Raw genomic sequence first — 230,686 nt, 5'->3', positions numbered from 1 at the left:
ATGCTGGATATGAGCATCTAATTCAATGAATAAACGAAATTATTTTCATTATTTTTAAAAAAAGCTAATACATTTGCAGAATCAGGTTGAAACTGACTTACTAATTTAGTTTTTTTAATAATTTTAAGAAGTTCTTTCTCACCAGCTCTATATTGTCTATCTCTTTTAGTACCAATTTCTCTTTGAAGAATTGGATTGGAATTCATCTTGACTTCTATATCTGGAGTAATTCCAAACTTATTTATATCTGTTCCATTGGGAGTTAAGTATTTTGCCACCGTAACTGTTAACCCTGAACCATCCACCAAAGTTCGCATAGACTGAACAAGGCCTTTGCCGAAAGTTTTCTTACCTACTAATTTACCTCTGTTATTATCTCTTATTGCTCCGGAGACTATTTCACTTGCACTCGCCGAACCTTCATTGACAAGTACAATTAAAGGTTTTTTTGTTAAAGCCTTACCATTTCCTCTTTTTGTTTCTCTCAAACCATCTTTAGATAAGGTGCTTACGATTATGCCTTTATCAATAAATTGACGCGAAATATCAATACTAGATTCTAATAATCCTCCGGGATTACTTCTTAAATCAAGAACATATCCAGAAACTTTTTTTATTTCTAAATCTTTTAATGTATCTTTCATCTCTCTTGATGCATTAGCATTAAACTGCTTTAATCTCACGTAACCTATTAATAATCCATCTTTAGTTTCATTGATTTTGCTTGTCACTGATTTTAATTCTATCCTTTCTCTTAATAAGGACTTGTAAAAAGAATTCCCATTTCTTAGGATTTCAAGTTTAACTTTTGTACCCCTTCTGCCCCTTATTAATTTAACTGCATCCTCAATATTCAACCCTTTAGTAGATACATTATCGATTGATAAAATCATATCTTTAGCTTTAATTCCAGCCTCATAAGCAGGAGTTCCCTCTATAGGAGAAATAATAATTATAGAATCAGATTCTTTATCTTTAGCAATTTGTATTCCGACTCCAGTTAATTCTCCTGAAGTATCTATTCTCATTTGATTAAATTCTTTTGGGTCTAGAAATCTTGTATATGGGTCATCTAAATTTGAAAGCATATCTCTAATTGCATCATAAGCTTCATTATTATCTGAATATTTTTTTGCTAAAAATTCCTTTCTTAAATTAATCCAATTAGATCTCTCAAATTTCCCACTTGAATCAAGGAAGTCTCTATATACTATTTGCCAAACGTGATCAATAACCTCTTTGTAGTTATTTTCTAAAATTGTCGCCTTTGAATGATTACTCACCAATATCCCAGAAAAAGTTGTCACTATTAAAAAGATAAGTTGATTTTTAAACAATTTTTTTATATTCAAGGGTCGGTAATAAGCATTAATTTTTCTATTAATTAAATTATAAATTAAAAATAAGTTTAGGGATCAATCCATTTTCCATCATCTTTAATGAGCCGAATTAAAGCATCAACCCCTTCATCCTCAGGTACTCTTTTTATCTCTTCTTTTCTTCTGTAAAGAGCAATTGTACCTTTACCTTTACCTACATAACCGTAATCAGCATCTGCCATTTCTCCTGGACCATTTACTATACAACCCATTATTGCTATGTCTAAACCAGTCAAATGGGAAGTGGCTTTCCTCACTTTATCTACAACCTCCTCTAAATTAAAAAGCGTTCTACCACAGCTAGGACAACTTATATATTCAACCATTGTTTTTCGCAATCCTAAAGATTGCAAAATTGAATAGCATACTGGAATCTCCTTTTCAGGAGCTTCAGTTAGAGAAACTCTGATAGTATCTCCAAGACCTTCAGCAAGAAGTGTTCCTATACCTGCAGTACTCTTAATCCTTCCATAATCACCATCTCCTGCTTCAGTAACACCCAAATGCAAAGGGTAGTTATATCCTTCTGCATCTAATCTATCTGCAATCATTCTATATGCAGCTAACATCACTGGTGCTCTTGATGCTTTCATAGAAATAATGATGTTATGAAAATCAAGCTCATCGCATATTTTGACGAATTCCATTGCAGATTCTGTCATCCCTAAAGGTGTATCTCCATAAGTAAAAAGCATCCTCTCGGATAAAGATCCATGATTAACTCCAATTCTTAAAGCTTTATTCTCTGACTTTAAAACTTCTACAAGTGGAGTAAATCTTTTAAGAATTGTTTTTTTAATAGTCTCAAACTCAGCTTCAGTATATTCAGTCCTTGTAGGATCTGATTTCTCAAAAACAAATAATCCTGGATTAATTCTTACTTTATCAACATGTTTTGCAACCTCCATTGCAATTTTCATTCCATTGTGATGAACATCTGCAACTAAGGGGGTATCTATATTATTTTTTATTAATTTTTCTTTAATATCCCCAACAGCCTTTGCATGAGCTAGAGAAGGAACAGTTAGTCTTACTATTTCGCATCCAACTTCATGAAGTCTTTTAATTGCTAAATAAGAATTATCCACATCCATGGTATCTTCATTTATCATCGATTGAACTCTTACTGGATAATCACTACCAATTGCGATATTCCCAACCATTACTGTTCTAGTTATCCTTCTCTCAATATAAGTTGAATATCTCCTTGAGAGACTATTCACCTCTTTTGATTGAGTAAGTGACATTAAATTCTAGAAATTCAAAAAATCTTACTTAAATTATAAAGCATATAGTTTACTACTAACCTTCTTAAGGTCTTTTAAAGTTAGATCATATGGTTTTTCAACCTCTTTTGAAGAGAATCTCAACAAATAAGATGGGTGAAAAATAGTAATAATTTCTCTCCCACCTTTCTTAAACCATTTTCCTCTTGTTTTAGAAATTGGATTCTTTATTTCCAAAATAGTTCTCATAGCAGTCGAACCGGTTAAAATAATAAATTTTGGATCTACTAGTTTAATTTGCTGCATTAACCATGGTTTATGAATATTTATTTCCTTATTAGTTGGTTTTCTATTGTTTGGAGGACGACATTTAATTACATTGCAAAAATATACATCCTTTTGTAAGTCAATTCCTGCTTCTATTAATAGTTCATCTAACAATTTCCCTGATCTACCAACATAAGGCTCTCCCTCTAAGTCTTCTTGAGCACCAGGTGCTTCCCCAATAATTAATAAATTTGCAAATACATTACCTCTACTAATGACTAATCTTTTCAAAGCAAATTTAAGTTCAAAGCTTATAAATAATATTAAAACTAAAAATGATTTAAAAAATAATAATAACTATATAATTCTTCACTCCACATTTTAATTTTTCATAAAAGACAATACGAAAATAAATTAAATTAAGAAAATGAACCAAATTAAACCAATCTGTGATACTTTTACTTATTCTTAATTTATTAATAAAATAAATTTTTCAAAAGTTATATTTAAAGAACTTTAGATCAAATGAGTGAAGTAAATTTATCAAAAAGAGCACTCTCTATTGAGCCTTCACTTACTCTGCAGATAAGTGCTAAAGCTAATCAACTCGCAAAAGAGGGAAAAGACATCTGTAATTTAAGTGCTGGAGAACCAGACTTTGATGCTCCCAATGAAATATTAAAAGCAACAAGTGAGGCTATATTTGATGGATATACAAAATATGGTCCTGCCTCAGGAGATTTAGAACTTAGAAAAGCCATTGCTGAAAAACTTCAAACCCAAAACAATTTAAATGTTGAATATGAAAATGTAATGGTAACAAATGGAGCAAAACAGGCAATTTATAATTTGTTCCAGGTTTTATTGAATGATGGCGACGAAGTTATTATACCTGCTCCTTATTGGTTAAGCTATCCTCAGATGGTTAGATTGGCAGGGGGAAAGCCTGTATTCCTAAATTCTTCTGCTGAAGATGGATTCAAAATAAATATACAAGATTTAAAATCTAAGATATCTCCAAAAACTAAATTTATAATTATTAATTCTCCCAACAATCCAACTGGTAGAGTAATGCCAAAAGAAGATTTGTTACAAATTGCAGAATTAGTAAGAGAAAATAAAAATATTAATATTCTTTCAGATGAGATTTACGAATTAATTCTTAAAAAAGAATTTAAGCATTTAAGTTTAGCTTCACTAGCAACTGATCTAAAAGAAAGAATTTTTATAATTAATGGTTTTGCAAAGGGTTGGGCAATGACTGGGTGGAGAGTTGGTTATTTAGTAGGACAAAAAGATGTTATTAAAGCATCATCAGCCTTACAAAGCCAAAGTACAAGTAATGTTTGTTCTTTCGTTCAAAGAGGTGCTTTAGAGGCTTTAAAAATAAACCGAGAATTTTTCTTAGAAATCAATAGCCATTATGATCTAAGAAGAGAAGTCCTTTATAAAGGGCTAAAAAATATCGAAGGACTATTTATATATCCACCTAATGGAGCTTTTTATGCATTTCCTAGATTACCTAATAAATCCATGACTTCTGTAGAGTTTTGCAAAAGAATTCTTAATGATTATGGTTTAGTGGTGGTGCCTGGAAAACCTTTTGGTGATGATCAATGTATTAGGATATCTTGTGCCTCTTCAAAAGAAAAGATTCTTGATGGCTTAACAAGATTAGAGAAAGGCATTTTAAATTATTACTTTTAAATGAATAAGATTTTTATTAACATCAAAAAGTTAGTTGTAACCTCTACTATTTTTTTTGCGACTCTTTCATCACCTTTGAATGCGAATCCAAAAGTTTTAAAGATTGGGGCAATTCCTGATCAAAATCAAGAGGTATTAGACAAAAGATTTAATTTGTTTGCAAAAGAATTAGCCAAGACTCTAGATGTAAAGGTAAAGTATATTCCCGTTATTAATTATGTTGCTGCGGTTACTGGATTTAGAACAAATGATTTAGATTTAGTATGGTTTGGTGGTTTATCCGGAGTTCAGGCAAGATTACAAACCCCTAATGCAATTGTGATTGCTCAACGAGATATTGATAAAGAATTTAAAAGCGTTTTTATTGTGAATAAGAAAGTAAAACTTGATTCAATTTCCAATAAAAATGGACTTAAAAAGCTCAAGAATCTAAGATTTACTTTTGGTTCTGAAAATTCAACATCTGGAAGGTTAATGCCAGAATATTACCTTAATGATGCTGGAATAAAAATAGAAAACTTTAAAGGAAAAAGAGTAGGATTTAGCGGTAGTCATGATGCAACTATCGCTTTAGTTAATAGTGGAGCCTTTGATGCAGGAGCTTTAAATAAACAAGTGTGGGAAAATAATCTTAAAAATAATCCTAAAAGAACAAAAAATGTAAATCTTTTTTGGATTACTCCTGATTATGTTGACTATCATTGGGTTGCTCAAGGAAATCTTGATAATAGATTTCGAAAAGGTTTTACTAAAGAACTTAAATCTACAATTCTTAATTTGGATATTAAAAATAAAGAAAATAAAAAGATATTAGATATGTTCAACGCAAAAAAATTTATAGAAGCAGAATCTAGTGACTATAAAAATATCGAGGTAATCGCGAGAAAATTAAAAAAAATCAGATGATTAATCCTCTTCTCGAATTAAAAGAGGTAAGCTATAAAAATAAAAATAATTTCACCTTAAACAAGTTAAGTTTACGAATTAAATCGGGTGAAAAAATTGCCTTATTAGGCAAAAGTGGCGCGGGTAAAACTACTCTTATATCTATTCTTAACGGAACACTCAAGCCTAACAAAGGTAGAGTCAAATTATTTAATACGGAATTTGATAAATTAAACTTATATCAAAAGAGTAAGATATCAACTATCTGGCAAGATTTAAGATTAATAGAAGATCTATCAGCAGAACAAAATGTAAATTGTGGACTTCTTGGAAAACAAAGTTTCCTATTTGCTTTTAAAAATTTACTAAATATAAGTTCTTTTAATAAAGCTCATCAATATATGCAAGTTTGTAATCTTAAGAAATCTATTTTTTCCAAAAATATTAGAAAAATATCTGGAGGCCAAAAACAAAGAGTTGCTATTGCAAGATCATTAATTCAAGAGTCAGATATCCTACTTGCTGATGAGCCTTTTAATAATTTAGATCCAAAACTAACTTCTAATATTAAAAATCTATTATTAATTACTAAAAATAAAAATAAAATAAAAGTTCCTAATACTACTTTAATTTCTTTGCATAGATTAGATTTATTAGATGGTTTTAATAGAATTATTGGAATGAAAAATGGTGAAATATTATTTGATTTAGAGAAAACTAAATTAAAAAAATATCATTTAAACAAGATTTATTAGATAATTGAATAAATTAAAATTAAATTCTTCTTCAATAACTTTTCTACCAATACTAGTTTGTATACCTATAGCCTATGAACTATTTATTAATTTTCATATTGGAGGAATTGAATTATTTAAAGAATTTATTATTTCTGCCTTTAATCCAAAAATTAATAATGAAATCATTTTCACCTTAGTAAAAAGATTAAATGAAACTATTTTTATTGCATTTTTTAGTTGGCTAATAAGTATTATATTTGGGGTTATTTTTGGAATATTATCTTCAGAAATTTTTTATAAAATATTAAATTTACCTATATTTTTAAAGAGATTTTTAAATTTATTTTTAACTTTTATAAGATCGATTCATGAAATAATTTGGGGACTTATATTATTGCAAATATATGGTATAAATTTTTCAATTGGAATAATAGCTATTTGCATTCCTTATGTTGCTATAAATGCAAAAGTTTTTAGTGAGCAAATAGAAAATATTAATCTTAAAACTATTGAATCAATTAAACAAATTAATGGTATTAAATCTTCCACTTTAATAACATTAGTTTGGGCTCCAGTGATAGAAACCTTTAAAAATTTTGGTTTATACCGTTTGGAATGTGCCATAAGAAGTACAGCAGTTTTGGGATTGTTTGGAGTTGGAGGAATAGGCACAAGTATATTTTTATCCTTTCAAACTTTGAATTTCCGAGAGCTATGGACTTATCTTTGGGGTTTAGCTTTTTTAATTATTATCTCAAAAAAACTATTAAAAAGATTCAACCTCTCTAACACTTCTAAGAATTTTTTGACCTCTTTTGTAATAGCTTTATTTTGTATTAGTTTATTTTCTTTATCTTTCTTTGTTTATTTTATATTTAATAAAAATGCAATACCTTTTAATTCAATCAATAATCTTTTGATATCAAACTTTAATTTTATTTCATACGATTTTTTAAAGCTATTATTAGAAACAATAGTTTTATGTCTTTTATCTACTGGAATAGCTATAAGTTTTCCTCCAATTTTTATATTGATTTTAAATAATAAAATAGGAATTACAATTATCAGAATAATCTCATTTTTATTTCGTTTAATACCATCGCCTATATTAATTCTAATCCTTTTAATGTTTAATGATCCTTCAATATCTTTAGCAGCAATAACATTAGGATTACATAACGCAGCCATAACAGGCAAATTGCTTTTAGCGAATTTACATAACCAAGATAATAAACAATATATTGCGATGAAATCATTAGGAGTTGCAAAGAGTTCTAGTTGGCTTTTCGGATTATTTGTTAAACAATCAAAAAGTTACTTAGCATATTGTGCTTATAGATCCGAAATCATAATTAGAGAAACAGCCATTCTAGGAGTAATTGGTGGTGTTGGTTTAGGTTGGCAACTTCAAGAATCATTGAGTTCATTTGCATGGGAAGAAGTTCTAGTGATTTTGTTTGCTTATAGCTCAATTGCAATAATTGGAGAATTAATAAATGGTAAAATCAAAAGTAATCTAACTTGATTAGAAATAAAAATCTCCTCAAATCAAGTGAAATAATTTAAGGGAAAATAGTGCCTGTTTTACCAAAACAATTGGTTGTAATCGGAGATAGTTCAGTATATGGATGGGGGGATACTGTAGGAGGAGGATGGTGCGAAAGACTAAGAAAAGATTGGTCTAAATTTCATGATTTTCCAATTATTTATCCACTAGGGGTAAGAGGAGATGGAATTGAAAAGGTTTCTTTACGTTGGGAAAAAGAATGGTCATCAAGAGGAGAAACAAGAAGAAATAAGCCCAAAGCTATCCTCTTAAATGTGGGTCTTAATGATACTCCAACAATTGGACAAAAAAATGGGCGGCACCAATTAGAGATAAATGGATTCGAGTATGGATTAGAAAGATTAATTTTTGAAATGAAGTCCCAAACTCAAGTATTTGTAATTGGGCTAACCCCAGTTGATGAAAACAAAATGCCATTTGCTGGATGTTTATGGTATTCAAATGATTTCTGCCATTCTTATGAAAGAAGAATGGAAGAAGTCTGTATAAATCAAAATGTCCCTTTCCTGCCAACTTTTAGAGAAATGTACTCAGATAATAGAAGTAAGAATTGGATCGCAGAGGATGGTATACACTTAAATGAGAATGGACATCTTTGGATTTATCAACGTCTTAAAAGTTGGGATATTCTTAATAAATGGAAGGAATCCTAATTTTAACAAAAGGTAATTTAACTAGAAATTTTGAGGTAAAAAATTAGTACAAAAATAGCAATTATAGAAGAAATACTTGTTTGAATAGAATTTACTAATTCATTACTTAATTTATATTTGTCTTGAAATTTAGCTCCAATAAAACTTTCAGAAATTGTTGCTAAAAAACCAGAAATTGCAACTATCAAAAATTGATATTTTGTTGAGATAATATTTAAAATAAACATTGTTAATGACATAAATATTGCACCTAAGGCACTTGCCGCTGTGCCTTCTAAACTAATTCCTCCTTCTGTTCCTCTTTCAACTTTTCTAAACGAAGTAATTAGATATGTATTCCTACCAAATCTTTTTCCTATTTCACTACCAAAAGTATCTGCCAACTTTGCTGCAAAACTTGCAGCAAAACCAATTTTGTAAAAAACTAAATTAGTAAAATTCAATTTAACCATTATTGCAAAAAACAATCCAGTTGCAGCCGAACCCCAAACATTTTCAGGACCTCTTTTACCACCTCTTTTTTCAGCTATCCCTTTTTCATTTTTAAATTTATAACCAATTTTTGTCACAAGAGATCCAAGGAATAAATATATTACGACTGAACTCCAACCTTGCCATAACAAACATCCCCATAAAATAGACCCTAATACCCCAGCACTTATCCACCCCCCTTTTGTCATCAATGGGACTCTAAAAAACAAAGAAATTAGAATAAAATTAATTAAAAAACCAAGTAAAAAATCATTAGAAAGTAAATTCATTTTTTTTAAAGAATTAATTTAAGATCATTACGCCATTGACTAAGAATTGAAGTTGCATTAACAGTAGCTGTTGAAGTTCTTAAAATGGTTTCTGAAAGTTTTACAAAAGCAATTTGATTTTTATTAAAAAATTCAATTTCACCTTTGGACCAGCCTCCCTCCGGTCCAATTACATTCCATAAAACTCCTCCTTTTTTATCCAAAAAACTTTGCTTTTTTTTTAACCAATAGTTTAAATTATCAGAGCTAACATCTCTTGTAACAGATACTGAAATTATATCTTTATTTTCTATGGAATTTATCCAGTCGAATAAATTAATATCACTCAAAATAGATGGTCTCCATAATCTCTCACATTGTTCAACAGCTTCATTAACAATCGAATTCCATCTTATAAGTTTATTTGAGAAGTTTGTAAACTTCTTAACTTGTCTATCTGAATACAAAGGTTGTATAAAATCAATTCCTATTTCAGTACACATTTTTAGAATATCTTCAAAACCATTTTTAGGAATAACAACAGCTATTCCTAATAAAATTTTTTCTTTTTCTTTAAATAAATAAGGATTATAAATATTGTTTATCTTTATAGAATTATCCTCTAAGTTTATAGCTTTCCATAATGAACCTTGCCCATTAGTGATAAATATTTCTTTACCAAATTTTATTCGCATTACTTTATTTATATAGCGCGCTTCATTATTTGTAAGTTTTAAATTATTGTTCTTGTTATTAATTATTCTTTCATTCTGTATAAATAATCTTGTTAAATCATCCATATATAAAAATCAATTTTTAAAAACCAAATCTTCATGTTCCTCAATCGACCAATCACTATTTTCTCCCCCAATTATTAATTCATCAATTTTTACATAATTATTAGATATCTCATTTAACGCATTTATTAAAATATCAATAGAAAGTGAATCTGAAGTTCCAAAATCAACCCAACTTCTTGACCATAAATTTTGATATTCCATAACACCTAAATTATGCATCAAGGCAGGAAGGGCAGATTCTTTTTGCTCATTATCGTATGACATCCAACTTAAATCAGAACCCTCTTCATGAGTTTGTAAATTTTCAGAATTAAAACCACCTAACCTACCTAAAACATACCAACTATCAAAAACTCCATCTAAGTAGTTTTTTTCTGCTTCAGTAGGTATTTCAAAGAATTTTATCCAAATCCAACAATTAAAAGGATCAACTTCTCTAAATGCAATATTCATTTTTACTGTTATTTTTTTTTAGATCTATAGTTATTATAAGTTGATAATTCAAAGTTTAAATTTTATACCTACAACTAAATTAATAATGCTTGATTTAAAAGATATTACTTATCAACCTCAAACAGGAAATAAAAAAATATTAGATGATATTAGTTTCAATCTTCATGAAAATGAAATTATATTAATTTGTGGCAAAAGTGGTTCAGGGAAAACTACTCTATTGGAAATAATAAGTGGACTAATTACTCCTCAGAAAGGAAAGATTACTTGGAAAAATAAAAATATCACTGCTAGGCAAAGAAGATGGATAAGTGGAGTAGTATTCCAATTCCCAGAAAGATACTTTTTAGGAACAACCATTGGGAAAGAATTAAAAATTGGTTATAAATCATTGAGAGAAAAAAATATAGAGCAAGTTTTAAAAAAAGTTGGGCTATCAGATATAAATCTTACTCAACCTCCTGAGAAATTAAGTGGTGGTCAACAGAGAAGATTAGCTGTAGCAGTTCAACTAATGAGAAATCCAACTATTCTTTTACTTGACGAACCAACTGCTGGTCTTGATTGGTCAATGAAAAATGATGTTAAGAATTTAGTTCTCAATCTCAAAAATAAAAATACAATAATTATCGTTACTCATGAACCCTCATTATTTGAGGGGATACCGTCTAAAATATTAGTTCTTGAACAAGGAAAGATTAAGGAATTAACGAAAGGAAATTATGGGGGATAAAATTGTACGCGCAACTGCGGCTAATGGTGGAATAAGGCTAGTTGCGGTATTAACAACAGATGCATCAATGGAAGCGAAAGAAAGGCATGGATTGTCTTATCTAACCACCTCTATACTGGGGAGAGCTTTCAGCGCCTCTCTTCTTTTAGCAAGTTCGATGAAAGTAATGCATGGGAGAGTCACTTTAAGAGTAAGATCTGATGGCCCTTTAAAGGGATTACTTGTGGATGCGGGCAGAGATGGGAAAGTTAGAGGTTATGTAGGAAATCCTAATTTGGAATTAGATCTAGTCAAAACCAAGTCAAATCAATATTCTTTTGATTTCACAAAAGCATTAGGGACAGGCTATTTAAATGTCATACGGGATAATGGTTTTGGAGAACCTTTTACCAGCACTGTTGAGTTAGTTAATGGAAATATTGCTGAAGATTTAGCATCTTATTTATATCATTCTGAGCAGACTCCTTCTGCTGTATTTATTGGGGAAAAGATTCAAAATAAAAATATTATTTCTAGCGGAGGATTGTTAGCTCAAGTTTTACCAAAGAAAGAAACTGATCCATTATTAGTCTCGCTGCTTGAAGAAAGATGTAAAGAAATTAATTCTTTTAGTGAAGACTTATTTAAATCAAAAGATAATCTTCTTTCACTAATAAAAAATATATTTCCAGATATTGACGATAAATCAATTTCCGAGAAAGCTCGAACTCAAGAAGTTAGATTTGAATGTAGGTGCTCCAGACAGAGAAGTTTAAATGCAATGAAAATGCTTGATAAAAACGAGTTAGAAGATATTTTAATTAAAGAAGGAAAAGCCGAATTAGTTTGCGAATTTTGCAAGAATAAATATCTAATAAATTCTGAAGAGATTAAAGAGATGATTAAAAATTAATTTAAAGGAAAATTACTCCTATCCACAAAATTATCATTGCTGGTAAACTTTGAATTTTTTGAATTGATAAAGAGTTATTAGATATTTCCTGAATAAATGAGTTAGTTTCAAATAAACCTCCAAATATTAATCCTATTGAAAGAAATGTCACACTCCATCCAAGAGAACTAATAAACTTTTTACCTGATTTAATTTGAATATACGTAAGGATTAAAGTTGAGATAGAAAGCAGAAGTCTGTTGTAAGAATCAGGACTAATTAAAAGTATTATCAAAAATAATAATCCAACAGATAATTTGATTGAAAGGTTATCAAAAGATGGAGGGGTTATTTTGGGAAGGCTATATTCGTTTGTCTTGTTAGCATTATTATTCAAATTTTTTATTTTTGATAAAAGCGGGAAATCATTATTAATGAGTTTATTAATTTGTTTCTCTTTCTTAGAAGCATTTTGAGCTTCGAAACTAACATTCCCTGACTGCCTTGCTTTCAAACTACCCATTAACAATTGATCAAAAGATGATTCTACTTTTGCCTTAAGTAGTAGATCTTCACCAGCCTCCTTAACTTTAAGATCTCTAGCTTTTTGTATATCTTCAAAATCGGCACCTTCTTCAACACCTAATATTTCATAGGGAGTTTTATCGGGATTATTTTTGCTTTTATTTGAATCCAATTGATTTTTACAATAACTATAGATTAACCAATTTTATTATCCAATAGGACTTTATAAAACAATTGGTTCCACCCCACTAACAACAGGTGCTACTTTTTTTAAATCTAAATTCTCATTATCTTCAATAAATTGATTAAGATTCCACTGATTCTTAAAAAGAATCACTGGCCTATTCCAGCAATCCTTTACTACTTTGCAATTAAAGATCCTTCCTAATTCGTCAATGGCTGACCATCCAACTGAAACCCATCGTGCCAATTGGTATGGCATAGATTCAAGATTGGCATCTACACCATATTCATTTTTTAATCTATGAATAACTACTTCCAACTGTAATTGTCCAACAGCTGCAAGGATAGGATCTCTTTTGCTCTCATCAAAGTCATAAAGTATTTGAACAGCACCTTCTTCACGAAGTTCGTTTACTCCCTTCCTAAAGTTTTTAAATGCTGAAGGGTTTGGATTTCTTAGCCAACTAAATATTTCAGGACTAAAGGAGGGTATACCCTCATATTCAAGATGAGTGCCTGTATATAAAGTATCTCCGATAGAAAACATTCCAGGGTTATTAAGTCCAATCACATCTCCAGGATAGGCATCATCAACTACTTCTCTGTCTTGACCAAATATTTTTTGAGGTCGAGATAATCTAATAGTTCTTCCTGTTCTTGAGTGCTTGACTGACATATCCTTTTCAAATTTTCCACTACAAACTCTTATAAAAGCAACTCTATCTCTATGCTTTGGATCCATATTTGCCTGTAACTTAAATACGAAACCGCTAAATTCATCGCTTGCAGGCTCAATATCTCCCTTATTACTATTTCTTGAAGTTGGTTTTTGAGCCATTTTTAAAAAACTATCTAAAAAAGGTCTTACCCCAAAATTTGTCATCGCCGAGCCAAAGAAAACAGGAGTAAGTGAACCATTAAAAATTTCTTCTTTTTCTAATTTCGAACCTGCCTCATCAAGGACCTCGAGCTCTTCAAGAGAGATCTCAAGTAATTCTTTCTCTACATATTTTGAAAGTTCTTTATCATCTAAACTCATTCTTTTCTCATTTGACTGTTTCCCTCTAACAGCTTTATCAAATAAAATAACCTCTCTTGTAAATCTATCAATAACTCCTCTAAATTCCTCACCTATACCAATTGGCCAATTAACGGGCAAAGTATTCAAACCAAGCTCTGATTCAATTTCATCAAGCAACGAAAAAGGTTCTCTGCCCGGTCTATCCATCTTGTTAATAAAAGTAAAAATAGGTATTTTTCTCATTCTGCATACCTCAAATAATTTTCTTGTTTGAGGTTCTAATCCTTTAGCGGCATCTTCAAGCATTACTGCATTATCTGCGGCAGCTAAAGTTCTATATGTATCTTCAGAAAAATCTTTGTGACCAGGAGTATCCAACAGATTTATTACTGATCTTTCATATTCAAACTGCAAAACAGTTGAAGTAATTGAGATACCTCTTTGTTTTTCAAGTTCCATCCAATCAGAAGTAGCTTTCCTTTGATTACCTCTTGCTTTTACTGCCCCTGCTTGCTGTATAGCGCCTCCATACAAAAGAAGTTTTTCAGTAAGAGTTGTTTTACCAGCATCAGGATGTGAAATAATCGCAAAGTTCCTTCTTTTATTTACCGCCTCTAAGATATTTTTATTATTTAAGTTTTCAGTACTTGAACTCATTAAATTCTATTTTGACAATCTCATTAACTCTAAACCTTACCATAAATGACTAAATATTGATCACCTTCTTCGAACACTTCTAAAGAGGATAATTTATTCTCAAAAATAAAATCTTTTAATTCTTTTGATGTGTAAGAAGCCTTTAATGATGCGTAATAATCATTAGTCAGAATTTCATTATATTTTTCCCCACATTTTTCTTTTAAATATAAGGCTGATTGTTTATCAATCGGTCTTTTAAGATCTTTATGAAAATTTATAGTCAAATCACTTGATAATCTCTTTATGCAATTAAAAAAATCATCCAGATAAGTAATATGGTGAATTAAACTGTTGCTGACTAATAAACTTATATTTTTTTCGAAAGAAATATCACTTGATTTAAGGCTTTTTATATCTGCACAAATGTAACGCAAATTTTTTAATCGACTCCGATTTAAGGAATTCTTTTTATTTAACTCAGCTATTCGAATCATCTCTTTGGAGCCATCAATACCAATAACATTGGCATTAGGCCATTTAGTTGATAACTTTTCAGAAATATTGCCAGGTCCGCATCCTAAATCAACAATCAATTCTTTTTCACTCAAATGAATATTATTTTTAATCAAGTAATGATTTATTTGACTAATAAGATTATTCTCTCCCTCTGAAAAGTCAGCTTTAGCATAAGAATCAACTTGGTCTTCTCTTTCCATTAATTCAGGTTCAACAGTTCTTTCCATAAACTTCCGTGAACAAAGATTTCATAATAAACATATTTTTACACAAACCGTTAAATAGTGGTAAGAATAGTTGCAGACGCCACAGGTAGAGTTATTCTTCCTTTACGGGTAAATTTACATACTTTTTTTATCGTGACAATTGCACCAAATAAAGCTTCCTCCGAGAGCAATTCTAATAATCTTAGAAAAGATGACTTCCCAAAAACAGCTCCTGCTGCTTATCCTGTCTTCTTTAGGTCATATAGCAGAAAGACAGTTTCCGGGAAAAGAGAGAATTGGAGTGAAGTTGGAGAAAGAAATTTATCTGGATTAAAAGAATTAGGAAAACTCTCTGATCAAGAATTGATGTTAATGAGAGAAATGCAGAGCAACCAAAAGGCTCAACCATCTGGAAGATGGTTATGGATCGGAGGGACTCCATGGATTAATAAAAACCAGAATTTTTCAGGAGCATATAATTGTACTTCGACAAATTTAATTGATTGGGAAGCTTTTGCCTTAATGATGGATTTAGCAATGATGGGTTGCGGCACAGGAGCAATAATAGAACCCCATTTTATAAATAAGCTTCCAACAGTAAAAAATAAAATAACTATTAAATCAGTAAGCGAAGTAGGAATAACTCCTAAAGATCAAAGGCAGGAAAAATCTTCTTTAGAAATTAAAGGCAATGATATTTTTATAAAAGTTGGGGATAGCAGAAGAGGCTGGGTAGATAGTTATAAATATCTTCTTGAAGCATCAAGCAATGAAAGTCTTGAGAAAGAAGTTAATGTTCATATTAACTTAGAAGATATTAGGCCAGCAGGAGAATCATTAAAAGGTTTTGGAGGTATGGCGAATCCTATTAAATTAAAGGATCTATACTCTCGAGTTGCTTCTCTATTAGGAAAAGCGATTGGTAGAAAGCTAAATACAGTTGAGTGTTGCTTACTTATTGACGAAGCAGCTGTAACAATAGTTGCAGGTAATATAAGAAGAAGCGCTGGCATGAGGCAGTTTGCATCTGATGACAAAGAAGCAGCATCAGCTAAAGAGAATCTATGGAGTCAAGACGAAGACGGTAATTGGAGAATCGATCCCGAAAAGGACGCTCTTAGAATGGCAAATCATACAAGGGTTTATCATACAAAGCCTTCTTATCAAACAATTCTGGATGCTGTAACCAAGCAATTTCATTCAGGTGAAGGAGCAATTCAATTTGCTCCAGAAGCAATAGCAAGATCAAATGCAGATATTTTGAACGGAGAAGATCTCAAAAATGAATTCATAGAAATATATTCGGAACAAGGTAAAGAGGAAGCTAGAAATTGGATTAATCTAAATTACGGACCTTTTTCTGAAGAAGAACTAGATCATAGAATGAGTAGATATGGACTTAATCCTTGCGGAGAAATATTAGGCAACGATTTTCATTGTAACTTGGCCGAAGTTCACCTAAATCAGATAGATCCGGAAAATATTGAAGAACAAAAAAAAGCCTTTAAAGCTGCAGCTCTTTCAGTGGCATGTTTGCTAAATCATGAATTCGAAGTTGAGAGATATAGAAAAAGTAGGGAGTATGATCCTATTGTAGGAGTTAGTTTTACAGGATTATTTGATTTCTTTGTACATGCGTTTGGAACCCCTTGGTTGAAATGGTGGGAAGCTGGGAGACCTGACAACGAAGAAGGAAAAGAATTTAAAAAGCAAGAAGCTAAATTCTTAGATTCATGGAGAAAAACTGTAAAAGAAACTGTTTGGGAATACTGCGACAAACATAATCTCAGAAGACCTAATAGATGCACAACAGTTCAACCTGCTGGCACCAAAAGTCTTTTAACTGGAGCTGCTCCTGGATGGCATCCACCTAAAGCACAAAGATTTTTAAGAAGAATAACTTTCAGAAAGAATGATCCTATTGCTTTAGCTTGTATGGATTATGGTTACTCTGTTGTTCCATCTCAATCCGATAAAGATGAAAAAGGATGTTTACTTGATAATCCATTTGACCCAAGATGTACTGAATGGCTCGTTGAAATCCCAACAGAAGTAAGTTGGGCAAACATAGAAGGAGCAGATCAAATAGATATTAATAACTTCTCTGCCCTTGCACAATTCGATTTTTATATGCAAGTTCAAAAGTTTTATACAGAACATAATACTTCTGCAACTGTTGAATTTAGAGAAAGTGAAATTGAAGATTTAGCAAAAGCAATACATAATGCGATAGAAAATAACGAAGGGTATATTTCTGCAGCATTATTAGCTCGATTCAGTGCAAATGCTACATTCCCAAGATTACCTTTTGAACCTATAAGTAAAGAGGAATATTTATCTTTGCAGGAACAGGTAACTGAAAGGAAAGTAAATAATGATTTCTTTGATGCACTTAATAAATATGATATTGGAGAGCTCTCCGAAGCAGGACCAGCTGGTTGTGATTCAGATAAGTGTTTACTTCCGTTAGCTAAACCAGAAAATTAAATATTAAATTATTTGTAAATTAATTAAATTTTGTTTTTAAAAATTTAATTTATGGCTACATCTTAAGTAGGTATATAAATTGACTATGACATTAAGCTTAAATATTGGTAAATTTTTTAATGATTCATCTACTCATGCTTTAGTTGACGAGCTTAGGAAAAGAAATACAAAAGAGTCAATATTAGAATTTGAAGAGAAATTTAACTCTAGAAACGAAAAAAATCTACATATTTATATATGTAGATTTCTTAAAAATAGATCTATATCTCGAGCTTTAGCTTCTAAGTGGCTAATTACAATGATTAACGACAAAGAGTTAAAAATTAATTCTCTGAAAAATTAGATAATTAAGTCAGAGCAGAAAGCCTCCAAAGAGCTATCCCAAAAATTGAAACACCCATTATTAAAGTAAAAGCCAAAGCATTAACCACTTGAACCTTCTCAGTCATGACATTCGCGAATGGAAGTAACTGCGCATACAAAGGTTTTTCTTCAACTACTTGAGCTTTTTTACTAGGAGATTTTTTGTTTCTTGAGAACATAAACATCGTTATAATCCTCTGAATTTTACATTTAAAAAGTAAAGTTATTAAAAATAAATAGATTAATTGAACAAAATGTAACCTGTCTAAATCATTAAATTATTCTAAAAAAAGATTTCATCCCACTTAATAGATAAATTTTCTTCGATTTAGCAGTAAAAATGTCATTTAAAGCCTTCACAAAAAATTACCTGTGTGTTAATATTAATTTGTAGCAACCGCTACCAAAACGTTCAACTTGTAATAATGCAAGCCGCAAATCGACTCAAGCCATGGAACGGGGACTTGGGCGAAACCGGAGAAAATAGATGACACTTATCTACAGAGGACAAAAATACGTCCAAAACAAAGTAGCTGCAAAAAAACAGCATACAGAATTAACTTATAGAGGCAAAGCTTACACAAGTTAATTACTATACAAAAATAAAAAAGGCTACGTTACGTGGCCTTTTTTTATTGCTCAAAATATCAGATGCTCAATTTATAACTAACCATCATAAATTTTACAATGAGAATTTGTAGGATGCAAAATACATTCCTCATCCCAGTACTCATTAAAAGTATCTTTTGGTAATTGATAATTAAAATCGTGCATCCTCCATATGTCATTCAGTGAATTGTTGAGGATGGTAAAAGGTGTTGTAAGTTTCATAACCTTCCTTTGTAACTAGTTACTCTCTAAAACGAGTCCACCTATGAAGTCAAGCGAAGAAATACTCAATTGTACTTTCAAACAATGATATAAGATGATTAAATATTAAACCTTAAGAGGAAAATCATGACAGAGGAAAAACCTCTATTTAAAACTCCTTATGATATTAAAGATGTAAGTGCTCTTTTTGCGATAGTAGCCTTTGTTTTAATTATTGCTGCCATAGTTGGTAATAATTTATTTGGGATATTTCAACAAAATGTTAATTTTGGCTAATTCATTTTGATAATAAGTAATCTAATATCTTCTTCATTGAAAAAACAAGAACCTGTTCTTTAGTTCCCTCATGAAGAATAATATCGAGTGATACCCTTATTTTCCTTTTTTGTTAATTGTATAGATTTATTAATAGAACATAGTCATATCAATCAATCTAGTATTTTTGCTTATTGATCCCAATAAATTCTTCCAATAATATGAACGAAATTTATAAAAGGTTTATTTTATGAGTATTCAAAGAAGTCAAAATCATAAGAGACAATCAAAAAGTAATTCAGAATGGCTAGATGAAATGATAAATATTATAGACAGAATGAAAAACAAACTTTAGAACGTAATCGTAATGGGATTTCCACATTGCCCTATTTGTGTGGCTCTAGCATTTTTCACCTTTTGTGTAGTGGTCACTCGCAGCTACATGTTGTTTTTTCTTTATAACGAGTCTTTAAAAAGAAGATCTCCTTTTTTACCTATTCCAAAATACAACCTTAATCCTTTATAGCGATCTGCCAGTAGGGATAATTTATACTTGATTTTTCTCTAATTAATTGTAATTTTCTAGAATTTATTTTTACAACTATTCCGTCAGTTGGATAGTCAGTAAATAATTTTTTATCTAACCATTGTTTCCTAAAGACTTGGACTTGGCTTGTGTAATTACAGCTTTTAATGTCTGGGGTGTTGAAGCCAAGTTTTTTAAGATATTGAATGGTTTCGTATTGATTAAGCTTTCCATTAATAATTTGGAAACCGCAAAAGCTGATACCTTCTGGAGACCCTGCTGCAGCTCGGACGAAGCCTGATGCAATTCTTTGGGAAAAGTTGGGAGATCTATTTGGAGTGAAAAGTTCGCCTCTAATTTGCATAATTCCTGAAACAGGAAGTTTGAGGGGTATGTCTTGAATTTCAGCAATTTTGTTTGTGACATCTATACCTTTTCTAGAAATGGACTTTTCTAAGTTGCCATCTCTGTATTGCAAAGCAATAGCAATGCCATCAATCTTAGGCTCTATTAACAATCGAGTATCAGGCAGCAATCCTTCTAAGAATTCATCAATAGAATTCTTTTTTAATGAAGGTAATGGGAGAGATTTTTTATTAGTAAAGTAATCGCAATCAGGATCTATTCTTAAAAGATTTTTTTCTAACTGATCAAATTGTTTATCTGTAATTAAGGCATTGCCTATTCTGTAATTGTGGTCGTACCATTCGAGTCTCTCTTCAAGATATGTTGTCATAATTTATTGGCTCCTTTAATATCATATATTTCTTGAAAACTAGATTGATATCTAGTTATATCAACAGATTTCATATGAAATTATACATTAGTTTCACAAAAGTTTTCTAAAAAATTAACCTTCTTTTGCTATACTTATAAAGTTAAAAATTTAATATTTTTCACCAGGAGAGGTGGTCGAGTGGTTTAAGGCTCTAGTCTTGAAAACTAGCGTACCGGCAACGGTACCGTGGGTTCGAATCCCACCCTCTCCGCCATATTTATAGACAAGAAATTTTAACTTGTGTTTTTGGGAAACTGAAAGCACTTTTTTATTGGAAACATAGGATTTTTGATTAGTCTTATGTTTTTGAAGAGTTTTTGAGTAATTCATTCAATTCAAAGAGTTCTTCTTTGGTAAATTCGCGATATTCTCCTGTTGACACGTCTAATTTAATATTCATAATTCTTACACGCTTCAATGATTTTACTCTGAATCCTAGGGATTCACACATTCTCCTAATCTGACGGTTAAGTCCTTGAGTGAGTATGATTCTGAATTTTTTTGGCCCCAATTGTTTTACGAAACAATTCTTAGTAATGGTATCTAATATTTCAACGCCATTACTCATGCTTTGAATAAAGTCTCTATTAATAGGTCGATTAACGCTTACGATGTATTCTTTTTCATGATTATTTCTTGCTCTGAGTATTTTATTTACGATATCTCCATCGTTAGTTAAGAAAATTAATCCCTCACTGGGCTTATCCAATCTTCCAATTGGAAAAATTCTTGTAGGATATTTAATGAAATCTATGATATTGTCGGATTCTACTCTTCTATCGGTTGTGCAAACAATTCCAGCAGGTTTATTAAAAACTAAGTATATTTTTTCTTGTTTCGTTGATTTCTCTATTCTTTGACCTTCAACTTCTACTTGATCTCCATCCTCTACCTTGGTACCCATTTCTGGAATTTCACCATTAATAGTTACTTTTCCTTCTTCAATTAGACTATCCGCTACCCTTCTAGAGCAATAACCGAGTTCACTTAAATATTTATTTATTCTAGTAGCCATTTTGTCAAAGTTACCTTTTAATAATTTGAAATTTAGTTATTTTCTCGAAAAAAAATTCTTGACTTTATTTTAACCAATTGATTTAGTAAGCATAATAAAATTGCAACTTTAAAGGGATCCTGTTGTGACTTTTGCTATTGATCTACTACTAACTATTTAAATTCTAGTTTTCTTTCGAGTCTGTGGATGACTTACCAAGTTGCGGATTTATATTTAGATAATAGAACTGCTTATTGTTTGATATTAAGGTTTTATTGATTAACTCTTAGCGCGCTTGCTTCATTAATCTGAATATTAATAAATCATTTTTCATAAAAGATGTCTACACATATACCAAAAATGTTCTATGTCGATAGTGGTCGTTTTGAACTTATCAGTTTCTATTTTTCTTGATGATGACCTTTGCATTAAGACTTTTATTGATGGATGCTTCATTGAATATACAGGTTTGAATCCTGCTTTTTTTGCTTCGCTATGAAGATCTCTCTTTTGATAGGAATCCATTCCACAGAATAATATAGAGGGTTTATTATCTAATCCTTCTTCTGATTTCAAGATCCTATATTTTAAAACTTTTGCAATCTTTTCTAATTCCCACATTATTATTTATTCAAAAAAAATAATCAATCATTACTTATAGTATTTAATGACACCAAATACGCCAACAAAAAGGATAACAATTGCAACACCATAAAATACGAAAGGAATAATCGGATATTTATATAAAGTATTTCTAACTTTCTGCTTGACCTTATCTTTATTAAATTCGGGTAAAACAAATTCTTTTTCTCTAGGAGGCAAACCCAAATCTTTCCTTCTTTTAGCTTCTCCCATATTAAAAACAAGACTATTCAAATGGTAATCCAATACAGATCTTATTTGGTTTTAAATACACTGTTTATTTTTGTTTTTGTTAAAGTTAATTTTTGGCAATAGCTATGGGAAAAGGATTTGCAACAAAAACACAAAGTACCAATAAAACAAAAAAAATAATTACTTCAAAAGAACCCAAAGGTAGACTCATCTCATGGTCTCCTTGGCCACCAGCAAATTTCCAAACTCGCTATCCTGCTTTTCCCCTGGTTCTCACATTATTAATTGTCTTGATTGGGCAATGGTATATTTCTCTTTTGAGATAATTTAAACCTTCATATTAAATTTAAATTTAAATTAAGTTGAGGATATTTAAATACATTTGTTTTTCTTTCTCTTATTTTCTGCACATTTGCAAGCAGTAATTGTTCCAATAATTTTTGGAATTAAATCAATTAATAAATTCAAAAATATAAAAAACCATATTCTTATTCCCTTTGGTTTTATTTTTTTAGGTTTGGCCTCAATGTTTGAGATGATTGATCATACAAAAACAAATTGGATTTATATAGATCATTCTTCTCTCTTTAATTGGTTTTTTTATACTTTTCTTGCATTAGGCTTAACAAGTTTTACCATATCAGTTATTAAAAATAAATTTGCTATTGGAACAAATATCTTCCTATGTTTTTGCTCAATAGTTTCCTATTTATTAATTGATAAAACGATCGCTCTCTCATTACAAGTAATTATTAGTATATTCTTGATTATAAATTGGCAACGAATATTTAAAGATTGGATCTTCATTGCTTACCCAATATTTGGCATTGTTTTTACAACTTTCTTTGGGACAAATCTATCAATAACTGGAAACCAAATTTGGCATGTTTTTATTGGCCCATCAGGGACTATTAGTGTAATAACTTTTTATTTAGTATTAAAAAGGTCTAAAAATAAATTATCTAAGATTTTGAAATGAGCAGATTTATCATTATCTCTTTTTTAATTTTGCTAACTTTCATCGTTTCACCAAATAAAACGCTAGCTGAAACACCTCTTGATGTTTATATGAATGATTTTTACTCTAAATCAAATGAAGCCAGTAAAATTCTTAAAGAAATAGAAACAAATCTCAAAGAGGGTTCTAGAAAAAATGTATGTTCAAGACAGAGAGAAGCTGCAAGGTTAGGATTATTAGCTAATAAATCCTTAATTAAAGCATTTGAAGTAGGAGGAACAGAACCACCGATGGAAGCTATAAAATTTAGTCAAAAAAGATGGGAATCTATTTTCAATGAATGTTAAAAATAAGCAAGTAAACAAAAACTTATGAAGTTCTTCAAATTTGCATTCTTACAGATTTGCTAATAAACGGTATTTCGGGTTCAACGCCATTAATACACTGGAAGATAGAAAAAATAAAAATAGATAGTGAAAATACAAATACTATTGAACCAAATTCAACTAAAGGCAAAATACGTAATAGATAACTAATTATGATCAAGGCAATATCAAGGAGTAATGCTTGGCAAGCGTTATATCTTATGAAATAGGGGACATTTGGATTTCTTACAACTCCTGCAAACAATATTATAAAAAATAATAAACCCCCAAAAGGTAAGGATCTTTCAATTATCGCAACAGGGAATGTGAGCAATAAAAGTACTTTTAAAAAAGAAAATTTATATAATAAATAGTATCCAAAAGGCAATGAAGCCTTTAATGGTAAAGTATAAAAAATAACTGAAGTTGCTCGTTGAATTATTTGATTCAATTAAAACCTACTCTTTAATATTTAATTTAACGTATTTTCATAAAAACCAACTTTACTAAATATCATTGTATATAAACAATTAAACTTTAAATGAGAATCTTACACACCATGTTGAGAGTTGGTGATTTAGATAAGTCTATTGATTTTTATGTAAATAGATTAGGGATGAATCTTATAAGAAGGAAAGATTATCCTCATGGAGAATTTACTTTAGCTTTTGTTGGCTATGGTTCTGAGAAAGATAATGCAGTAATTGAGTTAACTCATAATTGGAGCAAGAAATCAGAAGACTACGAGCTTGGAAATAAGTATGGACATATCGCTATTGGCGTAAAAGATATAAATGACATTTGCCAGGGATTAGAAGATAACGGCTGTAATGTTACGACTAAACCAAAAACGATGAAAAACAGCACAACTGTTCTAGCATTTGTTGAAGATCCTGATGGATATAAGATTGAACTTATTGAAAGAGATTAGTTATGGCAATTTCTGAATTAAATGAAGATACACAGGATCAAATATGTGATCTCCTTGAAAATTTGCAGCAAATAGAGAAACTTAAAAATAAAGATATGCGTATTTTGTTAGATAAAATAGTTAGACATTATGGAGGAAAAGTAGTAAATAAATAGGCTGGTTTCTAATTATTTTGCTATAAATTAATTGAGGCCAAACCTCAATGAGTTGAATATATGTTCAACTCCAAGACATAGATTGATTACGTATAGTAGTGTATTCAATTTAATAACCCTTCTGGTAGTGGGAATTTCTGGAAGGGTTTCTTGTTTTTACTTTGCTGTGTCAATACAAAATTAAGTATTAATGGATAAAGCTATAACTTGGCTAATTAGAGGGGCTGTTCTTATTTTTATTGGAGGATGCCTTCTTACATATTTAAACTTAGAGAAAAAACCATCCTTAATTTTTTCAAAACCTACTATTGAGGATTTGAAATATAAAGAATTAGATAAGAAACGTGCAAATGCGGAATTTGCTGCAAAAAGGGATTCTATAGACTATGACAAATTTGGAAGTACAATTTTTTGTAATTCCTCAATGAATAGTTGGATTGAATCACTAAATTATTACAAGCAAATGGATTTATATATTTTTGGGAAAGATGCAGATTTATCAGAATGGGATAATGCAATCAAAGATTACGAAAACGAAAGATCAAGATGTAAAGACTTTGATCCTTAAAGCTATTTTTATTTGCATAGAACTGTGTGTCGTCCCAAAGGTCGAAATTCTTAATCAGATTAGAAAAAAGTTATCGTTTTTTAAAAAATTTACCATGCTGATATAAATACTACAGTCTAAACATATTCTAAATAGAATCTATAGACAATTCAAATAGATTAAACTATTCTTAGATTACAGCTAAGAATTTATGTCCAAGAATTGGTCTTACATAAGAGATGAATGGCTTAAGAGCACAACTATTGCGGAGGATGACGCAAAGTGGGCGTTAGAAGCTTTAATTAATACCGAAGAAGATTTATTTGAAATAGAGAGAAAATTTAAAAATAATCAAGATGCATTAGGACAAGTTAGAAATTTAAAGAAAAAAGTTAAAGAAACTATATCCTCAAAAGAAATAAGCCTCGATGACATTGCTTTAAATACTTCTAATTCAAACAAGGTTCAAATTTCCGTTCCTTCAAATCTCAATTATCTTTTAAAAGTTTGGGCAGCTGCAGAAGGCCGCGATCTATCAAGTGTTGCATTTCAGTGTTTAGAAACTGGTCTAAGAGAAATGAAGAGCAAAGGTTCGATTCCATCGATAGCAATTAATCGATATGATTCTGCTTGTCAGAAAAGAATTGCCTTAGCAGAAGTGAATAATTTATTAGAAAAATATGAGATTTCTCAAAACGAACAAAAATAAAATGGTATTAAAAAAATTAAATAAAGAATATCGGAAATTTATTTCATCATCTTTAAATTTAGTACCTCAAAAATCTAAATTTGGAATACTTTATACTCTTTATTCTGATAGGTTTAATTTAATAGAAGTAGGCTTTGCTGAAAATGATAAAATCCTGAAAAATAAGCTACTGCATAGCGATTTGATTTTATTAGATAAAAAGAAAGGTAAAAAGCAAGACCTTAATTTATTAATAAAAACTTTAAATGAATTGGAAATAAGTTTTTCTAGTAAATTAAATTACAGATACTCAAATATTTTAATAAGACATTTATCTACTTTAGGTTGGCCTGTGGGGCGATCACTTTATAAACAGAGAACAATAAAGAAAGAACTTTCATTTGTTTAATTTAAATATAATCGCATTCCAAAGTTTCTCTAGTTTCTCTATTAGTAAAAGGATTAGTTCCAGAGGCGTCTTTACAAAATTCCCTTAAAACATCCTTTGGCAAGTAGACATTTGTGAAATCTGCTCCTTGAATTTTTACATTTTCAAATTGTGTACTATAAGCAAAAGAATCCTCTAAATTAGTATTTGTTAGATCAGTTCCATCCAACACTGCTGAGTCTAAAGTAACTTCTCTTAAATTAGAATTACTTAAATTAGTATCCTTTAATTTTGCTCCATATAAGCTTGCATTTTGAAGATCACAATCTGACAAATTTGCATCCTGTAAATCTGTCAAATAGAAAGTTGCACCTTGTAAATCAGATCCCGAAAAATCAGTTCCTAATAATGATTGTTTACCGTAATCTAATGCTGCGAAACAACTCAATGGAAAGATTAAAGTAATCGAGCAAATAATCAATATTATAAATCTCATTTAAATCTAAAAATGTTTAAATAAATTCTAACTTCTTAAGTTGAAAACAAGAAATATATATTTAACTGAATGCTATATTTGTTGACATGAAAAATATAAAAGTAGATTTTGGATATAAATCCTTTTGATGCAATCGTAGTAGGTTCAGGCGCAACAGGAGGAGTAGCTGCACTTACTTTGGCAGAACAAGGAATTAGAGTTCTAGTAATAGAAGCAGGACCTCAAATTAAAAGAAATGAGGCCAGTAGTAATGAGCCGAAAGATACCTTAAACAGATTATCGGGAATAATCTCAAAGAAACATGCTAATCAAAGTCAACATCCGGGTTATTGGAAAAATAACCCTGATTTATATTCAAATGAATTAAATCATCCTTATAGCCAATCAAAAGAGAAGCCATTCCTTTGGACTCAAGGAAAGCAATTTGGAGGTAGATCATTAACTTGGGGAGGTATTACCTTGAGATTTTCTCCAGATGATTTTCACCCATCAAAAAAAGATGGGTACGGACCAGATTGGCCTATAACCTACGATGAATTATCGCCTCATTATGATTTTATTGAGAAGTTTTGTGGAATTTATGGACAAAAAGATAACATTGAAGAAGTTCCAGATGGGAAATATATTGGTGAAATACCTCTCACAAGTAATGAAAGTATTTTTGGGAATCAAGTTAAATTAAAATTAAACTACCCATTTATTCAATCTAGAGGATTTGACCGTAACTCCTCGGTTAAAGAAGACCAATGGCCGAGATCTTCAAGTGTTGGGACCACCTTTAAAAAAGCCATAAGCACCGGAAATGTTCAAATACTTTCTAATCACCTCGTAGAATCATTCGAAACAGACAAAATAACTGAGCTAGCTACAAAAATAATCATTGTAAATCTAGAAAATGGTCAAAGAATATCATTAAATTGCGATTTAATTATTCTATGTGCATCCACAATATCAACACTTAGAATTCTACTTAACTCGGAATCCAAATCAAATTCTTCAGGTTTTAAAGATACCTCCAGTAAGTTAGGAAAATATTTGATGGATCATATTTCTATCTGTAGGTTTTTTTCAATTCCTAATAAAATTCAGAAAAAAAATAAATTCAATTCTAATTCTTATCCTGACCTATCGGGCGCAGGGAGTTTTTTCATACCCTTCGGGTCAAACTTACCTAAACCTGAAAGTATTAACTTTTTAAGAGGCTATGGAATTTGGGGCGCAATTGATAGGCTTGGAATCCCTAAGTTTTTACAAAAAGAATTAAATTCTTCTACAGGTTTTCTAATCGCCCATGGTGAGGTCCTACCAAGAAAAGAAAATTCAGTAACTCTTTCTAAGAGAACAGATAGCTGGGGGATTCCAATCCCTCATATTGAATTCAAATGGAGTGAAAACGAATTAAATATGGCTAAACATATGGAAAGTACGATAAGAGATTCAATAAAAGCGGCAGATGGAAAAATCAGAAGAATGGATGAGCTCATAAATATCCCATATATAGGGTTATTTACAGAAAAATCTATTGCACTGTCAGGAAGTCCACCACCACCAGGATATTATATTCATGAAGTAGGGGGGGCAGCTATGGGATTTAGTGAGGAAGAAAGTGTAGTCAATAAATTAAATCAGCTATGGAGATGCAAAAATGTCCTTGTACTAGATGGTGCATGTTGGCCAACTTCTTCATGGCAAAGTCCCACCCTGACGATGATGGCCATAAGCAGAAGAGCTTGTTTAAATATTAAAAAGACTTAGAAGGTGTAAAAAGTTGATTTATATAAATCTCTGAAACTGAACTATCCGTACATCCATTTTGGACAAGAAAAGTAGCTAAAGCAGAATTTATAAGTTTGTATTGATCCCAAGTAGGATTATGTAAAACAAAATCTTTCATAGTTTCATAAAGACTTTCTGAAAGCTCAGTTTCTAAAGAAACTTTTGATGGGAAAGAATTATCAAATTTTACTTCAATGTTATTTTCTTGATTTATTTGATTCATAAATACAAACCTCGTGTTCAAATATAATTGTCTATTTTTTTTTAAAAGTCAAAAAAATATTTTTATCACTTCTACACCATTATCAAATGAGACTCATGTTATAAATTAGATTCAACAAAAACGGTTTTCCAAAGGGGTAAATTGAAAAAAGGTTTAAGAAAAGTCAATAATAATGTTGAAGTGCTGTTATTTTCGAGATAAGGCTTTATACCTAATTTCATGTGGATATGGACGTGGAAAACTTATTGCAAATTGTGGAAAATATAGCCCAAAATACATTTCCAAATATCTATTAGGAATACTTATATATGATTAGTCTATTGAGACCAAACTAAGAAAGAGACGGTTGATTCAGTCTTTTTCAACTGAATTTCTTAAGATTTGATCATCACTAAGCAAGCGAAGCGTAACAGGTCCCAAGGGATGTTTTGAATTTGGATAAATACTATGATGATGATGATGGTGCTCACCATGTTTATGATGATGTTCATCATTATTTTTTTCTACTAAAGGTACTGGGTGATCATCAACATCGCTCAAGCTTTGGTTATTAGTTTCGCATGCCCCGTTACATTCAGAATCACACAAATCACAACTAAGTCCTATGCCCTCAACATGATCATGATGACTTTCTTGTACTAAACCAACTTCTTTTTCAAAACCAAATAAGTTCGATCTATATTTGCACAAGGAACAATTCATAAAATTGTTGCTCTCGTCATTAAAAATTTCTTCAATCCTTTCTACAAATGTTTGAACAACATATTTATGAGACGAAAGATATTTTGCCTCATGGAATTCAACATGTGGATTATCAAGCGCCACTATATCGCTTTGCCTTTTTATTCTTGTTACCAGTACCCCTGAAAAAAGAAAGTAAGGAAAAATAATTATGTTTTTATAACCAAGTCTTACAACATTCCGCAACCCAGGTTCTACTAATGGAAATGTTACCCCAGAGAATACAGTTTCTCCCCAGCCCAAACCAACTCCTTCAACAACCATTCTTGTAATTTTAGATACATTAGAATTTGCATCAGGATCAGAAGAACCTCTTCCAACAACAACTAATAATGATTCTTCAGGAATGAGAGAGTTATTTTTTTTGAACACTTCTTTAACTCTCTCGCAAGCTGCACTAATCATTAAATTATTAATTCCTAATTCTCTTCCATAAATTATCTCTATATCTGTTTTCTTCGCATAATTCATAAGCAAACTTGGTATATCATTTTTAACGTGCCCAGCAGCAAAAAGCATAGCCGGTATAGCTATTACTTTTTTAATAGAACTATTTCTTAATTTATCCAAAGCATCAGTAAGAGATGGCTTTGCAAATTCCAAAAAACCAAATTCAACTAATATTGATGGGAATTTCTTTTGTATAAGCCTAGTTAATTCCTGAAATTCTGTAATAGCTAATTTATTTCTACTCCCATGACCACAAATGAGTATGCCAATTTGCTTATTTAAGTTCGAATCAAAAGTATCCAATTGTAAGGAATAACTAATAACATAATAGTAAAGAAGAATATTTAGTAGTGAAAAAAAATAATAATTTACTTGAAGTTCCAAATATTAATTCCAGTGATGCACACGTTAAAAAACTAATTTATAAAATAGATGATTTATTTAATAGCCATTACAAATCATCCCCAAAATCAGAATATCTTTGTGTTTGCAGCGGGGGTACTACTTCAAGCTGCGCTAGAAATGGTTTAATTACTCTTGATTTAAGAAAAGAATATAACCAAATTCATCTTGAGAAAGAAAAGAATCTAATAAAAATTGGAGGTGGGGTGATTATGAAGGATCTTATGAATTATTTAGAAAAACATAATAAGACCTTCCCTACAGGCCTATCAAAACTTCCCGGAGCAGGTTACATATTAACCGGAGGAATAAGTCCGATGAGTCGAAGATATGGATTAGCTATTGATAATATTGAGTCTATAAAAGGATACTTAGGGAATGGAAATTTTATATCATTAGAGCAAAACAGTCTGGATTCCTCCCAAAAACTATTATGGGAAGGACTTAAAGGTGCTGCTCCCTTTCTCGCAATAATTACTGAAATTGGTCTTAAAACATTCCAATCTCACCCTATTCAAATTATTGAAGGATTTGTAGATGATAATGAACTCTCAAAGATTATTAATTTGGCTGAGGGATTCCCAGAGAATTTAAGCCTACAATGGATTTATGCCGAAGATATATATATTTATATCTTTGCGGAGATAAAAAATGACTCAGATAACAAAATTACCAAAAACTATTTAAAAAAACTTGAAAAATTTAATTCTCTCAAAATAAAAAATTACGAGAACTATAATCAAATAAACTTTTTTCCAAAAGAATTAGATCTATTCGAATTAAATAAGAATAACCATTCAGAAGTAATAAGCCTTCTTGGAGGAGATTTAAAAAATAATGTTCAAATTTTTGTTAAATGTATGAACGAAATAATTAGGGACAAACCAAATAAATCTTGTTATGTTGCCTCACAACAGCTTGGAGGAAAGACAAAAGAATTAGACCATAAATCAAGTTTCTTTATTCATCGGGCAAGCACTTGGAAACCTTGGATCTATGCCGCATGGAAAAAAGGTGATCATAAAGAAAAGGAAATTGTTTTAAAATGGATGAATGAATCGTGGAAGAAACTAAAAATATTTTTCCCAAAAATACATCTAGCTCAGATTCATAATCATTTAAATTCTCACGAAGAAGAAGTCTATTTATCTTTTGGAGAAAGACTTAGTGAATTAAAAACTTTAAAGAATATTTGTGATCCAGAAAGTATTTTGCCTCCTCTATAAGGTAACTTTTTAAGTATAAGAAGAAATTACAATGTCAAATTTCACCAAATATTTATCTAAAAATTGGTTAGATGATCCAAAATCTAATATTCTTTCGGGATTAGTAGTGGCTTTTGCAATGATTCCTGAAGCGATTGCTTTTTCAGGAATTGCTGGGGTTGATCCTAAAGTTGGACTTTATGGCGCATTCTGCTTATCTATAACAATTGCGATTCTTGGTGGCAGAAGGGGTATGATTACTTCCGCGACAGGATCAACAGCTCTCCTAATGACTGGGGTTGTTGCTATTGGAGAAGCTCAGGCCCCTGGAACAAATCTTGGTCTTTCCTATTTAATAGCAGCAGGATTATTAACAGGTGTTTTTCAAATACTCTGGGGATATCTAAGGCTGGCTTATCAAATGAGGTTTGTACCGACAGGTGTATTAAGCGGATTTGTAAATGCTCTTGCTTTATTAATATTTCAAGCTCAATTCCTTCAACTAGGAATTGGCATTAATGAAGGGAAACTATTAGAAAATGAACTTTCAAAATATCCAACAAATAGTCAAATACCTACCGTTTGGATTCTTGTAATTTTAGGATTAATTGTTATTTACGGATTTCCCAAAATAACAAAAGTAATTCCTTCTCAATTAGTGGCAATTGTTTTGCTTACTTTAATAAGTGTATTTTTTAAATTAGAAATCCCTACCGTAAGTGATTTAGGGACATTACCAAATGGATTCCCTAGTCTCTCCTTACCATTTGGTGAATTAGCGAATGGGAAAGTACCATTCAATCTTTCAACTTTGGGTGTGATATTGCCAACATCCTTAGCGATATCGCTGGTTGGTTTAATGGAAACATTCTTAACTCAAGATATTTTAGATGATGCCACAGACACAAGTTCCAACAAAAATAAAGAAGCAAGGGGACAAGGTATAGCTAATATAATATCCTCTTTATTTGGAGGCATGGCAGGCTGTGCGTTAGTAGGGCAATCAGTTATGAATAATGAGAATGGAGGTAAATCTAGATTATCAACCTTAATTTCAGGATTATCATTATTATTAATGATCATACTTTTAAAGCCTTGGATAGGGGCCATACCCATGGCCGCCTTAGTAGCAATAATGATAACAATTGCAATAAGCACTGCTGATTTAACTGGTTTGAAGAATATTAGAAAGATACCAAAAAGTGATACCGCAGTAATGCTTATGACTTTTGCGGTTACAATGCTTACAAAACCACATAATCTTGCCCTAGGTGTTATTGCAGGAGTTGGTTTAGCTGCAATACTTTTTAGCAGAAAAGTTGCAAAAGTAATAACGGTTTCAAGAGTTAAAGGCAAAAACCAAATAACTTACAAAGTTGAAGGTCAATTGTTTTTTGTCAGTAAAATATATTTTCTACAAGGATTCGATATTCATGAACATCCAAAAGATATTTTAATTGATATGTCTTTAGCTCATATTTGGGATCAGAGCGGGGTTGTTGCTTTAGATCAAATTATTAGAAAATTCAAAAATAGCGGCTCAAAAGTTGAAATTATTGGTTTAAATAAAGAAAGCTTGAACTTATTTGAAAGACTAGGAGGTCTTGAAACCTCTCACTAATTAAATTCAACTGAGACTAACTTGCTGATAACAAAACCATAGCCATTGCTGGAAAAGGAGATTCCGATGAGATCTCCAAGATGTATTTGAAGAATTAATATCAAAATTCTCAGGAGGAGGTACATCTCCCTTTTCTTTATCTCTGTTAATTTCGCTAATTATTCTATGCACTGTATATTCAGGATGACCTAAGTGCATGAGTTGTTTTTGATCTTTTGTTTCAAATATTGTGTAACCAACATCCTTGCCATATGCAAGCAAATTCAATTTCCCTTCTTTTTGAGCTTCTTCCATTTCAAGATCAGGTAACCCTGCAAATCTACTTTGAGGACAAATAAACTCATCATCTTGCGTACCCATTAAAGGATGACCAGGGGCAAGACTCTTTAATGGAAATACCCCAAATAATTTCTTATCAAATACTGTTTTATTAACACCTGCCAAATAAGCAAGTGCGAATCCTGCCCAGCATAACCCAAGGGTGCTTGCACAAGAATTTCTTGCTTCATTAGTAATATTTACGAATTCATTCCAATATTTAACTTCTTCAAAAGCCAAATGTTCAACAGGTGCTCCGGTAATAATTACTCCATCTAATGGTTCTGGATCATTTGCCTCCTCCCATGTTGTATAAAGATTATTTAAATGGTTAAGATCCCATGTTTTATATGAATGAGTTTTTAACTTTATCCAAACAGGCTCAATTTGAAGAGGAGATAAACCAAGAGGATGTAATAAATTGAATTCGTATTGCTTACCAAGAGGCATGATATTTAAAATACCAATCCTTAATGGACGTATATCTTGTCTTTCAGCCAAATCTGGTTCAATCCAAGAAATATGATTTTTCTCGACGTCACTAATCTTGTGATAATTACTAGGTATTATTAAAGCCAAAGAATCTCCATTATTTAAGTAATTTTTGAAAGTGCCTGCTCAAAATCTGCTTTTATATCATCAATATGCTCTATACCAACAGATACTCTTACCATTGTTGGAGTAACGCCTGCTGATAATTGTTCTGCCTCTGATAATTGCTGGTGTGTTGTGGATGCAGGATGAATAACTAAAGTTTTGGAGTCTCCCACATTAGCGAGATGACTAGCTAATTCCAAAGAATCAATAAATTTAACAGCGTTTTCATATCCGCCATTTAAAGAGAACATAAGCATACATCCCATTCCTCTGCCTGTAGTATATTTTTTAGCTCTTGAGTAATAAGGATCAGATTCCAAACCAGGAAAATTAACACTTGTAACTTGAGGATTTGAATCTAACCATTTTGCTAATTCAAGAGCGTTAGAAGTTTGTCTTTCTATTCTCAAACTTAAGGTTTCTAAACCTTGTAATAGTAAGAAAGAATTAAAAGGACTTTGAGCTGGGCCCCAATCTCTCAGACACTCCAACCTAGCTCTTAAAGCAAAGGCTATATTCCTATTATCTGGGACACCTAAAGATTTACATATATCACTCCCAAATCCAAACGCATCCCAATGTACTAGGCCGTGATAAGCAGCACTTGGTTCACTCATAAGTGGAAATTTTCCATTTCCCCAATCAAAAGTTCCTGCATCAACAATTACACCACCAATACTCGTTCCATGTCCTCCTATCCATTTAGTTGCGCTTTCTACAACAATATCGGCTCCAAAATCAATTGGTTTAATTAGAGCTCCTCCCGCCCCAAGAGTATTATCAACAATTAAAGGAATTCCATTTTCTTTAGCTAAATTAGAAAGACCCTCAAAATCTGGGATGTTGAATCTAGGATTTCCCATTGATTCAACATAGATTGCTTTTGTTTTATCATCTATTTTGTCTTTAAAACTATCAACACTATCTCCTTCAGCAAATTTAACTTCTATTCCCAATCTAGGAAATTGAACTTTAAATTGATTATAAGTTCCTCCATATAAGAAGGATGTAGAGACAAAATTGTCCCCTGCTTTCATACAATTAACTATTGCCAGAAATTGAGCAGCTTGACCTGATGAAGTTGCTAATGCAGCCATACCACCCTCTAAAGCTGCCATCCTCTTTTCGAAGACATCAGTAGTGGGATTCATTAGTCTCGTATAGATATTTCCAAATTCTTTTAATCCAAAAAGATTTGCTCCATGCTCAGCGTTATCAAAGACATAAGAACTTGTCTGATAAATAGGGACAGCTCTAGAGTTAGTAGTTGGATCAGGCTCTTGACCTGCGTGTAACTGAAGAGTCTCGAACTTTTGGTTACTCAAAATTTTTAAATTAATCCTATTATCTATTTAACTTAAAAACTTCCTAAAAATAAATACAAAAAAGATAAATCTTTATAAATCCTCTTTTAATGATGGATAATTTTCCCTCATAAATGATTTTAAATCTTCATTTATTTCAGATCTTAAATCTTCTTCATTTTTGCTGTCGATAGTAGGGAAAGTTTTGTTTGCTTCAGGATCTTTTTCAGTAATAGATTTCCAGCTTTTACTCACATCTTTTTCAGATTTATTAAATATATTAATGAAATCAAAAAGCTCGTCATTATTTTTAGCATCGTATTCTTTAAAAGCTTTTTCAATAATTTGTTTTCTATTAACAAACAAATTTTTAGCCTTCAAAGTATCTGGTAATCCCATTACTGGTTGCAGCTCTTTAAGAAGTTTCAACTCCTCTTCAATCAAAAGAGTCCAAACGCTTACTTGTTTTTTGGGCAAGTTAGAATCACTAAAAACTTTAATTTCTTCAAGATAGAAATTTAACCATAAATAATAAGATTTCTCTTCAATAGATTTTTTAACAGATGCTTTTTTATTTTGAATTTTCGGAAGTAACTTCTCTGCTTTTTTCAAAAATTGTCTGTCTTCTCTTTCTAGATTTATCAATCCCCATCTTTGACTATAGTCCCATAAGTCTTCATACCTTGATAAATCTTCTTGGTTCCAACCAAGAGCTTTGAGTTCATGAGAGCGATGTGATAATTCTTTATTCAAAAAAAACCTACTTTAATTTAATAAGTCTAACTCTGAAATTAGGATAAGTAAATAATAGAAAAGAGCAACTCAATTGATTTAGATAAATTTAGTAAGTATTGTACTAATTAGTAAAGTATTTGTTTATTATGTTTATTGCTTTTATATAGTTTGGATTTTTTTTAGAAGATAATTTTTCATATAATTTTTTATCAAAATTTATTTTATTACTATTTGGTTTTAATTTCTCATAAAATAATTTTTTGTTATCAAAAATATCTATTCCTTGAAGTTTATAATTTAGTTCTAGACATAAATTAGGCTTTACAGATTCCTGACAAAAATTAGTTATTGCATCTGAATTAATTAATACTTCATAAATAACTTTTTTTTCTTCCGTTTTTGCATTAAAGCATAAATAAATTAGATTAATCATCGAGCAATTGTTATTTTTAATATTAAATTCCCTGTAAATTTTGGGCCAATATATAAGCGATTTCAAGCCCTCAAGGCCTCCTTGACCCAAGCTAAATTTTTCACACCAACTTATAAATTCACCGACATCATTAGGACATCTCTTAAGTCTTAAAAGCATATCTGATAATACTTGTCCTGCCTGAAAATTCCTTGTTGGATTTCCCTCTATTGGCAACGACATGCTACCTAAGACATCAGCTTTAACAGCATTTAGTTGAGAAAAAGTATAATCAGCTGATTCAACATATTTGTTCCCAAGATTTTCTTTAGCGATAATAATATCTTCACCATATCCAAGTTCTTTTAATGAAAAATTTACGCTTTGAAATTTATTTTCTTTTCTAACTTTTAAAGAAACAGTTGCTGCTTGATCCAAGCACTGAGTTAATAAAACAGTATTGATTGTGGGCAACATTCCAGGCTTTTCTGCATGAAAGTTAGTAGCAAACCCTGCGAATATTGAAGAAATATTTTTTATGGACTTAATGTACTGGCATTCAATATTATGAACTCCGGGTGATACTTGAATATTTGGAGATAATTGATTTAAAATTCTTGCACCAATTAGAGCTGTTAATGAGTCAGGATGACAAAAATTAGCGGTAAAACTATCTTTAGGGTTTCGTAATGCACCATGACGATGAAAGCCAGTAAAGAAAGCTAAATCAGGATATTGATCACATAAAATATATGGTTTTTCATCTTCATCATCAAAACAAAAAGAGCCCACAAGACATGCAAGAACTACATTTTCACGATTTAAAGATTTTCTTAATTCTATGGCATAACGAATATCATTCTGTATGTGATTACTATTTGAAGCGAGAATAACGATCTTACATTTTAGAAGAAGATCTTCGAGTGTATTAGTCTTACTTTTACCCTCAAAAAAGTAATTTCCCATACCTTCTACTTTTTCTATTATTTTGTTTTCCATATTGGATAGAACATCTTTAGAAAAAGCACCTAATAAATCTCTTCCAGGTCTTGGAGCTAAAAGAATATTATTTGACTCAGAATGCATTGCACAGTTGTATGCTAATGATGCTGGATATAATCCAACACTAAAGAATCCAACTTTGCAGCTTTCAATGTCTTCTAACAATGAATAAAAAGATTCTTCGTTATTTAACTGACTAAAAAAACTATTATTCATTTTGTTCTTTTTATCCATAAATTATCTTAATATTTTCTATAAATAGCATTTTTATACATTAAACCAATTTATTGCCATCGCAAATCGTTTTAATATAAATATTGAATTTTATATTTTCAAGTTCAAGCTTTATTATGGATTCAAAAGAGAGGGAATTTTCATAATAGAAAATGAAAAACATTAATTTAGATTTTGAAGAAATAATAATTAATTCTAAAAATATCTTATTTATTCAAGATATAGATGGGGTATGTATTCCATTAGTAAAAGACCCAATGAATAGAAAACTGGAATCAAAATTCATATTTGCCGTTAAAAATTTAGAAAAAGAATTTTATGTTTTAACTTGCGGAGAACATGAAGGTCCAAGAGGGGTTAACAGAATAGTTGAGAGGAGTCTAAGAAGTATTGATCAGCCAAAAGAAAAAGGGCTTTATTTAAGAGGTTTAGCTGCATGTGGGGTTGAATATCAAGATAGTAATGGGAATATCAGTTTTGAGGGAGTATCTAAAGAAGAGGTTGATTTCTTAGCCAAAGTTCCTGACCTAATGAGGCCAAGTTTTGAAAAAATAGTAAAGAAAATTTTTCCTAATATCAATCAAGAAGAAATAAATTCTCATGCATCAAAATCGATATGTAAAACAAAGTTCTCTCCAACAATAAATTTCAATAGCCTTTTCGATTTAGTAAAAGATGATTCTGAAAAAAGAAAAATCATTCAAAAAAGCTTTGAAGATATGATGAATAAAATTATTTATAAAGCCAAAACTCAAGGACTTAAAAACTCATTTTTTCTTCACATATCACCAAATCTAGGGAGCAAAGATGGAAATGAAATAATAAAACTTTCTACTAAAAATGATATTGGGTCAACCGATATACAGTTACTTCTTAAAGGAGCAGTAAAGGACTCTGGAGTCCTCTTTTTATTAAATAAATTTATTTATGATACTACTGGTAAAGCTCCATTTGGTAAAAACTTTAATTTTAGAGACTCTCCTAAATCGATAATAGAAAAAGTAAATTTCTGCAAAAAATATATTAAATCAAAAGATATGCCAACAATTATTGGGATTGGCGACACAGTTACATCACAAAAAAATTCCAATAATAGTTATTCAAGAGGAGGAAGTGATCGATCATTCTTAGAATTTATACAATTACTAGGAAAAGAGTTTGATAGTAATAATAAAATAATTTTCGTTGACAGTAGTTCAGGAGAAGTTTATAGACCTTCTACAAAAATATCTGGTTTAAAAGGAATAAGTGATGAGGCAGACAACTTAAAGTTTGATATTATTTTTCAGAATGGTCCTAAAGAATATTTAAACTGGTTTATTGCATTTGCAAAAAAAAGATCAAAATTAAAAACCTAATTCTTAAATAAATTTTTTAAACTGAGAATAATAAATCACAAAATATGATAGATAGTTTTCCTTTAATAAAGAAAGAATATATTGAAACACTCCAGATAAATATTGGCCTTAAATGTAATCAGGCTTGTAAACATTGCCATGTAAATTCAAGCCCATTACGTACCGAAAGGATGTCTAATGAAATAATTTCACTCATTCCAAAAGTTATAGAAAAATATAAAATTAAAACTTTAGATATTACCGGGGGGGCTCCAGAAATGCATCCTGAATTTAGAAATTTAATTACTACTTTAAGTGATAAAAATATTGATATTATTGATAGATGTAATTTAACAATTTTCTTTGAAGATGGTTTTGAAGACTTACCCCAGTTTCTTGCTAAGAATAACGTAATAGTAACAGCATCACTCCCATGCTATGAAAAGGATAATGTAGATTTGCAAAGGGGTTATGGAGTCTTTGATAAAAGTATTAATGCTCTAAAAATACTTAATGATTTAGGATATGGGAAACAAAAAGATGGACTTCAATTAAATCTAGTTTATAATCCCATAAATCCTATCCTACCTCCATCACAAGAAATCTTAGAAGCAGATTATAAAAGAATACTTTTTGAAAAGTACAATATCTCATTTAATAATCTTTATACAATAACCAATATGCCAATTAATAGATACGCAGACTCTCTTAATAGAGAAAACAAACTTGGTTCATATTACAAATTACTTAAAGAAAATTTTAATAAAAATAATTTAGAAAACCTTATGTGCAAAAAAACGATAAGTGTAAATTGGCAAGGTCAAATCTATGATTGTGACTTTAATCAGCAAATAAATTTTAAAGGAAATAAAGGGCCAAAGACACTTTCTGATTTAATTAATAAATCATTTAAATTTAATTATGGAGTAGCTGTTAATCAACATTGCTTTGCTTGTACAGCAGGGGCTGGATCAAGCTGTGGAGGAACTTTAACCTAATTTCTGCTAAATACAATTAGGACATATAGCTCTAACATTTAAAGAAGATTCAATAAGTTTAAAACCATTAATTTTAGCTGCCACTTTACCGGCCTTCAATACTTCATCACTTTCAAATTCTTCAGTTCGTCCACATCTAATACAAATCAAGTGATGATGATCTGCAGTCTCATTACTTAATAATTCATATCGATGACCGCCTTCACTAAGCTCTAATTCATGTAATAAACCCAACTGAACGAGAAGTCTCAAAGTTCTATATATTGTTGCGAGGGAAACTTTAGAACTAGATTTAATTAATTTTTCATGAACCTCTTCCGCACTTAAATGATTACCTGCTCCAATATTCTCAAATAAATTTAAAACCTTAAGTCTTTGCGGAGTTAATCTCTTCCCATCTTTATGTAAGCCATCTCCTAAAGGAGATGTGATAACTTGATACTGAGAAGATAAAGACAATTAAGTGAGGGATTTATTCTCAATAATAACTCTTGATGAGATTAAATCAACTTTTAACTAATAAATATTTACTAAAGTTCCTTAAAAAAATTACATTAAATACATAAATATATTTAGGATATCGCTTTAAATATTGTAGAAAAGAAATTAATGACACATTCTTCTAAAAACGAATTACCACTCAAAAACGCTTTACTATTACTAGATATTCAAGAAAAAATTATATCACCCATTAATAGCAAAGATTCAATAATCAAGAATATCCAAAAGCTATTAAGTGCTTACCAAATCCTTGATAAAAACATTTTTGTCTCAGAACAAAACCCTCAAAAACTGGGTAAAACAATTCCAAATCTTTTACCCAAAGAAGGTTTTACTAAAATTCAAAAAATGGATTTTAGCTTAGCTACTAGTCAATTTCTTTTGGAGGAACTTAATAATAAAAAAATTAGTAATTTGATAATTTGCGGATTTGAAACACACATTTGCATACAACAAAGTACCTTAGAATTCTTAAAAAAGGGATATGAAGTACTAATAATATCTGATGCCATGGGAAGCAGAAATAATTTAGATCACCAAATAGCACTACAAAGAATGCTTAATAAAGGAGCAATTATTACTACTACAGAATCAATAATTTTCGAAATTTGTAAAACCTCAGATAGAAAAGAATTTAAAGAAATTAGTAATATTATCAAAAGTTAAAGGTAATTAAGACTGGTTTATTTTTAGAGATAATTTAAACTTTAAATATTAGTTATTTAAGGATTTATTAGATATGAAATTATTTACGGAAAACTTGTTTTTGGCAATTTCTATATTTTTTATTGGAATAATATTATCAATAATAATATCAAAAATTTCAAAGATTATTTTTAAAAGGATTTCTAAAAGAACAAAAACAAATTTTGATGATTTTATTTTTGACACACTTACTGGAATTATTAGACCAATAGGTTTTCTTCTCTCAGCCTATTTCGCAATTGATTATTTCTTCACTGATGAAATAACTTTTATATCTGTACTATTAAATATTCAGAAATTACTTATATTAATAATTATCATTAAAGCTCTAAATAAAGTATTAATAAGATCTTTAACAGAATCTACAGCAAAAATTGATGACTCCTCAATTAGTTCAATGATCTCATCATTAACACCTTTAATTAAGGCTTTTACTTGGACCATAGGATCAATATTTTTCTTACAAAATATAGGAGTACAAATGACCGCAATTTGGGCTTTGCTTAGTGCAGGTGGTATCGGAGCAGGTTTAGCATTAAAAGATCCAGTGCAAGAATTTTTTGAATACATTACAATTTTGCTTGATAAACCGTTTCAGAAAGGGGAATTTATAAAGTCTGATAGCGTGTTAGGAATGGTAGAAAGAGTAGGGGTAAGATCTTCAAGAATAAGAAGTATTAACGGAGAAGTAATTGTTATGAGTAATAGTGCATTAACTAATGGGATCATTTCAAATTATGCTCAGATGAAGAAAAGGAGACTAGTTCATAAATTAGGAGTTGTTTATGAAACTTCTCCATCCCTGATGAAAATGATTCCAAAAATAATAAAAAAAATCATTGAAGAAACTAAAGATGCTTCTTTTGATAGATGTCACTTTACAGATTTTGGAGACTTCAGTCTTAATTTTGAACTAGTTTATTACATACCAACCAATAATTATTTAGCTGCTATGGAAGCACAACAAAGTATCAACTTAAGAATTATTGAAGAATTTTCTTTAAATAAAATAGAATTTGCATTCCCAACTCAAACATTAAATATTGAGAGAAACGAATCCAAATGATCGGCACAATTCCTCACTAAAACTCCAAAGTCTTAAAGCAAGTTCTTTTTTACTAGCTTCCTCACTTACTTCACTTTTAATTAATTTATGTTTTTTATAAAAGACAAGCTTATTGCTTAAATGTAAGTACTTAATATTATTGAAATCATTATCAAAAGCGATATCAGAAAGCAACTTCCCTGCATTTTCTACATTTTCAGAAATACCTAAAATATTTTTTGCAATACTTGAAAAAACAATATATCCAAAAATATTAAATTTCATACTATATCTGAAAAAGCCCAAATCTTCATTAGGAATTACAAGACCAGGAGCCCATGAAATAACAGATATTTTACTAGATTTAATTTGTAATCTTTTTGAAAGTTCCTTAGCAAACAAAATATTACATAATTTACTATTTTTATAAGCCTTGTCAGAATTAAAATTTGTATAGTTTCCTGAAATTTCATCTTTAAAATTTATTAAATTATTTAAACCTGCTTTCTCTCCAACATTTCCTCCAGAACTCTTTGGATCATGAACATCAGATGATGTAATAATTATCCTAGATTCGTTTTTATTATTTATTAGATCTATAAGAATATTAACCAAATAAAAATGTGCGAGATGATTTACAGCGAAAGTTAGTTCAACCCCCTGTTTTGAGACTTTAGGATAAAAAGATCCTGTATATTGTAAGCCTGCATTTAAAATAACCACATCTAAAGAAACATTTTTTCTGATTAAAAAATCTCTAACTTTATGAATATTTTCCAAATTTGACAAATCAATATTATCAATTAGATTTAAATGATTTTCTATATATTCTTTATCAAAATACTTTATTAGTTTTAATAAAAATTCTTCTTTTCTTGATAATGATCTGATTGGAATATATAAATTATTTTGAGTCTTCAACAAGTTAATTGTTGTAAAAAAACCAATCCCAGAATTACCTCCTGTTATTAAGATATTTTTATCTTTTATCATATGTATTAAACAAGCAATTATTTACAATAAGAAAATTATATATTATTTTTTTTCTTTTAATTTCTTATAAATTATTGTTAAAACACTCAAAACAAAAGGACTAGTTATAGAGTCTCTTGCTTATTATTAAATTTATTCTCATTATAAAATTTTTGAATGAATTATAAAAATGAAGTTTTAGATATTTTTTATTTTTTCAAAAACTTTTTTAACTTCAGAATTTATAATTAATGCCTTCCACAAGATTGCCCGATGTATTAGTTTTAGGAGCAGGACCTGCGGGGATGGCGATTGCTTCAGCTTTAGGAAAAGAAAAATTAGAGGTAGAGGTTCTTTCCCCTAATGGTCCTGACGAGCCTTGGCCAAACACTTATGGTATTTGGGGAAAGGAAGTAGATCAACTTGGGCTTCAGGATTTACTTGAATATAGGTGGAAAAATACCGTTAGTTTTTTTGGGCATGGTTCTCCTGAAGAACATCACTATGAGAATAAAGCAACTGAGCATTCTTTAGATTATGGATTATTTGACAAGAAGAAATTACATAGTTACTGGTTAAATGAATGTAATAAATCTCTCATTAAATGGCATGAGGGTTTTGCAGAGAAGATAAACTTTCAGAAACAAAAAAGTACTGTTACAACCAGTGATGGCAAAACTTACTCAGCAAGATTAGTTGTAGATGCAACAGGGTATGATCCTGTATTTCTTAAATTAAAATCATGTGGACCATTAGCAGTCCAGACTTGTTATGGAATAGTAGGGAGTTTTAGTAAGCCTCCACTAAAAAAAGGGCAATTTGTCTTAATGGATTATCGTAATGATCATTTAAATGAGGAGCAAAAAAAAGAACCACCTACTTTTCTTTATGCAATGGATATGGGAAATGGAAAGTATTTTCTTGAAGAGACTTCGCTTGGATTAGTAAATCCTTTAACAATGGATAATTTAAAAGAAAGGTTAGAAAAAAGACTTTCTTACAGAAACATCTCAATTACTAGCATGCAACATGAAGAACTTGGTTTGTTTTTACCCATGAATATGCCTATCCCAGACTTTAAACAACAAGTACTTGGGTATGGCGGTGCAGCTTCAATGGTTCACCCAGCATCAGGATATCTAATTGGTAATGTTTTAAGGAGAGCTCCACTAGTGGCAAAAGCCATATCAACTGCAATGAATGATAAAAAATTAAGTACTTATCATATTGCTAGAAAAGGCTGGGAGAGTTTATGGCCTAAAGAATTAATAAGAAAGAAATCAATCTACCAATTTGGTTTGGAAAAACTTATGAGATTCGATGAAAAACTATTAAGAGAATTTTTTGGTAGTTTCTTTAAATTACCTAAAACTCAATGGTATGGATTTCTAACTGATACATTATCCTTAAGAGAAATCGTGTATGCAATGTGCATAATGTTTATAAGGGCCCCTTGGAGTGTAAAAAAAGGGTTAATGATTATGCACGGTAAAGAACTAAGAATGTTATTAAGGATAGTTTTACCAAATATATAATTAAAAATTAAAATGAGAACTATTTTGATAAGCGGAGCTAGTAGCGGGATTGGACTAAATATTGCACATAAAGAACTAAAAGCAGGAAATAGAATTAGTATTGGGCTAAGAGATTTAGAGTCTGTTAAAGGAAGCATTATTGATCCTAATAATTGGACTAATGAAAAAATACTCTTAAATAAATATAATGCATTAGATAAATTTTCCGCCAAAAAGTGGGTAGAAAATACAGTTAGTAAATTTGGAGGTTTTGATACTTTAATAAACTGTTCTGGAGTCCTTTCTAAAGTTCCTTTTTTATATAAAGATGGGGATGAAGAAGAGATATTAAATACTTTTAATATAAATTTTTTAGCCATTTGGCATTTATGCAGACTTTCCTGGAAACACTTAAGTCAATCAAATAATGGAAGAATTATCGTTTTAGTGTCAATGAGCGGCAAAAGGTCCAAGGGAGATTTAGCAGCATATTCCTCATCAAAATTCGCTTTAATGAGTCTTTGTCAAACAATGAAGAACAAAGGTTGGGAAGAAAATATAAGAATTACTGCTATTTGTCCTAGTTGGGTTAATACAAAAATGGCTGAGAAAATATCATCCTTAGAAAAGTCAAAAATGACTCAACCAGGTGACATAGCCGAAATATGTTCTACCATCCTGAAATTACCAATGCAGTCAGTTCCATTTGAAATAGCATTAAATTGTAATTATGAAATTTAATTTAGTCTAAACATTAGAAAAGCCATTGTGATCATCGCAATAGCTATAAAAAAACCTTTTATTCGATTCGTTAATAATGAAAACAAAGATAAATCTTCAGAAAAATATCCTCCAAAACTACCTGTAAGAAACAAGATAATCATAGGTATCGATGCGAGGCCAAATGAATAGGATATATTTCTTAAAAATCCAAAATTAAAATAATTCAAAATTAAAAAATTTATCCCAAATAATAAAAAGGACGCAAATAAAGTTATGGAAACCTCAGCATCAAGTGTATGAGGTAAATTTCCTTTTAATTCAAATTGTTTTTTACATTCAGATATCTGCCTTTTAGTAAGCTTTAAATATCCGGTTTCAGGGATTCTTTGGGATTTATATTTTCTTAATAACCTCGCTTCAAGTGTTTCAGGCTCTTTAGTCATTATCGAAGCTAGTAATTCATCTGGTTTGAGTTTTCTAATTTTCTTATCAAGATTATCTGCCTTACCAATTCGATAAAGATCTCCAACTCTTATAAGGTAAACATATCCCGCCATTTGCAATGTAAAATTAAGGTTAGTCCTATGTAGATAATACTAAAAGATTCAAAAAAAATTTAATTTTTTACAAAATGAGAACAGATATTTTATATTCATTTCGTAGATGTCCATATGCAATTAGAGCAAGATGGGCATTATTAATTTGCGAAATTAAAGTAGAAATAAGAGAAGTTGATTTAAAAAATAAGCCATTAGAATTTATAAATATATCAAAGACTAAAACAGTTCCTATCCTAGTAAAAACAAATAAAGAAGTCATAGAAGAAAGTTTAGATATTATCATCTGGGCACTTTCAGAATCAAAAAAGAAAAAATTAAAAAATTTTTATATTCCTATTAGTAAGGAGGAAGAAATTATAGAAATCATTTCCGAAAATGACGATGGGTTTAAATATCATTTAGACCGTTTTAAATATTCTGCTAGATTTAACGCAAGCGAAGAAGATTATCATTTCATAGAAGCTGCCAAATACATAAAAAAATGGAACAAAAAACTAACAAATAGTAGATGGCTAATTGGAGATAATCCTTCAATTGCCGATTGGTGTGTTTGGCCATTTGTAAGGCAATTTAAAATTGCTTGCGAAAGTCAAAAAAAAACAAGCTATTTTGAAGATCCAATAAAAGAGTGGTTAGGACATTTTGAAAAACATCAATATTTTAAAAAATTAATGCATAAATTTGATCCATGGAAACCATCGACAAAGAAAGAATATTTCCCTTTTAATTAGCTTTCAAGTAATTTTCTTTTTTCAATAATTCTTGCTAATTCTAAAAAATATCCTGCTGTTCTAAATTTTCCAATATTTTTTTCTTTAAATTCAATATCACTTCTAATTTCTGCAGTTTCAGCCATAATTAAATCCAGTTCGTTAAATCCAAGACTATATAATTCTCCTAGTTCAACTTCTCTTCCAAGCAAATGACTCCTAAACCATTTTTCTTTACTTTCTTGAGGAGGAATATCATATGGCGTGTAGGACATAAATCAACAAAGATATATTTTTATACTAACTTAACTTCTTATTGATAACTTGTAGAAAACCTTTTGTTAAAAAAGAATGCAACCAAAATAGTAAAAAGAGTTATTAATGCACAAATCTCTGTCCAATAATCTAATCCTATTTTTGAGATCAATAATGGAGCTAATACTGTAAAAAATCCTCCTGATAAGATTAACTGAGCAAAAAGTTGCTTTGATGTAAAAATCGGAAGTGTTTTAGAAATATTTTTTGGATCAGCGAGTCTTAAAAGAAGTAGTCCAGATGCAACTACTCCAGTTGAATTTCCAAATTCTATTAAACTTCTCTCAAACCAGTATTTTTCAAATACAAAGTATGCAAAATAAGCAATACAAATTAAATTCCAAATCAAACCAAAAATAGTAAGTACCAAAATCAATCTCCAATTATCAAGAACAGTAGCAATATCTAAACTTGCCATTGCTGTAAAAATTAATAAATCTGTGGACAAGATGCCAATTTCTCTTTGAAGAAGATTAGATATAAATTCTGTATTATTGGTTTTTTCTAAGATATATCTAATCAAAAGTGATCCTATAAGAATAAGTGGAAATACAGGAAGTGATAAGATTACTTCTTTTGAAAATTCACCAAAGTAGTTTGAAATATACCTTAAAAGGTTAAGTATCAAGACCCCAAAAGAAATTGCCAACCCTACAAAGCCAAGATTTATTAATAAAATTCTCAAATCTGAAAAAATGCTTATTTTCAGATTTGGATTTTCATTATCCGTTTTATCAACGATCTGCTCTGTATCTGAAATTCCTAAAGTTCTTCCTACAAAAATAAAAAAACTACCTAATAAGGAAGAGGATAAAAGGCCCATAGTAGCCATCGCAAGACCTAAGTCTAAGCCATCTGAGAATCCAAGTTTATTAAAACTTTCTCCAATAATAGTTGCAGCACCATGCCCTCCTTCAAAACCAACCTCTATTAAACATCCCATTAAAGGATTTGTTTCCATAGAGGGCGACAATAAGTATTTGACTACTAATCCTCCTACAAGAAATTGACCAAAGCCCAATGAAAGAGCCAACAAAAACTGATTGACAATGGGTCTAATTAAACCATTAATATTTGGAATTGGCCTTCCCATCATTAATGTCGCAAACACTAGAGATAAGAGAGGAGTAGGAAAATTACTCCAGACATTTGTAGTCTCCTTAGATAAAATATTTATTAATCCATAGGGACCTATCGATATTCCTACAATTCCAGAAATAACAGCTATGGGTAATCCAAATCTTTCTAATTGAACAGCAAATTTAAATTTCCTTCCAAAAATCAAGAAAAACCCGATTACAAAAAATCCTATTAGGCTTATTGAAAGTGAATTTGAGAAAATATTTTGATTCTGTAGGAGAGAAATATTCAACTATTTTAAACTTAATACTTTTTAAATCTAATTTAATAGATAAAATTTATCAAATAAAAAAGGCCTCATTAATTGAGGCCTTTTAATATTTATTAGTGACTAAAATTTAATCTTTAAGAGTAACAGTAGCACTATCAATGTTACTGATTGCATTTGTAACTCTCTTAAAGTCAAATCCTAAGGCTCTTAGTGCGTGCCATAGATGACCTTGAATAAAGAAGAAACCAAAGTAGTAATGTACATTTGCTAACCATGCCCTTGATGTGTAAACACCATCAGGAAGGTCAACAGTATCAATCCAATATGGAGAAATACTGAATTTCAATTCAAGTGGTTCACCAAAAAACTCTACAGGATAAACTGTTGTATTTGATGCGCTCCAGAAGGCAGCAATAATTGCCATCCAACCAATACCTGCTAAAGACCATGAAAGAACTGCTTCAGCAGATAGAAGACCTTTACCTTTAAATTTGGTATATTCACCAACTTGCTTTGTAGCAATGTGCCAAGCACCACCTGTAATCAAGACAAATGCAAGGAAAGCATGACCTCCCATAACATCCTCTAAATCGTCTATTAGTAGAAAATCTGTTTGATGATTCCAAATCTCAGCAAGGTTTAGATCATACTCAACTTGTCTCACGGCACCAATAGCTGGATCGTAGACTCCATGAACTCTTGCCCATTCAACAAGAAGAATTACAGCGAATCCAAGAATAATTAAATGATGTCCAAGAATGAAAGTTAATTTATCTGGGTTATCCCATTCAATATTGAATTTCCTTGCCTTTGCGACTTCTGATTCTTCAAGATTTCCTGGAAGAAGTAGCGAGTGAAGTAATCCACCAGCTGCAAGTACCATAGAGGAAACCAAATGAACAATAGCTATAGCTAGTACAGGTTTGGTATCTCCCATTAAAACTCCATCAGCATCAAACCCTATTCCAAGGGTGGCCAAGTGAGGAAGTGCAATAAGAGGTTGTTGACCCATTGGGACACTGGGGTCAAATCTTGATAGTTCGAAAAGAGTGAAAGCACCGGCCCAAAAAACAATTAACCCTGCATGAGCGACATGAGCAGCGATAAATTTTCCTGAGCGATTAGCTACACCTGAATTACCAGCCCACCATCCATAGGTGGTGTCTGGATTACCATAGGTTTGCATTTAGGAATTGATTAGCTTAAACGTATTGAGAATACTTTATATTTCATCAAACGGATGAATTAATAACAAAATTGTAAAGGTTATTAATTCTAGGGACTTGTAGGAAAGCGAATTTCAATAGGATTTCCATGTGCGAAGAACATAGTTTTAATCGAAAAATTAATTAATTAAGCCAAATTTTTATTGCAATTTGAAATAAGTTCAAATTTTTATAAATCTTTTTTTGCTGACATAAACAATTTTTTGTGTAATAAAAACAAATAAATTATTGACCCATGATCTAACAATTACTAAAAAAGGGATAAGTTAACGATACTCATGACAACTTCCCAAAGAAATAATAGAAAAATTTCACTAGAAATGAAATCAGAGGGGCATTACAAAAAAGCTGCAAAGTCCTATCGCAAATCAGATCAATACATAAATATGATTAATTTATATCCAATTCTTCAAACCACTTTGATTGACGTTGAGAACGAGAATTTGGTTAATTAGTAAACTTGCTTAGAAACAATTTTTAAATCTGGTGGAGTCTTAGATTCTTTATAAATCAAGCTGCATATTGGTCATGTTTATCTTCAGAATAATATTTATCAATTATTTTTTTACACAATAATGAATTGTAAAGAGCCTCTGGATTCCAAGGTTTTTTTTGCCCATGAGGAGAGCTTCTCCAATGTATTCCAGGTTTTAAAAAACCATTCTCTCTTAGATAGGAAAGTTTTATTTCAGTTATGCCTAAATTTTCAGCAGCATAATTAGATGAGTGCCATATATTTCCTAACATTGATTAATTAAATATTATTAATCCTTAATAACGTTAATTTTATTACTTTGAAAGGGGAGAAAAGTTTTAAAAAATTATTTGATTATTAAGAATATAGTTTTTATGGATATTTTTGACTTTTTTTATTTCAAATTAAGTGATATTGAATAAAGAATCATTTCTAACAAAGATTTTTTCAATGCCTTCTATTGAATTATTACTTAATTTGTAATCTGAATAATCTTTAGTGATCGCTTCACTTTTAGGAAGATTTAGCCATCCTTCATTCCAATCCCCACTATTTAATAATTCCTCATTTGAGATTTTTAAACTTATTTCTACATCAACAACTGAAACCATCAAAAAATTAATTTGATCTTGCTCATTAATTTTATTTACTAAAACAAAATGTCTTAATCCATTAATAGATTTATTAGAAGTCCAATAATTTTCCACGAATATTAAAAAACTTATAAATTTTTTTGATCATTATTAGAAATACTTTTATATTCTTTTCTAATTTCTTCTAATAAAGTTTTCCTTTTTTTTAAGTATGAATTAGATTCATTTTTTGATAAATCAAATCTTTCTTTTTTTGTCAAATTCATCCAGTTGTGGAGATTACTTTTATTAAATTTAATTTTTTTATCTTTTTTAAAAGCTTTTTTATATTTATAAAATTTTAAAAATATAAATGAAAACATAATTAATAAAGCGACTAATAAAATGATTTTCAATATTCTAAAGGTTTCTATCCAAAATTAAATTACTTTTTACCCACTTTTCTAATTTTAAATTATCTTCAATTAATATAGTTTCTTCTTTATTTTCTGAATTATCATTGTTAAAGAGCCTAATAACAAATACATTTTTTTCTGCTTCATCATCTCCAATTACAATAATACTTTTTGATTTTAATTTATTAGCTTTTTTAAATTGCTTTGAAAACGATGCTCCACTAAGATCTAATTCTATTATCAAATCATAATTTCTTAGTTTTCTGGATAATTCCATTGCCAATATTTCAGCATGAGTACCTTTATTCACAATATAAACATCTGTTTCTCTAGTTTCTTCAAGCTCGTTACCACACAATAGTATTAGTCTTTCTAATCCAATTGCAAATCCAATTGCTGGGGTTTCTGCCCCCCCCATTTGACTAATCAAACTATCGTATCTTCCTCCTCCGCACACTGTAGCTTGAGAACCTAATGCTCCGCTGGTAATTTCAAAAGCAGTATGTGTGTAATAGTCTAAACCTCTTACTAAATTGGAATTTTCGATAAACGGTATTTTTAGAAGCTTTAATTTTTCTTTAATAATTAAATATCTCTCGAGACTTTTTTCAGACAAAAAGTCAAATAATCTGGGAGCACCTTTAAGAATTTGTTTTGTTTTAACATCCTTAGTATCTAAAATTCTCAAAGGGTTCTTATCTATTCTCCTTTGAGAATCGAAATCTAAAGAGTTTTTATTAACCTCTAACCATTTTAAAAATGCCTTTTGAAAATTTGATCTATCAATATGATCCCCTAAAGTATTAATTTCAAGATTAAGTTCTTTTATTCCTAATTTCTCCAAAATATCCCAAGCCAAAGTAATAATTTCAATATCACTACTTACAGACTCATAACCGATAAATTCAACTCCTAACTGATGAAATTGCCTTTGTCTTCCTGCTTGAGGTCTCTCATATCTAAACATAGGTCCCATGTACCAAAGTTTCTGAGAAGGTTTAGTTGATATTCCATGTTGTATTAATGCTCTTGCGACTGAGGCAGTACCTTCTGGTCTTAATGTACAAGACCTTTCACCTCTATCTAAAAATGTATACATCTCTTTGCTAACAACATCGGTCCCTTCACCAATACCACGCATAAATAATTCAGTCATTTCTAGTATTGGAGTCCTAATTTCCTTGATAGAAGACCTAAAAAGTTGTTCTATTATTATTTTCTCGACATTTTGCCACTTTATTAAATGATCAGGTAAAAGATCAACAGTTCCTCTAAGATTTTTAAAGTTATTCAAAGTTCTAATTAATAATTCAAAATTTTTTAATTTAAATTGAAATTAAATTTTGCTGAAATTCTTTATGTCATAATTTAATCTAACATTCATACAAAATATTGGGAATAACTAATAAGGAAGAGAGTCAGCATTGTGGAACAAAACCAAAAAAATTTGCCTTCGGAATTGCTCCCTTAGGTATCGTTTCTATTGGAATAGTACCAATGGGTGTTATTAGTATTGGGGTAGTGCCAATGGGTGTTTTTTCTTTTGGGGCTGTTGCTATGGGAATAGTAAATTTATCAGTAGTTGGTATGGGAATAATTTCTGCTGGAATAACCACTATGGGATTATGGGAATATTCTCCTAAATCACATAGTCATGATATTCACATTCCCACTGAGAAGGCTTCAAAAATCAAAAAAGAGACCATGATGCCTTTCCTTTATAAAACAAAAGAGGAAGCTGAAAAAGCAGCGTCAGAATATGGATGTATCGGCGCGCATAAAATGGGTAAAAAATGGATGCCCTGTAAAATGCACTAAAGATTTTTCAAGTTTAAAAAGCTGAAATATTAATCCAATATCTGCACTTTAAAATCAAGACTATTTGCCTCTTCGACTGTTAATTTTTTAGCCCAAGCACCTTGCTTAGGATTATTCCATAGGAATCCTGCCTTCTTTGCTAATGATCTGTCTTCATAACTCACCAATGCTTTATATAAAAATCTTGGTTCAGTCGCTTTACTAAGTAGTTCTTCTAAATTCTCACATTTTTTGAATACCTCCGAAATATAGAAGCAATCTGATAATGCTCGATGTAAGCTCCAAACTGGTATTGAAAAAGAAAGTGCAAGATCAGTAACTGATGGTCTATTTTTTAAGTTTTTTTGAAATGACCAATTAATATCCTCTAAACTACAAATCCATTTTTTTTCGAGCTTGGGCAATCTACCCTTTCCAAACCATTTTTTGTCAAATTCAACATTATGAGCAACTATTAAATCTGAACAATCCACAAGTTTTAAAAAGAAATTCAAGCCGTCCTCCCAAGGTTGTTTAATATTAGTAACTTCTGCAGATATCCCATTAACATGTTCAGCTTCATTTGAACTTACTGGGAATAAGAACGAGACCTGAGAGAGGACAGATTTAGAATTTACATTAAATAAAATGCAACCTACCTCAATAATTTCATCTTTATTTTCATCTAAGCCAGTTGTCTCAGTATCAAGAATTAAAATGTTTTCTATTAATTGATTTTGATTATTATTTTTAGAGCTTAAGATTGATTTATTTAAAAAATTTGGTTTCTCATTATCATTATTTTTGATTTCATTATTAAGAAAATCCAATTGATTAATCTTTTTTTTGTTTGGTAGTTCCAATTATCAAAAAATATCTATTATATTTTGACGCATTTGATATTATTTTCTTTTAAATTAATAATAATTAAACAATCAACGTAAAAAAACTAAATCTTATTAGAAATCAACCTAATTGTTTGAATATAAAATATTAAATGACTTTTACAAAATATCAATTTAATAATTACTGTTATTGGCCTTCAAATCCAAAAAAAATCATAGAATTTATTGGAGGTAGTTATTTAGCCTCTAAACCAGATTTAGCTTACAAAAGATTTATAAAAAGCTTAATAGATAAAAACTATGCAGTGCATGCATACAAATACACGCCTCAGTTTGATCATCAAGAACTGGCAATAAGAGCATGGAAAGATTTTAAAAGTTGTCAAAGATCCTTATCAAAAAGAATAGGAACATCAATTCCTTCAATAAGAATTGGACATAGCCTTGGTTGTAAACTTCACTTAATTTCTCCAGATGGAGGTAGGAATTGCGAAAAATTCATATCAATAAGTTTTAATAACTTTAGTGCTAACAAATCCATACCATTTTTAAAAAAGATTTCTCAAAAATTAGAATTCACTAGTGAATTTAGCCCAAGCCCAGAAAGAACTTTTGGAATAATCAAAAAAACTTATTATCAAAAAAATAATTTTCTAATAAAATTTAACTCAGATGAATTAGATCAAACAGATAAATTACTTTCTTGTCTTAGAGGAAGAAAAGAAGATAACTCCAAAGGAATAAAGCTTAAGGGAACTCATACTATTATCGCTAGCGCAGGACTAAGAGAAAATTTTTTAGGTGATTGGGCTGATGATGATTTTAAAAGAAATACAATCAAACAAATATCTGATTTAATTGATAAATCAATTTAAGATATTTCCTTTAATTTTTCTAAAACAGAACTATCTTCAAGGGTACTAATATCTCCACTTATTTTTTCGCCTTCTGCCAAAGATCTCAAAATTCTTCTCATTATTTTTCCACTACGAGTTTTTGGAAGAGAATCTGAAATTATTATTTTTTCTGGTTTAGCAATAATTCCAATTTCATTAACTACATGTTTCTTTAACTCCTCAACTAATTCTGGAGAACTATTTATATCTTTTTCTAAAGATATAAATGCAATAATAGCCTCACCTTTCAAATCATCTTTTCTTCCGACTACAGCAGCTTCAGCAACTGATTTATGACTTACTAATGCGGACTCTATTTCCATAGTTCCCAAACGATGCCCAGAAACACTTATAACATCATCTACTCTTCCCATGATCCAAATATATCCATCATTATCAATCCGAGCCCCATCTCCAGCGAAATAAACATTTTTTTCACCTTTAAAAGAAATGTATTCCCAATAACTGTCTAAATATCTTTGGGAGTTTTCATGAATTGTACGCATCATTCCAGGCCAAGGTTTTTTAACAATCAAATATCCACCCTCATTTTTCAACACCTTTTCTCCATTTTTATCTACAACTTCAACCTCGATTCCAGGCAAAGATAATGTTGCGGAACCTGGCTTTGTAGCAACGGCTCCTGGTAAGGGACTTATCATCACACCACCAGTTTCAGTTTGCCACCATGTATCTACTATTGGACACTTATTATCCCCTATTACCTCTCGATACCACATCCATGCTTCAGGATTAATTGGCTCGCCAACTGTTCCCAAAAGTCTCAAAGATCTTAAATCGTATTGGTCAGGGATTTCGCGTCCAGATTTCATAAATGATCTTATCGCTGTTGGTGCTGTATAGAAAATAGTAACTTTGTATTTTTGAATAATTTCCCAAAAAGCCCCTAAGTTAGATGACCTTGGAACACCTTCAAACATAAGAGTTGTTGCTCCATTGGATAAAGGTCCATAGATTATATAACTATGACCAGTAATCCACCCAACATCTGCTGTACACCAATAGACATCATCATCTTTTATATCAAAAATCCACTTGAATGTTAGGTGAGACCATAGATTATAACCAGCAGTAGTATGAACAACACCCTTTGGTTTACCAGTGGATCCTGAAGTATATAAGACAAATAATCTATCTTCACTATTCATAATTTCAGGTTCGCACCAATCTTTTTGATCTTTTAATAATTCGTCCCACCAAAAATCCCTATTGTTTACCATCGAAATATCTTTTTTAGTTCTTTGAACAACAATAACTTTTTCAACAATCTTATTTGCCCCACTTTCAATTGCCGCATCAACAGCTTTCTTAAGCTCAATTACCTTATCTTTTCTAAACCCACCATCTGCCGTTATAACAAATCTAGCATTTCCATCAATCAACCTATCTTTTAACGACTCAGAGGAGAAGCCTCCAAAAACTACGGAATGAGGTGCTCCAATTCTTGCGCAAGCGAGCATGGCAACCATCGCCTCAGGAATCATTGGCATATAAATACAGACCAAATCACCTTTTTTTATTCCCAAAGATTTCAAAGCATTTGAAGCTTTGCATACTTCTTTGAGAAGTTCTTGATACGTATATTTCTTGTTATCTCCTGGCTCGCCTTCCCATACAAGCGCTGTTTTATTCCCAATTCCGTTTTTGATATGTCTATCTAAGCAGTTATAAGTGATATTCAACTTACCTTCCTTAAACCATTTAAAAAAGGGAGCATTTTCTCGGTCTAAAACAGTCTGAAATGGTTCGAACCAATCAATTTCCGAATTTGCAAAAGATTCCCAGAATTTTGTTGGGTTCTCTAAAGATTGTTTTTTTAAACTTTGTAATTCCTCAAAATTTTTTATATTTGATTTATCTGAGAATTCTTTTGAAGGGGGGAAGAGTCTATTTTCTTCAAGAATATTATTGATGGAATGTTTCTTATCTAATGTCATTAGATGAATCTAGTCAAAATTTATTTATTCAAGTTAATTATAATTTTCAAAAAATTATTATGTATTTTTAACTACAAAAATTTATTTTTTGATAAATCTAGTAAAGACGACTGAGCACAAATTCGGGTAAAGATAACAAAGCCCTCTTATATTCTGAGTCAGGAAGCCATAACAATGCTTCTTTTGATTGGAGAGCAAAATCTTCAGCTAATTTTCTAGAACGTTTTATTGCTTGCGAGTTCATAACAATATTCAAAGCATTATCTAAATCTTCCTTTTCTACAAGTTCTCTATTTATCAGAACAGACAAATTTTCATTTTCTTCTAAAGCATATAAAACAGGAGCAGTTAGATAACCACTTGCAAGATCACTTACAGCTGGTTTACCCAATTGTTTATCGTTACCGGTGAAATCAAGGATATCATCGACAACCTGAAAAGCTAATCCGATATTCTTTCCAAATTCGTATAAGTGATTCAATTGTTCAACTTCTAAATTACATAGAACTCCAGCTGCCTTTGTACTATTTGCAATCAGAGAAGCTGTTTTACAATAGCTTTTATTAATATATTTAGAAAAAGTTTGTGCCGAATCGAATCTATTTAGATTTTGTTTTATTTCACCTTCTGCTAAGTCCATTATTACTCTACTAAGAAGTTTAACTACTTTTACATTATCTAAGTTTGCTAGATGCCAACTTGCTTGAGCAAATAAAAAATCCCCAGCTAGTACAGCAACTCTCGTATTAAACCTACTATGAACAGTATCAACACCTCTTCTTGTGGATGCTTCATCTACAACATCGTCATGAACTAATGATGCTGTATGAATCATTTCAGTAATCTCTGCAAGTCTTTTATGTTTGGTTGTCAAAGTAAAGTCCTGAGAAATAGCTTTTGAAATCAATAAAACTATCCCAGGTCTTAACCTTTTTCCTCCGGCACTAAATAAATGTTCAGCGGCTGCTTGAAGAATTGGATGACCAGCACCGATTAAATTTTTCAGTTCGAAAATAAGATCATCAAGATCATTTTCAACTGGTTGTAGAAGTTCTGTTACTGTATTCATATTTGACCTCCTACATATACTAAAGAATCAATCATTGCTTCGGAGGTTAACCAACTTAATTTCTTTATTAATTTCCAACCAATATTTTACTTTTTTAGAAAAATCTTCACTGTTTTGGGTGACAAAAAATTTAATATTATCGTTGGAAGTACTCTCATAACAAGAACTTTTTGGAATCAAAAATGAATTATTAAAGTTATTTACTAAAGCAACTGAGGGATCAATAATTCTAATATTTGCATGCATTTTACTTTTTAAAACGTCATAAATTAAAGGATAATGACTACATCCCAGTATTATCTCTTCAATATTTTCTCTTAATAAAGGATTAATATATAAATCGGATAGATAATTTAATTTATTTAAGTCTAAGTTTGTTTTTTCTATTTCTCTAACAAATTCAGGACATGCTTGTTGGAATACTTTTACATTTTCTCTCTTTGATTCAATTATTTTTTTATAATATGATGTTTTAATAGTTGCAGGAGTTGCCAAAACACCAATATATTTTTTAGTTACTATTTCTGAAACTGAATTAATTAGATCAAAACAAGGGATTTGTAAGTTATTTTCTAAAATATCTAAGGCACAAGCATTTGTAGTATTACAAGCTATTAGTAATGCATCCAAATTTTTATCCTTAAACCAATTACAAATCTCCTTTGCGATGTATCTTATTTGTCCAATATTTTTATTTCCATAAGGAACCCTCTTTGTATCTGCCAAATAAAAAACCTCGATATCCTCACGGGTTTTTATTAAAGAACCAAGGATCGTAAATCCTCCTATACCACTGTCAAATATTCCTATTTTAAGTTTCACTATATCCTAGAAAGATATTCAAGAATACCCTTTGTGATTGCATAAGCTATTCTTTCACGATGGATAGATTTTTCTAGTCTTCTAGCATCTAACCTTCCTGTTAGAAATCCTATTTCTACAAGTACTGCTGGCATTCTGGTATTTTTAATAACGAAATATCTACCTTGTCTCACTCCTCTATCTGGACTTCCAGGAGAAACTTTAAGTATTTGTTTTTGAATTTTTTTTGCCAATAGTCGTCCTCTCCATCCGGAGTAATAAAAAGTTTCTAAACCGTTAATATCTCTTCTTTTACCTCTTGAAGCATTCGCATGAATACTTACAAAAATATCAGCATCAGTTTTATTAGCTATTGAGACTCTTGGAGGTAAATCTAAATCAATTTCATTATTTCTAGTTAATTTAACCATCACCCCTTTCTCGGATAATAATTTTTTTACTCGTTTAGAAACATCAAGTACCACATCTGTTTCTCTTAGCCCTCCTATCCCGATCGCTCCTCGATCTGGCCCCCCATGTCCAGGGTCAATAACAACATAAAACTTATTACGCTTGATATCCGGCAATTGCAAAAACTTATAATTTTCTCTCCTTGAGTGAATTAGCTTTTGATTAGCCTTAGGATTGTTAGATGATTTACCGACAAGACCTTCACCTATTGTCTGAAAAGATTTTCTTGGTAAAGAAAATAATTTAATTTTCCATCTATTTTTATCAATAGCAACTAACCTCCAATTAAGAGGTTTTAAATTATTACTTTCCGAAAATTCGATAACTAATCTGGTTTTACCTTTATTAGGTTTACCTAATCTAATTTCTTTTATAGGACCATTTCCTTCTATAGTTCTTGGAGTTTTCAGTTCTCCAGGGAAATCTATCCAAAATCTATCCCCAAAAACATTCCCTCCTTTTTGAAAGTAGGCCTTTAATTTTGAATTTGATTTAGTTCTGAATTCTAAAATCCCATTAGAATTCAAGATCCAAGCAGCTAGTGCACTAGATGATTTTGCTGGGGAAATACTTGAATTTAAAAGTAAGAAAATTGATAAGCAACGAAAAAGTTTATTAAAAAAAAACTTTGGCATCATTTTGCGAACATTTTAGTTTTTCTATGTTTTAAGCTTGGCATCTGCTCTCTTATCTTTTTCACTCTCTCTTTATCTGCAGGGGCAATTGCTGCTCCTTGTGTTTTTCCTGCATCAGACAAAACAGTCCCCCAAGGGTCTATAACCATGGCATGCCCATGACTTTGTCTTCTCCCATAGTGAATACCTGTTTGAGCAGGTGCTACTACATAAGCTGTATTTTCTATCGCTCTTGCTTGAAGTAAAATTTGCCAATGATCTTTTCCAGTAAAAGCTGTAAATGCGGCAGGAATCATTATAAGTTCAGCACCTTTCGAAGAAAGATGCCTGTAAAGTTCAGGAAATCTAACATCGTAACAAATAGATAACCCTATCTTGCAAAGGCCTGGAACATCAATAACTGGAGGATGTTCCTCCCCAGACAAAATAGTTGATGATTCTTTGTACAAATTACCATCAGGCAAGTCAACATCAAAAAGATGAATTTTGTCATATTTTGCTAGAACCTGACCATCTTTCCCAAAAAGAGCTGATCTATTGAAAGTATGAAGATTATCTCCAGCGGGGACGGGATAACCTCCTCCTAAGAGAAAAACTTGATATCTCTGAGACATCGTTTTTAGAAAATTAGTACACTTTGTTGATAATTCAGAAGCCATTCTAAGTTTTTCATTATCTTCACCCAAGAATGCAAAATTCTCTGGTAAGCCTATTAGTTCTGAACCTCTTCTAGAGGCTAATTCAATCTGCTCCTCAGCCTCAGCAAAATTTGCTTCAACATTAGCAGTACTCCTAATTTGTAAGGCGGCAACTAAAAAATCAGTCAAGGTCTCACTCCTAAAAAATAAATTCGCGAATTATGAGGCACGAATTACACCTCTTTCAACTTGAGTAGGAACAATATCTAAACAATCAAGTTCAGAACAACATTTAAAATCATCTTCATAATCACCAAGAGTTGTTAATCTTTTTCCGTGAGTTGCTGTCCTTAAACATCTTAGGATATCATTCTTCCAAACATTCCAAAGTGCTAATGAAGCTTGCAATTCATCATTAGATATATTTACATCACAGTTAGAGTTTTCTTTTATATATGAGGCGAGCGCACCTGCTGCTAAAGAATCCTCTAGAGAATAAGAACCTTCCCATCCACTACCTAATATAAGAACGTTTTTCTTATTTAAAGAAATTATCCTTTTAGCCACTGCTTTTCTATTTGGAAGAGACATTGCAAACAAAAATTCTACATTTTGAACTTTTTTTAGTGATTTAGTACCATTTGTTGTACTCATAAATAGTCTTTTACCTTGAACTGTCTCTTTGGTTACAGATATTGGGGAGTTACCTAAATCAAAACCATCAATCGTTTTACCACCTCTTTCTGCAAGCATTAGTCTTTTATTACCGTCCCACTTTTTAGCAGTATCCTTTAATAAATCTAAATCAGAAAAAACTTGAATTGAATCTGCCCCGTTTTTCAATGCCCAAGAGATTGTTGTTGTTGCTCTTAAAACATCAATAACAACAGCAATATCAGAATCTGTTTCTGGAACATCATCTGCGACATGGTAATAAGAAAGATTAATAATAAGTTCCAATTCTCTTACTATTATAGAAAACAGTTACTTAACTTTTAATATTTTTTTTTAAAAACAAACTTATTGATATTATGTACCTATGAAAAAATCTATAGAAATTAAACCAACTTATTAATTTGAATACTAATCATGTCCGCACCGTTAAAGGTGGAGGAAGTTTACAAGGAACAATAAAAGTACCTGGAGATAAGTCAATCTCGCATAGATCTTTGATAATAGGAAGTATTGCAGAAGGTGAAACAAACATAGAAGGATTTTTATATTCTGAAGACCCGCTTTCAACAGCAGATTGTCTTAGAAAATTGGGTGTAAATATTCCTGAAATAAAAAAGAATCAACCATTTACCATAAAAGGTTTAGGTATTGATGGTTTTAAAGAACCTGAAGAAATTCTTGATTGCGGAAATTCAGGCACCACAATGAGGTTATTAATGGGTCTTTTGGCGGGACAAGAAGGTAGTAATTTTATCTTGACTGGGGACAAATCTCTTAATGAAAGACCAATGGGAAGAGTCAGTAAGCCATTATCACTTATGGGAGGCAAAATTCACGGCAGAGAAAATGGGTCAAAAGCTCCTATTTCTATTACTGGGAATAGACTAAAAGGTTGTGTAATTGGAACTCCAGTAGCAAGTGCTCAAGTTAAATCTGCGATATTATTAGCAGGGTTAAGTGCCTCTGGAACTACTTCAGTTATTGAACCTGCATCCTCGAGAGATCATACTGAAAGAATGCTTAAAGCATTTGGGGCCGACATAAATATAAGAGGAGAATTAGGAAGAAATATAGTAATAAAATCAGGTAATAATTTGACAGGTCAAAATATATTGATTCCAGGAGACATTAGCTCTGCAGCTTTCTGGATGATTGCCGCATCAATAGTGCCAGAATCTGATATTGTTATTAAAAATGTAGGGCTAAATCCAACGAGAACAGGAATATTGAATGTAATGGATGAAATGGGATGCAACTACAAAATTTTAGACAAATCTACAATTGCAGGAGAACCCATAGGTTCTATAAATGTAAAATATGTAAGTAATTTAAAACCTTTTAAAGTAGAAGGAGATATTCTTCCAAAACTTATAGATGAAATTCCAATCCTTACAGTAGCAGCTTGTTTTTGTGGTGGAGTTTCAGAAATTAAAGATGCAAAAGAATTAAGAGTTAAAGAAACAGACAGATTAAAAGTTATGGCAACCCAATTAGAAAAATTTGGTGCAAATATTATAGAAAAGGAAGATGGTTTAATAATTGATGGTGATTCTAAGTTTCATTCTGCTGAAGTTGATAGTGAAACTGATCATCGGGTATCAATGAGCCTTGCTATAGCTTCACTTTTAGCTAAAGGCTCCTCAAAAATTGCAAGAGCAGATGCTTCTAGAGTTTCCTATCCAACTTTTTGGGGAGATCTAGACAAACTAATTAACTGATCCGAGAGAATTCTTGTCTGAATTAAAAGAGGTTTTAACTAAAGATGGGAGCGTTACACTAAGGAGTCATATTTTTAAAGAGAATTTTCATAGTCTAGAAGGGGCTTTAAAAGAGACTGAAATTAAATTCATAAATCCATCTGATTTAAAAAGATTTAACAATAGGTCTCTGAACGTTTTAGATATCTGCTTCGGTCTAGGATACAATTCAGCTTCATTATTCAATAGCCTTATTAGACAAAATTCTTTTATAAATTGGTACGCTTTAGAGATTGACAAAAAGCCTCTGAAGTATTCTTTAGGAAATAAATCATTTCAAAAGTTATGGCATCCAAAAGTTTTAAAAATATTTAAAGAATTATCAAAGAATTCTAAATATAAAGATCAATCTTTTGTATGTGATATTTTATGGGGCGATGCCAGAGAAAAAATAAAAAATATTCCTGCAAATATTAAATTCGATTTAATTTATTTAGATGGGTTTTCGCCTCAAAAATGTCCTCAAGTTTGGTCAGTTGAATTTCTATCAAAAGTGACTCAAAAACTTAATCCTCAAGGATATTTAATAACCTACTCATGTTCAGCTGCGATAAGAAGGACATTAAAAGATTTTGGTTTGAACATTTTTAATATTAAGCCAAACTTAGTCTCTAAAAATCTATGGAGTAACGGGACAATTGCGGTAAAAATTATTGACAAAAAAGCTATACAAAATAATTTATATTTTAAAAATTTATCTTCGATGGAAGAGGAACATTTATTGACTAAAGCAAGTATCCCATATCGTGATCCTACTTTAAGTTTAAATAAAAAAGATATCATCCAAAAAAGAGTTCAAGAGCAATTCTTATCTAATCTAGAGACTTCAAAAAAATGGAGAGACAAATGGGGCATGACGAAATAGAACTTAAACAGTAAAATTTAGATAAAATATCATAATAAATATGCTAACTGTTGCGATATTAGCTGCAGGTAAGGGTACTAGGATGGCGAGCACACTTCCTAAAGTCTTACATAAATTATCTGGTAAAACTCTCCTTCAAAGAGTTATCAATTCTTGTAATGAATTAAAACCAGATAAAATATTTATCATCGTAGGTCACAAATCAAAGGAGGTTGAAGATTCGGTACTTAAAAATAAAAACATTCACTTTATTGTTCAAAATCCGCAAAAAGGAACAGGGCATGCTATTCAGGTTCTCTCTCAGCAAGTTAAAAAACATGACGGTAAATTGTTGGTTCTAAATGGGGATGTGCCACTTATCAAAGCCGAAACTTTGAAAGACCTTATAAAGTATCATGACTCAAAAATAGCAGATGTTTCCTTAATAACTTCTAGAAAAAAAAATCCTCATGGCTATGGAAGAGTATTTACTGAAAATCATTTAATTGAAAGGATAGTCGAAGAAAAAGATTGCAATAAACATGAACGTTCTAATTTATTGACGAATGCGGGAATTTACTGCTTTAGTTGGAAAAGTTTATCAAAGATAATTAATAATTTAAAAAGTAACAATAAACAAAAAGAAATCTATTTAACTGACACTATTACTTTACTAAAGAATTCCTATAGCTTTGAAGTTGAAGACACTGGAGAACTTCAAGGAATTAATAATAGAGTTCAATTATCAGAATGCGAAGAAACTATTCAAACCTTAATTAAAAAGAAACATATGCTTGGAGGAGTAACTATTATCAATCCAGCGAGTTGCACAATAAGTGAAGAGTCAATAATAGGTCTCGATGTAATAATCGAAGCAAATACTCATATAAGAGGAAATTCTAAAATTTCTAATAACTGTAAAATTGGCCCAAATTCTTTTATAAAAGATACAATAATCCATGATAATTGCGAAATTATAAATTCAACGATTTTTAATTCCAAAATAATTGACCATGTAAAAATTGGTCCTTACAGTCATATAAGACCAAATTGTAAAATTTCTTCTCACAGTAAAATTGGTAATTTTGTTGAGATAAAAAATAGCAAACTAGATGAGGAAGTTAAGGTTAATCATCTTAGTTATATTGGAGATTCTAAAGTTGGCAAATATACCAATATAGGAGCAGGAACTATTACAGCAAATTTTGATGGCACCAAAAAATATCAAACTAATATTGGTAAAAACTCCAGTATTGGAGCCAATACAGTTTTAATAGCCCCTATTAATCTTGGTGACTCAGTAACTACTGGAGCAGGCTCAGTAATTACTAAAGATTCTCAAAATAATTCCTTAGCTATTGCGAGAAGCAAACAAGTAAATATTGAAAATTGGAAAAAAAACAAATCCTAAAATTAATCAATTGATTTAATAACTTTTTCAAGCTTCCAACAACGGCTACCTTTAATAAGGATGAAATCGCCCTTTTTTGTATATTTATTTATAGTTTCACCAACTTTGTTTATCTCATTAAGGAATAAAAATTTAGTACTCTTTTTTAAATAATCTTCATAATAGATTTCTTCATTTTTATCACAAATAAAAATACATTTTTTTATGTCTGATCTATTTATAAAGTCAAAAAGATACTTATGGTATTTTTTACTTTTATTACCTAATTCCTGCATACTACCAAAAATTAAAAAATGATTATTTGGATTATCTAATAAATTATCAATACATGCTTTTACTGATTCTGGAGAAGCGTTATAGGTTTCATCATATATAGTTGTCTTGTTTGATTTCAGGATTTTATTCCTTCCGTTTAAACTGACAAAATTAAATTTGTTAGTATTTTTGAATTCTATTCCGAACTCTTTTGCAACCGCATACACAAATAAAAAATTAAATGCATTGTGAAAACCTTGAAAAGATATTTCAAAGATTTTACCTTCTATCATTACAGAATTATTAGATCTATTAAAAAATCCTTGTAAATTACTTTTTTTAATACTCTGAGCTTTTTGATTTCTATCTATTAGTTCTACTTTAATAATTCTTCCATTCCAATTTTTTTTTAAAGTTTCCTCTAAAAGCAAATCATTTGCAGGAATAATTACAACGCCCTTCGGGTTTAAATGTTTAGTTATTTCGCATTTTGCATTAGTGATATTTTCTTTTGAGCCTAGTATTCCAATATGAGAGCTTCCAATATTTGTAATAACTGCGATATCAGGTTCAGAAAATTTGGACAAATTTTCAATCTGCCCAAGGCCTCTCATCCCCATCTCAAGTACTAAAGTTTTATCTTTCAAGTCAGAATCAAGTATGGTGAGTCCTACCCCAATTTCATTATTAAAATTTAACTGACTTAATTTGATTTTCCCTAATTGCTTTAAAACCTCTCCCATCATTTCTTTTGTAGTTGTTTTACCAACTGATCCTGTAATTCCTACAACAGGTATATTTAATTTTCTTCTTTTAAATAATGCTAATTTCTGAAAAGCCTCTAAAGTATCCGGAACGGTCCAAAAAGGGAACTTATTAGGTAATAAATTTTGCATCCCATCTTTAATTACAACAGCTTTTCCTCCTTTTTTTATAACCTCACTAAGAAAATTATGTCCATCAAAATTTGTACCTTTTATAGCAATAAAAAGTTCGCAACTTAATATTGTACGACTATCTATACTAATTTTTTTAAAACTTTGAAATTGATTTGTAAGATTATCCCAATTTTTTATATTACCTAAAATCTTATTAACATCATGTACAGAAAAATCCATTAAAACTTAGATCACATTTTTTTAAGAGAAGGATCAGCAGATTGCCCATAAGAAAACTTTTCAACTTCAGCAATATCCGGGGATGGCGCCTTTATGCCACATACATCTTTATACATCGATTCATATTCTAATGCCGATCTCTGCCAACTAAATTCTTGACTCATCGCTCTGAGTTGTAATGATTTCCAACTATCTTTATGCCTAAATGCCTCCCACGATCTTACTAGAGCAGTATAAAAGTCAATCGGTTCAAATCGATCAAAACAAAAACCTGTACCACTATTATTTTCTGGATCATGAGGCAAAACAGTATCAACCAAGCCTCCAACTCTTCTTACTATTGGAATTGATCCATATCTCATAGCAAGTAATTGACTGATACCGCAGGGTTCAAATCGGCTTGGCATTAAGAATGCATCAGACCCTCCATATATAAGCCTTGATAAAGAATCATCATAAGTAAGAAACACTGAAAATCTTCCAGGATAATCTAAGGCTAATTGCCATAATCCAGATTCTAAAGATCTATCACCTGTTCCTAAAATTGCAATTTGAGAATCTGTATATGCGAGTAATCTTCGGGAAACTTGCAAAACTAAATCAACACCTTTTTGGTCCACTAGCCTACTTACCATACCTAAAAGATATTTTTTACTATTGACCTCAAGTCCCATTTCTTTCTGAAGAATAATCTTATTTTCTGATCTACTTTCTAAATTTTTAATATTAAATTGTGCAGGCAACACTTTATCTTTATCAGGATCCCATTCATTTAGATCAATCCCGTTGAGGATACCTCTTAATTTCCCAGAAATATAATTCAATAATCCCTCAAGACTTTCTCCATACTCATGAGTTTTTATCTCATCAGCATATGTTGGAGAAACTGCATTAACTCTATCTGCATACAACATTGCAGCAGCCATTGTATGGTCTCCATGCATATACCATGGACACCAGGTCATTTTTTCAAGCTTCCATCTCCATGGTCCTTGATATTTTAAATTATGTATCGTAAAAACAGTACTTACTTCAGGATCTTGATGCATCCATACTGGAATCATACCCGTGTGCCAATCATGGCAATGTAGAACTTGGGGCTTCCAACAATTCCAGGAAAATTCAGCAGTAGCACTAGCAAAAAATGTAAATCGCCAGTCTTCATCTTCTCCTCCATATATTTGGCCCGAATCAAAAGTTGGATGTCCAACTAGGTATATTACGTAATTATGTATTGGATGTTTTGCTTCATACACAGAGAAATCATTTCCCATAGTATTTGCTCTAAATACTGGTTCGCTTGATACTTCTAGTAGATTCCATAATTTGCCATAGCCAGGGATTATAACTCTTACATCGTGACCAAGTTTTATCAATGAGGGTGGTAATGAACCAACTACATCTCCCATGCCTCCAACTTTGATCATTGGAGCGCATTCAGCAGCAGCAAGAAGAATTCTCATTAGATTATTTATTATAAAAAGTGCTTTTTAAAGAGTAAGAAGCTATTAAGGCGTCCATCCGTAATCAGAAAAATCAGGTGGCCGTTTCTCAAGGAAGGCATCTCTGCCCTCTTTTGCTTCATCCGTTGAATAAAATAGCTGAGTTGTGTACCCAGATAATTCTTGAATACCTGCTATTCCATCACACTCAGCATTAAATGACGCCTTAAGTATTCGAATAGCAGTTGGACTATTTCGTAGAATCTCTCTTGCCCAGATTACACCCTCAGCTTCTAATTCTTCAATCTTTGTAATCGCATTTACCAAACCCATTTCCAAGGCTTCTTTAGAATTATATTTTCTACACAAAAACCAAATTTCTCTTGCCTTTCTTTGTCCCACCAATCTTGCTAAATAGCTTGATCCAAATCCTGCATCAAAGCTCCCAACTCTAGGACCTGTTTGTCCAAATATTGCATTTTCAGAAGCAATACTTAGATCACAAATAAGCTGTAAAACTTGCCCTCCCCCTATTGCGAAACCGGGCACTAAAGCTATAACCACTTTAGGTAAAGTTCTTATTAACCTTTGCAATTCCAATACATTTAGTCTTTGATTACCCTCATCATCTTCGTATCCATTTTGACCTCTAATACTTTGATCCCCTCCTGAACAAAACGAAAACACCCCTTTTTTATCTGGACCTGCACCTGTTAGAAGTACAACTCCGATCTTCTCATCGTTTCTAACAAGATTGAAAGCATCTAACATCTCACAAACAGTTTTTGGACGAAATGCGTTTCTTTTCTCAGGTCGATTAATTGCGATTCTTGCTATCCCATCTCCACTTTTATGAAACAAGATATCTTCATAGGATTTCCATTCTGTCCAATTTGAGTAAGTTTTTCCAGGTAAAATTTTCATAGATTTAGATAGTTTGAAAAAGTAAATTCATTAACTTGTGAGAATTTTTTTTAAAATTAAATTTCTTCCTTTCATTTCGTTTTCAACATTAATATCGACTTTAATTATTACTGATTTTTGCATAGAAAGGCTCGATTCAAAAGCTTCTCTTAATTTATTCAAATCTGAAACATTTTTAATTGGTACTTGATAACCTTTTGCTAGGTTTTCCCAATTTATAGATTTAGGCATTATGAAAAGTTTCTTTAATTCCTCTTCTTCTAAATTATTTTTATATAAATTATTAAATATATTTCCACCATTATTATTGATTAATAAGATAGTTAAATTTAATTCAATTGCATTTTCAATAAGAAACCCATTGATATCATGAATTAATGCCAAATCTCCAGTAACCAGAAGTACAGGTTTAGTTATTCTTGCAATACCTAAAGCAAGTGATAAAGTTCCATCTATACCTGAAGCCCCTCTGAAGCTAAAACATTCTCTTGTTAAAGTCGCATTTTCAGAGAATGTGAGCCAATCTCTAATAGGACTGCTAGCTGAGAGCATAATAGGATAATTTTCTGGCCAAATTTTTGGTACAAAATTTGCAAGTTTATATTCTGTTATTTCAGTATTTGAAAATAGTTGTTCTTTTAAAATTTCCTTTATTTTTGCTCCTTCTTTGATTAAGATTTTTCCCAAATTGATTAAAGGTTTATTCTTATTTTTGTCATTTGAAAATGCTCCTAAAAGTTGGTTAACAAAATTTCTTATTCCAAAATCATATTCTAAAGATTTTTTTATAGGATCTAGTTTTCTTATATTATTTTCTTTTACAAGAATTTGTAACCCTTCAAAATTTAATAAAAAATCCTCTAAATCATTAGAAGATGAAAGAGGACCAAGCCTCAAGATCTGATCACATTGAATAATATTTTTATTTGTTTTAAGAATTAATTCCCAATTTTCAACTAAACCTCTCAATTCAGCTGAAACGCCTGAAACAGGATCAACAAGAACAGGCCATCCTGTAATTTCTTGTAATTTTTTTAAAGCACTATTAAAAGAATCCAAATCTTTAGTAGAACCCTGATATGGGCCAACAATAATAATTCCAGGATTAGACAAATTTATCCTTTTAAAAAATTTTTCAGAAAATTGAATATTTTTGTTCTGATTATCATTTTTTAAGAATTGATAGGTTTTATTTAAATAAAATCTTTCAAAAACCTCGAAATTCTTTTTTTTATTATTCAAAGATATATCTAAAGGTTTTTCAAATGGAATATTTAAATGAATAGGTCCAGGCGATTGGAGTATTTGTTTTTTTATAGTTTCTACTATTTTCAAAATGTCATCATCATTATTTTCATGAATTCCATTTAAATTAGTACTCAAATTACTTCTACAAACTGAATTCAAAAATTCCTCTTGATTTACTGTTTGATTAGAACCACAATTTTTTAACCTTGAAGGTCTATCAGCTGTTATGAATACAATTGATTTACATGATTTATCTGCTTCAATGGCTGCAGGCAATAAATTCCCAACTGCAGTTCCAGATGTCGTAACAACTAATGAAACATCTCCAGATGCAGTAGAAATTCCAAGCGAATGAAACCCAGCAGATCTCTCGTCTATGGAATTAAATACATTTAAGATCTTACGTTTATTTAACTCTCCTGCGGCTATTGCTAAAGGAGCTGATCTACTGCCTGGACATAAAATTAAATTTTTAACCCCTATTTTTGTAAAAAGATCTAAAAGTTGTAAACTTCTAAAGAAATTTTGGCATTCTATAGATGATGTCATAATTTATATAAATACTTTAGAAATTCCTTTTTACAAATAAATAATTAAACAATGCAAAATCCAGCAGGAAAAAAAAGTTCAATACTAAATGATTTTAAAAATCTTTTTATTTGGATAATAATTGCTTTAATTATACGATGGCAAGTAATCGAACCAAGGTGGATTCCCTCAGGATCTATGCTCCCGACCCTTCAAATCCAAGACAAAATATTAGTTGAAAAGTTAACTCCAAAAATCACTTCTAAATCAAACTTATCTAAATTAAAAAATAAAATCATTGTTTTTAATGTTCCAGAACAATTAATTGAAGCTGGGTATGAATCAGATATTGCGTTAATCAAAAGGGTAATTGGGGTCCCTGGAGATAAAGTAGAAGTAAAAGAAGGTAATTTATATTTAAATGATATTGCTCAAAATAATTATATTTCTGATAAGAACATCAACTATTCAACAGGTCCATATTATGTTCCTGAGAAATCACTATGGGTAATGGGAGATAACAGAAATAACAGTATGGATTCTCATATATGGGGATTTCTTCCTTATGAAAAAGTAATAGGAAAGGCTATTTTTAGATATTGGCCATTAAATAAAATTGGCCCTATTCGGTTCCCTAGTCTTAATAATGCAGTTTAAAGGGTTCATGGTGTTGTAGGGTTTTTATAAGTTGAAGATGCCTAAATGTTCAATCCTGAATTTCTAGCTACTGAAAATAATGATCCAAATGATGAGAATGATTTGATTCAATATCTACAAAAACAGTCTCCAGAAGTTTTGCAGAGAGTAGCCAAATCGGCTAGTGAAGATATTCAAGAAATAATAAGGCACAATGTTCAAGGTCTTCTAGGGATGTTGCCATCTGATCAATTTGATGTAAAAATAACATCTTCAAAAGATAATATCGCTAATTTACTTTCTTCTGCAATGATGACAGGATATTTCTTGAGACAAATGGAGCAAAGGAAAGAGCTTGAACAAACACTAAAAAGTGATGAAGACATGTCCATTGAGGAAGAATAAATCTCTAAACATTTACTTTTTTTGGAATTATCCCCAATTCAAATAATTTTTTATATAAATTAACAAGGAATTCATTATCATCTGGTAATTTATTCCATTTATCTGAATTAATTTCATCTATCAAATTCTGACAATTTTCTTCTTTGAAATTAATAGGGGCAGAATAATGAGCTGATATCAAATATTCCATATTTTCATAAGTTTTAATTTTTTCTAGCCATCCAAGAAGTACTTGTTTTGATCTAGGAAATATTAAATTTTGCAATACAGGAGCAATCTGAATTTTTGGTATATTTTCACCCATTATTTCAACTAAAGATGATTCCCAATCTTCATCCCATAAAAAAGGGTAAATTCCAAAATGTGATTTCTTATTTCGAAGACCTTCTTTAAAAGAGTATTTGATAATTTGTTTCAGAGAGGGAATATTTAACTTTCCTGGTTTTAAAAAAGATGAAAACAATACAATTCTTGCCCAACCTTTTTTTCTAGATTCAACATTATCAAGAATAGGTTCATCGCCTCGATCTCTCGAATGAAATAATAAAGGGGTTGGGTCAAAGTCAAATATTTCTGGAGGCGTTGATTCGATGCCAACTATAGCGTCTGTAACATGTAGTGTCCTTGTTGAAAGATGAAAACAACTCACCTCCTGGTATGTTCCAAGTCCTAAATTCAAAGGTCCTAATGAACACCATTTAAAACATTCTTCATAAGGAGTTCCATCTTTAAAAAGTATCTTTGTCCGTTTCGATGGGATTCCAAGAAAATCTAAAGGAAGATTAATAGGAAAACTCCATTGGCCAGGACATAACCAAATCTCAGCATCCTTGAAAACTCTAACTAATGCTGGTAATCCAATTTTATGTTCTAATCCAGAAGCACTAGGGAGCACAATTGTCTTTACTTTTCCATAAATTGAAATTAATTCTTCTAATGAATTTACAAGTTCCTTCGTAGGGGGTAAAGGGTTAATTAGCATTAGTCCATTATTAACCTTTATTACTGTCATTCTGATTGGCACTGCAACATAATATAAACCCTGAATCTGTTCCAAAGACCATATTTCGTTAGGAATTATTTCTCTAAGAATAGTTTTCTTTTTTCCATATGGATATAGGGGAAATAAAGGCCACCAATTCCAACTTTTATTATTTAGGTAATTATCCATTTTTCACTAATAACTAGAGAATAGTTTTTTAAATTTAAATATCCCGTATCTTGGAGCAAATAAAAAAGCAAATAAAAATATAAACGTTTGAACTAATACAATTGAGCCGCCAGTTTCAAGATCAAACCAAAAGCTAAAATAAATTCCAAATACACTTGAAATGATTGCACTAATTACTGAAATGATGGTCATATTATCAAACTTATCTGTTAATAAATATGCCGTTGCACCAGGAGTAATCAGCATTGCAACAACTAGAACTATTCCAACAGATTGTAATCCAACTACAGCCGCTAAAGACAAGCATGTAAGTAATAAATAATGAAGAAATAAGACATTAATTCCTACTGTTTTTGCGTGTCTTGGATCAAAACAATAAAGTATTAAGTCTTTCCTAAAAACTGACAATAGTATTACCACTAATAGAGAAATAAATACCGTCTGTTTTACATCTGAGAGAGAAATCCCTAGAGGGCTACCAAAAAGAATTGAGTGAAGATCAATATTACTTTTAATCTTTGAAACTAAAACTATTCCAAGAGCAAAAAAACCTGTAAAAACCAAGCCAATTACGGTATCTTCTTTAACTCTGGATTTTTGTTTAACAAAGCCTATTAAAGCTACAGAACCAACTCCAAAAATGAAAGCCCCAAGCGAGAAAGGAAGTCCCAAAGCATAAGCCACAACAACCCCAGGCATTACAGAGTGAGATACCGCATCTCCCATTAAAGCCCAACCTTTAAGTGTTAAATAACTAGATAAAAATCCACAAACAGCTGCTACTAATGAGCTCATCAATAGAGCTTTTCTCATAAATTCATGAGATAAAGGATCTGCTACAAAAGAAGTTATGTTTATAGATAAAAAGCATAGATCCATAAAACTAGATTTTAAGATTCAGGTCCAAACAAGACATCTGGCGACATCCCTCCAAAAGTACTTGTAATATTTTCTGGGGTAAATACTTCCGAAGTCTCTCCATATGCAACAACTGTCTTATTTATTAAAAGGACTAAATCACAAAATTCACGAACATGAATCATATCATGAGTAGATAGCAAAATTGTTTTTCCCTCATTTTTAAATTGAATAAATAATTCTGATATAAGTTTTTCAGTTCTAATATCAACTCCCGCAAAGGGTTCATCAAGTAATAGAATTGATGCCCGTTGTGCAATAGCTCTTGCTAAAAAAGTTCTTTTCCTTTGTCCCCCAGATAAATTGCCAATTGGGGTAGATGAAAGTTCCATAAGATCAACTCTTTCTATAGCATCCTTAACAGCTTGAATATCTGATTCTCTTGGCGATCTCAGAATATTCATTGACCCATATCGACCCATCATTACAACATCCCATACACTTACTGGAAATTGACTATCAATTCCTTCACTTTGAGGAACATATGCAATTGACTGATCTAGTTGAGCAATTCTTAAAGACTCACCATTTATTCTTATTTTACCTTTTGAGATATTTACAAAACCAGTTAAGGCATTAAAAAAAGTTGTTTTCCCCGCACCATTCATTCCTACTAATCCACAAATTTGTCCAGCCTTTAATCTTAAATTCGCATCATATAAAGCAACTTTTCCGTGATAATCAACACAGATATTTTCTGCCTCAATTCTATAACTTTTATAATTAAGTTCATCCATATTTTTAATTGAGCCCTTTTTTAATAAGAGTCAAATTATGTTGAAGCATTTTTAAATAAGTATTAGCACTCTTATTATCTTGAGAAATGGAATCAACAAAAAGATCTCCCCCAAACTTTGCTCCTGTTGCCCTGGCAACAACCATTTGTGATTCATTACTTACAGTGCTTTCACAAAAGACCGATGGGATATTTTTATTTTTTACCAAAGAAATTGTTCTTGCCATTCTTTTCGGTGTAATTTGACTTTCAGCATTAACTGGCCATAAATAAGCTTCTTTTAATCCGTAATCATTTGTGAGATAAGAGAATGCTCCTTCACAAGTTACTAGATACCTATTATTTTTCTCAAGATTATTAATAAAAAGTGAAAAATCTTCATCTATTTTAGCGATTTTATTCTTGTAAATTTGTCCGTTATTTTTAAATGATTCTGCTTCCGATGGTTTTAATTCTGATAAATAATCAACGATAACATCTACATAAATCATTCCCCTTTTAGGAGAAATCCAAGCATGAGGATTAGGTTTACCTTTATAGAAATCTTCACTTATAAAAATCGGTTCTAATCTATTTGAAATAGTTACTCTGTTAATTTGTAAGTTTGAAACAAATTTCTCAGCCCACAATTCAAATCCAAATCCATTATCAATAAAAACAAAGGCTTTGGAAGCTTTTATAAGATCACTTGGAGTTGGCTGATAACCATGAACTTCAACTCCTGGTTTAATAATTGATTTAACAACAAACTCATCTTTAGCAACATTTTCAATAATATCTGCTAGGACTGTAAAACTTGCCAAAATTACTTCTTTGTTAGTTTCTTTTTCAAACGCATTCCTTTTGCAAGAATTTGCAGTAAGAAATATTAGGAAAGAAAATACAAAGAGCAATAACTTTTTTTTCATAATTTTCTTTACAATAATTCTAAATTTTGGAATTATTAGGTTAATCGAATCAATGGAATATTTAACTCTGGTATCAAAGATTTCCAATTTATTTTTTCATTTTCAAAGGCTCTTTCAACGATCTTATCGGAGTTTTCTTTTATAAATTCCAAATCAGGTTCTGAGACTCCTTTTGTTAAAGCCATGAAATCGGCCAATGAACTTGATACTACTCTTGTTAAATATGCTGCGCTTATTGCTTGGAATGCACCAGTTACTAACCAATTTGGGCCATGCAATTTTGTTAAGCCTATTAAAGTCTGACCACTCCATTCAATTACTCCCTGTGCAATTGCAGTCTTGATTATTTGTTTTGATACTTTATCCAATATTTCTGGAGACCAATTACATCCCCATATAGACTTAATTTCTTTAATCATTAAGGAATTTAAAACAGTCATTGATAAGACATCTATTGATGGAATCGGAGACAAGAAAACAGAAGTAGCAACGATAATTTGATTTCTCCTCTGTAAATCCTTCAACTGCATTCTTCTTATCCCCTCAATCTCAGATTGCCAATTCATATGCAATCTCTTCAAAAGTCTTTTTTTAGTATTTTCAATATTATTATTTGAACTTATAAAAAACTTACGCAAAGAAAAAGGTATATTTGCAATGCTATTTTTAGTTTTGTCAAATCTAATTATTCTGTTTGCATATTCTCCTGAAATCTGAGCCTTAACTTCCTCTATTTCATTATTAAAATCTAATCCTTTTGTAAATGATGCAACTAACCAAATGGGCATATTATTAGGAAGTTTTTCTAACCACAAAAAATCATTAGCGGATAAAGGTAATTTTAAAAAATACAAAATAGCATCGCTATTTAAAATTACTTCAGGAACAATTTCAGAAGAATTATATTTTGGAAGTTTTTCCATAAAATTCAATTTAAACTTATCTTCTTTAAAGTAATTTTTAAATAATGTTGCACTAGAGTCAAAATTCTTCTGCCCAATACAGTAAATCTCCTCTTTTTTATCTCTATTAAGTATTAATTCAAAAGCTTTTTTTCTATTAATATTTTGTTTTTCTAAATTATTATGTAATTCAATTTCTTCGAAGAAATCTAAATCTTCATTACAAAGTTTTATCCAACCATCTAAGTCCTTTGGCTCGTTAAATTTTGGCTTTTCACTCTTTAAGTAAAAATATCCCCCAAAACATAAAATAAAAAAGCCTATTGAACCGCCTGCAAAATTTATTAAATCACTTAAAAACCATTCTCCGAAACCTAAAAAAAGTAGAATTATAAATATATTTTTTTTGGGGAACTTTATTAAATTCTTTAAAAAGTTTTCTTTACTAATATCAAACACAATAATTTTATATCCTTCTTCTTCTACTTTAGTGCAAGTTGTGAATGAAAAAAAGAAAGATTACATAACTCTTCAATTATGGATAAAAATTTTTAAAGTTCAATTTAAGACTTCTTGCATAACTAGGTGTTAAGTTAATAGACTGTTTAAATAAAAAAAAGAATCTCTAAGATGTCAAATTCCAATTACGACAATAATTATGGTCAAGAGAACTACAGAAGCCGTGGTAATAATGATAGATCTAGCTTTAGGAACAGATCTGGAGGAAATAGAGATGGAGGAGGATTTCGAATAAGATTAAGTGATAATGAAATGAAAGCTGTTAGATCAATACAGGAGGCTTTTCAACTCAAGTCGACAGTCGCAGTTTTAGGATTTTCAGTTAGAACACTTAGCGAAATGATTGAAGATAAAGATTTAATGGAATCGATAACAAAATTTGCAAGAAATAACAAAAACACATCGTCACCGAGTAAGGCGACAGCTTTTGAAAACACAAGTAAAAAAGTAGTTCCTGATCCTTTTGCAAGGCCAGTTAAAAATACACCTATTGAACAGACTCAACCTAACAAAGAAGAAATCAAAGAAGAAATCAAAGAAATCAAAGAAATCAAAAAAGAACAAGAAGAAGTGGATGACAAATAAAAAAAGGATTCTTTCTGGAGTTCAACCTACAGGAGATTTACATATTGGTAACTGGCTTGGCGCAATAAGCAATTGGGTTTCACTCCAAGAGAAGCATGAAACATTTCTTTGCGTAGTGGATTTACATGCAATTACTACAGAATATGACCCCAAACAACTTTCTAAAAATACACTTTCCACTGCAGCTTTATATGTTGCTTGTGGTATAGATCCTAATATTTGTTCTATTTTTGTTCAAAGCCAGATATCTGCACATTCAGAACTTTGTTGGATATTAAATTGCATGACTCCGATAAATTGGATGGAAAGAATGATCCAATTCAAGGAAAAATCTGTTCAGCAAGGTAATAATGTTTCTATTGGATTATTTGATTATCCAATCTTAATGGCTGCTGACATTTTGTTATACGATGCTGATTATGTTCCAGTAGGGGAAGATCAAAAACAACACTTAGAACTTGCCAGAGATATTGCACAACAGAGAATTAATGCCAAATTTAGTAAGGAAGAAAACATATTAAAAATTCCTCAACCAATAATTATGAAAAAAGGTTCAAAGATAATGAGCTTAAATGATGGATCAAAAAAAATGAGCAAAAGTGACATTAACGAGGGTAGTCGAATTAATTTGTTAGATACTCCTGAAATAATTACAAAAAAAATAAAAAGAGCTAAAAGTGATAGTTATATGGGAATGGAATTTAATAATCCCGAGAGGCCTGAATCCAGAAATCTTTTAATGATTTATTCATTATTAAGTGGTAAAGAAGTTTCTGAATTAGAGAACGATTTTTCACAAACAGGATGGGGGACATTTAAAAAAATATTTACAGAACAAATAGTAGAATCGCTTAAACCTATTCAGGAAAGATATCATGTTCTGATTAACGATCCATATGAGTTAAATAAGATCCTTATCAATGGTAAAGAGAACGCTGAAGCAGTGGCAAATAAAACCCTTAGTAGAGTTAAATCTGAATTAGGATTCTTTGAAATAGAGAAATAAATCATGCCAGAAATAACATTACCAGATGGATCTAAAAAAGTATTTGAAAAGCCTGTAACGATTAAAGAAATAGCTCAGAGTATTGGAACCGGCTTAGCCAAAGCAACAATTGCAGGAAAAGTAAATGATGTTCTTTTTGATGCAACACTTCCCATAGATAATGATTCTAAAGTGGTAATAATTACATCCCGTGATAAAGAAGGTATTGAGATAATTAGACATTCCTTTGCTCATTTGATTGGTCATGCCGTTAAACAACTTTATCCAAATATAAAAATGGCAATCGGTCCAGTAATTGATAATGGCTTTTATTATGATATTTTTTCTGAATATAGATTTACCCCTGAGGATTTAATAAAAATAGAAAACAGAATTCATAACTTAATTAAAAAAAATTATGATGTTGAGATTTTACAAGTTACCAAAAAAGAAGCAATTAAAACTTTTCAAGAAAGAGATGAAACTTTTAAGTTAAGAATAATCGAAGAAATTCCTGATGAAGGTCTCATCAATTTATATAAACACGAAGAATATATTGATATGTGCAGGGGGCCTCATGTTCCAAATACAAGCCACCTTAGACATTTTAAATTATTAAAGTTGTCTGGTTCATATTGGAGAGGTAATAGTGAAAATGAATCATTACAGAGAATCTATGGAACTGCTTGGGCTAAAGAGAAAGAACTCAATGATTACTTAACAAGAATCGAAGAGGCGGAAAAAAGAGATCATAGAAAACTTGGAAAAAAACATTCACTCTTTCACATACAAGAAGAATCTCCAGGTATGATTTTTTGGCATCCAAATGGATGGACAATCTACCAAGTTCTTGAAAAATATGTAAGAGAAATACTTAATAAAAATGATTATCTAGAAATTAAAACCCCTCAAGCTGTTGATAAATCTCTTTGGGAAAAATCAGGTCATTGGGATAAATTCAGAGAAGATATGTTCACTACGGCATCAGAAAATAGAACTTATGCAATAAAACCAATGAATTGTCCTTGCCATATTCAAGTATTTAATCAAGGTTTAAAAAGTTATAAAGATTTACCTATTCGCCTTGCTGAATTTGGTTCTTGTCATAGAAATGAACCCTCTGGTGCATTGCACGGTTTAATGAGAGTTAGAAATTTTACTCAAGACGACGCACACATTTTCTGCACAGAAGAACAAATACAAGCTGAAGTTTCTACTTTCATTGATCTTGTTTTCGAGGTTTATAAAACTTTTGGTTTTGATGAAATTATTATCAAATTATCAACCCGTCCTGAGAAAAGGGTGGGTAGTGAAAATATTTGGGATAAATCAGAAGAGGCACTTATGAAGGCTCTTGATAATAAAAGTATTAAATGGGAATTACAGCCTGGAGAAGGGGCTTTTTATGGTCCAAAAATAGAATTTTCTTTAAAAGATTGTCTAGATAGAATTTGGCAATGTGGAACAATTCAAGTTGATTTCTCAATGCCTATAAGATTAGATGCAACTTATGTAGATTTAAATAACGAAAAAAGAAATCCAGTAATGCTACACAGGGCAATTTTGGGATCTTTTGAAAGATTTATAGGAATCTTAATAGAACAATATGAAGCCAAATTCCCAATCTGGCTTGCACCTTATCAAATAATTTTGTTGAGCATTACCGATAGGAATATTGAGAAATGTTTGAAATTTAATCAATTAATAAATATTAAGGGATATCGTTCGAAAGTTGATATTAGAAATGAAAAAATAGGATATAAAATAAGAGAAGCAACTATTGGAAGAATTCCGTTAATTGCAGTTATTGGCGATAAAGAAGAAGAAGTTGATTCAGTTGCTTTAAGAGCCTTGGATGGAAAAAATTTAGGAATTTTTAAGTTAGATGATCTTTATAAATTAATGAATAATTTAATAGAAAAAAAAGGAAGAACAGAATAATTTTGACAAATGAATTTTCTTGCTTGTGATCTAGGAGGTACAAAAGTTCTTTTAGGAATTTTCAAAAACGATGCTAATACTTGTACTCCTTATTTAATTTTTAAAAAAAAATATGTATCTTCTGAATGGGATTCATTTGACACAATTCTAAAAGATTTCTTAAAAAATGAATGCAAAAACATTAATCATCCTTTTTCTGCTTGTTTCGCAGTGGCAGGTCCCATATCTAATAACAATGCAGAAATTATTAATTTATCGTGGAATATTTCTCGCGATGGATTAAAAAAGAAATTTAAATTTAAAAGTTGCGAGCTAGTAAATGATTTTGCAGTGCAAATTTATGGAATACCTTTTTTAAAAAAAAATCAATATTCTGCTATTCAAAAGGGGGACAGGTCAGTAGGGGTCAATAAAGATTTACATGCAATCGTCGGAGCAGGAACTGGTCTAGGCATTGCAAAAGGCATAATATCTGGAAATGAAGTAAAAGTTTTAGCTAGCGAAGGTGGTCATGTTGAATACTCGCCAAAGTCAGATTTAGAATGGGAATTAAAGAATTGGCTCAAATATTCTTTAAAAGTTGAAAGAATATCCTGTGAAAGAATCATTAGTGGGACTGGGTTATCAAGAATAGCTGAATGGAGACTTAGCAAACCTGATGCCAAAAACCATCCTCTACAAAAATACTTAAAAGAATTAAAATATTCTGATAATTTGAGAAAAGAACTTCCTCAAGAAATTTGTAATCTTTCTAATCAAGGGGATAACATAATGATCCAAGTTGAGAGAATATGGTTAGATGCTTATGCTTCTTTGTTGGGTGACGTTGCTCTTCAAGAATTATGTTATGGAGGGTTATGGATTTCTGGAGGAACCGCTCCAAAACATTTCATAAACTTTAAATCAGGTTTATTTATGAAACAATTTTCAGATAAAGGAAGATTAAAAGATATTCTTAAAAATATACCTGTGAATGTAATCTTAGATGAAGAGTTTGGATTATTTAGCGCAGCCTGCAGAGCAAAAATGCTTTCACAAATAGAATAATCTTCATATGTCTTCTCCAGAAGTAGGAAAAAAAATTATAGTAACAGTTCCTTCTACAACTGCTAATTTAGGTCCTGGATTCGACTGTCTAGGCGCAGCGTTAGATTTATATAACGAATTTATATTTACAAGAATAGATGGAGGCGGGGATCGATTTGATTTGATAATGGAGAGTACTGATGGTAATCATTTAAGAGGAGGCCCAGAAAATTTAGTTTTTAGGGCTGCACAGAAAGTATGGGAAAGTGCAAATATCAAACCTTTTGCCCTTGAAGCTAGAGTGAAATTAGCAGTTCCCCCCGCTCGCGGACTAGGGAGTAGTGCCACAGCAATAGTTGCGGGACTAATCGGAGCAAATGCGATTATGAACTCCCCTTTACCTAAAGAAAAACTTTTAGAACTTGCAATTGATATTGAAGGTCATCCTGATAATGTAGTTCCTTCTCTTTTGGGGGGTCTTTGTTTAACTGCCAGGTCATCTTCTCAGAGATGGAGAATTATTAGATGTGACTGGCACGATTCCATTAAAACTGTAGTTGCGATACCTGCTATACGTCTTAGTACTAGTGAAGCAAGGAGAGTAATGCCGAAGAATGTACCTATTTCTGATGCTGTAACAAATATGGGAGCACTTACGTTATTACTAAACGGCTTAAAAACAGGTAATGATGAATTAATAAAAGAGGGAATGTTTGACAAATTACATGAACCATACCGATGGAAGCTTATTAAAGGTGGATTGGAAGTTAAAGATGCCGCACTACAAGCTGGCGCTTTGGGCTGTGCAATTAGTGGGGCAGGGCCAAGTATATTAGCTTTGTGTAAAAAGGATAATGGCAGAGAAGTCAGTCAAGCCATGGTAAAAGCTTGGGAAAACTCAGGCGTGGCAAGTAGAGCACCATATTTGAACGTCCAAACAACAGGCAGTCAATTTAGGGACATCTCTGGTAAGTAGTTTTACTTAGGCATTTTTAATGTTATAGTCTCAAGCTAGAACAACTTCAACTAGAATAAAAAAATTATTCATTATTCTATGAATTTAGAATCTTTTCCTTTACTATCCTCTATTGTTTTATTACCCTTAATTGGGGCATTGATAATGCCTTTCTTAAGTTCTAAGGAAGGAGAAGATAATACACTCCCAAGAAATATCTCATTAAGTTTTTTATTTATAGATTTTCTTCTCATAATTGGAGTACTTTTCCAAAAATTTGATACAACAAATAGCTCGCTACAACTTGTTGAAAGATTAACTTGGCTACCATCAATAGGTTTAGAATGGTCTCTTGGCGTAGATGGATTATCTGCACCATTAGTAGCTTTGAGTGGATTAATAACATTTTTATCAGCTGCAGCTAGTTGGAAGATAAAGAAAAAATCTAATTTATATTTTGCTCTTTTATTAGTTCAGGCATCAGCTCAAGCATTAGTTTTCCTATCTCAAGATTTCTTGTTATTTTTCTTAGCTTGGGAATTAGAACTGGTTCCTGTTTACCTTCTTATTGCTATTTGGGGAGGCAAGAAAAAATTATATGCAGCTACAAAATTTATTCTTTATACCGCTTTAGCATCCTTACTAATACTTATAAGTGGACTTGCACTTGCGTTGAGCGGGGATACCTTTACCCTAAATCTTACGGAATTAACAAATAAACATGTAACAGGTAGTCTCGCATTATTATCTTATTTAGGATTTTTAATAGGTTTTGGAGTTAAACTTCCTATCTTCCCATTGCATACTTGGTTACCTGATGCTCATGGGGAAGCTAATGCTCCAGTATCAATGTTACTAGCGGGAATCCTTTTAAAGATGGGGGGATATGCTCTCTTAAGATTCAATGTGCAAATATTACCCGAAGTGCATCTACAACTTGCACCTGCTTTAATTATTCTTGGGATTATAAATATAATTTATGGAGCCTTAAATGCATTCGCACAAGATAACGTAAAGAGAAGAATCGCATGTAGTTCAGTAAGTCATATGGGTTTTGTTCTTCTGGGTATTGGAGCAGTTGATGCTTTAGGTATAAGCGGAGCAATGCTTCAAATGATAAGCCATGGGCTTATAGCAGCAGCAATGTTCTTCGTTACAGGATCCTTCTATGAGAGAACAAATACTCTGTCAATTCCAAACATGGGTGGTTTAGCAAAAGTCTTACCAATAACATTTGCTTTTTTCCTGGCGAGCTCATTAGCTTCTCTTGCCTTGCCTGGAATGAGTGGATTTATAAGCGAAATCACCGTGTTTTTAGGGATCACAAGTCAAGAGGGTTTTAGTTCACTTTTTAGATCAATCACAATTCTTATTGCAGCAATTGGTCTTGTCCTAACGCCAATATATCTTCTTTCGATGTGTAGAAGAGTATTTTTCGGACCTAGAATACCTGCGCTAGCTACTGTAAAAGAAATGAATGGTAGAGAGTTGACAATTGGGTTCAGTTTATTATTGCCTACTTTAGTCATTGGTTTTTGGCCAAAAATTGCCATAAATTTATATGAATCTTCAACAAACGCTCTCAGTCAACAACTTACTTTAGCTAAGTTAGTCGGGTTAATCTCAAACTTTAGCCAATTTTAATCTTCGATAAAATGGAATCTACAATTTTTAATTACGGAGAATTACCAGAATTTAATAAATTTACTTCAGATAGAATTAATCAAGAATTCCCAAAAGTAATAGATAAAATAAATCTAGATTTCAAAAACATTGAGAAATTTTTATCTAATTATTTGGAGCAAGAAAATTTAGAATGGGACAAAGTAATTAATCCTTTAAATGAAGTAAATGAAATTTTAAGGTGGAGTTGGGGAGTTATAAGCCATATTAATGGAGTAAAAAATTCCGAAAGCTTAAGAGAAATTTACTCAAAGTTTCTACCTGAAATTATTAATTTAAGTAATAAGTTTGGACAAAGCAAAATTATTTATAATTCTCTGGTAAAGCTTAAAGAAACAAATAATTTTGATGAGATTAAAAATAGAATTCTAGATAAAGAAATTCTCGAAATGGAACATAGAGGTATTTCATTAGATATAGATAACCAGAAAGAATTCAATGTTATTTCTGAAGAGCTTGGAAAACTATCTACAAATTTCAGTAATAATGTTTTAGATGCCACTAATTCTTGGTCATTAATCCTAAATGATAAATCTCAAGTAGATGGAGTTCCAGAAAGGGTTTTAGAATTGATGTCAATATCAGCTCACAAATTCTTAAAAAAAGAAGGAGAAGCTGATTCAAAAAATGGGCCATGGAGATTAAGTTTAGATATTCCGACCTATACCGCCTTTATGACATATGCCAATGACCGTAATCTCAGGGAAAAATTATATAAAGCTTTTGTAAGCAGAGCCTCTCATGGAGAAAAAAATAACTCTCAAATAATTGAAGAAATTCTATCTCTTAGGACTAAACAGGCTAAACTCCTTGGTTATGAAAGCTGGGCAGAATTAAGCCTTTCAACAAAAATGGCTAAGGAAATTAACAATGTTGAAAAACTTTTAGAGGAGATTAGAAAGCCTGCCTTTAAAACAGCCAAAAATGAATTAGTTAGACTTAATAAGTTTTCAAAAGATAATGGATTCCCTATCTCTGAAGATCTTCAATCATGGGACATTAGCTATTGGTCGGAGCTTCTCAGAAAGGAAAAACTTAATTTAGATCAAGAATCACTTAGGCCCTGGTTCCCTCTGAATGATGTTTTAAAAGGTCTTTTTAAACTTAGTGAAAAGCTCTTCGACATTAAAGTAATTGAAGCCAGAAATGAAGCTCCTATATGGAATGATGACGTTTTGTTTTTTAATATCCTAAATAAAGACGACGAAAAAATAGCTTCATTTTATCTGGATCCCTACTCTCGTCCCGAGTCAAAGAGGGGAGGAGCCTGGATGGACGAATGCCTTAACAAAAACAATATTGGTAAAAATACATTACCTGTTGCTTATTTAGTTTGCAATCAAACTCCGCCATCCAAAGACAAACCAAGCTTGATGAGTTTTGATGAAGTTCAGACCTTGTTTCATGAATTTGGTCATGGTCTTCAACATATGCTTACCACAGTAAATCTTCCACAAGCAGCCGGTATTAATAATGTAGAATGGGATGCTGTAGAACTTCCAAGTCAATTTATGGAAAACTGGTGTTTTCACAAAAACACTTTATTAAATATTGCGAAACACTATAAAACTGGGGAGAAATTATCTAATGAGAATTTCGAAAAATTAGTAAAGAATAGAACTTTTAATTGCGGGATGGCTACTCTAAGACAACTACATTTTGCAATTACAGATATAAGATTGCATAGCAATCTATATAATAATCAGGATAAAAATTCTAATGAGATCAGAAATGAAATATCCAGAAATACAACAGTAATTAAACCAATAGAAGAAGATAAATTTCTTTGTTGCTTTAGTCACATATTTGCAGGAGGTTATTCAGCTGGATATTACTCTTATAAATGGGCCGAGGTTTTGAGTGCTGATGCTTTTTCTATGTTTGAAGAGGCAGACTTAGAAAATAACCAAAATATAAAGGCAATAGGTAAAAAATTCAAAGATACAATTTTAAGTCTTGGAGGAAGTATCCCTCCTTTAGAGGTATTTAAATTATTTAGAGGCAGAGAACCAAAAACCGACTCTTTGATAAGACATTTAGGTCTATCATCTGTTAATTAAGTAGACTGTCGACAATTTTATCGATGGCATTTGGATTTCTAACTAAATTTTTATGTTTATATGTTTTTAATGATATTTTCTCCCCCGAGTTCAAACTAGCTCTCCATCCAGGGAAAACCATAAGATCCCAATAAGTAAAAAAGCTAATACAATCAATTCCACTAAGAAGATAATCGGATCTAGAAAGCTCTCTTAATAAGAGACTATTTATTTTCATCTCAGATATTCCTTTAAAAGGATATTTAGGAATTAATTGAGATGCGAGAGTTCCTTTATGAGGCGACCCAATAGTTATAAATCTTCTAGTTCTTTTATAACCATTTAATTTTTTAATCCAATATCTACCAATTATTCCACCCATCGAGAAACCCAAAATATCAAGCTTTTTTTCATACCCATATTTCTCTAAAATTAAATCATTTAATAAATTAGTTAATTCAACAATAGATGTCATTCCATATTGATGTTTTAAAGTTGGGGCAAAATATTCAATTCCAATTTCATCAAGTTTTGAAGTTATCGAAGAAAATATATCTGCTGTGTTCCAGAGACCATGAATTAATATTATGGGATTTCTTTTTGACAATACCGTTAATTATTTTCAAAAACTCTTACTATTGAGACCTCACCATCAAAACCAGTAATTGGAGGTTTACATTTCGTTAATATAATTTTAATTCTGCTAAGTTGAAACTCTTCATCAATAATTTTTAAAATTTCATTTGAATATTTCTCAATCGTAAAGCAACATATCTTCTTGGATTGATATTTTAATATTTTAACTAATTTCGAATAATCAACTGTACTTTTAATATCATCATTTTGAGTACAATTTTCAAAATCAGACCATAAAAATACATCTAAACTAAAAAGTTGACCTAGGTCCCTTTCTTGTTCTAAAACACCAACTCTTGCCCAAAGTTTAATATCCTTAATTTTTAAATATGTTTCCATTTCTATGAGTTAAACATCTTTATGTGAATAGATTAATTTTCCAGATGAAAAATCATCAACAATATGGCCTTCTCCTCTTAAAAAATACTTATAAGTTACTAGCCCCTCTAGTCCTACTGGGCCTCTTGGGGGCAATGTCTGTGTAGATATCCCAACTTCTGCTCCAAAGCCATATCTAAAACCATCTGCGAATCTTGTTGAGCAATTATGAAAAACACCTGAACTATCTATCTCGCTCATAAATTTATTAGCATTAATGACATTTTCCGTAATTATTCCATCTGTATGTTTTGAACTAAATTTTTGTATATGAGCAATTGCTTCTTCTAAATCATTAACAATTTTTATAGAAAGAATAAGATCTAAATATTCAGTTTGCCAGTCCTCATAATTAGCTTCAAAAGCAACACCCAATTGAAAAGATTTTTTATCTCCAATCAATTTAACATCGTTAGAGTTAAACATTGGAATAGCCTTATTCAAAAATTCAGAGGCAGTATCTTTATGTATTAAAAGAGTCTCAACAGCATTACATGCAGCTGGATATTGGATCTTACTATCTAAAGCCACTTTTAAAGCCATATCGATATTTACTTCGTTATCTATATATAAATGACAAATTCCATCAGCATGACCTAAGACAGGAATTTCTGTATTCTCTTGTATAAATTTAACGAGTTCATTACTTCCTCTTGGAATTATTAAGTTTATATATTTTTCTAAATTCAACATTGCCATACTATCTTTTCTACTTGTGAGAAGACAGATTGAATTTTCATCAAGATTTGAATCTTGCAAACCCTCCTTAAGTGCAGAAACTATTGCAATATTAGTTAAATTTGCTTCACTTCCCCCTTTTAGCATTACTCCATTTCCAGACCTAATAGCCAAAGAGCTTATTTGCATTACAGCATCGGGTCTTGATTCAAAAATCACTCCTAATACTCCTATGGGTACTGTTTTTCTTTCAAGGATTAAACCTTTAGAAAGTTCCCTTTTTATTTGAATTTGACCAACTGGATCAATCAAATTCCCAACTTTTCTTACCCCTTCAATTCCTAAATTAAGTTTTTCTTTTGATAACTTTAATCTAGAAAGTAAGGATTTTGAAATTCCTTTAATTTCTGCTTTTTTATAATCTTCGATATTAGCCTCAATTATTTCTTTAGAGTTTTTTTCTAAATAATCAGCCATTAAGTTCAAGGCTCTAATTCTGTCATCATTATTTGTTTGACTTGTTTTAATTGAAGCCAGACGAAGTTGCTTTGCTTTTTCTAAAAGTTCATTATCAGGAGTTGGTACTTGAAATATATCAGTCATAATTAAGTTTAATTAACCTAATAATAATTGAAAATAAGCATTCTTAAAACTTTTATTTTAGGAACTAATATCTCAAAAATAATTGAACTTGACTTTTCCACTCCCCCTCGGCATCTAGAGAACCTAATAATTCTAAGTTTGGATTAGCTTGTAAAGTAAGTATTCCTAAAGGTGGTAAATCATCTCTATCTGGAGTAGCTTGAACAGCAAAGTTAATTCTATCAGTAATATCAAGACCTATTTCGGCAATCCAAGCTTGAGTAGACAACCCAGCGTTTGAAGATGATTTATCAGTATCATCTACATCAAGGTTTTCATTAGAAAAAACATTATTAATTGGTTCATTATTTTCTATTACAGCCGGATACAAAGACAATTGAAATTTATCACTAAATCCATTTGCAGTATTAAGTTGAGAAATAAATGCTCTATTTATTAAATTTGCAGAGTTTCCTCCTATCAAACCAATAATTTGAGATCTGTTATAACTTGGAGTACTTCTTAATTGTATTTTTCTATTTTCATCCTCAAATGATAATTGATCTAAAAATCCTTCATATGATGCTTCGATTTTTATAAGTCTTGTATTACCGATTCCAACCGCTCCAAAACCACTTGAACTAACATTTGCATCAAGACCACTTGAAATATTAAGATCTTGATTATTTTCACTAATTGGTATTATTGAATCTGGAACTTTACTAGTTAGTGAAAAGTTAATAAAAGGAACAATGCCACTTCTAGAGGCAAATAAAATATAATTTTCTTTATTTTTATCTAATTTGAATGGTGTTGTATATAAATTTGCTGTACCTTTACTTAAATTAATAAGGCCTCTAGCATTTAAATCTTCTCCAACCTTTCCATTAAAATTTAAATCTAACTTGGTATCTAAATTAGCCTTAACTATCCCTGCATATTGAATTCTAAAATCTGGACCAAGTTTTAATTTTAGATTCTTAAAACTTAAATTTTCAAGATAATTTGGGGAATTTCCTCCTAAAAGAAAAGAATTTAATATAGTTTCATTAGAAATTATTTCAATATTTTTATCTTTTTCCCAAAATAGTTCTGGCCAATTTCTTTCATAATTTCTTTCTTTAAAATTAATTTTTTTATTATTTTCTTTATCAGCATTATTTAAATTAATAAACCCATTATTTAATGCTAACTTTCCACTAAATATAGGATCTTTGAATGAACCACTAATATTGATTTTAGAGTCAGTTAGAAATTTTATATTATTAGATTTAATATTAAAATTATTAGTTAATAAGCTAATATCTTTTTCATTCAAATTGTTTTTAGTATAAAAAGGTAAAGTCCCCTTAATAAAAATATTTCCAGAAGCATCATCAGAAGCTTTAAAGCTTTTGATTTCTATTTGATCAAAATCAAAAATTATTGTGCTGTTAATATTTTTAATGACATTACTATAAATATCAATTTCAGAATCCTTGATAAAAACAAAACCATTAGCAATAGGTTTTTTAACAGTTCCTTTTATTATCATTCTAAGAGTTACATCACCTTTTTTAAAAGTAAAATAATCATCAGCAAAGATATCTACTAATTCAATAAATTTTCCATTACCATTTAATCTCAAGTCTAAATTATCCTGTTTGTTAAAAGGAATAGAACCTGAAATATTTATTGGGATGTTTGAATTATTCAATAAAAAAGATAAATCTAAATCAAAAATCGAATCGCCATACTGGACTTCTCCAACATCTAATTTGATCGAGCTATTATTAATTGATGTATTATTCGAAGAAATATTAGTCGCAAAGAATTTTTTATCTAGATTATAAATTAAATTAATATCCAAATTTCCTTTAAAGTCTCTAGGTTTATCTAAAAATATATTTATAGTTTTTAAAGGTAATTTATTAATATTCAAAAACCCTTTTCCTGTAAAAAGTCCTCCCTCTAAATCTAGAGAAAACTTTTCTTTAGAACTTTTTTTACTTTCGTTTTTAATATCAAGATATCCATTTAATTTAGTTTTTAATCTAAAATTAGATTTATTATTTCCTTCTATAGATAAATTTGCATCATATCTACTTTGAAATTTATCTAAATATCTTTTTAAATTAAATTTATCTTCTAAAATATTGTCATTATTTATTAAATTATTTATAAAAAGTATTTTTTCGGAAAAAGAGCTTTCAATATTATCAATTTCTATATCATCCAAGGCTCTAGAATTACTATTAGGAAGAAATGTTTTATTATCAAAATTTAAAATATCGACTGCTGTTTGTAATGTCCAACTAGTACTAATATTATTAAAATTTATATTAAAATTATCATCTTTATTAGAATCATATTCAAGATCAATCATGCCTCCATCAATTGGATATAGTGATGAATTAACGTAAAATGATTTATTATCAAGAGTAAAATCAAATAATGAATTAGCAAACTTTATATTCCTATATTTGCCCAAACTCCAAGCTAAACGACCATCAAAGTAAGTTTGATCTTTAGATATAAAACCAGAACCATTAACGTTTCCGCTAACTCTATCGAATTCATTATCTCCAATAGCCAATTCAAGCTCATCTAAGGGAAAATTATTTGCATTCCAACGATACTTATCATCATCTTTAACTAAATTTATACTACCTTTATTGGAATTAAATATTCTGCTAAAGGTTATATTCTCTAACTTAATTTTTGAATCAAGATTAAAGGTAAGGAAAGAAGGCACGGGCGAATATCTATTCTTCATATTTACTACATATTTATTATTTTGATTTTTAATCTCACCATCCCATATTTCTCTTATCCTTAGCCCTTTGTAATGAGGATAATCAACATTGAAATTGATTTTAATATCAGGTTTATTTATCTCGCCTTTTAATTCTCCTTTTGCAGTAATAAAACCTCGTATCTTATCTTTACGGAAAATATTTAAATTAGATAATTGGGTTCTATTAAGAATAAAACTTGAATTAACTTTTCCAAAATTTATGCCCCTTTTATCAACCCAATAAGGTATATTTCCTGATAATTGTATCTCAGGATTTAAACTGTCTAAATATCCAACATTACCTTTTAAATTTATATTATTAATATTTTTATTTAAAGGAACATTAAGATTAAAATCAGAGATTAAAGTACCATAATTAAGATTATTTATATCCGCATTAATATTATTACCTTGGCATAAAAACCTTAAAGAATCACTTTTTATATCCTCTACTAAATTATTAGTTTTTAATCTTAAGTTATTGAGAGAAAGATTGCCTTTACAAGAAGTTTTTATGGAAGATTTATAAAATTTAAAATTAGATTCAATATTCCCTCCTCTTATAGCAAATTTCCTATCACCAAAACTATACTTAGATCCCTTCAAGTTAATCCCACGGGATAATATCTCGAGATTCAAAAAGTCTTTATTTAATTTAGTATTTAGTTTTAAATTTAGATTACCTTTACCCTTAGTATGTGTATGAAAATTACCAATAAACTGCTTAGCTTTTGATTTATATATCAATTTTCCTTTTACTTTAGTCTCTATTCCAATATCCTTTAATTTGAAATTTACAGATTCCTTTAAATTAAAATTTAGATCATAGTTTACTTTACTTTTTATAAATCTGTTTTTATTATCATCAGATTTTACCCTTTTGAAAAAATCATTGTTTATTTCAATTTTAGTTTTTTTTGGTTTTACATTAAAAATCCATCTTTGATTTAAAAATGATCTAATTGGCATTATGCCTACGTAGATATTCTTCGATACGATTTCAGAATTTAAATTATTTTTATCAATAATTTTTAGATTATTTAAAGATATCCCAAGAAATCTGATCCCAGAATAATCCCCCAAATCTATTTCTTTATTTAAAAATTTTTCTATCCTATTTTCAAGTAAGGGTTTTCTATTGGTATAGAAATCTTCAAGAAATTTATTTAATAAAAAAGTTCCTACAAAGCTAATTGACAAAGTAGTCCCTAAGAAAAAAAGCTTTTTATTAAAATTTAGAGATCTAATTCTTTGCAAGTTAGAATCCCAAAATAGAGTAGGCTTACAAAATATAAGAAATTATTCAGGTTAAAGCCACTAAATGTCTTTTTTTGAACTATTAGCTAATACACCTAAGATATTTGGATTTTTAGGAATATTTCTTTTTCTTATTTCTTTGATTGCATTTATTTTTAACTTTGGTTTTAAATTTAGGATTACAGGTGCGACAATATTTTCATTATTACTCTCTTTAAGCAGTTGGGCTTTTATACAGAGCTATACAGATAATGTAAAAATAGATGGGGCAAAATATGTTCCAATTGTTTATGATAATGGATTTGATTTAATTGTTACAAAAGCTGATAGTGAATTTCCAGAGGAAGCGATTGAGCCGACTTTAAAACAATTATCTGAAAATCTTAAAAAAGGTAGTAGATCAGGATCAAAAGTAAAAATTAAAATTAGGAAACTTGAGAAGATATCCAATGACGTAAGTAAGCCAGTAATTATTGGAGAAATAGAAAAAAGCTTTAATATGAATTAGATGAATAAATGATTGAAGAAAAATTTTTAGAAATTTTACCTGAGAATTTCAGACATGAAAAATCTTTTTTAATTAAAAAGAAACTAAATGACTTTAAAAGATTAAGTAAACTTAGTGATTCTGAATTAAATATCATTCAAAAATCTCATTCATTATGTACAATAAATAATTTAAGAAAAATCAGAGCTATTGCTAATTTTAAAAATGAGCTTTCAATAACTCCATATGAATCTTACTTACTATTACACTGCGGTATAGGGTCTATTCAATCTCTTTCAATTTTAAACCCATATGATCTCAAAGAGAGAATTGGAAGATTGGAGAGAAGTCTTAGAACTAAAACTCAAACAAATATAACTTTATCCACGTTAAAAGATTGGATAAAGAGGGCTAATGAAATCTGTAAATCTATTTAAAATCTTGGTTAAAAGATTTATTTAATGTAGAATTTTAAAAAGATTATAAATAAAATGAATAACTTTTTTTTATTATTATTTTTATCGTTAGCCTATATAAATCCTGTTTTAAGTCAATCAGGTCTTTTGGAGACAGTCAAAAAGAATCCTAGTGATGCTATTAAGATGTGTAATAAATTTAAAGAATTAAATTCAAAAGGCATCTCCGCAAGTTCAGATAAAGCTATAGAGTTTGTTTCAAAAAAAAATAACTTGAATCCAATTAATGCTGAAATTCTCTCTATTTACGTAATTGGTCTTCATTGTCCTCAGGTTATATAAACACTTAAATGCGCGAAGTAAAATGGGTTGATAAGTCTTTAAAGTTAAATGATGGAGTTGAATTAGTATCAAGAATTTGGGCACCTAAAGATAAAGGTTCTTGGCCCGCGCTATTAATGAGACAACCATATGGAAGAGAAATAGCTTCAACAATTACTTATTCTCATCCTGAATGGTGGGCTTCAAAGGGTTACATAGTAGTAGTACAAGATGTTAGAGGTCAGGGATCATCTGGTGGAGTATTCAAAGGGTTCTCTCAAGAACCTAGTGATACATCAGAAACGCACCAATGGGTAAGATCATTAAAAGAATGCAATGGAAAACTTGGGTTATATGGCTTTTCATATCAAGGATTAACGCAACTTACAGGAACAAAAGATTCAAAGCCTCCTGATTGCTTATCTCCTGCCATGACGGGGATAGATTTAAAAAATCATTGGAGTTCGGATGGTGGAGCGTTTTGGTGGAATAATAATATTGCGTGGGGATTACAAATAGCTGCCTTAAAGATGAGAAGGGAAAATAACTCTTTAGGATGGGAAGAAATAAGATCAGCCCTAGAAAATAAAAGTTATTTAAGAAAAGGATTAGATCTTTTAAAAAAATATGATCCTAATAACTTCATACTTGAATGGCTTAACAATCTAAATCAAAATAAAGATTTTCTACAGATAAAACTTATTTCATCATGGCTAAAAAAACCAATGTTAATTATTGGTGGTCTTTGGGATCCTCATCTAGGAGGAGCATTTGATCTCTATCAAAAATCAAAAGCAGCGGGTGGAAATCCTGACATAATTATTGGGGATTCTACACATCTAAATTGGTGGGAGGGATCACAAAATACTTTGTTGGAATTTTTTGATAACCACCTCAAAACGAATAAAGAAGTTAATAAAATAAATTCTTTTAAGAATAAAAAAATTTGGAATCTTTCATTAAAAAAATGGGATGTAATTGAAGAAGACAAGATTCAAGATTGCAAGTTTGGTCTTAAAAGTAATGGAACAGCTAATTTCGAAATTATTGATGGGAGTCTCCTTTTGAATTCAAAAGGGTCGGGCTGGTTTTCAATTGTTCATGATCCGTGGAGGCCATTTCAAGCAGAGGGAGGCCACTTAGGGCCAAATCCTGGTTTATTTGATAGATATATTTTTGACAAAAGATTAGATGTGGGTGTTTTTCAAACCAATTCCTTTGAGGAAGATCTTCAACTTTCAGGAATACCTATACTTGAAACCTCTGTAACGAGTGATAAGAAAAGCTTTGATATATGTCTTGCTTTGTCTCTTGTTAATGAACAAGATAAAACTGTAAACCAATTCTCAACTGGATTTTTAAGAGTTAAAAACTTACAAATAGACGAAAAATGTGATTGCGAAATCGCAATGCATCCTACTAATATTACGATTCTAAAAGGTACAAAACTAAGGTTATCTATATCAGCTGCTGCATATCCAGCTATTGGTGTTAATTCAGGATTTGGTGACGATATGCTTGGTGCCCCAACTATTAATCACAAAATAATAAATTTAAGTTTTGAACTAAATAAAACATTTATGAAAATGACTCCATTTTTCAATTAATTTTTTTTATTTGGTTGATAATTTGATAAACTAATCCCTTAACAGCTACCAGTCATGAAAGAAACTATTCAAGCAGACTGGATTAAATCAGAAGCTTTCAACCTCGAAAATTGTTGCAATGATAATCCATTAAATATTTTAGGTCCCCATTTCGTTAATGGACAGTGGATAACAAGAGTATGGATGCCTGAAGCAGATGAAGTAAATATTATTTTTAAAGATAAAACCTATAAAACAACTACGTTAAATCATAAATGGCTGTTTGAAGTAACACTTCCTGAAGATCCCAAAAATAATTATCAAATAAATGTGTTAAGAGGAGGAGTTTCTCATTCACAGCAAGATCCTTGGGCTTATAGGGAAGAATGGATGGGGGAATTAGACAGACACCTTTTTGCTGAAGGAAACCACCATCATATTTGGAAAAAAATGGGGGCTCACATCCATGAAGAGATAAATCAAAAAGGAGTAATGTTCTGTATCTGGGCACCAAATGCAAAATCAATCTCAATAATCGGAGATATAAATTCTTGGGACGGTAGACATCATCCTATGCAAAAAAGGCTTGGTGGTATTTGGGAATTATTTATGCCAATAATGAAAGAAGGAGATGCTTATAAATATGAAATAAGAACTCAAGAAGGACATATTTATGAAAAAGCTGATCCATATGGTTTCTTTCATGAAATTAGACCCCAAAATGGCTCAATAGTATCTAAACTTAACGATTTTGATTGGGAAGATAGTTCTTGGATAACTAATAGAGATTCATCTAGTCAAATTAATAAACCTATTTCAGTTTATGAGATGCATTTGGGAAGTTGGATGCACGATTCAATTGAGAATAAATATATTGAAAAAAATGGACAGATAAGATCTTCAGTTCCTGCAGCGGATTTAAAACCTGGGACAAGGTTTTTAACTTATCCAGAGTTAACAGAAAAGCTTATCCCATATGTAAAAGAAAGAGGATTTACTCATATCGAATTAATGCCTATTTCGGAACATCCTTTCGATGGTTCCTGGGGCTATCAAGTCACCGGTTGGTACGCTCCGACAAGTAGATATGGCACTCCTAATGAATTTAAAGAGTTTATAAATAGATGTCATGCAGAGGGTATAGGTGTAATTCTCGACTGGGTTCCTGGCCATTTTCCAAAAGATAAGCATGGTTTAGCTTTCTTTGATGGTTGTCATCTTTATGAACACGGTGATCCTCGTATTGGAGAGCATAAAGAATGGGGTACTTTAATATTTAACTACAGTAGAAATGAAGTAAGGAATTTTTTAGTAGCAAACCTTATTTATTGGTTTGAAGAATTCCATATTGATGGGATAAGAGTGGATGCTGTAGCTTCAATGTTATATAGAGACTATTTACGTCCTGAGGGTGAATGGATTCCAAATGAAAACGGTGGGAATGAAAATTTAGAAGCTGTTAAATTTCTTCAGCAAGCAAACCATGTACTTTTTCAGCATTTTCCAGGTGCACTTTCTATTGCTGAAGAATCCACAACTTGGCCAATGGTTACCGAGCCTACAAATGTAGGTGGACTAGGTTTCAATTTAAAATGGAATATGGGGTGGATGCACGATATGCTCGATTATTTTGAAATAGATCCTTGGTTTAGGCAATTTCATCAAAATAGTGTGACTTTTTCAATAACTTATAATTACACCGAAAATTTTATGCTTGCCCTTAGTCACGATGAAGTTGTTCATGGGAAAAGTCATCTTTTACATAAAATGCCAGGAGATGATTGGAAAAAATTCGCGAATACAAGGGCTTTATTAACTTACATGTGGACACATCCTGGTAAAAAGACAATTTTTATGGGAATGGAATTTGGTCAAAGGCAAGAATGGAATGTTTGGGATGATCTTCAATGGGAACTTTTAGAATTTGAACCCCATAAAGGTATTAGAAACTTGGTTGATGACTTAAATAAACTTTATAAAAATGAGCCTTCTTTATGGAAAAATGACTTTGATCCTTATGGATTCCAATGGATTGATTGCGATGACACCTCCAATTCAGTTATCAGTTTTATGAGAAGGGAAAATGAAAGTAATGAATGGCTTGTAGTTGTTGCAAACTTTACTCCTAACTTTCATGGATCCTATAAAATAGGTGTTCCTTTAGAGGGGTTCTATAAAGAGATTTTCAATTCAGACGGTTCAAAATATGGCGGCAGTAACAAAGGGAATATGGGAGGTAAGGAAACTTTAAAATATAATATTCATAATTATGAAAATGCTCTTGAAATTGTTTTACCACCGCTAAGTGTATGTATCTTTAAGCATCAATTAAAGCAATAATAAAGGTTTATTTATTAGTCAATTTCATTTAATTCTTCACATAGTGATTTTAATCTGCTCTACGTTGTAAAATTTTTAGGTTAAAGATTTTATTTTTTAAAAAAATCATATTGTACTCAAAAAATGGGTGAGAATTTACCACTTTTACTTTCTGCTGCCTTAGGAAAGAAAGTTAATAGGCCTCCAGTATGGATGATGAGACAAGCAGGCAGATATATGAAGATTTACAGAGATTTAAGAGAACGCTACCCAAGCTTTAGGGAAAGATCTGAGAACCCAGAACTTTCTTATGAAATTTCAATGCAACCTTTTTTGGCTTTCAAGCCAGATGGTGTAATTCTTTTTTCAGATATACTTACCCCTCTTCCTGGAATGGGAATCAACTTTGAAATAATAGAAAGTAAGGGTCCAATAATAGAAGATCCAATAAGAAATATTCACCAAATAGAAAATTTAAAAGAATTAATTCCGAACGAAAGTTTAAGTTTTGTAGGAGAAGTCCTTTCATCATTGAGAAAAGATGTAAAAAATGAAGCAACGGTTCTTGGCTTTGTTGGAGCACCTTGGACTTTGGCTGCATATGTCGTTGAAGGTAAAAGCAGTAAAAATTATTCTTTAATAAAGTCAATGGCGTTTAAAGAACCTGATTTACTTCACAAACTTCTAGATCACTTTGCAAAATCCATTGGTGAGTATTTAAAGTATCAAATAAAATCTGGCGCTCAAGTTGTACAAATATTTGACTCTTGGGCAGGACAATTAAGTCCTCAAGACTACGATATTTTTGCTGGCCCTTATCAAAAGAAAGTTGTTGACATCGTTAAAGAAGAATTCCCAGATACTCCTATAATATTGTATATATCGGGCAGTGCTGGAGTATTAGAAAGAATGGCTAAAACTGGTGTAGATATAATTTCACTAGACTGGACTGTTGATATTGAGGAGGCTTGCAAACGAATCCCTACAGGAATTGGAATACAAGGAAATGTTGATCCAGGTATATTATTTGGAAATAAAGACTCAATAAAAGAGAGAATCGATAATACTTTCAATAAAGTAAAAGAGAGAAAATATATTCTTAATTTAGGTCATGGAATTTTACCAGGGACACCAGAAGAAAATGCTCAAACATTTTTTGAACATGGTAAAAAACTAACTTATTAATTTAAATTTTGGCAATTAAAAACTTATTAATAACAGGTTCTAACGGATGTGTTGGCCAATATTTGATTGATTGGTTTTTAAGAAACACTCGATTTAGGCTTTATCTCATGGTGAGAGATAAAAATAAGCTCCCCCTAGCTATACAAAAGAACAAGCGAATAAAATTGCTTACATGTGATATCAGAGAATGCAATAGATTTAGTAAAGAAATTAGTCAGGTAAATTTTCTTATCCACACTGCGACTGCTTGGGGTGATCCAAAAAGAGCCTATGATGTAAACATAAAAGCGTTCGAAGAGTTAGTAGGAATGCTTGAAAAAGATAAATTAGAGAAAATAATTTATTTTTCAACAGCCAGCATACTCAACGAACAATGTGAATTAATGAGGGAATCTCTAACTTATGGAACAGAATATATTCAAACAAAATATAAGTGTTTTGAAAGACTTAAAGAGAGCTCATTTGCAGAAAAAACATTCGCAGTTTTTCCTACATTAGTTTTTGGAGGAACTCTTAATAAAAGAAGTAAGTATCCCGTGAGCTATTTAACAAGCGGATTGAAAGAAATAAATAAATGGCTTTGGATGGCAAGATTTCTAAAACTTGACTCAAAGTTTCACTTTATACATGCCAATGATATTGCACAAATTTGTGGGTTTCTAATTAAAAATTATAAAGAAGAGAATTACAAGGGTTTCAAAAAATTTGTATTAGGTCAAAACTTTATTTCAATTGATGATGCGATAAATATCCTTTTAAAGAGAAACGGAATGAATAGATATTTTTCCATCCCCTTAACAAAAACAATAATGAAAATATTATTAAGAGTGCTTCCTATTCAAATGACTCCTTGGGATAGCTTCAGTATAAAAAAATATAACTTTAACCATGTGCCCATAACGAATCCAGAGAAATTAAATTTAAAAAGTTATGCTAGAACTCTGCAAGATGTTTTAAGGTTAGCAAAGTTACCAGGTTGTAATATCAATTAAACTTCTCGCGTTTTAGTTCCAAAAACCTTGTAATATATAAAGATAGTAAATTTAAATTATGTTACGTTCAATCTTTTCTGGTTTTTTTGCAATAGTTTTAACTCTAGGCCTAGGAATTTCTTCTGTTTCTGCTAAAACTGTTGAAGTTAAGCTTGGTACTGACGCTGGAATGTTAGCTTTTGAACCAAGTTCTATAACTATCAGTACAGGTGATACTGTTAAATTCATCAATAATAAATTAGCTCCTCATAATGCTGTTTTTGATGGCCATGAAGAATTAAGTCATGCTGATCTAGCCTTCGCTCCTGGCGAATCATGGGAAGAAACTTTTGATACAGCAGGAACTTTTGACTACTATTGTGAGCCACACAGAGGTGCAGGGATGGTAGGTAAAGTAATTGTTGAATAAAATACCTAATTAATTAAATAATATTTACTAAATATTGCGATTATTTTGATTAATTAAATTTATTACATTGGCTTAAATGAAATTTGTCCCAAGTGAATTCTCCAATTCTGCTTGGGATATTTTTATTTTGTCAAAGGAAATTGCACAAAATAATTTTCAGCAAAATATAGATTCTGAAAATATATTGCTTGCACTAATAAAACAAGATATTTTCACCTCTAAAATACTAAAAAAAAATTGTGTAAATATTAAAAATATAGAAACAACGTTAACTTCTTTACTGGATGCGAAAGCAAAAATGAAGAATAAACAAAAAACTCTTTTTATAGGAGAAACCACAGAAAAAGTTTTTTTAAAAGCAAATGATTTAAGAGTTTCGTTTAATGATGTAGTGATATCAACAGAACACATACTTTACGGTTTAGCTTATGATGAAATTTGCAGTGAATTAGTTTTAAATACAAAAAAAATCCCTGAATTTTTAGAACTTTTAAAAAAGATGAAATCTGAATCCACGATTAATAATAATTTTGAAAGTTCAAATCAAACTTTAGATAAATTCGGCATTGATCTTACAAAATCAGCTAGGGATGGAATCCTTGACCCTGTTATTGGTAGGGATGAAGAAATCAGAAGAACGATCCAAATATTAAGCAGAAGAACCAAAAATAATCCTGTTCTAATAGGAGAACCTGGAGTAGGTAAAACTGCAATAGTAGAAGGTTTAGCTCAACGAATCGTTAATGGAGATGTCCCATCATCATTAAATAATAGACAATTAATATCAATCGATATGGGTTCATTAATAGCTGGAGCAAAATACCGAGGCGAATTTGAAGAGAGAATTAAAAATGTTTTAAAAAAAGTTAAAAGTTCTGAAGGGAAGATTATTCTTTTTATAGATGAAATTCATACAGTTGTTGGTGCTGGAGCAACTGGAGGATCTTTAGATGCCAGTAATCTCTTGAAACCAATGCTCGCAAGGGGGGAATTAAGATGTATAGGTGCTACGACAATCAATGAGCATAAACAAAATATTGAAAAAGATCCTGCGCTTGAAAGGAGATTTCAGAAAATAAAAATTAACGCTCCTTCAGTAGATGATACGATTTCAATACTTAGAGGGCTAAGAGAAAAATATGAGGTTCATCATAGTGTAAGAATTTCTGATAATGCTCTTGTTGCTGCTGCTAGCTTAAGTGAAAGATATATTAATGATAGATTCCTACCAGACAAAGCAATCGATCTAATTGATGAAGCTGCTTCAAGATTAAATATGGTGATAACATCCAAACCAGAAGAAATTGATGAGATTGATAGAAAAGTTTTACAACTAGAAATGGAGAATTTATCCTTAAAAAGGGAATCAGATGATTTTTCTTTAGAAAGGCTAAAAAGAATTAATAATGAGCTTCAAGATCTTAAGATTAGGCAATCTGAATTAAATAATCAATGGAGAAAAGAAAAAGAAGAAATTGATGAGATTAGTAATTTAAAAGAAGAAATTGAATCTACTCAATTAAAAATAGAACAAGCCAAAAGAAGTTTTGATCTCAATAAAGCAGCAGAATTAGAATTTGGAACCTTAATTTCTTTACAAAAAAAATTAAAAATCAAAAGTGAGAATCTAGTAGATTCTTTTAAAAATGGTGAAAAGAATCTTTTAAGGCAAGAAGTTAATTTTGATGACATAGCAGAAGTTGTTTCGAAGTGGACTTCTATTCCAGTAAATAATTTAAATCAATCTGAAAAAGAAAAACTTTTAAAACTAGAATTAACTCTTAAAGAAAAAATAATTGGTCAGAATAATGCTATATGCGCCGTTTCAGATTCAATTAAGAGATCAAGGACAGGACTAAATGATCCCAATAGACCAATAGCTAGTTTTTTATTTTTAGGGCCAACAGGAGTAGGAAAGACTGAACTAAGCAAAGTAATAGCCAAAACAATATTTGACTCGAATTCATCAATCACGAGACTAGATATGTCTGAATATATGGAAAAGCATTCTGTAAGCAAAATTATTGGTGCCCCTCCAGGCTATCTAGGTTTTGAATCAGGAGGCCAATTAACCGAAGCCGTCAGGAAAAACCCTTACTCTCTTATACTTCTAGATGAAATAGAAAAAGCCCACAAAGATGTTTTAGATATTTTATTACAAGTTCTAGATGATGGAATTATTACCGATGGAGAAGGCAGAACAATTAGTTTTAAAAATTCAATAATTGTTCTTACAAGTAATTTAGGGAGTCAATCTATAAATGATTTATCTATTAGGAACGAAGATAAAAATGAAATTAGAAATATTGTGAATGTCGAATTGAAGAAATTTTTTAAACCAGAATTCTTAAACCGCCTAGATGAAATAATAATATTTCAAAATTTGGAATTAAATGAATTAAAAGATATAGCTAAAATACAACTAAAAAACCTTGAAAATAGGCTTATCAAAAAAGACTTAAACTTTCAAATTACAGATGAGGCTATTGACCATCTAGTCAAAAATAGTTTTGATAATAGCTATGGAGCAAGACCATTAAAAAGAATTATTCAAAAAGAAATCGAGACAAAAATTGCAAATAATATTCTCAATAACAATTACTTAAATAAAAAAGAGGTTTATATTTCTATTAAAGATGGATGCATATTTGTAAATTGATATTTTGATTAAAGTATTATTTTTAAATTTGTTTATAAACTTTTAAATAAATCTTAAAACCACTCTGGGAATTTTTCATAACTAGCAGAATTTGATTTATTTTCTTTTGATTCAGTTTTCCAGCAGCATGTTCTTCCTTTATCATTATCCTTCAAGTATTCATTAGCCCATTGCCAAATCATTTCAGAAGAATATTCCATTCCAACATTATCCATAATCTTCAAATCTAAAGCATCTAAATCATGTAATTTCCTCCAGTAATTTAATAAAGGATCATCACTATTTACAAGAAATGTATGATCAAACTGTTCTTTAAGCCTTTTCTCAAGAGGTTTTAAACCAGAAAAATCAACAACAAAACCATTTTTATCCAATTCTTTAGCAGCGAACCAAAAGGTAAATGTCCTTGAATAACCATGAACAAATCTACAGTGTCCATCATGGCGCCATTGCCTATGAGAGCAGGGAAAATCCTCATAACTTTTGCTGCAAGAAAATTGTGATGAATGAATATCCATTAATAAACTGATAAGCTTTAGTAAAACAAAGAGTAAGAGGTCTAACTTATTAAATATAATGACTTATTCAACAAATTTTTCCATCGAAGAACTTCGTTTTGATAATAATGGATTAATCCCTGCAATAGCACAAGATTGGCTAGACGGATCAATTCTTATGTTGGCTTGGATGAATAAAGAATCTTTAAATAAAACACTCGAGACAAGAAATGTACATTACTGGAGTCGATCTAGATCCGAGATATGGAGAAAAGGATCAACGAGTGGTAGTACCCAATTTCTTAAAGGAATTAGATTTGATTGCGATAATGATGCACTTGTTCTTTCGATAGAACAGCATGGCTCAGGGGCATGCCATACAGGCGAAAAAAGTTGTTTTTTCAATGAAATAGATAGTAATTCAATTAATAAAACAGCAAAGAAAATAAGTCCTTTTTCTAATATTTGCTCAGAATTATTTGATACACTTAATGAAAGATCAATTAATCCTCTAGAAAAAAGTTATACAAATCATTTGTTAACAAAAGGTAGTAATACTATTTTAAAAAAAATGGGAGAAGAAACTGCTGAATTTATTATGGCTTGCAAAGATAATGACAAAGATGAAATTGCAAATGAAGCTTCTGATATAATTTATCATCTTCAAGTTGCATTGCTACACAAGGGAGTTAACTGGAGAGATGTACTAACTGTTCTTGAATCAAGAAGGGGAAAAAATAATTAAATATATATAATTTGAAAGCTTAAATTTAATCAAATTAACAAATAATTAATTATTAATTAATTATTAATTAATTATTAATTAATTATTACATGTATAGCTTATTAAGAAATTAACTATAAGTTAAATACATTACGTAAAAGGTGTAAATCGTGAGTTCATTAAGCGATTTTCTTGGAGAAATAGGTCGTCATCAACTTTTGACACCAGAGAAGGAACTCACTATGGGAAGAAAAGTCCAAGAAATGGTAGTACTTATCAATAGATGTCAAACAGCCGGTGGGCAAGGTCCCGATTGTGAATATTCCGAAGAGGAAAAAAAGAAAATAAAAATTGGTGAAAAAGCTAAGAATGAAATGATTACGGCAAATCTAAGATTAGTAGTTAATCTTTCAAAAAGATATCAGGGAAAGGGTTTAGATTTATTAGATTTAATTCAAGAAGGCACTCTTGGTCTTACGCGAGCTGTAGAGAAATACGACCCTTCAAGGGGGCATAGATTCTCTACTTACGCTTACTGGTGGATAAGGCAGGGACTAAATAGAGCACTCTCAACGCAAAGTAGAACAATAAGAATACCAGTAAACATTAATGAAAAGCTTACTAAATTAAGAGCAGCAAAATCAAAATTAATGCAACTTAAAGGTTTTCCTCCCACTAGTATTGAGTTAGCGAATGAACTGAAAATTACTAAAGAGGAGATAGATGAACTACTTTCTTGCGAATTAAGGAGTATAACAGTAAGTCTTCAAGGTACGGTAAAATCTAAGTCGGATCCATCTGAACTTGTTGATATTCTGCCAAGCGATCAAACGCCTCCAATGGAATTAGCGGAACTAGCTGAGAGGACAGCCTCTGCCTGGACATTATTAGACAAGGCAAATCTTACTGAAAAAGAAAGGAAGATTGTAAGCCTAAGATTTGGTTTAGATGGTTCAAATGAATGGAGAACTTTAGCAGAAGTTGCAAGACATATGAGTTGTAGTAGAGAATATTGCAGACAAGTTGTACAAAGAGCCTTGAGAAAGCTTAGAAAAGCAGGAATCCAAAATGGACTAGTTGATAGTGTTAGCTAAAAGCCATTAATTAACTAAATTAAAATTATGAATGATAGCTATTACAAAAACAAAGAAAAAATTTATGATGCAGAGGTTTTAGAAAGTTCATCATTAGATGAAAATATCATTATAAAAATATTAATAAGGGCTGGTAGAACTATTGCAAAACCAGCTTTAGAAGTTCTAGAAATGGCCCTCGATCCTTTTACTCCAACACAAGTAAGAGTTTCCTTAATGGCCGCACTCGCTTATTTAATAATGCCATTTGATCTATTCCCTGACTTTATGCCTTTAGTAGGTTACAGTGATGACTTTGTTGCTCTCACTGCAGTTTTAAGTATATGGAGTAGATATATGACTCCTGCAATAAGAGCAAGAGCGGAAAGGAAACTTAATAAATTGTTCCCTTTTGTTAAATGAGTAAACTATCACAGGGAGAAGAAAAAGAACTTATATCTTTTATTAAAGATTGGTTAAAATCCCATGGATATACACAAAAAGATCTAGCTAATGAATTAAATCTCAAATCAAGCCGAACCTTCGAAATCATACAAAAAGTTAAAGAATTTTATAAAAAAGGAGGTATTTTCAACATTGTTAAAAATCTCATAAAGATAGAACAAAATTGGCTAAACAATATTCCAACCAATTCTCAAGGAATAAACGAAACCCACCCATATAATCAATTAGATATCGACTCCTTAGTGAACCAAATAAAAGAAGACAGTCGTAAAAAAAATATTTAAACTTAGCTATTTTTTTATTTAAAAACTAACTTAAATAACAATATATACATAGTATTTTAGAAGCATTTTTTATTAAAAAATTCTATTATTTATTTTTATTTTTTTTATAAATAAAAACCTTATTTTTACAATTTTAAAAAATAATTATCACTCTAATTATAAGTAAAATAAGCTAAAGGATTATCGTTTTTTAATATATACTTTTTTAAAATGCTTGGATCCATGGATAAATATCAAAATCAATCCATATACCTTCCTTCCAATAAATATCTTTCTCAATTAATTGTCTTAATTCATTTTCATTATTAGCGTTAAAAATACCAAATAAATATTTTGTACATTTTGTAGGTCCTAAAGTAATTAAAATATTTCTACTTTTTAAATCCCCAAGTCTATCAAGATGATTTTTACGAAATGGTTCCCTTTTGTTAATTGCATCGTCACAATACTTCCCAAATACTATAAATTTTTCCATCATTAAAAGTTAACTAATTGAATAAATACATGCTTAATAATTGCACAAATTACACACTAATTGCTATGTTAATTAAGAATAACTTTTTATTAATTTATTATGCTAAGTGGTAGCGATCTCCTTGCTAAAGTTAAAGAACTTGGTGATGTTAGCAAGTCGGATCTTGTGCGTGCATGTGGATACGTATCCACGAAAAAAAATGGAAGCGAACGTTTAAATTTCACTGCTTTTTATGAAGCACTTCTTGAAGCAAAAGGCGTTAACCTCGGAGATGCCGGAGTTTCAGGTATTGGTAAGGGTGGTAGAAAGTTAAGTTATATAGCGACAGTTCAAGGTAATGGGAATCTTTTGATTGGGAAAGCATATACAGCACTTTTAGACTTAAAAGCAGGCGACGAGTTTGAAATAAAGCTTGGGAGAAAACAAATAAGATTATTACCCTCGGAATAATCCCCATAAAATATTATTCTAATTATTAAGAATTAAAGCCCCTTTTCATAAGGGGTTTTTAATAAAATAAACATGCAAAATTACTTTTTTAATTACATTTATTGATCAGCCGCTTTGCGCATTTCTTCACAAAATTTACCAATTTGATTAACAACTTCCTTTTCATTACTATTAGAGATTCTTTTAACAAATGCACTACCAATAATTACTCCATCTGCCCCCCATTTACGAACTTTATTAACATGTTCAGGAGAAGATATTCCAAAACCAACCGCTACAGGATTAATGCTTATTTCTTGTAATTTAGTAATAAGATTCTCTACTCTATTTTCCATTTTGTTTCTCTCTCCTGTTACTCCTGTTACGCTTACTAAATAAGTAAAACCTTTTGTATTATTAGATATAATTTTCATTCTTTCAGAGGGAGTAGTAGGAGCAACTAATAATATCAAGTCTATTGAATAAGAACTAATTATTTCTGAAAATTTATATGCTTCTTCCAAAGGAAGATCGGGAATTATTAATCCTGAAACTCCTACTTTAGATGCCAATTCACAAAAATTCTCAAGTCCAAAATTTAATACAGGATTAAAATAAGTGAAAAGTATTATGGGAATATGCAACTTATCTTTCAAAGACTCTAATAATTGAATAACATTTTTCAATGTAGTTCCTGACTTTAATGCTCTAGAAGCTGATAATTGAATGATTGGGCCATCAGCAAGAGGGTCGCTATAAGGGATTCCTAATTCAATAAGATCTGCACCCTTTTCTTGCAACTTTAATAAAATCTCTGATGTAGTCTCAATATTAGGATCACCTGCCATTATGAAGGGCATCAATGCTAATTTATCGCTTTTCTTTAGTTCCAAAAACTTCTTATTTATTTTTGATAAAGTTTCATTCATAGGAAATTGCGTTTTCTTGTTTTCTTTCATGAATTTTTGAGATTTTTATTTGATAATTTTTAAATAGTTTATGGATTCTTTTCTAAATCCTCCATTAGTTTTTCCTGCTCTTCTTTTGGTAATAAGTTAAATTTGGTTTCTAGTTTATCATTCACAATTTTTTCATACTCTTTTCTATAACGCTTCCTTTGTTCCATAAAAGTCATTTTTCCGTTTAAAACTCTAAGAACATAAGATGAAACCCAACTTATTACAATCACAATCAAAACAAAGTTTGAGATAGTACTAGCTGTAAAGTTATCGATACCCAATTGTGGTGCTAATTTATAACTTAATAGTCCTAATAATGAGATTAATAAACCTATTTGTACAACCTTACCTTTAGTCAAAATTTAACCTTTGCTATCTCCTCTTAATCTGAGATTTAAAAATGGAGAAAATAAAATTAAACCTGGGAAGAAAAGGAATACTAATCCATAAACTATTAATCTCTCAAATTTGCCCATAACATTCCATCTATTATTCATCCAGTAAAAAAGTATTAACGGAATAACCAATAAATAAATAGAAACAATCCCTACGTAGGCAACTAAAGTAGCAAATGAATTATCAAAAATACTTTCCATTTAAATTTCTGGTTTTATTTAGTTAAAACATAACAACTATTTAAAGTTATCGTAAGAACTAAAAATAAATAGATTAAGAATGGGAGTGGGGGGACTTGAACCCCCACGAGCTAAAGCGCTCGACGGATTTTAAGTCCGGCGCGTCTACCAATTCCGCCACACTCCCAAAAGGAATTTGCGCTTTTCAATCGTAGCCGAAAGTATCTTAATAAACCAAGAAAAATGTGAATATTTACATTTTCTCGGAATACTGAGCTGGGATTAGCTGGGATTATATCTTTCAATCATTAAATTAATCATTTATGAAAAAATGACCTAATCATGTTTTTCTGTTGTTAATGTAAGAAATTTTATTTTTTATTTAACAACTCCCTCTACTTGCCAAGTTAAAGTTTCACCTCCATGAAATGGTTTTATTTGTCCAACAACCTTATTGTGTTCAATTACTTCAATAAATTCTGGAATTTTATTTGACCTTGATACCAATCTTATTTTTTCGTTATTAATAGGTAGATTATAAAAATTAGGCCCATTCAAGCTGGCAAATTTTTCGAATTGATTAAGTGCATTTTCCTCCTCAAAAACTTTTAAATAGCTTTCTATTGCTACTGGAGAATTAAAAATGCCTGCACAACCACAAAAAGCTTTCCACTGTCTTAAATGAGGAGCAGAATCTGTGCCTAAGAAAAAACATTCTTTTCCACTAGTAGCAGCTTTCCTTAAAGCAATTCTATTATTTTCTCTCTTTGCGACTGGTAAGCAGTAAAAGTCACTATTTAAACCTCCAAAGAACATTGCATTCCTATTTATGTGTAAATGATGTGGAGTAATAGTAGCTCCTAAGTTATTACTCTGAACAAAATCAACTGCATAAGAGGTAGTTATATGCTCTAAAACAATCTTTAATTTTGGAAATTGTTTTATTAAAGGTGAAAGTTCTTTATCAATAAAAACTTCTTCCCTATCAAAAATATCTACTTCAGGGTCAGTTACTTCTCCATGAATTAAAAGTGGCATTTCAAGTTCTTGCATAACTTCAAATATTTCATAAAGATTTTCTATTTTTTTAACTCCATGTCTGGAATTTGTTGTTGCATTAGCAGGATACAATTTGGCAGCAAAGAAAACTTTATTATTAAAACCTTCTACTAATTCATGTTTTATTGTCTCGTCCGTTAGATATATCGTCATTAATGGTTCAAATTTAGAATTATCAGACAATGCTTCAAATATAGAATTTTTATAAGAAATACATTTTTCTATAGATGTTATTGGGTTTTTGGTGTTTGGCATTACAATGGCCCTACCAAAAAATTCAGATGTAAACCTAATAATATTTTTTAAAACAATGCCTTCCCTTAGATGTAAATGCCAATCATCCGGTTTTGATATAATTAATTCTTTCAAAATTTTAATTATTTAATTAATTTTAACAGCAAATAAAAATTGACAATAGTTTTCAGAAAGTTATTGAATAAATTAAAGATATAATCATCTAAAGAAGTCTTTTAAATATGAGTGAATTTATATTGCCAATAATAGAGATCATAATTGGAATAATTTTTCTTTTTGCAGGTGGAGAGTTATTCATTCAAGGGGCGATTTCTTTATCTTTAATTTTAGGGATACCTCAAATAGTAATAGGATTAACTGTAGTTTCTTTAGGTACAAGTTCTCCTGAATTATTAGTAAGTTTAAATTCAATCTTTAAGGGGAGTGACTCACTCGCAGCAAGTAATGTAATAGGAAGCAATATTTTTAATGTTCTTGTTGTCTTAGGTATAAGCTCATTAATAACCCCTTTAAAAGTAAAAAGTAGAATTGTCCGAAGAGATGTACCTCTTTTAATAGCTATTTCATGTGCAGTCTGGGCAATGTCTTCAACTGGTCTTTTAACTTGGCAAGCAGGAATTTTTCTAATATTTTGTTTAACTTTAAATACAATTTGGGAAATAAATACTATTAAGGAAAATGAGGAGGATACTAAAAAAGCTGAGCCAGAGATAGAAGAGTCTCCAGGCATTGAGAGAGTTGAATTTAATATTATATTGAAATTAATATCTGGAATTTTTCTTCTAAGCTTTGGTTCAAATATTTTAGTAAATGGTTCTCAATCCTTAGCGACTCTATTAGGGGTAAATGAAATTATTATTGGTCTAACTATAGTTGCCACTGGTACCTCTCTGCCAGAACTAGTTACTTCAATAATTGCAGCGTTGAAAGGTAAAACTGATCTTGCAATTGGTAATGTTATTGGAAGCAATTTGCTTAATCAGCTTCTTATTCTTGGAAGTTGCAGTATTTTTTCTGGATTAAAAGGGTTTACAATTGATCAAAGTCTTATAAAAGTTGACTTACCATTTATGGTTTTAACGACTTTTGCCTGCCTCCCAATCTTTTGGACTAAGGGTAAAATCACTAGAACTGAGGGTTTTATACTTTTAAATCTATATATTTTCTATATAGTTGATAAGTTATTGTTCTTAAACGGATTTGACAATCTCTATGAATTGAGAGTTTGTATTTTTGTTTATTTTGCATTTTTAACAGTATTCCTTTTTGCCCAAGAAAGTCTCAAAATAACCAGAAGATAATTTAATTACCCGTACATAGTTACAAATTCCTCTGAAATAGTAGGATGCAACGCCATAGTAGTATCAAAATCCTTTTTAGTAATCCCTGCATTTAAAGACACTGCAACCATTTGTATAATCTCAGAGGCTGCTTCTCCAAACATATGGCAGCCTAGGACCTTATCATTTTTTTTATTGACCACAAGTTTTAACATACATTTAGATTTATTTTTTTTAAAGGTATTAGACATAGGCGTAAAATTACATTTAAAAACTTGCACATTTACTTCCGAATAAATTTCATTTGCCTTTTCCTCACTAAGTCCAACTGTTGAAATTTCTGGGATAGTAAAGACTGCCTTAGGAATATTTTCATAATTAACTTTTCTTTTAAGAGCAGCGAAATAATTATCTGCAAAAACTCTCCCTTGTTCAATTGCTACAGGAGTTAAATTTGGTTTTTTTATTATATCTCCAATAGCAAATATATTAGAATTACTTGTCTGATTAAGCTCATTAACTTCTAAATATATTCCATCCATTTTTAGATTTAAAGTATCTAAATTTAATCTTTTAAGAGAAGGCTCTCGTCCAGTTGCAACAAGTATATTATCGGTTAATAATTTACTTCCTGATTCCAACGTTGACTCTAGATCATCATTTATTTTTTTTATGGACTTTAACTGATTCTTGAATTTTAAATTTATACCTAAGGCAGTCATTGATTTTTCTAAACATTCAGACAAATCTTTGTCAAAACCATTTAACAAGTTCTCACCTCTTATTAATTGCGTAACTTCAGTGCCTAAGTTCTTAAAAATAGATGCAAATTCACAGGCAATATAACCTCCCCCAACTATTAATAATTTCTTAGGAAAATCTTTTAATTCAAAAATATCATCGCTGCTCCACGCTAAATCTATTCCGGGAATATTTAATTTTTTTGGTTTGCCACCAACTGAAATAAGAATACTTTTGGCACTTACTTTGCTTAAAATGTTTTTTGTTTTTGGACAAACTACTTCTACAGTATTTTGATTTAAAAATCTTCCAAGGCCCTCAAAAACTTTAACGTTTAATTTTTTTAAAGAATTTGAATGTAAAACACTTAATCTAGAAACTTCTTCTCTCACATTTTTTAGTAAAATATTAGATTCAAAAGTTATTTCTTTGCTTAATAACCCATACCCTTCAGAAGAAACCATATTTCTTCTATTATTAGCAGCATAAACCATCAATTTTTTTGGCACGCAACCTCGAATAACGCAGGTCCCACCAATTTTGTTTACTTCAATTATTGCAACTTTTGCGCCATAACTCGCAGCTCGTTTTGCAGCAGCCAATCCTCCCGAACCAGCACCCACAACAATCAAGTCAAATTCGAATTCCAAAACCTTTAAAATCATTTATTATATCGTAAATATAAAGCTTAAATTCAATAAATGAATAACATCTTGAGTTGGGCCGATTTAAGTAAATTCAAAATTGATGATATTGATAGAGTTAATGGGATAAATAATTCTTATACAAATTTAAGATTATTTGGCCATTGTGAAAAAGAAGTCGACCTGATTTTCTATAGAGATCGGCATTCTTGGTGCCCTTACTGTCAAAAAATATGGTTATGGCTTGAATTCAAAAGGATTCCTTACAAAGTGAAGAAAATAAATATGTATTGTTATGGCCAAAAAGAAAAGTGGTATCTCAACAAAGTTAGTTCTGGTAAATTACCTGCAATAGAATTGAATGGGAACATCATAACTGAAAGTGATAATATTATTACTTTTTTAGAAAATGAATTTGGAACACTTGGTTCCTCTCTATTATCAAAGGATATTAGAGAAGTTAGAAATTTAGAAAGAGAAATTTTTAGAACATGGTGTAATTGGCTTTGTAGAAAAAGCTTTAGTAATTTAGATGTATCCTTTCGAAAAAAAAAATTTAGAGAATCTATTTGCAAATTAGAAAAAATATTAAGTTTATCCAAAACAGGGTTTATTGATTCACCAATACATGATTCAGAAAAATTAGAGCCAGGTACTGGAGACATAATTTTTATTCCATATATGGAAAGAATGAATGCTTCATTAAGTTATTACAAGGGGTTCGATTTAAGAAATAATTATCCTTTTATTGATAGATGGTTAACCCTTTTTGAAAATTTCAGTGCATATAGAGGTACTCAAGGTGATTTTCATACTCATTCACATGATCTACCTCCTCAAATGGGTGGCTGCTTTAAGGATGTTAATGATCAACAAATTTCCTTTTCTAATCTAATAGATGTTGGAGAAGGACTAGGGAACTTGGAATTTAATCAAGATATTGACTTGGATTATTACGCTAAATTTGCACTTAAAAGAGTCCTAAAACATAAAGACAATATTATTAACGCTAATCCTTATGAAAAAGACTTATTTGAGGAATCATTAAGGGCCGCTCTTACCCATATGATTACCTCCGAAATCAATGAAGTTCCCAAAAAGGCAGCTACATCTATCAACTACTTAAAAAATAGAATTTCTGTGCCCAGAGATATGCCTATAATTTCTGCAAGGATATTAAGACAATCTTTAAATAAAATTGAGTCAACGAATCTTAATTCCAAAATTGATAAGATTCCAGAAAAACATAGATATGATCAAGATCCTGCCAGATTTATATTAAAATAAAGATTATAAATTTTTTCTTGAATCGATTTGAAGTAAATCTTTTATTTTTTGAACTTGACTGGCAACATTTGGATCACTTGACAATTTTTTTTCCACTTGCTCAATAGCATACATAACGGTTGTATGGTCTTTACCTCCAAATTCATCTCCAATTTTTGGAAGGCTTAGATCAGTTCCCTGCCTCATTAGATACATGCCTATTTGCCTTGCCTGGCTGACTGGCTTTCTTCTGCTTGAACTAACTAATTCTTCAGCTGAAACTTCAAAGAAATCTGATACTTTTTTAATTACCTGCTTAGGAGTCACTACTACTCCAACGCTATTTGGATCAAGCATTGGAGCAATTGATTGAACTGTCATAGGTAATCCAGTTATTGAGGCAAAAGCTACTGCCCTAGTAAAGGCTCCCTCTAATTCTCGAATGTTTGAAGAAAATCTTCCTGCGATAAATTGAATCAAATCTCTTGGGAGATTCATTCTTTCTTGTTCAGCTTTTTTCTGCAGAATCGCCATTCTTGTCTCTATATCAGGAGGTTGAATATCTGCTATTAATCCCATTGAGAATCTTGAAATTAGCCTTTCTTGTAATTTAGGTATTTGACTAGGAGGCCTATCACTTGCAATAACTATTTGTTTACCCGCTTCATATAAAGCATTGAAAGTATTAAAAAATTCTTCTTGTGTATATTCCTTGCCCTCCAAGAATTGTATATCGTCAATTAATAATAGATCTACTGATCTATATTTATTTTTAAAGGCATGCATTCCATCTTTTCTTATAGATTGAATTAAATCACTGCTGAAAGTTTCAGTGGAGACATATAAAACTTTCGCATCTCGATCAATTTCTACTCGATAATGACCAACAGCTTGCATCAAGTGAGTCTTTCCAAGGCCGACACCACCACAAATAAATAAGGGATTAAATTCTCTTCCTGGAGATTCTGCCACTGCTAAAGCTGCAGCATGGGCCATTCGACTATTAGGACCTACAACAAATCTTTTAAAGACATAACGTGTATTTAAAGAATGCGATTTTTTTGATCTATTAATTAAATTATTACCTTGATTAATCGAAAATGATTTTGATTGAGAATTAATATTTTGAAGGTTAACAGAATCAGAAGAATTTGAACTGTTGTTGATATTAATTTCAGACTTAAAAACTACTTTTACATTATGTCCACAAATTTCTTCTGCAGCTTTTTCAATAGTTTCACTATAATTTTTTCTTAGCCAATCACTTGTAAAGTTATTTGGAGTAATCAGAGTTAACAATCCATTTTCAAAACAGTTAAATTTTGCTGGCCTTATCCAAGTTTCGAAAGAAGGCTTGCTTAAATTCTTTTGAAGTAATTGTTGAACTTCTGCCCAAATAGGATTGGCTGCTTGCACTAAAATTTTTCAATAGATATTTAATCTAGTGGGAATTTATTAATTGGTCACTCTCAAATCATAAGATCATGATAAATTTAAAATTTATTAACAATACAGATTATAAATTTGAAAAAAGTGAAATCTATTAATTGCCTAAACCTTATAATAATTACACCTTGTTTATGTTTTGTTGGATAAAGCACTACTCATAGTGATGGCTAAGTGGCATGCTTATGGTCGTTGCAAAAATAGATTATCAAAAGATATAGGGAAAATTAGTTCTGCAAAAGTGCAGAAAAAAATGACAGGTCATACTATTTCAGTTGCGAAATTTCTGGAGAATAAAGGTTTGATTGATATTTCCTTAGCCATATCTGGACTAGGATTAAAAAATAGTAAAAGGTGGAGTAATGAATTAGGAATTAAAAACTTTAAATTACAAGGTAGAGGATGTTTAGGAGAAAAGATGAGAAGGCAAATTCTTATTGAAAAAAAAAATAGTTTAAAAAAAACAAGATCTATTATTTTTATAGGGACTGATCTCCCAGATTTTTGTCATATGGATTTATTAAATACTCTTTCAAAACTTAAAAAAAATGATCTGATTTTAGGCCCCTCAAATGATGGAGGATATTGGCTTATTGCTTTTTCTGAAAGATTATTATCTGCTGATTTATATTTACCCTTTATAAACATTAAATGGGGTAGAGAAGACGTCCTTGAACAAACTATTAAAAACCTTTCTACAATTAACTTAGATTATGACTTCCTTCATCGAAAAATAGATATTGATACAATTATAGATATCGAAAAAAGAGAATAATTAAGTTGCCTAAAATCTCAATTATTATTCCAACTCATAACGAATCTCAACACTTACCATTACTTCTCTCGGATTTATCAATTTCTTATGAGGAAGCAGAAATAATAATTGTAGATTGTAATAGTGAGGATAAAACTGTAGAGATAGGAAAGTTATATGGATCAAAGATACATAAATCAAAAAAAAAGAACAGAGGGTTGCAATTAAATATCGGAGCCAAAAAAGCTACAGGAAAATGGTTTATTTTCTTACATGCCGATTCTAGGCTTAATCAAGACTGGTTAGAAAAAGTGAAGTCAGTAATGAGATACGATGAAAATTCTGTTTATTTTTTTAAATTCAAGATTAATAATAAAAAAATTGTTTATAGATTTCTCGAGATAGTTGTAAACCTAAGAAGCTATATCTTCAAGGATCCATATGGTGATCAAGGTCTCTTAATTCACAGGGAAATATATTTTAAGAATAAAGGTTATCGAAAAATTCCTTTGATGGAGGATTTAGATTTTATAAGAAGATTAAAGAATAAGAAATCTTTAAAAAGATTAACTATTCCAATTTATACAAGTAGTAGGAAGTGGGAAAAAACTAATATTATTTTTCAAGCATTCAAGAATTGGAGTTATAGGAAAAGATGGTTAAGAGGGGAGTCAATAAAATCTTTGCATAATGATTATTACAAAAATTAAATTAATTTGCATACCAAAAAGCACATTTTGAACCTTTTGGTTCTAATTCCCAACCCTGCCTTTTATAAAATGAAACCACCTCGGCATCCGCGAATAAAGTAACCTTTGATATTCCAATTTTTTTTAATTCTTGCAATATATATTTCATCAATTCTTTACCTAAACCAAGTCCTTGATAAACAGGATTGATAGCAACATCCCAAATAGTTGCCTCAATAATCCCGTCCCCAGTACATCTAGCGAAACCTACAAGCCTAGGAAATTTCTCATCATGACGCCATAACCCAACTACTAGAATACTAAATTCTAAAGCTCTTTTAACTCTCCTTATTGGCCTCCTGCTCCATCCTACAGTCTGCAAAAGTTGATCTAACTCAATAAGGTCGAATTCCTTGACCTTGCTACAAACAAAAATCTCTTTTTTCTCTTGATGGGTGAATTCATAAGAATTTAAACCATAATATTTAATCAGCTCATCTTGAGAAAGAATATTTGTTTTCTTAATTGATGACCTTTTGTTCCTAAAAATCATTAAAAGCTAGCAAATCCTTTTTCTTGAAGCTCGGAAAGTTGGAAATATAATCCTTTTTTGAGTCTAAGCTCTCTATGATTCCCTTCTTCAATTAAAGTTCCCCCTTTTAAGACTAATATCTTATCAGATTTTTCAATAGTAGCTAATCTATGCGCTATCACTAATGCAGTTCTTTTATTCAATATCCTTTCAAGATCTTTTTGCAAGGTGGCTTCTGTAGATGGATCCATAAATGCAGTAGCTTCGTCCATTATCAAGATAATTGGATTTCTTATGGCTACCCTAGCTACAGAAAGAAGTTGTCTTTCTCCGGATGAAAGATTACCCCCTCTCTCTCTAAGATAAGTATTCAAACCATCAGGCAACTTTTTCAATAAAGTATCTAAACCAAGCTCTTTACAAATATTTTCTAAGTCTTGTTTATTAATATCGGTACTTAATTTTAAGTTTTCTGCAACATCACCACTAAAAATAAAAGTATCTTGCAGCACGACACCAAGCATATTTCTAAGTCTTGCTATTGGTATATCCTTAATATCTACATCATCTATCAAAATCTGGCCTTCTTGAGGCTCATACAGTCTACATAACAACCTTATTATGGTTGTTTTACCAGAACCAGTTGGGCCAACAAAAGCTACATGTTCTCCAGGATTAACTAAAAATGATAGGTCTTTTATTACATGTTCACCCTCGTTATAAAAGAAATTTACATTCCGAAATTCAATTTTCCCTTTAAATTTATAATCCTTACTTAAAATTCCTCCTGAAAGTTGTTGAGTACAAATAGAGTCTTTAATCTCAATTTCTTCATCTAATAATTCATTTATTCTCTCTACAGCAGTAAGTCCCCCTTGAATCTGTGTAAATCTCTCTGCTAACTGTCTTAAAGGCTCGAAGAGTCTTTGGGAGTAGAGAATAAAAGTTGTTAATGTTCCTAAACCAATATTGCCCGAAGTTACTAGATACCCTCCCACAGCCAATACTAATGAAACTGCTGCAAGGGATATCCATTCTATAAAAGCAGATATACTACTATCGTAAAAAATGGTCCCATTAACTGCTTTCTGGTAAGCAATACCGGTATTAGAAAATTTCCTACTATTGAAAAATTCTCTCCTAAACATCTGAACGACCTCTAAACCTTGAAGATTCTCTTGGAAGTCAGAGTTAAGTTGAGACAATTCCTCTCTTACTTGATAATTTGCTTTTCTATAGCGTTTTTGAAGCCAAATAATAAAATATGAAACCGGTATTTGAGTTAAAAGAAGCAAAGTTGCCAATCCTTTGTCTATAGAAAGCATCGTTAATGAAATGACTATAAGACTGACAAAATCGGCAATAACTCCCACGGCGCCACTGCCAAAAACCTCAGCCAAGGCATCCACATCATTGGTAAGTCTTGTTAGCAATTTACCGACAGGCATTTTATCGTGATACTTAAGAGAAAGAGAAATAGAATGTTCGAAAAGTTCTCTTCTAATCCTTGCTGTTAATCTTTGTCCAACCGATTGAATATTATATGATTGATATCCTTGCAAAACTAATCTAAATAGAACAGTTATAAACAAAGTGATAATAATTATATTTATAGATTGCCCAAAGAAGGTTTTACTTAACCAGACATCTGTGCTCTCATTTTTTAAGATTGTTATCGCTTGACCAACTAATAATGGTTGAATAGCCCCTGCGAAGGAAACAGGTAATAAGACTATTAAAATTAGATAAATGGTTTTTTTATCTTTAGTTAAATATCTACCTAATTTTTTTATTCTATCAAAATCATTCAAAAACATTACTTTAAATATTTAATATATCCTTAGAAGATTCTATTGATAAAATCACATCTCGGAGAGGGTTGCTATCTAATCTAAGAGAGAGAGGATTAGCTATTAATCTTGCAGTTGAATAAAAAAGATCGTCAATTTTACTTAAACCGTTTTCTTTAAGAGTCTTACCTGTAGCGACCAAATCTATTATGGCTTCTGCCATTCCAGTAATAGGGCCAAGCTCTACTGATCCCGTTAGATGAACAATCTCAACTGGTATATTTAAATCATCAAAATAGGCTCTAGCAGTTTTTGTGAATTTACTTGCCACTTTACAATTAGCGGGAAGATCCGTAGGTTTTGAATAATTACTATTATTTTTTACAGCAAGTGACATATGACATCCACCAAAACCTAAATCAAGCAATTTAGCAACTTTCAATTCAGATTCCTGTAATACGTCGTATCCTACAATTCCTAAATCTGCTTGCCCGTAACTTACATAAACTGGAACGTCCCCATTTCTTACCAATAAGGCTTTGGCTCGTTTACATTTCGATTCGATAGTTAATGATCTATTATTCTCTAGCAATGCATCAGAGAAGTTCAATCCTGCTTTTTTAAAAATTGAAATTGAATCTTCTAACAGAGCTCCTTTAGGTAAAGCTATAGTAATCATAGATCAATTTATTTTCAAACAATTTTTTTAATTCTAAGGTAATAATGGAATTTAATAAAGAGCATAAAATAATTGGGATTAGAGTTCTAAGGGATAATGTAATTTGGCTCTGGAAAAAAAATAGATCAGCAGTAGTTATTGATCCTGCTCTTTCTCTACCTGTAAAAGAATACCTAAAAACTAATAATCTAAATTTAGAAGCTATATTACAAACTCATCATCACTCAGATCATATTGGAGGGACTAGAGAGCTTATAAAAGAATGGCCAAATGTTAAGGTTATAGCCTCCTTTAAAGAAAAAGATCGTATACCATTTCAGAATTCATCAGTTAAAGATGGAGACACACTAGAGTTATTAGATGAAGAAGTTAAAGTCCTCGAAGTAATAGGACACACAAGATCTCATATAGCCTTCTATATAAATAACAACGTTCCTATTCTATTTATTGGTGATACTTTATTTTCTGCTGGATGTGGAAGAATCTTTGAAGGTACTTATAAACAAATGTATTATTCTCTCAAAAGAATTAAGTCATTGCCCATAAACACTCTCATCTACTGTGCTCATGAATATACGAAATTAAATCTTTTGTGGGCATTAAATCTTGAACCAGAGAATCAAAATATTAAAAATAAACTCATTGAAGTTGAAAAAAAAATCGCTTTAAAGGAACTTACAATTCCATGCCTACTTGAAGAAGAGATGAAAATTAATCTGTTTTTAAGAGCAGATAATTTAAAAAGATTTTCTTTTTTAAGAGCAAATAAAGATTCATGGGTTTAAATTTATATAAATATCCCTATTTAAATGTCTTCAACAAAAGTAATTAAGACTGCTAATGCACCAGACCCTGTTGGTCCCTATAATCAAGCAATCAAAGCAGGAAATTTTATTTATTGTTCGGGTCAAATTGCCATCGATCCAGTTTCAAATAAAATAAATTGCTTAGGTAATATTGAGAAAGAAACTACTCAAGTTTTAAAAAATCTTTTAGCTGTTCTTAATGCTGGAGGAGCAAGAGCAGAAGATGTAATAAAAACGACTATTTATTTAACTGATTTAAAAAATTTTAAAACTGTTAACGATATTTACAGTGATTTTTTTAATGTAAAGAACCCACCGGCAAGAGCATGTGTAGAAGTTTCTTCTTTGCCAAAAGGCGTTTTAATTGAAATAGATTGCGTGGCTTTTCTAGATTAATTTATTATTATTTAGAAATTTGAAATAAGGACCAATTGTGCGCCATATTTGTATAGATTATTAAATAACAAAACTTCTATGATCTATGACAGCAGCAAAGCTAAATATAGACGAACTAGAAGCAGGCTACCCTTTATTTTGTAAAGCGCTAAGGTTATTAATTTTAAAAGGAAATTCACTAAAAGAGATTGAAAGGACAGTTTGTTGGGGTCATCTTGAAACATTAAACAGATGCCTTCCAGGAAGATATAAAGCCCCTACTTATTTGATGGCTCTAATTAAAAGAGATATAGATAAACCAAATCATTATTAGGTAAATTATTTTTCTAAAAAGTAATTATCTAATCTCATAGAAAATTCTTTTTCATTATTTAGTATTTTCTCAGAATCTAAAAAGATAGATACACTTACAAAATTCTTACCGAAACTAATATTGGGATAGATATTTTTTTCTTTACATAATTCATCTATTTTTTTCAAAAATATACTAATTTTTTGATATTCTTCAAACTCAAATCTTTTTTCAATTCTTGAAGGCGACTCCCTTTGGTTCCACATTAAGACGTGATTTATAACGGCAATTAATACTATACATTTATTTGATATTTTTCGTAATTTTTTGTCAAACAAATCAGGACAATCAAATGCTATAAAAGTCTAATTAGATTCCCAGTAATCTATAATTCCGCCAATAGTTAAATCAGTTTGAACTCCTGGATTAGGGCAAGCAAACCTTGCTGCTGAGCCACTAGCGGTAAAAACCCAATTCCCCTCTCTAGCTCCAACAGGATCAACCGCAACAACTTTTTTACCTTTATTATTTTCTAAAATCCTTAAATTCATATGTCCAAGGCCAGCTACTCTTTGCGTGCAAACCATTCTTCCACATACCTTCATTATTTCCAAAAGTTTTATACCTCAATTTGTTTTGGACTATCGGGATCCCAATGATCAATAATTCCAACAATCGTTAAATCACTTGGATATGATTTACTTCCTGCAGCTTCTCTAGCTGCAGAACTACCAACGCAAATAACCCAATCACCAGGCTTACAACCAACAGCATCAACTGCAACTTTATTTGAGGATCCATCTAAAACTACTTGTAAATGTTTATGTTCAAAACCAGGAATTCTATTGGTTGATACAAGTGGTTTTAAAACCTTGCAAATTAACATAGCTAGTGAGCCTCCTCTGTTTTTTTATCTAAAGACATTCCAATAATTTGAGCGGAATGAATGTTGTCCCTATCTCTAATAGTAAGACAAGTGTGCAACAAACCTTTATCAACTAAATTTTTATATCTAATTGATATCGCATTATTGACTCTATAACAATCTTTTGCAGCCCTATCTTTTGCCCCAGGTACTTTACCAGAATAATCAAATCTTATTACTACGGGAATAGGTAGATCTTGAGAAACATTTAATCCTGTAAAAATCTTTACTCCTACATCCAAATCAGGAGCCCCTTCTTCAACTGTATCAAGATGAGCAAAATAAGTTAAGTTTCTTAGATGAACTTCTTTAAAACCAATCCCAACTCCAATAAATCTCTCAGCATGACCAATATCTTCATAAGATCCTTTATGAAATTTCTTAACATAATCAATCTGAGAAATATTATTAACTATTAATTTAAAGACAAACTTGTCCAATCCCTTTAATTGACCCTTATTAGAATTCCCTGAAATAATCTGACAAATTTCTTTTTCTGCTTCGTCTTTTGAAAAATTTATTGTGGAATTGTAAATGTCTAAACTAGAAATAGTATTTTCTAAATCAATCTTTCCGTCACTTGAAGATAAATGAATCTTTAACGAATCAGTATCAGTATCAAGACCAATTAACATTAGATCTACTGAAGCCCCGCAACAGAAGCTATTTTCTACAGCCTCCCTAAATGCTAGTAATTTTTCACGACCCTCTCTAGCTGCTAATTTATCATCACTACCATGAGCAGCACATCCCTGATGCAAAGGATCGACAGAACTAAAATGATATGTGACTATTTTTAAATACCTTGTATCTCTATGGGCTTCATTTGGCTTGTTTTCTCTATATCTTTTATGTTCAGTTTTTACCCATCTATTAACAGTATTTTCAATATCAAAGAGTGCTCCAGCATGTGATCTTCTTCTAACTGCACTAAATGGAATTCTCATTACATAAGCTATGGAATGAGCTAATCTCCCATCAGAGCAAGGTGTTATGTCTAACAAGTGAATTCCACAATCTAGCAATGTTGTCTCAAAATCATTTGCGTTACTACTTCCAGAAGAACCCTCTAAAGGATCATTTTCAAAAAAATTATCGCTTAATTTCTCGTGCTGCTTAAAAGCGCACCAGGCATATAAGGCCCTCATATCTAATGGTTTAACCCAAGATTTATCTAAAATATGTATTGGCAAATCTATTTCTAAATTTTGCTTAGATATGGATTGAGCTGTATTTATGAAATCCTCATGATGCTGTATACGAGCAATTTCTTTCAAAGTAGGGACAATTCTGTCAAAACTACTTTTTATTTGACTCTCATATTTATAAAGTTTTTCATTCTGAGAATTATTAGTTAACTTATGAGTCTTATCAATATTTTTTAAATTATTTATTTCATTATTCTGTGAATGAACATTTTCTGTAAAGGTTTTCATTGGAGCAGTTGGCCCCAATGTGAAGTTCTTGGCTTTAGCCAGTCCTCTCAAAGGCATTATTTAATTAACCTCTTGCACCACCTGAAAAGGTAACCAGTTGTCCATCACGAGTGTTACCACTAGATCCAGTTATAAGAAAATCAGGTTTTTCTGTCTCATCATTTCTCTTATTATCAACAGGTGGCATTGCTCCCATAAATCCCGCTCTTGATGGATTCCTCTTCCTAGCAGAAACTCCTTCTGTTCCAGTGACTTTATCTCCTCTATCCCAGTCATCACCTGTTATGTTCCCTGCAGATTGACCCTCACCTGTTATTCTAGAAGGCTCTTTTTTCTCTATAGGAATATCAATATTTTGACTTTCTTCTTGTTTCATTTTTTGTTTATAAGTCATATTTTTATTAGGTTCAAATCTAAATTGCTCAGTACCCGTGACTTTATCTTCTGCCATATCAAAAGGTCCTGTAATCTTTGAACTATCTTCATACCTATTACCTGTTACTCCTTCTGTATTTTTAGCTGAATACTTTTCTCTTGATGGTGAATTAACAGAAAATTCTTTCCAAGTATTTGAGGCTGACTTCTCTTGATTTGCATAAGAAGCATCGTTTGGTGGTGTTTCGCAATTTGATAAAAACTGATCTCCTCCAATATATGGGGTTCCAGTTAAATTTTTACAAGAACCTTTTCTTGCTCCAGTCATTACTCCACCAATACCTGGCTGCAGTCCAGTTAATCTAGCATTTGAATTATTGCCAGAATTGACTGTCGCTCGAGATTTCATATCATCAGCAATTTCAGCATTGCAATTATCATTAATCTGATCTAAGCCTGCATAAGGAGTTCCTGTTAATACCTTGCATGACCCAGGCTCATCGCCTGTTACGATTTTTGATCTACCTGTCATTGTTCCACTTATCAAATTAGATTTTGAAGAGAGACTCAAACCAACTTTCCTAGCCTCAGGCTTTGGAGTAGATCCGCAGAATTTTTCATATTGCTGGGAACCAATATATTCATCTCCCGTCACATTTTTACAGCTACCATGTTCATTACCTGTTACATAATCAGATCTTCCTACACCAGTTCCTGTAACGTTATTTCCATTTAAAGTGTCATAACTTCCAACTTTTTCAAATGATTTTCCTTTTGGGCTAGGCTCTGATCCCAGATATTGATCGCCAGTCAACTGCTTCCCAGATCCTGATTCATCTCCAGTTACTAAGGATGATCTTCCTGGCAAGGAACCAGATACTTTTAATCCATCAGTTGTTATACTTTGCTTTACCTTTGATGGTTTTTTTATTACTTCCCCACAATATTTTTTTGACTGATTAGCAGAAATATATTCTGTTCCAGTCAAGTTTTTACAAGTCCCAGGTTCATCCCCAGTAACTTTTTCAGATCTGCCGACTTCATTACCAGTAACCTTATTCCCGGATGTTGTAGTTGTAACAGAGGCTCTTATAGGTTGTTTATATTTTGGTTTGTCTTGACAGAATTGATCAGTCACTTCAGCTCCCATATATTGTGTCCCAGTTACTGTTCTACAGGTGCTAGCTTCATTACCTGTTGTTTTCAAAGATCTGTTTGCTTGTGTTCCTGTAACAGTTTGTCCAGAATCTGTTTCACTTTTTCCAACTTTCCAACTTGCATCAGCGATATTTAATTTAGAGCCATTTTTGTTTGGACCACATGGTCTACACTTACCATTACCTTGTTTTGATGTAGATCCTGTTTTACTTCTAAGTTCTCTTACCCTTTGAGAAATTTCCCTACTAGACAAATCCGGGTCTCCTCTTCTCGCTAAAGAAGCAGCACTTGTATTTTGTTTTGATGCTGATTTTCCATGTTTAGATTGAGCTTCTCTTCTTGCTAAAACAATATCTCTGCTTGTATTTGTTATGGGTTTTCTCTTTTGATTAATTCTTCTTTTGATATTTTGTTTAACTACTTGATTATCTTTAATATTGTTATTGTGGTCTTTTGAGGTCTGAGATTTTTCTGTTGAAATAACTTTATTAACTTTAATATCACTTTTAACATCAGTACGTGTTCTATCTGAAGAATTAATAGCTGATTTACCATGTGTAGACATTGCTTTTCTTCTTTCTATACCAAGTTCTTTACTCGATAATTTTAATGAAGTAGATTTTCTAGCAATTTTATTGGCAGGTATATTAGATTTACTTGGTGATGTTAAAACTTTTTTATTTGAAGAAGTTGCTCCAGTTGAATGTATATCTTGAGATGATCTAACCCTATCTTTAGTAGAAGAAGAATGTAAGGCAGCTTTTTTCCCGCCATCACTCATAGCCTTTCTTCTTTCTAGTGCAATCTCTCTACTTGTTTTTGTTGACATAATCTTCAAATTAGTAACTCTTAAAAAAAACTTTCTCCAATAAAAATTTTAGTTTTAAAAGGAGAAAGATATTGACTGTTAAATAAAAATTTAGCGTCCTTGGAAAACTGCAAAAGCTGTACCTTGACTTTGTGTATAAGCGTCATAACCAATGATTCTTACGTGATGATCAGGGTATGCTCTATGGCATGCTTCTAACTCACTTACAACCAAGTTAAGATCTTTTTCCCCAAAGAAAGGGAGCTTCCAATAAGACCAATAAGTTTGCATACTTCCACTTGGATGTACATGCTCAATAACAGGACTCCATCCTTGAGCAATAATGTAAGCAATTTGATCGTATATTTCTTCCTGGGTCATCGGTGGTAAAAAACCGAATGTTTCCAGGGTAGCAACTGTTTGATAGTCACCAACTGAGCTCTGGAAAGGCATAATTAAATGATTTGTGAATGATATTCTCGTAAAAACGAGGTTTGAAAAATTGAGGAGAAATAATTTTCTCCTCTTGTTTGAAATCTGAGTTAACCTTGAACGTCGAGCTTATCAACGGTATCAAACTCGAACTTGATTTCTTTCCAAGTTTCGAGCGCGATAGCTAATTCAGGACTATGCTTAGCAGCTTCCATTAGAATGTCTCTACTCTCTTTTTCGATTTCGCGACCTGCATTACGTGCTTTCACACAAGCTTCTAATGCAACACGGTTTGCAGCAGCTCCGGCAGCTGAACCCCATGGATGACCATGAGTTCCTCCTCCGAATTGAAGACAAGAATCATCTCCAAATATTGCAAGCAGTGCTGGCATATGCCAAACGTGGATACCACCAGATGCAACAGCAAAAACTCCAGGCATTGATCCCCAATCTTGATCAAAGAAGTTACCTCTTGATCTATCTTCGGGAACAAATGATTCTCTTAAGTTATCAATGTAACCAAGAGTAGTTTGACGATCACCTTCTAGTTTTCCAACAACGGTTCCAGTGTGTAACTGGTCTCCTCCAGAGAGTCTTAAACATTTCGCTAGAACTCTGAAATGGATACCATGCTTTGGATGTCTATCAATAACAGCGTGCATAGCTCTGTGTATATGCAGAAGCATGCCATTTTTACGACACCAGTTTGCAAGGCCAGTATTTGCGGTAAATCCACCAGTTATGTAATCATGCATGATGATTGGCATATCAAGCTCTTTAGCAAACTCTGCACGTTCGTATAGTTCTTCAGGGGTATTAGCGGTGCAATTTAAATAATGACCTTTTACTTCTCCAGTTTCTTGCTGAGCAAGTTTAACGGCTTCAGCAACGAACTCAAATCTTTCTCTCCAACGTTGGAATGGCTGAGAATTGATATTCTCATCATCTTTAGTTAGATCAAGCCCCCCTCTTAGGCATTCATACACAACCCTTCCGTAGTTCTTACCAGACAATCCTAATTTAGGTTTGATGGTACAACCTAGAAGTGGTCTTCCATACTTATTAAGTCGATCTCTTTCAACTACTATTCCGTTAGGTGGTCCACCACAGGTCTTAATAAAAGCAATTGGGAATCTAATATCTTCAAGACGGAGATGTCTTAAAGCTTTAAATCCAAATACGTTACCTACTAAAGAGGTTAACACGTTTGTGATTGAACCTTCTTCGAAAAGATCTAGAGGGTATGCAATAAATGCATAAAATGCTTCTGGATCACCAGGAACGTCTTCGATTCGATAACAACGGCCTTTGTAAAATTCAAGGTCGGTAAGTAACTCGGACCAAACAGTTGACCAAGTACCAGTAGAAGATTCAGCCGCTACCGCTGCTGCAACTTCTTCTCTTGGGACACCTTCTTGGCCTGTGCATTTGAAACAGGCTAACAAATCAGTGTCGAGGGGGACATATTCAGGAGTCCAGTAGGTATCTCTGTACTCCTTTACCCCAGCGTCATACTTCTTACTCATAAGGATAAATTTAGGTCTATTAAGGGAAATTATTTTTTGGCAAAATTAGATTTTGCTTTATTTAATTAGTCCTTTTGACCAAGGAAATCGCCATTACCAAGTGCTGGCTCAACTTCTCTATGAGGGCGAGCAATGATGTGAGCTGCGACAAGACCGTCACCGACTCTCTCACAAGCATCAGCTCCAGCTCTTACTGCTGCGTTAACAGCTCCTGTTTCTCCTCTAACCAAAACTGTGACATAACCGCCACCTACGAATTCACGACCAATAAGACGAACTTCTGCTGCCTTGGTCATTGCGTCTGCTGCTTCGATTGCAGGTACAAGTCCGCGTGTCTCGATCATGCCGAGTGCGATACCCATTGTTTCTGTAGCCATTGCCTACTAATTACTAAATGTGGAATGTTCAATTCGAAGAATGGTCCATAACGTACTGATAAGTCAAGCATTTTTCACTAAATACTCTATTAATGTTTTTTCTATCATTGATAAGTTAAACTTATCACCCTTGCTACTATTGATATGTCAATACTTATCGAAATTAGTTAGTGCATCAAAACATACGGTTGTGTTAATAAAAAATTTACATTATGTTGTGCGCGTACGAGACAGGCCCTGTCTACACAGGTGTGGAATGTTCAACCCCTCCTGTCTCTGTATCAAGTTTTAAAGTAAGATAATATTCACATATTTTTTACATTATTTTGAATTCTTCTTCTGTTCTTACTATTGCAAGCGGAAATCAAAAGAAGGTATCTGAAATATTAGAGATGTTAGATGTTCTATCTTTGAAAGTAAAAAAACAACCCGAATATTTAAATGTAGAAGAGACAGGCAAGACTTATTTTGACAACGCTTTTTTAAAAGCAAAAGCAGCTTCTTTAGAGACTAAGACTTGGGCCTTAGCGGATGACTCAGGGCTTGAGGTTGATTATTTAGATGGAAGACCGGGTATATATTCTGCAAGATATGCCAAAAATAATGATGAAAAGCTTATTAAGTTAATAAAAGAGCTCAGTGATATCCCTTATAGAAGCGCAAAATTCATTAGTTGTATGGTTCTATGTGATCCAGAAGGAAATTTGGTAAAAGATGCAACAGGTATTTGCTGGGGGGAAATTCTTAAAGAACCAAAATATCCTAACGGAGAGTTTGAATCTATTTTTTGGGTTAAAGAGGCTAATTGTGTATATGGAGAATTAAATCATTCTCAATTGAGTAAACTTGGGAGTAGAGGTAAAGCCGCAAAAATTATAGCTCCTTTTTTAAAAAGAGAATTTGGAATAGATTAAAAATCTATTTAATAGTTTGATATTTGATCAATTGCTCTTATTGCAGCCGCTGCGGCCTCTTCAACATCTCCCTCTTTCCCTGCAAGAGTGAGTCTTCCAAAGGCTCCAACGGCTTTTACATCAATGATGGTTATATTAGCGGATTTTTCAGCTTCATTAGCTGCCTTAAGTACATATCCGGCTGGTTCGGTCTCCAAAATAAACATGCTCATTCCAGATTGAATCATAGATCCACTTCTGTTTTGCCTATTGATTAAAACTGCATGATCTGGAGTAATTGCACGAATAACTTCTGTCCAACTTGTTGATGGCTTGGTTCTTTTCCTCACTTCACTCCCAATAGCATCTAAAACCACATCTCCTGAATGCAAAACTGTACTTTGGTCCTTATGGTAAAGAGCTAAAGAGCCAAAGGCTCTTTCCACAATCATCTGACCTAGCCTTACATTACTTGCCTTTAAAGCTATATCAGTAACCCTATGAACTGCCATTCCGGGAGAAACTTCCATCCATAGGCAAGAATCACCTGGAATTGGTAAAAAACCTCTACTCACAGTCCCCATATATGCAGCTAACTGAGGTTGTAAAGAGTCTAAAAAAACATATGTTCTTAATTCTATTTGCTCAACTTGACTTGCTTGTCTTGAAACTAATGACTTTTCAGAGTCAGTTGTTATAAAACAGCTTGCTCCATTGGACTGAGATTGAACTTCAGATCCAGTAACAAGAGAACTTCCTTTTTTTCGATCTCCTCTATTTAAGCTAGAAGTTGGTTCCATTCAGGAGACTATAACGGATTAGGGTTCTTTTTTTTCTATTAAATTAACTTGCATGCTTCGTACGAACCGATAACTTCAAATTAAAGATATGAAATTTTATGGTAACTTCTCAAAAAAAAGCACCAGATTCTTCTGCCTCTGACAATGAATTAAGTCCTGATCAAACCCTAGGTTTAGTGAGCTTAAGTTTAATGCAAAAGTTATCTCAGAAAGATCCTTCATTTAGTTGGTTGGGAGAGATGAAACCAGATCAATTAAATCTTAAAAATCTTAGAGATAGACTAGAGTTAACCGAATTAGCTATTAAGACAGGAGCACCTCTAACAACTTCCGAAGTCTCAATTTTAATGGGAGCAAAGCCTGGCAAATCAAAGATAGAGAGAGGTGGATTACTAGCCATAAAAGTTGCCAGGAATGTCTGGAAATTATCTAAACTTGGCCAAGGAAGTTCTTATTACAGAAATTAAATTTCAGAGTAAATAAATTAGTTTAATTATTCTTATTAAAGTTTTTAAACTTTCATATAAGTTTTTTAAATGTATACATTTTGTAAGAGAACTTATCAATTAGTGCTTAAATCCAAAAGTTTATGCAAGCTTGAAGAATAAGCTCTAAGTATTTTAATGAGTAAAGTAGATCTTAATAAAGAGACTGGTCCTAGAGAAGTCTTTTGTGGCCTTACTTCAATAGTTTGGTTACACAGAAGGATGCCAGATGCATTTTTTCTGGTTGTGGGGTCGAGAACATGCGCACATTTAATTCAAAGTGCCGCAGGGGTTATGATTTTTGCTGAGCCAAGATTTGGGACAGCTATTCTTGAAGAGAAAGATCTAGCAGGTCTTGCCGATGCTCATGAAGAACTCGACAGAGTAGTCAATGATCTTATTTCTAGAAGGCCTGAAATAAAGACCCTCTTCCTTGTTGGTTCTTGTCCTAGCGAAGTGATTAAACTTGATCTCGCCACCGTTGCAGAAAAATTAAACTCCCGATTTTTGGGTCAAGTAAGGTTCGTTAACTATTCGGGCAGCGGGATCGAAACCACCTTTACCCAAGGCGAAGATGGAGCATTGAAAGCTCTTGTTCCATTAATGGAATCTACAGATGATGAGAAATTATTATTAGTTGGGACATTAGCTAATAATGTGGAAGATAGGTTTAAGAAGATATTCAATAATATTGGAATAACAAATGTTGAAAGTTTTCCTCCTAGGCAATCAACTGAATTACCAAAGATTGGAAAGAATACAAAGGTCCTGTTAGCTCAACCATATTTGAGTGATACGGTCAGAGACCTAAAGCATCGTGGTTGTGAAATAATTCAGGCTCCATTTCCACTAGGTGTAGAGGGAAGCACAAAATGGGTTTTAGCCGCTGCAGCTGCCTTTAAAATTAATGAACTAAAAGTTCATGAAGTAATTGCTCCTTTAGCTAATAGAGCCAGGCAGGCAATAGAAAAACACAAAGAAATATTAAGAGGAAAAAAATTATTTCTTTTACCTGAATCACAGCTTGAAATTTCATTGGCAAGATTTTTACATAACGAATGTGAAATGGAACTCATTGAAGTTGGAACACCTTATTTAAATAGAGATTTAATGGAAGAGGAGCTTAATTTATTACCGGATGATACAAAAATTGTTGAAGGTCAGCATGTAGAAAAACAGCTTGATCGTGTAAGAGCTTCCAACCCTGACTTAGTAGTTTGCGGAATGGGTTTAGCAAATCCTTTGGAGGCAGAGGGGATTAGTACTAAATGGTCTATAGAAATGGTGTTTAGTCCCATACATGGAATTGATCAGGCGGCAGACTTGGCTGGGCTTTTTTCAAGGCCTTTAACAAGGAATCAAATACTCACCTCCAAATCATTAGCAACACATTAAATTATGGAATTAACTCTTTGGACATATGAAGGACCTCCTCATGTAGGTGCAATGAGAGTTGCATCATCAATGAAAGATATTCATTATGTTCTCCATGCTCCTCAAGGAGATACTTATGCAGATCTTCTTTTCACAATGATTGAGAGAAGAGGCCAAAGACCACCTGTAACTTATACAACATTTCAGGCTAGAGACTTAGGAGGAGATACAGCAGAACTAGTTAAAAGGAATATTACTGAAGCAGTTGAAAGATTTAAACCAAAAACTCTTTTAGTGGGTGAAAGTTGTACTGCTGAACTAATACAAGATCAACCAGGAGCTCTTGCTAAGGGTATGGGTTTTGATATCCCAATAGTGAACCTTGAACTTCCTGCCTATAGCAAAAAAGAAAACTGGGGTGCTTCAGAAACCTTTTATCAAATAATAAGAACTCTTTTGAAAGATAAGGTAAACGAAATTGAAAAGATTAACCCTAAAAGATGGATGTCTTTAGGTCGAAGACCTAAAGTAAATATATTAGGTCCTACTTTATTAGGATTTAGATGCAGAGATGATGTAATCGAGATTCAACGTATACTTTCAGAGCAAGGTATTGATACTAATGTTGTTGCACCGCTCGGTTCAAGTCCAGATGATATTGCAAGATTAACTGATGCTGATATTAATATTTGCATTTATCATGAGATTGCTGAGACTTCTTGTGAATGGCTTAAGCGTAATTGCGGAATGGAATATACAACTACCATCCCAATTGGTATAAAAAATACAATTAATTTTATTAACGAAGTTCATGAAAAACTTGACCTACCATTAACAAATCAAGAGGAACTAGAGCACAAGTCAAAACTTCCATGGTACTCGAAGTCTGTTGACTCAAATTACTTGACGGGGAAAAGGGTTTTTATTTTTGGTGACGGTACTCATGCTATCGCAGCTGCCAAAATTGCCAAAGATGAACTAGGTTTTGAAGTAGTAGGATTGGGAACTTACAGCAGAGAAATGGCAAGGCAAGTAAGAGCCGCAGCTAAGGAATTAAATATAGAAGCACTAATTACTAATAGCTACCTAGAAGTAGAAGATGCCATGAAAAAAGCATCCCCCGAATTAGTTTTAGGGACCCAAATGGAAAGACACAGCGCAAAAAGACTTGGTATCCCATGCTCAGTAATTAGTACTCCAATGCATGTTCAAGATGTTCCTGCAAGATATAGCCCTCAAATGGGATGGGAAGGAGCAAATGTTATTTTTGACGACTGGGTTCACCCTCTAATGATGGGTCTTGAAGAACATCTCATTGATATGTTCAAACATGACTTTGAATTTGTTGATGGCCATCAAAGTCATCTTGGTCATACTGCCACAAAGGGTCTTGAGAATAAAGAAGATGAGCATGCGCGAAGTAATAACAGTATTCAAAAGAAGGAAACTGTAATTTGGACAGACTCTGGAAGAGCAGAACTTACAAAAGTTCCATTTTTTGTTAGAGGTAAAGTTAAATCAAATACTGAGAAATATGCTCTTTCAAAAGGTCTTCCTGAAATTAGCGACGAGACCCTATACGATGCGAAAGCCTATTTTGGTTAATCCTTATAAATAAATTATTATTCCAACATGAGTATTTTCACTCATAGTAACAATAATAATCGCGGAATATCTAGTTATAAACATATATCTTGTATCTTTAATCTTAATAAATAACTATTTGTTGAGAAATACATTTCTAGAAGCATATTCCTGCAAGAATGTATTTATTAACGTGCAAATTTTAGCTTTAAATGACAAGTACAATAAATAAACCTCTTGATGGAGAAGGCAGTGTTCAAGTCAAGCAAGATCCAAAAGTAAATATTGAAGAAGGAGCATTAGTAATCGCTGTATATGGCAAAGGGGGTATAGGTAAATCAACAACGTCTTCCAACCTTTCAGCAGCTTTTTCAAAATTAGGTAAAAAAGTTCTACAAATAGGATGTGACCCTAAGCACGATAGTACTTTTACTCTTACTCACAAGATGGTTCCCACTGTCATTGATATTCTGGAGGAAGTAGATTTTCATAGTGAGGAATTAAGGCCTACTGACTTTATGTTTGAAGGTTTTAATGGAGTAATGTGCGTCGAGAGTGGAGGTCCTCCCGCTGGTACAGGTTGTGGTGGATATGTAACAGGACAAACAGTAAAGCTCTTAAAAGAGCATCATTTACTAGAGGACACAGATGTAGTTATTTTCGATGTCTTGGGTGATGTCGTTTGTGGAGGTTTTGCTGCTCCCTTACAACACGCTAATTACTGCCTAATTGTTACGGCTAATGACTTTGATTCAATATTTGCAATGAATAGGATTGTTTCTGCAATTCAAGCAAAAGCAAAAAATTATAAAGTCCGATTAGGTGGAGTAGTGGCAAATAGATCCAAAGATACCGATCAAATTGATAAGTTCAATAATAGAACTGGTTTAAAAACTATGGCTCACTTTAAAGATGTAGATGCCATTAGAAGGTCAAGACTTAAAAAGTGTACGATTTTTGAAATGGAACCAACTGAAGATGTGGTTGAGGTGCAAAATGAATATTTATCTCTCGCTAAAAATATGTTAGATAATGTGGAGCCACTTGAGGGTACTCCACTAAAAGATAGAGAAATTTTTGATTTATTAGGATTTGATTAACTACCTAAGCTAATCCAACCAATTTTCTAGTTAATTCATAAGTTTGTCTTGAAATATTTGAATCAATAATTCTCTTAGACAATTTTTGAGAAAAAGCTTTTCTCCCTAACTTTTGGCGATTTCCCCAACTCCAATGGACTGCAGGCTTAGCATATTCCTTAAGCGTCGCTACTTGAGCGACTCTTTCTCCAGCTAATCTTTGAGATACATATCCTTTTGTGATGAATTTCTGAAAGATTGGGAATAAAAATCTAAAAAGCCAAGGGGTATCCCTAAAGAGTTTTGTATCGGCCACACATCCAGGGTAAAGGGAATTAATAATTATTCTTTCTTTAGGATATTTTTTTGATAATTCTTGTACTGTTACCATATTGCACAGTTTGCTATCTTTATAGGCTTTCCCGGGTTTAAATTTTTTTCCATTTGCCATGCTAATTGGAGATAAAAATCCATTTTTAAATCCAGATAAATTACCAAGATCAGCTGGAGCAGGTATAGGAATTCTCCCGCCTAGTTCTGAATAATTTGCCGTAACAGTTCCTAATACGGTTATTCTTGGTTTGAATTTAATTGTTCTACCATTTAAATCAATTTCTTTCTCAGAGGACAAAATATTATCAAGAAGAAGATTAATCAAGAGAAAATGACCAAAATGATTAACTGCCATAGAATTTTCAAATCCTTGGGGAGATCTTTCAGGTTTCCGTAATCTTGGCTTATAAACTGCAGCATTACAAATAATAGAATTTATGGGGTTTTGAAATTTTTTCAATATCTCATAACAACCATTTCTTACATCATTCAAATCAGACAAATCAATTTCTATAAAATGAATATTTTTCATTTCGGAATCTGTTAAGGATTTCTGAGCTATTTCTACTGCCCTTTTATTTGAGCGATTTACCGCTATAACTTCCCACCCAAATCTCAACAATGGTTTTAAGGTATTTAAACCTACTCCTGATGTTGTTCCTGTTATTAGAACTAAACCTTTAATACTCTTACCCACTAGCTATAAAAATTAAAATGAAAAATTCGATAATTAAATGACTTTATAGTCACACTTATCAACGCCATATTACTCTGATTATGTCTCTGGAAATCATTTGATCTTGATCCTTCATAAATCTTTGCTCGCCTTCTAAAGAGATTAAATTATCAAATCTACTACTTAAATTATCAAACCTTAATTTTTCATATAAATAAGAATTTTTAATCTCCCTCAATCTAGTTAATCTAACTTTTGAGCTATATCCAATTTTTAATAAACTCACTATTGCTAAAAGAGAAAAACAAACTTTTAACCCTAGAAAAACAGAGCTTACAAAATCTTCTTGTTCTTTATAGTTTATCTCTATAGCAGATGCTAAAGATCTTTTGTCCGTAGGAGTACTTTTACGGTAATGTTTAGGCAAATTATTTTCAAAAAAAAAATATAAAAGACTCAAGAATAAAAGTCTTCTTTAATTAATAACATAAAGTTTTTTATAATCAAAATTAGTTTTTTATGTTCTAGCTAAACTTATGCCAAGCCTTAAAGCCAATACACCTGCATGCATTACCACAATAAGACCAAGTATTATTAAATTGATTGATTGAGTTGGCTCCATACTAAATACATATTTATTTTCTATATTCTCTACCCAAAAGTGAAAAATTGATAGACTATTACAAAATGCTGTTACGTAATTAAATCAAAAAATAATTTTGAGAATAGATAATCAAGCTTTAATTATTTCAACAACGAAATTAACTGGAGTTGAACAAATGGCTCTAGATTTACATTTTTTAGAAAAAACTATTTCTAAAGTTGAAATTCTTTTTACATTAAGGTTCTATCATTGGGAGGGAAATTGGATTTCTCTTGGGTATCATCAAAAAGTAATTCCACCTCATTGGGAAAAGCTATTAGAGGATGGAATCATCAAGGTAGTAAGAAGACCCTCAGGAGGGGGTGCAGTACTTCATTCTGGAGGGATCACATACGCTCTAACATTTAAAAAACCTTCCTATAAGATTTTTAGTTATGAGCTAGTAAATAATTGGTTAATTAAAAGTTTTAATGAATTAGGTTTAGGTTTAAAAAGAGGGACTTTAAGAAAATCAATAATTAAAGAGAACTGTTTTGAATCATCTTATGTGTCTGATTTAGTTGATCAATATGGTTTTAAACGTATAGGGAGCGCCCAATACAGAAAGAAAGGGGCATTTCTTCAGCATGGGGAAATTCAACTTAACCCCCCAAGAGACTTATGGTTAAGATTATTTGGAGAAGAGCCTCCAAAAAAAATTAATTTAAATCTTACTTATGACGAAATAATTAAATATTTGATTAATTCATTTTTAGAATCCAAGTCAAATATAAAAATTGAAAAAATCTACTATCAAAAAGATGAGATTAAAGAATTATTGTGACTTGAATTTATTCAATTTCTCCTTTTTTTCTCATTAATTTTATAATTTTGGGTAATTGAACACCCAGTGGATACTGATCCTTATTATTAAATTTACTGATTAGATTGGAAGGTAAATTTAAACCTAATTTATTAAACACAAAATAACCAATTTTATTTCTGTCAATTATTCCCAGTGGTATATCAGCAGAATTGAGTACGAGTACTATACCTTCATTAGATTTCTCTATTTTTTCAATAGCTCTCCATAACTCAGTACTAAAATTGACACTCTCAAATTTCTTAATGGACTTTTTAAAATCCCCAACTAAAGTACGGTCCCATTTTTTTACTGAAACAGATTTTAAAATTTTTTCCTCAATAAAACCGTCCCATCTGCCACTATTAGTCAAAAACAAATATTTATCTTGTTTATCTTTTTTACTTTTAACCACATTATTTAACTGCACAAAATTTGAATTGAATTCTATTTTTCTTAATGGCTTAAATTTAAGTTCAGAAACTTTACTTAATTTTAAAATATTTTCAATTTTAAAAAATTGATTTTCAGACTTTGATGAATTAATACCAAATAATCCCAAAAAAGTAAGTAATAAACCATAGTAAAAATTGAAACTAAATAAACATATAATTCCAAAAAGAAAAACTAAAATTGATAATATTAAAGTTAATTTATTTAAAAAATTTCTTCCTTTATTTTTACTTCCTGAAAAATACCAAATTGTACTCTTCAACAAATTACCTCCATCTAAAGATCCAATAGGAATTAAGTTTAAAAAGCCTAGAAAAAGATTTAATATTGCTACTCTGTTCAATATATTTGTGAATATTTGTTCGTTGGATTCAGTAGGATTACTAATGAAAATAAGAATTAATGCCGTCGAAAAACATAATAAAGGCCTAACTATCGAGATTTTTATATTACCCAAAGCTGTTTGACATTCCTTTTCTATTTGCAAAACTGCCCCTAGGAAGTAAAAGGTAATATTTTTTATTTTTACTCCTTGATTTAACGAAACAAAAGTATGTAAGACCTCATGGAATATGATCGTGCTTAATAAAAAAAAAGAAGTTAAGAAACCAATCAACCAAGCTTCCTTAATATTATAAATTTCACCAGAAGTTAAATTAACTTGATTAGAAATACTCCATGAAAATAAAAAAAGGATTGCAAACCAGTAAGGATGTAATTTAAAGGGAATTCCCCTTATTTTAAAAATTTGCAAACTCCTCAAAAATAATCTCCGTTATATTTACAAATAATATTAATTCTACCTATAAGATAAAGATATGCTTGAGACCAAAACTTTAGTTAAAATTTGCGGAATAACTTCCATTGAACAAGCTGTTCAAGTAGCCGAATTAGGAACTAATGCAATAGGTATCATTTCGGTGGATGAATCTCCAAGATATATTTCCCCAGAAAAGAAAAAAGTAATCTTCAGAACTTTAAAAGATTTATATCCAAATATTGATAGAGTTTCAGTTGTAAAAAATAGTCCTATTGATTCAATTATTAAAGGGTTTTTAGGAGAACCAAACGAAACTATAATTCAACTCCATGGAGATGAGGATATTGATTATTGTCAAAAATTAAAAAAACGGATTCCGGACGTTGGCTTATGGAAAGCTTTTAGAATAAAAAATAAAAAAGATCTTGAAAAGATTAAACCTTATGAAAACTTTATAGATGCAATACTTTTAGATTCATGGAATAAAGAAACATATGGTGGTTCGGGGAAAAAAATAAAACAACAATATTTAGAAGATTTAAGTTTCAGCAAACCTTGGTGGATTGCAGGAGGCGTTTCCACAGATTGGATAGGTGAGATTTTAAAAAATATAAAACCAAGTGGTATTGATATTTCGAGTAGCGTTGAAACCGCTCCAGGAATAAAAGATATTCAAAAAGTTGGTTTGATTATAAAAGAAGTAAGAAAATACTAATTTTTAGTAATTATTATTAGAAGATTGTTGTTTTACTAGTTCAAAAAATTCTTGTTTTAGACTTATATCATGTCTAAAATCTCCTCTAACTACTGAATTTATCATGCTAGTATTCGGCTCTTTAACTCCTCTCCATTTCATACAGTAGTGTTGAGCTTTGACTATTATGCCAAGACCTTTAGGTTCACATAATTTTTCTATTTCATCAGCAAGAATCATTACAGCTTCTTCTTGTATATGAGGTCTGGAAAACACCCAGTCTGCCACTCTAGCAAACTTTGAAAGTCCTATAACTTTGCTACCTGGTTTAATTCCTATCCAACATTCTCCTAAAATTGGAACTAAATGATGAGAGCAAGCGGACCTTACTGATATTGGTCCAACAGTATAGATTTCGTCAAGGTTTTTATCATTTGGAAAACTTGTAACCTTTGGTTGTTCATGATATCTACCTTTAAAAACTTCGTTTAGGTACATTTTTGAGACTCTTTCTGCAGTCTCCTGAGTATTATGGTCATTGTCCACATCTATGATAAGGGACTTAAGTAAATCTTTAATTCTGGAAGCAACTTCTTTTTCTAGAATTTCTAGCTCACCAGGATTAATAAAGTCAGCGATATTATCGTTTGCACTGAATCTTGTACCTTTGCTCTTTATACGATCCCTTATTATTTCTGAGATTAATTTATTAGTAATTTGTTCATCAAAACTTTTAATATTATCGTTGGGTAATGTAGAAGTCATAAAATTCTAAACAGGAAATAGTATGCAAACTAGATTAACTGTATCTTTCTTGGGCTTAATTGCTTACACACTATATCACATTCTTATGTTTAATCGGGTTCATCAATTCCTAAAAAAATTTACTTTATCGTTTTTAAAACTTGATAAACTATGGTCAAAAAGCACCCCCAGCAGGCATGAGAGTTAAATCTTCTATTGCTTGAGAGTCTGGTTGTTCAGCCATATATAAAATAGTATTTGAGACATTAGTTGAAGAAAGCATAGAGGTTCTATCGAAATCTGATTTAATTGATTCCGAGTCCCAAAGAGGGGTATTAACTGAACCTAAAGTTATTGTACAAGCTCTAATCGAGTTAGTCCTCTCTTCTTCTCTGAGACACTTTGTAAACATCGCTAGAGCAGATTTTGATACACAATAGGCACCCCATTGAGGAAAAGCATTATTAGAGGCATGACTACTAACATTAATAATTAAGCCACCATTTTTTCTCATTTTGGGAACAATTAAACTACATATCTGAAAAACACTCGTGAGGTTAATTTGAATTATTTCTTGCCATTTTGTTAGAGCCATTTCAACTAAATTTCCATTAAAAGCACATCCAGCATTATTTATTAAAACGGAAGGGCACCCATATTTTTTTATTGATTCATTAATTGAATTATCTATTTCATCTGAATTAGATAAATTGCACTTTACAACATTGATTGTTGACCCCGTATCTGATAGCTCATCTCTTAGCATTTCCAACATCTCTATATCTCTTGCGAGTAAGATTAAATCCCAACCAGCATTTGCGAAAGTTACTGCTGTAGCCCTCCCAATACCTTTAGTAGCTCCTGTAATGTATGCTAATTTCAATTTATTCTGTTATTTGAGGTAAATTTTCCTGAATTTCTTCAAAATTATTTGATTCAATAAATTTTCCCAAAACCCTGAATTTTGAATATCTTTGTTCTAAAAGTTCCTCTTTACTCAACTCTAATAATTCACTAAGATTTCTTTCAATAGAGCCTTTTAGAGTATTGCCAGCCTCTATAGGAGCCCAATTATTACCACCTGCAGGTTCTGACAAAACCTCATCTATTACGCCCAATTCAAGAAGATCTTGTCCAGTTATTTTTAACGCTGTTGCAGCTTCAGAAGCTTTTGCAGCATCTCTCCAAAGAATTGAGGCACAAGCTTCTGGACTAGCAACGGTATAAACACTGTGTTCAAACATCAATAGCCTATCAGCTACTCCAATTCCAAGAGCTCCACCAGACCCTCCTTCACCAATAATAGTGGCAATTATTGGGACTTGAAACCCAAACATTTCTCTTAGATTTCTAGCTATGGCTTCTCCTTGACCTTGTTCTTCTGCAGAGAGGCCAGCATATGCACCAGGGGTATCAATAAAAGTAAGGATAGGCAATGAGAATCTATCAGCATGCTGCATTAACCTTAGAGCTTTTCTATAACCTCCCGGTTTTGCCATCCCAAAGTTTCTAACTACATTTTCCTTCGTATCTCTTCCTTTCTGATGACCCAATAAAAGCACCGGTTGATTATTTATCGAACCTAAACCTCCAATTAAGGCCATATCATCTCCTCCATTTCTATCTCCATGTAATTCAGTCCAATCATCACAAAACATTTGAATAAAATCCAAAGTACTTGGTCTTTGTGGATGTCTGGCTACCTGTATTTTCTGAGCAGGAGTTAGGGACCTAAAAATCTCCTCTCTTCTTCTTGTAGCGAGTGTTTCTAGTTGCAGTAACTGTTGACTAACATCTACTTCTGAATCTCTTGCTAATTCTCTAATTTGCTCTATTTGCTTCTCAAGCTCGACAAGAGGTTTTTCAAAATCAAGAAGATAACGTCTTGGCATGATTCAAACTGCTAATACTTTTGGATGCTTATCTAGGCCAATTGCAGAGAAGCCATGCTTTACAGAAGCAGCTCCAATGAACTCCATTTTCTCGAGAGATATATTATTTCTTCCCCAGCTAAAGTTTGTATGACATTTTTCAAATTCTAAAATCATTGCTTCTGCAAAACATGCAAACATTTCTCTCTGAGGATTTTGCATTTCCGCTAGTTCCATCATATTCCAACCTATATCATTGAAGAACCTTACTATACCTCCTTTCACAACATGTATATTATTACCTTGAAATTTTTCATCTAGATTCTTTGGATACCCTCCATCAATCATTAAACATGGCTGTTTAAGATTATTGGTATTGATTTCCATGGTCTTTGGCATACTTGCTACCCATACAACGATATCGGCTTCAGGTAATGCTTCTTCTAGATTTTTTATAGTTCCACCATCTAATTCTTTTTGCAAAGACTCCAAAGGTTCCTTTTGCCTTGCTACCAAAAGAAGTTCACCAATACCTGTTTTATTAATTAACCATCGACAAACAGCACTGCCAATATCACCTGTAGCACCAACTACAGCAACTGTTGCACTTTTTAGATCAATTCCTATTTTAGGAGCATTCATCTCTAATTGCCTGCAAATAACCCATGCAGTATGAGTATTCCCAGTTGTAAACCTTTCCCATTCAAGTGAGGTATTCCTAATCTGCTTATGTTGAAGGAGATTAAAATTTTCAAAGATGATAGAAGTGAACCCTCCTAAAGCGGTAATATTAATACCTTTTTTTTGAGCTAATTCCATCGCATTTAATACTTTTCTTCTTGCCGTTTTAAATCTTGAAAGCATTTCAGGAACGAAACATGAATCAATATAAGAACCTTCTATCGATATCCCTGTAGCACTTTTAACTTCTACATTTTCCACTAGTTGAGGTGGAGCTGTGCACCATACATCCAAGTCACCATCAGCAATATGATCAAAGCCCAATAATGAAGCCTTTCTTTTTGCATCTTCAAAACTAGTTGAATGACCTATTAGCCCAAACATTGATTACCTTATTAATGGAATCTATTTATTGATATGAACAATAGCACAGTGCTATTAACTAAATAGATAAAAATTATTTTTGAATCGACTAATTAAATCTATAAATAAATTAGACGATAGCGGCCATTGCCATTCTTGCAATTTCTCTATTATCTAAACCTATTTCAAGGAGTGTATCTTGGTAGGCAATCATGAATTCTTCCATTAATTCTTCCCTATCCATAGCTAATACTGAAGCATCTTCCGAGACTTGATCTAACATCTTCTTAATTAATGGAAGGTTAACCTTATTTGCTTCCATTAGCTCTTCTTTACAAGTCGCTAAATTTTCTTTTAGCCATTCTTGTCCATAATTTAAATGAAGATATTCATCTTTAACAACACCTTGGGTAATTTTTTTCGCAAAAGGATCAGCAACTCTTATGTAAACGTGATAAGCAGATATAGCAAAAGCTTCAATTAAGATTGCCTGAATTAATAAGCATGTAGTTGTCTTGCCATTAGATAACGCAACTTGAAAATTACCATGTAATTTGGAAAAGAATTCTTTAGCAAAAATCATGTCAGCTTGAACACCTAGATTTCTTCCACATGCAGTAAAACCTCTTTTGTGCTTAAGCTCCATTTTCGCTAATTTGGTTAACTCTTCTAATTCGTTAGGAATTAATGTTGCTAAGGAAATGTAATTATCATGTGCCTCTTGTTCACCTTCAATAACTATTGCATTTATCCTGCTATAAGCGTCTTTGTAAGAATCAGTAGTAAAATCGGGTAAATCAATAGAATTTTCTAGATTAGTTTTTTTATTAGATTCGAGTGTTTGCATGTCAGTAATCTTTAGCTCATTATGCCTAAGTTTTACACAATTATAGTGAGTTTATTTAAATATGATGAAAATAGTTTCAATTGTTAAACGATATTATTGAATTAATAATGATAATTTACATTGAATTTGGCCAGTCTGATTTCATAAGATTCATAATTAATTTAAACCAGTGATTGACTAATAAACTCTTTAAACTATTTCCTAGCTCTTTATTTGAACCTTTACTATCCCCTATTACTCCAGATTTACTTAAATCTTCTGTAAACCAAGCAGTTGGAGCATTTCCCTCCAAACTCCAACCCTCTGGAATTTGCATTTTAATACCTTCACAAGGTCTTTCATCTCCCACAAGTTTAGATTTTAAAGCCATCATCAAACTTGTTTCGGCTAAGGATGCATGTAATCCATTTTCAATTTCATTTTTTGTTAACAGTTCACTTAATCCATCAACTCCTTTCCATAAAAAGCAAGGGAAGATTGAAAGTTTAGGAGCAACACTTCTTAATTCTCTTGCTGCGGTGTTAAGTAAAGAAATTTGACCTCCGTGCGCATTTATTAATATCAATCTTTTAAACCCCATATCCGCTAATTGGACTCCAACTTCTTTTATTAATAAAGTTATTAAATTTGAAGAAAGAGATATAGTTCCATCAAATCCCTTATGTTCTGGAGAAAAACCTATATATTGAGTTGGAAGTTTTTTTATAGGTGTGTCAGACGGAATTAATTTAAAAACTTCGCAAATTATCTCATCAACAAAAATACTATCTGTAGCCAAAGGTAAATGAGGGCCATGTTGTTCTACCGCTCCAAAAGGCCAGATAATTGTTGATCTTATATCTTTTGAAATATTTTTTACTTCAGGCCATGATAAATACTCAAATTCGCCAGGTATTGATTTAAAGTTCATTATTTTTAATTGTGAGTACTAACATTTAGAATAAGTTAATATTAAATTACTCTTATTTTACCTATGAAGGGAGTTAGTGATAAAGATGCCCAAAATAATAAGAAAATTAAGGGCGACAAACACAATCTTAAGAAACCACTTCAAGTCCTTCACATAAGCAAAAAGGATTCTATTAGTAAGAAGGAAGAAGTAGTTGATGGTCATCAAAATTCTACAAAAGAAGTCAAAGCTGACATCAGTGCTGTAAAGCCTAAAATTATTGAAACCACAATAGATGAAGTAAAAGGAAGTTATTCCCATAATATTAACTTTGAAAATATTAGTTATAAGGAGTTAGATAAACCTTTGATTTTACAAGATGAAGATGAAGATTTCATCATAGAAAGAAAACTTGATGAATTTGATTTTGACGAAAGTGCCTTTTTAGAAGCGTTAAACGAGAATGAGCCGATAGGTTCAACAGGAGAGACAATTAAGGGGAAAGTAATAGCATTAGAAAGTGATGGTTTGTATATAGACATTGGTGGTAAAGCACCTGGTTTCATGCCAAAAAAAGAATGTGGATTAGGAGTAATTACAAATTTCAAAGAAAAATTTACCATTGGTTTAGAAATGGAAGTTTTAGTAATAAAAGAACAGAATGCTGATGGTATGGTCACAGTAAGTGCACGAGCATTAATTCTTAGGCAAAGTTGGGAAAAAGTTGCAAGTTCTGCGAAAAATGGAGAATTAATACAAGTTACAATAAATGGTTTTAATAGAGGAGGACTTACTTGCGATGTTGATGGATTAAGAGGATTTATTCCACGTTCACAACTTGAAAATGGTCAAGATTATCAATCTTTAGTTAGTAAAAATTTAAAAGTTGCATTTTTAGAGGTAAATCCAGAGACACGGAAACTTGTTTTATCAGAAAAAAAAGCACTATTAGTTTCTAAATTTGCAGATCTAAAATTAGGACAATTAATTGAGGGTGAAATTTTAGCAATAAAACCATATGGTTTCTTTGTTGATTTAGGAGGAGCAAGCGGGCTTCTTCATCAATCCTCCATAACAAATGGATCCATCCGAAATTTAAGAGAGATTTTCGTGGAGGGTGAGGTTATAAAGGCACTAATAACAGAAATTGACTTGGAAAGAGGAAGAATTGGTTTAAATACAGCCTTATTAGAAAACACTCCTGGAGAATTAATCATTGATAAAGAAAAAGTTATGATTGAAGCCTCTGAAAGGTCTCTAAAAACTAAGTCACTTTTTGATAAAAAAGATTTAGAAAAATGACCATCAATGAAAAAATAATTTCGAATAAAGAACTTAAAATATCAGATTGGGAGTTGGACTTTTATTCGAGGCCAATTATCGAAAAAAATGGTAAAAAAAGATGGGAATTAATTATTTCATCTTCAAAAAGCTTTAAAACAGAGGAAATATTTTTGTGGAATAAAGTATGTCCAGCAAATGAAGTTAATTCAATATGGCTTACAAAAGCTTTAAATGAAGCTCTGAATGATGCAGAAAGAGAAGGTTGGGCAAAGCCATTAAAAATAAGATTTTGGAGAGCATCAATGAAATCAATAATTAAAAAATCTATTGAGAATATAGGAATTGAGGCACTTGTTAGCAGAAGGACTTATGAATTATTTGACAGGATCGAATTTCTCGAACGAGAGATATATCCTTTAGAGCAAGGATATGTAAGAGGAGTATTAGCTCCAACCTTTACATCTAATATTCTTAATGACCCTAAACCTTTGCCTGAGGCTGTGAGAGGTGATGCATTAACCATCTCGGAAATATTTATAGAGGAATTAAAATTAGCTAAAAATTGGCCTATTGAATTTGGAGATATTTTCCCAATCCAGAGTTCAATAAAAAATGACAACTTAGTACCTGGCCTTAGACTTTTTAGTAAAGACAGATCACTTGCTCTTGCTGCTTGGTTTAGTAGTTTAGAGCCTGTCAAGCTGCTAATAAAACAGAACCAACTTATACTTGAAGCCTCAGAAGATGATAAGTGGTTAGTAACAGATTTACAAGAAAAAGATGCCAAGGTATTAAATGATAAATTCACTCAATCTAAAAAAGATTCTTATGGTTATCAGTTTATATCCATACAATCAACACCATTTATTGAAAAATTCGCTGGTTTTTGGATTTTAAAAGATGTTGAACTAATTTCATAAGGCTAATATCATGTCTTTTAGCCCAAAATATTTTCAAGAAAATGAGTTTGCGATAAAAGACAAAAAATTAAGATATTATTTATCTCCTACTCTTCTTGAAAATAACTTTAAACATGGTTTTTTTACCAAAACGAGTTCTGAAATCAATCTTTCACTTTTATCAAATCGTCTTAAGTTAAACAGTAAGAATTGCGTTTTAAATCAAATACACAGCAATCAAATAGTTGTTGGATCAAAGACTCTAGAGAAGGAAAGAGTAGAGGCTGATGGAATAGTTTCTGATAAACAAAATCAAAATTTATGGATATACACCGCAGATTGTATGCCTATTTTATTTGCTGACAAGAAGAAAAGACTTGTTGCTGCAATACATTGCGGAAGAAAGGGGTTAGAAAACAAAATAATAAAAAAACTCATCAAAATCTTTTATGATAAAGGATGTTCAAAAGAAGATATGCTTGTCGCAATAGGTCCATCAATATCAAAAAAAAATTATCTAATAGATAATAAAACTCTTCAAAATTTTCATAAAAAAGCTGCTTCTAAAGAATCAATTTCATTTTCAGATTCTATGGAGATATCACTAAAATCAAAAGAGTCAGTAAAATCACAAAAAAACGATTTAATTCCTTTAAATCTTAAAAAGTATGCTCATATTGAACTTTTAAAAGAAAATATATCCAATACAAATATTGATATCTCTAACTTATGCACATATGAATCAAATCATAACTTTCATTCTTGGAGAAGAACTAAAACATTTTTACGGCAATGGAATTTTATAAGTTCTTAGCAAATTTTAATTTTGACAGGTCTCCTTTGATAAATTTTTTGCAATTAATAAATCTGACATTTCTTTAGTTTCATTAATATCAAAAACCTTAGCTATTAATATATTTTCTTTGAAACCAATAGGTTTTATTTTGACTTTACTTCCTCTCGGAAATTCTTTCTTAAGAAGCTTTAAAGCAATTTTTTCATCATCTTCATTGTTAATTTCTACACAAAATAATTTGATTGGAAGATCTCTATTTTGATCTCCTACTAAAATGCTACTTGAGTTATTTATCTGAAGAATTTCGGCAGAATAAGTTCTAATTGGATACAAAACAACAAGAAAAAAAATAATTAAGCTAGAAGTTATTTTTTTCAATTTAAGTATTTATATTAATTTAGTTAATAATTTTAATTTGGTTTTTTTTGTACAAAAATCAGCTTTCACTGTTCACGTAACCCACCATTTGAGCATTACTTTTACCTGGAGGGACCATTGGATAGCAATTTTCACCTCTCCTCACTCGTACATTTATTAAGGCTGGCCCATCAAAATCTAAAGCAGATTTAAACTCATTTAATAATTGTTTCCTCTCTGAAATTAAGAACCCTTTTACTCCAAACGATTCCGCGAGTTTAACGAAATCAGGTTCTCCACAACTCATATCAGAGGAGGAGTACCTTTCATCATAAAAGCTTTCTTGCCACTGTCTTACCATCCCCTGCCAGCGATTATTTATGATCACTAATTTAATATTTAAACCATATTGAGATAAAGTACCCAATTCTTGTATATTCATCAAAACACTTGCATCTCCAGCGATGCAGATAACCTCCTCGTTAGGCAGAGCAGCCTTTACTCCCATGGCTGCAGGCAATCCAAAGCCCATCGTTCCTAAACCAGCACTACTTATCCATCTTCTCGGGGCATTTCTTAGATACTGAGCAGCCCACATTTGATGTTGACCTACATCAGTTGTGATAAAGGCTTCAGGAGAAAAATCCCTTACTTTCAAAAGAACTTCTTGAGGATAAATTTCACCTTCTTCTGGAGGAACAAATAAAGGATGCTTATTTTTCCAAAAATTAATTTTTTCTAGCCAATTTTTTGTATTGCAGGAGGTTTTATTAATAAAAGATTTTTCATTAATTTTAGAAAGAGCTTTAGCTACATCCGAAACAATAGCAACATCAACACGTCTATTTTTATTAACTTCTGCAGGATCGATATCAATATGAATAACCTTTGCAGATGGGGCGAATGTATCTAATTTCCCCGTAACCCTATCATCAAATCTCGCACCTACAGCAATCAAAAGATCGCATTCCGTGACTGCAAAGTTTGCATATGCGGTTCCATGCATTCCCAACATTCCAACTGATAAGTCATCCCTTTCGTCAAAGACCCCTTTTCCCATTAACGTAGTAGTCACTGGAATTTGATAATTATTAGCTAAGGTTTCCACTTCCTCATGAGCACCTGAAGATATTGCTCCACCTCCTACATATAACAAAGGTCTTGAAGATTCTTGAATCAATTCAATAGCCTGGTTAATATCAGCGTCGTTAATTTCTCCATTCCTTTTAAAGCCCTTAGGAATAATCTCACCAGGTAAAATTCTTTCATAATTAAAGAATTCTTGACCCACATCTTTTGGTATATCAATTAAAACTGGGCCAGGTCTTCCAGAAGAAGCAATAAAAAACGCCTCTGAAACTACTTTTGCTATATCAGACGGGTCTCTTACAACCCATGAATGTTTAACGATAGGGAGTGTAATTCCAAAAATATCAGTCTCTTGAAAAGCATCCGTTCCTATAGCAGGTCTTGGAACTTGGCCAGTAACTACTACCAATGGAACTGAATCCATTTGAGCTGTTGCAATACCAGTTACTAAATTTGTAGCCCCTGGACCTGAAGTACCAAAACAAACCCCTACCTCACCTGTTGACCTGGCATATCCATCTGCAGCATGGGATCCTCCCTGCTCATGTCTTACCATGTAATGTTTTAACCATCCATCATTTTCTGCTTTATGTACCGCATCATAAATAGGAAGTATGGCACCGCCTGGATATCCAAATATCACTTTTACATCATGAACTTTTAGTGAATCCATTAGCGCTTCAGCACCTGTAATCCATATGGGGTAATTTTTTTCTGAATCATCTTTTGTTAAAGATGTCGAAGTAAGCGTCACTAAAGAAAATAAATCTATTTAAATAATAAACTTAATTAAAAAATATTGCCCATTTTGGAAATGTAATGTCAAAAATTACTTAGAAATTTAATTGCTCTTGATGAAGTTTTAGATATTTTTTAATAATATATAATTTATAAAATCCCTAATCTATGAAGAGGCCCAGAACCTGAGATAAGTTCAATAAAAAGTATAAGAAAAACTATCATAGCGACCCTGCCGTTCCAAACTTCTGAACTATTATTCCAACCCCATTGCCATTTTTCCTGAGGGTATAGTTTAACTTTCTCAGGCAATTCAGAAGCTTTCTCTATATTAATTATCGGTCCTTCTAGGCAAGAAACAACTAGATCACTTAAACCCTCAATAAAGGTAGGGTGTGTATTTAATGCTTTTACCCTTCTAAAATTAACAATGCCTGCTTTCTCAGCAATTTCTTTATATTCAATATCAATTTCTTGTAAAGTTTCAATATGTTCTCCTACGAAACTTATAGGGACTACAATTAAATCATTTACTTTAGCTTTACCAAGATCTGTCAAAACTTCTTCTGTGTACGGTTTTAACCATTCAACTGGACCTACCCTACTTTGATAAGACAGAGTGTAAGGATTGGTATGACCTAAAAATTTTTCAAGTTCATCAATAATTAGTAGTGAACAATCTTCTATTTGTTCTTTATATGGATCTCCTGCTTCCTCCACATAACTTTTAGGAACTCCATGAGCTGTAAAAAAGATATGTGCACTATCAGGCGATTCACAGAGCGAAATTTGTTCCGAAATGAGCTCAACCATTGATTTTAAGTAACCTGATTGACTAAACCAACTTCTTACACATCTCATTGGTATTTTTTTAAACTCAGAATCAGAGTCTCTCAATTTTTTTAATTCTCTAAAGCTCGAACCACTTGTACTTATAGAAAAGTGTGGGTACAGAGGCAATACGACAATTTGATCTATCCCATCTGCTTTCATATCAGCAATGGCTGATTCTGTGAAAGGATGCCAGTATCTCATCGCTATATAAGTTGTTACATTTAAACCTTTATCTCTTAATTTGCTTTGTAATTCTCTAGCTTGTTGTTCCGTAATCCTTCTAATAGGAGATCCTCCACCTATTGAAAGGTAAGCCTGTTGTGAAGTAGTACTTCTAAGTGTACTTATTAACCATGCTAAAGGTTTCTGAAATGCTGGGACGGGAAGCCTAATTATTTCAGGATCAGAAAATAAATTATATAAAAATGGACCTACATCTGTAATCCTTTCAGGGCCGCCAAGATTCATTAATAAGACGCCTACTTTTTCCATTTATATTTTATGGAGATTGAAAATAAACATTAGGAACGTCATTATAAAAGTAATTATATAAGTTAATGAACGTAATTCAGGAAATTAATAATGTCAATGACAAATTTGCTAAAGAAGGAAGCAAACTTAGAATTGAAAAAAGAGGGGAGACATTAAACATCAGAGGTTCACTACCTTCAAAAAATAATAAAAATGACTTTACGGTTCAACGAATATCTCTTGGACTCAAAGCGGATTTTAATGGCTTAGAAGAAGCTAAGAAAAAATTACAATTGATAACTTTGCAATTAGAGTTAAATCAATTTGATTGGATCAATTGGGTAAAAAATTCTGATAAAAAGGAAATAAAAGATGAATTTAAATTTTTAAATAGACTTAATGATTTTGAGAATTATTTTTTTAGTGAGAATAAAAACGAATATTTAACAAGCACTAGAAAAACAACTTGGAGAAGCTCTTATAAGCCCTACATTAATAGAATGATATCCATCCAAAATGATACTAATACTGAAAATTTAGATAATATTTTTACAACCACATTAAAAACTTATAAAGAAGGGAGCAGAAGCAGAAAACAATGCGCGACGTCTTTGAGCGTTTTGGCAAAATTTTTAGAACATAAACTTCCTGAAGATTGGAAATTAATGGCTAAAGGTTATGGACTAAATAAAGCAAGCTTTAGGGATCTTCCTACTGACGAGATAATTGAAAATCTATGGGATAAGATACCAAACAAGTCCTGGAAATATGTTTTCGGGCTTATGGCCACATATGGTTTAAGAAATCATGAAGTATTTTTTTGTGACTTAAGCTCCTTAACCAATTATGGAGACAAAATAATTAGAGTTTTGCCTACTACTAAAACAGGAGAACATCAGGTTTGGCCCTTTCATCCCAAATGGGTAGATAAATTTGAACTTTGTGAATTAGGCAAAGATCCAGAATTACTTCCAAAAATTAATAGAGATCTTAGAGTTACAACTTTGCAAAATATTGGAAAAAAAATAACTGATCAATTTAAACGTTATGCCCTTAAAATAAAACCTTATGATCTAAGACATGCATGGGCAGTCAGAACAATTTTTTATGATCTACCTGATACAGTTGCAGCAAGAATGATGGGACATTCCGTTAGCCTACATACTCAAACTTATCATCACTGGATAACGAAACGAGATCAGCAACAAGCTGTTAATAATGCACTTTCAAAATATAAAAAACGTGAAATTTTTTAAATTAGTATAATATAATTTAAAAGTTATTTTATGGCTGATGAGAAACAACCCGCTTCAAAAAATATAACTAGTCTTGATATTCAGGCTAAAGAACTTGGAATAGGAGGAAAGTTATCTCCTGAAACTGATGAGAATCTTTATAAAAAAAGAATGCAAAAAAGAAAAGATATTCAAACAAAGAGATTACAAGTAAGGAAAACAAAAAAAGGTTTATTAATTGTTTTTACTGGGAATGGGAAAGGAAAAACAACTGCTTCTTTAGGAATGGCGTTAAGAACTATTGGACATGGTCATAAAGTCGCAATTATTCAATTTATTAAAGGTGGTTGGACTACCGGTGAAGAAAAAGCTCTTAAAAATTTATCATCAAATATTTCATGGCACGCTTTAGGAGAGGGATTTACTTGGGAAACACAAGATAGAGTAAGGGACGAAATATTAGTTAAAGAAGCTTGGCATGTAGCTAAAAAATTTATAAAAGATGAATCATATAAACTTATAATCCTTGATGAAATTAATATTGCAACCAAACTTGGATATCTTTCTCCAGAGGAAATAATTACATTTGTAAAAAGTCTAGATAATAGAAAAAATCACATAGTTTTAACTGGAAGAGGAGCTTCCGAATCAATCATTAATCAAGCTGATCTAGTAACAGAGATGAAATTAATTAGGCATCCTTTTAAGGAGCAAGGAATAAAAGCTCAAGCATGTGTGGAGTTTTAGAATTTCAAAGGAACTTTATTTGTTTTTCTGGTTTTCGATTGAGAATTGTTTAAAGACGGAAGTATTATTAACCTAAAAAAGAAATTCTGTATATTTACTTGCTAAGGTCATAAAAGTATGATTATTGAATGACTTACAAAAGAGTACTTTTAAAGCTTAGTGGTGAAGCACTAATGGGAGATAAACCGTACGGTATAGACCCTGCGATAGTTCAATCAATTGCTGAAGATGTTGAGAGGGTAATTGCAAATAAAGTTCAACTTGCAATAGTTGTCGGGGGTGGCAACATATTTAGAGGACTAAAAGGTTCTGCTGATGGTATGGACAGAGCTACAGCTGATTATGTCGGAATGTTAGCAACAGTGATGAATGCAATTTCCCTTCAAGATGGATTAGAGAGAGTTGGGGTTGAAACTAGAGTACAAACAGCTATAGAGATGCAAGAAATTGCTGAACCTTATATTAGAAGAAGAGCAATGAGACATTTAGAGAAAGGAAGAGTTGTAGTTTTTGGGGGTGGTTGTGGAAATCCATTTTTCACTACAGATACTACTGCCGCTTTGAGGGCCGCCGAAATAAATGCTGAAGTTGTTATGAAGGCAACAAAAGTTGACGGGGTTTATGATCGTGATCCTAATAAATTTAAAGAGGCAAAAAAGTATTATTCTCTAACTTATCAACAGGTTCTTAGTGATGAAATCGCTGTGATGGACAGTACTGCTATTGCTCTATGCAAAGATAATAATATTCCAATTATGGTTTTTGATATTTTTAAAAAAGGTAATATCTCCAGAGCTGTTGCCGGAGAGTCTATAGGCTCTTTAATAAGTTAAAACTTATTTAAGTTAATTATTTCTAATTATGAAAGAACAAGAAATTCAATCTAGTATGAACAAAAGTGTTGAAGCCACTCAAAGAAACTTTAATACCATTAGGACGGGGAGGGCTAATGCATCATTATTAGACAGAATAAGTGTTGAATATTATGGAGCGGAAACCCCCATCAAATCACTTGCCTCAATATCAACTATCGATTCACAAACAATTTCAATACAACCATTTGATATTTCTTCCCTACAAACTATTGAAAAAGCAATCTCAGTTAGTGATTTAGGTATCAACCCCAACAATGATGGGAAGGTGATAAGAATAAATGTCCCACCATTAACTGAAGAAAGAAGAAAAGAGTTTTGCAAGTTAGCTTCTAAATATGCAGAGGAAGGTAAAGTAGCGCTAAGAAATATTAGAAGGGATGCTGTTGACAAAGAGAAAAAAGATGAGAAAGAAGGTTTAATATCAAAAGATGTATCAAGAGATAATCAATTAGAAATACAAAAATTTACTGACAAATATATTTCTTTAATAGAAACTAAATTATCTGAAAAGGAGAAAGAAATTCTAAAAGTTTGAAGGAATTCGACATTATAATTATTGGAGGAGGTCTTTCAGGATCTTCTACAGCACTTAACTTATCAAAAAAAGGCTATTCAGTTTTAATTATAGAGAAGGAGGCATCTGGAAGTATAAAGCCCTGCGCAGGAGGGATGGCATCCTCAATGAAAAAATATCTCCCATTAGATATAGATGAATCAATAGAATCTAAAATCAGGAATGTTGAATTCAGATGGGAGTCATCTGATAATGTTGTTGCTGACCTTAGTGGTGAATCACCTTTTTGGATAATTAGAAGAGAAAAATTAGATAAATTATTACTTGATGAAGCTATAAAATATGGCGGTGAGATATTAAGACCAGTACAGGTCGAAAAAATAACGCAGCATAATAAGACTTGGATAATAAAATGCAGCAATAAAGTTACATATAAATCTAAATTTCTTGTTATTGCCGACGGTTCACAATCTAAATGGGCTGGATATTTCAACTTAGGTCCAAGAAAGCCAAAATTTGCCAATACTATCGCCTTGAGGTTAAAAGGATTAGGGAATATTCCTAAAGATTCAGTTAGATTTGAGTTTGGATTTGTTAAGTATGGATTTGCTTGGGCATTTCCATTAAAAGACAGTGTCAATATTGGCTTAGGCACTTTTATAAATAATAAACTTCTAGAAAATAAAGACCTCAATAATAAAGTAATAAAAAGTTTCGGATTTGAAGATTTATCTTTTAAGGTGGTTCATAAAAAACTAAGAATTTGGAATGGTCTAAACAAGCTCAATGGAGATAGGGTAATTGCAGTGGGGGATGCAGCCTCACTTTGCGATCCGTTTTTGGCCGAAGGTATTAGACCTTCTCTAATTAGTAGTTATTTTGCTGCAGAAAGTATTGACGAGTGTTTGTCCAGAAATAATAATGATTTAAATAATTATTCAACAAACATTAATAATGAATGGGGGAAATCCATGGCATGGGGAAAGAGAATTGCTCAGATATTTTATAGATTCCCAAGAACTGGCTATCAATTAGGGGTCAAAAGGAAAACAGCCCCTCAACGTATTGCTCAAATATTATCTGGTCAAATGAATTATGAAGACATCGCGATGAGAGTTATCAAGAGACTTCTAACCAAAAGCAAAGATTAATTTTATGTTTTAATAAAAATTAAATCTGAGTTGTCGAAATTAATTTTTGATTATTAATTTCTGAAAGTCTTTTTAATAACAACTCTTCTAATTCTTCTATTGCTTTGCTGAAGCCTGTTATTCCTTCACTAAGCTTTTCACTTGCCATTTGATCCTTTAACATACTTAATCTAAAGTCTCTCTCATCAAATTTATAATCAATAGAACTATGGGATTGAGCATCTTCATCTAATTTTTTAATTAATTCCCCTTCCTCTCTATTAAGTTCGTCTAAAAATTTTGGAGCAATAGTTAGAAGGTCACATCCTGCTAATTCTTTTATTTCATCTATATTTCTAAAGCTTGCACCCATGACTTCAGTTTTAAATCCTTTTTCTTTAAAATAATTGTAGATTTTGGTTACTGATATAACACCTGGATCTTCACACCCTGCAAAGTTATCTTTGCCAGTTTTTGCTTTATGCCAATCCAATATTCGCCCGACGAAAGGCGAGATTAAGGTTATTTTTGCATTAGCACAGGCTACAGCTTGGCAGAAGTTAAAAAGTAAAGTTAAATTGCATTTAATACCTTCTTTTTCTAAAATTTCAGCTGCCTTAATTCCTTCCCAAGTTGAAGCGATCTTAATCAATATTCTTTCTTTATCTATTCCAAAACTTTTATAGTGATTTATTAACTTTCTCGCTTTTGTAACTGTTGCTTCAGTATCAAAACTTAGTCTTGCATCAACTTCTGTAGATACTCTTCCAGTAATAAGATTAAGAATTTCCTTGCCAAAAAATACTGAAACCTGATCTATAGTCTCTTTAATTAATTCACTTTCAGAAAAGCCAACAGGTAGGGATTTTCTTGAGCTTTCCAAAGCTTGATCGATTAATTTTATGTAATCAGGATTCTTAGCCGCAGCTAATATTAGTGATGGATTAGTAGTGGCATCTCTAGGTTGAAACTTTTTAATCGCATCTAAATCTCCAGTATCAGCGACAACAACAGTAATAGAAGATAATTGTTCTAAAATTGATTTCATTTTTAGATAACCATATATTTTTACACGATAGCTTCAATTTCAAATGAAATCATTAAATAATGAACTAATTAACTAAAAACCAGAATAATTTCATGGTTTTTTAACAACTTTCCTGTTTTCTTCAATTTGTGGCGGTATTTTTTCAATAACAATTAAACTTTCGATGATTTCTTTTGCAATTGGTACTGCAACCGTTGAACCATAAGCGTATGCCTTTGAAGGTTCGTCAATAACAACAAGGACAACATACTTTGGATTATTAACAGGAAAAGAAGCTACAAAACTACAAACCTTTTTACTTGTATACCTTCCATTAACTGCCTTTTGAGAAGTTCCAGTTTTCCCTCCAATTCTGTATCCATCAATTTTCGCTCCTTTTCCACTGCCATTATCAACAACACTTTCCATCCATTTAAGAACGGTTTTTGATACCTCGTTAGAAAAGATTTCTTTTGGAGAATAGTTTTTAAGGTGATCTTTAAAATTTAAAGTGACATGAGGAATTATTTCACTTCCCCCATTAGCTAGAACAGCGTGAAGTTGAGCTAATTTTAAAGGAGAAATAGAAAAACCCTTTCCAAAAGATGCTACTGCTGGCTCAATTGACTGAGTAACAAATATATTTTTTGACTTTAATTGACCAGCTGTAGATTCAAATAAATCCGTCTCCAAACGTTTATTAATTCCTAATTTATTTAGCCAATTCCAATAAGTCTTAGACGGCAAATTTTGCATTATTTTTACCATCCCCACATTACTTGAAACTTGTAAAACTTTTGGATAATCAATATAGCCATTTCCTTTTTTATCCCAATTTGAAAGGCTCCATCCTCCAACATTAACCTCCCCACTATCTTCAACTAAACCATCTTTTTGGATTGCTTTTTCTTCTAATGCTAAGGCTAGATTTATTGGTTTAAAAGTTGAACCAGGCTCGAATAAATCTTGAGAATACCAACCTCTAAAGACTTCGGTATCATAATCCCAATATTTATTTGGATCATAAGATGGAATTGATGCTAGTGATAAGATCTCTCCATTATTTACATTCATTACTATTGCGAAGCCTTTCTTTGCGTTCCACTTCACTACGTGTTTACTTAAAGCTTTAAAAGTAGCTTTCTGTAATCTTGAATCTATTGTCAAACCTAAACTCTTGTAGTCACTAATGAAATCTCTTGGTCCCGAATTATCTGGGAGAGGTGTTCCATCTCCTCCTTTCTTAATCAAATTACTTTTGTTAAGTACTTTGATTTGATTATCTAAATGTAGCTCTAAACCAGCTGAACCTTTATTCTCATAATTAACAAACCCAATAAGATTTGAATACAAATTACGTTGAGGATAATATCTTTGAGAATATTTAACGAGATCCAAACCACTAATATGAAGGTTTTTGATCTTTTTTGCTTGATTCTCTGTTATTTCATCCAGCAATTCAATTCCTAACATTTTATTTTCAAACTTTGATAGAAGCAATTCATCTTTTACATTTAAAATTGGCGTCAATTTATTAACCACTTCATCAATAGTTCTTACTCTATTAGTTGAATCTCCAGGGAAGTTAAAGTACTTAGGATGAGCCCATAATCTGTAGAGAGGTTTATCATAAGCAATTAGTCTATTATTTCTATCTACTATTGATCTTCTCTTATTTAAAGAACTAATCTTGGTGAATTGTATTAATCTCGCTTTTTTTTGTAAGTCAGAGGCACTAAAAACTTGTAAATTTACAAGCCTTCCAAATAGTCCAGAGATCAATAATAAACAAAATATATAAGTAACCTTAAACCTTCGAGGTTTGAGAGGTACTAAATGAACAATTTTCTTACTTCTTTTCATCAATATCCTTTTTGATATTTACTATCTTTTAATCCATCTTTAATAAATTTAATTTTTTTATTTAAATAATTATTTTTATTCTGTGTAATTTGCTTATCAAGATAAATTAAATCTTTTGGAGTTGCTTTTTTAAAAATATTAAGGGACTCAATTTCATTAATATAAAATTCTTCAGTCTTAGAAATATAGTCAATAAGATTATTATTATTTGCTCTTGTTTTTAATAAATTATTATAAATACTTGTCCATTTTCTTTGACTATTAAAAGAAAGAAAAGATAAACTAAAAATCAAAATTAATAAAGATATATTTAAGCTATCAAATATTCTATGAATAAATTTTAAATTAAATAATTTTATTTTTTTAGAAGTTATTTTATTAGCATCGTAAAGGTTATTTTTTAAAGAATTTTCATTCTTATTTATATTCATTTGTTAGTATTAATGGAAATATAAAAAGTGTTATAAATCAAATAAACATTTTTTTAATTTATTCGCAAGCAATATAGCTAAATCTTTATGTTCTCAACAGAAACAAATTCAAAAAGGTCATCCCATTCCATAAAGAATGCATAATCACAGAAGAGGATAATCTTCCTGATATGAGTCTAGTAGTTCCTAGTCCTATACCCAAGGTAAACAATGGGATCATTTCACCAATACTCAAATGTGCCAGAGCAAAAATAAAAGCAGAAATTGTGATACCTAAAATTATTCCAAATTCTCTTGATAAAATTGGTAGTAAAACGCCTCTAAAAATAACCTCCTCGAATATTGGAGCTAAAAATGTAGTTGTTAAAAATAAAAGTAAAAATGACAAATAATTATTACTATTTAGAACGATCTCAAGTAAAGGATTACTCCCATTTTGATTATCAACTAAAAGATTCATAATTAATGACACCAGCAAAACAAAAGGAATTATCATTAAAAACCCCTTAAATCCCTGAAAAAAAGAATCTTTTATTGGTAAGAAATTGAATTGAAAATAATCTTTTTTTAAAATAATTTTTTTTTCAAAAGATTTTATTTGATAATAAATTATCCCTAGTGGGGGTATTGCCATAAATAGATAGCCAAAAAATATTTTTAATGATTGTGTCAATTCGATTGATAAATTAGAGGCCACTAATTCAACTAAGGTAATTGAAAATAATGGCGAAATAACTTCTCCTAAAACAACAAATCCTCCTGATATCAACAAAACCATATCTAACAAATCTAAATCTAAGGGTTTAAATTCTTTCCATTCAATTTTTCTTGACGCTAAAACACTCCATAATGTCCTTAGAACTAATAAAGAGCCAAGGACTATTGTTAAAAGAGGTAATAATCTAATAGCTATTATTTTTAAAAACATTTTTTTTGAAAGTGTATCTGTTATTAATTGACTCTCATCAAAAGAAAATCTTTTGCTCAACAAATGGTACAGAAATCTATCATCTTTAAATAACTCTAGTAAATTATCATTAGGCTTATATGAATTATCTAGATTACTTTTACTTAAATTTTCTACTACCAATTTATAATTTTTATTATCAAAGTTATTAGGGTACTCTTTTTTAATATTTATCTCATTGTTCGTGTAAGAAATTAGCCAAATCAATTGATTCCTTTCTGTTAATTGATCAAAAGAAATCTCAGAAAGAGAATTATTAATATCCTCAATTGGATCATTAATAATAAGAAGGTTTCTTAAATTAATTGGTATTGCAGGTAAAGCTAATTCCGCAATTTCTTTTTCTTTTTGACTAATATCAAAGCTTACCGATGGTCGACTGAGACTATCTCGAAGCCCTTGTTGCCACACAAAAAAAGTTATGATTAGAGAAATAAAAGCTATAAATAGTTTTGTCTTAGAAATATTCTTATTCATGTAATTAATAATAAAATATAAAACCTAATTTAGTTTTCATTGAAATTTCTAATAATCATATACCTATTTTTATCACGCCATGAGATGATAAAAATACTATAATTTAAAATTTATATAATGAGCATTAGATTAGTTTTAGTAAGGCATGGGCTTAGCAGTTTTAATGAAAAAGGCTTAGTTCAAGGTAGGACAGATGATTCATATTTAACCGATAAAGGCTACGAACAGGCACTTAAATCGGGAGAGGCATTATCAGGGATTAATTTCGACAAGATATTTTCTTCCCCACTTGTAAGAGCGGCAGAGACTGCGAAGACAATTCAGAAAAACTTAAAAGGAGAAAATAATATTATTTACGATAAAAATTTATTAGAGGTTGATCTTGGTTCATGGTCTGGTTTAACTATTAATGAAATAAAGAACAAGTATCCAGAAGACTATCTTCTTTGGAAAAATGATCCTGAAAATTTAACTTTAGAGAGTATTCATAATTCAACGTATCAACCAATTAAAGATTTATATGAGCAGGCAAATGAATTTATTAAAAGTATTTTTAAAATATATTTAGAAAAACAAGAAGCAAATATTTTAATAATTGGTCATAATGCAATCCTAAGATGTTTGATTTTATTATTGATTGGAAAACCTAAAAAAGGTTTTAGAAAAATAAAGTTAGATAATGCCTCTTTTTCAATCCTTAATATTATGAAGCAAAGACATTCATATAAAACACAAATTGAATGTTTAAACCAAACTTCTCATCTAGATAAAAGAATTCCTGATCAGATTGGAGACTCAAGAATATTTTTAGTTAGGCATGGTGAAACCAACTGGAATAAAGAGGGTCGATTCCAAGGACAAATAAATATTCCTTTAAATAATAATGGGAAAGATCAGGCGGGGAAGGCCTCTAAATATTTAGAAGAAATTAACTTCAATAAGGCTTTTTCAAGTTCAATGGATAGACCATATGAAACAGCACAAATAATTCTTCAAAACAAGTCAGATTTAGAAATAAAAAAGATTGAAAATTTAGTAGAAATAAGCCATGGATTATGGGAAGGCAAATTAGAAAATGAAATTAAGCAACAATGGCCAGAATTACTTAAAAATTGGCATGAAAAACCTGAAGAAGTGCTAATGCCCGAGGGTGAGAGTATTAAAGAAGTATCTAAAAGATCAGTTAAGGCTTGGGAAGAAATATGTTTAGCTCAAAAGAATAAAGATCTGACCTTGTTAGTCGCACATGATGCAGTGAATAAAACCCTTATTTGTAATTTATTAGGAATTGATTTTTCTAATATCTGGATGATAAAGCAAGGTAATGGAGGTATAACTGTTATTGATCTTTTTAAGGATCCTCAAAAAGATAATGTAATTAGTGCTTTGAATATTACTACACATCTTGGTGGGATACTGGACTCAACAGCATCCGGGGCTCTTTAAAAATGGGGAAAAGCTTTTTTTTTGAAAATATAAATATTTTGATGGACTCCAATGCGACAGTTATCAAAGATAATTTATTAATTATCGATGGCAAAATAGAAGCATTTGGTAATAAGGCTAAAAAGGAGGCGTTAAAAAAGAATATTAAAATTTCTAAATCTGGTAATAAAATATTGGCTCCAATGCTTGTAGATAGTCATTCATTTTTAGAAGATCCCTTAACAGGGGTTGATGATAACCTAGAAAATTTAAAGTTTAGAGCAAAGAAATCAGGTTTTGGTACAATCGCCTTTCTTCCAAATAGTAACAACTGGAGAGATAATCCTGAAAAAATACCCTTTCAGAAAAATTATGATTTTGATTTAAATATTTATTTTTGGGGAAGTTTAAGTTTGGAAGATCAAGGCAAAAAACTATCTCCCCATTGTGAACTTTTGAAATCAGGTTCAATAGGTCTCTCTACTAGCAACTTTTTTGACAACTCAATCATTTTTAAAGGTCTTTCTTTAGACGCAGTGAAGACATCACCAATATTATTTTCATTAACAAAAAAAAATTCACTACAGAAAGGAATTATAAATAAGGACATAAAAACACTACAATCAGGTTTTTATATTATTGACAATAATAATGAGATTGCAGAAGTTAAAAATATTTTAGGAATCAAGAATATTTTCCCAGATAAAAATATAGTAATTAAAAATATCTCAGATTCAAATTCTCTTAAAGAAATAGAAAAACATGCTATTCCAATTTCAACAACAATAAGTTGGTGGAGCTTAATAGCCGATACAAATAATCTCGAGTTTGATGATCTTGGGTGGAAAGTAGATCCCCCTTTGGGCTCTCAGGAAAATAGAGAATTTTTAATAAAAGGTTTAGAAAATGATTTAATTCAAGCAATTGCAGTGAACTCAAAGGCATTAAGCGATGAAGATACATTTATTCCCATAAATGATAGACCCACAGGGATAAGCTCTTTTGAATTAGTTTTACCGTTATTGTGGAAAGAATTTGTAGTCAAACGAGATTGGCCAATCCCAATGCTTTGGAAATATTTAAGTTTTAATCCCTCTAATTTATTAGGAATAATGCAAGAGAAATTATCTATCGGCAGTAAAAGATGGCTTATATTTGACCCTGATACAAAATGGATAAATAATCAAATCAATTTAGGTTATGATTCACCATCAAATTTCCCCAAGAAAAATAAATTAATCAAAGGGAAAGTGATTCATGTAGGACTTGATTTTTAAAAAGCCCAAAATTCTTTAGAGGCCAAAACCTAAAATACGCTTTTCCAATTATTTCTTTTTTATGAAGAAATTTACCTCCAGGCCAATATCTTCCATCCCAGCTATTTGATCTATTATCACCTAAAACCAAAAAATGATCCTTCGGTACTTTCAAACTTTTAAATTCTCCGCAATTATTAAAAAAGGATTCTGAACAGAAATTAATAACATATGGCTCAAAAATCTTTTTATTATTAATTATCACTTCGCCTTTAATATTGACACTAACTAATTCTCCGGGCAATGCTACTACTCTTTTTATATAAGCATCACAAGCCTGGTCTCTTAATCCAGGGATGAATGACATTGGAGGAAAACCCATAAAAAAACAATAGCTTTTGTTTGGTAATGGGTTAGATCTTGATGCAACAAGTTTTTCATCAAAAGAGAAAGGTGATTTAAAAACAATAATATCTCCTCTTTGAGGTGATGAATTTTTTAAGGAGATTTTTTCAATAATTAATCTATCGTTTATTTGTAATTCAGGAAGCATTGAACCAGAGGGAATGTAACGAGGTTCCGCTAAAAAAGATCTGCAAGAAGAGACAAAAAAAGCTAAGAGAATTAATGGACCCCACTCAAGAAGTATATTTTTTAAAGAGAAATTCATAAAATTTACAAAACCATAAAATTAAATATCTATTTGAGGTTTGCGATATATTCAGACTCATTGAATCCAAGTATTAATTTACTTTCATTAATAATTAAGAATGGTCTTTTGATTAATTTTCCATCATTTGACAATAGTTCAATAATTTTATTTTTGGTTAAGTCAAGAATATCAATACCGATTGACTTATAACTCTTACCTCTTGTATTAAATATCTTCTTAATATCTAATGAAAATTGTATTAAAGCCAGTTCCAAAAATTCTTTTGAAGGTGGTTCTTTAACAATATCTATTAATTGATAATTAATATTATTTTGATCAAGCCACTTAGATGCTTTTCTACATGTAGAGCATTTTGGATAGCTATAAAAAATTACTCTTTTCAATTTATTTAACGATTGATGATTTTTTTAAAACTTGAAAGGATTTCTTTTTTTTTGGTGTACATTTTCTTAAAAGTTCTTCAACTACTTCAAAATCTCTCCAACCATCTATTTGAACCGTCCTTCCATCTAAACCTTTGCTTGTTCTAAAAAATTCTGCAACATCTTCTAATTGATTAGGTGCTATTTGATTAATGCTAATTATATTTTCTTGCCTAGGATTAGATATAGGAACACATAAAAGTTTCCCATCATATTTCCCACAGTCATGCATATCTAAGACACCTATAGGTCTTGCTTTTATTAGACAACCTGCGAATGTTGGCTCATCCATAATTACCATTGCGTCTAGTGGAGCTCCATCATCAGCTAGGGTGTTTGGGACAAAGCCATAGTCAAATGGGTAGCGCACTGAAGAATGCAAAATCCTATCAAGTTCCATAATTCCAGCTTGAGAACAATATTCATATTTATTCCTGCTACCAGCGGGTATTTCAACAACTAAATTAACTATGCCCTTCATTGGAGATGGAGGTATAAAGCTAAGATCCATCTTTTTTAATTAAGTGAAAAGAAGTAATCTCATTTCCTTGAGATAAAGGTCTACCAAGCAAAATACAAATTGAGGGCAATAATATTGTCAGGGAGGCAATTATAATCCCAAGAAACGAAATTGATAAACTCCTCATACTTAAGGGGTCATCATCATCTCTTTCCAATTCACTTGAAATAGTAATAAGAGAAGATTTTTCGCTTAAATTACTTTTGACAAACCGCTTTGAATTTGTGTATCTCAAGAGATTTACTTGTTAAAAGTTGAGTAATAAACTTAACAAAATAATCTTACAATCAAAAAGTACATAAATCAAAATATAGTTTAAAATTAATTTTTTTCTAGCAGAGATCTAATACTTTTTAATTCTTCAAGGATTTGAGAAAGAGTATTTTGTGCAGCTGAAGATGGAGAATTAAAAACTTCGACAGTAACTTCTTTAATTCTTAAAATATCCTTAGCAAATCTTGCAATTTCATTAGGGTGGAAACGTAATGGCTCTTTCTGATCAGTTCTATATTCAGGATTTAATTTTCTCGGGTTGAAGCTAGGATTTAAATTTCTTAGATCTGTATTTGTGTACCTGTAAACAGAAGCTCTTGATCGGTTAAGGAATTTCTGAACTTCATCAATACCAACTAATTCTTCTGAACTAGAAATATTAGAATCTATATTTTCCATAACTTTATTAAAAATGTCATTCAGGTTAATGAATTTACTTAAAAGTTTTAAGTTTTATTATTGCAGAAACTAGCAGAAAGGATAAATCTAAACTACCTGCCTTCAGGGACTCAAGACACTTTAAATTTTTTTTACACCTGAATTGATAAAATTGATTAAATTTATAAGTTTCTTTTATGCGCGTCACTACCTCATTTCCTCTGGGGACCCTTCGCGACACTCCTTCTGAAGCAGAAATTATTTCTCATCAATTACTCTTAAAAGGTGGTTATATTCGCAGAGTTAATAGTGGCATCTATGCATACATGCCAATAATGCTTAGAGTAATCGAAAAAATATCTAACATAATTGAAAAGGAACTTAATAATATTTATTGTTCGAAATTACTTTTACCCCAACTCCACCCAGCAGAATTATGGAAAAAAAGTGAAAGATGGGAAGGTTACACCGCAGGAGAAGGCATAATGTTTAATTTAAAGGATAGACAGGGAAAAGAATTTGGCTTAGCACCTACACATGAGGAAGTTATTACAAGTATTGCATCAGAAATGATAAATTCATATAAACAGCTGCCTTTGTGTTTTTACCAAATACAAACAAAATTTAGAGATGAGATAAGACCTAGATTTGGATTAATGAGAAGTAGGGAATTTATAATGAAGGATGCTTATTCTTTTCACTCTTCAAAAGAAGATTTGTCTTCTTTTTACGAAAAAATGGAAAAAGCTTATGAAAATATTTTTAAAAATTGTGGATTAGATACAGTTGGCGTGGATGCCGATAGTGGAGCAATTGGAGGAGCAGCATCCAAAGAGTTTATGGTAACAGCAGATGCAGGAGAAGATTCTATTTTATTTACTGAGAGTGGTTCATATGCAGCCAATATTGAAAAAGCCGTTTCTTTGCCGTCCGAAGAGATTCCTTTAATAATGTCCCATGAAGAATGGATAGAAACCCCTAATCAAAAATCGATTGTTGATATTTGTCAAAATAATAATTTAGATGCAAGTCAAATAATTAAGGTCGTTATATTCCTTGCAAAATTTGAAGATAAATCTGAAGTCCCAATCCTCGCATGTATCAGAGGAGATCAGAATATTAATGAAGTCAAGCTTTTTAATTTGATCAACAAAAAATATATTTCAAACTTGATTCACCTAAAAATAGTCGAAGACAATGCCATTATTAATAAAAATCTAACTAATTTTCCATTAGGTTTTATTGGCCCAGACATAAATGATGAAACAATAAAAACTAATTCCAGTTGGGATAAAAGTTGGATAAGAATCGCTGACTACTCTGCCAGTAATCTTTCAATTTTTGTGAGTGGTGGTAATAAAGTTGATTTTCACAAAGTATTCCGTGCGTTTTCATTTATTGAGAAAAAGTTTTTAATATCAGATATAAGGAATGCAAAAAAAGGAGATTGTATCAGCCAGGAAAGTAATGAAGAATTAAAAGAAAAAAGAGGTATCGAAATTGGACATATTTTTCAATTAGGCCAAAAATATAGTGAGAAATTAAATGCAAAGTTTTCTGATAAGGATGGTCAATTGAAAAATTTATGGATGGGTTGTTATGGAATAGGCGTAACAAGAATAGCCCAGGCAGCAATTGAACAGAATCATGATGAAAATGGTATTTCTTGGCCAATTCAAATTTCTCCGTTTGAGATTTTAATTATTCCAACTAATTTGAAAGATCCCATTCAAAAAGCACTTACTCAAGAGATTTATGAAGAGTTTATAAGCAACCAAATCGATGTTCTCCTTGACGACCGAGATGATAGAGCAGGAGTGAAATTTAAAGATGCGGATTTAATTGGAATTCCTTTTCAAATAATTATTGGCAGAGACTCAATTAATAAAGAAGTAGAATTCTTCTCCAGATCAAGCAAAAGTAAAATTAAAATAGCATCTAAAAATTTATTAGAGAAATTTATTTCCGAATCAAACGTAATGTACAATAAAAATTCTTAAAGCTAAAATTTATTCGGAGTTAAGTTATGTTAGTTAAAAAGATGACTGAATTATTTTCTAGATTTTTTGTAAAAGCAATATCTTTTGCTATTTGTATATCTGTTTTTTTTACACTATTTAATTCTCCATCATATGCAGCAAAGACTTCTATGACAGGTGATTATGCAAAAGACACAATATCAGTTGTTAAAACCCTACAAATTGCCGTTGAAACTCCAAAAGATTCTCCTGATAAGGATAAGGTTAGAGATGAATCACTTGCTCTAATAACTGATTATATTTCTAGATACAGAAACAGAGGCATGGTTAATAAAACTCAATCATTTACTACAATGCAGACAGCATTAAATGCCATGGCAGGTCATTACAAAAACTTTGCAACTAGGCCTCTACCAGATAAGCTTAAAGAGCGTTTAACTAAAGAATTCACTCTTGCCGAAAAAATGGTTCTTAGAGAAAGTTAATACAAATGATTTACTTTTTTAAAGTTATTCAATAATTTTGAATATATTATATATTCGTACAAAAATAATGCTCTTCTAAAATTGGCTAATGTTGTTGTAATCGGAGCCCAATGGGGTGACGAAGGAAAAGGTAAAATAACCGATTTATTAAGTCGTTCGGCAGATGTTGTTGTTCGTTATCAAGGTGGTGTAAATGCAGGACATACTATAGTTGTCGATGATAAGGTTTTAAAATTACATTTAATTCCATCTGGAATACTTTATAGAGATACAATTTGCCTAATTGGATCGGGAACAGTTGTAGACCCAAAGATATTACTCAAAGAAATAGATATGTTGATTGATAATGGAATAGATATATCAGGATTAAAAATTTCATCAACCTCACATGTCACCATGCCCTATCATCGTTTATTAGATGAAGCAATGGAAGCTGATAGAGGTTCCAATAAAATTGGAACAACAGGTAGAGGGATTGGCCCAACATATGCTGATAAATCACAAAGAAATGGGATAAGGATAAGAGATTTGCTTAATGAAGATAGATTAAGAGATGTGATTGAGATCCCTCTTAAAGAAAAGAATGGACTTCTAGAAAAAATATATGGCATTGCTCCCCTTAATAAAGATGAAATAATTGAAGAATATCTTGATTATGGACAAAGACTATCAAAGCATGTAGTTGACTGTACAAGAACTATTCATGCCGCTGCAAAAAATAAAAAAAATATTCTTTTTGAAGGGGCACAGGGTACATTACTTGACTTGGATCATGGAACATATCCCTATGTGACTTCATCAAATCCGATATCAGGAGGTGCTTGTATTGGTGCTGGAGTTGGCCCAACTTTAATAGATAGGGTGATAGGAGTAGCGAAAGCATACACTACGAGAGTTGGAGAGGGGCCATTCCCAACAGAATTACAAGGAAGTATTAACGATCAACTTTGTGATAGAGGGAGTGAATTTGGAACCACAACTGGAAGAAGAAGAAGATGTGGTTGGTTTGATGGAATTATTGGCAAATATGCTGTTTATGTAAATGGTCTTGATTGTTTGGCAGTAACAAAATTAGATGTGCTAGATGAATTAGATGAAATTCAAGTCTGTATTGCATATGAATTAGATGGTAAAGAAATAGATTATTTCCCCACAAATTCTGATGACTTAAAAAAATGTAAACCAATTTTTAAGAAATTAAAAGGATGGCAATGCTCGACTGCTAATTGCAGAAAGCTATCTGATCTGCCTGAAAATGCTATGAATTACCTCAGATTTCTTGCTGAATTAATGGAAGTGCCAATTGCGATTGTTTCATTAGGCGCAAACAGAGATCAAACTATAGTAATTGAAGACCCAATCCATGGTCCTAAAAGAGCTCTTCTAAGATAATCAAGAAATCTGATCTCAATGACAGAAAAAAACAAACTTTTTGATCTAAAAAAAGATATAGACCTTATTGGATTAGGAAATGCAATAGTAGATATTATTGTTAATGTGGATGATGAATTTTTAGAGATAAATACCCTCAAAAAGGGATCTATGAATCTTATCAACTCTAATGAATCTGAAGCTTTATTAAAAAATTGCACAGTAATTAAAAAAATATCAGGGGGGTCGTCTGCTAATACTGTCGTATGCTTGGCTGAATTAGATAATAATGTTCAATTTATTGGAAGAGTAAAGAATGACAATTTTGGAAATTTCTTCTCTACTGATATTAGAAGAAGTAATACTATTTTTAACACCCCGCCAATAGATAAAGGGCCCTCAAGTGCACATTCAATAATTTTTATAACTCCAGATGCGCAAAGAACAATGTGCACATATTTGGGTGCTTCAATTGAATTTGAACCTAAAGATGTAAATTATAAGTTAATAGCAAATAGCAAATATTTATACTTGGAAGGATACTTATGGGATAGTGATTTAGCCAAAAATGCCTTTCTTCAAGCTGCAAAGCTTGCCAAAGAATCCGATACAAAAATAATACTTTCATTATCGGACTCTTTTTGTGTAGATAGGCATCGAGAAAGTTTCTTAGAATTAATTGAAAAATACATTGATATAGTTTTTTGTAATGAATCAGAAGTTTTGAGTCTTTTTCAAGAAAATGATTTACAAAGATGCCAAGAATCTATTTCTTCAATATGTGAATTAATAATAATCACTTTAGGAAGTAAAGGTTCTTTAGTTGTCAATAAAGGCAAGTCTGAAGAAATAAAACCAAAACTATTAGGAAAAATTATTGATACAACCGGCGCAGGAGATCTTTATGCTGGTGGATTTATTCATGGACTAATTAATAATTATTCTTTAAAAAAGTGCGGAGAAATAGGCTCAATATGCGCTGGTCATATAATTACTCAGTTAGGTTCTAGATCTAATATTAATCTTCAAAAGTTATTGCGGACACACTTGATTTGAACATGATTTATTTACCCAATTAGAATATTTTTTTTCAGAATTAAACTTTTTATAAATAATTTGAGGAACATCATAAGATATCTGCTTTTGTAAGAAAACTACCAAAGCTTTTTTCAATTCTGGTTTACTTTTTATTATAATTTCCAACTCATTAACCTCCTCAATTTTTCCTTTCCACTCATAAATGGAATTAATCTCTTTTAATGAGACACACGCTGCAAGCTTTTTTTTGAGTAATAATTTAGCTATTTTTTTAGCTGCTTTTTTATTACATTCAGTTGCTACCAAAAGTAAAACTTTCTTCATCCTAAAGTGATTTTTTTACCAGTTAATTGATTTATCAACTTATCATAATCAAAAAATATAAGCGAGTTTCTAAATTTTAGGTTTGGCCTTTTTACTAAAAATAACTTCATATCACTTTTATAAACAATTTCCTCCCAATTCATTTGTGCATAACTTCCAGAATCTCTGCAAAGTATATAATCTATCTTCCAATGATCACATAGTTTTTTTTCTAAAATGTTTCCTTTGTTTTTACTAGGTTCCAATATTGCTATATTTGAATTTTTTATACATGAGGCAAAAGCTTTGGATATGCTTTCATATGTTGGAATTACTCTTGTAAATACATTTGCACCACATTTTAAATAATAACTTGCCGTCTCATTTAATAATTTAGATCCTATTGCTAAAAGAATATTTTTATTTACTAAAACTTCCTTGTTTATATTTTTTAAATCCTTTATATATTCAAAGTTTTTAAATGATTTTATTTCCGATTTTCTCTCAAAAGCCAAAAGAGGCTTTTTGATTTTTTTACATGCTTCATCTAGATTTTGAGAAATAATTAAAGCAAATGGATGAGTTGCATCTATTACATAATTAATTTTATTTTTTTCAATAAAGTTGATGATTTCACTTGAATCATTTAATTTTCCTGTAATGATGTGTAACTTTGAATTTTCAACGTAAGATTTACTTGCTTTATGCGTGACAACACTTACAAATACTACATAATTAAGTTTTAATAGTTTGTTAACTATGACTGGTCCATCTGAAGTTCCTGAAAGGATCCAAACATTTTCGTGGCAATTTTCTGAATTGTGCATCAAGATATCTTTAATTAAATAGAAAGTTAATGAATCATTGTTTAATTCAAGCCGTAATAAATAGCGCTCCTCAGATGAGATATACCAAAGAGAATAAAACACCCATTGCTGAAATGACAGTTAATTTCAAAGGATTACGCGATGAAGATCCATTTAGAGAATTAAAAGTTTTAGGTTGGGGTACTATTGCGCAAGAAATGGTGGGAGAATTAAAAGAAGGGCAAAACATAGTTATTGAAGGACGTCTAAGAATGAACTCAGTAACCAGAAAAGATGGCACTAAGGAAAAGCAGCCTGAACTGACAGCTTCAAGAATTCATAATATAAGTCCTGGAGTACAAATAACCTCAGAGAAAAAAGAAACTAACATTTCTGATAGCAACAATAGCAATTCTTCTGAAGAAAAATCGGGAAATACCGAGAATTCACAGTGGAACACCTCTCCTTTAGTCCCTGAAGTTGACGAAATACCCTTTTAAAATCAAGTCTCAATATTTGATTCTTGAACACGTATAATGAGTTTGCTTATTTTTCTTTCAAGATCAGCCAGTTCACTCCTAATTTCTGACCATTTACCTTTATCAAGATTCTCTAACAACCATGCTCTATCTTGATCAAGTTTTAAAATTAAATCTTCTTGATTTGTAGAATTATGATCTTGCATAATATAAAATAACTTTTCTAATAAAACAAAATGAAGAAATACCTATCTCCTGCAAACATAATAACAGTCGCGGGAGGTGTTTTGGCTTTTATTGGGATGACAGCTTATTTTACTGAGTCAGTAAATCTAAGCGTGCCTACGTTTTTTTATGGAGTCCCTATTTTACTAATTGGACTTGGTTTGAAAACTTCTGAAATACCTCCAGTTAAATTAGTAAATAGAAATGATTTTAAGAAAAATAAATTTAATAGACCTAAAGAATTAACTGAATTGGTTAGAGATGTAACCAGATGGAGATATGGAATAAAAGCGCATCTTGAATCTTCATTAGAGGCCTTAAATTTATGGAATGAAGATAATCCTCCCCAACTTAAAGAGATTGAAGAAATTACAAAAGAAGAAAAGAATGGTTTTAAGATGCATTTTGAAATCAATGATGTCCCCTTTGAACAATGGATTGAGAAACAAGAAAGATTAAACAGGTTTTTCGTCAAAGGTCTTGAATCAGAATTTATTATCAACGATAATGAAAAGGAATTCGATTTGATTTTCTTTTATTAAATATTCTTTTCATGATGGACGATTCCCTAAGAGTATCAATATTAAGCGAGGCACTTCCATACATACAAAGTTTTTCAGGTAGAAAAATTGTTGTTAAGTATGGAGGTTCTATTATGGAAGATGAAAAGTTAAAAGAAGCTTTCTTCAGAGATATTGCTCTATTATCAAGTGTTGGTGTATGCCCAGTCGTTATACATGGTGGTGGTCCCGAAATCAATCGTTGGCTAAATAAATTAGAAATATTACCAAAATTTGAAAATGGGTTAAGAGTTACCGATGAGAAAACAATGGAAATAGTTGAGATGGTGCTTATGGGAAGAGTAAATAAACAGATTGTTAGGGGGATCAATAAAACAGGTTCATTAGCTGTAGGAATTTCAGGCCTCGATGGCAACTTAATTCATTCAAGAGAATTAGGAGATGGAAGTCATGGATTAGTTGGAGAGGTCACACAAATCAACCCTGAGTTATTAGACCCTCTTATTGCGAAAGGATATATTCCTGTTATATCAAGTATTGGATCTACAGCAGATGGCATTTCTCATAACATCAATGCTGATTTCGTAGCAGGCGAAGTTGCCGCTGCAATAAATGCAGAAAAACTTATTCTTTTAACTGATACTCCAGGGATACTAAAAGAAAGAGATAACCCAAATAGTCTCGCAAAACAAATCAATCTAAAAGAGGCCAGAAAATTTATTGAAAAAAATATTGTTTCTAATGGCATGCTACCAAAAACGGAATGTTGTATTAGAGCCCTGGCTCAAGGAGTAAAAGCTGCCCATATAATTGATGGAAGGATTGAACATTCATTACTTCTAGAAATTTTCACAAATTCGGGTATTGGAACAATGATTAATGCTTGAGAATGGAGTCATACAAGCAAGTTGTTGAAAAGGCAGAGTTAGCTCTTATTAAAGGTGAATATAATTTCTGTATTGAATATTTATACCCAATAATCGAATCTTACCCTCCCTCTAGTAAAGAAGGTGCAAATTTACGAACCATACTAATTACAGCCCTATCAGGCATTAATAAAAATGAAGAGGCAAAAATATTTTGCAAAGAACTTTTAAAATCTCTCGATTATAAAGTGCGAGAAAATGCAAAGTATTTAATGGAAATTATCGATTCTCCTGAAATTAAAAAACCTGAGAATTGGAATATTAATTTTGAAAGTAATCCTGCCTTAGACAAAACATCTCTTTCCTCTCTAAAACCTAATAATCATAAGAAGGGGAAAAAGTTTATAGATACATCAAATATTCCAACTGGTCAAACAAAGCCATTTCAAAAAGGATTTATATTTATCATTTCTCTATTATTGTTATTACTAATTCCACTGTTAAGCGGGTGCGTTAAAGTTGAAGATACTCTCGATATTAGTGAGATTGACTCAATATATAATAATTTCGAAATTGAAAGCAAATATATTAAAAAATTTCCTTGGCAAATAAATTTCGAACAAAAAATCAAAGAAATTTTTCCTGATGGAGAAATATCAACAGGAGAATTAGATTTTTCATTTAAAAATAAAAATCTAAGTATGGAAACTGCCCAAGAAACTTTTTATAAAATACAAAAAATAGCAGGTGAAGTGTTTGGAGAGTCAACTGATCTAAAAATTGACAGTATTGAAAATAATTTTTTCTTTTTAAAAAAATATAATTTCAGAATAGATTTTGATCTTCAAAATCTTTTATATGGGGAAGATTTAGAACTCACTCTCAATATTGTTAACCCAAACAAAGTAAGAGTTAAAGATCTAGAAAATTCTAATGTAGAAGTATCTAAGAATTTTATAAAGTGGCAAATAATCCCTGGAGAATTAAATAGCCTGGAGTTCTCATTTTGGAATTGGAACAAATTATTATTAGGATTTTTACTTATTTTATTGTTAATGTCTATTGCTTATTTTTTAAGGTTTTATAGATACCAAATAGGATCTAACTTTCCAGAACTTCCATCTAATTAGCTATAACTCTACCGGATTCAGATCAATTGATAAAAACACATTTTTTGGAATTTTTTGCCAAAGATTAGACCTATCAGGCAGAGGAAATTCCGAATTCTCTGGGCCATGCATTAATATTTGCCACCTAAATTTATTACCAACCTTTGCAATTAAACTTGGAGCAGGACCAATTACTGTCCACTTATTATATTTACAAAAATTTATCATATATTTCGCTAGCTTGGCCGCAGTTATTTCTGTAAGTTCGAAGTTTTTCCCAGAAACCTTTAAAAGGCATACTTTACAAAAAGGAAATAGTTTTGCATCTTTTCTTAATTTAGAGCTTTCAGATAAAAACCCCTCGTAATTTCTATTTTTGAGATATGAAAGGACTGGATGACTTGGTTTATACGTTTGAAAGATAACCTTTCCTGATTTTTTAGCTCTACCTGCTCTGCCGGCTAATTGTAGAAATAATTGTAATGATTTTTCTTCAGCTGAAATATCTGGGCGATGAAGTAATCCATCTGCGGCAATAACCACTGAAAGAGTAACATTAGGAATATCAATACCTTTTGCTAACATTTGAGTCCCTACAAGAATATCTGCATTTCCATTAGAAAACTTTGAAAGAATATTTCTATGACCATCTTTACCTGAGGTGGTATCTCTATCAAAACGAAGTACCCTCAGTTCAGGAAATTCATTATTCAAGAATTCAATAACCCTTTGAGTCCCAATACCAAAAGGCTTAAAGGCATTTGATTCACAATCTGGACAAGTGTTGATAAGTTTTGCTTTATGATCACACCAGTGACAGCTAAGCCATTTTTTACCTTTTGAGCCTGCGTGAACAGATAAAGGTACATCACAATTAGGGCAATTTATTATAAATCCACAATTTCTACAGCTTAGAAAACCGTTATAACCCCTTCTAGGAATCAAAACTATTGCTTGTTCCTGATTCTCTTTAAGCTGAGAAATTAATTCTAATAATTCGCCACAAAAGATTTTTGTATTACCCTTTTTAAATTCACAACGCATATCAACAACTTTGATTTCCGGTATTTCAGTACGAGATATTCTTTCTTTCATTCTCAGCATCTTAAACTTTTTTTCAAAAACAACTCTTTTCCAAGTTCTCATTGATGGAGTTGCACTTCCGAAAATTAGCTTTGCTGGATTTCTTTTTACTCTTTCAAGAGCAACATCCCTCGCATCGTAACAAGGCATTGGGCTATCTTGCTTATATGAAACGTCATGTTCTTCATCCATAATTATTAAGCCTAAATTCTGTATAGGAAGGAATACTGCGGACCTTGTCCCAATAACTATAAGAGGTTCATCTTCATCTATTATCTTTTTCCAAACTAAAGTTCTATGCCTCGAAGAACAATTACTGTGATATTCAAAAACCTGATTTTGAAATCTTTTACTGAATCTATCAATAAGTTGAGGAATTAAGCCAATTTCTGGAGCCAGTATTAGACAGCTATTTTTATTAAGTAGTTGATCTTCAGCCATTCTCATATAAATTTCTGTTTTTCCTGAACCTGTTTCTCCCCATAGCAAAGAGACATCTCCGGGTTGCATCTCTTGCATTTCCCCATATATTTTTTTTTGTTCCTGAGTAAGATTTGGTCTTTTTAATTTAATACAATCATTTTTAAAAGAACTTAATTTGGTACTAACTATTTTTTTTCTTTTAGTCTTTATTAGTAGTTTTTTACTCACCATTGAATTTATAATTGTGGAATTAAAACCAAACCTTAATAATTCGCTTTGCCATTTCCCTTTAAGACGCAAAATATTTATTAATGAAAGTTCTCTCTTTGTTAAGTCATCATTATTGAATTCCAAATCTATTTGAGATTCGATCCATATTTGATATTTAAAATTTTGAGATAATTTTTTATGTTTACCAATCCATCCAGGGGGAAAAGCTGTTTTAAACATTTTCAAACTAGTTACCCGATAAAATAAAGCTAGATCCTCCAACCATTCTCTCCACCAATCTTGAATCACTTTTTTTTGGACAATACTTTGTATAGATAAATATTCAAAATTAGATTCTTCATCAAAATCTTTTTTATTTTTATCTGTCTTTAAAAAAGGACTTTTAGAAATCGTTAGTCCATTCAAGAGTCTCCCCTTAAGTCTTACTGAAACAATATCTCCAATTTCTACTCCGAGATTATCACCATCTAAATAAGAAAAAGTATTGGTATGACTACCTATATCTAGCAAGACGTCAAACTTATAAAAGGTATTTGATAAATTATTACTTGCCGGCATCAAAACTTTTTCTTAGTATTGGATTGTTGAACATTTCACAAAGTGCTTTTGCATATTTTAAGTATTCTGTTTTTAAGGGAGACATGAAGCTTTGATCATTGAATTAAGATTCAAAAATTGATCTGCCAGTCTGAGAAATCCTAAGACTTTTTACTTTAGGTAATCTATAACACTATTTAAATTTTTCAACAATTTAAAAAAAACTTTATCTAAACACAATTTTTGTGAGTTAGTTCTTCTAATCTTTAAGGCAAACTTTTACTACTAAGTGTATAAATTCGTCTTAATTAAATTTTTGCCTAGTTAAATTCACCGTAGAAAGGAGTCCACTATGTGTCCAGCCGCAACAGAATCAAAAAGTTCTAATCCTAGTTCCAAGAAAAAGATTAATAAAAAAATTGATTCAAATTTTAAAAACGATCGAGAAGAAGAAAGTATCAAATATCAAGATCCTATTCAAAACTCGAAACAAAAGCCACTTAATGATGAAGGCAGTATTGAAAATAAAGATGAATTTAATGGTTCTGATGAAGAGGCCAAAGCTATTGGTAACGTAAAGCTTGGACCAAAGGGAATATACACAGAAGATTCTATAAGAGTTTATCTTCAGGAAATTGGAAGAATTAGATTATTAAGACCTGATGAAGAAATTGAACTTGCTAGAAAAATAGCTGATCTACTCCAACTTGAGGAGCTAGCCACACAATACGAGTCTGAGAAAGGACATTTCCCTTCAGTTAGAGAATGGGCTGAATTAACCGACATGCCTCTCTCTAAATTCAGAAGAAGACTTCTCTTAGGGAGAAGAGCTAAAGAGAAGATGGTTCAATCTAATTTAAGATTAGTTGTCTCTATTGCCAAGAAATATATGAATAGAGGGCTATCTTTTCAAGATTTAATACAAGAAGGAAGCTTAGGTTTAATAAGAGCTGCCGAAAAATTTGACCATGAAAAAGGTTATAAATTTTCTACTTATGCTACTTGGTGGATTCGTCAAGCGATAACACGAGCGATAGCAGATCAAAGTAGAACGATTAGATTACCTGTTCACTTATATGAAACAATTTCTAGAATAAAAAAAACAACAAAAGTTCTTAGTCAAGAGTTTGGAAGAAAGCCTAGCGAAGAAGAAATAGCTGAGAGTATGGAAATGACAATTGAAAAATTAAGATTTATAGCTAAAAGTGCTCAGCTTCCAATCTCGTTAGAGACACCAATAGGTAAAGAAGAGGATTCAAGGCTTGGAGACTTTATAGAGGCTGATATTGAGAATCCAGAACAAGATGTATCTAAGACTTTATTGAGAGAAGATTTAGAAGGGGTTTTGGCGACTTTGAGCCCAAGAGAAAGGGATGTTCTAAGACTGCGATATGGAATAGATGATGGAAGGATGAAGACTCTTGAAGAGATAGGACAAATTTTTGATGTTACAAGAGAGAGAATTAGACAAATAGAAGCAAAAGCTCTGAGAAAGTTAAGACATCCAAACAGAAATGGTGTTCTAAAAGAATATATTAAATAAAAAAGTTAAATATAATTTTTCGGCTTTAAAAAGTTAGCAACTATTAGTTTAAAATAAATGCGACTTTATCTTAAACTAATCAAACCAATATTTAATGACTAAATTTAAATTAAAGATAGCTAGTAGAAGAAGTAAATTAGCTATGGTTCAAACATTATGGGTTAAAGAGCAACTAGAAAAAAATATTCCTGACTTGGAAGTATCGATAGAGGCCATGGCAACTCAAGGTGACAAAATTCTTGATGTAGCCTTAGCCAAAATTGGAGATAAAGGACTTTTCACAAAAGAACTAGAAGCTCAAATGCTTGTGGGACATGCAGATATTGCAGTGCATTCCTTGAAAGATTTGCCTACTAATTTACCTGATGGACTTACATTAGGATGTATTACAAAAAGAGAAGACCCTTCAGATGCTTTAGTAGTTAACAAAAAAAATAAAATTTATCAATTAGAAAGTTTACCTCCAGGTTCAATCGTTGGAACAAGTTCCTTAAGGAGACTTGCTCAATTAAGATATAAATTTCCGCATCTTAACTTCAAAGATATTAGGGGGAACGTTATTACAAGAATAGAAAAACTAGATTCAGGAGAATTTGACTGTATTATTTTGGCTGCAGCGGGTTTAAAAAGATTAGGATTTGAATCAAGAGTTCACCAAATTATTCCTAATGAGATTTCCCTTCATGCCGTTGGCCAAGGTGCTTTAGGAATTGAATGTAAATCTGATGATAAAGAAGTTCTTAAAATTATAAGTGTCCTAGAAGATAAGGTCTCGAGCCAAAGATGTTTAGCAGAAAGATCTTTTTTAAGAGAACTTGAAGGGGGATGTCAAGTTCCTATAGGAGTTAATAGTAGTATTCAAAATGATGAAATAACCCTAATAGGAATGGTCGCATCTATTGATGGGAAAAGACTTATTAAAGATGAATCGATAGGAAATATTAAATATCCAGAGGAAGTTGGTAAGAAATTAGCTGAAAAGCTAAAACTTCAGGGGGCTGATAAAATTCTTTCGGAAATATTTGAACAATTTAGAGAGAAGTAATTTTTGTTAATCAACTAATTTAGGTTCAATTTCTTTTTGGTATCTAGATTCACAATCTTGAATTACTTTAACAGCTTCTTCAATTCCATAAAAGCCATTAACAGTACATGTCCCTGGTTTTTTTAGATCTTTATAATGTTCCCAATAATACTTGGTCTCATTAAGCCAATGTTCCCCAAGATCCTCAAAAGTATGAATATGATCCATTCTCTTATCATCTGATAGGACAGCAATTACTTTGTCATCAACTTCTCCTCCATCATCAAATTTCATCACTCCAATTATCCTTGACTCTACGATTGAACCTGGCACTAGTGGTTCTGTAACACCAACTATTTCAATATCAAGAGGATCACCATCCTCATCCCAAGTTCTAGGAATACATCCATAAGCAAAAGGGTATGCGAGTGATGAATAACCAACTCTATCAAGTTTCAAATGTCCCGTTTCAGTAATTAACTCATACTTATTTATAGTATTAGAATTTAACTCAACAATTGTGTTGACGATTGATTTTGTATTGTCTGTAAAAGCATCTAAAATATGCAATAAATTTGGGGTAACTCTACTTGGGGGTTGATTAAGGTTTGCCATCAAAAAATTATTTTTATTTATCCTACATCCTCACACTCAATCAAATTCTAAAACGTAAATTTTTAGCAGAAATCTTTTATTTTCGATTTCAAATGATTAACAAAGTACTTTGATGTTAGTTCTTCTCCAGTGACATTTCTCACTAGTTTCATAGAGTTAACAGATCTTCCATAGTTGTGAATATTATTTTTTAACCATAAAATTATTTTTTCATATTCTCCATCTTCAACTAAATTATCAATTAATCCTATTTCCTTTTCCATTTGAGAAGAGATTTGTGCACTTATAAGATGACCTAATAAGTACGAAGGGAAATATCCAAATGCTCCTTCACTCCAATGAACATCTTGCAAACAACCCTCAGCATCATTTGATGGTCTAATCCCTAAAAGTTCCTCATATCTTTTGTTCCATTCTGATGGAACATCTTTCGCTTCTAGACCTCCTTCAATTAAATCTATTTCAAGTTCAGTTCTAATTAAAATATGCAACCCATAGCTTAATTCATCTGCCTCAACTCTATTTAAACCTGCTTGCAAATGGTTAATAGATTTCCAAAGCTCTAAATGGTTATTTAAGGAACAACCCTCAGAAACAAAATGTTTGAAAAACCTTTTGGAAAAAGATTTTGATTTAACTATCCTATTTTCCCAAAATAAAGATTGGCTTTCATGAACACCCATTGATGTTGCTTGACCCAAAGGCCATGCAAACCATTGATGACTCTGAGATGGCAAACCCTGCTCATAAATCGAATGTCCCCACTCATGCGCAGTAGCTAGAAAACTTGATAAGGGTTCCCCTTCTACAACTCTAGTAGTAATCCTATAGTCATCTGGGCCTAAAGTAATAGAAAAAGGATGGGGAGATTTTGCAACAACTACTAGATCTTCATCTCTCCCAAACTCATCAAGTAATTTAGAACATAAATTTTGCTGAGATTTAGGACTTAAATCCCAGTGGTACTTTTCTGATTTATTGAGATCACTTATTAGAGATGGGATAGTTTCTTTAAGTGGCTGGAAAATTTTATTTAACCACTCCAGAGTTAAATCCGGCTCAAAAGGCTGAGCTAAAGTTTCCCAAGGTGTGTATTTATCTGATATTTGTTTTGTCTCTTCAATACGTAATTCGATCAAATTTTTAAAAATTGGTAAGAAAATCTCAAAATCGGATTTTCTTTTGGCTTCTTGCCAACTTTCATAACCTTTTGATTTAGCTTTAGCAAGTGCTTCAACTAGTTTAGAATCTAAATTTTTTTGCCTATTAAATTCCTTGATTAATAATTCAAGGTTTCTTTTTTTACTTCGAATAATTTCTTGATTTAATGATTTCTCTAAGCCACATCTAAACTCATCCTGAGCAGCTTTAATTAAATCTGAAAACTCTTCAGAGGAATTTCTCTTATGCAGTATTTTTGCGATATGCGTAAGTTGTTCAGATCTCCAAGACGCTCCTTTCTTGGGCATACCCGTATTTTGATCCCAATAAAGAGTACTCTGTATTGAGCCTAATATTTGAGTTTCTTTTAAATAAGCTCCAAGCTTATTCCATTCTTTTTCAGACAAAAATATTTAACTTAATTATCTATTATTTTAAGACAAAAATATTTTTCATAGTATAAAATTTTCAAACTATATTCATAATAGGATATTGCTTATTAAGACTTTAAATATTTATGGAACAAATTTTCTCAAAATTAAACTTTATAACCAACGGGGAGGGTTTCACTGATATTACTGATGATTTAAATTTATTCATACAAAAAAGTAATTTTGATTCAGGAATTTTTTGCTTAACCTCACTACACACAAGTTGTAGTTTGACTATTAATGAAAATGCAGATCCAAATGTTCTTAAAGATCTAGAAAAGTTCATTAAATCTATAGTTCCGTACAACTGTTATACCTCGTTATCAAAAGAAAGAGAGAAGATATATTATGAACATTTTCAAGAAGGAGAGGACGATATGCCAGCTCATATTAAAACTGCTTTAACAAATACTAATTTGTCTTTAAGCTTTCAGAAAGGGAGACTCATACTTGGCACTTGGCAAGCAATTTATTTATGGGAACATCGATTTAGTACAAAAAAAAGAAGTATAAGTGTTCATATTATTGGGGAAAAAAAATCAAGTATCTATAATAGTAAACAGTCACAATAAATAGTTATGAAACCATACCTTTTAGAAAATGAGGAATTAAAAGAACTATCTACAAAAATAGGAGGATGGAGAATTATGACAAATCATATTGAAAGAGAATTTATTTTTAGTAATTTTATAGAAGCCTTCTCCTTTATGACAAAGATTGCTTTAATTTGCGAGAAACATAACCATCATCCAAATTGGGAAAATGTTTATTCAAAAGTAATAATTAAACTAAGTACTCATGATTTAGGCGGAATTACTAATTTAGATCAAACAATCGCTTCAGAAATTAATGATATTTTCGAAAAATAATTTACAATTCATAAAACTATATTAGTTTAGAATAACCATCAAAATGGCAGAAAATTTACTCCCTATTACGATTATTAGTGGATTCTTGGGTTCAGGTAAAACTACACTTTTAAATCACATTTTAAAAAATCAAGTTGGAATTAAAACGGCTGTTTTAGTTAATGAATTTGGAGAGATAGGTATTGATAATGAATTAATTATAAAAACTGCTGAAGATATGATCGAATTAAATAACGGATGCATTTGTTGCACAATAAACGGAGAATTATTAAACACTGTTTCTAAGATATTAGATAGACCTGAAAAAATAGATTATTTAATTGTTGAGACTACTGGACTTGCAGATCCACTTCCTGTAGCAATGACTTTTGCCGGGGGTGATCTTAGAGAAAAAGTAAGATTAGATTCGATTATTACTATTATTGATGCAGATAACTTTGATTTTGATTTAGAAAACTCTAGTGTTGCCTACTCACAAATTTTATATGGTGATATTTTACTACTAAATAAATGTGATTTAGTAACTGATACACATTTGAAAAAGATAGAACAATACATTAATGGGATAAAAAAAGAACCAAGAATTTTGAGATCGATTAATAGTGAAGTTGGTTTGCAAACAATAATGAGTGTGGGACTTTTCGAAACAGATACTTTTCAATTTAAAGAGAAAATGATTAGTAATCAAGATTCTCATGATCACTCTTCACATTCTCATGATCACTCTTCACATTCTCATGATCACTCTTCACATTCTCATGATTTAATAAATAATATAGAAGGATTTACATCTATTTCTTTTGAAACGAATGAACCATTTTCTTTAAGGAAGTTTCAAAACTTTTTAGATAATCAAATCTCACAAAATGTATTTAGAGCTAAAGGCATTTTATGGTTTATGGAAAGCGAAAGAAAACATATTTTTCATTTATCTGGTAAACGTTTTTCTCTTGATGACTGTGAATGGGAAAATAAAAAATCAAATAAAATTGTTCTAATAGGAAAAGATTTAGATCATCAAACTATTAAGAATCAGCTTGATTGTTGTAGATTTAGTTATAGAGAAGAAGCATAATAAAGAAATATTTAATATTAGAAAAATTTTTATTAAACAAACAAAGAATTTAATATCAGATTTAAAGCCTTTAAATATTGCTTCTTTAATAGTTGCATTTACACTTATAATACCTATTTTTAATTTCTTAATTGAAGGAATAGATTCCATTTTAGGTGGTAATTTTTCTTTAGGTATTTCTGGAAGAAAAGAAATACTTGGCACATTAAAACTTTTACTACTTACTAGTTTTTTAGGAGGTGGTTTAGGGACCTTAAATGGCTGGTTACTATCAAATTGCGAATTTAGATTAAGGAAAACTCTTCGTATTTTTCAACTAATTCCACTAGCAACTCCTGCATATTTGTTAACTGCAGTATTACAGGATTTAGGAAGTATTTTAGGTTACCAAATAAGTGGTTTCTGGTGGGGAGTTCTTATACTCTCAATTACTACTTACCCTTATGTTTTCTTACTTGCTAACGAAAGTTTTAATAAATTTGGAGTTAATCAAATTAATGCTAGTAGAGGATTAGGGGTTGGACCATGGGGCAGCTTTTTTAAAATTGCTCTTCCAATGGCTTTCCCAGCATTAATAACTGGAATCAGCCTTATGTGTATGGAAGTTATGAATGATTTAGGGACAGTTGAGTTATTAAATATTCCAAGTATTTCTAAAGGTATTACTGAAAATTGGATTATTGAAGGTAATCCTAAGAGCGCTATTGGATTATCATTAGTTGCTTTAATAATAGTTTTTACTTTAATTTTGTTTGAAAAATTTTCAAGAAGGAAGACAAAGCGTTGGAGTGAAAATCCAGCCTCATTAAGTTCTCTGGGATTTAAGTTAAAAGGAAATAGCTCTTACATAGCATATTTATTTACTTCATTACCTCCATTATTTGCTATTGGAATTCCATTTTCTTGGTTTCTATTAAATATTGATCAGTTAAAAAAAGGATTCACAACAGAATTAATATCTCTTACTTTAAGAACTATTAGCCTTGGAATAATTGCTGCATTAGTAGCGTTAATTTTCTCTTTAATATTAACGCTATCTAATCGTCAGAATAAGAATTTACTTATGAGATTAATAACATTCCCAGCAGGCATTGGTTATGCAATCCCAGGTACTGTATTAGCTATATCATTAATAAGTATTTCCAATTCAAAGTTCTATTTTATTGCTATATTCCTTCTGATCTGGGGTTACGTAGTTCGATTTTTAACTATTTCAAAAGGTTCTCTTGATTCTGGATTTGAAAGAATATCTCCAACCCTTGATGAGGCTGCAAAGGGACTAGGCTCTAATTGGTTTGGTGTTATCAAGAAGATACATATTCCACTTTTAAAAGGTCCAATCTTTGTTGGATCACTTTTAGTATTTGTAGACACCATTAAGGAGTTACCAATTACATTTATTCTTAGACCTTTCGACTTTGATACTTTATCTGTAAGGATATATCAATATGCTGGAGATGAGCGAATGGCAGAAGCCTTATTACCTGCATTCTTTATAACAGTCTTGGGTCTAATTGCATCAAGTACATTAATTCCAAGCTTAGAAAAAAAGAACTAAATTTTCTTTAAAAATTTTCTTAATAAGAATGGAAGACCTAAAAATAAATCTGCCGAGGTAGATATCAATCTAAAATAAATTAAACTTGGAAAAATTATATTTTGTGGAATATTTTTTCCACAAAAAAAGAGAAAACAAGCCTCAAATACCCCTACTCCTCCTGGGGCAGCAGGCACTATTAATCCAATAGCCCAGGACAAACAAAAAATTACCAATAAATAAAAAATACTATATTGATTATCTAAATTAACTATATAAAAGCAAATAATAAATCCAATAAATTTTGATAATACAAAAAGAATCTCAATCAAAAAAGCTCTCGCAGGGAAGAAAGAAATTATTTTTATTCTTTCCTCAAATCGATACTTTGTATTGTTAATTTTTAAAGATTTAATGGTTTTACCTTTTAAGGTTTCTAACCTTTCTAAAATATGGAAAATTAATTTTCTATTCAGAAATATTAAGGGTATGAGTAATAAAAAATAAAATGGGGAAAAAATTATACCAACTGAAGCCAATAAGAAAGATGCACACAACATAAAATAAGGTTCAATTAGTGTCGAATAAAAAGCTAATTGAGGATTACTAATATCTTTTAGAAAGTTATATCTTTCAAAGAAATGCCAAATACCTCCTGGCACATATTTAAGAATATTCGTCAGAACATAAAAGGAAATTAAACTTTTTTTAATCTTGGTTTTACCAAACCAAGCAACTATATTTTTCCAAGCTAGTCCATTAAAATAAATACTAAATATACAAAATAAAAATGATAAAAATATATAATTTCCATTTCTATCAAAATCAATATCTAATGAAATCTGATCAAAATTTTTAAAAAAATAAAAAGAGAAATAAGATATACTCAAAAGAAAAAAAAGTTTCTTCAGGATTACAAAGTTAATATTCTTTAAAAGATTTATAAAATAAACTTTTTGCATATTAAATCTTATTTCCAATCTTCAAAAGCTTTAAATTCCTCGCGTGTTTCTGTAATGATATTTCTTACTTCTTCAGCTGTTTTATTATTCTCAATTTGCAATCTTAAAATTTCATCATTCTCTGGTTTCATATAAATAGTTCCGTTAGGTTTCATTGATTGTTTAAATTTAACTTTGCCAAAAGTTGTTAGACACTCCCCCTTTCTTCTCAGTAAAATCCACCGCGCTTGTATTCTTTCTCTAAAACCTATAGTAGTAGAAAATTCAAACCATAATTTCCTAAAATACTCCTGCTTTTTAATAGGTAAGATAACTTGGATAGAAAAACCTATTCGGTTTTTTTTCATATTAATAGTCTGTGACGAAACATCATAAGCTCCTTCTTTTCTAAATTGCTCAATTAAATTTGCTAGTTCTTCAGACGTTTGATCATCAATCCATGCCTCTTGAACACAAATCTCCTCATATCTTGGACTATTGTTTTGATATATCAAATTCTCATCACTAGAATTAATTTTTAAAACCCTAACCAAATTTGGGCATGGAAGATTTAAATTCCCAAGACCTACTCCATAGGAATCAATAGAATATTTATAAGGAATTTGGAAAGATTCAACTAAATTACAAAGTAAAGCTATTCCCGTTGGAGTGGATAATTCGCCCTCTATAGAATCAATATTTGAGATCACCTTAATATTTTTCTTTCTTAATAACTCTATTACCGCAGGAGATGGCACTGATAGTTTGCCATGATCAGCCTTAATAAAACCTCTACCTAAAGTAGGTTCATTACAAAAAACCTTCTTTGGCTTTAAATATTCAATTGAAGTACAGACTCCAATAATATCTACTAAGGAATCGATTGCACCTATCTCATGAAAATGAACTTCTTCTGGATTAATACCATGAACTCTTCCTTCTGCTATAGCTAAAGACTCGAAAACTTCATAAATTCTTTTTTTTAATTGTTCCTCTAATTGAGCCTTCAGAATTAAATGTTTAATACCTTTCCAATCTCTTTTAGTACTTTGATCAACTTTCTCAACATCAACCTTTATTCCTCGAATTGAACAATTTTGAGATTCTCTAAAGTTTAAATAATATAAATTTTCTAATCCAAAACATGCGAGTTTTTTCTCAATTTCATCTTTTGGTACCCCCAAATCATAAAAAGCGCCCAATAACATGTCACCAGAGACCCCAGGAGAACACTCAATTAAAATTTCTTCCATAATCCTTTATAAATTTTTCAATAATAAGCATTCAAGAGATAAAAAATTTACAATAATATTCAATTCTATACTTTTTCAGATTTTATTTTTTCGATAATTTCATACTTAACCATTCTCAGAGTATTTCCATCTCTAATCACATCGAGGCTTACAAAGTTATTCAAAAATTGAAGAGGGATCTCTCCTTCAATAATAATTTTAAAAGTTGAATATTTTGATCTCTTTGAAGGTGGAGAAGAACAAATTTTTATAACAATCTCTTTCTTTTTTGTATTTACATAGACCAATTCTCCTCTTATTGAAAAATAATTATTCTTTAAATTTAATTCTTCTAATAACTCATTAGGATCCTTTTCAGAATTATTTTTATCAAATTGATTTAACTGATAAGGGTCCCATATACCAGTTACCTGTAAATGTAGATTGTTAATGTTTTTATTTCTTGGATAAACAATCCAAAAATAATCCTTCTCTAAGTTGATATATTTTTTTATCAGCGCTATAGCTTTACCAAGAAGAACTGTTTCAAGTATTTTTCCTTCCTTATCAGTTAATGTTCCTCTATTTAATTGATCAATATTATTTGGCTTGTAAATACCTTTAACAATACCTATTGCTCTGTACTGTAATTTATTTGTAACTTCTTGGATAGGATTTTTAATCATATTTAGTTATGTTTGAGAAATGTTTTAATAAGATATTTCCTGGATTAAAGGCTTTCTTTTACTTCAATCTTATTAAATAATTTTAATGCATCATCTATAGCATCAGATGGATTAGTCGCATCATTCATACTATTAGCCCTTCTAAGCATCTCAACTATTTCGAATGGGTTAGTAGGTAAAGCTGAACTATTTGTGTCAATTTTTGTAGAGCTATCAATTTCAATTTCGTTAAAGTATGACTCTTCTGCATTCAACATAGTCGATTTGATATTAATGAATGAAACAAATAAAATGCAAATTTTCCCTAATCTTGATATCTTTTTATTTAATTTGAATTTCATTTTGTTTAATTTCAAAATAATTTAAGATTTAAAATTATTTGCTATTTTAATTTTACATAATTTGGTAATAAATTGTTAATAGCAACTTGGAATGTAAACTCTGTAAGAACAAGGCTTTCTCAAATTACTAATTGGATTAAGGAGGTCAATCCAGATATCCTTTGTCTACAAGAAACTAAAGTTATAGACGATGCTTTCCCTTTATCGCATTTTGAAGAATTAGGTTATGAAGTTATTATTCATGGGCAAAAATCTTACAATGGGGTTGCAATAATAAGTAAGTTTAAGATCGAAAATGTAAAGAAAGGATTTACTAATGAGAATAAAGAGGAGAAATTTTCATTAGACATTAATGAGCAAAAAAGGTTAATTTCTGCAGATATTAATGGATTAAAAATAATAAATGTTTATGTGCCAAACGGTTCTTCAATAGATTCTGACAAATTCGATTACAAGATTAAATGGTTAAATCATTTATCAGCATTCTTAGATGAGCAAGTGAAAGATGATGATTTAGTCTGTTTCGTAGGTGATTTTAATATAGCTCCAAGCGAAATAGATATTCATAACCCTCAAAAATACGAAGGGGGAATAATGGCTTCAAAGATTGAAAGAGAATCACTCAATAATGTCCTTAAAGGAAGATTTATTGATTCTTTTCGGATTTTTGAGAAGAATACTGGGCATTGGAGTTGGTGGGATTACCGTAATAATGCGTATGAGCTAAATAAAGGTTGGAGAATTGATCATATTTTTATCAGTAAAAACCTTTCATCAAAACTTAAAAGTTGTGTAATAGAGAGGAATCAAAGGGAAAATTTACAACCTAGTGATCATGCTCCAGTATTAATTAATCTAGAGATCGATAATCAAAATGAAGATTACTTAGATGGTGATGATGATCTTTTCGAAATATAATTACATAAGATCTTAATTTTTTATAATCCGCAAAACGCTTTATATTAAAGAGTAATGTAGAAACAAACCAACTTAATTCCAAATTTTTCCTCAAAATTAATTTTTACATTCCAAAGTATTGCATTAAAATATTATGATGTAGAGTTTCTTACTGATTGACAAAATTTTTACTTATTTCTAAGTTAGAACATAATGAAAATTTCTCAAAACCACATTCATTTAAATTTTGACTGACATATTAAAAACTACTCATTCTGAAGAAGTTTTCTCTTCAGCTTTAGAATTAATGCCAGGAGGGGTTAGCTCCCCAGTGAGAGCATTTAAGTCTGTTGGTGGTCAGCCAATTGTTTTTGATAGAGTAAAAGGCCCTTATGCTTGGGATATTGACGGGAATAGGTATATTGATTACATAGGTAGTTGGGGTCCAGCTATTTGTGGACACGCCCATCCAGAAGTGATTACAGCATTGCAAGAAGCAATTGAAAAAGGTACTAGTTTTGGAGCACCTTGTGTATTAGAGAATAAACTTGCAGAAATGGTAATAGATGCTGTTCCATCGGTTGAGATGGTTAGATTTGTAAACAGTGGGACGGAAGCCTGTATGGCAGTTTTAAGGCTAATGAGAGCATTTACAGGGAGAGATAAAGTAATAAAATTTGATGGGTGCTATCACGGTCATGCTGATATGTTTTTGGTAAAAGCTGGTTCCGGAGTCGCTACTTTAGGCTTACCAGATTCCCCAGGAGTTCCAAGAACTACAACAGCAAATACTCTAACTGCTCCTTACAACGATCTTGAAGCTGTAAAAAAATTATTTTCTGAGAATCCAGATGCAATATCTGGAGTAATTCTTGAGCCTATAGTAGGTAATGCCGGATTTATTACTCCTGAACCTGGTTTCCTTGAAGGATTGAGAGAGTTAACAACTGAAAATGGATCTTTACTAGTTTTTGATGAAGTGATGACTGGTTTCAGAATTAGCTATGGAGGAGCTCAAGAAAAGTTTGGAGTTACGCCTGATTTAACAACTCTCGGTAAAGTAATTGGGGGAGGTTTACCTGTAGGAGCATATGGTGGGAAAAAAGAAATAATGTCAATGGTCGCACCATCTGGACCTGTATATCAAGCTGGGACTTTAAGTGGAAATCCTTTAGCAATGACAGCAGGAATTAAAACTCTTGAGTTACTTAAACAAGAAGGTACTTACGAAAAACTTGAGTCAACAACCTCTAGATTAATTGAGGGTATTATTCAATCTGCTGAAAATAATGGTATTACAATAAATGGTGGGAGCGTAAGTGCAATGTTCGGATTTTTCTTATGTGAAGGACCGGTAAGAAATTTCGAAGAAGCTAAAACAAATAATTCAGAACTCTTTGGCAAACTCCATAGGGAAATGCTCAAAAGAGGCGTTTACTTAGCTCCAAGTCCTTTTGAAGCTGGATTTACTTCATTAGCTCATAGTGAAGAAGAAATTGATCGAACACTAGAAGCCTTCGATCAATCATTTAGTGTCATAAAAAACTAATATATTATCTATTTTGTCCGCCTACGATAACTGGGGGCATTGATCCACTAGTTCCAGGAAGGCCAGGAACCACTTGAGTACTTCCATCCCATTTATCTAAAAATAGTTTAAAGAGGACTTGATCATTTAAGCCTTTGTTTAGAGTTTCGTATCTTAAAGCTTCTTGTCCAGCAATTTCAACTTCTGTTTTAGCTCTTAAAAGTAGCTGCCCTGCAATTTGTTTCTGTTCAATTGCTGCTCTATATTCTTCAGCAATTTCTAATCCAGTAAGATCTAAACTTTTAACATCTACGTAATCGAAGGAATTCAATTCCTCAGCTACGGTAGAAGCGACTTTTTCGGAAATAACATTAAATTCAGTTGCTATCGTTTCTAATTCGTATTGTGAGAAAACAGATTTTAGAGCTTTAAGTAAAGAAGGCTGAACTATCTTTTGATAAACATCACTATTTCTACTAGCAATTGTGGCAAAAATTCTACCTGCTTCATTTGGCTTAACAGAATATTTGACAGTAGCTGTTGCTCTAATAACTTGAAGATCTTTTGTTAAGGTTTCAAATTTCTCAGGTTGAACTTGAGTTTTTATATCAAAGGGAAAAACCGACTGAACGAAGGGGACTTTAAAGTTCAACCCTGCTCTTCTTGAACCACCACTTACTTTCCCTAAAGTAGTCACTACAGCTACTTGTCCAGAAGGTACAACAAATAAAGATTGAGTGAGCAAAAGAAATCCGGTAAAAGATAAAACAATTAGTAACGTAGCTGTTCCTCCTGGACCAGTTGGGGTGACATTTTTGAAAGATGTTGACATTTAAATATGCTTTTTGTTAATTATATTTAAAGAAATTAATTAATGCATTGATTAAGTATTTAATTAAAATATTTTTTTAATAATTAGTTTACGTAATTAACAAATGAATTTTATAAATTACTTTGCTTTAAATTTCTGCAATAATTGTAAATAAAGATCCTCATCTATTTCCCTTATATCGTATTCAGAAGGTAAGACTCCATGCTTATGCTCATGGGCAGCCATCCAACAAAATTTCTCAATTTCTATTAACGAAAAACGTGGATAATCTTTTATTTTTAAGCACAATGAATCGAGAAGAGATTTTGAATAACCAGTCATTATAAGGCCTTAATTATTAATATCTTATCGATAATTATTAGTTTGCAGAGGAATTTTATATGTCTCCTCCAAATTCTCAAGTAACTTAATTGCCAATTGAAGATCATTCTTGCTTTTGCTCATTACTCTTAATGTTTCTCCATTAATGCTTACATTAATCTTTTTAATTTCATCTCTAATATTTTTACTAATTTTTTTTGCAATTTCCTGATTAAGTCCTTTCTTTAAAGTAATGGTTTGCTTTACTTTATTTCCGCTTACTACTTCAATACTATTGAAATCGAAAATTTTTATAGAGAGTTTTCTTTTTATTGCCTTTTGTCTAATAATATCAATCACTGAATTTAGAGTTAATTCACTATTTGTAGTTATAAAAATGTTGTCTTTTTCTAAATCCAAGGAGGTATCTGTTCCTTTAAGATCATATCTTTGAGAAATCTCTCTCTTCACTTGATCCAAAGCATTGACTAATTCTTGTCTATCAAAATCAGAAACCACATCAAATGAAAAATTGTCTGCCATTACTTAATTTTTAAATTAATTTAATTATCACCCCAAATAAACTTAAAAAAAAAATAAAAAGAGTTAATTTAATCAAAAAATAACAAACTAACAACCTTACCCATTTCTTCAGCACATCTACAACTATTTAATAAAGTTTCACTATCGTGAAAAGCGAAACAAATTAATTGATCACATCTATTGATAATTTCTTGATTACAAAGACTACTTGCCATTGGCAAAGGTAACTCATCATTTTCGCTTTTCTCAACCAAATGAATAACGCTCTCTAGTTGGTTTTTAATTTCAGGTAATTGTTTATCTAGGCTCTGTGGTAAAAGAACAGTCAGCAATGACGGGTTAATACCTAAAACAGCTCTTATTACTGCTGCATTAACTCCCTGAGATCCTGAGGTAAGGATAGTATGCCCTTCTTCCGCTAATGATCTTGCGATTAGTTCGATCAAGTGAATGTCAACAACAGGTACATGTCTACTACCCAAAAAAGCAATCCTTCTTTTCCCGTTATTCTGAAGTTTTGCAAGTTCCTGAGCTAAGGTATCAACACCTTCTGTTGAGGGTAGGTCTAAAGAACGACTCAAAATAAAACGGTTACTACATTTGAAATTAGCATTTATTTGAAAAATTGCAGGGAAAATCTATAGTTTCAAGAATATTTTTTAGATTTACATGCTCTTGAACTAATTGAACAGCATATGATGCCTTTATTGATTCATGTATCCTGACATGTCCAAAAGCTTGTTCAATAATTTCCACTGAAGCAAGAGTATCTAAGTCTACTTTTAAAATTGGCACTTCTAACTCTTCAGCTCTATGGATCAGTTGTAATAGAGGTTCACCCAAACCAGTTAGAATTAAACATTGGGTAGATGCTTCTAAAGCTGCAAGTTGAATATCAGTTCTTTCGGCTCCTGTTACGACAGCCATATTTCTCCTTCTTCTAAAAAATTCCATCGCAGAATTGACTCCCATAGCACCAATACTTAATGTTTCAACGAGTAATTGTTCTTTTTCAGGACAGCAAATTACTTTTGCATCTAACCTTCTTATAAGTTCCCCTACAGTTACACTTCTGAGTAAAGGAGATTTGGGCATCACCCCAAATACTTTAATGTTCATCTCCTGGAGAGAGGGTATTATTTTATTTTTTATTTTTTCAACTTGCTCAGGAATAACAGCATTCAATATGGCTCCTGCGAAATGATCTCCTAATTGTTCTTTTGCGTCTAGTAAAGCATCTACACTTTTACTATCCTCCCATAAATTAACAATTAGGACTTTTGCGTTTAAATGTTTCGCAAGCTGTGGAAGACTCAAACCATAAATCATTCCTTCATTGAGGCTACCTGCAGCTTCAAGAATATTTAACCCATCAAAATCGTCATTTACTAATGCCTCTATTTGTTCGAACCCCTTACCTGGACTTAAATCTTTATTCGTAATTCTTTTCTCAGCAGATATATTATCTAACAATCCTACTGAAGGAATTAAGTTTTCTTCTGGAAGATTTAATGTAGTACCAATAAATTTAACGTCATCATCTATTAGTCCTTCATAAGTCATTGAAGGAAGATTAGTAAGTTCAATACAAGTTGCTAATGGTTTTCCTACACGTATTTTTTTTCCTTGTTCTAAAAGTTTTTTTGATATCCCCAGTACTAATGCTGACTTACCACTAAATGGCTCACAGGAACCAATTAACAATATTTGACTCATAATGAACGAATTAATTTATTCATAGATTTAAGATAATATTTTTTTAAGAACTATACAATTATTTATTTAATACTTTTAATCAAATAAATTAAAAAACATAGTACAAAGTAAAATAATACATATCATTTGGATCTATGAAAAGAGTCTTACAAAATTCAATTAAATAATGAGGGAATTAAAAACTATTGGAATTACCGGCGCATCAGGAGCATTAGGGAAAGAATTAACAAAAATATTTCGGGGGAAAGGATATAAAGTTATAGGGTTTACTCATAGTAAAAATAATTTTGAAATAAACAACGAATCTCCCAATGAATGGATTGAATGGCAATGTGGGAAAGAATTCTTATTAAACAAGCACCTAAAAAAAATTGATATCTTAATTTTGAACCATGGAATCTACGACATAAGTAAAGAAAATTCAAATTATGAAAATTCAATAGAAATAAATGCTTTAAGTAAATTAAAATTTCTAAATTTATTTGAAGAAATTGCTTTCAAAAAAAACTCATCAATTGCAAAGGAAATTTGGATAAATACCTCAGAAGCAGAAATATTACCAGCTTTAAATCCTTCCTACGAAATAAGTAAATCGCTTATCGGTCAAATAGTTTCCTTTAAAAAAAACCTTCTAGACAATCATGAGAAAAAAAAATTAAAAATTAAAAAAATTATTTTAGGTCCTTTCAAGTCAGAATTAAACCCTATCGGAATTATGAGTGCAGAATTTGTATCTAATAACATTTACAATTTTGCTAATTTAAATTTTTTTTTAATAATCATTAGCCCCAACCCTCTTTCCTACATTCTGTTTCCCATTAAAGAGTTATATATTTTTTTATATTGTAAATTTTTAAAGATATCTAAGATTAGTAATTAAAAATCTCTGTCTGTCAAAATTTCGATACCATCTTTCATTACAACGATTGTATGTTCCCATTGTGCTGATAAATTTCCATCTTTTGTTATCACTGTCCATTTATCATTTAAAGTTTTACAATACTTGGTGCCTTGATTAACAATAGGTTCTACAGCTAATGTCATACCTTCACGAAGAACAACATTAGGTAATTCGTTAGTTCGGAAATTAAACACAGATGGTTCTTCATGAAGGTTTCGACCTACTCCATGACCTGTATAGTCCTCAACTACACTGAATCCATTGGATTTAACAATATCTTCAATTGCACCTGCGATATCAAGCAGAGTATTACCTGATTTAATTTTCGAAAGTCCTGCAAACAACGCTTTAAGGGCTACATCACTAAGTTTTTGGGCTTGCTCACTTACTTCACCTACACAAATAGAGATACAACTATCTCCATGAAAGCCATCTAGATAAGCCCCAGTATCAATTTTAACAAGATCTCCATCATTAATTATTTTATTTTTGTTTGGTATACCATGAACAACTTCATTATTAATACTTGAACAAATACTTGATGGGAATCCATGATAACCCTTAAAACTTGGCACAGCACCCATTTCTCTTATCCTCTTTTCCGCAAAATCATCCAAATCTTTTGTACTCATTCCTGGTTTTATGAGGTCATTTATTTCTCTCAAAACTGTTCCAACAATCCTACTCGATTTCTTCATCAAATTTATTTCCCTTGAAGACTTTATTTCGATTCCTCTTCTTCTTTGGATAAAAGAAACTTGATCATTGGATTTAGAATTATTTTTATTTAATAAAAGATCTGCAAAATGTTTCATTGGAATAAATAATAGTAATAGGTAAATATGATCGAAATAGCCATATTCCTCATGGCTACATCAAATCTAACAGTAAGAAAAACAGAAAATGAAATTTATTACTAATTCTAGGCAATTTCATAAATCTTTGGCACCTTGGGTTTTCCTCCCATTATTCATTTCAGCTTTAACAGGTACATTCTATAGGGTCTGTAAAGATTTATTAGGCTACTCAAGAGATGAAGTTCACTGGTTAATGTCTCTACACGAAGGGGAGTGGCTTGGAGATAATGGAGAACTTGTCTACGTAATCTTGAATTCTTTAGGACTTATTTGGATGCTAATAACTGGGTTTCAAATGTTTTCAAAAAAAATTTCATTTCCTAAAAAGGTTACTAAAAGCGAGTCGAAAGGTTAAAATAATAATCTTGTATGATTATTGAGCATAAAATGGTAAAAGAGAAACAAGAAACTGAGTCAGAAATCATTAATGAAACTGACACTCCCACAGAATTGACTGTTGAGAAGCAAGGTAAAGAGCTAATTGCCCAAACAAACTTAAGTTCATCAAATTTAATCAAGGAATTTGAAAGAGAGCAATTAAAAAAACAATTGCCCGAAATATATGTTGGAGATACGGTTAAAGTTGGAGTAAAAATTACAGAAGGTAACAAAGAAAGGGTTCAACCCTACGAAGGAGTTGTGATTGCGAAGAGACATGGTGGACTCCATCAGACCATTACAGTAAGAAGGATTTTTCAAGGTATTGGAGTGGAAAGAGTATTTATGCTACATAGTCCTCAAGTTGCCTCTCTAAAAGTAGAACGTAGAGGTAAAGTAAGAAGAGCTAAGCTATTCTATCTAAGAGATAGAGTAGGAAAAGCTACTCGCGTAAAACAACGCTTTGATCGATAAGGTTGTAAAGTTATTTCAACCTAACGGTCATAAAGGCGCTTATAATATTTTTATTGCGTCGTTAGTTCAGTTGGTAGAACGCAGGTCTCCAAAACCTGATGTCGGGGGTTCAAGTCCTCCACGACGCGTTTGGATCAACATTTTGTAAATTATTTTTTTCATTTAGATGGAGTTAGATCTTCAACCTGGGGACGTAGTTAAAGTCCTCGAATCAGCTGCTCTAGGATGGGTTCGTGCAAGAGTTATCAGAGTAAAATCTGGTGGGAGAGTTGTTGTTCAAAGCGATCAAGGCAGAGAATTTACAGCTCGAGGTAATCAAGTTCGATTAATTGAACCAGCAGGCTTTAGGCCTTAAAGAAAAATTAATAAGTTCCCTTCTAAAAAAAGAAACTAAACTATTTCTTTAAATCCTCAAATTTATGAATTTTTTTTTATTACAACAACATTAATAAAGTATTATGGTTTGATGATTTTAAACTCAGTTATCTAATTAAATTAGAATAAAAATTCTGGGACCGTAGTTCAACTGGTTAGAGCACCGCCCTGTCACGGCGGAAGTTGCGGGTTCGAATCCCGTCGGTCCCGTTCTTTTCTAAAGGAAATTGGAAAAACGTTTAAGGTTAGCACCCAGTCCAACTGGTTTATTACACATAGGTACAGCAAGAACAGCTTTATTTAATTGGTTATATGCTAGAAAAATAAATGGGAAATTTCTGATTCGAATTGAAGATACAGATATTGTACGTTCTAAATCTGAATATACTACAAATATATTAAATGGATTAAATTGGCTAGGACTTAATTGGGATGAAGAGCCCATTAACCAAAGCAAACGAGTTTCTGTTCACAAAAACTATATTAAAAGACTTTTAGAGAGTGGAGCTGCATATAGATGTTTCACTTCAGAAAGTGAGATCCTTGATCTTAGGAAAAAACAAAAAGAAAGTGGTTTGCCACCCAAGCACGATAATAGACATAGAAATCTTACGAGAAAGGAGATTAAAGAATTTATATCTCAAGGAAAATCATCTGTAATAAGGTTTAAAATTGATGATGAAACAGAGATCAAATGGGAAGATCAGATTAGAGGCGAAATTAGATGGCAAGGTAAGGATCTCGGGGGCGATTTAGTTTTATCAAGAAGAGCTTTAGGTGATGAGATAGGAAATCCTCTATATAATCTTGCTGTTGTTGTAGATGACAATTTTATGAATATTACTCATGTTGTAAGAGGTGAAGATCATATCTCAAATACTGCAAAACAAATATTGATTTATAAAGCTTTAAATTTTAAATTACCAATTTTTTCTCATACGCCTCTAATTTTAAATAGCGAAGGTAAAAAGCTTTCTAAACGTAATTCTGTAACTTCTATCGATGAATTCAAAGAGATGGGATACTTGCCTGAGGCTTTAGCCAATTATATGGCATTTTTAGGATGGTCTATAAAATCCCCTGAGAGTGAAATTCTTTCCTTATCAGAGATATCAGAAGTTTTTAATTTGTCAGATGTAAATAAAGCTGGTGCCAAATTTAATTGGGAAAAACTTAATTGGATTAATTCCCAATACATCAAGAAAATGGAACTGACGCAATTAAGTAAATTTATTAAGAATTACTGGAATGAAATGGGTTGGGAATCTCCCTCTACAGAATGGGATTTGAAATTGACAAATTTAATTCAAGACTCAATGATTCTATTAAAGGATGCAATTGATCAATCAAAACCCTTTTTTATCTTGTCCCAAATGAAAAAAGAGGGGGAAGAATTTCTAGAAAGTAAAAAAGAGGTAAAAGAATCGTTGAAGTACATCCTTTTTTATTTAAAAGAAGAAAATATAACTAAGGTTAATAAGGATAACGCTCGAGAAATAATCAACAAAATTACAGTTAAACACTCCATCAAAAAAGGGATTTTAATGAAATCATTGAGAGTAGCTTTTTTTGGGTGTCTAAGTGGACCAGATTTAATTCAAAGTTGGGAATTATTCTCTGAGAACAAAATTGATATCCCTCTAATTGAAAGATGTTTTAATTAACTATATTTCCTTGTCAATTAAATTTAGAAAATTCGCCAGAGGTTTTGCCGTCAGTCCTTGAATACCAACTGTCATCAATATTGTTAGAAATACCAAGCCTTGGAGACGACCTGCACCAAGGACTCCTGCCTGCTCAAGTCTTATTGAAAAAAGAGAGGCAACAGCGGCAGTAACTATCCCTCTTGGCGCTAGCCACGATAAAAACACCCTTTGTTTTACATCTAATTCTCCTCCCATAGTTGCCAGTGATATAGAAATCGGACGCACAATTATCATCAACATTAATACGCAGATAATCCCCCCCCAACCTAATGGACTTAACTCTCCCCAAGAGACATCAGATGCCAGAAGAGGGAAAAGAACTGTTATGGATAGTTGAGCTAATTCTCCAATCAAATTATCTAATCTTTCTTTATCAATAATTTCTCTTTTTCCTACAATAAATCCTGCAGCAACAGAAGCTGGTAAACCTGATTCAGGCAAAATATATTCACAAATGCCATATACAAGAAAAATAAATCCTAATGTAACCTGAAGCTCAATTCCAAATGATGCCTCGTTTTTTATTTTCTTTAAAATTTCAGACAGCAACCATCCAGAACTTATACCTATCAAAACTCCTCCACCTAATCTCTGCATTAAGGCAATAAACACCTCCTTAATTCCATGTAAATCTCCCAATATTAGTTCTAATAACAACAAAGCGAGCACTGCCCCGATGGGTTCAAGAACCAATCCTTCAGCTTTTAGGACCTCGGATAGTGGAGATACTAATTTTATTTGGTCTACTAAGGGTGAAACTACTGTCGGTCCAGTGGCAAGAACTATCGCACTATAAACTCCAGCTACTGGCCATGATAGTCCTGCCAGCCAATGAGCTATAAATATTCCTGCTGATAATGAAATAAATAATCTTATTAACGAAATTCTTAAGACAGTATTTCTAATATTTCCTTCAGGTAATTTTAAATTTAACCCGCCTTCAAATAAAACTAAACAAACCAAAAGTCCAACTATAGTTTCAAGTCCCTGTCCAAGATCAAGTGGCTCAACTAGCCCGAACCCTGAGCGTCCAATAAATAATCCAGAAATTAATAAAATTACTACACTTGGAAATCCAGAGACAGAAGAAATTAAACGTGCGCATGCCCCTGCAAAAACAGTTATACCCCAAAGTAAGCCGAGCCTTTCAGGCGTCATAAATTTCTCTTTATTATAAAAATATTAATTAATTTGATTAAATCAATAATCCTATTTTAAGTCCACTATAAACAATATTTATTAATTAAATCTAATTAAAGATTTAATTAATAAAAACCTCTTATGAAGATTAAGAACAAAATTTTTTAATTTAAATTATATAGATGAAAATTTACTAATCAAAGCAATAACAATCAATATTATTCCAATTCCTATCGTCGCCATTCTTCCGTTCCAAATTTCTGCTTGAGGCGTAAAGCCTCTTTTCCATAAATTAAGCTCTTGTTTATCAACAACCTTTTTTGTTTCTTTAAGATCTATTTTTGATTCTTTTTTCATTAGTACTAGAAAGGAGGTTTTTTTTCATAAAGAGTATTTGCTTGGTCAATAGGGAGTCTTCCTGAAATGCCCAATTTAAGAGAACTTTCATATGCCTTAAATTTGAGTCTAAATAAGGCAGCGGCTCCAATCATCGCTGCATTATCTGTGCAAAGATTTATTGGAGCTAAATGAACTTTAATAGATTTTTTACAAGCTTCACTAATCATCATTTTTCTTAACGTATCATTAGCCGCGACTCCACCTACAACGACGATATTATCTAAACCATAATCATTTGCACATTTTATTGTCCTCTCTACCAACACCTCTGCTACAACCCTCTCAAAACTTGCAGCAATATCTGGAATTGGTATTTCATCCCCATTTAAATTTATTTTCTCAACCAATCTTAATACAGCCGTTTTTAAACCACTAAAAGAGAAATCATATTTCAAAAACCCCCCTTCCTTATCAGAGATCTTGCATTTAGGTAAATTAAATTTTGAGGCATTACCCTTTTTTGCGATTTTCGCAATTGCAGGACCTCCAGGATAACTAAGTCCTAATAATCTTCCTACTTTATCGAACGCTTCACCAGCAGCGTCATCATAACTTCTGCCAAGTCTTTGCATCTTTCTTCTCTCACCAACTTTTATTAATTCAGTATGTCCACCACTAACAAGTAAGGATAAGAAAGGAGGTTTGGGATAATTTTTTGAAAATAATATTGACGAAAGATGTCCTTCTAAGTGATGTATCCCCAAAAAAGGTTTTGAGTATAAAGTACATAGTGATCTTGCAGTTATAGAACCAATCCTTAAACAGCCAACTAATCCTGGTGTGACAGTTGAAGCTATAACATCAATTTCTTCAATACGAATTTTTGATTCTTCTAAAGCTTGTTCGAGGACAAAAGGAAGTAACTCTAAATGTTTTCTCGCTGCGAGTTCTGGGACCACGCCTCCCCATTTAGAATGATCTTCAATTTGTGATGCAACAATATTTGAATGTATTTTATAAATATCACCACTATTAGAAACAATTGAGACAGACGTCTCATCACAACTTGTTTCAATAGCTAGAACTTTGTGCATATTTGATTCGATACTGTTTTATTTTAATAATAATTTCTTAATTAAAACATCAAAGGAATTAAAGATTGCAACTTATGAAATTCTTTTTTTCAATCATAACTTCGGTTTTTCTCTTTCTTGGAATAACCCCAATTGCTTTAGCAGCTAATGGACCAGCATTAAATGCAGATAGAGCTAGCACAGAATATACAGCCTCAGCTCTAACAACATGCTCAGAAAATCCTAAATTTATTGAACGAGCAAGTACTGCTAAAACGCAAAAAGATATCACAAGATTTGAAAGATATGGCAAAGCAGCTTGTGGTGACGATGGATTGCCTCATTTAATAATAGGTCCACCACTTGAACCATGGGGAGCACTCTTAAATAGAGGTCATGAAGGTGACTTACTTATTCCAGGTGTATTATTCATCTATATTGCAGGAATTATAGGATGGTCTGGAAGAGAGTATTTGATTGAATCCAAAAAGACTAAGAACCCAGCAGACCTTGAAATTATTATTGATTTAGACTTGGCGAAAAAATGCCTTATCAAAGGTGCTCAATGGCCCCTCTTAGCCAATAAGCAAGGAAGGAACGGTGATTTAAGAGAAAAAGATAATAATATTACACTTAATGGTCCTAGATAAAACATCATCCCACACAATTCTAAAAATCAAATGCTTAAAATCTTCAACACAAAATTTATCAGGTCAGCTCCAGTGGTTGCAGCAGTTTGGCTAAGTCTTACAGCTGGAATAATTATTGAATTTAATAGATTTTTTCCTGATTTATTATTTCATCCGATGAGCTGAGATTTCAAAAAGAACTTTCAAGACTTAATTATTTTGAAAACCTCTTTTACTGTCTCATCAACATCATGATTTGTTAATACAAAATCAAATTGATTTGAGGATGCAATTTCGTAGTTGGCTCTGCTAAGTCTTCTATCAATTGCCTCCTCTTTTTCAGTACCTCTATTTCTTATTCTTTTTTCTAATTCTTCTTTGCTAGGAGGCAAAAGAAATATTGATAAAGATTCTGGGAACTTTTCTTTAATTTGTTTTGCACCTTCAACTTCAATTTCAAGTAATACAATAAATCCCTTTTCAATCTTTTCATTAACAGTAGATAAGGGGGTTCCATAATAGTTTCCTGCGAATTGGGCCCATTCAAGAAATTCTTTTTTATCGATCATATCTTTAAACCTTTCTTCACTTATAAAGTAATAATTCAAACCATCATTCTCTCCAACTCTAGGATTTCTTGTTGTTGCAGAAATAGAAAGCCAAATATCTTTATTTCTATCTAAAAGTTCTTTAACAACAGTACCTTTCCCAACTCCACTAGGGCCTGTGATAATTATTAGTTTTTTTAAATTTTTCATATTAAAATTTTTACAGTAAAGTAAATGTTGGTGAATAATTTTTAGAAATAATGCAAAAGGGTGTACCTCAGATAATGGATATTACATCTATAAAATCTGTATTGCATGATTTATCAGAAGAAGTTTTACCGTCAAGGTTTGAAACTGCTCAACAACCCGAACCTAATATAATTCAATTCTGTTTAAGAGGAATAAATAACCAAACTTGGATAGAAGTATCTTGGGATAGTGATTCTCCACGAATTCTTACAATAAATAGGCCTGAAAAAATAGGAACTGAAAGTACACTCTCCAAACAACTAAGATACGGATTGAAATATATGGCTTTGGTTTCCATAGAACAAGATAAATTTGAGAGAGTAATTAAATTTGGATTTGCAAAAAAGCCAGGTGATGAAATAAAAAAATACTTAGTTTTTGAATTAATGGGCAAACACAGTAATATTTTTTATTTAGATAATAATCAAAAAATAATTGCAGTTGGCAAACAAATAAAATCTAATCAATCTAGCTTTCGTGTCGTTTCTACTGGATCTATCTATTCAGAGCCTCCCTCAAACATGAAAAAGGAGCCTAGTCCAAATGAATCTTATGAAGAATGGAAAGAGTCTATTTCTTCAGTTCCAGAATCACTTAAATACTGCTTAATAAATACTTATCAAGGTGTAAGTCCAATACTAACAAAGCAACTTGAAACTTTTAGTAATCTGGAAAGTGTAGAAATAATGAACAAAAATATTGATTTCATAAGTGAAACCAACTTAAAAAAGATATATCAAAGTTGGAAAATATGGATTGAAAGATTTAATAAAAATAACTTTAATTTTTCAATTTTTGACAATTTTTTTTATTCAGTTTGGTTTTTAAAGAATGAAATAATTAACAAAGATAATATTGATCAAATTGATGGATTAGAAAATTATTATAATTTTCATTTAAAACAAAAAAAAATTGAGGCCTTAATAAAAAAAATTGATGGGATAATTTTTAAACAAACAAATCTTGAGAAAAAAAATTTTAAATTGCAATCTGATCTTTTAATTAACTCCGAAAATTATCAACTATATAAAGAAAAGGCTGACAAAATATTCATGACTCATGAGATACAAAAACAAGATATTATCAAAGGCCAAAAGCTTTATAAAAAGTCAAAAAAACTAAAAAGAGCACAAAATTTAATTAAAGAAAGGATGAATATTTATAAAAATAAACTTGATAGATTAGAAGAATTTAGTGCTCTATTAGATAACTTAAATTCTCTAAAAAATGAAAATCCGACAACTAGACTCAATTTGCTGGACGAAATTAAAGCTGAAATTTGTCGAGAGTTTAATTTGAGAATCAAAAATATAAGAGAACAAACAAAAGACGCATCTGGATTAGAATCATCTCCAATAGAAATAAATACCCCGAAAGGCTTAACAGTACAAATAGGAAGAAATATGAGGCAAAATGATCTAATAAGTTTTAAGTTTTCCAAAAAAGGTGATCTTTGGTTCCATGCACAAGAATCACCTGGAAGTCATGTTGTTTTAAAGTCTTCATCTCAAATCCCATCAGATGAAGATATTCAAATATCAGCAGATTTAGCAGCTTTATTTAGTAAAGCAAAAATGAATTTTAAAGTACCTATTAGTCTTGTGAATATAAAAGATCTCCAAAAAATCACAAAGGGAGGTCCTGGTTGCGTTTCATTCAATAATGTAGAAATTCTTTGGGGTAATCCTACAAGAGGAAAAGATTACATCAAAAAAAATCTTAAAAAAGCAATTTAGCCTATAATAAGAAAAATAATTTTGTTAAATGTTAGATTTTCTACTTGGAACACACGAATTTTTAGGTAATCATAGTTTCCCAGAATTTATTGTAGGGTACTTGTTCGGAGCAGCATTAATTATTGGAGCCCCAACTGTTTTTCTATTACTTGCTTTCGTAAGTGCTTTGATGAAAACAAATGGAAAAATGGGTGGTTATAGAGAATATGAAACATATGGAGAATCTTCTTTAAATGATGCTCCTCCATTTTTATTACCTGATCCGACGAATCCAAAATTAAGTAAATAGTTCTTAGCTACTAATAATCAAAATTACGCTTTTTATAAAAAAATAAATGTTTATCTATTTCAAACTATAAAATCAGCTTAATAATGAAGAGGAAAGAAGATAGTAAGAATAATAATTATGATTCGATGAGTTTTACTGATCATTTAGAGGAGTTAAGGCAAAGATTACTAAATTCTATTTATTCGATATTAATTTGCATTTTTTTTAGTTTTTTAATAATTAAGCCTTTAATTTCATTTTTAGAGATTCCTGCAAGTGATATACATTTATTACAACTTGCTCCTGGAGAATTTTTATTTGTTGCCATAAAAGTAGCAGGATATAGCGGGATAATCGTCTCTATTCCATACATTTTTTATCAATTAATATTATTTATTTCTCCAGGTTTAACTAAAAAAGAAAAAAACCTAATTTTACCGGCTGTTTTTGGATCAGGTTTATTATTTTTTCTTGGCTTGCTTTTTTCTTGGTGGATATTAGTTCCCGCGGCAATAAATTTCTTTATAAATTTTGGAGCTGATATAGTTGAACCAACATGGTCCATAGAGAGATACTTTGATTTTGTTTTATTGTTAATGTCAAGTACTGCAATAGCATTTCAGTTACCAGTTTTGCAATTCATTCTTGGTTCACTTGGAATTATTACTACAGAAAAAATGCTATCAAATTGGAAAATAGTGGTAATCTCCTCTGCGATCTTATCCGCAGTAATTACACCTTCAACAGATCCTTTAACTATGTCATTGCTCTCAATTTCGATAATTTTTCTATTTTTTGTAGGAGCTGGGCTAACTTACGTATCTGAAAGCCTTAAATCAAAAACTCTTTCATCCTCTCATTAATGTGTAGTTGAAGGCTTACAGCTCTTCCTAATCTTGGTTTTGAATTTACTTTTTTAAGCCATTCCCTTACTTCATCTGAATAACCGCATCTATTTAATATTTCAATTTTATCTGCTATTGATTTTTTATATTCCACTTCATTTAATGGAAAAGATTCTTGTCCTAAAAAACCCCACATCATTTGAAAATATAAATATTTTCCTCTTTTAAAAAGTCTAAAGTCATATTTTTTACCCCATCGATGAATCAAGTAATGGATAATCTCATCTACTACCAAAGGTTTCATAATTTAATAATAAACAATCTCATAAAAACTTATACTTTAAATTATTAAAAGTCCTATCTATTTGCAACAGAAATCATGCAATTTGATTCATAATAACTAATAAATAACAGTCTCAAGTATCGAATGACTCAATTAAGTTCCAATGAAGTCCCATCCATGGGTCGAAGGCAATTTATGAATCTTCTTACATTTGGAACAGCAACTGGTGTCGCATTAGGAGCTTTATATCCTGTAGCAAATTATTTTATGCCACTAAGAGCTGGCGGCGGTGGCGGCGGAACTTCTGCAAAAGATGAATTAGGTAATCCAGTAACAAAGACCGGTTGGCTAGCAAGTCATCAAGCAGGAGATAGAAGTTTAGTTCAAGGTCTCAAAGGAGATCCAACTTACTTAATTGTTAACAGTGAAGGAGAGATAGGAGAATTCGGACTAAATGCTATATGCACCCATTTAGGATGCGTTGTTCCATGGGATAGCGGTGCGAATAAATTCATATGTCCTTGTCATGGAAGTCAATATGACACAAATGGGAAAGTAGTAAGAGGACCTGCCCCTTTATCTTTGGCCTTGGCGCATGTTGATGTAGATGATGATGCTGTACTTGTAAAACAGTGGTCAGAGACAGATTTTAGAACTAATGAAAATCCCTGGTGGGCCTAAGAGAATGATTAATTTTAAAAAACAAATTATGAAAAAAACAACTTTCTTTCTCTGCACAATGCTTTTGATTTCCAGCATTGTAATTTTCCCAAGATCTTCTTTTGCTTATCCATTTTGGGCGCAGCAAAATTACGAATCTCCCAGAGAAGCCACAGGGAAAATAGTCTGCGCAAATTGCCATCTAGCACAAATGCCGACTATTGCAGAGGTCCCTCAATCTGTTGGAGCTGATAGTGTTTTCAAAGCTGTAGTCAAAATCCCATATAAAGATGACATTAAGGAAATAGGTGCTGACGGATCAGAGGTTCCTTTACAAGTTGGGGCTGTAGTTATGCTTCCTGATGGCTTTAAATTAGCTCCTCAAGAAAGGTGGACTGATGAAATAAAAGAAGAAACCGAGGGGGTTTACTTTACTAATTACAGCGAAGAAAAAGACAATATAATTCTTGTCGGGCCATTACCAGGAGATACTAATAAAGAAATCGTTTTTCCAGTCCTTTCCCCTAATCCAGCTACTAATAAAGATTATCACTATGGAAAGTACTCGTTGCATATAGGAGGAAATAGAGGTAGAGGGCAAGTTTATCCGACTGGTGACAAGAGTAATAATGTAATATTCACTTCTACTTCTTCAGGTACAATCAATTCAATAGAAACTAATGAAGATGGTAGTTATCAAATTAATATTGAGAATGAGAACGGGGAAATATTTACCGAGGTTGTTCCAGTTGGTCCTGAACTTATTGTGAGAGAACAAGACCAAATAAGTGCAGGAGATCCTCTCACAAATGACCCTAATGTAGGAGGTTTTGGACAACTAGATGCTGAAGTAGTGCTACAAAGCCCTTATAGAATAATTGGATTAATTGCATTTTTTATTGGTGTAGGCCTAACTCAAATACTGTTAGTACTCAAGAAGAAGCAGGTTGAAAAGGTACAAGCTGCTGAGGGTGTGTAATTAACCTTTAAATGCTTACATATCAAGCTTTTATTCAATCCCCTGGAGACACATTTTTAAATTTAGGTTTTCTAACTATAAGATGGTATGGTCTTCTAATTTCCATATCAGTAGTAATAGGACTTTTTATTTCTAAAAAGCTTGCAAAATCAAGAAATATTAATCCTCAATATATTAGTGATATCTTACCCTCCTTAATAATATCTTCAATCATTGGAGCTAGAGCGTACTATGTAATTTTCGAATGGAGACAATATAGTGGGGAAAACTTTTTTACTTCTTTTGACCTTTTTAATAATGTAATTCAAATTCCCTCTTTTCTTGCAATTTGGCAAGGGGGCATAGCAATCCATGGAGGCTTAATTGGAGGATTTTTATGTATTTTATTTTTTTGCAAATCTCAAAATATTCATTTAAAGACCTTTATAGATATATTAATTCCATCTATTATTCTTGGCCAATCTATTGGTAGATGGGGGAATTTCTTCAATAACGAAGCATTTGGAATACCTACAGATTTACCTTGGAAGTTATTTATACCCATACAAAATAGGCCAATAGAGTTTATAAATTACCAGTTTTTCCATCCAACATTTATCTATGAATCATTATGGAATTTTTTTATTTTTATATTATTGATTATAATTTTTTACCAACAGAATAATAAAAACTCAGTGAGGCCTGGCTTTATTAGTTGTCTTTATTTAATTGGCTATAGTTTTGGAAGATTCTGGATTGAAGGTTTAAGAATTGATCCTTTATGTATTGGGGGAATTCCACCCTTTTGTGATGGAGGACTGCGTATGGCCCAGTTTATTAGTATTTTTTTATTTTCCTCTGGATTAATTGGAATATTTTTTTTAAGATTAAAATCATATAAAAACAAAACAAGAAATAATGGGTAGAAAGATTTCTTTTATTGGAGTTGGTCCAGGCGATCCTGATTTATTAACAATCAAAGCGTTAAAAAAAATAGAATCTGCAGACGTTATATTTTGGGCTGATTCTTTAATTCCTGAAAAAATTATAAATTTTTCACTTGAAGGCGCTGAAAAAATAAAAACCAGTACGCTTACTCTAGAAAAAATCACTTCAATAATGATAGAAAGATTCAATGAAGGTAAAACTGTTATTAGATTGCATGATGGAGATCCATGCCTGTATGGTGCAGTTAAAGAACAACTAGAAATATTAAAACAAAAAGATATCGAGACTGAAGTGATACCTGGGGTTAGTGCTTTTCAGGTTGCTGCTGCCTATCATCAGGCCGAGCTTACAATTCCAGATATAACTCAAACAATAATTTTGACTAGAGCAGGAGGCCGAACTGGCATGCCTGAAAAAGAATCACTTAAAGATCTTGCCAAGCACAAATCCTCTTTATGTCTTTATTTGAGTGCTAGACACATAAAGAGTTCTCAAAAAACTTTATTAGAATTTTACCCTCCAGAAACTAAAGTAATTGTTGGTTATAGAGTATCTTGGGATGATGGTTGGACATCTTTAATTGAATTGAAGGATATGGAAAAATTTACTCTTGAGAAAGAACTTATTAGAACTACTATTTATATTGTTAGTCCTGCAATTAATACTATTGCAAATAGGTCTAATCTTTATAATCCATCTTACAAGCATCTCTTTAGGGGCAAATAATTGAATAAAGTTGATAGATAAATATATAACACTATAATTGGGGAAAAATTAATTGCTTTGGACGAAATAAAATCTAATAATTCAGACAACAATCCCAAAAATAATTCATCTTTAAAAAGAATTGGCAATTTCATTAAAGAAGCAAGAGTAAGCAGAAATAAATCAATTGAAGAATTAGCCTCTGATTTAAAAATTGGATCTCACCAACTTCAGGCTATAGAGGAGGGTAATGAAGATCATTTACCGGAAAAAGTTTTTATAAAAGCAATGGTTCGTAGGATTTCTGAAAAGCTAAAAGTTGATACAGATTTTATAATGAGCGAATTCAAAACTGAACGGAAAGAAGTAAACATCGAAGAAATTGTTCAAGAAGTCTCTATAAAAGGGAAAAATGACCGAAACTTGAAGAATCAGAATTCTATGGAGGTTATTATCTTTATTTTAATTTCAGGAATATTAGGCCTATTAGCTTCATCTTTGATTTTTAATATTTTTTCAGAATCATTCCAAAATCAAGTTCCTAAAGAAGAACTCATAAATAAAAATTAAACAACTTTCAACTCTAAATTTTTTAATTCTTTAACCACCTTACTACATAACTCTAAGCTCCATTTTTCAAGAAGAAGATCTTGATTTGATTTTAAAGGTATCAGTTCAATTTCAATAATATTATTTAGTAATTTAATTTTTATAGAAGATAATACATTTTCAGGTCTTTGATCCAGAGAGGCCGCTAATCTTAAAATTAAAGACATTTCAAGTACTAATGTTTTATCTTCTTTTGAGATTAAACTTTGCCAAGATTCATGTCTTTTTTTTGGTAAAGTCTTTCTGTGATATCTAACTATTGAAGCAATACTATTTGTCTCGGATTGAGAATATCCCAATAATTCGCAGTTTTTGATTAAATACCAAGAATGTTTATGATAAGAACTTATATTTACATATTTCCCACAATCATAAAGGTTACAGGCGGCCCAAAGGAGATCTTTTGCTTTTGAATCAGTATCGCCATGAAAAATATTTTTAGTTTGATCATAGATTTGAAATGCGATATTAGTAACTTTCTCAGATCTTTCTTTATCAACGCCAAACTTTCTAGCCTGATGAAGTATGGTAGTTTTCCTAATATTGCTTTGAATATTAAATTCATTTTTTATTATTCCTTGACGAAGCATCCAATCAACTACTAATCCTTCCCTTAGGGCCCTCTCACTAATTGTCAACTGATTAAAATTCAACATCTCCATTGAGGTTTTTAAAATTAATGCACCTGGAATTATTATTTCCGATCTTCTTTCACTGAGTGAAGGAATTTTCTTTATTTCAGAAGTTGGCATTTTAATTAATTTTTCCAAGACAATCTCTAAATTTTCTTTTTTAAATTTATAACCATGCATCTTTTGTTTTGGCTGCTCAAGGTCAGATAAAATTAAATTTCCTAGTGAAATTGCAGTTCCACTTGTAGCAATCATTGAGACCGTCTTTCCTCTTTGTAATCTCCTTTTAATTTTTTCAATAGATGGTTCTAAGGAGCCTTGAATAAAAGTTCTCAAAAAATTAGATCTTTCTCTATTGATGGGTTCATTATCAAGAAAAAAATCATTTTTGAGCCTAACAGCTCCAACTCTAGAACTTGTAAGAGCTATTGCGTCTTTTTGATCTGCAAGTATTAATTCTGTAGAACCTCCACCTATATCAATAATTACGTAAGTCTTATCTTCCAAAACCATCCCAGACAAAACACCAAGATAAATTAATCTAGCCTCTTCAGATCCGCTTATAAGTTCTATTTGAATATCTAAATCACTTTGAACCCTGTTTAAAAAGTCTCGACCATTTGGAGCCTCCCTAACAGCACTCGTTGCAGCAGTTACTATTTGATTAACACCATTACTTTTACAGTACTCTTTAAAACGCTTTAGGGTCTTTAAAACTCTTTTAATTGATTCCTCAGTAAGATTTCCTTCTTCATCTCTCTCTCCTAGACGTGTTGTAGATTTATCAGTAAATTTTATTGAAAAGGATTTGAGATCTGAATTAATTTCAGCGATTAAGAGATGAGTGGAGTTGGTTCCAATATCAATTGAGGCTACAGAAATATCTTTTTCTTGCAGATTACTTAATTTTTTTTTCTGTATCATTTTTATTCTCTAAAAAATAGAGATCCTAAATACCGTAATTAATATACTTAAGATTGATTATTAAATTATAGATTTGCCTAATTTCTAGTTAGATTATTTAAAGTTATGAAATAAAGATCCTGTGATAAAGAAAAACCTAAATTCTAAAATAAATATCCTTTTTGAATTATTAAGATGGAATAAGCCTACAGGGAGACTTATTCTACTTATTCCTGCTGGATGGAGTTTATATCTTACGCCCGAATCAAATCCAAGCATTTACATGTTGTTAAAAATTTTAATCGGTGGATTATTAGTTAGTGGCTTAGGTTGTGTTGCTAATGATATTTGGGATAAAAGAATAGATCAAAAAGTCTTAAGGACCAAAAACAGACCTCTTGCTGCAAATAAAATCAGTACTAAAACGGCATACTTAATGCTTATATTTTTGATTTTATGTAGTTTCTTTTTAACTTTGTCGCTTCCAGAGAATGGAAGACTACTTTCTCTTTCACTTGCTTTTTTTGCTTTGCCTTTAATTTTAATTTACCCTTCTGCAAAGAGATGGTTTAAATATCCGCAATTTATCTTATCAATATGCTGGGGATTCGCAGTTGTAATACCTTGGGCTGCGAACGAAGGTAATATCAATAGTATTGTTTTATTATTTTGCTGGCTCGCTACGATTTTTTGGACTTTTGGTTTTGATACTGTATATGCTTTGGCTGATAAAAAATATGATATTCAAATTGGAGTAAACAGTTCCGCAGTTAACCTTGCTTCCAATACAAAAAAAACTATTCAAATTTGTTATTTTTTAACTTCCAGTTTTCTTGCAATATGTGCTTTCATCAATCAACTAACTTTTGTTTTTTGGCCAATTTGGTTAATAACAGGATTTTTAATGCAAAAAGATATTTTGAAAATATTTCCTGAAAGTAAACAATCCATTAAAAAAATTGGTGATCATTTTAAAAACCAATCTATATATGGAGGCTTAATATTATTGGGATTCATAATCGCCTCATAACTTATAAAAAGAATGCTAGTTAAATTAAAAAAAGGAGATGAGATTCAAATTTTAGCTCCAAGCTCTTTTATAGATAATGAAGAGGATTTTATAAAGGGCATAGATATTTTAAAAACATGGGGATTGAAGATTGTTCACAATAATATCCTCTCAAGAAAGTTTGGGTATTTTGCTGGAGATGATCAAACAAGATTTGAAGAACTTGAAAAAGCTCAAAATAAGAAAGTCATCATTTTCGCTAAAGGTGGATGGGGTGCCGCAAGACTTTTAGAAAAAAATCCAAATTGGGGTAATGGGTTGATGATTGGATTCTCTGATACATGTTCACTGTTGTTATCAAAATATTCAAAAGGATCTTTTGGCTCGATTCATGGACCTATGATTACTACTCTTTTTAAAGAACCTGAATGGAGTTTAAGAAGACTAAGAAATTTACTTTTTGAGGGGTATGTTGATGATATTAAGGGTTTACCTTTAAAAAAAGGCATCGCAAAAGGAGAAATTGTTGTTTCTAATCTAACTATTGCATCTTTTCTAATTGGTACTGATCATTTCCCTGAATTAAAAGGGAAAATAATAATATTTGAGGACATAAACGAAGACATTTATAAAATTGATCGAATGTTAACTTATTTGAGAATGACAAACAAATTGAATGGAATTTCAGGTATTGGATTCGGAAGTTTTTCAGATGAAGTGTGTACACCTGAATGGAACGGCTTACTCAAAGAATTAATAATTGAGAGGCTTCAAGAATTTGATATTCCTATTCTTTTTGACCTTCCTATTGGACATTTATCTGGTAATGCATGCATCCCTTTCGGTTATGAAGCAACATTAAATGGGAACGATGGAAAACTTATTATTGATATCCCTTCTTATTAAGAATCTTTTAAAAATAGTTTTGCTATTTTTAGATCTAGTGGTGATGTAATTTTTATATTTGAAGAATTTCCCTCAATTATTTTTACTTGCCAATTTAACATTTCAAATAGTGAGGCATCATCTGTAACCGTCCAATTTTTCTCAATTGCCATTTCATGAGCTTTTCTTAATCTTTTTACTAAAAAACCCTGAGGCGTTTGAGCTGCCCATAAATTTTGTCTATTTGGTGTTTCCTTTACATAACCTCTATTATCAACAATCTTTATTGTGTCGGTAACCTTGGTAGCTAAAATAACTGCATCATTTTGTTCTAATTCTGAAGCACATTTATTTATTAAGTCGGGACCAATTAAGCATCTAGCACCATCATGAATTAAAACTTTCTCAGCAGTAGATGGAAGAGAATTTAAACCATTAAAGACAGACTTTTGCCTCGTATCTCCACCATTTATCCATTTGATTTTATTAGAAAAATTTTTTACTGATTTTAATAATTCTTCTTTATCATTAGGCTGCCCAATTATTCCTACCCAGCTGACTAAACTTGCAGATAATATAGATTTTATAGTCCAAAAAATAAGAGATTCCCCTTCTAATTCAATAAGTAATTTATTTCTTCCAGCTTTCATTCTGCTACCACTGCCTGCAGCGGGTATTAGTACATGCACAGTAATTTGAGTTTATATTTTCTAGATAATTATAAATAAAAGTAATATGTTTGCACAAATAGTACTACGATTTAAAATTATAAAAATTTCACAATGTCAAATACAGAATCTTTAATAGGTAAAGTTGCTTTAATTACAGGGGCTAGCAGGGGCATTGGTAAAGAAATTGCCTTAGAACTTAGTAATTTAGGTGCAGAAGTTATAATAAATTATTCGTCGTCTGATGAAAAAGCTGAAGAAGTTGTAAATCTAATTAAAGAGTCTGGAGGCAAAGTTCATAAATTAAAATTTGATGTTTCAAAAGAAGAATCTGTTAGTAGAGCTTTTGAAGAAATCATAAAGATAAATGGTGCTATAGATATTCTTGTAAATAATGCTGGCATAACAAGAGATGGGCTCTTAATGCGAATGAAATCAGAACAATGGGATGACGTTCTAAATACAAACTTAAAAGGGGTTTTTCTTTGTACAAAATATGCTTCAAAATTTATGATAAAAAAAAGAAGCGGAAAGATAATTAATATCTCATCTATTGTCGGAATAATTGGAAATCCTGGACAAGCAAATTATTCTGCCGCTAAAGCAGGTGTTATTGGCTTTACAAAAACCTGTGCAAAAGAATTTGCTTCAAGAGGGATAAATGTTAATGCTATAGCTCCAGGTTTTATAGAAACAGAAATGACTGAAAAACTAAATAACGAAGAGATTATCAAAGCCATACCATTAGGAAAACTAGGTAGTTGTTCACAAATAGCAAACTTAGTTTCATTCTTAGTCTCGAGTAATGCTGGCAGCTATATAACAGGACAAACAATAAGTATTGATGGGGGCATGAGTATTTAATTATGTACTTTCATATGGTTGAACCAACTCATCCCTTAATCTTCTAATCTTTTGTAGAAGTTTTAATCTTCTACTTCTAGCAGTTAAAGTCAAGAAAAATCTAAGAGGAAAATATATAAGAGTCATTGCAACTGCAAGTGTGGCAGTTAAAGTAAAAATAAGATTCCCTGTTTTGTCCATAACTTTAAGATACTCATAATTTAATTAATTTGGATAGCTATTTAAGAGAAATTCGGCTTTCCCCACTTAATTAAGTATCCCTTAAATATAATTCCATGGGACATTAGAATAAGGATATAAAGATTTCAATAAACATGCCAAAACAATTAAGCTTTTCGAACGAATCTAGAGAAGCTCTTGAAAAAGGAATAAATACTGTCGCAAATGCTGTTAAAGTAACTATTGGTCCAAAGGCAAAGAATGTTGTAATTGAAAGAAAATTCGGTTCTCCAGACATAGTAAGAGATGGATCTACGGTTGCTAAAGAAATCAACCTTGAGAATCCCATCTCTAATTTAGGGGCAAAATTAATAGAACAAGTAGCATCAAAAACTAAAGAGAGTGCTGGTGATGGAACAACAACAGCAACAATCTTGACTCAAATAATGGTTCAAGAAGGTTTAAAAAATATAGCTGCGGGAGCTAGTCCTATTGAGCTAAAAAAAGGAATGGTAAAAGGATTAGATTTTGTTTTAGAGAAATTAAGATCTAAAAGTATCAAAATAAATGGCTCCGATATTAAAAAAGTTGCGACAGTAAGTGCAGGAGGAGATGAAGAAATTGGTTCAATAATTTCAAAAGCAATGGATATTGTAACTTCAGATGGAGTTATAACAGTAGAAGAGTCACAATCCCTAGAGACAGAGCTAGACATCACAGAAGGAATGTCTTTTGATAGAGGTTATAGCTCACCTTATTTTGTAACTGATCAAGAAAGACAAATTTGTGAACTTGAAAATCCTAAGATCCTAATCACTGACCAAAAGATATCAACATTAACCAACTTGGTCCCTATTCTCGAAGAGGTTCAAAAATCTGCTTCTCCATTTTTAATTCTAGCTGAAGATATTGAGGGGGAAGCTCTAACAACTCTTGTATTAAATAAAAATAGTGGGGTATTAAATGTTTCGGCTGTTCGGGCTCCATCATTTGGAGAAAGGAGAAAAGCTGCTCTGGAAGATATTGCAATTCTTACAGGAGCTAAATTAATTAGCGAAGATCAATCAATGAAATTAGAAGAAGTTACTCTTAATGATCTTGGAAAAGCAAAAAAAATAACAATTTCAAAGGATAAAACAACAATCGTAGCTTTCGACGATACCAAAGACCTTGTCCAAGCAAGAGTTGAGAAATTAAAAAGGGAAGTAGAAATAACTGAATCGGAATACGATAAAGATAAGATTAACGAAAGAATAGCAAAGCTTGCTGGAGGAGTAGCTCTTATTAAAGTTGGGGCTGCGACGGAAACAGAGATGAAGTATAAAAAATTAAGAATAGAAGATTCACTCAATGCTACAAAAGCTGCTATCGAGGAAGGAGTAGTTTCAGGGGGAGGACAAACCTTAATTGAAATATCAAATGAACTTTCTAATTCACGTAAAGCAATATCAGATGATTTAACTACAGGTATTGATATTATTACAAATGCACTTTTAGAACCTACAAAACAAATTGCAAAAAATGCTGGTTTTAATGGAGACGTTGTTATCGCTGATATAAAAAGACTTGGTAAGGGTTTTAATGCTAATAATGGGGAATATGAAAACTTAAATGAGTCAGGAATATTAGATCCTACTAAAGTTATTCGATTAGCTCTTCAAGATTCAGTATCAATCGCAGCAATGATAATTACTACGGAAGTTGCAGTTGCTGATATCCCAGAACCAGAGTCAGCACCTGGAGGACCAGGGGCAGATCCAATGGGTGGTATGGGTGGTATGGGTGGAATGGGCGGTATGGGTATGCCAGGAATGGGCGGCATGGGTATGCCAGGAATGGGCGGCATGGGTATGCCAGGAATGGGCGGCATGGGTATGCCAGGAATGATGTAAAAACTTAGCTGGCTTTTTTCTCTTTATTAATCCATTTTCTCAAGTTTTTTATATTGGGTAATGGCAATTCTTCTGTATCTTTATATTCACTTTCAATTTTATAAGACCCATAAATATCTTTATCAATAGTTTCAGTATTATTTTGTGTTTTTGTTTCTTTAGGTTTAAATTCTATCTCTTCTTTGTATTGAACATTTTTTAATAATTCCAAATTGATTTGATTCTGATTTTCCTCTGCCTGATCCTCTTCTGTTAATTTAAATTGATCTTGATTTTTAACAAATAGTTCATTTAAAGATTCAGGTCCAAACCTATGTGCCCATACATTAATTATATTTTCTAACATCAAATGATTATTATCAAAAGATTCTTTTTGGTAAGTATCTTTTAGATGATCTTTTAAAGACATAAATTTATTAATTTAATTTTCTATTTAACAGTGGTCTTATAATAATTAAAGAAAAAACTGTTAAAGAAAATAAAATTGAGATACAACTCTTACAAGTTAAGTCACCATATGGTGCGTGTAAAGCCACCACATCTAAATTCATAGTTTGTGTATAAGCAATCCTGATAGGTTCAATCGCAAAAGTTAATGGATTTAAGGAGGCTAACCACCCTAGCCAATTTGGCATAAAAGAAATGGGTGCTAACGCAGTACTTGCAAAAAGAAGAGGCAAATTTATAACAAAGATAAGAGCAATTAATTCAATATGACCAGGTAAAACAAAAGCCAAACAGAGGCTTATTGATGTCACAAAGAGTACTAATAGTATTAATGTTGTAAAAACAATTCCTAACCCATAAAAGTCAGGCCATCCATAACCCAAAACAAATGAAACAATCATTATCACAATACTTTGAACAAAACTGAGAATAGTTATGTAAAAGAATGAGGATAAAACAATGGACAATCTACTCGCTAAAGGTGCGACAAGTAACCTATTTAAAAAGCCAAACTCTCTATCAAACATTAAAGGCAAGCCTGAATTCAACGCTCCACTAAAAGCAGTAAAAACAATTAGTCCTGCTCCCAAAAAATTTCCATAAGAATCAACTCCTGGTAGAAAACCTTCAGGAGCTTTTGAGAACAGAGCTCCAAATAAAAAGAGCCAAATTATAGGTTGCAATATGCCCGCTAAAAGAGTAGAAGGTCTTCTTTTTAATTGGATAAATAATCTTTTGGTTAAAGCAACAGTTTCTTGATATAAAAAAAATAAATTATATTGTTTTAATTCCATTATTTAAGAACTTTTAATCATTATTATAATTAGTTATCAAAAAATTTATTATTTTCATCTCATTGATTGCTTCGATTCTTTTTTTAGATCTCTTTTCCCAGTCATAGAAATTTCAGCATCTAATAATGTTTTACCAGTCGCCTGTAGATATACATCATCCAAGCTAGGTTGACTTTGAGCGAGAGAAAAAATTTCAAACTTTGAAAAAGCTAATTCTACTTTTAGTTTTGTGAGCAAATCCTTTTCCTTATCTACTACAAAATTAATTGAATAACCTTGCGCCTTATTTATGATAATCTGACTGATTCCATTGATTGAGGATAAAATTTCACTTATTTTTTTAGACTCTTCATGAGTACTAAATTCTCTTACTTTTAAAGTTATCCTATCTCCTCCTAATTTATTTTTAAGTTGAGCAGGTGTTCCTTGAGCTATAACTTTCCCATCATCAATTATTACCAAACTATCGGCTAATTTATCTATTTCATCAAGATAATGACTACTTAAAATAATAGTCATGCCATCATTCTTCAAATCTTTCAAAAGTTGCCAAATTATATTTCTACTTTCAATATCCAAACCTACCGTTGGTTCATCTAATATTAAAACTTTGGGCAAATGTAAAAGGCCTGCAGCCAAATCTATTCTTCTTTTCATTCCTCCTGAATACGTTCCGCATTTTCTATCAATCCAATCATTCATCTCTAATTGATTTATTAATAATTTTATTCTTTCGTATTTTTCCTTTTTATTCATATGATATAAATCCGACTGAAAATCTAATAACTCTCGCCCTGTAAGGATTTTATCGAGAGCAATATCTTGAGCCACATAACCAATTAATTCTCTAATTTTTCTTGGATTTTTAATTAAATTGATATTATTTACAAAAACCTCACCACCATCTGGTTCTACTAAAGTAGCTAGTATTTTTATGAGAGTAGACTTACCTGCACCATTTGGACCTAAGATTCCGAATAATGTACCAGCATTAATTTCCATTGATAAATCTTTTAATGCCTGAATATCAGAATATGATTTTGAAAGATCCGTAATTTTTATATAATTCATCAAACTTGAATTTATCCTTTAATACTTTACATCAATCTAATAATTAAAGTATGCCTTTAATGATAAGAACATTTGCATAGACTGATGTTCAAAATCCACAGAAAGTTGAGTTCTTGAAATTAATAGCAACAGACAAATACCAAACATATAAAGTATTGACCATCTGAATAATCCTTTAGCTTTTTCTAAATCGTCTGGTGAACTTTTCAATCTATTTATTAATTGTAAAAGTCTTCCATTAAAAGGTAAAAGCATTATCAAATAAAGGAGTCCTCCCTCAGGTAAAGCAAAAACACCAAGAATACTCATAAAAACAGTTGCCCATCCGTAGCGAGAAATAGCTTTGACGGTAAACGCTGAACCCTTAACGGAAGGAAGCATAGGTATACCTACAGACGCATAATCATCTTTTAATAAAATTGCAAGAGCCCAAAAATGAGCTGGGGTCCAAAGCATTACCAAACTAAATAACCACCAACCACTAAGTCCTATATGACCGGTGGCTGCCGAAGCTCCTACTAAAGGAGGTATGGCTCCTGCAACACCACCAAAAACAATATTTTGAGTTGTTCTTGGTTTAAGAATTATCGTATATAAAATCACATAACTACATAATCCCAACAATGTTAAACCAGCAGCTAAATAATTTACCCCACTTATCAAAAGCATTGCAGCTGCCAATGTACAAGATACTGCACCTAAAAAAACAGTATTAAATGATAATTTACCTGAGGGTAAAGCTCTATTACTTGTCCTTTTCATCCTTTTATCTAGGTCCATTTCCCACAAACAATTAAGCGCTCCAGCTGCCGCGGCTGCCAAGGCACCTCCTCCTAAAGTACATATAAGCTTAGGAGAAGATAAAGGCCATTCTTCCGTTAATGCCATACCTCCTAAAGTTGTAGCTAGTAATAATGGAATCAACCTAGGCTTGGCAACTTCAAGCCACGCAGGTAGTTTTACTTTTTTTCTTGAAGGTACAACTTGTTCACGAATTGAAGTCTGGAAATTTAAGTTTTCTAAATTACTTTTCATGAGTTTAAACCTACTATTACTGAATTAAATGGTTGATTAATTTTTTTATTTAGGTAAGGATTTCTAAAAATCAATGATGTTAGGGTCGCAATTAACAAAGAAGCATTAAGTTGATGACCAATAACAAAAAGAGGTTCACTTAAATTAGTTCTAAGGCTTAATACTCCTAGAACAACCTGGGAAATCAAAAGCAAAAAAAGTGAGCAAAGGTATCTCCAATTATTCTGGAACAAATCTTGTTTATATATTGAGATAGCCAAAATAAATAAAATAGAAATAGAAATTGGGATAGCAAATAATTTATGAGTATCTAAAATTAAACATTGTTTATTAAAAGATAAGCATAGATGTGCAGACCAAGTTGATGAAAGCCTTACTCCAATAAAAGATTGAACTAAAGTGAGTATTAGAGGGAAAAATAATAATATCTTCCACCAAGTCAATGATTTATTAACACCATTATTTTCTAGATTCTGATTGATTGTTATTGTTGTTATTAGGAGTAAAAAAGCTGTCAAAAGATGAGCAGTAACTGAGTAGGAATTAAGTAAATTAATAACTGTCAATGCTCCAATAGAGCCTTGAACAATTACTAAGAATACTAATAATGAATAAGTTTTTGGTAACCAATTTGGAAGATCTTTTCTCCAAACTATTGAAAGTATGAATTCAGAAAGAATTAAAAGGCCTACTAGGAAAGCATCCAAACGATGAAACCATTCTAGAAAAACTCTTAAATTCATATGATTAAGAGGAAGAAAAGTCCCATAACATAAGGGCCAATCAGGGCAAGCAAGACCGGCCTCCATTACCCTAGTAGCTCCTCCAACAACTATTAAAGCTATTAAGGCCAAAACGCAATGGGTTCCCAATTTCAGAAAAACTGACTTGTATTTTGATTGATATATTTCGTTTTTGAACAAATTATTCAAAGTTCTCTTTTTCTGCATATTAATTTAGATTCAAATATCAAACATTAATTAAAAGTAAATGTTTAATTTTTAAAATTTATTTGTTTTTTTAATCTTTTTTTCCTGACATAAACCTATAAAAAGTTGTTAATAATACTTCTTTTTTTTTTAAATCTTAAGAAGTTGTGAATTTCAATAATTTTCCATTAACAAACAATGCAAAATTTAAAAAATTGAATATGTTGAAAATATAAATAACATTTTTTACATCAATTGTTAAATAAAAACTTTTATTTAATTCTTATAATTTCCGCTGTATTTGGTATATCTTTTTGGATTGGATTTAATGTTAACTTACTCCCTGCCGAAGCAAGTATAAATGCTCCAATTTATGATGAACTTTTTAAAATTCTTTTTATCATTGGATTAATAATTTTCATAGGAATGACCATAGCCGTTATATATAGTTTATTTAAATTCAGAAAAAGAAAAGATCAATATGGAGATGGAGATGGGATAGCTTTAGAAGGTAATTTAACCCTAGAGATTGTATGGACAATTATCCCATCTATTATTGTTTTAATAATAGGTTTATATAGCTACAACATTTACGATCGAATGGGAGGTATGAAAGAACTAAATCATAGCCATGAAATGATGACCTCCAACACAGAAAAGATATGGGCTGGAATCAGCCAGGCATCAAATAATGAGGTTGCTAGCAATAATTTATCTGTTGAAGTTTCAGCTATGCAATTTGCCTTTTTATTTAATTATCCGAAAGGGGAATTTATTTCTGGGGAGCTTCATGTTCCAGTTGATCGCAAAGTTTCTATGAAGATGGAATCAAAAGATGTAATTCATGCTTTTTGGGTTCCAGAATTCAGAATAAAACAAGATATTATTCCTGGCCAACCTACGATATTAAATTTCACTCCTACTAAAGTTGGAAAATATCCAATAATATGTGCGGAATTATGTGGCCCTTATCACGGGGGGATGAGAGCTTCAATAATAGTTGAAGAAGAATCTGACTACAAAGATTGGTTTAACAAAAACACAAAAACTGAGGTTAGCTTATGACTATATCAATTGATCCACAGGATTCTAATACCAAAAGTCTTCAACCTAAAGGATGGCTTAGATATTTTAGTTTTAGTCTCGATCATAAAGTAATTGGTATTCAATATCTTGTATGCGGGTTTCTTTTTTATTTAATTGGAGGAACTTTGGCAAGTGCAATAAGAATTGAATTAGCAAGTCCAATGTCGGACTTTATGCCTAGAGATGTATATAACCAAGTTTTAACATTACATGGAACAATAATGATTTTCTTGTGGATTGTTCCTGTAGTAAATGGTGCATTTGGGAACTATTTAATTCCTTTTTACGTTGGAGCTAGAGATATGGCATTCCCAAGATTGAATGCTGTAGCTTTTTGGCTGATACCTCCTTCCGGTTTAATGTTAGTAGCGAGTTATTTTGTTGAAGGGGCTGCACAGGCAGGATGGACGGCTTATCCACCTTTGAGTATAACCACCCCTCAATCAGGACAAATCATTTGGATAATGAGTGTTTTGTTGCTCGGAGGCAGCTCTATCTTTGGAGGGATAAATTTCATTGCAACAATTATCAAATTAAGGCGACCGGGGTTAAAGCTGATGCAATTACCTATGTATTGTTGGGCGATGCTAGGCACAAGTTTATTAGTAGTTTTGTCAACTCCAGTTTTAGCTGGAACATTAATATTACTTAGCTTTGATATTGTTGCTCATACCGGTTTCTTTAACCCTGTTTTAGGCGGAAACGTAGTTGTTTACCAACATTTATTTTGGTTCTATTCTCATCCAGCTGTTTACATAATGGTTCTACCTGCTTTCGGCCTAGTAAGTGAAATTCTTCCAGTGCATTCAAGAAAGCCACTTTTTGGATATACCACAATGGTTTTTTCCATAATGGGAATAGTTGTGCTTGGTCTAGTTGTTTGGGCTCATCATATGTTTACAAGTGGTACCCCTCCTTGGATGAGATTATTCTTTACGATTGCGACAGCATTTATAGCAGTTCCGACAGGAATTAAATTTTTTAATTGGGTTGCAACCTTATGGGGTGGGAAAATATCTATCAATAGTGCAATGTTATTCTCATGTGGATTTATTATAAATTTTGTATTTGGCGGTATTACAGGAGTTGCTCTTGCTCAGGTACCTTTTGATATTCACGTGCATGATACATATTTTGTTGTTGCTCACTTCCATTACATAGTTTATGGAGGGACTGTTTTTATTATCTTCTCATCTATATATCATTGGTTCCCAAAGGTAACCGGTAAGTTAATGAGCGAAAAACTGGGGATAATACATTTTGCCATAACTTTTATTGGCTTTAATTTATGCTTCGCTCCTCAACATTGGCTTGGTCTTAATGGAATGCCTAGAAGAGTTGCGGAATACGATCCACAATTTCAATTTGTTAATCAGATTAGTAGCCTAGGAGCTCTCTTAATGGCTATAAGTACTATTCCATTCTTAGTAAATATATTCTTAAGTATTAAAAATGGTAAGGATTCTGGGGATAATCCTTGGAACGCTTTAACTCCTGAATGGTTAACGTCTTCTCCCCCACCTGTTGAAAATTGGGAAGGGGAAGCACCTTTAGTTGAAGAACCTTATGGTTATGGCAAACCAATTTCTCAAGAAAATTAATCAAGAAACACCATGACAACCCTAGACAGTTCAAAAGAAATTAAAAAAAATGATAGTGAAGCGAGTGAACATCATGAAGACTTTAGGATGTTTGGATTAATAACTTTTTTAATTGCAGATGGGATGACTTTTGCTGGCTTCTTTGCTGCCTACCTCACATATAAAGCAGTTAATCCTTTACCAGATGGGGCTATTTATGAATTAGAACTTCCTATACCTACATTAAATACAATTTTATTGCTTGTAAGTAGCGCGACTTTTCATAAAGCAGGGAAAGCTCTTCTTAAAAATAAAAATTCTGATAGTCAAAAATGGTTACTAGTCACTGCTCTACTTGGGATTACTTTTTTAATATGTCAACTATTTGAATATTTTAATTTGCCGTTCGGACTAACAGATAATTTATTTGCAAGTACTTTTTATGCCTTAACTGGCTTTCATGGTTTACATGTAACTTTAGGGACATTAATGATATTAATTATTTCTTGGCAAACAAGACCAAAGGAAGGAAGAATTACTAATCAAAATATGTTCCCACTAGAAGCTGTTGAATTATATTGGCATTTCGTAGATGGAATTTGGGTTATTTTATTTATAATTTTGTATCTTTTATAATAGAGAATTTATTCTTCAAAAAATCTATTTTTTATTAACTTATATTGCCACAATTCTCATTATTGGTAAGAATATATAATAAGAAAAAGCTCATATAATGCTTGTAGGAAAAGAACTTCTCGAAAAATCTAAATTACTCAGCAATAAATCTGAGGATGAAATAGCAAGAGGCTGCGGCTATGTAGGTCCTAGTGGAAGAGTCTTAAGAAAAAGTTTTTATAGAGCACTTATTGAAGCTAAGGGGTACAAGTTAAGTAATAGTGGCGCTGGTAGGGCTGGGAACAGATCTTCAAGAGGGAGGCAAGCAGAATTCAAAACAAAAGTTCATGGCAATGGTAACTTATTGATAGGTCATGCCTATACAAAAAAATTAGGATTAGAGCCAGGTCAAGAATATAAAATTGATCTAAAAAAAGATTCTAAAATCATCTCCCTCACTCCATTAAATTAAGAATATTATTTATTCCAGCCATTCTCTTTAAGCCAATTTGAGGAGATTTCTTGCGGAAAGTTTTCTAAATCTATATTCTTATTAAATTTAAGTAGTTTTTCAACGTACTTTATTAATGCATCTCCTTCAAGATTTACACTATCGCCAATTGCTAAATTTTTGAGATTAGTGTTTTCCCATGTATGTGGAATAATTGCAATCGTAAAAATTTCCCCTTCATTTTGAGATTTTGCAATTGTAAGGCTAATGCCGTTGACACATATGCTTCCCTTATCGACGATATATTTGGAAAAGTTTTTATTTTGCCACTTAATTGATAAAAGCCATGATTTTTCAAGTTTTTCTATATTTTCAACTTTTCCCAAACCATCAATATGGCCACTAACTATATGGCCCCCAAGACGATCCGAGATGCGGAGAGCCGGCTCTAAATTAACTATTTGGTTAATATTAGATTTTTCTCCTAAAGTAGTCTTTTTTAAAGTTTCTTCACTTACATCTACTTTAAATTGATTATTTGAGATCTCTTTTACTGTTAAACAAATTCCATCAACTGCAATACTATCACCTATTTGCATATCAAAAGGCTGATCTAGAATTTCAATAATTAAGAGGGGGTTTCCCTTTTTAAGTTTTCCTATTGCCTGAACTATTCCTGTAAACATAACTTTAAATAAAGATTATTTGAAAAACTATTATTAACTTTGATTTACTTTAAAACATTTTCTACTATAAATAAATTAAAAAGTTATTAAGCAGGTATTAATCATATAAAGATGATAATTGATTCTAAGAAAAGATCATTTGGAAAAGCGTGCGATGTAAGTTTGTTTACTTTAGGCACAATGAGAGCGACAGAGAGTCTTGATAAAATGAATTACCTTATAAAAAGTGCTCATGATGCGGGCATTAATCATTTAGAAACTGCTGCTGCTTACGGTAACGCTGAAAAACTAATCGGGGAGTCATTAAAGGAATTAGAAACTTCCGAAAATATATTTAGGAAAGAATGGATAATTACTACTAAAGTATTACCTAAAGGAGATTTTAATTATCTAAAAGAGAATTTCGAAAATTCACTCAAAAATTTAAAGCTAAAGAAAATAAATAATCTTGCGTTCCATGGAATAAATTTAGAAGAGCATTTAGATTGGGTTCTAAATGGAGAGGGGGGAAAGTTTTTAAAATGGGTAATTAAAAAAGGCTTTGTTGATCAAGTTGGGTTCAGTTCACATGGCAGTTATAAACTTATTGAAAATGCAATTAACTGTGAAGTATTTAGTTTTTGCAATCTTCATTTACATTTTTTAGATCAATCAAAAATGAGCCTTGCCCAACTAGCTTTAAAAAAGAAAATGGGTGTATTAGCAATATCCCCTGCTGATAAGGGTGGAAGATTATATGATCCAAGCGAATCTTTATTAAGAGCATCAGCACCATACCATCCTCTGGAGCTAGCTTATAGATTTTTACTATCGAAAGGAATTACAACTCTATCTTTAGGGGCTACAAAATTTGAAGATTTTAATATTGCAAAAAAGCTTATAAACTCAAGTCAAAAACTTTCATCTTCTGAAATTAGTGCATTAGAAAATATCGAACATTTTGCGAATGAAGAGTTAAAGTCTTCAAAATGTGAGCAATGTAGATCTTGCCTACCATGTCCAAGTGAAATTCCTATTCCTGAAATACTTCGTTTGAGAAATATATCTATTGGGTATGGTCAATTAGAATTTGCTAAAGAAAGATATAATTTAATAGGGAGGGCAGGCCACTGGTGGGAAGAAAAAGATGCCTCTTTTTGCTTAGATTGCAATGAATGTATTCCAAAATGTCCTAGCAAATTAAATATACCAGCTTTATTAAAAGAAACTCACAACTTATTAAGTGAAAAGCCTAAAAAAAGATTATGGGGTTAATGATTGATTCCACAACTTTTCTAGACTTAATTGCTCTTCTTTATTTAGAGGTGAAAAAGACCAACTATTTTCCCAACAATTTTTTGATGGACCATAATTATTTTTTTCAATTTTGATATTGTATTTTTCCTGAGAGTATTTATTTTTAAAAGGTAAATACCAACCTTGATTAGCTAACTTATCGATAGTAGACCTTTTATCTAAGGACTTAATCCAATCAGTTAATACAATATTATTATTTTTTGATTTAGTTAGAAGAAAATTCCACATTAAAGGAACACCTTTATTTGGGAAAACGATCGAAAGTCTTGAATCAACCCTAAGATATTTTTCGCATAGTGAAAAGGGGATAATCGCAACAGATGCAGGAGAATTAATTAACCAATTTATTGAATTTTTATCCTCAAATAACATTGCTTGTTCTTTCAGTTTGCTAAGTGAATTTTTTACACTAATTTTTTTTGAAATTGAAATTAATATTCTCGGGCTTTGAGGGAATATAATTTTTCCTTTCAACTTCTCATCAAGAAGAAAATCCCAAGAATTACTAGCATCATAAATTAGATCTTTATTATTTTTTATAATTACTGCATATGGAACAACACCTACCGGAAATAATTTATCACGTTGATATTCTTTAAAACTTTTTAAAAAATCTCGCGATCTATTATCTAATATATCATTTGAAAATAAATTATTTATGTTTTGAAAACTTGTAAAATCAATACTATTTAGCCATCCATCATTAACCAAAATAAAGTCTGAATTAGATAATTTTATTTTATTTTTTTCTAATTTAAGCTTACTAAAATTAATATTTTCTTTTTGCCAAATCGAAGGTAATGTATCTTTTAAAGATTTTGGATAAATCGAACTTTGAAAACCAATTTTAAATTTTTTTAAAGAATTACTACATGAATTTAAAAAGAAAAGGAGAGATAGTTTTCCGTAATTAAGGAATTGCCTTCTTGTAGGATAATTTTTAGGCATTTAACAATCCTTATTTAAGGAAATTTGACCTAAATCCTTCATTCTTTCAATATTAATTTGACACCTTGAAACTATTTCTTCATTACTAAAACCCTTAAGAAAAGCAAGAATTGACATCCCACCAGCACCAACCCCTTCTTTTACATAACCTATTTCATAATCAGTCAATTCTTTAAATGTAGATGATTTAAAATTCAGAGAGCTTGCAAATCCTAATAAATTTACATTGTGTTTTTCATTTATTAAATCTAATAAATCACACAATGAATTATCTTTAACCAACCATCCAGTAGTAGCTATAAAAACGAAATCAACAAATTCCTGTTTTTGTTTAGAATCAATAAATTCCAACGCAAGTAAAATTACAGCTAACATTTGGCTACCTCCAGATAATACAACTGATTGCTTAGCTAATCTTGCTCCAATCAATAATCCCATAGAGAAGGCTTGAAATGGATCTCCGACTGAAGAAATAACATCTAAAGAGTCAAAATTATTTTTTAAATTTGCTTTTAAAAGACCAGCTTTAATTACTTTTGTTTTTAAGTTCCTAGGAGCATTAATCAAACTGCTCCCTATTAAATTATTTACATTTAAGCCAAAAGCTTCCATTACTGCCTGAGCAGTTGTAGTTCCTCCTGGTACAGATTCTGAAATAAATATGGGTTGTTTCGTAGATTTTCCAATTTCTAGTCCTTTTTTGTAAAGACTCAAAACTCTCTCTTTATTCATAGATTTTCCAGTAGTCAAACATTTAGCTGGGCCTACTAAATAATTCTCCACAATTAAATGACTAAAGTAAGGTTTTTCTTTTATTCCTATAGGAACAACTATTGGACTTGCGCATATAAGTTTCCTACATACATAGCTTATTAATGCAGGAGTAACTCCTGCATTTAAAAAGGGTAATTTATACTTATGGTCTTTTGAAGCCCCAAAAAGAAGAAACTCAGCGTCTGCTAAGGCGGTTCTTCTTCTGGCTTTTGAATTAATTCCTGCTGCGGATATACCTTGAATTTGAGATGTTTCTGTTCCTGCAATCACAAGATAGAAAATAAAATTATTAATTTCTTTCTTAAGAAAATCTACCCTCTCAGAAAACAATTTTTGATTACCTTTACTTCCAAATAAATTTATCCCTAAATACGATGTTTGCATTATATAAAATTATTTTAGAGACCTAAATCAACAAATCCATTAATTATTTTTGGAGGATCAGGAATATTTGAATTTAATCTAGGGAAAAGGGAATATGCGAGTATATGTATAGTTAAAACATATACCATTTCTTGAAAAATTATTAATAATATTGCAACTAATTGGATAATTCGGATCGAAGGAGAGAATGGCAGATTAAATAGTTCAATAAATTTATCTATAAGGCCATAACTTGCTCTTGTAATTATTATCCAAAGATTATCCCCAACTAAAGTTGATAATGCAAATACCCTTATAAAAAATCCAAGTGTCCCAAGAACAAAACCTACACACCAACTAAGCCACCAATTTTTTTCCATAAACCAAGACCACCCTAGCCAAAAAGCTAATATCCCATATGGGAATAAAAATAAGGTTCCTCTTATTGGACCCATAAGTATCAACAACAAAAGAAATTGTATTATGAGACCTTCAAATGCAGTTTTAGTTCCTCTTCTCAAATGCAACAAGATTATAGGTAGAGGTAATATTAATCTCAACAAAGCTCCTCCTATAGGTAAATAATATAAAGCTATCCAAAGTAATGAAGAGAGAGAGGCTAAATATGCTGGTTCAATTATATTAAGTGCCTCATTTTTTTTTGAAAGTTTCATATGAAATTTTGTATAAATATTTAATTACTTTTTATAGTTTTATTTTTTGGATCAAAATAACGTTCAATCTTTTCTATTTCAAAATTTACATCAGAATTTCTTAAAATGGTCCTTAAATCTTCAGTGGGATCTTTTGGATCTACATCTTTTAAAATGAAAATAATTTTATATGTTTTAGGCTTATATTCTCTATTTTGAAAGGATATATTTTTATCAGAAGTTGTTTTATTGTTTTTTGATTTCTTCTCAGACTTTTTTAAAACCTTATTTTTAAAATTATTTTTAATATCTTCTTTTATTTTTTTCTCTTCAATATTCTTGTTTTTTTCCACAATCCCCCCAGATTTAATAACAACTTTATTTTTTAGATTATTTTTAATATCTTCTTTTATTTTTTTCTCTTCAATATTCTTGTTTTTTTCCACAATCCCCCCAGAATTAATAACAATCTTATTCTTTAAATTATTTTTGACATCTTCTTTTATTTTTGTCTCTTCAATATTTTTAAAACTAGACTCAAAAAAATTTCCAATTCTTCCTCCAGAACAAGATTGTAATAAAATTAAGATAATAAAAATAAATAATTTATTTTTTATAAAACCCATATTTATTTTTTACTTTTTTTATTCTTTGAGGTCTTTTTACTAATTACTTTATTTTTTTTGAAACCAGAGCTCTTTTTATCTTTCATTTTCTCTTCTAATAAAACCAAAGCATTATCAAGTGTAAATTTTTCTAAATCAGTATCTTTAGGTAAAGAAACGTTTGTTTTTCCACACTTTATATATAGTCCATATCTTCCATTTAAAATCTGAATTTTATCTTTTAATTCTTTAGGTTTTCCGAAATCCTTTATTACTTCTTGTCCTCCTCTACCTAATTTTGGCATCGCGAGGATTTCTAATGCGCGCTTAAGATCAACCTTAAAAACATCATCTTCTTTTTTTAAAGATCTATTTTCAGACTCATCTTCATTTTTTATCCATTTAATATATGGACCAAATCTTCCCCTATCTGCCTCAACAATTCCACCTTCTGGATGTTCTCCTAACAATTTTGGTAAGCTTAATAGTTCTAGAGCTTCCAATAAAGTTAAGTCATCAGTTTTTAACTCTTTTGGTAAAGAGGCTCTTCTTGGCTTCGCTTTGTCTTCTTCAGTATTTCCTAATTGAACGTAAGGTCCATAAGGACCGAATCTTAAAAATACTTGCTCTCCAGTTTTTGGATCAGTTCCAAGATCTGAGGGGCCACTAAGAATTTGATCAACTTTCTTTTTATCTAAATCTCCAGGAGTAATATCCATAGGGAGATTACCTTTTGCCTGTATTTCATTTCCTGATTCATCTATTTTTACCCCTTCAAGCCATGGGCCATTAGAACCAATTCTTACTACGCAAGGTAAGTCATCAAAATCAACTTGTCTGTATGCTTTACCATCAATATCACCCTCAGTTTTCTGAACTTTTACCTCAAGACCATTTTTACCTTTATAAAAAGTTTCTAAATATGGAAGCCACTCAAGATTACCTGAAGAAATTTCGTCCAATGAAGATTCCATTTTTGCCGTAAATGTTGTATCAACAAGATCAGGAAAGTGTTCCTCTAATAATGCCGTAACAGCAAAAGCTGTAAATGTAGGCGACAAGGAATTTGAAGAAATATTTGCATAGCCCCTATCTACAATTGTTCCAATAATACTTGCATAAGTAGAAGGTCTTCCTATTCCCTCTTTTTCTAAAACTTTGACTAATGCAGCCTCAGTATATCTAGCTGGTGATTTGGTTTCATGATAAGTAGCCTCTTTGCTATCAACTTCTAGAACAGACCCTTGAGTTAAATCAGGAAGAATGACTTCTTGCTGTTCTAGTGATGCGCTTGGATCATCACTACCTTCTACATAAGCTCTAAAAAAACCTGCAAAATCAATACTTTTTCCGCTTGACTTAAATAATCCTTCCCCAACTTCTATTTCAGCATTAATCATTGTTAATTTTGCTTCCGCCATTTGACTGGCAACAGTTCTTTTCCAAATTAATTCATATAAAGAGAGATCTCTTCCTGACAAGTCTGTATCATTTGGAGTTTTAAATACTTCTCCAGCCGGCCTGATAGCTTCATGTGCTTCTTGAGCATTCCTAGCATTTGAATTAAATTGACGAGCTGAGCTTGATA

The 230,686-nt window shown here is 31.3% G+C and carries 251 protein-coding genes, 4 tRNA genes and 1 pseudogene (1 of these 256 running past the window's edge); 125 read left to right on the top strand and 131 right to left on the bottom strand.

Features of this window, described 5'->3' with window-relative positions; genetic code table 11:
- Window positions 1-21 carry the 3' end of a quinolinate synthase NadA gene (gene nadA / locus ACTF45_RS04615; RefSeq protein WP_288347210.1) on the top strand. 939 nt of this gene lie to the left of the window's left edge, so only the last 21 of its 960 coding nucleotides appear in the window; the start codon falls outside the window, past its left edge; the stop codon is at window positions 19-21.
- Here nadA and ACTF45_RS04610 read toward each other — a convergent pair.
- Genes ACTF45_RS04610 through ACTF45_RS04600 form a run of 3 tightly spaced genes read right to left on the bottom strand, consistent with a single transcriptional unit; the run spans window position 18 to window position 3,163 of the window.
- Window positions 18-1,352, bottom strand: coding sequence for a S41 family peptidase (locus ACTF45_RS04610; protein ID WP_438949442.1), 1,335 nt, complete (start codon window positions 1,350-1,352; stop codon window positions 18-20). The two genes, nadA and ACTF45_RS04610, sit on opposite strands and share 4 nt — an antisense overlap.
- 56 nt (window positions 1,353-1,408) lie before the next feature.
- Window positions 1,409-2,626, bottom strand: coding sequence for a (E)-4-hydroxy-3-methylbut-2-enyl-diphosphate synthase (ispG, locus tag ACTF45_RS04605; protein WP_288347202.1), 1,218 nt, complete (start codon window positions 2,624-2,626; stop codon window positions 1,409-1,411).
- A gap of 33 nt (window positions 2,627-2,659) precedes the next feature.
- On the bottom strand, window positions 2,660-3,163 hold the full coding sequence (locus ACTF45_RS04600) for a uracil-DNA glycosylase (protein WP_288347201.1): 504 nt from the start codon (window positions 3,161-3,163) through the stop codon (window positions 2,660-2,662).
- 234 nt (window positions 3,164-3,397) lie between these two features.
- Here ACTF45_RS04600 and ACTF45_RS04595 point away from each other — a divergent pair, with 234 nt between their 5' ends.
- From ACTF45_RS04595 to ACTF45_RS04575, 5 genes are read left to right on the top strand one after another with little or no spacing between them, the layout of a single operon-like run.
- Window positions 3,398-4,579 carry a pyridoxal phosphate-dependent aminotransferase gene (locus tag ACTF45_RS04595; RefSeq protein ID WP_438949441.1) on the top strand — a complete coding sequence of 394 codons (1,182 nt, stop codon included), beginning with the start codon at window positions 3,398-3,400 and terminating at the stop codon, window positions 4,577-4,579.
- Entirely contained in the window at window positions 4,580-5,485 is a 906-nt protein-coding gene (locus ACTF45_RS04590; protein ID WP_438949440.1) for a putative selenate ABC transporter substrate-binding protein, read from the top strand.
- On the top strand, window positions 5,482-6,219 hold the full coding sequence (locus tag ACTF45_RS04585; protein WP_288347196.1) for an ATP-binding cassette domain-containing protein: 738 nt from the start codon (window positions 5,482-5,484) through the stop codon (window positions 6,217-6,219). The genes ACTF45_RS04590 and ACTF45_RS04585 overlap by 4 nt, the downstream gene beginning before the upstream one ends.
- A gap of 4 nt (window positions 6,220-6,223) precedes the next feature.
- The gene (locus ACTF45_RS04580; protein WP_438949439.1) at window positions 6,224-7,726 is read left to right on the top strand and encodes a phosphonate ABC transporter; all 1,503 of its coding nucleotides are present in this window, start codon (window positions 6,224-6,226) and stop codon (window positions 7,724-7,726) included.
- A gap of 50 nt (window positions 7,727-7,776) precedes the next feature.
- Entirely contained in the window at window positions 7,777-8,421 is a 645-nt protein-coding gene (locus tag ACTF45_RS04575; RefSeq protein WP_438949438.1) for a GDSL-type esterase/lipase family protein, read from the top strand.
- Between the two features lie 17 nt (window positions 8,422-8,438).
- Here ACTF45_RS04575 and ACTF45_RS04570 read toward each other — a convergent pair whose 3' ends face one another.
- The 3 genes from ACTF45_RS04570 to ACTF45_RS04560 are packed head-to-tail and all read right to left on the bottom strand — an operon-like array spanning window position 8,439 to window position 10,414.
- Window positions 8,439-9,182 carry a DUF92 domain-containing protein gene (locus tag ACTF45_RS04570; protein WP_438949437.1) on the bottom strand — a complete coding sequence of 248 codons (744 nt, stop codon included), beginning with the start codon at window positions 9,180-9,182 and terminating at the stop codon, window positions 8,439-8,441.
- 5 nt (window positions 9,183-9,187) lie between these two features.
- The gene (locus ACTF45_RS04565; protein ID WP_438949436.1) at window positions 9,188-9,961 is read right to left on the bottom strand and encodes a 16S rRNA (uracil(1498)-N(3))-methyltransferase; all 774 of its coding nucleotides are present in this window, start codon (window positions 9,959-9,961) and stop codon (window positions 9,188-9,190) included.
- A 9-nt stretch (window positions 9,962-9,970) separates the two neighbouring features.
- Window positions 9,971-10,414, bottom strand: a complete 444-nt coding sequence (locus ACTF45_RS04560; RefSeq protein ID WP_011132301.1) for a DUF3531 family protein — start codon at window positions 10,412-10,414, stop codon at window positions 9,971-9,973.
- Window positions 10,415-10,499: 85 nt separating this feature from the next.
- Between ACTF45_RS04560 and ACTF45_RS04555 the strand changes: the two genes are divergently transcribed.
- Both ACTF45_RS04555 and hslO read left to right on the top strand, forming a co-directional pair.
- Entirely contained in the window at window positions 10,500-11,147 is a 648-nt protein-coding gene (locus ACTF45_RS04555) for an ABC transporter ATP-binding protein (protein WP_288347187.1), read from the top strand.
- Window positions 11,137-12,039, top strand: a complete 903-nt coding sequence (gene hslO, locus ACTF45_RS04550; RefSeq protein ID WP_438949435.1) for an Hsp33 family molecular chaperone HslO — start codon at window positions 11,137-11,139, stop codon at window positions 12,037-12,039. The genes ACTF45_RS04555 and hslO overlap by 11 nt, the downstream gene beginning before the upstream one ends.
- Before the next feature lies 1 nt (window position 12,040).
- Here the strand turns inward: hslO and ACTF45_RS04545 are convergent, their stop codons facing one another.
- From ACTF45_RS04545 to ACTF45_RS04535, 3 genes are read right to left on the bottom strand one after another with little or no spacing between them, the layout of a single operon-like run.
- Window positions 12,041-12,715, bottom strand: coding sequence for a CPP1-like family protein (locus ACTF45_RS04545; protein ID WP_438949434.1), 675 nt, complete (start codon window positions 12,713-12,715; stop codon window positions 12,041-12,043).
- Window positions 12,716-12,766: 51 nt separating this feature from the next.
- On the bottom strand, window positions 12,767-14,404 hold the full coding sequence (locus ACTF45_RS04540; protein WP_438949433.1) for a peptide chain release factor 3: 1,638 nt from the start codon (window positions 14,402-14,404) through the stop codon (window positions 12,767-12,769).
- A gap of 29 nt (window positions 14,405-14,433) precedes the next feature.
- The gene (locus tag ACTF45_RS04535) at window positions 14,434-15,129 is read right to left on the bottom strand and encodes a class I SAM-dependent methyltransferase (RefSeq protein WP_288347179.1); all 696 of its coding nucleotides are present in this window, start codon (window positions 15,127-15,129) and stop codon (window positions 14,434-14,436) included.
- 132 nt (window positions 15,130-15,261) lie between these two features.
- Between ACTF45_RS04535 and nrdJ the strand changes: the two genes are divergently transcribed.
- Together nrdJ and ACTF45_RS04525 are read left to right on the top strand one after the other, a co-directional pair.
- Window positions 15,262-17,595, top strand: a complete 2,334-nt coding sequence (nrdJ, locus tag ACTF45_RS04530; protein WP_288347209.1) for a ribonucleoside-triphosphate reductase, adenosylcobalamin-dependent — start codon at window positions 15,262-15,264, stop codon at window positions 17,593-17,595.
- An 85-nt stretch (window positions 17,596-17,680) separates the two neighbouring features.
- Window positions 17,681-17,938: an RNA recognition motif-containing protein gene (locus ACTF45_RS04525; RefSeq protein WP_438949432.1), complete on the top strand. Its 258-nt coding sequence runs from the start codon at window positions 17,681-17,683 to the stop codon at window positions 17,936-17,938.
- Between the two features lie 4 nt (window positions 17,939-17,942).
- Here the strand turns inward: ACTF45_RS04525 and ACTF45_RS04520 are convergent, their stop codons facing one another.
- Window positions 17,943-18,137 (bottom strand): hypothetical protein, encoded by a 195-nt coding sequence (locus tag ACTF45_RS04520; protein ID WP_438949431.1) that lies wholly within the window; start codon window positions 18,135-18,137, stop codon window positions 17,943-17,945.
- A gap of 308 nt (window positions 18,138-18,445) precedes the next feature.
- Here ACTF45_RS04520 and ACTF45_RS04515 point away from each other — a divergent pair, with 308 nt between their 5' ends.
- Entirely contained in the window at window positions 18,446-18,547 is a 102-nt protein-coding gene (locus tag ACTF45_RS04515; protein ID WP_071812974.1) for a DUF4278 domain-containing protein, read from the top strand.
- 77 nt (window positions 18,548-18,624) lie between these two features.
- On the opposite strand, the gene ACTF45_RS04510 is transcribed toward ACTF45_RS04515, so the two are convergent.
- A complete protein-coding gene (locus tag ACTF45_RS04510; protein WP_173027961.1) occupies window positions 18,625-18,789 on the bottom strand; it encodes a hypothetical protein in 165 nt (54 codons plus the stop codon).
- A 126-nt stretch (window positions 18,790-18,915) separates the two neighbouring features.
- Here ACTF45_RS04510 and ACTF45_RS04505 point away from each other — a divergent pair, with 126 nt between their 5' ends.
- Window positions 18,916-19,065, top strand: coding sequence for a hypothetical protein (locus tag ACTF45_RS04505; RefSeq protein ID WP_173027959.1), 150 nt, complete (start codon window positions 18,916-18,918; stop codon window positions 19,063-19,065).
- 491 nt (window positions 19,066-19,556) lie between these two features.
- Here the strand turns inward: ACTF45_RS04505 and ACTF45_RS04500 are convergent, their stop codons facing one another.
- Window positions 19,557-20,306: an NAD-dependent DNA ligase gene (locus ACTF45_RS04500; protein WP_288347171.1), complete on the bottom strand. Its 750-nt coding sequence runs from the start codon at window positions 20,304-20,306 to the stop codon at window positions 19,557-19,559.
- 166 nt (window positions 20,307-20,472) lie between these two features.
- Between ACTF45_RS04500 and ACTF45_RS04495 the strand changes: the two genes are divergently transcribed.
- Window positions 20,473-20,562, top strand: a tRNA-Ser gene (locus ACTF45_RS04495).
- Window positions 20,563-20,646: 84 nt separating this feature from the next.
- Here the strand turns inward: ACTF45_RS04495 and ACTF45_RS04490 are convergent.
- The 3 genes from ACTF45_RS04490 to ACTF45_RS04480 form a co-directional block, all read right to left on the bottom strand.
- Window positions 20,647-21,363 carry a pseudouridine synthase gene (locus ACTF45_RS04490; RefSeq protein WP_288347170.1) on the bottom strand — a complete coding sequence of 239 codons (717 nt, stop codon included), beginning with the start codon at window positions 21,361-21,363 and terminating at the stop codon, window positions 20,647-20,649.
- Window positions 21,364-21,672: 309 nt separating this feature from the next.
- The gene (locus ACTF45_RS04485; RefSeq protein ID WP_288347169.1) at window positions 21,673-21,963 is read right to left on the bottom strand and encodes a vanadium nitrogenase; all 291 of its coding nucleotides are present in this window, start codon (window positions 21,961-21,963) and stop codon (window positions 21,673-21,675) included.
- 30 nt (window positions 21,964-21,993) lie between these two features.
- Entirely contained in the window at window positions 21,994-22,197 is a 204-nt protein-coding gene (locus ACTF45_RS04480; protein WP_036930964.1) for a DUF2839 family protein, read from the bottom strand.
- 104 nt (window positions 22,198-22,301) lie between these two features.
- Between ACTF45_RS04480 and ACTF45_RS04475 the strand changes: the two genes are divergently transcribed.
- From ACTF45_RS04475 to ACTF45_RS04465, 3 genes are read left to right on the top strand one after another with little or no spacing between them, the layout of a single operon-like run.
- Window positions 22,302-22,502 carry a hypothetical protein gene (locus ACTF45_RS04475; RefSeq protein ID WP_438949430.1) on the top strand — a complete coding sequence of 67 codons (201 nt, stop codon included), beginning with the start codon at window positions 22,302-22,304 and terminating at the stop codon, window positions 22,500-22,502.
- Window positions 22,503-22,558: 56 nt separating this feature from the next.
- Window positions 22,559-23,155, top strand: coding sequence for a hypothetical protein (locus ACTF45_RS04470; protein WP_438949429.1), 597 nt, complete (start codon window positions 22,559-22,561; stop codon window positions 23,153-23,155).
- Window positions 23,152-23,481 (top strand): hypothetical protein, encoded by a 330-nt coding sequence (locus ACTF45_RS04465; RefSeq protein WP_288347163.1) that lies wholly within the window; start codon window positions 23,152-23,154, stop codon window positions 23,479-23,481. The genes ACTF45_RS04470 and ACTF45_RS04465 overlap by 4 nt, the downstream gene beginning before the upstream one ends.
- 34 nt (window positions 23,482-23,515) lie before the next feature.
- Here the strand turns inward: ACTF45_RS04465 and ACTF45_RS04460 are convergent, their stop codons facing one another.
- Window positions 23,516-23,950, bottom strand: coding sequence for a Tic20 family protein (locus ACTF45_RS04460; protein ID WP_288347161.1), 435 nt, complete (start codon window positions 23,948-23,950; stop codon window positions 23,516-23,518).
- Window positions 23,951-24,040: 90 nt separating this feature from the next.
- Here ACTF45_RS04460 and gloA point away from each other — a divergent pair, with 90 nt between their 5' ends.
- From gloA to ACTF45_RS04435, 5 genes are all read left to right on the top strand, one after another.
- Window positions 24,041-24,430 (top strand): lactoylglutathione lyase, encoded by a 390-nt coding sequence (gloA, locus tag ACTF45_RS04455; protein WP_288347160.1) that lies wholly within the window; start codon window positions 24,041-24,043, stop codon window positions 24,428-24,430.
- Between the two features lie 2 nt (window positions 24,431-24,432).
- Complete coding sequence (locus ACTF45_RS04450) at window positions 24,433-24,585, top strand: hypothetical protein (RefSeq protein WP_288347158.1); 153 nt, start codon at window positions 24,433-24,435, stop codon at window positions 24,583-24,585.
- A gap of 190 nt (window positions 24,586-24,775) precedes the next feature.
- Window positions 24,776-25,153 carry a 5'-3' exonuclease gene (locus ACTF45_RS04445; protein ID WP_288347157.1) on the top strand — a complete coding sequence of 126 codons (378 nt, stop codon included), beginning with the start codon at window positions 24,776-24,778 and terminating at the stop codon, window positions 25,151-25,153.
- Window positions 25,154-25,343: 190 nt separating this feature from the next.
- Entirely contained in the window at window positions 25,344-25,841 is a 498-nt protein-coding gene (locus ACTF45_RS04440) for a VHS domain-containing protein (RefSeq protein WP_011132285.1), read from the top strand.
- The gene (locus ACTF45_RS04435; RefSeq protein WP_438949428.1) at window positions 25,813-26,229 is read left to right on the top strand and encodes an LEM domain-containing protein; all 417 of its coding nucleotides are present in this window, start codon (window positions 25,813-25,815) and stop codon (window positions 26,227-26,229) included. The genes ACTF45_RS04440 and ACTF45_RS04435 overlap by 29 nt, the downstream gene beginning before the upstream one ends.
- Window position 26,230: 1 nt before the next feature.
- Here the strand turns inward: ACTF45_RS04435 and ACTF45_RS04430 are convergent, their stop codons facing one another.
- Complete coding sequence (locus tag ACTF45_RS04430) at window positions 26,231-26,704, bottom strand: pentapeptide repeat-containing protein (RefSeq protein ID WP_011132283.1); 474 nt, start codon at window positions 26,702-26,704, stop codon at window positions 26,231-26,233.
- Window positions 26,705-26,812: 108 nt separating this feature from the next.
- Here ACTF45_RS04430 and ACTF45_RS04425 point away from each other — a divergent pair, with 108 nt between their 5' ends.
- The gene (locus tag ACTF45_RS04425) at window positions 26,813-28,459 is read left to right on the top strand and encodes a GMC oxidoreductase (protein WP_288347155.1); all 1,647 of its coding nucleotides are present in this window, start codon (window positions 26,813-26,815) and stop codon (window positions 28,457-28,459) included.
- Here the strand turns inward: ACTF45_RS04425 and ACTF45_RS04420 are convergent.
- Complete coding sequence (locus ACTF45_RS04420; RefSeq protein ID WP_288347153.1) at window positions 28,446-28,703, bottom strand: DUF2811 domain-containing protein; 258 nt, start codon at window positions 28,701-28,703, stop codon at window positions 28,446-28,448. The genes ACTF45_RS04425 and ACTF45_RS04420 overlap by 14 nt on opposite strands.
- 351 nt (window positions 28,704-29,054) lie before the next feature.
- Window positions 29,055-30,197 carry a sirohydrochlorin chelatase gene (locus tag ACTF45_RS04415; protein ID WP_348659784.1) on the bottom strand — a complete coding sequence of 381 codons (1,143 nt, stop codon included), beginning with the start codon at window positions 30,195-30,197 and terminating at the stop codon, window positions 29,055-29,057.
- Between the two features lie 47 nt (window positions 30,198-30,244).
- Here ACTF45_RS04415 and ACTF45_RS04410 point away from each other — a divergent pair, with 47 nt between their 5' ends.
- The gene (locus ACTF45_RS04410; protein ID WP_438949427.1) at window positions 30,245-31,522 is read left to right on the top strand and encodes an FAD-binding protein; all 1,278 of its coding nucleotides are present in this window, start codon (window positions 30,245-30,247) and stop codon (window positions 31,520-31,522) included.
- A 31-nt stretch (window positions 31,523-31,553) separates the two neighbouring features.
- Window positions 31,554-33,122 (top strand): SulP family inorganic anion transporter, encoded by a 1,569-nt coding sequence (locus ACTF45_RS04405; protein WP_011132278.1) that lies wholly within the window; start codon window positions 31,554-31,556, stop codon window positions 33,120-33,122.
- A 6-nt stretch (window positions 33,123-33,128) separates the two neighbouring features.
- Here ACTF45_RS04405 and ACTF45_RS04400 read toward each other — a convergent pair whose 3' ends face one another.
- The 4 genes from ACTF45_RS04400 to ACTF45_RS04385 all read right to left on the bottom strand — a co-directional run bounded on the left by ACTF45_RS04400 (window position 33,129) and on the right by ACTF45_RS04385 (window position 37,706).
- Complete coding sequence (locus ACTF45_RS04400; RefSeq protein WP_438949426.1) at window positions 33,129-34,019, bottom strand: homoserine O-succinyltransferase; 891 nt, start codon at window positions 34,017-34,019, stop codon at window positions 33,129-33,131.
- Between the two features lie 14 nt (window positions 34,020-34,033).
- Window positions 34,034-35,362, bottom strand: coding sequence for an O-acetylhomoserine aminocarboxypropyltransferase/cysteine synthase family protein (locus ACTF45_RS04395; RefSeq protein WP_438949425.1), 1,329 nt, complete (start codon window positions 35,360-35,362; stop codon window positions 34,034-34,036).
- 72 nt (window positions 35,363-35,434) lie between these two features.
- Window positions 35,435-36,094, bottom strand: a complete 660-nt coding sequence (locus ACTF45_RS04390) for a hypothetical protein (protein ID WP_438949424.1) — start codon at window positions 36,092-36,094, stop codon at window positions 35,435-35,437.
- Between the two features lie 103 nt (window positions 36,095-36,197).
- A complete protein-coding gene (locus ACTF45_RS04385) occupies window positions 36,198-37,706 on the bottom strand; it encodes a hypothetical protein (protein ID WP_438949423.1) in 1,509 nt (502 codons plus the stop codon).
- A 170-nt stretch (window positions 37,707-37,876) separates the two neighbouring features.
- Here ACTF45_RS04385 and stpA point away from each other — a divergent pair, with 170 nt between their 5' ends.
- Together stpA and arsS are read left to right on the top strand one after the other, a co-directional pair.
- Window positions 37,877-39,082, top strand: coding sequence for a glucosylglycerol 3-phosphatase (gene stpA / locus ACTF45_RS04380; RefSeq protein ID WP_438949422.1), 1,206 nt, complete (start codon window positions 37,877-37,879; stop codon window positions 39,080-39,082).
- Window positions 39,083-39,126: 44 nt separating this feature from the next.
- The gene (gene arsS, locus ACTF45_RS04375) at window positions 39,127-40,059 is read left to right on the top strand and encodes an arsenosugar biosynthesis radical SAM (seleno)protein ArsS (protein ID WP_438949421.1); all 933 of its coding nucleotides are present in this window, start codon (window positions 39,127-39,129) and stop codon (window positions 40,057-40,059) included.
- Window positions 40,060-40,065: 6 nt separating this feature from the next.
- Here arsS and ACTF45_RS04370 read toward each other — a convergent pair whose 3' ends face one another.
- Window positions 40,066-40,518, bottom strand: a complete 453-nt coding sequence (locus ACTF45_RS04370) for a Fur family transcriptional regulator (RefSeq protein ID WP_438949420.1) — start codon at window positions 40,516-40,518, stop codon at window positions 40,066-40,068.
- A gap of 150 nt (window positions 40,519-40,668) precedes the next feature.
- Here ACTF45_RS04370 and ACTF45_RS04365 point away from each other — a divergent pair, with 150 nt between their 5' ends.
- Both ACTF45_RS04365 and ACTF45_RS04360 read left to right on the top strand, forming a co-directional pair.
- Window positions 40,669-41,226: a hydrolase gene (locus ACTF45_RS04365; RefSeq protein WP_438949419.1), complete on the top strand. Its 558-nt coding sequence runs from the start codon at window positions 40,669-40,671 to the stop codon at window positions 41,224-41,226.
- Window positions 41,227-41,299: 73 nt separating this feature from the next.
- Entirely contained in the window at window positions 41,300-42,331 is a 1,032-nt protein-coding gene (locus ACTF45_RS04360; protein ID WP_438949418.1) for a mechanosensitive ion channel family protein, read from the top strand.
- On the opposite strand, the gene ACTF45_RS04355 is transcribed toward ACTF45_RS04360, so the two are convergent.
- Window positions 42,302-43,303: an SDR family NAD(P)-dependent oxidoreductase gene (locus ACTF45_RS04355; protein WP_288348307.1), complete on the bottom strand. Its 1,002-nt coding sequence runs from the start codon at window positions 43,301-43,303 to the stop codon at window positions 42,302-42,304. The two genes, ACTF45_RS04360 and ACTF45_RS04355, sit on opposite strands and share 30 nt — an antisense overlap.
- A 230-nt stretch (window positions 43,304-43,533) precedes the next feature.
- On the opposite strand from ACTF45_RS04355, the gene crtL reads away from it, so the two are divergent.
- Window positions 43,534-44,817: a lycopene beta cyclase gene (gene crtL, locus ACTF45_RS04350; protein WP_438949417.1), complete on the top strand. Its 1,284-nt coding sequence runs from the start codon at window positions 43,534-43,536 to the stop codon at window positions 44,815-44,817.
- Between the two features lie 12 nt (window positions 44,818-44,829).
- A complete protein-coding gene (locus ACTF45_RS04345; protein WP_438949416.1) occupies window positions 44,830-45,537 on the top strand; it encodes an SDR family NAD(P)-dependent oxidoreductase in 708 nt (235 codons plus the stop codon).
- Here ACTF45_RS04345 and ACTF45_RS04340 read toward each other — a convergent pair.
- Window positions 45,534-46,076, bottom strand: coding sequence for a GIY-YIG nuclease family protein (locus ACTF45_RS04340; RefSeq protein ID WP_438949415.1), 543 nt, complete (start codon window positions 46,074-46,076; stop codon window positions 45,534-45,536). The genes ACTF45_RS04345 and ACTF45_RS04340 overlap by 4 nt on opposite strands.
- A gap of 74 nt (window positions 46,077-46,150) precedes the next feature.
- Here ACTF45_RS04340 and ACTF45_RS04335 point away from each other — a divergent pair, with 74 nt between their 5' ends.
- Complete coding sequence (locus ACTF45_RS04335) at window positions 46,151-46,810, top strand: glutathione S-transferase N-terminal domain-containing protein (RefSeq protein WP_438949414.1); 660 nt, start codon at window positions 46,151-46,153, stop codon at window positions 46,808-46,810.
- On the opposite strand, the gene ACTF45_RS04330 is transcribed toward ACTF45_RS04335, so the two are convergent.
- The 7 genes from ACTF45_RS04330 to hisS all read right to left on the bottom strand — a co-directional run bounded on the left by ACTF45_RS04330 (window position 46,807) and on the right by hisS (window position 52,438).
- A complete protein-coding gene (locus ACTF45_RS04330; RefSeq protein WP_011132263.1) occupies window positions 46,807-47,064 on the bottom strand; it encodes a hypothetical protein in 258 nt (85 codons plus the stop codon). The genes ACTF45_RS04335 and ACTF45_RS04330 overlap by 4 nt on opposite strands.
- 38 nt (window positions 47,065-47,102) lie before the next feature.
- Window positions 47,103-48,476 (bottom strand): sodium:solute symporter, encoded by a 1,374-nt coding sequence (locus ACTF45_RS04325; RefSeq protein WP_438949413.1) that lies wholly within the window; start codon window positions 48,474-48,476, stop codon window positions 47,103-47,105.
- 106 nt (window positions 48,477-48,582) lie between these two features.
- On the bottom strand, window positions 48,583-49,641 hold the full coding sequence (locus ACTF45_RS04320; protein WP_011132261.1) for a chlorophyll a/b binding light-harvesting protein: 1,059 nt from the start codon (window positions 49,639-49,641) through the stop codon (window positions 48,583-48,585).
- A gap of 550 nt (window positions 49,642-50,191) precedes the next feature.
- The gene (locus ACTF45_RS04315; RefSeq protein WP_438949412.1) at window positions 50,192-50,428 is read right to left on the bottom strand and encodes a hypothetical protein; all 237 of its coding nucleotides are present in this window, start codon (window positions 50,426-50,428) and stop codon (window positions 50,192-50,194) included.
- Between the two features lie 132 nt (window positions 50,429-50,560).
- Window positions 50,561-50,863, bottom strand: coding sequence for a TIGR02450 family Trp-rich protein (locus tag ACTF45_RS04310; protein WP_438949411.1), 303 nt, complete (start codon window positions 50,861-50,863; stop codon window positions 50,561-50,563).
- Window positions 50,864-50,877: 14 nt separating this feature from the next.
- The gene (locus ACTF45_RS04305; RefSeq protein ID WP_438949410.1) at window positions 50,878-51,015 is read right to left on the bottom strand and encodes a hypothetical protein; all 138 of its coding nucleotides are present in this window, start codon (window positions 51,013-51,015) and stop codon (window positions 50,878-50,880) included.
- Between the two features lie 133 nt (window positions 51,016-51,148).
- On the bottom strand, window positions 51,149-52,438 hold the full coding sequence (gene hisS, locus ACTF45_RS04300; protein ID WP_438949409.1) for a histidine--tRNA ligase: 1,290 nt from the start codon (window positions 52,436-52,438) through the stop codon (window positions 51,149-51,151).
- Between the two features lie 98 nt (window positions 52,439-52,536).
- Here hisS and ACTF45_RS04295 point away from each other — a divergent pair, with 98 nt between their 5' ends.
- On the top strand, window positions 52,537-52,962 hold the full coding sequence (locus tag ACTF45_RS04295; protein WP_438949408.1) for a hypothetical protein: 426 nt from the start codon (window positions 52,537-52,539) through the stop codon (window positions 52,960-52,962).
- Between the two features lie 29 nt (window positions 52,963-52,991).
- Here ACTF45_RS04295 and ACTF45_RS04290 read toward each other — a convergent pair whose 3' ends face one another.
- Window positions 52,992-53,804, bottom strand: coding sequence for a 3'-5' exonuclease (locus tag ACTF45_RS04290; protein WP_438949407.1), 813 nt, complete (start codon window positions 53,802-53,804; stop codon window positions 52,992-52,994).
- A 134-nt stretch (window positions 53,805-53,938) separates the two neighbouring features.
- Between ACTF45_RS04290 and ACTF45_RS04285 the strand changes: the two genes are divergently transcribed.
- Entirely contained in the window at window positions 53,939-54,661 is a 723-nt protein-coding gene (locus tag ACTF45_RS04285) for a DUF1350 family protein (protein WP_438949406.1), read from the top strand.
- Here ACTF45_RS04285 and acs read toward each other — a convergent pair.
- From acs to ACTF45_RS04255, 6 genes are all read right to left on the bottom strand, one after another.
- Window positions 54,658-56,640 (bottom strand): acetate--CoA ligase, encoded by a 1,983-nt coding sequence (gene acs / locus ACTF45_RS04280; RefSeq protein ID WP_438949405.1) that lies wholly within the window; start codon window positions 56,638-56,640, stop codon window positions 54,658-54,660. The two genes, ACTF45_RS04285 and acs, sit on opposite strands and share 4 nt — an antisense overlap.
- 97 nt (window positions 56,641-56,737) lie before the next feature.
- Window positions 56,738-57,709 carry a solanesyl diphosphate synthase gene (gene sds / locus ACTF45_RS04275; protein ID WP_438949404.1) on the bottom strand — a complete coding sequence of 324 codons (972 nt, stop codon included), beginning with the start codon at window positions 57,707-57,709 and terminating at the stop codon, window positions 56,738-56,740.
- A 27-nt stretch (window positions 57,710-57,736) separates the two neighbouring features.
- Window positions 57,737-58,531: a glutamate racemase gene (gene murI / locus ACTF45_RS04270; RefSeq protein WP_438949403.1), complete on the bottom strand. Its 795-nt coding sequence runs from the start codon at window positions 58,529-58,531 to the stop codon at window positions 57,737-57,739.
- The gene (locus tag ACTF45_RS04265) at window positions 58,531-59,616 is read right to left on the bottom strand and encodes an N-acetylmuramoyl-L-alanine amidase (protein WP_438949464.1); all 1,086 of its coding nucleotides are present in this window, start codon (window positions 59,614-59,616) and stop codon (window positions 58,531-58,533) included. The genes murI and ACTF45_RS04265 overlap by 1 nt, the downstream gene beginning before the upstream one ends.
- Window positions 59,616-60,443, bottom strand: coding sequence for a carbon-nitrogen hydrolase family protein (locus ACTF45_RS04260; RefSeq protein ID WP_288348125.1), 828 nt, complete (start codon window positions 60,441-60,443; stop codon window positions 59,616-59,618). The genes ACTF45_RS04265 and ACTF45_RS04260 overlap by 1 nt, the downstream gene beginning before the upstream one ends.
- A 30-nt stretch (window positions 60,444-60,473) precedes the next feature.
- Window positions 60,474-61,202, bottom strand: coding sequence for a 2-phosphosulfolactate phosphatase family protein (locus tag ACTF45_RS04255; protein ID WP_438949463.1), 729 nt, complete (start codon window positions 61,200-61,202; stop codon window positions 60,474-60,476).
- A gap of 128 nt (window positions 61,203-61,330) precedes the next feature.
- Between ACTF45_RS04255 and aroA the strand changes: the two genes are divergently transcribed.
- From aroA to glmU, 3 genes are read left to right on the top strand one after another with little or no spacing between them, the layout of a single operon-like run.
- On the top strand, window positions 61,331-62,647 hold the full coding sequence (aroA, locus tag ACTF45_RS04250) for a 3-phosphoshikimate 1-carboxyvinyltransferase (RefSeq protein WP_438949402.1): 1,317 nt from the start codon (window positions 61,331-61,333) through the stop codon (window positions 62,645-62,647).
- A gap of 13 nt (window positions 62,648-62,660) precedes the next feature.
- Window positions 62,661-63,551 (top strand): tRNA (5-methylaminomethyl-2-thiouridine)(34)-methyltransferase MnmD, encoded by an 891-nt coding sequence (locus tag ACTF45_RS04245; protein WP_438949401.1) that lies wholly within the window; start codon window positions 62,661-62,663, stop codon window positions 63,549-63,551.
- Between the two features lie 40 nt (window positions 63,552-63,591).
- Window positions 63,592-64,941 (top strand): bifunctional UDP-N-acetylglucosamine diphosphorylase/glucosamine-1-phosphate N-acetyltransferase GlmU, encoded by a 1,350-nt coding sequence (gene glmU, locus ACTF45_RS04240; RefSeq protein WP_438949400.1) that lies wholly within the window; start codon window positions 63,592-63,594, stop codon window positions 64,939-64,941.
- A 2-nt stretch (window positions 64,942-64,943) separates the two neighbouring features.
- Here glmU and ACTF45_RS04235 read toward each other — a convergent pair whose 3' ends face one another.
- From ACTF45_RS04235 to menD, 4 genes are read right to left on the bottom strand one after another with little or no spacing between them, the layout of a single operon-like run.
- The gene (locus ACTF45_RS04235; RefSeq protein ID WP_438949399.1) at window positions 64,944-66,314 is read right to left on the bottom strand and encodes a UDP-N-acetylmuramoyl-tripeptide--D-alanyl-D-alanine ligase; all 1,371 of its coding nucleotides are present in this window, start codon (window positions 66,312-66,314) and stop codon (window positions 64,944-64,946) included.
- Between the two features lie 11 nt (window positions 66,315-66,325).
- Complete coding sequence (gene glgA / locus ACTF45_RS04230; protein WP_288347656.1) at window positions 66,326-67,777, bottom strand: glycogen synthase GlgA; 1,452 nt, start codon at window positions 67,775-67,777, stop codon at window positions 66,326-66,328.
- Window positions 67,778-67,822: 45 nt separating this feature from the next.
- A complete protein-coding gene (menB, locus tag ACTF45_RS04225) occupies window positions 67,823-68,680 on the bottom strand; it encodes a 1,4-dihydroxy-2-naphthoyl-CoA synthase (RefSeq protein ID WP_438949398.1) in 858 nt (285 codons plus the stop codon).
- Between the two features lie 30 nt (window positions 68,681-68,710).
- The gene (menD, locus tag ACTF45_RS04220; RefSeq protein ID WP_288347660.1) at window positions 68,711-70,477 is read right to left on the bottom strand and encodes a 2-succinyl-5-enolpyruvyl-6-hydroxy-3-cyclohexene-1-carboxylic-acid synthase; all 1,767 of its coding nucleotides are present in this window, start codon (window positions 70,475-70,477) and stop codon (window positions 68,711-68,713) included.
- A 51-nt stretch (window positions 70,478-70,528) separates the two neighbouring features.
- Here menD and lepB (ACTF45_RS04215) point away from each other — a divergent pair, with 51 nt between their 5' ends.
- Entirely contained in the window at window positions 70,529-71,113 is a 585-nt protein-coding gene (lepB, locus tag ACTF45_RS04215; protein ID WP_438949397.1) for a signal peptidase I, read from the top strand.
- A 45-nt stretch (window positions 71,114-71,158) separates the two neighbouring features.
- The gene (locus ACTF45_RS04210; protein ID WP_288347663.1) at window positions 71,159-71,497 is read left to right on the top strand and encodes a DUF760 domain-containing protein; all 339 of its coding nucleotides are present in this window, start codon (window positions 71,159-71,161) and stop codon (window positions 71,495-71,497) included.
- Window positions 71,498-71,501: 4 nt separating this feature from the next.
- Here the strand turns inward: ACTF45_RS04210 and ACTF45_RS04205 are convergent, their stop codons facing one another.
- From ACTF45_RS04205 to ACTF45_RS04185, 5 genes are read right to left on the bottom strand one after another with little or no spacing between them, the layout of a single operon-like run.
- The gene (locus ACTF45_RS04205) at window positions 71,502-72,668 is read right to left on the bottom strand and encodes a DUF4336 domain-containing protein (RefSeq protein WP_438949396.1); all 1,167 of its coding nucleotides are present in this window, start codon (window positions 72,666-72,668) and stop codon (window positions 71,502-71,504) included.
- A gap of 6 nt (window positions 72,669-72,674) precedes the next feature.
- Window positions 72,675-73,547, bottom strand: coding sequence for a metal ABC transporter permease (locus tag ACTF45_RS04200; RefSeq protein ID WP_438949395.1), 873 nt, complete (start codon window positions 73,545-73,547; stop codon window positions 72,675-72,677).
- A gap of 11 nt (window positions 73,548-73,558) precedes the next feature.
- Entirely contained in the window at window positions 73,559-74,323 is a 765-nt protein-coding gene (locus ACTF45_RS04195; protein WP_288347669.1) for a metal ABC transporter ATP-binding protein, read from the bottom strand.
- Between the two features lie 4 nt (window positions 74,324-74,327).
- A complete protein-coding gene (locus ACTF45_RS04190) occupies window positions 74,328-75,230 on the bottom strand; it encodes a metal ABC transporter substrate-binding protein (protein WP_438949394.1) in 903 nt (300 codons plus the stop codon).
- Between the two features lie 35 nt (window positions 75,231-75,265).
- Entirely contained in the window at window positions 75,266-76,591 is a 1,326-nt protein-coding gene (locus ACTF45_RS04185; RefSeq protein ID WP_438949393.1) for a YcjF family protein, read from the bottom strand.
- A gap of 171 nt (window positions 76,592-76,762) precedes the next feature.
- Here ACTF45_RS04185 and ACTF45_RS04180 point away from each other — a divergent pair, with 171 nt between their 5' ends.
- From ACTF45_RS04180 to ACTF45_RS04150, 7 genes are all read left to right on the top strand, one after another.
- A complete protein-coding gene (locus tag ACTF45_RS04180; RefSeq protein ID WP_438949392.1) occupies window positions 76,763-77,236 on the top strand; it encodes a hypothetical protein in 474 nt (157 codons plus the stop codon).
- Entirely contained in the window at window positions 77,226-78,242 is a 1,017-nt protein-coding gene (gene trpS / locus ACTF45_RS04175; RefSeq protein WP_288347677.1) for a tryptophan--tRNA ligase, read from the top strand. The genes ACTF45_RS04180 and trpS overlap by 11 nt, the downstream gene beginning before the upstream one ends.
- 3 nt (window positions 78,243-78,245) lie before the next feature.
- Window positions 78,246-80,162, top strand: coding sequence for a threonine--tRNA ligase (thrS, locus tag ACTF45_RS04170; protein ID WP_288347679.1), 1,917 nt, complete (start codon window positions 78,246-78,248; stop codon window positions 80,160-80,162).
- Between the two features lie 9 nt (window positions 80,163-80,171).
- Window positions 80,172-81,209: a glucokinase gene (gene glk, locus ACTF45_RS04165; protein WP_438949391.1), complete on the top strand. Its 1,038-nt coding sequence runs from the start codon at window positions 80,172-80,174 to the stop codon at window positions 81,207-81,209.
- Window positions 81,210-81,216: 7 nt separating this feature from the next.
- Window positions 81,217-82,164: a homoserine kinase gene (thrB, locus tag ACTF45_RS04160; protein WP_288347682.1), complete on the top strand. Its 948-nt coding sequence runs from the start codon at window positions 81,217-81,219 to the stop codon at window positions 82,162-82,164.
- 78 nt (window positions 82,165-82,242) lie between these two features.
- Complete coding sequence (locus tag ACTF45_RS04155) at window positions 82,243-83,787, top strand: NAD(P)H-quinone oxidoreductase subunit 4 (protein WP_438949390.1); 1,545 nt, start codon at window positions 82,243-82,245, stop codon at window positions 83,785-83,787.
- Window positions 83,788-83,798: 11 nt separating this feature from the next.
- Window positions 83,799-85,886 carry a M3 family metallopeptidase gene (locus tag ACTF45_RS04150; RefSeq protein ID WP_438949389.1) on the top strand — a complete coding sequence of 696 codons (2,088 nt, stop codon included), beginning with the start codon at window positions 83,799-83,801 and terminating at the stop codon, window positions 85,884-85,886.
- Here ACTF45_RS04150 and ACTF45_RS04145 read toward each other — a convergent pair.
- From ACTF45_RS04145 to ACTF45_RS04130, 4 genes are all read right to left on the bottom strand, one after another.
- Complete coding sequence (locus tag ACTF45_RS04145; protein ID WP_288347513.1) at window positions 85,879-86,472, bottom strand: esterase/lipase family protein; 594 nt, start codon at window positions 86,470-86,472, stop codon at window positions 85,879-85,881. The genes ACTF45_RS04150 and ACTF45_RS04145 overlap by 8 nt on opposite strands.
- 5 nt (window positions 86,473-86,477) lie before the next feature.
- Window positions 86,478-86,840, bottom strand: coding sequence for a dihydroneopterin aldolase (gene folB, locus ACTF45_RS04140; protein ID WP_438949388.1), 363 nt, complete (start codon window positions 86,838-86,840; stop codon window positions 86,478-86,480).
- 9 nt (window positions 86,841-86,849) lie between these two features.
- The gene (locus tag ACTF45_RS04135) at window positions 86,850-88,160 is read right to left on the bottom strand and encodes a glutamate-5-semialdehyde dehydrogenase (protein WP_288347516.1); all 1,311 of its coding nucleotides are present in this window, start codon (window positions 88,158-88,160) and stop codon (window positions 86,850-86,852) included.
- 64 nt (window positions 88,161-88,224) lie between these two features.
- The gene (locus ACTF45_RS04130) at window positions 88,225-92,172 is read right to left on the bottom strand and encodes a translocation/assembly module TamB domain-containing protein (protein ID WP_438949387.1); all 3,948 of its coding nucleotides are present in this window, start codon (window positions 92,170-92,172) and stop codon (window positions 88,225-88,227) included.
- 64 nt (window positions 92,173-92,236) lie between these two features.
- Between ACTF45_RS04130 and ACTF45_RS04125 the strand changes: the two genes are divergently transcribed.
- The 9 genes from ACTF45_RS04125 to ACTF45_RS04085 all read left to right on the top strand — a co-directional run bounded on the left by ACTF45_RS04125 (window position 92,237) and on the right by ACTF45_RS04085 (window position 102,546).
- A complete protein-coding gene (locus ACTF45_RS04125; protein WP_438949386.1) occupies window positions 92,237-92,680 on the top strand; it encodes a DUF2518 family protein in 444 nt (147 codons plus the stop codon).
- An 8-nt stretch (window positions 92,681-92,688) separates the two neighbouring features.
- Window positions 92,689-93,096 carry a DUF4332 domain-containing protein gene (locus ACTF45_RS04120; RefSeq protein ID WP_288347520.1) on the top strand — a complete coding sequence of 136 codons (408 nt, stop codon included), beginning with the start codon at window positions 92,689-92,691 and terminating at the stop codon, window positions 93,094-93,096.
- 54 nt (window positions 93,097-93,150) lie between these two features.
- Complete coding sequence (locus ACTF45_RS04115) at window positions 93,151-93,417, top strand: hypothetical protein (protein ID WP_288347521.1); 267 nt, start codon at window positions 93,151-93,153, stop codon at window positions 93,415-93,417.
- An 8-nt stretch (window positions 93,418-93,425) separates the two neighbouring features.
- On the top strand, window positions 93,426-95,003 hold the full coding sequence (locus tag ACTF45_RS04110; RefSeq protein WP_288347523.1) for a CocE/NonD family hydrolase: 1,578 nt from the start codon (window positions 93,426-93,428) through the stop codon (window positions 95,001-95,003).
- A gap of 54 nt (window positions 95,004-95,057) precedes the next feature.
- The gene (glgB, locus tag ACTF45_RS04105; RefSeq protein WP_438949385.1) at window positions 95,058-97,322 is read left to right on the top strand and encodes a 1,4-alpha-glucan branching protein GlgB; all 2,265 of its coding nucleotides are present in this window, start codon (window positions 95,058-95,060) and stop codon (window positions 97,320-97,322) included.
- Window positions 97,323-97,445: 123 nt separating this feature from the next.
- Window positions 97,446-98,486 (top strand): uroporphyrinogen decarboxylase, encoded by a 1,041-nt coding sequence (hemE, locus tag ACTF45_RS04100; RefSeq protein WP_288347527.1) that lies wholly within the window; start codon window positions 97,446-97,448, stop codon window positions 98,484-98,486.
- Between the two features lie 8 nt (window positions 98,487-98,494).
- The gene (locus ACTF45_RS04095) at window positions 98,495-99,478 is read left to right on the top strand and encodes an NAD-dependent epimerase/dehydratase family protein (RefSeq protein WP_288347528.1); all 984 of its coding nucleotides are present in this window, start codon (window positions 98,495-98,497) and stop codon (window positions 99,476-99,478) included.
- A gap of 58 nt (window positions 99,479-99,536) precedes the next feature.
- Complete coding sequence (petE, locus tag ACTF45_RS04090) at window positions 99,537-99,887, top strand: plastocyanin (protein ID WP_288347530.1); 351 nt, start codon at window positions 99,537-99,539, stop codon at window positions 99,885-99,887.
- 76 nt (window positions 99,888-99,963) lie between these two features.
- Window positions 99,964-102,546 (top strand): ATP-dependent Clp protease ATP-binding subunit, encoded by a 2,583-nt coding sequence (locus ACTF45_RS04085; protein ID WP_438949384.1) that lies wholly within the window; start codon window positions 99,964-99,966, stop codon window positions 102,544-102,546.
- Between the two features lie 53 nt (window positions 102,547-102,599).
- On the opposite strand, the gene ACTF45_RS04080 is transcribed toward ACTF45_RS04085, so the two are convergent.
- Window positions 102,600-103,064, bottom strand: a complete 465-nt coding sequence (locus ACTF45_RS04080) for a 6-carboxytetrahydropterin synthase (protein ID WP_288347533.1) — start codon at window positions 103,062-103,064, stop codon at window positions 102,600-102,602.
- A 58-nt stretch (window positions 103,065-103,122) separates the two neighbouring features.
- Between ACTF45_RS04080 and hisIE the strand changes: the two genes are divergently transcribed.
- The 4 genes from hisIE (at window position 103,123) to ACTF45_RS04060 (ending at window position 105,589) form a co-directional block, all read left to right on the top strand.
- Window positions 103,123-103,788, top strand: a complete 666-nt coding sequence (hisIE, locus tag ACTF45_RS04075) for a bifunctional phosphoribosyl-AMP cyclohydrolase/phosphoribosyl-ATP diphosphatase HisIE (protein WP_288347534.1) — start codon at window positions 103,123-103,125, stop codon at window positions 103,786-103,788.
- Window positions 103,789-103,937: 149 nt separating this feature from the next.
- Window positions 103,938-104,861 carry a sigma-70 family RNA polymerase sigma factor gene (locus ACTF45_RS04070; protein WP_288347535.1) on the top strand — a complete coding sequence of 308 codons (924 nt, stop codon included), beginning with the start codon at window positions 103,938-103,940 and terminating at the stop codon, window positions 104,859-104,861.
- Window positions 104,862-104,888: 27 nt separating this feature from the next.
- Complete coding sequence (locus tag ACTF45_RS04065; protein WP_348659608.1) at window positions 104,889-105,263, top strand: YkvA family protein; 375 nt, start codon at window positions 104,889-104,891, stop codon at window positions 105,261-105,263.
- On the top strand, window positions 105,260-105,589 hold the full coding sequence (locus ACTF45_RS04060; protein ID WP_438949383.1) for a hypothetical protein: 330 nt from the start codon (window positions 105,260-105,262) through the stop codon (window positions 105,587-105,589). The genes ACTF45_RS04065 and ACTF45_RS04060 overlap by 4 nt, the downstream gene beginning before the upstream one ends.
- Window positions 105,590-105,794: 205 nt before the next feature.
- Here ACTF45_RS04060 and ACTF45_RS04055 read toward each other — a convergent pair whose 3' ends face one another.
- The gene (locus tag ACTF45_RS04055) at window positions 105,795-106,064 is read right to left on the bottom strand and encodes a YciI family protein (RefSeq protein ID WP_438949462.1); all 270 of its coding nucleotides are present in this window, start codon (window positions 106,062-106,064) and stop codon (window positions 105,795-105,797) included.
- A 99-nt stretch (window positions 106,065-106,163) separates the two neighbouring features.
- On the opposite strand from ACTF45_RS04055, the gene ACTF45_RS04050 reads away from it, so the two are divergent.
- On the top strand, window positions 106,164-106,514 hold the full coding sequence (locus ACTF45_RS04050) for an AbrB family transcriptional regulator (protein WP_288347540.1): 351 nt from the start codon (window positions 106,164-106,166) through the stop codon (window positions 106,512-106,514).
- Between the two features lie 98 nt (window positions 106,515-106,612).
- Here the strand turns inward: ACTF45_RS04050 and trpA are convergent, their stop codons facing one another.
- The 5 genes from trpA to pyrC all read right to left on the bottom strand — a co-directional run bounded on the left by trpA (window position 106,613) and on the right by pyrC (window position 109,455).
- Window positions 106,613-107,452 (bottom strand): tryptophan synthase subunit alpha, encoded by an 840-nt coding sequence (trpA, locus tag ACTF45_RS04045; RefSeq protein WP_288347541.1) that lies wholly within the window; start codon window positions 107,450-107,452, stop codon window positions 106,613-106,615.
- Between the two features lie 38 nt (window positions 107,453-107,490).
- Entirely contained in the window at window positions 107,491-107,811 is a 321-nt protein-coding gene (locus ACTF45_RS04040) for a DUF3007 family protein (RefSeq protein WP_288347543.1), read from the bottom strand.
- 3 nt (window positions 107,812-107,814) lie between these two features.
- Complete coding sequence (locus ACTF45_RS04035; RefSeq protein WP_288347545.1) at window positions 107,815-108,048, bottom strand: NAD(P)H-quinone oxidoreductase subunit L; 234 nt, start codon at window positions 108,046-108,048, stop codon at window positions 107,815-107,817.
- Window positions 108,049-108,128: 80 nt separating this feature from the next.
- Window positions 108,129-108,214 (bottom strand) — tRNA-Leu (locus tag ACTF45_RS04030).
- A 191-nt stretch (window positions 108,215-108,405) separates the two neighbouring features.
- Window positions 108,406-109,455: a dihydroorotase gene (gene pyrC, locus ACTF45_RS04025; RefSeq protein WP_438949382.1), complete on the bottom strand. Its 1,050-nt coding sequence runs from the start codon at window positions 109,453-109,455 to the stop codon at window positions 108,406-108,408.
- Window positions 109,456-109,562: 107 nt separating this feature from the next.
- Here pyrC and ACTF45_RS04020 point away from each other — a divergent pair, with 107 nt between their 5' ends.
- Complete coding sequence (locus tag ACTF45_RS04020) at window positions 109,563-110,642, top strand: calcium/sodium antiporter (protein WP_438949381.1); 1,080 nt, start codon at window positions 109,563-109,565, stop codon at window positions 110,640-110,642.
- 5 nt (window positions 110,643-110,647) lie between these two features.
- Here the strand turns inward: ACTF45_RS04020 and gorA are convergent, their stop codons facing one another.
- Window positions 110,648-112,027 (bottom strand): glutathione-disulfide reductase, encoded by a 1,380-nt coding sequence (gene gorA, locus ACTF45_RS04015; protein ID WP_288347999.1) that lies wholly within the window; start codon window positions 112,025-112,027, stop codon window positions 110,648-110,650.
- A gap of 36 nt (window positions 112,028-112,063) precedes the next feature.
- Between gorA and ACTF45_RS04010 the strand changes: the two genes are divergently transcribed.
- Complete coding sequence (locus tag ACTF45_RS04010) at window positions 112,064-113,293, top strand: glutathione S-transferase (RefSeq protein WP_288348001.1); 1,230 nt, start codon at window positions 112,064-112,066, stop codon at window positions 113,291-113,293.
- A gap of 3 nt (window positions 113,294-113,296) precedes the next feature.
- Here ACTF45_RS04010 and dnaA read toward each other — a convergent pair whose 3' ends face one another.
- Window positions 113,297-114,688 (bottom strand): chromosomal replication initiator protein DnaA, encoded by a 1,392-nt coding sequence (gene dnaA, locus ACTF45_RS04005; protein ID WP_288348003.1) that lies wholly within the window; start codon window positions 114,686-114,688, stop codon window positions 113,297-113,299.
- 196 nt (window positions 114,689-114,884) lie between these two features.
- Here dnaA and ACTF45_RS04000 point away from each other — a divergent pair, with 196 nt between their 5' ends.
- Entirely contained in the window at window positions 114,885-115,493 is a 609-nt protein-coding gene (locus ACTF45_RS04000; protein ID WP_288348005.1) for a DUF2064 domain-containing protein, read from the top strand.
- Window positions 115,494-115,498: 5 nt separating this feature from the next.
- Complete coding sequence (locus ACTF45_RS03995) at window positions 115,499-116,182, top strand: TIGR04283 family arsenosugar biosynthesis glycosyltransferase (RefSeq protein WP_288348007.1); 684 nt, start codon at window positions 115,499-115,501, stop codon at window positions 116,180-116,182.
- 1 nt (window position 116,183) lies between these two features.
- Here the strand turns inward: ACTF45_RS03995 and ACTF45_RS03990 are convergent, their stop codons facing one another.
- The 3 genes from ACTF45_RS03990 to hisG are packed head-to-tail and all read right to left on the bottom strand — an operon-like array spanning window position 116,184 to window position 119,162.
- Entirely contained in the window at window positions 116,184-116,714 is a 531-nt protein-coding gene (locus tag ACTF45_RS03990) for a GNAT family N-acetyltransferase (RefSeq protein ID WP_288348009.1), read from the bottom strand.
- Window positions 116,714-118,510 carry an ABC transporter ATP-binding protein gene (locus ACTF45_RS03985; RefSeq protein ID WP_288348011.1) on the bottom strand — a complete coding sequence of 599 codons (1,797 nt, stop codon included), beginning with the start codon at window positions 118,508-118,510 and terminating at the stop codon, window positions 116,714-116,716. Before ACTF45_RS03985 ends, ACTF45_RS03990 begins: the two co-directional genes overlap by 1 nt.
- A gap of 4 nt (window positions 118,511-118,514) precedes the next feature.
- Complete coding sequence (gene hisG, locus ACTF45_RS03980) at window positions 118,515-119,162, bottom strand: ATP phosphoribosyltransferase (protein WP_438949380.1); 648 nt, start codon at window positions 119,160-119,162, stop codon at window positions 118,515-118,517.
- Between the two features lie 44 nt (window positions 119,163-119,206).
- On the opposite strand from hisG, the gene gloB reads away from it, so the two are divergent.
- From gloB to ACTF45_RS03965, 3 genes are all read left to right on the top strand, one after another.
- A complete protein-coding gene (gloB, locus tag ACTF45_RS03975; protein WP_438949379.1) occupies window positions 119,207-119,947 on the top strand; it encodes a hydroxyacylglutathione hydrolase in 741 nt (246 codons plus the stop codon).
- A gap of 24 nt (window positions 119,948-119,971) precedes the next feature.
- Window positions 119,972-120,364, top strand: coding sequence for a Rid family detoxifying hydrolase (locus ACTF45_RS03970; RefSeq protein WP_438949378.1), 393 nt, complete (start codon window positions 119,972-119,974; stop codon window positions 120,362-120,364).
- An 85-nt stretch (window positions 120,365-120,449) separates the two neighbouring features.
- Window positions 120,450-120,677, top strand: coding sequence for a DUF3136 domain-containing protein (locus ACTF45_RS03965; protein WP_011132191.1), 228 nt, complete (start codon window positions 120,450-120,452; stop codon window positions 120,675-120,677).
- A gap of 5 nt (window positions 120,678-120,682) precedes the next feature.
- Here the strand turns inward: ACTF45_RS03965 and ACTF45_RS03960 are convergent, their stop codons facing one another.
- The 8 genes from ACTF45_RS03960 to ACTF45_RS03925 form a co-directional block, all read right to left on the bottom strand.
- On the bottom strand, window positions 120,683-120,922 hold the full coding sequence (locus ACTF45_RS03960) for a 4a-hydroxytetrahydrobiopterin dehydratase (RefSeq protein WP_288348017.1): 240 nt from the start codon (window positions 120,920-120,922) through the stop codon (window positions 120,683-120,685).
- A 99-nt stretch (window positions 120,923-121,021) separates the two neighbouring features.
- Window positions 121,022-121,270, bottom strand: coding sequence for a carboxysome peptide B (locus tag ACTF45_RS03955; RefSeq protein WP_438949377.1), 249 nt, complete (start codon window positions 121,268-121,270; stop codon window positions 121,022-121,024).
- A gap of 5 nt (window positions 121,271-121,275) precedes the next feature.
- Window positions 121,276-121,542, bottom strand: coding sequence for a carboxysome peptide A (locus ACTF45_RS03950; RefSeq protein ID WP_011132188.1), 267 nt, complete (start codon window positions 121,540-121,542; stop codon window positions 121,276-121,278).
- A gap of 2 nt (window positions 121,543-121,544) precedes the next feature.
- Window positions 121,545-123,074 carry a carboxysome shell carbonic anhydrase gene (locus ACTF45_RS03945; RefSeq protein WP_288346663.1) on the bottom strand — a complete coding sequence of 510 codons (1,530 nt, stop codon included), beginning with the start codon at window positions 123,072-123,074 and terminating at the stop codon, window positions 121,545-121,547.
- 7 nt (window positions 123,075-123,081) lie between these two features.
- Window positions 123,082-125,379, bottom strand: a complete 2,298-nt coding sequence (gene csoS2 / locus ACTF45_RS03940; RefSeq protein ID WP_438949376.1) for a carboxysome assembly protein CsoS2 — start codon at window positions 125,377-125,379, stop codon at window positions 123,082-123,084.
- Between the two features lie 90 nt (window positions 125,380-125,469).
- A complete protein-coding gene (locus ACTF45_RS03935; RefSeq protein WP_011132185.1) occupies window positions 125,470-125,811 on the bottom strand; it encodes a ribulose bisphosphate carboxylase small subunit in 342 nt (113 codons plus the stop codon).
- A gap of 89 nt (window positions 125,812-125,900) precedes the next feature.
- The gene (locus ACTF45_RS03930; protein WP_002805854.1) at window positions 125,901-127,316 is read right to left on the bottom strand and encodes a form I ribulose bisphosphate carboxylase large subunit; all 1,416 of its coding nucleotides are present in this window, start codon (window positions 127,314-127,316) and stop codon (window positions 125,901-125,903) included.
- Window positions 127,317-127,381: 65 nt separating this feature from the next.
- Entirely contained in the window at window positions 127,382-127,693 is a 312-nt protein-coding gene (locus ACTF45_RS03925) for a BMC domain-containing protein (RefSeq protein WP_011819929.1), read from the bottom strand.
- 326 nt (window positions 127,694-128,019) lie between these two features.
- Between ACTF45_RS03925 and ACTF45_RS03920 the strand changes: the two genes are divergently transcribed.
- A complete protein-coding gene (locus tag ACTF45_RS03920) occupies window positions 128,020-128,607 on the top strand; it encodes a non-canonical purine NTP pyrophosphatase (RefSeq protein ID WP_438949375.1) in 588 nt (195 codons plus the stop codon).
- A gap of 8 nt (window positions 128,608-128,615) precedes the next feature.
- Here ACTF45_RS03920 and ACTF45_RS03915 read toward each other — a convergent pair whose 3' ends face one another.
- On the bottom strand, window positions 128,616-129,386 hold the full coding sequence (locus ACTF45_RS03915; protein ID WP_438949374.1) for a BMC domain-containing protein: 771 nt from the start codon (window positions 129,384-129,386) through the stop codon (window positions 128,616-128,618).
- A 98-nt stretch (window positions 129,387-129,484) separates the two neighbouring features.
- Here ACTF45_RS03915 and ACTF45_RS03910 point away from each other — a divergent pair, with 98 nt between their 5' ends.
- The 4 genes from ACTF45_RS03910 to bchL all read left to right on the top strand — a co-directional run bounded on the left by ACTF45_RS03910 (window position 129,485) and on the right by bchL (window position 133,929).
- Window positions 129,485-129,853, top strand: a complete 369-nt coding sequence (locus ACTF45_RS03910; RefSeq protein ID WP_288346667.1) for a hypothetical protein — start codon at window positions 129,485-129,487, stop codon at window positions 129,851-129,853.
- A gap of 156 nt (window positions 129,854-130,009) precedes the next feature.
- Window positions 130,010-131,266 (top strand): ferredoxin:protochlorophyllide reductase (ATP-dependent) subunit N, encoded by a 1,257-nt coding sequence (locus ACTF45_RS03905; RefSeq protein WP_288346668.1) that lies wholly within the window; start codon window positions 130,010-130,012, stop codon window positions 131,264-131,266.
- Between the two features lie 3 nt (window positions 131,267-131,269).
- The gene (locus ACTF45_RS03900; protein WP_438949373.1) at window positions 131,270-132,850 is read left to right on the top strand and encodes a ferredoxin:protochlorophyllide reductase (ATP-dependent) subunit B; all 1,581 of its coding nucleotides are present in this window, start codon (window positions 131,270-131,272) and stop codon (window positions 132,848-132,850) included.
- Window positions 132,851-133,041: 191 nt separating this feature from the next.
- A complete protein-coding gene (gene bchL, locus ACTF45_RS03895) occupies window positions 133,042-133,929 on the top strand; it encodes a ferredoxin:protochlorophyllide reductase (ATP-dependent) iron-sulfur ATP-binding protein (protein ID WP_011132178.1) in 888 nt (295 codons plus the stop codon).
- Window positions 133,930-133,933: 4 nt separating this feature from the next.
- Here the strand turns inward: bchL and ACTF45_RS03890 are convergent, their stop codons facing one another.
- From ACTF45_RS03890 to psaM, 3 genes are all read right to left on the bottom strand, one after another.
- On the bottom strand, window positions 133,934-134,938 hold the full coding sequence (locus ACTF45_RS03890; protein ID WP_438949372.1) for an SDR family NAD(P)-dependent oxidoreductase: 1,005 nt from the start codon (window positions 134,936-134,938) through the stop codon (window positions 133,934-133,936).
- Window positions 134,939-134,996: 58 nt separating this feature from the next.
- Window positions 134,997-135,344 carry a hypothetical protein gene (locus tag ACTF45_RS03885; protein ID WP_288346671.1) on the bottom strand — a complete coding sequence of 116 codons (348 nt, stop codon included), beginning with the start codon at window positions 135,342-135,344 and terminating at the stop codon, window positions 134,997-134,999.
- A 90-nt stretch (window positions 135,345-135,434) separates the two neighbouring features.
- Complete coding sequence (gene psaM / locus ACTF45_RS03880; protein WP_288346672.1) at window positions 135,435-135,539, bottom strand: photosystem I reaction center subunit XII; 105 nt, start codon at window positions 135,537-135,539, stop codon at window positions 135,435-135,437.
- Window positions 135,540-135,696: 157 nt separating this feature from the next.
- On the opposite strand from psaM, the gene ACTF45_RS03875 reads away from it, so the two are divergent.
- Window positions 135,697-136,344, top strand: a complete 648-nt coding sequence (locus ACTF45_RS03875; RefSeq protein WP_288346717.1) for a lipoyl protein ligase domain-containing protein — start codon at window positions 135,697-135,699, stop codon at window positions 136,342-136,344.
- 7 nt (window positions 136,345-136,351) lie between these two features.
- Here ACTF45_RS03875 and ACTF45_RS03870 read toward each other — a convergent pair whose 3' ends face one another.
- Window positions 136,352-137,569, bottom strand: coding sequence for a site-2 protease family protein (locus ACTF45_RS03870; protein WP_288346673.1), 1,218 nt, complete (start codon window positions 137,567-137,569; stop codon window positions 136,352-136,354).
- A 64-nt stretch (window positions 137,570-137,633) separates the two neighbouring features.
- Here ACTF45_RS03870 and ACTF45_RS03865 point away from each other — a divergent pair, with 64 nt between their 5' ends.
- Entirely contained in the window at window positions 137,634-138,290 is a 657-nt protein-coding gene (locus ACTF45_RS03865; protein ID WP_438949371.1) for a phosphoribosylanthranilate isomerase, read from the top strand.
- 3 nt (window positions 138,291-138,293) lie between these two features.
- Here the strand turns inward: ACTF45_RS03865 and folE are convergent, their stop codons facing one another.
- The 6 genes from folE to ACTF45_RS03835 all read right to left on the bottom strand — a co-directional run bounded on the left by folE (window position 138,294) and on the right by ACTF45_RS03835 (window position 143,685).
- Window positions 138,294-139,034: a GTP cyclohydrolase I gene (gene folE / locus ACTF45_RS03860; protein ID WP_288346675.1), complete on the bottom strand. Its 741-nt coding sequence runs from the start codon at window positions 139,032-139,034 to the stop codon at window positions 138,294-138,296.
- Between the two features lie 154 nt (window positions 139,035-139,188).
- The gene (locus ACTF45_RS03855; protein WP_288346676.1) at window positions 139,189-139,896 is read right to left on the bottom strand and encodes an SDR family oxidoreductase; all 708 of its coding nucleotides are present in this window, start codon (window positions 139,894-139,896) and stop codon (window positions 139,189-139,191) included.
- Window position 139,897: 1 nt separating this feature from the next.
- Window positions 139,898-140,905: an acetyl-CoA carboxylase carboxyltransferase subunit alpha gene (locus ACTF45_RS03850; RefSeq protein WP_438949370.1), complete on the bottom strand. Its 1,008-nt coding sequence runs from the start codon at window positions 140,903-140,905 to the stop codon at window positions 139,898-139,900.
- A gap of 3 nt (window positions 140,906-140,908) precedes the next feature.
- The gene (locus tag ACTF45_RS03845; RefSeq protein WP_288346678.1) at window positions 140,909-141,949 is read right to left on the bottom strand and encodes a long-chain acyl-[acyl-carrier-protein] reductase; all 1,041 of its coding nucleotides are present in this window, start codon (window positions 141,947-141,949) and stop codon (window positions 140,909-140,911) included.
- 109 nt (window positions 141,950-142,058) lie between these two features.
- Entirely contained in the window at window positions 142,059-142,775 is a 717-nt protein-coding gene (locus tag ACTF45_RS03840; protein WP_288346679.1) for an aldehyde oxygenase (deformylating), read from the bottom strand.
- Between the two features lie 115 nt (window positions 142,776-142,890).
- On the bottom strand, window positions 142,891-143,685 hold the full coding sequence (locus tag ACTF45_RS03835) for a creatininase family protein (protein ID WP_438949369.1): 795 nt from the start codon (window positions 143,683-143,685) through the stop codon (window positions 142,891-142,893).
- 63 nt (window positions 143,686-143,748) lie between these two features.
- Here ACTF45_RS03835 and ACTF45_RS03830 point away from each other — a divergent pair, with 63 nt between their 5' ends.
- The 3 genes from ACTF45_RS03830 to pgeF are packed head-to-tail and all read left to right on the top strand — an operon-like array spanning window position 143,749 to window position 146,661.
- Entirely contained in the window at window positions 143,749-144,966 is a 1,218-nt protein-coding gene (locus tag ACTF45_RS03830) for a S1 RNA-binding domain-containing protein (protein ID WP_438949368.1), read from the top strand.
- Entirely contained in the window at window positions 144,963-145,868 is a 906-nt protein-coding gene (locus tag ACTF45_RS03825) for a Tab2 family RNA-binding protein (protein WP_288346682.1), read from the top strand. The genes ACTF45_RS03830 and ACTF45_RS03825 overlap by 4 nt, the downstream gene beginning before the upstream one ends.
- 10 nt (window positions 145,869-145,878) lie before the next feature.
- Window positions 145,879-146,661, top strand: a complete 783-nt coding sequence (gene pgeF, locus ACTF45_RS03820) for a peptidoglycan editing factor PgeF (protein WP_288346683.1) — start codon at window positions 145,879-145,881, stop codon at window positions 146,659-146,661.
- A 6-nt stretch (window positions 146,662-146,667) separates the two neighbouring features.
- Here pgeF and ACTF45_RS03815 read toward each other — a convergent pair whose 3' ends face one another.
- The 3 genes from ACTF45_RS03815 to hemH all read right to left on the bottom strand — a co-directional run bounded on the left by ACTF45_RS03815 (window position 146,668) and on the right by hemH (window position 150,153).
- Complete coding sequence (locus ACTF45_RS03815) at window positions 146,668-147,021, bottom strand: hypothetical protein (protein WP_288346684.1); 354 nt, start codon at window positions 147,019-147,021, stop codon at window positions 146,668-146,670.
- A 58-nt stretch (window positions 147,022-147,079) separates the two neighbouring features.
- Complete coding sequence (gene ilvB, locus ACTF45_RS03810; protein ID WP_288346685.1) at window positions 147,080-148,843, bottom strand: biosynthetic-type acetolactate synthase large subunit; 1,764 nt, start codon at window positions 148,841-148,843, stop codon at window positions 147,080-147,082.
- Between the two features lie 134 nt (window positions 148,844-148,977).
- Window positions 148,978-150,153, bottom strand: a complete 1,176-nt coding sequence (gene hemH / locus ACTF45_RS03805; RefSeq protein WP_288346686.1) for a ferrochelatase — start codon at window positions 150,151-150,153, stop codon at window positions 148,978-148,980.
- 65 nt (window positions 150,154-150,218) lie between these two features.
- Here hemH and ACTF45_RS03800 point away from each other — a divergent pair, with 65 nt between their 5' ends.
- The 5 genes from ACTF45_RS03800 to ACTF45_RS03780 all read left to right on the top strand — a co-directional run bounded on the left by ACTF45_RS03800 (window position 150,219) and on the right by ACTF45_RS03780 (window position 154,654).
- Window positions 150,219-151,388: a site-specific integrase gene (locus ACTF45_RS03800; RefSeq protein ID WP_438949367.1), complete on the top strand. Its 1,170-nt coding sequence runs from the start codon at window positions 150,219-150,221 to the stop codon at window positions 151,386-151,388.
- A 30-nt stretch (window positions 151,389-151,418) separates the two neighbouring features.
- On the top strand, window positions 151,419-152,114 hold the full coding sequence (cobO, locus tag ACTF45_RS03795; RefSeq protein WP_288346688.1) for a cob(I)yrinic acid a,c-diamide adenosyltransferase: 696 nt from the start codon (window positions 151,419-151,421) through the stop codon (window positions 152,112-152,114).
- Window positions 152,115-152,242: 128 nt separating this feature from the next.
- Window positions 152,243-152,947, top strand: coding sequence for a UMP kinase (gene pyrH, locus ACTF45_RS03790; RefSeq protein WP_288346689.1), 705 nt, complete (start codon window positions 152,243-152,245; stop codon window positions 152,945-152,947).
- Window positions 152,948-152,975: 28 nt separating this feature from the next.
- The gene (gene frr, locus ACTF45_RS03785; RefSeq protein ID WP_288346690.1) at window positions 152,976-153,524 is read left to right on the top strand and encodes a ribosome recycling factor; all 549 of its coding nucleotides are present in this window, start codon (window positions 152,976-152,978) and stop codon (window positions 153,522-153,524) included.
- Window positions 153,521-154,654, top strand: a complete 1,134-nt coding sequence (locus tag ACTF45_RS03780) for an NAD(P)/FAD-dependent oxidoreductase (protein WP_438949366.1) — start codon at window positions 153,521-153,523, stop codon at window positions 154,652-154,654. The genes frr and ACTF45_RS03780 overlap by 4 nt, the downstream gene beginning before the upstream one ends.
- Window positions 154,655-154,673: 19 nt before the next feature.
- Here ACTF45_RS03780 and tal read toward each other — a convergent pair whose 3' ends face one another.
- The 4 genes from tal to ACTF45_RS03760 all read right to left on the bottom strand — a co-directional run bounded on the left by tal (window position 154,674) and on the right by ACTF45_RS03760 (window position 159,398).
- A complete protein-coding gene (gene tal, locus ACTF45_RS03775; protein ID WP_288346692.1) occupies window positions 154,674-155,681 on the bottom strand; it encodes a transaldolase in 1,008 nt (335 codons plus the stop codon).
- A 90-nt stretch (window positions 155,682-155,771) separates the two neighbouring features.
- Window positions 155,772-157,523, bottom strand: a complete 1,752-nt coding sequence (locus ACTF45_RS03770; RefSeq protein WP_288346693.1) for a peptidoglycan D,D-transpeptidase FtsI family protein — start codon at window positions 157,521-157,523, stop codon at window positions 155,772-155,774.
- The gene (locus ACTF45_RS03765; RefSeq protein ID WP_288346694.1) at window positions 157,523-157,954 is read right to left on the bottom strand and encodes a hypothetical protein; all 432 of its coding nucleotides are present in this window, start codon (window positions 157,952-157,954) and stop codon (window positions 157,523-157,525) included. The genes ACTF45_RS03770 and ACTF45_RS03765 overlap by 1 nt, the downstream gene beginning before the upstream one ends.
- Window positions 157,955-158,039: 85 nt before the next feature.
- Window positions 158,040-159,398 (bottom strand): CPBP family intramembrane glutamic endopeptidase, encoded by a 1,359-nt coding sequence (locus ACTF45_RS03760; RefSeq protein WP_288346695.1) that lies wholly within the window; start codon window positions 159,396-159,398, stop codon window positions 158,040-158,042.
- Between the two features lie 117 nt (window positions 159,399-159,515).
- Between ACTF45_RS03760 and ACTF45_RS03755 the strand changes: the two genes are divergently transcribed.
- Together ACTF45_RS03755 and ACTF45_RS03750 are read left to right on the top strand one after the other, a co-directional pair.
- Window positions 159,516-160,844, top strand: a complete 1,329-nt coding sequence (locus ACTF45_RS03755; RefSeq protein ID WP_288346696.1) for a histidine phosphatase family protein — start codon at window positions 159,516-159,518, stop codon at window positions 160,842-160,844.
- Between the two features lie 2 nt (window positions 160,845-160,846).
- Window positions 160,847-162,100, top strand: coding sequence for a dihydroorotase (locus tag ACTF45_RS03750; RefSeq protein WP_288346697.1), 1,254 nt, complete (start codon window positions 160,847-160,849; stop codon window positions 162,098-162,100).
- Here the strand turns inward: ACTF45_RS03750 and lepB (ACTF45_RS03745) are convergent.
- The 5 genes from lepB (ACTF45_RS03745) to ACTF45_RS03725 all read right to left on the bottom strand — a co-directional run bounded on the left by lepB (ACTF45_RS03745) (window position 162,063) and on the right by ACTF45_RS03725 (window position 164,366).
- Complete coding sequence (gene lepB, locus ACTF45_RS03745) at window positions 162,063-162,749, bottom strand: signal peptidase I (RefSeq protein WP_288346698.1); 687 nt, start codon at window positions 162,747-162,749, stop codon at window positions 162,063-162,065. The two genes, ACTF45_RS03750 and lepB (ACTF45_RS03745), sit on opposite strands and share 38 nt — an antisense overlap.
- Before the next feature lie 29 nt (window positions 162,750-162,778).
- A complete protein-coding gene (locus ACTF45_RS03740; protein WP_288346699.1) occupies window positions 162,779-163,135 on the bottom strand; it encodes an arsenate reductase family protein in 357 nt (118 codons plus the stop codon).
- A gap of 1 nt (window position 163,136) precedes the next feature.
- Complete coding sequence (locus ACTF45_RS03735) at window positions 163,137-163,685, bottom strand: inorganic diphosphatase (RefSeq protein ID WP_288346700.1); 549 nt, start codon at window positions 163,683-163,685, stop codon at window positions 163,137-163,139.
- On the bottom strand, window positions 163,675-163,929 hold the full coding sequence (locus ACTF45_RS03730; RefSeq protein ID WP_288346701.1) for a hypothetical protein: 255 nt from the start codon (window positions 163,927-163,929) through the stop codon (window positions 163,675-163,677). Before ACTF45_RS03730 ends, ACTF45_RS03735 begins: the two co-directional genes overlap by 11 nt.
- 86 nt (window positions 163,930-164,015) lie before the next feature.
- Window positions 164,016-164,366 (bottom strand): hypothetical protein, encoded by a 351-nt coding sequence (locus ACTF45_RS03725; protein WP_011132144.1) that lies wholly within the window; start codon window positions 164,364-164,366, stop codon window positions 164,016-164,018.
- Between the two features lie 176 nt (window positions 164,367-164,542).
- On the opposite strand from ACTF45_RS03725, the gene ACTF45_RS03720 reads away from it, so the two are divergent.
- The 4 genes from ACTF45_RS03720 (at window position 164,543) to ACTF45_RS03705 (ending at window position 169,236) form a co-directional block, all read left to right on the top strand.
- Entirely contained in the window at window positions 164,543-166,345 is a 1,803-nt protein-coding gene (locus ACTF45_RS03720; protein WP_288346702.1) for a proline--tRNA ligase, read from the top strand.
- Between the two features lie 26 nt (window positions 166,346-166,371).
- Window positions 166,372-166,809 carry a photosystem II protein Psb27 gene (gene psb27, locus ACTF45_RS03715; protein WP_011132142.1) on the top strand — a complete coding sequence of 146 codons (438 nt, stop codon included), beginning with the start codon at window positions 166,372-166,374 and terminating at the stop codon, window positions 166,807-166,809.
- An 81-nt stretch (window positions 166,810-166,890) separates the two neighbouring features.
- Entirely contained in the window at window positions 166,891-168,201 is a 1,311-nt protein-coding gene (locus tag ACTF45_RS03710; RefSeq protein ID WP_288346703.1) for an adenylosuccinate synthase, read from the top strand.
- A gap of 18 nt (window positions 168,202-168,219) precedes the next feature.
- On the top strand, window positions 168,220-169,236 hold the full coding sequence (locus ACTF45_RS03705; RefSeq protein ID WP_288346704.1) for an adenosine kinase: 1,017 nt from the start codon (window positions 168,220-168,222) through the stop codon (window positions 169,234-169,236).
- On the opposite strand, the gene cutA is transcribed toward ACTF45_RS03705, so the two are convergent.
- Together cutA and ACTF45_RS03695 are read right to left on the bottom strand one after the other, a co-directional pair.
- Complete coding sequence (cutA, locus tag ACTF45_RS03700; protein ID WP_288346705.1) at window positions 169,213-169,542, bottom strand: divalent cation tolerance protein CutA; 330 nt, start codon at window positions 169,540-169,542, stop codon at window positions 169,213-169,215. The two genes, ACTF45_RS03705 and cutA, sit on opposite strands and share 24 nt — an antisense overlap.
- The gene (locus tag ACTF45_RS03695; RefSeq protein ID WP_438949365.1) at window positions 169,539-170,348 is read right to left on the bottom strand and encodes a precorrin-6A/cobalt-precorrin-6A reductase; all 810 of its coding nucleotides are present in this window, start codon (window positions 170,346-170,348) and stop codon (window positions 169,539-169,541) included. The genes cutA and ACTF45_RS03695 overlap by 4 nt, the downstream gene beginning before the upstream one ends.
- A gap of 29 nt (window positions 170,349-170,377) precedes the next feature.
- Here ACTF45_RS03695 and ACTF45_RS03690 point away from each other — a divergent pair, with 29 nt between their 5' ends.
- Entirely contained in the window at window positions 170,378-170,827 is a 450-nt protein-coding gene (locus tag ACTF45_RS03690) for a single-stranded DNA-binding protein (protein ID WP_288346707.1), read from the top strand.
- A 2-nt stretch (window positions 170,828-170,829) separates the two neighbouring features.
- Here ACTF45_RS03690 and ACTF45_RS03685 read toward each other — a convergent pair whose 3' ends face one another.
- Entirely contained in the window at window positions 170,830-171,012 is a 183-nt protein-coding gene (locus ACTF45_RS03685) for a hypothetical protein (RefSeq protein ID WP_288346708.1), read from the bottom strand.
- 30 nt (window positions 171,013-171,042) lie between these two features.
- Here ACTF45_RS03685 and ACTF45_RS03680 point away from each other — a divergent pair, with 30 nt between their 5' ends.
- Genes ACTF45_RS03680 through ACTF45_RS03670 form a run of 3 tightly spaced genes read left to right on the top strand, consistent with a single transcriptional unit; the run spans window position 171,043 to window position 173,548 of the window.
- Entirely contained in the window at window positions 171,043-171,573 is a 531-nt protein-coding gene (locus ACTF45_RS03680; RefSeq protein WP_288346709.1) for a DUF2854 domain-containing protein, read from the top strand.
- Between the two features lie 14 nt (window positions 171,574-171,587).
- Entirely contained in the window at window positions 171,588-172,439 is an 852-nt protein-coding gene (gene argB / locus ACTF45_RS03675) for an acetylglutamate kinase (protein WP_288346718.1), read from the top strand.
- A 2-nt stretch (window positions 172,440-172,441) separates the two neighbouring features.
- Window positions 172,442-173,548 carry a DUF3153 domain-containing protein gene (locus tag ACTF45_RS03670; RefSeq protein ID WP_288346710.1) on the top strand — a complete coding sequence of 369 codons (1,107 nt, stop codon included), beginning with the start codon at window positions 172,442-172,444 and terminating at the stop codon, window positions 173,546-173,548.
- On the opposite strand, the gene priA is transcribed toward ACTF45_RS03670, so the two are convergent.
- Window positions 173,549-175,825: a replication restart helicase PriA gene (gene priA / locus ACTF45_RS03665; RefSeq protein ID WP_288346711.1), complete on the bottom strand. Its 2,277-nt coding sequence runs from the start codon at window positions 175,823-175,825 to the stop codon at window positions 173,549-173,551.
- Between the two features lie 328 nt (window positions 175,826-176,153).
- Between priA and rpoD the strand changes: the two genes are divergently transcribed.
- Both rpoD and hemC read left to right on the top strand, forming a co-directional pair.
- Entirely contained in the window at window positions 176,154-177,344 is a 1,191-nt protein-coding gene (gene rpoD / locus ACTF45_RS03660; RefSeq protein ID WP_011132131.1) for an RNA polymerase sigma factor RpoD, read from the top strand.
- A gap of 94 nt (window positions 177,345-177,438) precedes the next feature.
- On the top strand, window positions 177,439-178,389 hold the full coding sequence (gene hemC, locus ACTF45_RS03655) for a hydroxymethylbilane synthase (RefSeq protein ID WP_288346712.1): 951 nt from the start codon (window positions 177,439-177,441) through the stop codon (window positions 178,387-178,389).
- Between the two features lie 6 nt (window positions 178,390-178,395).
- Here the strand turns inward: hemC and ACTF45_RS03650 are convergent, their stop codons facing one another.
- Entirely contained in the window at window positions 178,396-178,983 is a 588-nt protein-coding gene (locus ACTF45_RS03650; RefSeq protein ID WP_011132129.1) for an inorganic diphosphatase, read from the bottom strand.
- Window positions 178,984-179,045: 62 nt separating this feature from the next.
- Window positions 179,046-180,551 carry a carboxypeptidase M32 gene (locus ACTF45_RS03645; protein WP_288346713.1) on the bottom strand — a complete coding sequence of 502 codons (1,506 nt, stop codon included), beginning with the start codon at window positions 180,549-180,551 and terminating at the stop codon, window positions 179,046-179,048.
- A 110-nt stretch (window positions 180,552-180,661) separates the two neighbouring features.
- On the opposite strand from ACTF45_RS03645, the gene ACTF45_RS03640 reads away from it, so the two are divergent.
- Genes ACTF45_RS03640 through ACTF45_RS03625 form a run of 4 tightly spaced genes read left to right on the top strand, consistent with a single transcriptional unit; the run spans window position 180,662 to window position 184,077 of the window.
- A complete protein-coding gene (locus ACTF45_RS03640; protein ID WP_288346714.1) occupies window positions 180,662-181,147 on the top strand; it encodes a secondary thiamine-phosphate synthase enzyme YjbQ in 486 nt (161 codons plus the stop codon).
- Window positions 181,148-181,153: 6 nt separating this feature from the next.
- The gene (locus ACTF45_RS03635; RefSeq protein WP_438949364.1) at window positions 181,154-181,444 is read left to right on the top strand and encodes a 4a-hydroxytetrahydrobiopterin dehydratase; all 291 of its coding nucleotides are present in this window, start codon (window positions 181,154-181,156) and stop codon (window positions 181,442-181,444) included.
- 43 nt (window positions 181,445-181,487) lie between these two features.
- A complete protein-coding gene (locus ACTF45_RS03630; protein WP_438949363.1) occupies window positions 181,488-182,519 on the top strand; it encodes a CobW family GTP-binding protein in 1,032 nt (343 codons plus the stop codon).
- Complete coding sequence (locus ACTF45_RS03625; protein WP_438949362.1) at window positions 182,482-184,077, top strand: ABC transporter permease; 1,596 nt, start codon at window positions 182,482-182,484, stop codon at window positions 184,075-184,077. Before ACTF45_RS03630 ends, ACTF45_RS03625 begins: the two co-directional genes overlap by 38 nt.
- Here the strand turns inward: ACTF45_RS03625 and ACTF45_RS03620 are convergent.
- The 4 genes from ACTF45_RS03620 to ACTF45_RS03605 all read right to left on the bottom strand — a co-directional run bounded on the left by ACTF45_RS03620 (window position 184,074) and on the right by ACTF45_RS03605 (window position 187,256).
- Window positions 184,074-185,018, bottom strand: a complete 945-nt coding sequence (locus tag ACTF45_RS03620; protein ID WP_438949361.1) for a hypothetical protein — start codon at window positions 185,016-185,018, stop codon at window positions 184,074-184,076. The two genes, ACTF45_RS03625 and ACTF45_RS03620, sit on opposite strands and share 4 nt — an antisense overlap.
- An 8-nt stretch (window positions 185,019-185,026) precedes the next feature.
- A complete protein-coding gene (larC, locus tag ACTF45_RS03615; protein ID WP_288347965.1) occupies window positions 185,027-186,250 on the bottom strand; it encodes a nickel pincer cofactor biosynthesis protein LarC in 1,224 nt (407 codons plus the stop codon).
- A gap of 65 nt (window positions 186,251-186,315) precedes the next feature.
- Window positions 186,316-186,915, bottom strand: a complete 600-nt coding sequence (locus ACTF45_RS03610) for a hypothetical protein (RefSeq protein ID WP_288347966.1) — start codon at window positions 186,913-186,915, stop codon at window positions 186,316-186,318.
- Between the two features lie 44 nt (window positions 186,916-186,959).
- Window positions 186,960-187,256 carry a hypothetical protein gene (locus ACTF45_RS03605; RefSeq protein WP_288347967.1) on the bottom strand — a complete coding sequence of 99 codons (297 nt, stop codon included), beginning with the start codon at window positions 187,254-187,256 and terminating at the stop codon, window positions 186,960-186,962.
- Window positions 187,257-187,328: 72 nt separating this feature from the next.
- Here ACTF45_RS03605 and xth point away from each other — a divergent pair, with 72 nt between their 5' ends.
- Together xth and hemL are read left to right on the top strand one after the other, a co-directional pair.
- Window positions 187,329-188,174: an exodeoxyribonuclease III gene (gene xth / locus ACTF45_RS03600; RefSeq protein ID WP_438949360.1), complete on the top strand. Its 846-nt coding sequence runs from the start codon at window positions 187,329-187,331 to the stop codon at window positions 188,172-188,174.
- Window positions 188,175-188,400: 226 nt separating this feature from the next.
- Complete coding sequence (gene hemL / locus ACTF45_RS03595; protein WP_288347969.1) at window positions 188,401-189,702, top strand: glutamate-1-semialdehyde 2,1-aminomutase; 1,302 nt, start codon at window positions 188,401-188,403, stop codon at window positions 189,700-189,702.
- Window positions 189,703-189,706: 4 nt separating this feature from the next.
- Here the strand turns inward: hemL and ACTF45_RS03590 are convergent, their stop codons facing one another.
- From ACTF45_RS03590 to ACTF45_RS03570, 5 genes are all read right to left on the bottom strand, one after another.
- Window positions 189,707-190,513, bottom strand: a complete 807-nt coding sequence (locus ACTF45_RS03590) for a prohibitin family protein (RefSeq protein WP_288347971.1) — start codon at window positions 190,511-190,513, stop codon at window positions 189,707-189,709.
- A 117-nt stretch (window positions 190,514-190,630) separates the two neighbouring features.
- The gene (locus ACTF45_RS03585; protein WP_438949359.1) at window positions 190,631-190,834 is read right to left on the bottom strand and encodes a hypothetical protein; all 204 of its coding nucleotides are present in this window, start codon (window positions 190,832-190,834) and stop codon (window positions 190,631-190,633) included.
- Between the two features lie 24 nt (window positions 190,835-190,858).
- The gene (locus ACTF45_RS03580) at window positions 190,859-191,356 is read right to left on the bottom strand and encodes a YajQ family cyclic di-GMP-binding protein (RefSeq protein WP_438949358.1); all 498 of its coding nucleotides are present in this window, start codon (window positions 191,354-191,356) and stop codon (window positions 190,859-190,861) included.
- 68 nt (window positions 191,357-191,424) lie between these two features.
- Window positions 191,425-191,937 (bottom strand): DNA recombination-mediator protein A, encoded by a 513-nt coding sequence (locus ACTF45_RS03575; protein WP_288347975.1) that lies wholly within the window; start codon window positions 191,935-191,937, stop codon window positions 191,425-191,427.
- Between the two features lie 25 nt (window positions 191,938-191,962).
- Window positions 191,963-193,072 carry a phosphotransacetylase family protein gene (locus ACTF45_RS03570; protein ID WP_288347977.1) on the bottom strand — a complete coding sequence of 370 codons (1,110 nt, stop codon included), beginning with the start codon at window positions 193,070-193,072 and terminating at the stop codon, window positions 191,963-191,965.
- Between the two features lie 166 nt (window positions 193,073-193,238).
- On the opposite strand from ACTF45_RS03570, the gene ACTF45_RS03565 reads away from it, so the two are divergent.
- The gene (locus ACTF45_RS03565) at window positions 193,239-193,952 is read left to right on the top strand and encodes an SDR family oxidoreductase (RefSeq protein WP_288347978.1); all 714 of its coding nucleotides are present in this window, start codon (window positions 193,239-193,241) and stop codon (window positions 193,950-193,952) included.
- Here ACTF45_RS03565 and map read toward each other — a convergent pair.
- On the bottom strand, window positions 193,949-194,788 hold the full coding sequence (gene map / locus ACTF45_RS03560; protein ID WP_288347979.1) for a type I methionyl aminopeptidase: 840 nt from the start codon (window positions 194,786-194,788) through the stop codon (window positions 193,949-193,951). The genes ACTF45_RS03565 and map overlap by 4 nt on opposite strands.
- A gap of 88 nt (window positions 194,789-194,876) precedes the next feature.
- Between map and ACTF45_RS03555 the strand changes: the two genes are divergently transcribed.
- The 6 genes and pseudogenes from ACTF45_RS03555 to gltX all read left to right on the top strand — a co-directional run bounded on the left by ACTF45_RS03555 (window position 194,877) and on the right by gltX (window position 197,721).
- Window positions 194,877-195,185, top strand: coding sequence for a PepSY domain-containing protein (locus tag ACTF45_RS03555; RefSeq protein ID WP_288347980.1), 309 nt, complete (start codon window positions 194,877-194,879; stop codon window positions 195,183-195,185).
- A 137-nt stretch (window positions 195,186-195,322) separates the two neighbouring features.
- Window positions 195,323-195,682, top strand: a pseudogene (rplS, locus tag ACTF45_RS03550) (50S ribosomal protein L19); the annotation flags it as partial.
- Window positions 195,683-195,737: 55 nt separating this feature from the next.
- Window positions 195,738-195,810, top strand: a tRNA-Trp gene (locus ACTF45_RS03545).
- Window positions 195,811-195,848: 38 nt separating this feature from the next.
- On the top strand, window positions 195,849-196,037 hold the full coding sequence (locus ACTF45_RS03540; protein ID WP_006043540.1) for a hyperconserved protein Hcp: 189 nt from the start codon (window positions 195,849-195,851) through the stop codon (window positions 196,035-196,037).
- Window positions 196,038-196,193: 156 nt separating this feature from the next.
- Window positions 196,194-196,267: transfer RNA gene (locus ACTF45_RS03535), tRNA-Asp, on the top strand.
- Between the two features lie 17 nt (window positions 196,268-196,284).
- Complete coding sequence (gltX, locus tag ACTF45_RS03530; RefSeq protein WP_288347704.1) at window positions 196,285-197,721, top strand: glutamate--tRNA ligase; 1,437 nt, start codon at window positions 196,285-196,287, stop codon at window positions 197,719-197,721.
- Here gltX and ACTF45_RS03525 read toward each other — a convergent pair whose 3' ends face one another.
- The 3 genes from ACTF45_RS03525 to tsaD all read right to left on the bottom strand — a co-directional run bounded on the left by ACTF45_RS03525 (window position 197,722) and on the right by tsaD (window position 200,336).
- Window positions 197,722-198,921 carry a cation:proton antiporter gene (locus ACTF45_RS03525; protein ID WP_288347705.1) on the bottom strand — a complete coding sequence of 400 codons (1,200 nt, stop codon included), beginning with the start codon at window positions 198,919-198,921 and terminating at the stop codon, window positions 197,722-197,724.
- A 156-nt stretch (window positions 198,922-199,077) separates the two neighbouring features.
- The gene (locus ACTF45_RS03520; protein ID WP_288347707.1) at window positions 199,078-199,260 is read right to left on the bottom strand and encodes a high light inducible protein; all 183 of its coding nucleotides are present in this window, start codon (window positions 199,258-199,260) and stop codon (window positions 199,078-199,080) included.
- Between the two features lie 5 nt (window positions 199,261-199,265).
- Window positions 199,266-200,336, bottom strand: a complete 1,071-nt coding sequence (tsaD, locus tag ACTF45_RS03515; protein ID WP_438949357.1) for a tRNA (adenosine(37)-N6)-threonylcarbamoyltransferase complex transferase subunit TsaD — start codon at window positions 200,334-200,336, stop codon at window positions 199,266-199,268.
- Between the two features lie 74 nt (window positions 200,337-200,410).
- On the opposite strand from tsaD, the gene ACTF45_RS03510 reads away from it, so the two are divergent.
- Entirely contained in the window at window positions 200,411-200,965 is a 555-nt protein-coding gene (locus ACTF45_RS03510) for a Photosystem I reaction center subunit III (protein WP_438949356.1), read from the top strand.
- A gap of 30 nt (window positions 200,966-200,995) precedes the next feature.
- Window positions 200,996-201,130, top strand: a complete 135-nt coding sequence (psaJ, locus tag ACTF45_RS03505; RefSeq protein ID WP_011132104.1) for a photosystem I reaction center subunit IX — start codon at window positions 200,996-200,998, stop codon at window positions 201,128-201,130.
- Window positions 201,131-201,147: 17 nt separating this feature from the next.
- Here psaJ and gmk read toward each other — a convergent pair whose 3' ends face one another.
- On the bottom strand, window positions 201,148-201,702 hold the full coding sequence (gene gmk / locus ACTF45_RS03500) for a guanylate kinase (RefSeq protein WP_288347710.1): 555 nt from the start codon (window positions 201,700-201,702) through the stop codon (window positions 201,148-201,150).
- A 74-nt stretch (window positions 201,703-201,776) separates the two neighbouring features.
- Here gmk and ACTF45_RS03495 point away from each other — a divergent pair, with 74 nt between their 5' ends.
- From ACTF45_RS03495 to tatC, 3 genes are all read left to right on the top strand, one after another.
- Window positions 201,777-203,477 carry an Rqc2 family fibronectin-binding protein gene (locus tag ACTF45_RS03495; RefSeq protein WP_438949461.1) on the top strand — a complete coding sequence of 567 codons (1,701 nt, stop codon included), beginning with the start codon at window positions 201,777-201,779 and terminating at the stop codon, window positions 203,475-203,477.
- Window positions 203,478-203,505: 28 nt separating this feature from the next.
- Complete coding sequence (locus ACTF45_RS03490; protein WP_011819846.1) at window positions 203,506-203,766, top strand: hypothetical protein; 261 nt, start codon at window positions 203,506-203,508, stop codon at window positions 203,764-203,766.
- Window positions 203,767-203,849: 83 nt separating this feature from the next.
- A complete protein-coding gene (tatC, locus tag ACTF45_RS03485; RefSeq protein ID WP_288347711.1) occupies window positions 203,850-204,608 on the top strand; it encodes a twin-arginine translocase subunit TatC in 759 nt (252 codons plus the stop codon).
- On the opposite strand, the gene ACTF45_RS03480 is transcribed toward tatC, so the two are convergent.
- Window positions 204,577-204,894, bottom strand: a complete 318-nt coding sequence (locus tag ACTF45_RS03480; protein WP_011132099.1) for a DUF3067 family protein — start codon at window positions 204,892-204,894, stop codon at window positions 204,577-204,579. The genes tatC and ACTF45_RS03480 overlap by 32 nt on opposite strands.
- Window positions 204,895-205,017: 123 nt before the next feature.
- Between ACTF45_RS03480 and petC the strand changes: the two genes are divergently transcribed.
- From petC to ACTF45_RS03455, 5 genes are read left to right on the top strand one after another with little or no spacing between them, the layout of a single operon-like run.
- Complete coding sequence (gene petC / locus ACTF45_RS03475) at window positions 205,018-205,554, top strand: cytochrome b6-f complex iron-sulfur subunit (RefSeq protein WP_438949355.1); 537 nt, start codon at window positions 205,018-205,020, stop codon at window positions 205,552-205,554.
- Between the two features lie 58 nt (window positions 205,555-205,612).
- The gene (gene petA / locus ACTF45_RS03470; RefSeq protein ID WP_438949460.1) at window positions 205,613-206,512 is read left to right on the top strand and encodes a cytochrome f; all 900 of its coding nucleotides are present in this window, start codon (window positions 205,613-205,615) and stop codon (window positions 206,510-206,512) included.
- 11 nt (window positions 206,513-206,523) lie between these two features.
- Window positions 206,524-207,417, top strand: a complete 894-nt coding sequence (gene lgt, locus ACTF45_RS03465) for a prolipoprotein diacylglyceryl transferase (protein ID WP_438949354.1) — start codon at window positions 206,524-206,526, stop codon at window positions 207,415-207,417.
- Window positions 207,410-208,165, top strand: coding sequence for a precorrin-4 C(11)-methyltransferase (gene cobM, locus ACTF45_RS03460; RefSeq protein WP_288347715.1), 756 nt, complete (start codon window positions 207,410-207,412; stop codon window positions 208,163-208,165). The genes lgt and cobM overlap by 8 nt, the downstream gene beginning before the upstream one ends.
- A gap of 57 nt (window positions 208,166-208,222) precedes the next feature.
- A complete protein-coding gene (locus ACTF45_RS03455; RefSeq protein WP_288347717.1) occupies window positions 208,223-208,714 on the top strand; it encodes a helix-turn-helix domain-containing protein in 492 nt (163 codons plus the stop codon).
- On the opposite strand, the gene ACTF45_RS03450 is transcribed toward ACTF45_RS03455, so the two are convergent.
- Complete coding sequence (locus tag ACTF45_RS03450) at window positions 208,711-210,309, bottom strand: Ppx/GppA phosphatase family protein (protein WP_438949353.1); 1,599 nt, start codon at window positions 210,307-210,309, stop codon at window positions 208,711-208,713. The genes ACTF45_RS03455 and ACTF45_RS03450 overlap by 4 nt on opposite strands.
- Before the next feature lie 121 nt (window positions 210,310-210,430).
- On the opposite strand from ACTF45_RS03450, the gene ACTF45_RS03445 reads away from it, so the two are divergent.
- Both ACTF45_RS03445 and ACTF45_RS03440 read left to right on the top strand, forming a co-directional pair.
- On the top strand, window positions 210,431-211,318 hold the full coding sequence (locus ACTF45_RS03445) for a 4-hydroxybenzoate polyprenyltransferase (RefSeq protein ID WP_288347721.1): 888 nt from the start codon (window positions 210,431-210,433) through the stop codon (window positions 211,316-211,318).
- Between the two features lie 12 nt (window positions 211,319-211,330).
- Window positions 211,331-212,203: a S66 peptidase family protein gene (locus ACTF45_RS03440; RefSeq protein ID WP_438949352.1), complete on the top strand. Its 873-nt coding sequence runs from the start codon at window positions 211,331-211,333 to the stop codon at window positions 212,201-212,203.
- Here the strand turns inward: ACTF45_RS03440 and ispD are convergent.
- Window positions 212,200-212,871, bottom strand: a complete 672-nt coding sequence (gene ispD / locus ACTF45_RS03435) for a 2-C-methyl-D-erythritol 4-phosphate cytidylyltransferase (RefSeq protein ID WP_288347724.1) — start codon at window positions 212,869-212,871, stop codon at window positions 212,200-212,202. The two genes, ACTF45_RS03440 and ispD, sit on opposite strands and share 4 nt — an antisense overlap.
- A gap of 93 nt (window positions 212,872-212,964) precedes the next feature.
- Here ispD and fabG point away from each other — a divergent pair, with 93 nt between their 5' ends.
- Window positions 212,965-213,714, top strand: coding sequence for a 3-oxoacyl-[acyl-carrier-protein] reductase (fabG, locus tag ACTF45_RS03430; protein ID WP_288347725.1), 750 nt, complete (start codon window positions 212,965-212,967; stop codon window positions 213,712-213,714).
- Here the strand turns inward: fabG and ACTF45_RS03425 are convergent, their stop codons facing one another.
- Window positions 213,715-213,894 (bottom strand): hypothetical protein, encoded by a 180-nt coding sequence (locus tag ACTF45_RS03425; protein ID WP_288347727.1) that lies wholly within the window; start codon window positions 213,892-213,894, stop codon window positions 213,715-213,717.
- A gap of 134 nt (window positions 213,895-214,028) precedes the next feature.
- On the opposite strand from ACTF45_RS03425, the gene groL reads away from it, so the two are divergent.
- Window positions 214,029-215,765, top strand: a complete 1,737-nt coding sequence (groL, locus tag ACTF45_RS03420) for a chaperonin GroEL (protein ID WP_438949351.1) — start codon at window positions 214,029-214,031, stop codon at window positions 215,763-215,765.
- A gap of 4 nt (window positions 215,766-215,769) precedes the next feature.
- On the opposite strand, the gene ACTF45_RS03415 is transcribed toward groL, so the two are convergent.
- The 5 genes from ACTF45_RS03415 to ACTF45_RS03395 are packed head-to-tail and all read right to left on the bottom strand — an operon-like array spanning window position 215,770 to window position 220,062.
- The gene (locus tag ACTF45_RS03415) at window positions 215,770-216,174 is read right to left on the bottom strand and encodes a glycoprotein (RefSeq protein WP_438949350.1); all 405 of its coding nucleotides are present in this window, start codon (window positions 216,172-216,174) and stop codon (window positions 215,770-215,772) included.
- 7 nt (window positions 216,175-216,181) lie between these two features.
- Window positions 216,182-217,006: an ABC transporter permease gene (locus ACTF45_RS03410; protein ID WP_288347327.1), complete on the bottom strand. Its 825-nt coding sequence runs from the start codon at window positions 217,004-217,006 to the stop codon at window positions 216,182-216,184.
- Window positions 217,007-217,060: 54 nt separating this feature from the next.
- Window positions 217,061-218,077 carry an ABC transporter ATP-binding protein gene (locus tag ACTF45_RS03405; protein ID WP_288347328.1) on the bottom strand — a complete coding sequence of 339 codons (1,017 nt, stop codon included), beginning with the start codon at window positions 218,075-218,077 and terminating at the stop codon, window positions 217,061-217,063.
- Window positions 218,078-218,113: 36 nt separating this feature from the next.
- Window positions 218,114-219,112 (bottom strand): heme o synthase, encoded by a 999-nt coding sequence (locus tag ACTF45_RS03400; protein WP_288347329.1) that lies wholly within the window; start codon window positions 219,110-219,112, stop codon window positions 218,114-218,116.
- On the bottom strand, window positions 219,109-220,062 hold the full coding sequence (locus ACTF45_RS03395; protein ID WP_288347331.1) for a COX15/CtaA family protein: 954 nt from the start codon (window positions 220,060-220,062) through the stop codon (window positions 219,109-219,111). The genes ACTF45_RS03400 and ACTF45_RS03395 overlap by 4 nt, the downstream gene beginning before the upstream one ends.
- Before the next feature lie 234 nt (window positions 220,063-220,296).
- Between ACTF45_RS03395 and coxB the strand changes: the two genes are divergently transcribed.
- From coxB to ACTF45_RS03375, 4 genes are all read left to right on the top strand, one after another.
- On the top strand, window positions 220,297-221,106 hold the full coding sequence (gene coxB / locus ACTF45_RS03390; RefSeq protein ID WP_288347333.1) for a cytochrome c oxidase subunit II: 810 nt from the start codon (window positions 220,297-220,299) through the stop codon (window positions 221,104-221,106).
- Entirely contained in the window at window positions 221,103-222,728 is a 1,626-nt protein-coding gene (ctaD, locus tag ACTF45_RS03385; RefSeq protein WP_288347335.1) for a cytochrome c oxidase subunit I, read from the top strand. The genes coxB and ctaD overlap by 4 nt, the downstream gene beginning before the upstream one ends.
- A 12-nt stretch (window positions 222,729-222,740) precedes the next feature.
- A complete protein-coding gene (locus ACTF45_RS03380) occupies window positions 222,741-223,343 on the top strand; it encodes a cytochrome c oxidase subunit 3 (RefSeq protein ID WP_288347337.1) in 603 nt (200 codons plus the stop codon).
- A 97-nt stretch (window positions 223,344-223,440) separates the two neighbouring features.
- Entirely contained in the window at window positions 223,441-223,794 is a 354-nt protein-coding gene (locus ACTF45_RS03375) for an AbrB family transcriptional regulator (protein WP_288347339.1), read from the top strand.
- 5 nt (window positions 223,795-223,799) lie between these two features.
- Here ACTF45_RS03375 and ACTF45_RS03370 read toward each other — a convergent pair whose 3' ends face one another.
- A complete protein-coding gene (locus ACTF45_RS03370; RefSeq protein ID WP_438949349.1) occupies window positions 223,800-224,459 on the bottom strand; it encodes a riboflavin synthase in 660 nt (219 codons plus the stop codon).
- Window positions 224,460-224,570: 111 nt separating this feature from the next.
- On the opposite strand from ACTF45_RS03370, the gene ACTF45_RS03365 reads away from it, so the two are divergent.
- Window positions 224,571-225,713: an aldo/keto reductase gene (locus tag ACTF45_RS03365; RefSeq protein WP_438949348.1), complete on the top strand. Its 1,143-nt coding sequence runs from the start codon at window positions 224,571-224,573 to the stop codon at window positions 225,711-225,713.
- Here ACTF45_RS03365 and ACTF45_RS03360 read toward each other — a convergent pair.
- From ACTF45_RS03360 to ACTF45_RS03340, 5 genes are all read right to left on the bottom strand, one after another.
- Entirely contained in the window at window positions 225,702-226,703 is a 1,002-nt protein-coding gene (locus ACTF45_RS03360) for a hypothetical protein (protein ID WP_438949347.1), read from the bottom strand. The two genes, ACTF45_RS03365 and ACTF45_RS03360, sit on opposite strands and share 12 nt — an antisense overlap.
- On the bottom strand, window positions 226,704-227,861 hold the full coding sequence (locus tag ACTF45_RS03355; protein WP_288347344.1) for a nicotinate-nucleotide--dimethylbenzimidazole phosphoribosyltransferase: 1,158 nt from the start codon (window positions 227,859-227,861) through the stop codon (window positions 226,704-226,706).
- Window positions 227,862-227,875: 14 nt separating this feature from the next.
- Entirely contained in the window at window positions 227,876-228,514 is a 639-nt protein-coding gene (locus tag ACTF45_RS03350) for a DUF2232 domain-containing protein (protein WP_288347346.1), read from the bottom strand.
- Between the two features lie 20 nt (window positions 228,515-228,534).
- Window positions 228,535-229,119 carry a hypothetical protein gene (locus tag ACTF45_RS03345; protein ID WP_438949346.1) on the bottom strand — a complete coding sequence of 195 codons (585 nt, stop codon included), beginning with the start codon at window positions 229,117-229,119 and terminating at the stop codon, window positions 228,535-228,537.
- 2 nt (window positions 229,120-229,121) lie between these two features.
- A partial coding sequence (locus ACTF45_RS03340; protein ID WP_438949345.1) for a DNA topoisomerase occupies window positions 229,122-230,686 on the bottom strand: 1,565 nt, incomplete at its 5' end.

The organism is Prochlorococcus sp. (assembly GCF_965655815.1).
Lineage (GTDB): Bacteria > Cyanobacteriota > Cyanobacteriia > PCC-6307 > Cyanobiaceae > Prochlorococcus_A > Prochlorococcus_A pastoris.
This window is presented reverse-complemented; position numbering and strand designations above follow the sequence as displayed.

Bases quoted from the DNA above. Each gene is read 5' to 3' on its own strand.
- ispG (WP_288347202.1), bottom strand. From the start codon at position 2,626: ATGTCACTTACTCAATCAAAAGAGGTGAATAGTCTCTCAAGGAGATAT.
- ACTF45_RS04595 (WP_438949441.1), top strand. From the start codon at position 3,398: ATGAGTGAAGTAAATTTATCAAAAAGAGCACTCTCTATTGAGCCTTCA.
- ACTF45_RS04590 (WP_438949440.1), top strand. From the start codon at position 4,580: ATGAATAAGATTTTTATTAACATCAAAAAGTTAGTTGTAACCTCTACT.
- ACTF45_RS04585 (WP_288347196.1), top strand. From the start codon at position 5,482: ATGATTAATCCTCTTCTCGAATTAAAAGAGGTAAGCTATAAAAATAAA.
- ACTF45_RS04570 (WP_438949437.1), bottom strand. From the start codon at position 9,182: ATGAATTTACTTTCTAATGATTTTTTACTTGGTTTTTTAATTAATTTT.
- ACTF45_RS04565 (WP_438949436.1), bottom strand. From the start codon at position 9,961: ATGGATGATTTAACAAGATTATTTATACAGAATGAAAGAATAATTAAT.
- ACTF45_RS04560 (WP_011132301.1), bottom strand. From the start codon at position 10,414: ATGAATATTGCATTTAGAGAAGTTGATCCTTTTAATTGTTGGATTTGG.
- ACTF45_RS04555 (WP_288347187.1), top strand. From the start codon at position 10,500: ATGCTTGATTTAAAAGATATTACTTATCAACCTCAAACAGGAAATAAA.
- hslO (WP_438949435.1), top strand. From the start codon at position 11,137: ATGGGGGATAAAATTGTACGCGCAACTGCGGCTAATGGTGGAATAAGG.
- ACTF45_RS04540 (WP_438949433.1), bottom strand. From the start codon at position 14,404: ATGAGTTCAAGTACTGAAAACTTAAATAATAAAAATATCTTAGAGGCG.
- ACTF45_RS04535 (WP_288347179.1), bottom strand. From the start codon at position 15,129: ATGGAAAGAACTGTTGAACCTGAATTAATGGAAAGAGAAGACCAAGTT.
- ACTF45_RS04525 (WP_438949432.1), top strand. From the start codon at position 17,681: ATGACATTAAGCTTAAATATTGGTAAATTTTTTAATGATTCATCTACT.
- ACTF45_RS04520 (WP_438949431.1), bottom strand. From the start codon at position 18,137: ATGTTCTCAAGAAACAAAAAATCTCCTAGTAAAAAAGCTCAAGTAGTT.
- ACTF45_RS04515 (WP_071812974.1), top strand. From the start codon at position 18,446: ATGACACTTATCTACAGAGGACAAAAATACGTCCAAAACAAAGTAGCT.
- ACTF45_RS04510 (WP_173027961.1), bottom strand. From the start codon at position 18,789: ATGAAACTTACAACACCTTTTACCATCCTCAACAATTCACTGAATGAC.
- ACTF45_RS04505 (WP_173027959.1), top strand. From the start codon at position 18,916: ATGACAGAGGAAAAACCTCTATTTAAAACTCCTTATGATATTAAAGAT.
- ACTF45_RS04500 (WP_288347171.1), bottom strand. From the start codon at position 20,306: ATGACAACATATCTTGAAGAGAGACTCGAATGGTACGACCACAATTAC.
- ACTF45_RS04490 (WP_288347170.1), bottom strand. From the start codon at position 21,363: ATGGCTACTAGAATAAATAAATATTTAAGTGAACTCGGTTATTGCTCT.
- ACTF45_RS04485 (WP_288347169.1), bottom strand. From the start codon at position 21,963: ATGTGGGAATTAGAAAAGATTGCAAAAGTTTTAAAATATAGGATCTTG.
- ACTF45_RS04480 (WP_036930964.1), bottom strand. From the start codon at position 22,197: ATGGGAGAAGCTAAAAGAAGGAAAGATTTGGGTTTGCCTCCTAGAGAA.
- ACTF45_RS04475 (WP_438949430.1), top strand. From the start codon at position 22,302: ATGGGAAAAGGATTTGCAACAAAAACACAAAGTACCAATAAAACAAAA.
- ACTF45_RS04465 (WP_288347163.1), top strand. From the start codon at position 23,152: ATGAGCAGATTTATCATTATCTCTTTTTTAATTTTGCTAACTTTCATC.
- gloA (WP_288347160.1), top strand. From the start codon at position 24,041: ATGAGAATCTTACACACCATGTTGAGAGTTGGTGATTTAGATAAGTCT.
- ACTF45_RS04450 (WP_288347158.1), top strand. From the start codon at position 24,433: ATGGCAATTTCTGAATTAAATGAAGATACACAGGATCAAATATGTGAT.
- ACTF45_RS04445 (WP_288347157.1), top strand. From the start codon at position 24,776: ATGGATAAAGCTATAACTTGGCTAATTAGAGGGGCTGTTCTTATTTTT.
- ACTF45_RS04440 (WP_011132285.1), top strand. From the start codon at position 25,344: ATGTCCAAGAATTGGTCTTACATAAGAGATGAATGGCTTAAGAGCACA.
- ACTF45_RS04435 (WP_438949428.1), top strand. From the start codon at position 25,813: ATGAGATTTCTCAAAACGAACAAAAATAAAATGGTATTAAAAAAATTA.
- ACTF45_RS04430 (WP_011132283.1), bottom strand. From the start codon at position 26,704: ATGAGATTTATAATATTGATTATTTGCTCGATTACTTTAATCTTTCCA.
- ACTF45_RS04420 (WP_288347153.1), bottom strand. From the start codon at position 28,703: ATGAATCAAATAAATCAAGAAAATAACATTGAAGTAAAATTTGATAAT.
- ACTF45_RS04405 (WP_011132278.1), top strand. From the start codon at position 31,554: ATGTCAAATTTCACCAAATATTTATCTAAAAATTGGTTAGATGATCCA.
- ACTF45_RS04385 (WP_438949423.1), bottom strand. From the start codon at position 37,706: ATGAATAATAGTTTTTTTAGTCAGTTAAATAACGAAGAATCTTTTTAT.
- stpA (WP_438949422.1), top strand. From the start codon at position 37,877: ATGAAAAACATTAATTTAGATTTTGAAGAAATAATAATTAATTCTAAA.
- arsS (WP_438949421.1), top strand. From the start codon at position 39,127: ATGATAGATAGTTTTCCTTTAATAAAGAAAGAATATATTGAAACACTC.
- ACTF45_RS04365 (WP_438949419.1), top strand. From the start codon at position 40,669: ATGACACATTCTTCTAAAAACGAATTACCACTCAAAAACGCTTTACTA.
- ACTF45_RS04360 (WP_438949418.1), top strand. From the start codon at position 41,300: ATGAAATTATTTACGGAAAACTTGTTTTTGGCAATTTCTATATTTTTT.
- ACTF45_RS04355 (WP_288348307.1), bottom strand. From the start codon at position 43,303: ATGATAAAAGATAAAAATATCTTAATAACAGGAGGTAATTCTGGGATT.
- crtL (WP_438949417.1), top strand. From the start codon at position 43,534: ATGCCTTCCACAAGATTGCCCGATGTATTAGTTTTAGGAGCAGGACCT.
- ACTF45_RS04345 (WP_438949416.1), top strand. From the start codon at position 44,830: ATGAGAACTATTTTGATAAGCGGAGCTAGTAGCGGGATTGGACTAAAT.
- ACTF45_RS04340 (WP_438949415.1), bottom strand. From the start codon at position 46,076: ATGGCGGGATATGTTTACCTTATAAGAGTTGGAGATCTTTATCGAATT.
- ACTF45_RS04335 (WP_438949414.1), top strand. From the start codon at position 46,151: ATGAGAACAGATATTTTATATTCATTTCGTAGATGTCCATATGCAATT.
- ACTF45_RS04330 (WP_011132263.1), bottom strand. From the start codon at position 47,064: ATGTCCTACACGCCATATGATATTCCTCCTCAAGAAAGTAAAGAAAAA.
- ACTF45_RS04320 (WP_011132261.1), bottom strand. From the start codon at position 49,641: ATGCAAACCTATGGTAATCCAGACACCACCTATGGATGGTGGGCTGGT.
- ACTF45_RS04315 (WP_438949412.1), bottom strand. From the start codon at position 50,428: ATGTTAGGAAATATATGGCACTCATCTAATTATGCTGCTGAAAATTTA.
- ACTF45_RS04305 (WP_438949410.1), bottom strand. From the start codon at position 51,015: ATGAATTTGACAAAAAAAGAAAGATTTGATTTATCAAAAAATGAATCT.
- ACTF45_RS04285 (WP_438949406.1), top strand. From the start codon at position 53,939: ATGACTTTTACAAAATATCAATTTAATAATTACTGTTATTGGCCTTCA.
- acs (WP_438949405.1), bottom strand. From the start codon at position 56,640: ATGACATTAGATAAGAAACATTCCATCAATAATATTCTTGAAGAAAAT.
- sds (WP_438949404.1), bottom strand. From the start codon at position 57,709: ATGAATACAGTAACAGAACTTCTACAACCAGTTGAAAATGATCTTGAT.
- ACTF45_RS04265 (WP_438949464.1), bottom strand. From the start codon at position 59,616: ATGCCAAAGTTTTTTTTTAATAAACTTTTTCGTTGCTTATCAATTTTC.
- glmU (WP_438949400.1), top strand. From the start codon at position 63,592: ATGCTAACTGTTGCGATATTAGCTGCAGGTAAGGGTACTAGGATGGCG.
- ACTF45_RS04235 (WP_438949399.1), bottom strand. From the start codon at position 66,314: ATGGATTTTTCTGTACATGATGTTAATAAGATTTTAGGTAATATAAAA.
- glgA (WP_288347656.1), bottom strand. From the start codon at position 67,777: ATGAGAATTCTTCTTGCTGCTGCTGAATGCGCTCCAATGATCAAAGTT.
- menB (WP_438949398.1), bottom strand. From the start codon at position 68,680: ATGAAAATTTTACCTGGAAAAACTTACTCAAATTGGACAGAATGGAAA.
- menD (WP_288347660.1), bottom strand. From the start codon at position 70,477: ATGACATCATCTATAGAATGCCAAAATTTCTTTAGAAGTTTACAACTT.
- lepB (WP_438949397.1), top strand. From the start codon at position 70,529: ATGCAAAATCCAGCAGGAAAAAAAAGTTCAATACTAAATGATTTTAAA.
- ACTF45_RS04210 (WP_288347663.1), top strand. From the start codon at position 71,159: ATGTTCAATCCTGAATTTCTAGCTACTGAAAATAATGATCCAAATGAT.
- ACTF45_RS04205 (WP_438949396.1), bottom strand. From the start codon at position 72,668: ATGGATAATTACCTAAATAATAAAAGTTGGAATTGGTGGCCTTTATTT.
- ACTF45_RS04200 (WP_438949395.1), bottom strand. From the start codon at position 73,547: ATGGATCTATGCTTTTTATCTATAAACATAACTTCTTTTGTAGCAGAT.
- ACTF45_RS04195 (WP_288347669.1), bottom strand. From the start codon at position 74,323: ATGGATGAACTTAATTATAAAAGTTATAGAATTGAGGCAGAAAATATC.
- ACTF45_RS04190 (WP_438949394.1), bottom strand. From the start codon at position 75,230: ATGAAAAAAAAGTTATTGCTCTTTGTATTTTCTTTCCTAATATTTCTT.
- ACTF45_RS04180 (WP_438949392.1), top strand. From the start codon at position 76,763: ATGTCAAATTCCAATTACGACAATAATTATGGTCAAGAGAACTACAGA.
- trpS (WP_288347677.1), top strand. From the start codon at position 77,226: ATGACAAATAAAAAAAGGATTCTTTCTGGAGTTCAACCTACAGGAGAT.
- thrS (WP_288347679.1), top strand. From the start codon at position 78,246: ATGCCAGAAATAACATTACCAGATGGATCTAAAAAAGTATTTGAAAAG.
- glk (WP_438949391.1), top strand. From the start codon at position 80,172: ATGAATTTTCTTGCTTGTGATCTAGGAGGTACAAAAGTTCTTTTAGGA.
- thrB (WP_288347682.1), top strand. From the start codon at position 81,217: ATGTCTTCTCCAGAAGTAGGAAAAAAAATTATAGTAACAGTTCCTTCT.
- ACTF45_RS04155 (WP_438949390.1), top strand. From the start codon at position 82,243: ATGAATTTAGAATCTTTTCCTTTACTATCCTCTATTGTTTTATTACCC.
- ACTF45_RS04150 (WP_438949389.1), top strand. From the start codon at position 83,799: ATGGAATCTACAATTTTTAATTACGGAGAATTACCAGAATTTAATAAA.
- folB (WP_438949388.1), bottom strand. From the start codon at position 86,840: ATGGAAACATATTTAAAAATTAAGGATATTAAACTTTGGGCAAGAGTT.
- ACTF45_RS04135 (WP_288347516.1), bottom strand. From the start codon at position 88,160: ATGACTGATATATTTCAAGTACCAACTCCTGATAATGAACTTTTAGAA.
- ACTF45_RS04125 (WP_438949386.1), top strand. From the start codon at position 92,237: ATGTCTTTTTTTGAACTATTAGCTAATACACCTAAGATATTTGGATTT.
- ACTF45_RS04120 (WP_288347520.1), top strand. From the start codon at position 92,689: ATGATTGAAGAAAAATTTTTAGAAATTTTACCTGAGAATTTCAGACAT.
- ACTF45_RS04115 (WP_288347521.1), top strand. From the start codon at position 93,151: ATGAATAACTTTTTTTTATTATTATTTTTATCGTTAGCCTATATAAAT.
- ACTF45_RS04110 (WP_288347523.1), top strand. From the start codon at position 93,426: ATGCGCGAAGTAAAATGGGTTGATAAGTCTTTAAAGTTAAATGATGGA.
- glgB (WP_438949385.1), top strand. From the start codon at position 95,058: ATGAAAGAAACTATTCAAGCAGACTGGATTAAATCAGAAGCTTTCAAC.
- hemE (WP_288347527.1), top strand. From the start codon at position 97,446: ATGGGTGAGAATTTACCACTTTTACTTTCTGCTGCCTTAGGAAAGAAA.
- petE (WP_288347530.1), top strand. From the start codon at position 99,537: ATGTTACGTTCAATCTTTTCTGGTTTTTTTGCAATAGTTTTAACTCTA.
- ACTF45_RS04085 (WP_438949384.1), top strand. From the start codon at position 99,964: ATGAAATTTGTCCCAAGTGAATTCTCCAATTCTGCTTGGGATATTTTT.
- ACTF45_RS04080 (WP_288347533.1), bottom strand. From the start codon at position 103,064: ATGGATATTCATTCATCACAATTTTCTTGCAGCAAAAGTTATGAGGAT.
- hisIE (WP_288347534.1), top strand. From the start codon at position 103,123: ATGACTTATTCAACAAATTTTTCCATCGAAGAACTTCGTTTTGATAAT.
- ACTF45_RS04065 (WP_348659608.1), top strand. From the start codon at position 104,889: ATGAATGATAGCTATTACAAAAACAAAGAAAAAATTTATGATGCAGAG.
- ACTF45_RS04060 (WP_438949383.1), top strand. From the start codon at position 105,260: ATGAGTAAACTATCACAGGGAGAAGAAAAAGAACTTATATCTTTTATT.
- ACTF45_RS04055 (WP_438949462.1), bottom strand. From the start codon at position 106,064: ATGGAAAAATTTATAGTATTTGGGAAGTATTGTGACGATGCAATTAAC.
- ACTF45_RS04050 (WP_288347540.1), top strand. From the start codon at position 106,164: ATGCTAAGTGGTAGCGATCTCCTTGCTAAAGTTAAAGAACTTGGTGAT.
- trpA (WP_288347541.1), bottom strand. From the start codon at position 107,452: ATGAAAGAAAACAAGAAAACGCAATTTCCTATGAATGAAACTTTATCA.
- ACTF45_RS04035 (WP_288347545.1), bottom strand. From the start codon at position 108,048: ATGGAAAGTATTTTTGATAATTCATTTGCTACTTTAGTTGCCTACGTA.
- ACTF45_RS04020 (WP_438949381.1), top strand. From the start codon at position 109,563: ATGAGTGAATTTATATTGCCAATAATAGAGATCATAATTGGAATAATT.
- gorA (WP_288347999.1), bottom strand. From the start codon at position 112,027: ATGATTTTAAAGGTTTTGGAATTCGAATTTGACTTGATTGTTGTGGGT.
- ACTF45_RS04010 (WP_288348001.1), top strand. From the start codon at position 112,064: ATGAATAACATCTTGAGTTGGGCCGATTTAAGTAAATTCAAAATTGAT.
- ACTF45_RS04000 (WP_288348005.1), top strand. From the start codon at position 114,885: ATGGCTAAGTGGCATGCTTATGGTCGTTGCAAAAATAGATTATCAAAA.
- ACTF45_RS03990 (WP_288348009.1), bottom strand. From the start codon at position 116,714: ATGATTTTTAGGAACAAAAGGTCATCAATTAAGAAAACAAATATTCTT.
- ACTF45_RS03985 (WP_288348011.1), bottom strand. From the start codon at position 118,510: ATGTTTTTGAATGATTTTGATAGAATAAAAAAATTAGGTAGATATTTA.
- hisG (WP_438949380.1), bottom strand. From the start codon at position 119,162: ATGATTACTATAGCTTTACCTAAAGGAGCTCTGTTAGAAGATTCAATT.
- gloB (WP_438949379.1), top strand. From the start codon at position 119,207: ATGGAATTTAATAAAGAGCATAAAATAATTGGGATTAGAGTTCTAAGG.
- ACTF45_RS03970 (WP_438949378.1), top strand. From the start codon at position 119,972: ATGTCTTCAACAAAAGTAATTAAGACTGCTAATGCACCAGACCCTGTT.
- ACTF45_RS03965 (WP_011132191.1), top strand. From the start codon at position 120,450: ATGACAGCAGCAAAGCTAAATATAGACGAACTAGAAGCAGGCTACCCT.
- ACTF45_RS03960 (WP_288348017.1), bottom strand. From the start codon at position 120,922: ATGTGGAACCAAAGGGAGTCGCCTTCAAGAATTGAAAAAAGATTTGAG.
- ACTF45_RS03950 (WP_011132188.1), bottom strand. From the start codon at position 121,542: ATGTTAATTTGCAAGGTTTTAAAACCACTTGTATCAACCAATAGAATT.
- ACTF45_RS03945 (WP_288346663.1), bottom strand. From the start codon at position 123,074: ATGCCTTTGAGAGGACTGGCTAAAGCCAAGAACTTCACATTGGGGCCA.
- csoS2 (WP_438949376.1), bottom strand. From the start codon at position 125,379: ATGTCAACAAAAACAAGTAGAGAGATTGCACTAGAAAGAAGAAAGGCT.
- ACTF45_RS03935 (WP_011132185.1), bottom strand. From the start codon at position 125,811: ATGCCTTTCCAGAGCTCAGTTGGTGACTATCAAACAGTTGCTACCCTG.
- ACTF45_RS03930 (WP_002805854.1), bottom strand. From the start codon at position 127,316: ATGAGTAAGAAGTATGACGCTGGGGTAAAGGAGTACAGAGATACCTAC.
- ACTF45_RS03925 (WP_011819929.1), bottom strand. From the start codon at position 127,693: ATGGCTACAGAAACAATGGGTATCGCACTCGGCATGATCGAGACACGC.
- ACTF45_RS03915 (WP_438949374.1), bottom strand. From the start codon at position 129,386: ATGGAACCAACTTCTAGCTTAAATAGAGGAGATCGAAAAAAAGGAAGT.
- ACTF45_RS03910 (WP_288346667.1), top strand. From the start codon at position 129,485: ATGGTAACTTCTCAAAAAAAAGCACCAGATTCTTCTGCCTCTGACAAT.
- ACTF45_RS03905 (WP_288346668.1), top strand. From the start codon at position 130,010: ATGAGTAAAGTAGATCTTAATAAAGAGACTGGTCCTAGAGAAGTCTTT.
- ACTF45_RS03900 (WP_438949373.1), top strand. From the start codon at position 131,270: ATGGAATTAACTCTTTGGACATATGAAGGACCTCCTCATGTAGGTGCA.
- bchL (WP_011132178.1), top strand. From the start codon at position 133,042: ATGACAAGTACAATAAATAAACCTCTTGATGGAGAAGGCAGTGTTCAA.
- psaM (WP_288346672.1), bottom strand. From the start codon at position 135,539: ATGGAGCCAACTCAATCAATCAATTTAATAATACTTGGTCTTATTGTG.
- ACTF45_RS03875 (WP_288346717.1), top strand. From the start codon at position 135,697: ATGGCTCTAGATTTACATTTTTTAGAAAAAACTATTTCTAAAGTTGAA.
- ACTF45_RS03865 (WP_438949371.1), top strand. From the start codon at position 137,634: ATGCTTGAGACCAAAACTTTAGTTAAAATTTGCGGAATAACTTCCATT.
- folE (WP_288346675.1), bottom strand. From the start codon at position 139,034: ATGACTTCTACATTACCCAACGATAATATTAAAAGTTTTGATGAACAA.
- ACTF45_RS03850 (WP_438949370.1), bottom strand. From the start codon at position 140,905: ATGCCAAGACGTTATCTTCTTGATTTTGAAAAACCTCTTGTCGAGCTT.
- ACTF45_RS03845 (WP_288346678.1), bottom strand. From the start codon at position 141,949: ATGTTTGGGCTAATAGGTCATTCAACTAGTTTTGAAGATGCAAAAAGA.
- ACTF45_RS03840 (WP_288346679.1), bottom strand. From the start codon at position 142,775: ATGCAAACACTCGAATCTAATAAAAAAACTAATCTAGAAAATTCTATT.
- ACTF45_RS03835 (WP_438949369.1), bottom strand. From the start codon at position 143,685: ATGAACTTTAAATCAATACCTGGCGAATTTGAGTATTTATCATGGCCT.
- ACTF45_RS03830 (WP_438949368.1), top strand. From the start codon at position 143,749: ATGAAGGGAGTTAGTGATAAAGATGCCCAAAATAATAAGAAAATTAAG.
- ACTF45_RS03825 (WP_288346682.1), top strand. From the start codon at position 144,963: ATGACCATCAATGAAAAAATAATTTCGAATAAAGAACTTAAAATATCA.
- pgeF (WP_288346683.1), top strand. From the start codon at position 145,879: ATGTCTTTTAGCCCAAAATATTTTCAAGAAAATGAGTTTGCGATAAAA.
- hemH (WP_288346686.1), bottom strand. From the start codon at position 150,153: ATGGAAAAAGTAGGCGTCTTATTAATGAATCTTGGCGGCCCTGAAAGG.
- ACTF45_RS03800 (WP_438949367.1), top strand. From the start codon at position 150,219: ATGAACGTAATTCAGGAAATTAATAATGTCAATGACAAATTTGCTAAA.
- cobO (WP_288346688.1), top strand. From the start codon at position 151,419: ATGGCTGATGAGAAACAACCCGCTTCAAAAAATATAACTAGTCTTGAT.
- pyrH (WP_288346689.1), top strand. From the start codon at position 152,243: ATGACTTACAAAAGAGTACTTTTAAAGCTTAGTGGTGAAGCACTAATG.
- frr (WP_288346690.1), top strand. From the start codon at position 152,976: ATGAAAGAACAAGAAATTCAATCTAGTATGAACAAAAGTGTTGAAGCC.
- tal (WP_288346692.1), bottom strand. From the start codon at position 155,681: ATGAAATCAATTTTAGAACAATTATCTTCTATTACTGTTGTTGTCGCT.
- ACTF45_RS03770 (WP_288346693.1), bottom strand. From the start codon at position 157,523: ATGAAAAGAAGTAAGAAAATTGTTCATTTAGTACCTCTCAAACCTCGA.
- ACTF45_RS03765 (WP_288346694.1), bottom strand. From the start codon at position 157,954: ATGAATATAAATAAGAATGAAAATTCTTTAAAAAATAACCTTTACGAT.
- ACTF45_RS03760 (WP_288346695.1), bottom strand. From the start codon at position 159,398: ATGAATAAGAATATTTCTAAGACAAAACTATTTATAGCTTTTATTTCT.
- ACTF45_RS03755 (WP_288346696.1), top strand. From the start codon at position 159,516: ATGAGCATTAGATTAGTTTTAGTAAGGCATGGGCTTAGCAGTTTTAAT.
- ACTF45_RS03750 (WP_288346697.1), top strand. From the start codon at position 160,847: ATGGGGAAAAGCTTTTTTTTTGAAAATATAAATATTTTGATGGACTCC.
- lepB (WP_288346698.1), bottom strand. From the start codon at position 162,749: ATGAATTTCTCTTTAAAAAATATACTTCTTGAGTGGGGTCCATTAATT.
- ACTF45_RS03735 (WP_288346700.1), bottom strand. From the start codon at position 163,685: ATGGATCTTAGCTTTATACCTCCATCTCCAATGAAGGGCATAGTTAAT.
- ACTF45_RS03725 (WP_011132144.1), bottom strand. From the start codon at position 164,366: ATGGAAAATATAGATTCTAATATTTCTAGTTCAGAAGAATTAGTTGGT.
- ACTF45_RS03720 (WP_288346702.1), top strand. From the start codon at position 164,543: ATGCGCGTCACTACCTCATTTCCTCTGGGGACCCTTCGCGACACTCCT.
- psb27 (WP_011132142.1), top strand. From the start codon at position 166,372: ATGTTAGTTAAAAAGATGACTGAATTATTTTCTAGATTTTTTGTAAAA.
- ACTF45_RS03705 (WP_288346704.1), top strand. From the start codon at position 168,220: ATGACAGAAAAAAACAAACTTTTTGATCTAAAAAAAGATATAGACCTT.
- cutA (WP_288346705.1), bottom strand. From the start codon at position 169,542: ATGAAGAAAGTTTTACTTTTGGTAGCAACTGAATGTAATAAAAAAGCA.
- ACTF45_RS03695 (WP_438949365.1), bottom strand. From the start codon at position 170,348: ATGCACAATTCAGAAAATTGCCACGAAAATGTTTGGATCCTTTCAGGA.
- ACTF45_RS03690 (WP_288346707.1), top strand. From the start codon at position 170,378: ATGAATCATTGTTTAATTCAAGCCGTAATAAATAGCGCTCCTCAGATG.
- ACTF45_RS03685 (WP_288346708.1), bottom strand. From the start codon at position 171,012: ATGCAAGATCATAATTCTACAAATCAAGAAGATTTAATTTTAAAACTT.
- ACTF45_RS03680 (WP_288346709.1), top strand. From the start codon at position 171,043: ATGAAGAAATACCTATCTCCTGCAAACATAATAACAGTCGCGGGAGGT.
- argB (WP_288346718.1), top strand. From the start codon at position 171,588: ATGGACGATTCCCTAAGAGTATCAATATTAAGCGAGGCACTTCCATAC.
- ACTF45_RS03670 (WP_288346710.1), top strand. From the start codon at position 172,442: ATGGAGTCATACAAGCAAGTTGTTGAAAAGGCAGAGTTAGCTCTTATT.
- rpoD (WP_011132131.1), top strand. From the start codon at position 176,154: ATGTGTCCAGCCGCAACAGAATCAAAAAGTTCTAATCCTAGTTCCAAG.
- hemC (WP_288346712.1), top strand. From the start codon at position 177,439: ATGACTAAATTTAAATTAAAGATAGCTAGTAGAAGAAGTAAATTAGCT.
- ACTF45_RS03650 (WP_011132129.1), bottom strand. From the start codon at position 178,983: ATGGCAAACCTTAATCAACCCCCAAGTAGAGTTACCCCAAATTTATTG.
- ACTF45_RS03640 (WP_288346714.1), top strand. From the start codon at position 180,662: ATGGAACAAATTTTCTCAAAATTAAACTTTATAACCAACGGGGAGGGT.
- ACTF45_RS03635 (WP_438949364.1), top strand. From the start codon at position 181,154: ATGAAACCATACCTTTTAGAAAATGAGGAATTAAAAGAACTATCTACA.
- ACTF45_RS03630 (WP_438949363.1), top strand. From the start codon at position 181,488: ATGGCAGAAAATTTACTCCCTATTACGATTATTAGTGGATTCTTGGGT.
- ACTF45_RS03620 (WP_438949361.1), bottom strand. From the start codon at position 185,018: ATGCAAAAAGTTTATTTTATAAATCTTTTAAAGAATATTAACTTTGTA.
- larC (WP_288347965.1), bottom strand. From the start codon at position 186,250: ATGGAAGAAATTTTAATTGAGTGTTCTCCTGGGGTCTCTGGTGACATG.
- ACTF45_RS03610 (WP_288347966.1), bottom strand. From the start codon at position 186,915: ATGATTAAAAATCCTATCCAAGAAGTTACAAATAAATTACAGTACAGA.
- ACTF45_RS03605 (WP_288347967.1), bottom strand. From the start codon at position 187,256: ATGAAATTCAAATTAAATAAAAAGATATCAAGATTAGGGAAAATTTGC.
- ACTF45_RS03590 (WP_288347971.1), bottom strand. From the start codon at position 190,513: ATGTCAACATCTTTCAAAAATGTCACCCCAACTGGTCCAGGAGGAACA.
- ACTF45_RS03585 (WP_438949359.1), bottom strand. From the start codon at position 190,834: ATGACTGGTTATTCAAAATCTCTTCTCGATTCATTGTGCTTAAAAATA.
- ACTF45_RS03580 (WP_438949358.1), bottom strand. From the start codon at position 191,356: ATGGCAGACAATTTTTCATTTGATGTGGTTTCTGATTTTGATAGACAA.
- ACTF45_RS03570 (WP_288347977.1), bottom strand. From the start codon at position 193,072: ATGAGTCAAATATTGTTAATTGGTTCCTGTGAGCCATTTAGTGGTAAG.
- ACTF45_RS03565 (WP_288347978.1), top strand. From the start codon at position 193,239: ATGAGGGAATTAAAAACTATTGGAATTACCGGCGCATCAGGAGCATTA.
- map (WP_288347979.1), bottom strand. From the start codon at position 194,788: ATGAAACATTTTGCAGATCTTTTATTAAATAAAAATAATTCTAAATCC.
- ACTF45_RS03555 (WP_288347980.1), top strand. From the start codon at position 194,877: ATGAAATTTATTACTAATTCTAGGCAATTTCATAAATCTTTGGCACCT.
- ACTF45_RS03540 (WP_006043540.1), top strand. From the start codon at position 195,849: ATGGAGTTAGATCTTCAACCTGGGGACGTAGTTAAAGTCCTCGAATCA.
- ACTF45_RS03525 (WP_288347705.1), bottom strand. From the start codon at position 198,921: ATGACGCCTGAAAGGCTCGGCTTACTTTGGGGTATAACTGTTTTTGCA.
- ACTF45_RS03520 (WP_288347707.1), bottom strand. From the start codon at position 199,260: ATGAAAAAAGAATCAAAAATAGATCTTAAAGAAACAAAAAAGGTTGTT.
- tsaD (WP_438949357.1), bottom strand. From the start codon at position 200,336: ATGCACAAAGTTCTAGCTATTGAAACAAGTTGTGATGAGACGTCTGTC.
- ACTF45_RS03510 (WP_438949356.1), top strand. From the start codon at position 200,411: ATGAAATTCTTTTTTTCAATCATAACTTCGGTTTTTCTCTTTCTTGGA.
- psaJ (WP_011132104.1), top strand. From the start codon at position 200,996: ATGCTTAAAATCTTCAACACAAAATTTATCAGGTCAGCTCCAGTGGTT.
- gmk (WP_288347710.1), bottom strand. From the start codon at position 201,702: ATGAAAAATTTAAAAAAACTAATAATTATCACAGGCCCTAGTGGAGTT.
- ACTF45_RS03495 (WP_438949461.1), top strand. From the start codon at position 201,777: ATGGATATTACATCTATAAAATCTGTATTGCATGATTTATCAGAAGAA.
- ACTF45_RS03490 (WP_011819846.1), top strand. From the start codon at position 203,506: ATGTTAGATTTTCTACTTGGAACACACGAATTTTTAGGTAATCATAGT.
- tatC (WP_288347711.1), top strand. From the start codon at position 203,850: ATGAAGAGGAAAGAAGATAGTAAGAATAATAATTATGATTCGATGAGT.
- ACTF45_RS03480 (WP_011132099.1), bottom strand. From the start codon at position 204,894: ATGAAACCTTTGGTAGTAGATGAGATTATCCATTACTTGATTCATCGA.
- petC (WP_438949355.1), top strand. From the start codon at position 205,018: ATGACTCAATTAAGTTCCAATGAAGTCCCATCCATGGGTCGAAGGCAA.
- petA (WP_438949460.1), top strand. From the start codon at position 205,613: ATGCTTTTGATTTCCAGCATTGTAATTTTCCCAAGATCTTCTTTTGCT.
- lgt (WP_438949354.1), top strand. From the start codon at position 206,524: ATGCTTACATATCAAGCTTTTATTCAATCCCCTGGAGACACATTTTTA.
- cobM (WP_288347715.1), top strand. From the start codon at position 207,410: ATGGGTAGAAAGATTTCTTTTATTGGAGTTGGTCCAGGCGATCCTGAT.
- ACTF45_RS03450 (WP_438949353.1), bottom strand. From the start codon at position 210,309: ATGATACAGAAAAAAAAATTAAGTAATCTGCAAGAAAAAGATATTTCT.
- ACTF45_RS03440 (WP_438949352.1), top strand. From the start codon at position 211,331: ATGCTAGTTAAATTAAAAAAAGGAGATGAGATTCAAATTTTAGCTCCA.
- fabG (WP_288347725.1), top strand. From the start codon at position 212,965: ATGTCAAATACAGAATCTTTAATAGGTAAAGTTGCTTTAATTACAGGG.
- ACTF45_RS03425 (WP_288347727.1), bottom strand. From the start codon at position 213,894: ATGGACAAAACAGGGAATCTTATTTTTACTTTAACTGCCACACTTGCA.
- groL (WP_438949351.1), top strand. From the start codon at position 214,029: ATGCCAAAACAATTAAGCTTTTCGAACGAATCTAGAGAAGCTCTTGAA.
- ACTF45_RS03415 (WP_438949350.1), bottom strand. From the start codon at position 216,174: ATGTCTTTAAAAGATCATCTAAAAGATACTTACCAAAAAGAATCTTTT.
- ACTF45_RS03410 (WP_288347327.1), bottom strand. From the start codon at position 217,006: ATGGAATTAAAACAATATAATTTATTTTTTTTATATCAAGAAACTGTT.
- ACTF45_RS03405 (WP_288347328.1), bottom strand. From the start codon at position 218,077: ATGAATTATATAAAAATTACGGATCTTTCAAAATCATATTCTGATATT.
- ACTF45_RS03400 (WP_288347329.1), bottom strand. From the start codon at position 219,112: ATGAAAAGTAATTTAGAAAACTTAAATTTCCAGACTTCAATTCGTGAA.
- ACTF45_RS03395 (WP_288347331.1), bottom strand. From the start codon at position 220,062: ATGCAGAAAAAGAGAACTTTGAATAATTTGTTCAAAAACGAAATATAT.
- ctaD (WP_288347335.1), top strand. From the start codon at position 221,103: ATGACTATATCAATTGATCCACAGGATTCTAATACCAAAAGTCTTCAA.
- ACTF45_RS03380 (WP_288347337.1), top strand. From the start codon at position 222,741: ATGACAACCCTAGACAGTTCAAAAGAAATTAAAAAAAATGATAGTGAA.
- ACTF45_RS03375 (WP_288347339.1), top strand. From the start codon at position 223,441: ATGCTTGTAGGAAAAGAACTTCTCGAAAAATCTAAATTACTCAGCAAT.
- ACTF45_RS03370 (WP_438949349.1), bottom strand. From the start codon at position 224,459: ATGTTTACAGGAATAGTTCAGGCAATAGGAAAACTTAAAAAGGGAAAC.
- ACTF45_RS03365 (WP_438949348.1), top strand. From the start codon at position 224,571: ATGATAATTGATTCTAAGAAAAGATCATTTGGAAAAGCGTGCGATGTA.
- ACTF45_RS03360 (WP_438949347.1), bottom strand. From the start codon at position 226,703: ATGCCTAAAAATTATCCTACAAGAAGGCAATTCCTTAATTACGGAAAA.
- ACTF45_RS03355 (WP_288347344.1), bottom strand. From the start codon at position 227,861: ATGCAAACATCGTATTTAGGGATAAATTTATTTGGAAGTAAAGGTAAT.
- ACTF45_RS03350 (WP_288347346.1), bottom strand. From the start codon at position 228,514: ATGAAACTTTCAAAAAAAAATGAGGCACTTAATATAATTGAACCAGCA.
- ACTF45_RS03345 (WP_438949346.1), bottom strand. From the start codon at position 229,119: ATGGGTTTTATAAAAAATAAATTATTTATTTTTATTATCTTAATTTTA.